Source organism: Pseudomonas sp. MM213 (genome assembly GCF_020423045.1).
Lineage (GTDB): Bacteria > Pseudomonadota > Gammaproteobacteria > Pseudomonadales > Pseudomonadaceae > Aquipseudomonas > Aquipseudomonas migulae.
This window is the reverse complement of sequence record NZ_CP081943.1, coordinates 5,499,566-5,730,251: the sequence shown is the minus strand read 5'-3', so window position 1 is coordinate 5,730,251 and position 230,686 is coordinate 5,499,566. Positions and strand designations below refer to the sequence as shown.

General features: G+C 59.4%; 201 protein-coding genes, 3 tRNA genes and 2 pseudogenes (2 of these 206 cut by a window edge). 90 read left to right on the top strand and 116 right to left on the bottom strand.

Annotation, left to right across the window (positions count from 1 at the left end; all coding sequences use genetic code 11):
• From K5R88_RS25975 to K5R88_RS25950, 6 genes are all read left to right on the top strand, one after another.
• Positions 1–1,139, top strand: partial view of an alginate O-acetyltransferase gene (locus K5R88_RS25975; protein WP_192227782.1) — the 3' portion only. It extends 310 nt beyond the left edge of the window; only the last 1,139 of its 1,449 coding nucleotides appear in the window; its start codon lies off the left edge, out of view; its stop codon occupies positions 1,137–1,139.
• Positions 1,140–1,146: 7 nt separating this feature from the next.
• Entirely contained in the window at positions 1,147–2,268 is a 1,122-nt protein-coding gene (locus tag K5R88_RS25970; RefSeq protein WP_226298627.1) for a mannuronate-specific alginate lyase, read from the top strand.
• A 204-nt stretch (positions 2,269–2,472) separates the two neighbouring features.
• Complete coding sequence (locus K5R88_RS25965; RefSeq protein ID WP_008025362.1) at positions 2,473–4,038, top strand: MBOAT family O-acyltransferase; 1,566 nt, start codon at positions 2,473–2,475, stop codon at positions 4,036–4,038.
• Positions 4,039–4,049: 11 nt separating this feature from the next.
• On the top strand, positions 4,050–5,225 hold the full coding sequence (locus K5R88_RS25960; RefSeq protein ID WP_008025360.1) for an alginate O-acetyltransferase: 1,176 nt from the start codon (positions 4,050–4,052) through the stop codon (positions 5,223–5,225).
• A gap of 14 nt (positions 5,226–5,239) precedes the next feature.
• Positions 5,240–5,896 (top strand): alginate O-acetyltransferase AlgF, encoded by a 657-nt coding sequence (locus K5R88_RS25955; RefSeq protein ID WP_008025358.1) that lies wholly within the window; start codon positions 5,240–5,242, stop codon positions 5,894–5,896.
• Positions 5,897–6,086: 190 nt separating this feature from the next.
• Positions 6,087–7,538 (top strand): mannose-1-phosphate guanylyltransferase/mannose-6-phosphate isomerase, encoded by a 1,452-nt coding sequence (locus K5R88_RS25950; RefSeq protein ID WP_207285728.1) that lies wholly within the window; start codon positions 6,087–6,089, stop codon positions 7,536–7,538.
• An 82-nt stretch (positions 7,539–7,620) separates the two neighbouring features.
• On the opposite strand, the gene K5R88_RS25945 is transcribed toward K5R88_RS25950, so the two are convergent.
• On the bottom strand, positions 7,621–10,020 hold the full coding sequence (locus tag K5R88_RS25945) for an RHS repeat domain-containing protein (protein WP_226298626.1): 2,400 nt from the start codon (positions 10,018–10,020) through the stop codon (positions 7,621–7,623).
• A gap of 387 nt (positions 10,021–10,407) precedes the next feature.
• Between K5R88_RS25945 and K5R88_RS31095 the strand changes: the two are divergent.
• Positions 10,408–10,515 (top strand): annotated as a pseudogene (locus K5R88_RS31095) (alginate biosynthesis protein AlgA); the annotation flags it as partial.
• A 99-nt stretch (positions 10,516–10,614) separates the two neighbouring features.
• On the opposite strand, the gene K5R88_RS25940 reads toward K5R88_RS31095, so the two are convergent.
• On the bottom strand, positions 10,615–13,332 hold the full coding sequence (locus K5R88_RS25940; RefSeq protein ID WP_226298625.1) for an RHS repeat domain-containing protein: 2,718 nt from the start codon (positions 13,330–13,332) through the stop codon (positions 10,615–10,617).
• A 160-nt stretch (positions 13,333–13,492) separates the two neighbouring features.
• On the opposite strand from K5R88_RS25940, the gene K5R88_RS25935 reads away from it, so the two are divergent.
• The 3 genes from K5R88_RS25935 to K5R88_RS25925 all read left to right on the top strand — a co-directional run bounded on the left by K5R88_RS25935 (position 13,493) and on the right by K5R88_RS25925 (position 15,335).
• Complete coding sequence (locus K5R88_RS25935; protein ID WP_008044486.1) at positions 13,493–13,957, top strand: hypothetical protein; 465 nt, start codon at positions 13,493–13,495, stop codon at positions 13,955–13,957.
• Positions 13,958–13,990: 33 nt separating this feature from the next.
• Positions 13,991–14,815: an SDR family oxidoreductase gene (locus tag K5R88_RS25930; RefSeq protein ID WP_008044485.1), complete on the top strand. Its 825-nt coding sequence runs from the start codon at positions 13,991–13,993 to the stop codon at positions 14,813–14,815.
• A 121-nt stretch (positions 14,816–14,936) separates the two neighbouring features.
• Positions 14,937–15,335, top strand: a complete 399-nt coding sequence (locus tag K5R88_RS25925) for a DUF4440 domain-containing protein (RefSeq protein WP_226298624.1) — start codon at positions 14,937–14,939, stop codon at positions 15,333–15,335.
• A gap of 128 nt (positions 15,336–15,463) precedes the next feature.
• Here the strand turns inward: K5R88_RS25925 and K5R88_RS25920 are convergent, their stop codons facing one another.
• The 4 genes from K5R88_RS25920 to K5R88_RS25905 form a co-directional block, all read right to left on the bottom strand.
• Complete coding sequence (locus K5R88_RS25920; protein ID WP_192420814.1) at positions 15,464–16,315, bottom strand: efflux RND transporter periplasmic adaptor subunit; 852 nt, start codon at positions 16,313–16,315, stop codon at positions 15,464–15,466.
• Positions 16,316–16,340: 25 nt separating this feature from the next.
• Entirely contained in the window at positions 16,341–16,541 is a 201-nt protein-coding gene (locus tag K5R88_RS25915; protein ID WP_008025348.1) for a DUF1656 domain-containing protein, read from the bottom strand.
• On the bottom strand, positions 16,531–18,723 hold the full coding sequence (locus K5R88_RS25910) for an FUSC family protein (protein WP_226298623.1): 2,193 nt from the start codon (positions 18,721–18,723) through the stop codon (positions 16,531–16,533). Before K5R88_RS25910 ends, K5R88_RS25915 begins: the two co-directional genes overlap by 11 nt.
• Before the next feature lie 133 nt (positions 18,724–18,856).
• Complete coding sequence (locus K5R88_RS25905) at positions 18,857–20,356, bottom strand: efflux transporter outer membrane subunit (RefSeq protein ID WP_226298622.1); 1,500 nt, start codon at positions 20,354–20,356, stop codon at positions 18,857–18,859.
• A 274-nt stretch (positions 20,357–20,630) separates the two neighbouring features.
• Between K5R88_RS25905 and K5R88_RS25900 the strand changes: the two genes are divergently transcribed.
• From K5R88_RS25900 to K5R88_RS25885, 4 genes are all read left to right on the top strand, one after another.
• Positions 20,631–21,599 (top strand): LysR family transcriptional regulator, encoded by a 969-nt coding sequence (locus K5R88_RS25900; RefSeq protein WP_008025343.1) that lies wholly within the window; start codon positions 20,631–20,633, stop codon positions 21,597–21,599.
• 419 nt (positions 21,600–22,018) lie between these two features.
• The gene (locus tag K5R88_RS25895) at positions 22,019–22,324 is read left to right on the top strand and encodes a DUF6124 family protein (protein WP_226298621.1); all 306 of its coding nucleotides are present in this window, start codon (positions 22,019–22,021) and stop codon (positions 22,322–22,324) included.
• A gap of 368 nt (positions 22,325–22,692) precedes the next feature.
• Positions 22,693–23,667, top strand: a complete 975-nt coding sequence (locus K5R88_RS25890; RefSeq protein WP_226298620.1) for a 2-hydroxyacid dehydrogenase — start codon at positions 22,693–22,695, stop codon at positions 23,665–23,667.
• Positions 23,668–23,839: 172 nt separating this feature from the next.
• A complete protein-coding gene (locus K5R88_RS25885; RefSeq protein ID WP_207285245.1) occupies positions 23,840–24,349 on the top strand; it encodes a DUF2165 family protein in 510 nt (169 codons plus the stop codon).
• Positions 24,350–24,377: 28 nt separating this feature from the next.
• On the opposite strand, the gene K5R88_RS25880 is transcribed toward K5R88_RS25885, so the two are convergent.
• Positions 24,378–25,280, bottom strand: a complete 903-nt coding sequence (locus K5R88_RS25880; RefSeq protein ID WP_223434757.1) for a DMT family transporter — start codon at positions 25,278–25,280, stop codon at positions 24,378–24,380.
• Positions 25,281–25,533: 253 nt separating this feature from the next.
• On the opposite strand from K5R88_RS25880, the gene K5R88_RS25875 reads away from it, so the two are divergent.
• On the top strand, positions 25,534–26,451 hold the full coding sequence (locus K5R88_RS25875) for a helix-turn-helix domain-containing protein (protein WP_226298619.1): 918 nt from the start codon (positions 25,534–25,536) through the stop codon (positions 26,449–26,451).
• Between the two features lie 126 nt (positions 26,452–26,577).
• On the opposite strand, the gene K5R88_RS25870 is transcribed toward K5R88_RS25875, so the two are convergent.
• From K5R88_RS25870 to K5R88_RS25845, 6 genes are all read right to left on the bottom strand, one after another.
• A complete protein-coding gene (locus K5R88_RS25870) occupies positions 26,578–29,007 on the bottom strand; it encodes a TonB-dependent siderophore receptor (protein WP_226298618.1) in 2,430 nt (809 codons plus the stop codon).
• Positions 29,008–29,220: 213 nt separating this feature from the next.
• On the bottom strand, positions 29,221–30,207 hold the full coding sequence (locus K5R88_RS25865) for a FecR family protein (protein WP_226298617.1): 987 nt from the start codon (positions 30,205–30,207) through the stop codon (positions 29,221–29,223).
• Complete coding sequence (locus K5R88_RS25860; protein WP_008041802.1) at positions 30,204–30,767, bottom strand: RNA polymerase sigma factor; 564 nt, start codon at positions 30,765–30,767, stop codon at positions 30,204–30,206. The genes K5R88_RS25865 and K5R88_RS25860 overlap by 4 nt, the downstream gene beginning before the upstream one ends.
• Positions 30,768–30,771: 4 nt before the next feature.
• A complete protein-coding gene (locus tag K5R88_RS25855) occupies positions 30,772–31,095 on the bottom strand; it encodes a DUF3325 domain-containing protein (RefSeq protein ID WP_226298616.1) in 324 nt (107 codons plus the stop codon).
• Positions 31,096–32,682, bottom strand: a complete 1,587-nt coding sequence (locus K5R88_RS25850; protein WP_226298615.1) for a PepSY-associated TM helix domain-containing protein — start codon at positions 32,680–32,682, stop codon at positions 31,096–31,098.
• The gene (locus tag K5R88_RS25845; RefSeq protein WP_008041811.1) at positions 32,679–32,972 is read right to left on the bottom strand and encodes a DUF3649 domain-containing protein; all 294 of its coding nucleotides are present in this window, start codon (positions 32,970–32,972) and stop codon (positions 32,679–32,681) included. The genes K5R88_RS25850 and K5R88_RS25845 overlap by 4 nt, the downstream gene beginning before the upstream one ends.
• A gap of 182 nt (positions 32,973–33,154) precedes the next feature.
• Between K5R88_RS25845 and K5R88_RS25840 the strand changes: the two genes are divergently transcribed.
• The 3 genes from K5R88_RS25840 (at position 33,155) to fecA (ending at position 37,157) form a co-directional block, all read left to right on the top strand.
• Positions 33,155–33,643, top strand: a complete 489-nt coding sequence (locus K5R88_RS25840) for a sigma-70 family RNA polymerase sigma factor (protein WP_192227764.1) — start codon at positions 33,155–33,157, stop codon at positions 33,641–33,643.
• On the top strand, positions 33,640–34,578 hold the full coding sequence (locus K5R88_RS25835; RefSeq protein WP_226298614.1) for a FecR domain-containing protein: 939 nt from the start codon (positions 33,640–33,642) through the stop codon (positions 34,576–34,578). Before K5R88_RS25840 ends, K5R88_RS25835 begins: the two co-directional genes overlap by 4 nt.
• Positions 34,579–34,823: 245 nt before the next feature.
• On the top strand, positions 34,824–37,157 hold the full coding sequence (gene fecA, locus K5R88_RS25830; RefSeq protein ID WP_226298613.1) for a TonB-dependent Fe(3+) dicitrate receptor FecA: 2,334 nt from the start codon (positions 34,824–34,826) through the stop codon (positions 37,155–37,157).
• A gap of 211 nt (positions 37,158–37,368) precedes the next feature.
• On the opposite strand, the gene K5R88_RS25825 is transcribed toward fecA, so the two are convergent.
• Together K5R88_RS25825 and K5R88_RS25820 are read right to left on the bottom strand one after the other, a co-directional pair.
• Positions 37,369–37,776 carry an HPF/RaiA family ribosome-associated protein gene (locus K5R88_RS25825; protein WP_008025327.1) on the bottom strand — a complete coding sequence of 136 codons (408 nt, stop codon included), beginning with the start codon at positions 37,774–37,776 and terminating at the stop codon, positions 37,369–37,371.
• Between the two features lie 213 nt (positions 37,777–37,989).
• On the bottom strand, positions 37,990–38,937 hold the full coding sequence (locus K5R88_RS25820; RefSeq protein WP_008025326.1) for a LysR substrate-binding domain-containing protein: 948 nt from the start codon (positions 38,935–38,937) through the stop codon (positions 37,990–37,992).
• 135 nt (positions 38,938–39,072) lie between these two features.
• Between K5R88_RS25820 and K5R88_RS25815 the strand changes: the two genes are divergently transcribed.
• From K5R88_RS25815 to K5R88_RS25805, 3 genes are all read left to right on the top strand, one after another.
• On the top strand, positions 39,073–40,449 hold the full coding sequence (locus K5R88_RS25815) for an L-serine ammonia-lyase (RefSeq protein ID WP_226298612.1): 1,377 nt from the start codon (positions 39,073–39,075) through the stop codon (positions 40,447–40,449).
• Positions 40,450–40,512: 63 nt separating this feature from the next.
• On the top strand, positions 40,513–41,814 hold the full coding sequence (locus tag K5R88_RS25810; RefSeq protein ID WP_226298611.1) for an HAAAP family serine/threonine permease: 1,302 nt from the start codon (positions 40,513–40,515) through the stop codon (positions 41,812–41,814).
• A gap of 275 nt (positions 41,815–42,089) precedes the next feature.
• Positions 42,090–42,407, top strand: a complete 318-nt coding sequence (locus K5R88_RS25805; protein WP_008025323.1) for a DUF3509 domain-containing protein — start codon at positions 42,090–42,092, stop codon at positions 42,405–42,407.
• Here the strand turns inward: K5R88_RS25805 and K5R88_RS25800 are convergent.
• Positions 42,404–42,904 carry a phosphate-starvation-inducible protein PsiE gene (locus K5R88_RS25800; RefSeq protein ID WP_192417342.1) on the bottom strand — a complete coding sequence of 167 codons (501 nt, stop codon included), beginning with the start codon at positions 42,902–42,904 and terminating at the stop codon, positions 42,404–42,406. The two genes, K5R88_RS25805 and K5R88_RS25800, sit on opposite strands and share 4 nt — an antisense overlap.
• A gap of 248 nt (positions 42,905–43,152) precedes the next feature.
• Here K5R88_RS25800 and K5R88_RS25795 point away from each other — a divergent pair, with 248 nt between their 5' ends.
• Positions 43,153–46,002 carry an RHS repeat domain-containing protein gene (locus tag K5R88_RS25795; RefSeq protein ID WP_226298610.1) on the top strand — a complete coding sequence of 950 codons (2,850 nt, stop codon included), beginning with the start codon at positions 43,153–43,155 and terminating at the stop codon, positions 46,000–46,002.
• Positions 46,003–46,202: 200 nt separating this feature from the next.
• Positions 46,203–46,442: pseudogene (locus K5R88_RS25790) on the top strand (YebG family protein); the annotation flags it as partial.
• Positions 46,443–46,606: 164 nt separating this feature from the next.
• Here K5R88_RS25790 and K5R88_RS25785 read toward each other — a convergent pair.
• From K5R88_RS25785 to K5R88_RS25775, 3 genes are all read right to left on the bottom strand, one after another.
• On the bottom strand, positions 46,607–47,038 hold the full coding sequence (locus K5R88_RS25785) for a hypothetical protein (RefSeq protein ID WP_008041821.1): 432 nt from the start codon (positions 47,036–47,038) through the stop codon (positions 46,607–46,609).
• Positions 47,035–47,850 carry a hypothetical protein gene (locus K5R88_RS25780; protein ID WP_226298609.1) on the bottom strand — a complete coding sequence of 272 codons (816 nt, stop codon included), beginning with the start codon at positions 47,848–47,850 and terminating at the stop codon, positions 47,035–47,037. Before K5R88_RS25780 ends, K5R88_RS25785 begins: the two co-directional genes overlap by 4 nt.
• A 117-nt stretch (positions 47,851–47,967) precedes the next feature.
• Positions 47,968–48,987 carry a Glu/Leu/Phe/Val dehydrogenase family protein gene (locus tag K5R88_RS25775; protein ID WP_008025318.1) on the bottom strand — a complete coding sequence of 340 codons (1,020 nt, stop codon included), beginning with the start codon at positions 48,985–48,987 and terminating at the stop codon, positions 47,968–47,970.
• A 172-nt stretch (positions 48,988–49,159) separates the two neighbouring features.
• On the opposite strand from K5R88_RS25775, the gene K5R88_RS25770 reads away from it, so the two are divergent.
• Positions 49,160–49,963: a SirB1 family protein gene (locus tag K5R88_RS25770; RefSeq protein ID WP_008025317.1), complete on the top strand. Its 804-nt coding sequence runs from the start codon at positions 49,160–49,162 to the stop codon at positions 49,961–49,963.
• 558 nt (positions 49,964–50,521) lie between these two features.
• Here K5R88_RS25770 and maiA read toward each other — a convergent pair.
• The 3 genes from maiA to hmgA are packed head-to-tail and all read right to left on the bottom strand — an operon-like array spanning position 50,522 to position 53,782.
• Positions 50,522–51,157: a maleylacetoacetate isomerase gene (gene maiA / locus K5R88_RS25765; RefSeq protein ID WP_226298608.1), complete on the bottom strand. Its 636-nt coding sequence runs from the start codon at positions 51,155–51,157 to the stop codon at positions 50,522–50,524.
• A 12-nt stretch (positions 51,158–51,169) separates the two neighbouring features.
• The gene (fahA, locus tag K5R88_RS25760) at positions 51,170–52,474 is read right to left on the bottom strand and encodes a fumarylacetoacetase (RefSeq protein ID WP_008027000.1); all 1,305 of its coding nucleotides are present in this window, start codon (positions 52,472–52,474) and stop codon (positions 51,170–51,172) included.
• Between the two features lie 3 nt (positions 52,475–52,477).
• Positions 52,478–53,782 (bottom strand): homogentisate 1,2-dioxygenase, encoded by a 1,305-nt coding sequence (gene hmgA, locus K5R88_RS25755; protein ID WP_223415055.1) that lies wholly within the window; start codon positions 53,780–53,782, stop codon positions 52,478–52,480.
• 165 nt (positions 53,783–53,947) lie between these two features.
• Here hmgA and K5R88_RS25750 point away from each other — a divergent pair, with 165 nt between their 5' ends.
• Positions 53,948–54,742 (top strand): IclR family transcriptional regulator, encoded by a 795-nt coding sequence (locus K5R88_RS25750; protein WP_008026998.1) that lies wholly within the window; start codon positions 53,948–53,950, stop codon positions 54,740–54,742.
• Positions 54,743–54,767: 25 nt separating this feature from the next.
• Here the strand turns inward: K5R88_RS25750 and K5R88_RS25745 are convergent, their stop codons facing one another.
• From K5R88_RS25745 to K5R88_RS25710, 8 genes are all read right to left on the bottom strand, one after another.
• Complete coding sequence (locus K5R88_RS25745) at positions 54,768–55,103, bottom strand: hypothetical protein (protein ID WP_226298607.1); 336 nt, start codon at positions 55,101–55,103, stop codon at positions 54,768–54,770.
• A gap of 140 nt (positions 55,104–55,243) precedes the next feature.
• Positions 55,244–57,799 (bottom strand): LuxR C-terminal-related transcriptional regulator, encoded by a 2,556-nt coding sequence (locus tag K5R88_RS25740; protein ID WP_226298606.1) that lies wholly within the window; start codon positions 57,797–57,799, stop codon positions 55,244–55,246.
• 140 nt (positions 57,800–57,939) lie between these two features.
• Positions 57,940–59,307 carry a DUF1329 domain-containing protein gene (locus K5R88_RS25735; RefSeq protein ID WP_223450720.1) on the bottom strand — a complete coding sequence of 456 codons (1,368 nt, stop codon included), beginning with the start codon at positions 59,305–59,307 and terminating at the stop codon, positions 57,940–57,942.
• Positions 59,308–59,330: 23 nt separating this feature from the next.
• A complete protein-coding gene (locus K5R88_RS25730; protein ID WP_226298605.1) occupies positions 59,331–61,124 on the bottom strand; it encodes a DUF1302 domain-containing protein in 1,794 nt (597 codons plus the stop codon).
• A gap of 495 nt (positions 61,125–61,619) precedes the next feature.
• Positions 61,620–62,531, bottom strand: a complete 912-nt coding sequence (locus K5R88_RS25725) for an SDR family oxidoreductase (protein WP_008026988.1) — start codon at positions 62,529–62,531, stop codon at positions 61,620–61,622.
• 399 nt (positions 62,532–62,930) lie between these two features.
• Complete coding sequence (locus K5R88_RS25720) at positions 62,931–63,833, bottom strand: alpha/beta fold hydrolase (RefSeq protein WP_008037329.1); 903 nt, start codon at positions 63,831–63,833, stop codon at positions 62,931–62,933.
• Positions 63,833–64,615, bottom strand: coding sequence for a class II aldolase/adducin family protein (locus tag K5R88_RS25715; RefSeq protein WP_207285263.1), 783 nt, complete (start codon positions 64,613–64,615; stop codon positions 63,833–63,835). The genes K5R88_RS25720 and K5R88_RS25715 overlap by 1 nt, the downstream gene beginning before the upstream one ends.
• Before the next feature lie 223 nt (positions 64,616–64,838).
• Positions 64,839–65,294 carry a flavodoxin gene (locus K5R88_RS25710; protein WP_008026983.1) on the bottom strand — a complete coding sequence of 152 codons (456 nt, stop codon included), beginning with the start codon at positions 65,292–65,294 and terminating at the stop codon, positions 64,839–64,841.
• A gap of 143 nt (positions 65,295–65,437) precedes the next feature.
• Between K5R88_RS25710 and K5R88_RS25705 the strand changes: the two genes are divergently transcribed.
• Both K5R88_RS25705 and K5R88_RS25700 read left to right on the top strand, forming a co-directional pair.
• Positions 65,438–65,914 carry a PAS domain-containing protein gene (locus K5R88_RS25705; protein WP_008037334.1) on the top strand — a complete coding sequence of 159 codons (477 nt, stop codon included), beginning with the start codon at positions 65,438–65,440 and terminating at the stop codon, positions 65,912–65,914.
• A gap of 54 nt (positions 65,915–65,968) precedes the next feature.
• Positions 65,969–66,574, top strand: a complete 606-nt coding sequence (locus K5R88_RS25700; protein ID WP_192227748.1) for a hypothetical protein — start codon at positions 65,969–65,971, stop codon at positions 66,572–66,574.
• Between the two features lies 1 nt (position 66,575).
• On the opposite strand, the gene K5R88_RS25695 is transcribed toward K5R88_RS25700, so the two are convergent.
• Positions 66,576–67,571 (bottom strand): MerR family transcriptional regulator, encoded by a 996-nt coding sequence (locus K5R88_RS25695; protein ID WP_207285264.1) that lies wholly within the window; start codon positions 67,569–67,571, stop codon positions 66,576–66,578.
• Between the two features lie 175 nt (positions 67,572–67,746).
• Between K5R88_RS25695 and K5R88_RS25690 the strand changes: the two genes are divergently transcribed.
• The 7 genes from K5R88_RS25690 (at position 67,747) to K5R88_RS25660 (ending at position 72,373) form a co-directional block, all read left to right on the top strand.
• On the top strand, positions 67,747–68,316 hold the full coding sequence (locus K5R88_RS25690) for an antibiotic biosynthesis monooxygenase (RefSeq protein WP_226298604.1): 570 nt from the start codon (positions 67,747–67,749) through the stop codon (positions 68,314–68,316).
• A gap of 173 nt (positions 68,317–68,489) precedes the next feature.
• Positions 68,490–69,200, top strand: coding sequence for a dihydromonapterin reductase (folM, locus tag K5R88_RS25685; protein ID WP_226298603.1), 711 nt, complete (start codon positions 68,490–68,492; stop codon positions 69,198–69,200).
• Between the two features lie 21 nt (positions 69,201–69,221).
• Entirely contained in the window at positions 69,222–69,797 is a 576-nt protein-coding gene (gene folE / locus K5R88_RS25680; RefSeq protein WP_008026971.1) for a GTP cyclohydrolase I FolE, read from the top strand.
• Between the two features lie 2 nt (positions 69,798–69,799).
• On the top strand, positions 69,800–70,171 hold the full coding sequence (gene folX, locus K5R88_RS25675; protein ID WP_008026970.1) for a dihydroneopterin triphosphate 2'-epimerase: 372 nt from the start codon (positions 69,800–69,802) through the stop codon (positions 70,169–70,171).
• A gap of 68 nt (positions 70,172–70,239) precedes the next feature.
• A complete protein-coding gene (locus tag K5R88_RS25670; RefSeq protein ID WP_008026968.1) occupies positions 70,240–70,536 on the top strand; it encodes a DUF1244 domain-containing protein in 297 nt (98 codons plus the stop codon).
• Complete coding sequence (locus K5R88_RS25665) at positions 70,529–70,867, top strand: HopJ type III effector protein (RefSeq protein WP_008037347.1); 339 nt, start codon at positions 70,529–70,531, stop codon at positions 70,865–70,867. Before K5R88_RS25670 ends, K5R88_RS25665 begins: the two co-directional genes overlap by 8 nt.
• 255 nt (positions 70,868–71,122) lie before the next feature.
• Positions 71,123–72,373, top strand: coding sequence for a 2-aminoadipate transaminase (locus tag K5R88_RS25660; RefSeq protein ID WP_226298602.1), 1,251 nt, complete (start codon positions 71,123–71,125; stop codon positions 72,371–72,373).
• A 153-nt stretch (positions 72,374–72,526) separates the two neighbouring features.
• Here K5R88_RS25660 and trxB read toward each other — a convergent pair whose 3' ends face one another.
• On the bottom strand, positions 72,527–73,489 hold the full coding sequence (trxB, locus tag K5R88_RS25655) for a thioredoxin-disulfide reductase (RefSeq protein WP_008026963.1): 963 nt from the start codon (positions 73,487–73,489) through the stop codon (positions 72,527–72,529).
• A gap of 315 nt (positions 73,490–73,804) precedes the next feature.
• Here trxB and cysZ point away from each other — a divergent pair, with 315 nt between their 5' ends.
• Both cysZ and K5R88_RS25645 read left to right on the top strand, forming a co-directional pair.
• Positions 73,805–74,557, top strand: coding sequence for a sulfate transporter CysZ (gene cysZ, locus K5R88_RS25650; protein ID WP_226298601.1), 753 nt, complete (start codon positions 73,805–73,807; stop codon positions 74,555–74,557).
• 40 nt (positions 74,558–74,597) lie between these two features.
• Positions 74,598–75,797, top strand: a complete 1,200-nt coding sequence (locus K5R88_RS25645) for a glycosyltransferase family 4 protein (protein WP_223450708.1) — start codon at positions 74,598–74,600, stop codon at positions 75,795–75,797.
• 129 nt (positions 75,798–75,926) lie between these two features.
• On the opposite strand, the gene K5R88_RS25640 is transcribed toward K5R88_RS25645, so the two are convergent.
• The 3 genes from K5R88_RS25640 to K5R88_RS25630 all read right to left on the bottom strand — a co-directional run bounded on the left by K5R88_RS25640 (position 75,927) and on the right by K5R88_RS25630 (position 78,345).
• Positions 75,927–77,030: an NADH:flavin oxidoreductase gene (locus tag K5R88_RS25640; RefSeq protein ID WP_207285270.1), complete on the bottom strand. Its 1,104-nt coding sequence runs from the start codon at positions 77,028–77,030 to the stop codon at positions 75,927–75,929.
• Between the two features lie 224 nt (positions 77,031–77,254).
• A complete protein-coding gene (locus K5R88_RS25635) occupies positions 77,255–77,737 on the bottom strand; it encodes a glutathione peroxidase (protein ID WP_008037360.1) in 483 nt (160 codons plus the stop codon).
• 122 nt (positions 77,738–77,859) lie between these two features.
• A complete protein-coding gene (locus K5R88_RS25630) occupies positions 77,860–78,345 on the bottom strand; it encodes an FKBP-type peptidyl-prolyl cis-trans isomerase (protein WP_008026954.1) in 486 nt (161 codons plus the stop codon).
• Between K5R88_RS25630 and K5R88_RS25625 the strand changes: the two genes are divergently transcribed.
• Genes K5R88_RS25625 through K5R88_RS25615 form a run of 3 tightly spaced genes read left to right on the top strand, consistent with a single transcriptional unit; the run spans position 78,314 to position 81,718 of the window.
• Positions 78,314–78,652, top strand: a complete 339-nt coding sequence (locus K5R88_RS25625; RefSeq protein ID WP_081500182.1) for a DUF3565 domain-containing protein — start codon at positions 78,314–78,316, stop codon at positions 78,650–78,652. The genes K5R88_RS25630 and K5R88_RS25625 overlap by 32 nt on opposite strands.
• A 60-nt stretch (positions 78,653–78,712) precedes the next feature.
• Positions 78,713–80,812 carry a phosphate acetyltransferase gene (pta, locus tag K5R88_RS25620; protein ID WP_008026952.1) on the top strand — a complete coding sequence of 700 codons (2,100 nt, stop codon included), beginning with the start codon at positions 78,713–78,715 and terminating at the stop codon, positions 80,810–80,812.
• Positions 80,813–81,718: an acyltransferase gene (locus K5R88_RS25615; RefSeq protein ID WP_207285271.1), complete on the top strand. Its 906-nt coding sequence runs from the start codon at positions 80,813–80,815 to the stop codon at positions 81,716–81,718.
• Positions 81,719–81,886: 168 nt separating this feature from the next.
• Here the strand turns inward: K5R88_RS25615 and cysN are convergent, their stop codons facing one another.
• The 3 genes from cysN to K5R88_RS25600 all read right to left on the bottom strand — a co-directional run bounded on the left by cysN (position 81,887) and on the right by K5R88_RS25600 (position 85,720).
• Complete coding sequence (gene cysN, locus K5R88_RS25610; RefSeq protein WP_223415026.1) at positions 81,887–83,785, bottom strand: sulfate adenylyltransferase subunit CysN; 1,899 nt, start codon at positions 83,783–83,785, stop codon at positions 81,887–81,889.
• A 9-nt stretch (positions 83,786–83,794) separates the two neighbouring features.
• Positions 83,795–84,712, bottom strand: coding sequence for a sulfate adenylyltransferase subunit CysD (gene cysD / locus K5R88_RS25605; protein WP_008026947.1), 918 nt, complete (start codon positions 84,710–84,712; stop codon positions 83,795–83,797).
• Between the two features lie 249 nt (positions 84,713–84,961).
• Entirely contained in the window at positions 84,962–85,720 is a 759-nt protein-coding gene (locus K5R88_RS25600) for a Nif3-like dinuclear metal center hexameric protein (protein WP_226298600.1), read from the bottom strand.
• Between the two features lie 102 nt (positions 85,721–85,822).
• On the opposite strand from K5R88_RS25600, the gene algW reads away from it, so the two are divergent.
• Positions 85,823–86,983 carry a Do family serine endopeptidase AlgW gene (algW, locus tag K5R88_RS25595; protein WP_008026944.1) on the top strand — a complete coding sequence of 387 codons (1,161 nt, stop codon included), beginning with the start codon at positions 85,823–85,825 and terminating at the stop codon, positions 86,981–86,983.
• Positions 86,984–87,111: 128 nt separating this feature from the next.
• On the opposite strand, the gene hisC is transcribed toward algW, so the two are convergent.
• The 10 genes from hisC to K5R88_RS25545 form a co-directional block, all read right to left on the bottom strand.
• Positions 87,112–88,164: a histidinol-phosphate transaminase gene (gene hisC, locus K5R88_RS25590; protein WP_207285272.1), complete on the bottom strand. Its 1,053-nt coding sequence runs from the start codon at positions 88,162–88,164 to the stop codon at positions 87,112–87,114.
• Between the two features lies 1 nt (position 88,165).
• Entirely contained in the window at positions 88,166–89,491 is a 1,326-nt protein-coding gene (gene hisD, locus K5R88_RS25585; RefSeq protein WP_008026941.1) for a histidinol dehydrogenase, read from the bottom strand.
• Between the two features lie 125 nt (positions 89,492–89,616).
• A complete protein-coding gene (hisG, locus tag K5R88_RS25580; protein WP_008026940.1) occupies positions 89,617–90,252 on the bottom strand; it encodes an ATP phosphoribosyltransferase in 636 nt (211 codons plus the stop codon).
• Positions 90,253–90,379: 127 nt separating this feature from the next.
• Entirely contained in the window at positions 90,380–91,645 is a 1,266-nt protein-coding gene (murA, locus tag K5R88_RS25575) for a UDP-N-acetylglucosamine 1-carboxyvinyltransferase (RefSeq protein ID WP_223450704.1), read from the bottom strand.
• A gap of 22 nt (positions 91,646–91,667) precedes the next feature.
• Positions 91,668–91,907 carry a BolA family protein gene (locus tag K5R88_RS25570; RefSeq protein ID WP_150710210.1) on the bottom strand — a complete coding sequence of 80 codons (240 nt, stop codon included), beginning with the start codon at positions 91,905–91,907 and terminating at the stop codon, positions 91,668–91,670.
• Positions 91,908–92,020: 113 nt separating this feature from the next.
• Positions 92,021–92,326 carry an STAS domain-containing protein gene (locus K5R88_RS25565; RefSeq protein ID WP_192227733.1) on the bottom strand — a complete coding sequence of 102 codons (306 nt, stop codon included), beginning with the start codon at positions 92,324–92,326 and terminating at the stop codon, positions 92,021–92,023.
• Positions 92,323–92,979: an MlaC/ttg2D family ABC transporter substrate-binding protein gene (locus tag K5R88_RS25560; RefSeq protein WP_192417373.1), complete on the bottom strand. Its 657-nt coding sequence runs from the start codon at positions 92,977–92,979 to the stop codon at positions 92,323–92,325. The genes K5R88_RS25565 and K5R88_RS25560 overlap by 4 nt, the downstream gene beginning before the upstream one ends.
• Before the next feature lie 11 nt (positions 92,980–92,990).
• Positions 92,991–93,458 carry an outer membrane lipid asymmetry maintenance protein MlaD gene (mlaD, locus tag K5R88_RS25555; protein ID WP_008026930.1) on the bottom strand — a complete coding sequence of 156 codons (468 nt, stop codon included), beginning with the start codon at positions 93,456–93,458 and terminating at the stop codon, positions 92,991–92,993.
• Positions 93,458–94,255, bottom strand: a complete 798-nt coding sequence (mlaE, locus tag K5R88_RS25550) for a lipid asymmetry maintenance ABC transporter permease subunit MlaE (protein WP_008026928.1) — start codon at positions 94,253–94,255, stop codon at positions 93,458–93,460. The genes mlaD and mlaE overlap by 1 nt, the downstream gene beginning before the upstream one ends.
• A complete protein-coding gene (locus K5R88_RS25545; RefSeq protein ID WP_008026926.1) occupies positions 94,255–95,064 on the bottom strand; it encodes an ATP-binding cassette domain-containing protein in 810 nt (269 codons plus the stop codon). Before K5R88_RS25545 ends, mlaE begins: the two co-directional genes overlap by 1 nt.
• 276 nt (positions 95,065–95,340) lie before the next feature.
• Here K5R88_RS25545 and K5R88_RS25540 point away from each other — a divergent pair, with 276 nt between their 5' ends.
• From K5R88_RS25540 to K5R88_RS25495, 10 genes are all read left to right on the top strand, one after another.
• Positions 95,341–96,315: a KpsF/GutQ family sugar-phosphate isomerase gene (locus K5R88_RS25540; protein WP_008026924.1), complete on the top strand. Its 975-nt coding sequence runs from the start codon at positions 95,341–95,343 to the stop codon at positions 96,313–96,315.
• Positions 96,315–96,839, top strand: a complete 525-nt coding sequence (locus K5R88_RS25535) for a KdsC family phosphatase (protein ID WP_008037377.1) — start codon at positions 96,315–96,317, stop codon at positions 96,837–96,839. The genes K5R88_RS25540 and K5R88_RS25535 overlap by 1 nt, the downstream gene beginning before the upstream one ends.
• Before the next feature lie 7 nt (positions 96,840–96,846).
• Positions 96,847–97,419, top strand: a complete 573-nt coding sequence (gene lptC / locus K5R88_RS25530; protein ID WP_226298599.1) for an LPS export ABC transporter periplasmic protein LptC — start codon at positions 96,847–96,849, stop codon at positions 97,417–97,419.
• On the top strand, positions 97,406–97,954 hold the full coding sequence (lptA, locus tag K5R88_RS25525) for a lipopolysaccharide transport periplasmic protein LptA (RefSeq protein ID WP_008026920.1): 549 nt from the start codon (positions 97,406–97,408) through the stop codon (positions 97,952–97,954). The genes lptC and lptA overlap by 14 nt, the downstream gene beginning before the upstream one ends.
• Positions 97,954–98,679: an LPS export ABC transporter ATP-binding protein gene (lptB, locus tag K5R88_RS25520; protein WP_008026918.1), complete on the top strand. Its 726-nt coding sequence runs from the start codon at positions 97,954–97,956 to the stop codon at positions 98,677–98,679. The genes lptA and lptB overlap by 1 nt, the downstream gene beginning before the upstream one ends.
• A 184-nt stretch (positions 98,680–98,863) precedes the next feature.
• Complete coding sequence (locus tag K5R88_RS25515) at positions 98,864–100,357, top strand: RNA polymerase factor sigma-54 (protein ID WP_032828652.1); 1,494 nt, start codon at positions 98,864–98,866, stop codon at positions 100,355–100,357.
• A gap of 74 nt (positions 100,358–100,431) precedes the next feature.
• Positions 100,432–100,740, top strand: a complete 309-nt coding sequence (hpf, locus tag K5R88_RS25510) for a ribosome hibernation-promoting factor, HPF/YfiA family (protein WP_007941242.1) — start codon at positions 100,432–100,434, stop codon at positions 100,738–100,740.
• Between the two features lie 12 nt (positions 100,741–100,752).
• The gene (gene ptsN / locus K5R88_RS25505; protein WP_008026914.1) at positions 100,753–101,217 is read left to right on the top strand and encodes a PTS IIA-like nitrogen regulatory protein PtsN; all 465 of its coding nucleotides are present in this window, start codon (positions 100,753–100,755) and stop codon (positions 101,215–101,217) included.
• A gap of 2 nt (positions 101,218–101,219) precedes the next feature.
• Complete coding sequence (rapZ, locus tag K5R88_RS25500) at positions 101,220–102,077, top strand: RNase adapter RapZ (protein WP_008026911.1); 858 nt, start codon at positions 101,220–101,222, stop codon at positions 102,075–102,077.
• Positions 102,078–102,092: 15 nt separating this feature from the next.
• Positions 102,093–102,368, top strand: a complete 276-nt coding sequence (locus K5R88_RS25495; protein WP_008037392.1) for an HPr family phosphocarrier protein — start codon at positions 102,093–102,095, stop codon at positions 102,366–102,368.
• Between the two features lie 7 nt (positions 102,369–102,375).
• Here the strand turns inward: K5R88_RS25495 and K5R88_RS25490 are convergent, their stop codons facing one another.
• The 6 genes from K5R88_RS25490 to pmbA all read right to left on the bottom strand — a co-directional run bounded on the left by K5R88_RS25490 (position 102,376) and on the right by pmbA (position 107,721).
• Entirely contained in the window at positions 102,376–103,269 is an 894-nt protein-coding gene (locus tag K5R88_RS25490; protein WP_207285273.1) for a ZIP family metal transporter, read from the bottom strand.
• Positions 103,270–103,299: 30 nt separating this feature from the next.
• Positions 103,300–103,911 carry a superoxide dismutase gene (locus tag K5R88_RS25485; RefSeq protein WP_008026904.1) on the bottom strand — a complete coding sequence of 204 codons (612 nt, stop codon included), beginning with the start codon at positions 103,909–103,911 and terminating at the stop codon, positions 103,300–103,302.
• A gap of 1 nt (position 103,912) precedes the next feature.
• The gene (locus K5R88_RS25480; protein WP_008026901.1) at positions 103,913–104,344 is read right to left on the bottom strand and encodes a hypothetical protein; all 432 of its coding nucleotides are present in this window, start codon (positions 104,342–104,344) and stop codon (positions 103,913–103,915) included.
• Between the two features lie 27 nt (positions 104,345–104,371).
• A complete protein-coding gene (locus K5R88_RS25475; RefSeq protein ID WP_226298598.1) occupies positions 104,372–105,748 on the bottom strand; it encodes a class II fumarate hydratase in 1,377 nt (458 codons plus the stop codon).
• Complete coding sequence (locus K5R88_RS25470; protein ID WP_008026896.1) at positions 105,729–106,136, bottom strand: hypothetical protein; 408 nt, start codon at positions 106,134–106,136, stop codon at positions 105,729–105,731. Before K5R88_RS25470 ends, K5R88_RS25475 begins: the two co-directional genes overlap by 20 nt.
• A 238-nt stretch (positions 106,137–106,374) precedes the next feature.
• A complete protein-coding gene (gene pmbA, locus K5R88_RS25465; RefSeq protein WP_207285276.1) occupies positions 106,375–107,721 on the bottom strand; it encodes a metalloprotease PmbA in 1,347 nt (448 codons plus the stop codon).
• 108 nt (positions 107,722–107,829) lie between these two features.
• Between pmbA and yjgA the strand changes: the two genes are divergently transcribed.
• Positions 107,830–108,354: a ribosome biogenesis factor YjgA gene (gene yjgA / locus K5R88_RS25460; protein WP_008026892.1), complete on the top strand. Its 525-nt coding sequence runs from the start codon at positions 107,830–107,832 to the stop codon at positions 108,352–108,354.
• Positions 108,355–108,402: 48 nt separating this feature from the next.
• Here the strand turns inward: yjgA and tldD are convergent, their stop codons facing one another.
• The 8 genes from tldD to mreB form a co-directional block, all read right to left on the bottom strand.
• Positions 108,403–109,845 (bottom strand): metalloprotease TldD, encoded by a 1,443-nt coding sequence (gene tldD, locus K5R88_RS25455; protein ID WP_008037402.1) that lies wholly within the window; start codon positions 109,843–109,845, stop codon positions 108,403–108,405.
• An 18-nt stretch (positions 109,846–109,863) separates the two neighbouring features.
• Positions 109,864–110,712 (bottom strand): carbon-nitrogen hydrolase family protein, encoded by an 849-nt coding sequence (locus K5R88_RS25450; protein ID WP_226298597.1) that lies wholly within the window; start codon positions 110,710–110,712, stop codon positions 109,864–109,866.
• 195 nt (positions 110,713–110,907) lie between these two features.
• Positions 110,908–114,711: a YhdP family protein gene (locus K5R88_RS25445; RefSeq protein ID WP_226298596.1), complete on the bottom strand. Its 3,804-nt coding sequence runs from the start codon at positions 114,709–114,711 to the stop codon at positions 110,908–110,910.
• 75 nt (positions 114,712–114,786) lie between these two features.
• Positions 114,787–116,244, bottom strand: coding sequence for a ribonuclease G (gene rng, locus K5R88_RS25440; RefSeq protein WP_008026884.1), 1,458 nt, complete (start codon positions 116,242–116,244; stop codon positions 114,787–114,789).
• 57 nt (positions 116,245–116,301) lie between these two features.
• The gene (locus K5R88_RS25435; protein ID WP_008037408.1) at positions 116,302–116,898 is read right to left on the bottom strand and encodes a Maf family protein; all 597 of its coding nucleotides are present in this window, start codon (positions 116,896–116,898) and stop codon (positions 116,302–116,304) included.
• Positions 116,899–116,942: 44 nt separating this feature from the next.
• Positions 116,943–117,434 (bottom strand): rod shape-determining protein MreD, encoded by a 492-nt coding sequence (gene mreD / locus K5R88_RS25430; RefSeq protein WP_008037410.1) that lies wholly within the window; start codon positions 117,432–117,434, stop codon positions 116,943–116,945.
• On the bottom strand, positions 117,434–118,534 hold the full coding sequence (gene mreC / locus K5R88_RS25425) for a rod shape-determining protein MreC (RefSeq protein WP_442963918.1): 1,101 nt from the start codon (positions 118,532–118,534) through the stop codon (positions 117,434–117,436). Before mreC ends, mreD begins: the two co-directional genes overlap by 1 nt.
• 186 nt (positions 118,535–118,720) lie before the next feature.
• Entirely contained in the window at positions 118,721–119,758 is a 1,038-nt protein-coding gene (gene mreB, locus K5R88_RS25420) for a rod shape-determining protein MreB (RefSeq protein ID WP_002555108.1), read from the bottom strand.
• A 214-nt stretch (positions 119,759–119,972) separates the two neighbouring features.
• Here mreB and gatC point away from each other — a divergent pair, with 214 nt between their 5' ends.
• The 6 genes from gatC (at position 119,973) to K5R88_RS25390 (ending at position 125,202) form a co-directional block, all read left to right on the top strand.
• Positions 119,973–120,260, top strand: a complete 288-nt coding sequence (gatC, locus tag K5R88_RS25415) for an Asp-tRNA(Asn)/Glu-tRNA(Gln) amidotransferase subunit GatC (RefSeq protein WP_008026876.1) — start codon at positions 119,973–119,975, stop codon at positions 120,258–120,260.
• A 16-nt stretch (positions 120,261–120,276) separates the two neighbouring features.
• Positions 120,277–121,728 (top strand): Asp-tRNA(Asn)/Glu-tRNA(Gln) amidotransferase subunit GatA, encoded by a 1,452-nt coding sequence (gene gatA / locus K5R88_RS25410; RefSeq protein ID WP_008026874.1) that lies wholly within the window; start codon positions 120,277–120,279, stop codon positions 121,726–121,728.
• 10 nt (positions 121,729–121,738) lie between these two features.
• Complete coding sequence (gatB, locus tag K5R88_RS25405) at positions 121,739–123,184, top strand: Asp-tRNA(Asn)/Glu-tRNA(Gln) amidotransferase subunit GatB (protein ID WP_008026871.1); 1,446 nt, start codon at positions 121,739–121,741, stop codon at positions 123,182–123,184.
• Between the two features lie 157 nt (positions 123,185–123,341).
• Positions 123,342–123,713, top strand: a complete 372-nt coding sequence (locus tag K5R88_RS25400) for a septal ring lytic transglycosylase RlpA family protein (RefSeq protein WP_223555771.1) — start codon at positions 123,342–123,344, stop codon at positions 123,711–123,713.
• Positions 123,714–123,763: 50 nt separating this feature from the next.
• Positions 123,764–124,825, top strand: coding sequence for a calcium/sodium antiporter (locus K5R88_RS25395; RefSeq protein WP_008037426.1), 1,062 nt, complete (start codon positions 123,764–123,766; stop codon positions 124,823–124,825).
• Complete coding sequence (locus tag K5R88_RS25390) at positions 124,822–125,202, top strand: carboxymuconolactone decarboxylase family protein (protein ID WP_226298595.1); 381 nt, start codon at positions 124,822–124,824, stop codon at positions 125,200–125,202. The genes K5R88_RS25395 and K5R88_RS25390 overlap by 4 nt, the downstream gene beginning before the upstream one ends.
• A 108-nt stretch (positions 125,203–125,310) precedes the next feature.
• Here the strand turns inward: K5R88_RS25390 and K5R88_RS25385 are convergent, their stop codons facing one another.
• The 5 genes from K5R88_RS25385 to kdgD all read right to left on the bottom strand — a co-directional run bounded on the left by K5R88_RS25385 (position 125,311) and on the right by kdgD (position 131,937).
• The gene (locus K5R88_RS25385; RefSeq protein WP_192227725.1) at positions 125,311–126,252 is read right to left on the bottom strand and encodes an AEC family transporter; all 942 of its coding nucleotides are present in this window, start codon (positions 126,250–126,252) and stop codon (positions 125,311–125,313) included.
• Between the two features lie 174 nt (positions 126,253–126,426).
• The gene (gene garD, locus K5R88_RS25380; RefSeq protein WP_008037432.1) at positions 126,427–127,980 is read right to left on the bottom strand and encodes a galactarate dehydratase; all 1,554 of its coding nucleotides are present in this window, start codon (positions 127,978–127,980) and stop codon (positions 126,427–126,429) included.
• Positions 127,981–127,991: 11 nt separating this feature from the next.
• A complete protein-coding gene (locus tag K5R88_RS25375; RefSeq protein ID WP_008026859.1) occupies positions 127,992–129,359 on the bottom strand; it encodes an MFS transporter in 1,368 nt (455 codons plus the stop codon).
• Between the two features lie 161 nt (positions 129,360–129,520).
• Positions 129,521–130,966, bottom strand: coding sequence for an aldehyde dehydrogenase family protein (locus tag K5R88_RS25370; protein ID WP_226298594.1), 1,446 nt, complete (start codon positions 130,964–130,966; stop codon positions 129,521–129,523).
• A gap of 59 nt (positions 130,967–131,025) precedes the next feature.
• Positions 131,026–131,937 (bottom strand): 5-dehydro-4-deoxyglucarate dehydratase, encoded by a 912-nt coding sequence (gene kdgD, locus K5R88_RS25365; RefSeq protein WP_008026855.1) that lies wholly within the window; start codon positions 131,935–131,937, stop codon positions 131,026–131,028.
• Between the two features lie 249 nt (positions 131,938–132,186).
• On the opposite strand from kdgD, the gene K5R88_RS25360 reads away from it, so the two are divergent.
• Both K5R88_RS25360 and K5R88_RS25355 read left to right on the top strand, forming a co-directional pair.
• Complete coding sequence (locus tag K5R88_RS25360) at positions 132,187–133,491, top strand: phospholipase (protein WP_226298593.1); 1,305 nt, start codon at positions 132,187–132,189, stop codon at positions 133,489–133,491.
• A gap of 14 nt (positions 133,492–133,505) precedes the next feature.
• Positions 133,506–133,697: a hypothetical protein gene (locus K5R88_RS25355; RefSeq protein ID WP_192227722.1), complete on the top strand. Its 192-nt coding sequence runs from the start codon at positions 133,506–133,508 to the stop codon at positions 133,695–133,697.
• A 154-nt stretch (positions 133,698–133,851) separates the two neighbouring features.
• Here the strand turns inward: K5R88_RS25355 and K5R88_RS25350 are convergent, their stop codons facing one another.
• The 4 genes from K5R88_RS25350 to K5R88_RS25335 all read right to left on the bottom strand — a co-directional run bounded on the left by K5R88_RS25350 (position 133,852) and on the right by K5R88_RS25335 (position 138,437).
• A complete protein-coding gene (locus K5R88_RS25350; RefSeq protein WP_031318393.1) occupies positions 133,852–134,601 on the bottom strand; it encodes a FadR/GntR family transcriptional regulator in 750 nt (249 codons plus the stop codon).
• A gap of 195 nt (positions 134,602–134,796) precedes the next feature.
• Positions 134,797–136,524, bottom strand: coding sequence for an ABC transporter ATP-binding protein/permease (locus tag K5R88_RS25345; RefSeq protein WP_008037437.1), 1,728 nt, complete (start codon positions 136,522–136,524; stop codon positions 134,797–134,799).
• 97 nt (positions 136,525–136,621) lie between these two features.
• The gene (locus K5R88_RS25340) at positions 136,622–137,182 is read right to left on the bottom strand and encodes a response regulator transcription factor (protein ID WP_008026845.1); all 561 of its coding nucleotides are present in this window, start codon (positions 137,180–137,182) and stop codon (positions 136,622–136,624) included.
• Positions 137,175–138,437, bottom strand: coding sequence for an ATP-binding protein (locus K5R88_RS25335; RefSeq protein ID WP_008026843.1), 1,263 nt, complete (start codon positions 138,435–138,437; stop codon positions 137,175–137,177). The genes K5R88_RS25340 and K5R88_RS25335 overlap by 8 nt, the downstream gene beginning before the upstream one ends.
• 312 nt (positions 138,438–138,749) lie before the next feature.
• On the opposite strand from K5R88_RS25335, the gene K5R88_RS25330 reads away from it, so the two are divergent.
• The 10 genes from K5R88_RS25330 to K5R88_RS25285 all read left to right on the top strand — a co-directional run bounded on the left by K5R88_RS25330 (position 138,750) and on the right by K5R88_RS25285 (position 152,951).
• A complete protein-coding gene (locus K5R88_RS25330; protein WP_008037440.1) occupies positions 138,750–139,466 on the top strand; it encodes an SIMPL domain-containing protein in 717 nt (238 codons plus the stop codon).
• A gap of 847 nt (positions 139,467–140,313) precedes the next feature.
• Positions 140,314–141,915: an ABC transporter substrate-binding protein gene (locus K5R88_RS25325; protein ID WP_226298592.1), complete on the top strand. Its 1,602-nt coding sequence runs from the start codon at positions 140,314–140,316 to the stop codon at positions 141,913–141,915.
• 258 nt (positions 141,916–142,173) lie between these two features.
• Positions 142,174–143,799, top strand: a complete 1,626-nt coding sequence (locus K5R88_RS25320; protein ID WP_226298591.1) for an ABC transporter substrate-binding protein — start codon at positions 142,174–142,176, stop codon at positions 143,797–143,799.
• 308 nt (positions 143,800–144,107) lie between these two features.
• Entirely contained in the window at positions 144,108–145,709 is a 1,602-nt protein-coding gene (locus K5R88_RS25315; RefSeq protein WP_008024394.1) for an ABC transporter substrate-binding protein, read from the top strand.
• 172 nt (positions 145,710–145,881) lie between these two features.
• Positions 145,882–147,300, top strand: a complete 1,419-nt coding sequence (locus K5R88_RS25310; RefSeq protein ID WP_008036267.1) for an OprD family porin — start codon at positions 145,882–145,884, stop codon at positions 147,298–147,300.
• A 77-nt stretch (positions 147,301–147,377) separates the two neighbouring features.
• Positions 147,378–148,973, top strand: coding sequence for an ABC transporter substrate-binding protein (locus K5R88_RS25305; protein WP_008036266.1), 1,596 nt, complete (start codon positions 147,378–147,380; stop codon positions 148,971–148,973).
• A gap of 74 nt (positions 148,974–149,047) precedes the next feature.
• A complete protein-coding gene (locus K5R88_RS25300) occupies positions 149,048–150,058 on the top strand; it encodes an ABC transporter permease subunit (protein WP_008024401.1) in 1,011 nt (336 codons plus the stop codon).
• Between the two features lie 10 nt (positions 150,059–150,068).
• Positions 150,069–150,992 carry an ABC transporter permease subunit gene (locus tag K5R88_RS25295; RefSeq protein WP_008024403.1) on the top strand — a complete coding sequence of 308 codons (924 nt, stop codon included), beginning with the start codon at positions 150,069–150,071 and terminating at the stop codon, positions 150,990–150,992.
• A gap of 10 nt (positions 150,993–151,002) precedes the next feature.
• Positions 151,003–151,971, top strand: a complete 969-nt coding sequence (locus K5R88_RS25290) for an ABC transporter ATP-binding protein (protein WP_008036265.1) — start codon at positions 151,003–151,005, stop codon at positions 151,969–151,971.
• Positions 151,971–152,951: a peptide ABC transporter ATP-binding protein gene (locus K5R88_RS25285; protein ID WP_008024408.1), complete on the top strand. Its 981-nt coding sequence runs from the start codon at positions 151,971–151,973 to the stop codon at positions 152,949–152,951. Before K5R88_RS25290 ends, K5R88_RS25285 begins: the two co-directional genes overlap by 1 nt.
• A gap of 182 nt (positions 152,952–153,133) precedes the next feature.
• On the opposite strand, the gene K5R88_RS25280 is transcribed toward K5R88_RS25285, so the two are convergent.
• Both K5R88_RS25280 and K5R88_RS25275 read right to left on the bottom strand, forming a co-directional pair.
• A complete protein-coding gene (locus tag K5R88_RS25280; protein ID WP_223450655.1) occupies positions 153,134–153,379 on the bottom strand; it encodes a hypothetical protein in 246 nt (81 codons plus the stop codon).
• 350 nt (positions 153,380–153,729) lie between these two features.
• On the bottom strand, positions 153,730–155,313 hold the full coding sequence (locus K5R88_RS25275; RefSeq protein WP_008024413.1) for a peptide chain release factor 3: 1,584 nt from the start codon (positions 155,311–155,313) through the stop codon (positions 153,730–153,732).
• Between the two features lie 476 nt (positions 155,314–155,789).
• Here K5R88_RS25275 and K5R88_RS25270 point away from each other — a divergent pair, with 476 nt between their 5' ends.
• The 5 genes from K5R88_RS25270 to K5R88_RS25250 all read left to right on the top strand — a co-directional run bounded on the left by K5R88_RS25270 (position 155,790) and on the right by K5R88_RS25250 (position 161,048).
• Positions 155,790–156,506, top strand: a complete 717-nt coding sequence (locus K5R88_RS25270; RefSeq protein WP_226298590.1) for an ABC transporter permease — start codon at positions 155,790–155,792, stop codon at positions 156,504–156,506.
• A 20-nt stretch (positions 156,507–156,526) separates the two neighbouring features.
• Positions 156,527–157,420 (top strand): glycine betaine ABC transporter substrate-binding protein, encoded by an 894-nt coding sequence (locus K5R88_RS25265; protein WP_223450653.1) that lies wholly within the window; start codon positions 156,527–156,529, stop codon positions 157,418–157,420.
• 12 nt (positions 157,421–157,432) lie between these two features.
• Complete coding sequence (locus tag K5R88_RS25260; protein WP_007942812.1) at positions 157,433–158,086, top strand: ABC transporter permease; 654 nt, start codon at positions 157,433–157,435, stop codon at positions 158,084–158,086.
• On the top strand, positions 158,083–159,237 hold the full coding sequence (locus tag K5R88_RS25255; protein WP_226298589.1) for an osmoprotectant ABC transporter ATP-binding protein OsmV: 1,155 nt from the start codon (positions 158,083–158,085) through the stop codon (positions 159,235–159,237). Before K5R88_RS25260 ends, K5R88_RS25255 begins: the two co-directional genes overlap by 4 nt.
• A gap of 647 nt (positions 159,238–159,884) precedes the next feature.
• The gene (locus tag K5R88_RS25250) at positions 159,885–161,048 is read left to right on the top strand and encodes a type III PLP-dependent enzyme (RefSeq protein ID WP_008024420.1); all 1,164 of its coding nucleotides are present in this window, start codon (positions 159,885–159,887) and stop codon (positions 161,046–161,048) included.
• Positions 161,049–161,098: 50 nt separating this feature from the next.
• Here K5R88_RS25250 and K5R88_RS25245 read toward each other — a convergent pair whose 3' ends face one another.
• The 4 genes from K5R88_RS25245 to K5R88_RS25230 form a co-directional block, all read right to left on the bottom strand.
• A complete protein-coding gene (locus K5R88_RS25245; protein ID WP_226298588.1) occupies positions 161,099–161,998 on the bottom strand; it encodes a hypothetical protein in 900 nt (299 codons plus the stop codon).
• Between the two features lie 116 nt (positions 161,999–162,114).
• The gene (locus K5R88_RS25240; RefSeq protein WP_226298587.1) at positions 162,115–164,373 is read right to left on the bottom strand and encodes an alpha-xenorhabdolysin family binary toxin subunit A; all 2,259 of its coding nucleotides are present in this window, start codon (positions 164,371–164,373) and stop codon (positions 162,115–162,117) included.
• Positions 164,374–164,577: 204 nt separating this feature from the next.
• Positions 164,578–165,336 (bottom strand): tetratricopeptide repeat protein, encoded by a 759-nt coding sequence (locus K5R88_RS25235; RefSeq protein WP_226298586.1) that lies wholly within the window; start codon positions 165,334–165,336, stop codon positions 164,578–164,580.
• The gene (locus tag K5R88_RS25230; protein ID WP_226298585.1) at positions 165,333–166,013 is read right to left on the bottom strand and encodes a Fe2+-dependent dioxygenase; all 681 of its coding nucleotides are present in this window, start codon (positions 166,011–166,013) and stop codon (positions 165,333–165,335) included. Before K5R88_RS25230 ends, K5R88_RS25235 begins: the two co-directional genes overlap by 4 nt.
• Positions 166,014–166,218: 205 nt before the next feature.
• Here K5R88_RS25230 and K5R88_RS25225 point away from each other — a divergent pair, with 205 nt between their 5' ends.
• Entirely contained in the window at positions 166,219–168,477 is a 2,259-nt protein-coding gene (locus K5R88_RS25225) for a TonB-dependent receptor (protein WP_226298584.1), read from the top strand.
• Between the two features lie 250 nt (positions 168,478–168,727).
• Positions 168,728–171,253 (top strand): PepSY domain-containing protein, encoded by a 2,526-nt coding sequence (locus K5R88_RS25220; RefSeq protein WP_226298583.1) that lies wholly within the window; start codon positions 168,728–168,730, stop codon positions 171,251–171,253.
• Positions 171,254–171,375: 122 nt separating this feature from the next.
• Here the strand turns inward: K5R88_RS25220 and K5R88_RS25215 are convergent, their stop codons facing one another.
• Positions 171,376–172,923 carry an alkaline phosphatase D family protein gene (locus K5R88_RS25215; protein ID WP_226298582.1) on the bottom strand — a complete coding sequence of 516 codons (1,548 nt, stop codon included), beginning with the start codon at positions 172,921–172,923 and terminating at the stop codon, positions 171,376–171,378.
• A gap of 517 nt (positions 172,924–173,440) precedes the next feature.
• On the opposite strand from K5R88_RS25215, the gene K5R88_RS25210 reads away from it, so the two are divergent.
• The gene (locus K5R88_RS25210; RefSeq protein ID WP_192417411.1) at positions 173,441–173,740 is read left to right on the top strand and encodes a hypothetical protein; all 300 of its coding nucleotides are present in this window, start codon (positions 173,441–173,443) and stop codon (positions 173,738–173,740) included.
• A gap of 184 nt (positions 173,741–173,924) precedes the next feature.
• Here the strand turns inward: K5R88_RS25210 and K5R88_RS25205 are convergent, their stop codons facing one another.
• From K5R88_RS25205 to ptsP, 3 genes are read right to left on the bottom strand one after another with little or no spacing between them, the layout of a single operon-like run.
• Positions 173,925–175,664 carry a PTS fructose-like transporter subunit IIB gene (locus K5R88_RS25205; RefSeq protein WP_226298581.1) on the bottom strand — a complete coding sequence of 580 codons (1,740 nt, stop codon included), beginning with the start codon at positions 175,662–175,664 and terminating at the stop codon, positions 173,925–173,927.
• An 11-nt stretch (positions 175,665–175,675) separates the two neighbouring features.
• Positions 175,676–176,617, bottom strand: coding sequence for a 1-phosphofructokinase (gene pfkB, locus K5R88_RS25200; protein WP_008036241.1), 942 nt, complete (start codon positions 176,615–176,617; stop codon positions 175,676–175,678).
• Entirely contained in the window at positions 176,617–179,478 is a 2,862-nt protein-coding gene (gene ptsP, locus K5R88_RS25195) for a phosphoenolpyruvate--protein phosphotransferase (RefSeq protein WP_226298580.1), read from the bottom strand. Before ptsP ends, pfkB begins: the two co-directional genes overlap by 1 nt.
• 282 nt (positions 179,479–179,760) lie before the next feature.
• Between ptsP and cra the strand changes: the two genes are divergently transcribed.
• Positions 179,761–180,756 carry a catabolite repressor/activator gene (gene cra / locus K5R88_RS25190; RefSeq protein ID WP_008036238.1) on the top strand — a complete coding sequence of 332 codons (996 nt, stop codon included), beginning with the start codon at positions 179,761–179,763 and terminating at the stop codon, positions 180,754–180,756.
• Between the two features lie 3 nt (positions 180,757–180,759).
• A complete protein-coding gene (locus K5R88_RS25185) occupies positions 180,760–181,536 on the top strand; it encodes a TatD family hydrolase (RefSeq protein ID WP_008036230.1) in 777 nt (258 codons plus the stop codon).
• Here K5R88_RS25185 and K5R88_RS25180 read toward each other — a convergent pair whose 3' ends face one another.
• From K5R88_RS25180 to K5R88_RS25160, 5 genes are all read right to left on the bottom strand, one after another.
• Positions 181,537–181,926: a hypothetical protein gene (locus K5R88_RS25180; RefSeq protein WP_192227700.1), complete on the bottom strand. Its 390-nt coding sequence runs from the start codon at positions 181,924–181,926 to the stop codon at positions 181,537–181,539.
• Positions 181,927–182,162: 236 nt separating this feature from the next.
• Positions 182,163–184,193, bottom strand: coding sequence for a methyl-accepting chemotaxis protein (locus tag K5R88_RS25175; protein WP_192227699.1), 2,031 nt, complete (start codon positions 184,191–184,193; stop codon positions 182,163–182,165).
• Between the two features lie 241 nt (positions 184,194–184,434).
• Positions 184,435–185,271: a regulatory signaling modulator protein AmpE gene (ampE, locus tag K5R88_RS25170; RefSeq protein WP_226298579.1), complete on the bottom strand. Its 837-nt coding sequence runs from the start codon at positions 185,269–185,271 to the stop codon at positions 184,435–184,437.
• The gene (ampD, locus tag K5R88_RS25165) at positions 185,268–185,828 is read right to left on the bottom strand and encodes a 1,6-anhydro-N-acetylmuramyl-L-alanine amidase AmpD (RefSeq protein ID WP_008024447.1); all 561 of its coding nucleotides are present in this window, start codon (positions 185,826–185,828) and stop codon (positions 185,268–185,270) included. The genes ampE and ampD overlap by 4 nt, the downstream gene beginning before the upstream one ends.
• A gap of 64 nt (positions 185,829–185,892) precedes the next feature.
• Complete coding sequence (locus K5R88_RS25160) at positions 185,893–188,103, bottom strand: DUF1631 domain-containing protein (protein WP_226298578.1); 2,211 nt, start codon at positions 188,101–188,103, stop codon at positions 185,893–185,895.
• Between the two features lie 360 nt (positions 188,104–188,463).
• Between K5R88_RS25160 and nadC the strand changes: the two genes are divergently transcribed.
• Positions 188,464–189,312 carry a carboxylating nicotinate-nucleotide diphosphorylase gene (gene nadC, locus K5R88_RS25155; protein ID WP_008024450.1) on the top strand — a complete coding sequence of 283 codons (849 nt, stop codon included), beginning with the start codon at positions 188,464–188,466 and terminating at the stop codon, positions 189,310–189,312.
• Between the two features lie 105 nt (positions 189,313–189,417).
• Here nadC and K5R88_RS25150 read toward each other — a convergent pair whose 3' ends face one another.
• Complete coding sequence (locus K5R88_RS25150; protein ID WP_223450618.1) at positions 189,418–189,723, bottom strand: DUF6388 family protein; 306 nt, start codon at positions 189,721–189,723, stop codon at positions 189,418–189,420.
• Between the two features lie 316 nt (positions 189,724–190,039).
• Between K5R88_RS25150 and K5R88_RS25145 the strand changes: the two genes are divergently transcribed.
• The gene (locus K5R88_RS25145) at positions 190,040–191,074 is read left to right on the top strand and encodes a hypothetical protein (RefSeq protein WP_226298577.1); all 1,035 of its coding nucleotides are present in this window, start codon (positions 190,040–190,042) and stop codon (positions 191,072–191,074) included.
• A gap of 7 nt (positions 191,075–191,081) precedes the next feature.
• Here K5R88_RS25145 and K5R88_RS25140 read toward each other — a convergent pair.
• The 16 genes from K5R88_RS25140 to rlmE all read right to left on the bottom strand — a co-directional run bounded on the left by K5R88_RS25140 (position 191,082) and on the right by rlmE (position 206,591).
• Positions 191,082–191,157: transfer RNA gene (locus tag K5R88_RS25140), tRNA-Thr, on the bottom strand.
• 139 nt (positions 191,158–191,296) lie between these two features.
• Positions 191,297–193,402: a polyribonucleotide nucleotidyltransferase gene (gene pnp, locus K5R88_RS25135; RefSeq protein WP_008024453.1), complete on the bottom strand. Its 2,106-nt coding sequence runs from the start codon at positions 193,400–193,402 to the stop codon at positions 191,297–191,299.
• A 196-nt stretch (positions 193,403–193,598) separates the two neighbouring features.
• On the bottom strand, positions 193,599–193,868 hold the full coding sequence (rpsO, locus tag K5R88_RS25130) for a 30S ribosomal protein S15 (protein WP_003177875.1): 270 nt from the start codon (positions 193,866–193,868) through the stop codon (positions 193,599–193,601).
• A gap of 117 nt (positions 193,869–193,985) precedes the next feature.
• The gene (gene truB, locus K5R88_RS25125; RefSeq protein ID WP_226298576.1) at positions 193,986–194,903 is read right to left on the bottom strand and encodes a tRNA pseudouridine(55) synthase TruB; all 918 of its coding nucleotides are present in this window, start codon (positions 194,901–194,903) and stop codon (positions 193,986–193,988) included.
• A gap of 3 nt (positions 194,904–194,906) precedes the next feature.
• Positions 194,907–195,308, bottom strand: coding sequence for a 30S ribosome-binding factor RbfA (rbfA, locus tag K5R88_RS25120; protein ID WP_008024456.1), 402 nt, complete (start codon positions 195,306–195,308; stop codon positions 194,907–194,909).
• 159 nt (positions 195,309–195,467) lie between these two features.
• Positions 195,468–197,993 carry a translation initiation factor IF-2 gene (infB, locus tag K5R88_RS25115; RefSeq protein WP_226298575.1) on the bottom strand — a complete coding sequence of 842 codons (2,526 nt, stop codon included), beginning with the start codon at positions 197,991–197,993 and terminating at the stop codon, positions 195,468–195,470.
• 27 nt (positions 197,994–198,020) lie between these two features.
• On the bottom strand, positions 198,021–199,502 hold the full coding sequence (gene nusA, locus K5R88_RS25110) for a transcription termination factor NusA (protein ID WP_008024459.1): 1,482 nt from the start codon (positions 199,500–199,502) through the stop codon (positions 198,021–198,023).
• Positions 199,503–199,549: 47 nt separating this feature from the next.
• On the bottom strand, positions 199,550–200,008 hold the full coding sequence (rimP, locus tag K5R88_RS25105) for a ribosome maturation factor RimP (RefSeq protein WP_032828556.1): 459 nt from the start codon (positions 200,006–200,008) through the stop codon (positions 199,550–199,552).
• Between the two features lie 138 nt (positions 200,009–200,146).
• A tRNA-Met gene (locus tag K5R88_RS25100) sits at positions 200,147–200,223 on the bottom strand.
• 96 nt (positions 200,224–200,319) lie between these two features.
• A tRNA-Leu gene (locus tag K5R88_RS25095) sits at positions 200,320–200,405 on the bottom strand.
• Between the two features lie 22 nt (positions 200,406–200,427).
• Positions 200,428–200,811: a preprotein translocase subunit SecG gene (gene secG, locus K5R88_RS25090; RefSeq protein ID WP_017336473.1), complete on the bottom strand. Its 384-nt coding sequence runs from the start codon at positions 200,809–200,811 to the stop codon at positions 200,428–200,430.
• 4 nt (positions 200,812–200,815) lie between these two features.
• On the bottom strand, positions 200,816–201,568 hold the full coding sequence (tpiA, locus tag K5R88_RS25085; RefSeq protein WP_008024463.1) for a triose-phosphate isomerase: 753 nt from the start codon (positions 201,566–201,568) through the stop codon (positions 200,816–200,818).
• Between the two features lie 66 nt (positions 201,569–201,634).
• Entirely contained in the window at positions 201,635–202,972 is a 1,338-nt protein-coding gene (gene glmM, locus K5R88_RS25080; protein WP_192227693.1) for a phosphoglucosamine mutase, read from the bottom strand.
• Positions 202,973–202,988: 16 nt separating this feature from the next.
• Positions 202,989–203,840 (bottom strand): dihydropteroate synthase, encoded by an 852-nt coding sequence (folP, locus tag K5R88_RS25075; RefSeq protein ID WP_192227692.1) that lies wholly within the window; start codon positions 203,838–203,840, stop codon positions 202,989–202,991.
• A gap of 8 nt (positions 203,841–203,848) precedes the next feature.
• The gene (ftsH, locus tag K5R88_RS25070) at positions 203,849–205,759 is read right to left on the bottom strand and encodes an ATP-dependent zinc metalloprotease FtsH (protein WP_032828773.1); all 1,911 of its coding nucleotides are present in this window, start codon (positions 205,757–205,759) and stop codon (positions 203,849–203,851) included.
• Positions 205,760–205,961: 202 nt separating this feature from the next.
• A complete protein-coding gene (gene rlmE, locus K5R88_RS25065) occupies positions 205,962–206,591 on the bottom strand; it encodes a 23S rRNA (uridine(2552)-2'-O)-methyltransferase RlmE (protein WP_008029769.1) in 630 nt (209 codons plus the stop codon).
• Between the two features lie 101 nt (positions 206,592–206,692).
• Here rlmE and K5R88_RS25060 point away from each other — a divergent pair, with 101 nt between their 5' ends.
• The gene (locus K5R88_RS25060) at positions 206,693–207,001 is read left to right on the top strand and encodes a YhbY family RNA-binding protein (RefSeq protein ID WP_007942889.1); all 309 of its coding nucleotides are present in this window, start codon (positions 206,693–206,695) and stop codon (positions 206,999–207,001) included.
• A 9-nt stretch (positions 207,002–207,010) separates the two neighbouring features.
• On the opposite strand, the gene K5R88_RS25055 is transcribed toward K5R88_RS25060, so the two are convergent.
• The 8 genes from K5R88_RS25055 to grpE all read right to left on the bottom strand — a co-directional run bounded on the left by K5R88_RS25055 (position 207,011) and on the right by grpE (position 217,475).
• A complete protein-coding gene (locus tag K5R88_RS25055; protein ID WP_226298574.1) occupies positions 207,011–207,415 on the bottom strand; it encodes an MFS transporter in 405 nt (134 codons plus the stop codon).
• 28 nt (positions 207,416–207,443) lie between these two features.
• Positions 207,444–207,920 carry a transcription elongation factor GreA gene (greA, locus tag K5R88_RS25050; RefSeq protein ID WP_226298573.1) on the bottom strand — a complete coding sequence of 159 codons (477 nt, stop codon included), beginning with the start codon at positions 207,918–207,920 and terminating at the stop codon, positions 207,444–207,446.
• The gene (gene carB, locus K5R88_RS25045) at positions 207,917–211,138 is read right to left on the bottom strand and encodes a carbamoyl-phosphate synthase large subunit (RefSeq protein WP_008029777.1); all 3,222 of its coding nucleotides are present in this window, start codon (positions 211,136–211,138) and stop codon (positions 207,917–207,919) included. The genes greA and carB overlap by 4 nt, the downstream gene beginning before the upstream one ends.
• Positions 211,139–211,256: 118 nt before the next feature.
• A complete protein-coding gene (carA, locus tag K5R88_RS25040; protein ID WP_008029779.1) occupies positions 211,257–212,393 on the bottom strand; it encodes a glutamine-hydrolyzing carbamoyl-phosphate synthase small subunit in 1,137 nt (378 codons plus the stop codon).
• A gap of 259 nt (positions 212,394–212,652) precedes the next feature.
• On the bottom strand, positions 212,653–213,459 hold the full coding sequence (gene dapB / locus K5R88_RS25035) for a 4-hydroxy-tetrahydrodipicolinate reductase (RefSeq protein WP_226298572.1): 807 nt from the start codon (positions 213,457–213,459) through the stop codon (positions 212,653–212,655).
• A gap of 9 nt (positions 213,460–213,468) precedes the next feature.
• Entirely contained in the window at positions 213,469–214,593 is a 1,125-nt protein-coding gene (dnaJ, locus tag K5R88_RS25030; protein ID WP_008029785.1) for a molecular chaperone DnaJ, read from the bottom strand.
• A gap of 296 nt (positions 214,594–214,889) precedes the next feature.
• Complete coding sequence (dnaK, locus tag K5R88_RS25025) at positions 214,890–216,806, bottom strand: molecular chaperone DnaK (protein WP_008029786.1); 1,917 nt, start codon at positions 216,804–216,806, stop codon at positions 214,890–214,892.
• A gap of 102 nt (positions 216,807–216,908) precedes the next feature.
• Complete coding sequence (gene grpE, locus K5R88_RS25020) at positions 216,909–217,475, bottom strand: nucleotide exchange factor GrpE (RefSeq protein WP_008029789.1); 567 nt, start codon at positions 217,473–217,475, stop codon at positions 216,909–216,911.
• A gap of 241 nt (positions 217,476–217,716) precedes the next feature.
• Between grpE and recN the strand changes: the two genes are divergently transcribed.
• The gene (recN, locus tag K5R88_RS25015) at positions 217,717–219,390 is read left to right on the top strand and encodes a DNA repair protein RecN (RefSeq protein WP_223450609.1); all 1,674 of its coding nucleotides are present in this window, start codon (positions 217,717–217,719) and stop codon (positions 219,388–219,390) included.
• 75 nt (positions 219,391–219,465) lie between these two features.
• Here the strand turns inward: recN and fur are convergent, their stop codons facing one another.
• On the bottom strand, positions 219,466–219,870 hold the full coding sequence (gene fur, locus K5R88_RS25010) for a ferric iron uptake transcriptional regulator (protein ID WP_064679800.1): 405 nt from the start codon (positions 219,868–219,870) through the stop codon (positions 219,466–219,468).
• A 97-nt stretch (positions 219,871–219,967) separates the two neighbouring features.
• On the opposite strand from fur, the gene K5R88_RS25005 reads away from it, so the two are divergent.
• Complete coding sequence (locus tag K5R88_RS25005) at positions 219,968–220,495, top strand: outer membrane protein assembly factor BamE (RefSeq protein ID WP_008029791.1); 528 nt, start codon at positions 219,968–219,970, stop codon at positions 220,493–220,495.
• Between the two features lie 61 nt (positions 220,496–220,556).
• Here K5R88_RS25005 and K5R88_RS25000 read toward each other — a convergent pair whose 3' ends face one another.
• From K5R88_RS25000 to K5R88_RS24990, 3 genes are read right to left on the bottom strand one after another with little or no spacing between them, the layout of a single operon-like run.
• Positions 220,557–220,871: an RnfH family protein gene (locus K5R88_RS25000; RefSeq protein WP_008029793.1), complete on the bottom strand. Its 315-nt coding sequence runs from the start codon at positions 220,869–220,871 to the stop codon at positions 220,557–220,559.
• Entirely contained in the window at positions 220,864–221,298 is a 435-nt protein-coding gene (locus K5R88_RS24995; protein WP_008029796.1) for a type II toxin-antitoxin system RatA family toxin, read from the bottom strand. Before K5R88_RS24995 ends, K5R88_RS25000 begins: the two co-directional genes overlap by 8 nt.
• A gap of 7 nt (positions 221,299–221,305) precedes the next feature.
• Positions 221,306–222,709: a sodium-dependent transporter gene (locus K5R88_RS24990; RefSeq protein ID WP_226298571.1), complete on the bottom strand. Its 1,404-nt coding sequence runs from the start codon at positions 222,707–222,709 to the stop codon at positions 221,306–221,308.
• Between the two features lie 118 nt (positions 222,710–222,827).
• On the opposite strand from K5R88_RS24990, the gene smpB reads away from it, so the two are divergent.
• The gene (gene smpB, locus K5R88_RS24985) at positions 222,828–223,310 is read left to right on the top strand and encodes an SsrA-binding protein SmpB (protein WP_008029800.1); all 483 of its coding nucleotides are present in this window, start codon (positions 222,828–222,830) and stop codon (positions 223,308–223,310) included.
• 113 nt (positions 223,311–223,423) lie between these two features.
• On the opposite strand, the gene K5R88_RS24980 is transcribed toward smpB, so the two are convergent.
• Entirely contained in the window at positions 223,424–224,191 is a 768-nt protein-coding gene (locus K5R88_RS24980; RefSeq protein ID WP_008029801.1) for a GntR family transcriptional regulator, read from the bottom strand.
• A 262-nt stretch (positions 224,192–224,453) separates the two neighbouring features.
• On the opposite strand from K5R88_RS24980, the gene K5R88_RS24975 reads away from it, so the two are divergent.
• The 5 genes from K5R88_RS24975 to K5R88_RS24955 form a co-directional block, all read left to right on the top strand.
• Positions 224,454–226,148: a lactate permease LctP family transporter gene (locus K5R88_RS24975; RefSeq protein ID WP_223435482.1), complete on the top strand. Its 1,695-nt coding sequence runs from the start codon at positions 224,454–224,456 to the stop codon at positions 226,146–226,148.
• Positions 226,149–226,299: 151 nt separating this feature from the next.
• On the top strand, positions 226,300–227,124 hold the full coding sequence (locus tag K5R88_RS24970) for a (Fe-S)-binding protein (RefSeq protein ID WP_226298570.1): 825 nt from the start codon (positions 226,300–226,302) through the stop codon (positions 227,122–227,124).
• Positions 227,121–228,575, top strand: coding sequence for a LutB/LldF family L-lactate oxidation iron-sulfur protein (locus K5R88_RS24965; RefSeq protein ID WP_226298569.1), 1,455 nt, complete (start codon positions 227,121–227,123; stop codon positions 228,573–228,575). Before K5R88_RS24970 ends, K5R88_RS24965 begins: the two co-directional genes overlap by 4 nt.
• Positions 228,575–229,246 carry a LutC/YkgG family protein gene (locus K5R88_RS24960; protein WP_226298568.1) on the top strand — a complete coding sequence of 224 codons (672 nt, stop codon included), beginning with the start codon at positions 228,575–228,577 and terminating at the stop codon, positions 229,244–229,246. Before K5R88_RS24965 ends, K5R88_RS24960 begins: the two co-directional genes overlap by 1 nt.
• On the top strand, positions 229,243–230,686 hold the 5' portion of the coding sequence (locus tag K5R88_RS24955) for an FAD-binding and (Fe-S)-binding domain-containing protein (protein ID WP_226298567.1). Its footprint extends 1,367 nt past the window's final position; only the first 1,444 of its 2,811 coding nucleotides appear in the window; the start codon lies at positions 229,243–229,245; the stop codon falls past the right edge of the window. The genes K5R88_RS24960 and K5R88_RS24955 overlap by 4 nt, the downstream gene beginning before the upstream one ends.

Sequence of the window (230,686 nt, the reverse complement as noted above, 5' to 3'; positions counted from 1 at the left end):
GCGTGGAGCTGGTGATTGTTTACCAACCCACTCGTGGCCTGGTGAACCGCAACAAGCTCAACCCGGAAGACAAGGCCAGGTTCGATTTCGACAAGGCGCTGAGGAACTACAAGACCATGCTCGGCCGTTTCGCCGCCATGGGTTACGTGGTGCCGGACCTGTCGCCGCTGACCAACGAGTCGCTGCCCGACACCCTGCCCGCCCACGACTTCTACTTCCGTGGCGACCAGCACTGGACGCCATATGGCGCCCAGCGCACGGCAAAAATCGTCGGCGAGAAAATCAAGCAACTGCCTGAGTTTGCTGGCATTCCCAAGCGTGAATTCGAGAGCCACAAGTCGGGTCGCATGGGCAAGACCGGAACGTTACACAACATGGCCGGTCAACTCTGTGGCACCAGCTACGCGATCCAGTACATGGATCAATTCACCACCGAGCCAAAAGGCGAAGCAGCGGATGGCGATCTGTTCAGTGACTCCGGCAACCCGGAGATCACCCTGGTCGGCACCAGCCACAGTGGCAAGAACTACAACTTCGCCGGTTTCCTCGAAGAGGCCATCGGCGCCGACATCCTCAACGTGGCGTTCCCCGGCGGTGGCCTGGAAGGTTCGATGCTGCAGTACCTGGGCAGCGAAGAGTTCCAGACCAAGCCACCGAAGATTCTGATCTGGGAATTCTCGCCGCTCTATCGCCTCGACCAGGAAACCATCTACCGCCAGATGATGGCGCTGCTGGACAACGGTTGCGAAGGCAAGGATGCACAGATGTCCGGCAGCACCACGTTGAAACCGGGCAAGAACGAATTGATGGTCAACAGCAAGAACCTGAACCTGCAAAACAGCAGTCACCAGGTCGACATCCGTTTCGCCGATCCGTCGGTGAAAACCCTGCAAGCCACCCTCTGGTACATGAACGGTCGCCACGAGGACATCAAGATCGAAAAACCGGAAACCTCCGACACCGACGGGCGTTTCGCCTTTGAGTTGCGCACGGACGAAGACTGGGCCTCGCAGAATCTGCTGGCCGTCGAAATCCAGGGCCCTGAAGCAGGTGCCGCGCAGCAGAAAGTCGAAGCGAAAATCTGCAAACGCAACGTGTTCCCGAGTGCCGAGCAGCGTACTGCTTCGGTCGGGCAATGAGGCAATCATGCAAACCCGAACTTTGAAAAAGCTACTCGCGCCCTCCCTGCTGACGCTGGCGATGTTCGCCGGCGCCACCCAGGCCGCCGCGCCGCTGCGTCCGCCACAGGGTTACTTCGCGCCGATTGAAAAAGTCAAAACCGGCGACAGCAAAGAAGGCTGTGACGCGATGCCGACGCCGTATACCGGCGCGCTGCAATTTCGCAGCAAATACGAAGGTTCCGACAAGGCCCGTTCGACCCTGAACGAGGTCTCGGAAAAAGCCTTCCGCGACACCACGGCCGACATCACCAAGATCGAGCGCGGCACCAGCAAGCGCGTGATGCAGTTCATGCGTGACGGTCGCCCGGAAAAGCTCGAATGCACGCTGAACTGGTTGACTGCCTGGGCCAAGGCCGATGCGTTGATGTCCAAAGACTTCAACCACACCGGCAAATCGATGCGCAAATGGGCGTTGGGCAGCATGGCGTCTTCGTACATCCGCCTGAAATTCTCCGATTCGCATCCGTTGGCGAACCACCAGCAAGAGTCGCAGTTGATTGAAGCCTGGTTCAGCAAAATGGCCGATCAGGTGATCAGCGATTGGGACAACCTGCCGCTGGAACAAACCAACAACCACTCGTACTGGGCAGCGTGGTCGGTGATGGCAACGTCCGTCGCCACCAACCGCCGCGACCTGTTCGACTGGGCCGTGAAGGAATACAAGGTCGGCGCCAATCAAGTCGACGCCCAAGGCTTCTTGCCCAACGAACTCAAGCGCCAGCAACGCGCCCTCGCCTATCACAACTACGCCCTGCCGCCGCTGGCGATGATCGCCAGTTTCGCCCAGGTCAACGGTGTGGATCTGCGTCAGGAAAACAACGGCGCGCTGAAACGCTTGGGTGATCGAGTGCTCGCCGGGGTTAAAGACCCGGACGAATTCGAGAACAAGAACGGCAAGGAACAGGACATGACCGACCTCAAGGTCGACTCGAAATTCGCCTGGCTCGAACCGTTCTGCACGCTCTACACCTGCTCGCCGGATGTGCTCGAGAAAAAGCACGAGATGCAGCCGTTCAAGACCTTCCGCCTCGGGGGTGACCTGACCAAGGTCTACGACCCGGCGAACGAAAAAGGCAAAGGTTCTTAACGCATAACCCTTGTAGGAGCGAGGCTTGCCCGCGAAGAACGATGACACGGTTCATCAGTTCCACCGCGTAACGGCCTTCGCGGGCAAGCCTCGCTCCTACAAGGATCGCGGTGGATTGAGTGCAATGCATCTCCCCAGGTTTTTAGTGGGGGGGTTTGGGGGGGCTGCGGCCCTTGACTGTTGGTTAAACATGGAGAGACCGGGATGGTATTTTCATCCAACGTGTTCCTGTTTTTGTTCCTGCCGATCTTTCTCGGCATGTACTACTTGAGCGGAATACGCTATCGCAACCTGCTGCTGCTGATCGCCAGCTATGTGTTCTATGCCTGGTGGCGCGTGGACTTCCTGGCGTTGTTCGCCGCCGTCACGCTGTGGAACTACTGGATCGGCCTCAAAGTCGGCGCCGCAGGTGTTCGGACCAAACCGGCCCAGCGCTGGCTGCTGCTCGGCGTAGCCGTCGACCTGTGCATTCTCGGCTACTTCAAGTACGCCAACTTCGGTGTCGACAGCATCAACGCGATGATGACGTCGGTGGGTCTGTCGCCGTTCATCCTGACCCACGTGCTGTTGCCGATCGGGATCTCGTTCTACATCTTCGAGTCCATCAGCTACATCATCGACGTCTACCGTGGTGACACCCCGGCAACGCGCAACCTGATCGACTTTGCGGCGTTCGTGGCGATCTTCCCGCACCTGATTGCCGGCCCGGTATTGCGTTTTCGCGACCTCGCCGACCAGTTCAACAACCGCACCCACACCCTCGACAAGTTCTCCGAGGGCTGCACGCGGTTCATGCAGGGTTTCATCAAGAAGGTCTTCATCGCCGACACCCTCGCGGTGGTGGCCGACCATTGCTTCGCCTTGCAAAACCCGACCACGGGCGATGCCTGGCTCGGCGCGCTGGCGTACACCGCGCAGCTGTATTTCGACTTCTCCGGTTACAGCGACATGGCCATCGGCCTGGGCTTGATGATGGGTTTCCGCTTCATGGAAAACTTCAAGCAGCCGTACATCAGCCAGTCGATCACCGAGTTCTGGCGTCGCTGGCACATCAGCCTGTCCACCTGGCTGCGTGACTACCTGTACATCACGCTGGGCGGCAACCGCAAAGGCACGCTGATGACCTATCGCAACCTGTTCCTGACCATGCTGCTGGGTGGTCTGTGGCACGGCGCGAACATCACCTACATCGTGTGGGGTGCGTGGCACGGCATGTGGCTGGCAATTGAAAAAGCCCTGGGCCTGAACACTTCGCCGCGCAGCATCAACCCGATCCGCTGGGCGCTGACCTTCCTGCTGGTAGTGATGGGCTGGGTGATCTTCCGCGCCGAAAACCTGCACGTCGCCGGCCGCATGTATGGCGCGATGTTCAGCTTCGGCGAGTGGTCGCTGTCGGAACTCAACGAGGCCAACCTCACCGGTCTGCAAGTGGCGACTCTGGTGGTGGCGTACGCAACCCTGGCGTTCTTCGGCATCCGTGACTTCTACAGCAACCAGCCACCGGTCAAGACCAAACCTGCGGTCAACGTCGAGGCGGATGGCCCTGCCGGTGCGACACCAGGAATGATCAAAGCCGTACCGGGCGACAACCCGGCCAGCATCCACCAACCGGGTTACACCGTTGGCGTCGAAGCCACCGTGCAGCCGGCTTACTGGACGGCGGACTGGTCGCGTTACGTGATGCGCACGCTGGTACTGGTGCTGTTCATTGCCTCGATTTTCAAACTCTCGGCGCAAAGCTTCTCGCCGTTCCTTTACTTCCAGTTCTGAGGGATCTGACCATGACCCGCTCATTACGCATCTTCTACATCGCCCTGTTCCTGGTGACCCTGCTGGTCCTGGGCCTGTGGTCGACGCGCAGCTTCTTCGGCTTCAGCACCAACGCCGATGCGACGGTGCTCAATGGCCGCTGGGCCAAGGCTGTCGAAACGCATTACGACGACGAGTTCCCGATCAAGCGCCTGGGCACCAACCTCTGGGCTGCGCTGGATTTCAAACTGTTCAACGAAGGTCGTCCGGGCGTCGTGCTCGGTCGCGATCAGTGGTTGTACAGCGATGAAGAATTCAACCCGATCGTCAATGAAGAGTTGAACCTGCAAGGCAACTACGCGCTGGTCGAAGGCGTGCGCCAGGAACTGAAAGAGAAAGGCGTGAAACTGGTGATGGCGATCGTGCCGGCCAAGACTCGCCTGTATCCGGAACACCTGGGCGAAGTTAAGCCTTCGAGCATTCACGCCAATCTTTATGAGGACTTCCACGCTCGTCTGGCGGCCAACAAGATCCTCGCACCCGACCTGTACGGCCCCCTGCTGAAGGCCAAGCTCGACGGTCAGCAAGTGTTCCTGCGCACCGACACCCACTGGACCCCGGAAGGCGCGCAAATCGCCGCCCAGACTCTGGCCAAAACCATTGCCGAGAAAACCCCGCTCAGCGGCGAGCCTCAACGCTTCGTCACCGAGCCGGCAGAGAAAGTGACCCACAAGGGCGACCTGCGTTTGTTCCTGCCGCTCGACCCACTGTTCGAAAACCTGATGCCGGCGACCGAGCCGCTGCAGAAGCGCAACACCGTGGTGGCCGACGATCAGGCTGGCGGTGATGACGCGCTGTTCGCCAACACCGAAGTGCCGGTGGCCCTGATCGGCACCAGCTACAGCGCCAACCCGAACTGGAACTTCGTCGGCGCGCTGAAAGAAGCGCTGAACAGCGACGTGGTCAATTACGCCGAAGACGGCCACGGCCCGATTCTGCCGATGCTCAGCTACCTGAAAAGCGATGCCTTCAAGAACAGCCCGCCACAGGTGCTGATCTGGGAGTTTCCTGAACGTTATCTGCCTGTAAACAACGAAATCGGCGACGCCGACCCGCAGTGGGTCGCAGCGCTCAAAGAAGCCGGCGCCCGCCAACAAAACGTAGCCGTAAACACTAAATCCGAGACGCCCGACCGGGCGCAAAACTGAAAGAGAGGTACACCATGACTTTCACTACTACTCCTCGCCGTCTCGCCAAGACCTTTGCTCTGGCCGCAACCTTCAGCGTGCTGTCCATGAACGCCTTCGCCGCCGGTGACTCGGCCCTCTACGGTCCGACCGCGCCTAAAGGCTCGAGCTTCGTACGGGTCTATAACGCCGGTAACGCTGAAGTCAGCGCCACCGTCGGCAGCACCAGCCTGAGCGACGTCGCGCCGCTGTCCAGCACTGACTTCAGCTTCATGCCGGGCGGCGACTACAGCGCCAAGGTCGGCAGCCAGACCCTGCCGGTGAAACTGGCCGGCGATCACTATTACACCCTGGTCAACAACGCCAGCGGCGCGCCGCAACTGATCGAAGAGCCGCCGTTCAAGAACAAGCAGAAATCCCTGGTTCGCGTACAGAACCTGAGTGACAAGGCCCTGACCCTGAAAACCGCCGATGGCAAGACCGAAGTCGTCCCGTCCGTGGCCGCCAAAGGCCGTGGCGAGCGTGAAATCAACCCGGTCAAAGTCAGCCTGGCGCTATACGATGGCGCCACGAAAGTAGGCGACGTGAAACCGGTTGCCCTGGAACGCGGTGAAGCGGCGGTGCTGTACGTCACCGGCAACGGCAGCAGCCTGTCGCCAGTCTGGGTAAAACGCCCGGTTTCGACGCGCTAACAAATTTACCCGGTTGACCCGTGCCCTGTAGGAGCACGGCTTGCCGGCGAAGAGGCCCTCGAGACCGCCTTCGCTGGCAAGCCATGCTCCTACAAGGGACCGAGATGTCAGTCGGGACACGAAACAAAAACAAGAGTGAAACGACAGAACGCAGTAGCTCTGACCCATACGATTTTCAAGGAGTAACAACATGATTCCGGTGATCTTGTCAGGTGGTAGTGGCTCACGTCTTTGGCCGCTTTCCCGTAAGCAGTTTCCTAAACAATTCCTCGCCCTGACCGGCGAACACACGCTGTTCCAGCAAACCCTGGAGCGCCTGGTGTTCGAAGGCATGGACACCCCGATCGTGGTCTGCAACAAAGACCACCGCTTCATCGTCAACGAGCAACTGAGCAACCGTAAGCTGGAAACCCAGCGCATCCTGATGGAACCGTTCGGCCGCAACACCGCGCCGGCCGTGGCCCTGACCGCGATGATGCTGGTCAACGAAGGTCGTGACGAACTGATGCTGGTGCTGCCAGCCGACCACGTACTGGAAGACCAGAAAGCCCTGCAACGCGCCCTGGCCCTGGCCACCGTCGCCGCCGAAAACGGCGAAATGGTGCTGTTCGGCGTCCCGGCCACCAAACCGGAAACCGGCTACGGCTACATCAAGTCGACCAACGACTCGCTGCTGCCGGAAGGCGTCAGCCGCGTCTCGCACTTCGTTGAAAAACCGGACGTGAAACGCGCCACCGAGTTCGTCCAGTCCGGCGGTTACTTCTGGAACAGCGGCATGTTCCTGTTCCGCGCCAGCCGCTTCCTCGAAGAGCTGAAAAAGCACGATCCGGACATCTACGACACCTGCCTGCTGACCCTGGAACGCAGCCAACAGGATGCCGACACCGTCACCATCGACGAAGCCACCTTCGCCTGCTGCCCGGACAATTCCATCGATTACTCGGTCATGGAAAAAACCCAGCGCGCCTGCGTTGTACCGCTGACCGCCGGCTGGAGCGATGTCGGTTGCTGGGCGTCGCTGTGGGAAGTAAATGACAAGGACGTCAACGGTAACGTCACCAAAGGCGATGTGGTCATTCAGGACAGCAAGAACTGCATGATCCACGGCAACGGCAAACTGGTGTCGGTGATCGGCCTGGAAAACATCGTGGTCGTCGAAACCAAGGACGCCATGATGATCGCCCACAAGGACAAGGTCCAAGGCGTGAAACAGATGGTCAACACACTCAACGAACAGGGCCGCACCGAAACCCAGAACCACTGCGAAGTCTATCGTCCGTGGGGCTCCTACGACTCGGTCGACATGGGCGGGCGCTTCCAGGTCAAGCACATCTCGGTCAAACCGGGCGCGTGCCTGTCACTGCAAATGCACCACCACCGCGCCGAACACTGGATCGTGGTCAGCGGCACCGCTGAAGTGACCTGCGACGAGAACGTGTTCCTGCTGTGCGAGAACCAGTCGACCTACATTCCGATCGCTTCGGTTCACCGTTTGCGCAACCCGGGCAAGATTCCACTTGAGATTATTGAAGTGCAATCGGGCAGCTATCTGGGTGAGGACGATATCGAGCGGTTTGAAGATATCTATGGTCGGTCTACGCCGATTGAGCGTGGGGTTTCGGTGAAAACCATCGCGCAGTAAGTCATCGGTAAAAAGAAGCCCCCATCCAGGTCACTGCGTTCCCTATCCGCAGTGGGTTGGGTGGGGGCTTTTTTTATGAAAATCATCGACGTTGCGGGTTCAACCTCGAAAGTGGCAGGTGGGTAGGCTCGGACTTCAATTTTGCCTTGAGTCTTTTCGCCACGTCCAAGTCTCTAGTATTCGATGAGCCAAACAGCACATATTTCATGTTCGTGCTTTTGCCCACCTCGTTCAAACTCCGAACCGTGACGAAGGTTCGCACCCGCCTCAGTACAGGTATCGACTCTCTTCCAGGCAGATCGCTAAAACCGCCCCTCACCTCGGGTCGAATGAGTGGGTTCTGAATAACGCCACTGACAAACGCCCTGTCTTCACCAGCAGTGCGCTGACTCATCGATATTTTCTGAATGGCCAGGATTTCTCGCTTTCCGTTTTCCGGCTTTGCTTTCATCAATGCAAAAAAGCGAGGCTTGTTCGCTGCTGCCGAAGCAGTTGATCCATCAATGCCCTTAGCGACATCACGCATCCGCCCTGCTTGATTTGAAAGCTCTATCATCGACAGTCCCAACTCCGACTTTCCAGCAGTGGATGCACGATTCGCCAGGTCCAGGTACGTCTTGCGGTAGCCCTCCAATGCCTCAACGATTTCCTGCCCAGTCAAGGCGTACTCCGGATCACCCACTTCGAAAATGCGATAGTCATGGGTTTCTTCGTAGCCTCCCTTCGTCTTGTCATGGCGCTGCAACAGGAGATTCAACAGTTGAGTTTCAAGCAAGTGCTGTTTCCAGCCTTGGGTTGAAAGGTCAAGCTCATGGAAAGATGCGTTGAATAATTCGTCACCTGCCAAACCGTTGTAGTCTCGCAACACCATTGGATTGTTTCGAACCATGGCATAGAAATTCAATCCATCAACCGCGCCCGCCGGATCTGGATTCAACCAACACTGCAACCACGGTACGTAATACCTGAAGCCATAGTAATAAAGCCCCGTCGCGTCCCGTTCCTTGCCCGAATACCGCACCGTTTTGTAGCTGACCTGCACCGCCTCACCGTTACTCCACGCCGTGCCGCCAAACGGGTAATACCTTTCCTGGGTGATGAGGCGGGCGTGCTGATCCAGCTCCAGCGTGCTCGACCCCAGATGGTCCGTCAGGCTGTAGCGCTGCTGGTCGTTGTTGATCTCGCTCGGCCTTCCCGCCTCCCAGTGCAACACCCGCACACTGCCGCGCCCGGTCGCCACGTCGATGACGTGCAGCACTTCGCCGGTGCCGCTGTGGGTGCGGATTTCCAGGCCGGGCAAGTACAGAGTTTCGATGATGTTCGTTTGGGCATTGGTTTGCAGCGAGCGGACTTTGCGCACGCGCAGGCCGTCGGCTCCGTAAATGTAATGCTCGCTGTCGTTTTCGGTATAACGCGCCACCGGGCAGACTTCACACAATTGATTGCGCGCGTCCCAACGCAGCGTTTGCCCCGGTTGCAGCTTCAGCAGGTTGCCATTGGCGTCGAAACTGTCGAGGAAGTCTTGCTCAGTCGGCTCGATACCCTCGCGCACCGGCAAGCAGCGGTTGCTGTGAGCGTCGGCGACCAGACGATGGCCGTGGTTTTGCGGGCCGACGTGGGTCAGTTCAAGCAGGTTGTGGCCGGCGTCATAACGGTAGGTCTGGCGGTAGTTGCCGGGCATGGCGGGGTCGGCGCTCGCCGCTGATGAGGGGCCGTGCTTGACGATGCCGGCTTCCCAGCCTGTGGCCGCGATCAATCGGTAGAGTGTGTCGTACCAATAATCGCTGACCGGTTCGATACGCTGATTGGCGAAGTAGCGGATCGGCAGCGCGGCGTCTTTGATGCTTCGCACATTGCCGACCGGGTCGTAGCTGTAACGCAGATCCTGCAACGGCGCGTTCTGGCCGAGCCGGGACAGCAGCTGTTGTAGACGCCCGTCCTCGGCGGCGTATTCAAGGGTGGTAATCACGCCATTGCCGGCAATTTCCCTTTCGACCTGGCCGTGGGCGTTGTAGTTGATGAAGCTGACGATCGGCAGGCGCTGGGTCGTGTGGCTCAGACGCAAGTCCACGGCGCGCAACTGACCGTCCACGGTCTGGCTGAAGCGTTGTTCGTTACCTTGGGCATCGGTTCGGGACAGCAGGTCACCCGCTGGGTTGAAGCGTGAGTGCGTTGAAAACGACTGCGCGATGTCGGCTAGACGTCGCTCTTGCTCGAGTAACGTGCCGGTCAATCCGTAGTCGTTGAGCTGCAGAACACCGGCAAGGTCTGTGTGGCTGATCAGTTGGCTGCACTGGTTGTGAGCAGCGGAAACGGGATCGTTGGCCGCATAAGTCAGATGCTCTGCGCAAATCGCTTCACCCTCCACCGTTTGCTCGAACAGCGCCGTCAATCGCAGTTGATTGTCGTAGTGCATCCAACGTTGCGAACCCCGGCCATCCCAGGATTGAACCGGTTGGCCCACCTCGCCGAACAGGCTCACGCGCAAGCCTGCATCGACACTGAGGGTGCACAAGGCTGTGCCGGAAAGCCCATGAATCGTAACCAGATTGGCCGGTGCCGAAGCCATCTGGAACAACCGCGAATCCCACTGCGCAATCGCCCGCCCAGCGGAGTCATGAACCGTGCGATTGACCTGAGCTTCGGCGACCGCCTCCTCCGCGGCACGGTAATAATCCACCGAACGTAAGACCAGACCACGCGGATCGATGGCAATCAGCTTTGGGGTATGGCGGTGCATGGCCGTTACTTGAGCATCCATGACAATTCATCTCGAAGAATGACGATCAGCAAATGCCTAAAACCCTTGTCTGGCTACTGTCAAAAGTTACAGTCTCGATGAGTGGTACGAATACCGGCCACCCCATTCCAATCGGGTAGCTATCTGGGTGAGGACGATATCGAGCGGTTTGAAGATATCTATGGTCGGTCTACGCCGATTGAGCGTGGGGTTTCGGTGAAGACCATCGCGCAGTAAGTCATCGGCAAAAAGAAGCCCCCGTCCAGGTCACTGCGTTCCCTATCCGCAGTGGGTTGGGTGGGGGCTTTTTTATTAACTAATGCCCATTTCCTGAGTTCAAGAGACTGCTCTTCCTAATGTTCGCTGTAAAAAACTGCGCTTCTGCCCAAAACTTACCGCACCTCGATCAATTTCTCGCTGCACTGCAACCTTAGTATCTGTAATCCGCCCCACAAATGCTTTTACCTCTCCCTTCGATAAAGTCGAATACTTCTCGGAAATAATTGACTTCCACTCAGCATTACCAATCGACTTAAATTTATCCCAGCGCTCCGCATTGAACGCTTTCGACAAATCAACAGCAGACAAGTTATAAATCGAATTTTTGTTTTCAGAAAAAGCCGACTCATGATCTATCAGGTATACGTTACCTAGAGCATCCCACAACTGATTACCAGAGTTATCATCGAATTCATTAATAAGAAAATAAAAAAGCTTGGCCGCCTCAGGTAAAATCCTCCTTTCTTTAGTGTCAGCTCCGGCAACAATTACTTCCTGCTGAACCATTGATTTCGCCTTGGCTTTTGTAGGAGGGACAAGATGAAAATTGAGCATTTCACTAACGGTATAGGCAAGTTCTTCACGCTGAGGACCTTCCGGGCTCTGCATTTTTTTCACAAAAAATCCCACACCCTCGACCGCAGAGCTAGCTCGATAAATTGTATTATCGTGTCTATTCTGAAATACGGTCATCGACTGCATATCAACGTCAGGAATAAAAGATGACACCAACTTATTAACAACGAGGACATCAGAAACAGATTTAGCACGAGCCAAAGATTGCGCACCAATATACTTCCCACCATCAACCAAACTTTGAACATCTTTTGAAAAAATTGCCCCTACAGGTACTTTCACCCCTCCTTGTAAATCCACAAAGCTCAAAGGACAGTTTGCAACAAAGCAAAACAAATTCGACCCATCAACATCCCCCAAAGGGTCCGGATTAATCCATCGCTGCAACCAAGGTATGTAATACCTCAACCCATAGTAATAAAGCCCCGTCGCGTCCTGCTCTTTCCCCGAGTACCGCACCGTTTTGTAGCTGACCTGCACCGTCGCGCCGTTCCACCATGACGTGCCGCCAAACGGGTAATACCTTTCCTGGGTGATGACGTTGGCGTGCTGATCCAGCTCCAGCGTGCTCGACCCCAGATGATCCGTCAGGCTGTAGCGCTGCTGGTCGTTGCTGATCTCGTTCGGTCTTCCCGCCTCCCAGTGCAACACCCGCACGCTGCCGCGCCCGGTTGCCACGTCGATGACATGCAGCACTTCACCGGTGCCGCTATGGGTGCGGATTTCCAGACCTGGCAAATACAGAGTTTCGATGATGTTCGTTTGGGCATTGGTTTGCAGCGAGCGGACTTTGCGCACGCGCAGGCCGTCGGCGCCATAAACATATCGCTCGCTGTCGTTTTCGGCATTACGCGCCACCGGGCGGACTTCACACAATTGATTGCGCGCGTCCCAGCGCAACGTTTGCCCCGGTTGCAGCTTCAGCAGGTTGCCGTTGGCATCGAAACTGTCACGGAAGTCTTGTTCAGTCGGCTCAATACCCTCGCGCACCGGCAAGCAGCGGTTGCTGTGAGCATCGGCGACCAGCCGATGGCCGGGGTTTTGCGGGCCGACGTGGGTCAGTTCGAGCAGGTTGTGGCCGGCGTCATAACGGTAGGTCTGGCGGTAGTTGCCGGGCATGGCGGGGTCCGCCGTCATTGCCGACGACGGACCCTGCCTGACCGAGCCGGCCTCCCAGCCTGTGGCCGCGATCAATCGGTAAAGCGTGTCGTACCAATAATCGCTGACCGGCTCGATACGCTGATTGGCGAAGTAGCGGATCGGCAGCGCGGCGTCTTTGATGCTTCGCACATTGCCGACCGGGTCGTAGCTGTAACGCAGATCCTGCAATGGCTCGTTCTGGCCGAGCCGGGATAACAGCCGTTGTAGACGCCCGTCCTCGGCGGCGTATTCGAGGGTGGTGATCACGCCGTTGCCGGCGACTTCCCTTTCAACCTGGCCGTGGGCGTTGTAGTTGATGACGCTGACGATCGGCAGGCGCTGGGTCGTGAGGCTCAGACGCAAGTCCACGGCGCGCAACTGACCGTCCACGGTCTGGCTGAAGCGTTGTTCGTTACCTTGGGCATCGGTTCGGGAGAGCAGGTCACCCGGTGGGTTGAAGCGTGAATGCGTTGAAAACGACTGCGCGATGTCATCGAGGCGCCGCTCTTGTTCGAGTACCGTGCCGGTCAATCCGTAGTCGTTGAGCTGCAGAACACCGGCAAGGTCTGCATGGCTGATCAGTTGGCCGCACTGGTTGTGATCGGCGAACGTAGGAGCGTTGGCCGCATAAGTCAGACGCTCTGCGCAAATCGCTTCACCCTCCACCGTTTGCTCGAACAGCGCCGTCAATCGCAGTTGATTGTCGTAGTGCATCCAACGTTGCGAACCCCGGCCATCCCAGAACTGAACCGGTTGATCCGCCTCGCCGAAAAGATTCACGCTCAAGCCGGCATCGACACTGACGGTACTCAACGCAGTGTCGGACAGTGACAGGATGCTGCTGAGGTTGGCCGCTGCCGAAGCCTCCAGGAACAACCTCGGATCCCACTGCGCAATCGCCCGCCCCGCCGGGTCATGAACCGTGCGATTGACCCGAGCTTCGGCGACTTCTCCCTGCGCGGCGCGGTAATAATCCACCGAACGCACGGCCAGCCCCCGCGGTTCAACGACCGTCATGCTTGGGGTGTCGCGGTGCAGGAAAGCCAGCTGAGGCTGCATCAGGCGTCTTCATGTCGATTTGCACCAGCTAATGCTGAAAACCCATGCATGGCTACTGTCACAAATTACAGGCTCGACAAACGGTCGCCCTCACCACGCCCATCGCCAAGCACACCCGCCCTTAGGTAGGATGAGCCTCTCTCCTGCGAGGTTGTGCGACATGTTCATCGGCGTCCTGTTGGTCATCACCTGGCTGATCCTGTTGCTGCGCTACCCGTCCAAGGCCCTGCCCGTTTCGGTGGCGGCCGCCATCGGACTGGGGCTGGTGGCCACCTGGGTGGTCTGGCTGGACAATCGCGAGGTCAAGCAATTGGCGCGCCTTGAGTTACGCATCACTTACGCGCCGGAACACTGCCCGGCGGATCGCCCTTTGCTATTGAAGATGAACAACGGCAACGACGTGCCGCTGACCGAACTGCGCTGGCGCGTCGCTGCCTACGCGCCGGGCGATACGGTCAACCTCGCCGACAATCAATACGCCGCACCGCGTTATCGCGGCCCAGGCGAACTGCAAGCCGGGGCGAACTGGGAAGATTGCCTGCCCATGCCGCCGCTGCGTCCCGGTTATCGCCCGCAAACCCTGGAGTTTCGCGCCGAGCGTTTGCAGGGTAGTTTCTCCGACTGATCCCCACTCTTCCCTTTGCACAAGGACCGCGCCATGCCCGTTGCGTTGATTACCGGTTGTTCCAGCGGCATTGGCCGCGCTCTGGCGGATGCCTTTAAAGGTGCCGGTTATAAAGTCTGGGCCAGCGCCCGCAAGGCTGAAGACGTTGCCGCGTTGACGGCGGCCGGGTTCACCGCCGTGCAACTGGACGTCAACGATGGCGTGGCACTTGAAGCGTTGGCCGGGCAGATCAACCAGCAACATGGCGGCCTCGATGTGCTGATCAACAACGCCGGTTATGGCGCCATGGGGCCGCTGCTGGACGGCGGTGTGCCGGCCATGCAGCGGCAGTTCGAAACCAATGTGTTTGCGATTGTCGGTGTAACGCGCGCGCTCTTCCCGGTGCTGCGCCGGGCCAAAGGGATAGTGGTGAACATCGGCAGCGTTTCCGGGGTCCTGGTCACGCCGTTTGCCGGTGCCTACTGCGCCTCGAAAGCGGCAGTGCATGCCTTGAGCGATGCGCTGCGCATGGAACTGGCGCCGTTCGGTGTGCGGGTAATGGAGGTGCAACCGGGCGCCATCGCGTCCAGTTTTGCCAAGAATGCCGGGGCCGAGGCGGAGCAGTTGATCAGCGAACAATCACCGTGGTTTCCGCTGCGCGAAGGCATTCGTGCGCGGGCCAAGGCGTCCCAGGACAACCCGACGCCGGCCAGTGAGTTTGCCGCCGGTTTGCTCAAGGCTGTGCAGCAGGACAAACCGCCGCGCCTGATTCGTTTGGGCAATGGCAGCCGGGCGTTGCCGTTGTTGGCCGGGTTGCTGCCCAAAGGGTTGCTGGAGTCGGGGTTGATGAAGCGGTTCGGGTTGAGTGGGCAGCTTTGAGACCGCGTTATCGTTCTTCGCGGGCGAGCCTCGCTCCTACAGGTTTTGCGCGAGCCTTGTAGGAGCGAGGCTTGCCCGCGAAAGCGTCAGATCAGACTCTGCAAAATTTTCAGGAAGTAACATGACCGACTACACCGAATACTTTGACGAAGTGATCCAGGCCCATGTCGCCATCGAGCAATGGCTGGCCGAAGAACGAAACGTCACCGAACTTGAACAATTGCTCGCCCGTTTTTCACCGCAGTTTTCCATGGTCTCGCCGTTGGGCCGCGTGCTGGATTTCGACGCGCTTGGCGAGTTGTTCCGGATGGCGGGCGGGAAGAAGCTCGGGTTCAGGATTGAGCTCAGCGAGTTGCGTGGCATTGCGCTGTCCGACAACGGCGCGACCGTGAGTTATCGCGAGCAGCAGACCGATGCGACCGACCAGCAGACGGACCGGCGTTCGACGGTGGTGTTTGAGAAGCAGGCCGGTGGAAAGGTGGTTTGGCGGCATTTGCATGAGACGTTTTGCAAGGAGTGACCTGTAAGACCGAGGCGCCTGAATCGCCAGCAAGCCGGCTCCTACAGGTTTGCGCCGAACACAAAAATGTGTGTACGACACCTATTTGTAGGAGCCGGCTTGCTGGCGATGCAGGCAACTCGGTCTAACTATTGGTTAACCACCACCGTGCACGTAATCCCCGCCGCCAACAACACCCCTTCCGGCACTTCATCAATGTGAATCCGCACCGGCACCCGCTGTGCCAGGCGCACCCAGTTGAACGTCGGGTTCACGTCCGCAATCAGCTCGCGGCTTTCCGGGTTATCGCGGTCGTAGATCCCGCGAGAAATACTCTCCACATGCCCCTTGAGCACTTCGCCGCTCATCAGTTGCATGTCGGCCTTATCGCCCACCCGCACGTGCGGCAGTTTGGTTTCCTCGAAGAAGCCGTAGACCCAGAACGAGTTCATATCGACCACGGCCATTTTCGCTTCGCCGATGCGTGCGTAGTCGCCGGGATGCACGTTGAGGTTGGTCACGTAACCGTCCACCGCCGCGCGCACTTCAGTGCGTTTGAGGTTCAGTTCGGCGGCTTCCAGTTGCGCTTGTGCGTGCTGGTAATCGGCGAGGGCCGAGTCTGCGATATTGCTGGCGTCGTCGCGATTTTCTTTGGAAATCACCAGGGCATCCATGTCGGCGCGGCGATGGGCGTTGACCTTGCGCATCTCCCACGTCGACTTGCGTGAAGCCACCAGTGCCTGCGCCTGTTTGACCGCGATGCGGTAGTGCTCGGGGTCGATGCGCATCAGCAGATCGCCCTTCTTCACCTGTTGGTTGTCGCGCACCGGCACTTCCACCACTTCACCGGTGACGTCGGCGGCGACGTTGATGATGTCGGCGCGCACCCGGCCGTCGCGGGTCCACGGCGTGTTCATGTAATGCACCCACAGGGTTCGGCCAATCCATAGCGCGAGGGCCAGCACCAGCAGAGTGGCGAGCAGGCTGAAAAGCTTTTTCATCAGAGCCTTCTTCAGAGATAGAGAGTCAGTGGTAGACAGTCAGCGCCAAAGCACCAAACAGACAGGTAAACAAACTCAGGCGCAGCAGCGCCGGGTGCCAGAAAAAACGGTACAGATCGAACCCGGACAGGAACCGGTCCAGCGCCCAGGCCAGCACCGCGGCGATGAAAAACATCAGCGTCATGGTCGGCATGTACACGCCGTGGAAGGCGATTTCACGAGGCATGTTCAAGTCCTTGGGGCGTGGTCATTGCGTAGGCGGCAAGCGGTGATTGCGGGTCGAGTAATGAAGTGCGGATGAAATGCAGGTAGCTCTTCACCCGGCGCAACGCCGAGGTGTCGAAGTGCGGCGCGAAGGGCTCGTCGGTGGCTTGCACGCGGCTGATCGCATGGTCGACCGCGATCAGGCAGCGCTGCAGATTGCTCTGGCCCGGTTGCAGAAACAGCCGCACCAGCGAACGGCCCATCACGCGGATGGCCTGGCGCCACGGCTGCGATTCGGCGTACGCCGGGTGCACCGGCAGAATCGCCTGTTCCTTGCGCAACTCGATAATCGCGTGACCGACTTCCAGCACCACGAACATCCAGCGCAGCAAGTCCCGTTGCACCTGCGGCTGGCCGGCGGCGAGGCCATAAGCCTGATGCAGCAAGTCCCGCGTGCGGCTTTCGAAACTCGACGCCAGGCCCTTCAGTTTGCCGCTGATCGCATACACCACTTGCTCGCGCAGATCCTGCTCCAACCGGCGCCATAACCAGCGGCTGTTCGGCGGCAGGATGATCGCCCCCGCAGCGGCGCACACCAGCATGCCGAGCACCATGGCGATGTAGTCGTTGATGAAGGTGTAAGGGTTGTAGATGGTGAGGTTGTCCGGCACCGAACCGGTGCTGAAAAAGATCAGCAAACCGAGGCCGACACCGGCGTATTGCGGGCGCGAGGTCAGGAACGAACCGAGCACGATCACCGGCGCGAGCATCACGCACAGCAACGGAAAACCATCGATCCACGGGAAGATGAAAAACATCTCGACGAAGCCGATCAGCGCCCCCAGGAATGTGCCGCAGGCCATCTGGAACGCCATGCGTTTCGGGTTCGGCGTGGCCGCCGAAAGGCCCACGGTGGCGGCGGCAATCAGGGTCATCATCGCCCCGCTCGGCCACGCGGTGGCGACCCAATAACTGCCCAACACCACGAGAATGAACGCCGCGCGAATCCCCGAAGCGGCGGACGCCATCCAGTTGGTTTGCGGGGTGAACGGCTCGTCCCATTGCTCCCGTTCATGGCTGTGATCAGCCAGGGACGCGTGGGTCTGCGCGTAGCCGTGCAGGTCGTCGACGAAGCGATAAAGCAACTCATACGCGGTATGAAAATCGAGCTGCTCGGCGTCGCTTGGCTCGCTCTCCTGAAACGTCGCGCGCAGGCTGCGGACACGCGCCGGCAGCGCTTCCTTGTAGGCGCTCAGCGCAATCACCAAGCGTGCGGCGTCAGGGCTGGTCAACGCGCGACCACTGAAACCGTCGAGCACTTCCGCGAGGTCCTGCAAGCCCGGTTTGATTGCCGCGACCACATGATCGGCGTCACTGCTGCGCAAGCGTTCGAGCAGTTGGTGCAGGGCATTGAACCGGGTGGTGACGCCCATGAACTCGCTGTTCAAGCGACTGAGCCGACCGTTGCGCCGACGCATGTGCGGGTCTTCGAACACGGTGACGCTGCGCAGCCCTTCCAGGCCGACCGCCTCGGCGATGAAGCGCACGTTGCTCGCTTCAAAAGCGTCCCGTTTGCTGCGACCGCGCAAGCCATCGGTGACGAACAAAGCGAACACACCGAAGCGCTGATACAAAGCGTTGCGCATCGCCGCGCTGGCGGTTTGCGGCAGGATCGCAGCGCTGACCAGCGTGGCGCAGAGAATCCCCAACGAGATTTCCAGCACGCGCCAGACCGCCGCCATGAACGCGCCTTCCGGGTGCGCCAGGGCCGGCAAGCCGACCATCGCGGCGGTGTACCCGGCCAGCACAAATCCGTAGGCGCGGAAGTTGCGAGAACGCGCCGCACCGGCCGAGCAGATGCCGACCCAGATCGCCAGCGAACCGAGGAACAACTCGGTGTTCTGTGCGAACAAGGCAATCAGCGCGACCATCACCGCCGACCCGGTCAGCGTGCCGAGAAAGCGGTAGAAACTCTTGGCGAACACCTGGCCGCTTTGCGGCTGCATGACAATGAACACGGTGATCATTGCCGTGCGCGGTTGCGGCAACTCCAGACGCATGGCCAGCCACAGGGTCAGGAACGCGGCGAACAACACCTTGAAAATGTAGACCCAGGTCACGCCGTCGCTGCGTGCCCAGTCAAAGAAACCCCGGCGCCATTCAAGGGAATACAGCCAGCGCAGCGGTGCGGGCAAGGGAGTCATGAAATCCTGCTTAATTCAGTCTGACCGGAGACCTGTAGGAGCGAGCCTGCTCGCGATAGCGGTCTGACATTCAACATCGATGTCGACTGACACTCCCTCATCGCGAGCAGGCTCACTCCCACAGGTTTTGTGTTCAACGCAAAAGAACCGGGGTTTTCGGGGGCTGGGTTTTCTCAGCATTCGGCACGTCATTACCCGCACCGAGACCACCACCGAGCGCCGTCACCAACTCGGCGTGCGCACTGAGCCGCGCAGCCTGAACCTGTTGCTGAACCTGCTGCTGTTTGAACAACAAGGTCTGGGCATTGAGCACGTTGAGGTAATCGGTGAGCCCGCGTTGATAAGCGATCATCGCGATGTCGTAAGTCTTCTGCGCGGTGGCCACGGATTCGGCGGCGAAGGTTTGCTGCTTGTCCATGGATTCGCGGCGGATCAACTGGTCGGAGATGTTTTTCAGCGCATTGACCAGCGTCTGGTTGTACTTGGCCACGGCGATGTCATAACCGGCCGAGGCTTCCCCCAACTCGGCGCGCAACCGGCCACCGTCGAAAATCGGCAACGAGATCGCCGGGCCGACGCTGTAGTTGAGTTTCTTGCCGGTCAAAAACTCCAGCGCACCACCGCCGGTGGCCATGTAGCCGAGGCTGCCGACCAGATCGACGTTGGGGTAGAAACCCGCGTGAGCCACATCGATGCCCCGCGCCTGAGCCGCCACTTGCCAGCGGCTGGCGACCACGTCGGGACGCTGGCCGAGCAATTGCGCCGGCAGCGACGATGGCAGCTTCAGCGCAGTGCCCAATGCCAACGTCGGTCGCTGCAACTGCGCGCCGTCGCCCGGGCCTTTGCCTGCGAGTGCGGCAAGCTGGTTGCGGCTGAGGGCGATTTCTTCGTCCAGCGCATCGAGCTGGCGGTGGGTTTCCGGCAGCGGCGTTTCAGCCTGACTGACTTCGAAGTGGGTGCCGATGCCGCCGCTCAGGCGTTTCTGCGCGAGGTCGAGAATTTGCTGCTGCTGTTGCAGGGTCGCGGCGACGATGTCCCGTTGCGCGTAATGCAGCGACAGTTCGATGTAGGCGCGAACGATGTTGTTCTGCAGTTCGAGCTGGGCCAGACGCGCTTCGGCGGCGCTCATGTGCGCCATGTCGACGGCGCGCTCGGTGGCGTTGCTTTCACGGCCCCAGAGGTCGAGGGCGTAGCTGAAGCCCAGCGCGGCGTTATTGTCCCACGTCGTCGCGTTGGCCAGCTCGCCCGGCCCGTAGAACTGATCGGTGGGCCAGTTGTGGCGCTTGAGGGTGGACCCGCCATTGATCTGCAGCGACTCGGCAGACTCTGCGATGCCCGCCATGGATTTGGCCTGACGCACCCGCGCCGCCGCCATGGCCATGGTAGGGCTGCCTTGCAGGGCGAGGTCGATCCAGCGGTTCAGTTGCGGGTCGCCGTACGCCTGCCACCATTGCGCGGTGGGCCAGTGAGCGTCCTGCGCGGCGCTCTGGATGGCGTCGTCGGTGGCCAGTGAATTGGCCTCCAGTGCCTTGCCCTGCGGGGCAATACCTGCGGTTCCGATGCAGCCGCTGATTGCCAGGGTTAAAGCCAAAACACTGAGCGTCTGAAGCGCTCTGCTGATGCGACGCGGCACTGCGGCGATTTCCTGAGAAAGTGGACTGGATCCCGTAGGAGCGAAGCTTGCTCGCGAAGAACGATAACGCGGTCCATCTGTTAAACCGCGTTATCGTTCTTCGCGAGCAAGCTTCGCTCCTACAAGGAACGGCGCAATTCTAGGGGGCGGGTTTGATGGCGATAAGCTGGGATTCCTGTGAATCTTTGTTACCGTTAACGCGATAATCCCTTGGTCGGGGTCTCAGACTCTGAAACTTCGTGTCACAATTTTCCATCGCACCCGAGAGCACCCCATGGACACTTTGCAAAACATGCGCGCCTTCAGCTACGTGGCCGAGGCCGGCAGCTTCACCGCGGCCGCCGTGCAACTCGACACCACCACGGCCAACGTCTCGCGCGCGGTCTCCAACCTGGAAGCCCACCTGCAAACCCGCCTGCTCAACCGCACCACTCGTCGCATCGCCCTGACCGAGGCCGGCAAGCGTTATCTGTTGCGCTGCGAGCAAATCCTGGCTTACGTCGAAGAGGCCGAAGCCGAGGCCAGCGATGCCCACGCGCGCCCGGCCGGGCAACTCAAGGTGCACACCATGACCGGCATCGGTCAGCACTTCGTGATCGACGCCATCGCCCGCTACCGCAAGACCCATCCCGACGTGACCTTCGACCTGACCATGGCCAACCGCGTGCCGGACTTGCTCGACGAGGGCTACGACGTGTCCATCGTCCTTGCCAGCGAACTGCCGGACTCGGGCTTCGTCTCCCAGCGTCTGGGCATCACCTACAGCATCGTTTGCGCCTCCCCGGCCTACGTGAAAGCCAACGGCTGCGCACACAAGCCCAGCGATTTGCTGAACCACGCGTGCCTGCGCCTGGTGAGCCCTGTGATTCCGCTGGAGAAATGGAATTTCGACGGCCCGGAAGGCCAGGAAATGGTCACCATCAACAGCTCGCCGTTTCTGGTGAACTCCGCCGATGCGATGAAAACCGCGATCATCAGCGGCATGGGCGTCGGCGTGTTGCCGGTGTATGCAGCGATCGAAGGGCTGCGCAACGGCACGCTGGTGCGGGTGATGCCTAACTACCGCTCGCAGGAACTGAATCTGTATGCGATCTATCCGTCGCGGCAGTATCTGGATGCGAAGATCAAAACCTGGGTCGAGTATTTGCGCGGGTCGTTGCCGGAGATATTGGCGGCGCATCAGGCGGAACTGGCGGCGTATGAGTTGAGCGGGAGCCTGGGTGGCGCGCGATTGGCAAACTGACGACAGAACACTGTGGGAGCGAGCCCGCTCGCGATGGTCGTGAACGATAACGTTGTAAACCTGATACCCCGCGGTGTTCTCACGTTTTTCGCGAGCAGGCTCGCTCCTACAAAAAGCGTGGTGTCCTAGGATGTTTCCGACGCGTTCTGTCGGTTGTCGGGTGGGAAGCGAGATGGGTAGGCTTTGGGTGTCGCTAGCATTTCAGCGACCGGGTCTGGAAAACCCGAAGAACAGGATCACCGCACATGACATAATGCGGCGCTTTTTCAGCGCTGTACGTTGAGTTATGGCGGCTGTACGTGGGAGACCTTCGGGTCTGCCGGGTTTGATCCTTCTCGGTTTTTCCAGCTTGCGTACAGCTGCCACCCTTTGTCTGGAAAACGAAAAGTGGCAGCTCCTAGCCTCTAAGGATCTTTGCCATGAAAAAGCCCTCACCCAATCCGCCAGAGGCGGATATCACCTCCCCCCAAAACTCATTCACCCTGAAAGCCTTGATCCCGCCCCACACCCCCAGCCATCTATTCACCGTCGTCCCCGACATCAACACCGAAACCCTCTTGGTCCACGCCAGCGAATCCCTCGCCTCGGCCAGCGTCATGGCCAGCGACCTCGCCGGATTTCTCGACGGCCCCCACCGCAACACCCTGCTGGGCATTCAACAAGTCATCATGCTCGGTGAACTGGCCGTCAACCGCGCGCTGGATAACATCGACCCGCAGGATTAGGCACCCCCAATCTGTAGGAGCCGGCTTGCTGGCGATCCATACGACGCGGTGCATCAGACGAACCGAGGTGCCTGGATCGCCAGCAAGCCGGCTCCTACAAATTTGCGTACGAAGCACCCTTTGCGCATCACCCATCACCTGTAGGAGCCGGCTTGCTGGCGATTCATGCGACGCGGTGCATCAGGCGGACCGAGGTGCCTGGATCGCCAGCGAGCCGGCTCCTACAAATTTGCGTACGAAGTACCTTTTGCGCATCACCCATCCAACAGGGGGGAATGCGTGCATCCGAACCATCCGGGCACTCGCACAAAAGCGCGGAAGAATGTTAGCGTGCTTGGCATTCTCCACGCCCGACGAGCCCGCCTCCCATGAAAAAGACCGTCCTCGCTTTCAGCCGCGTCACTCCCGCCATGATCGAACGCCTCCAGCAGGATTTCGACGTCATCGTGCCTGACCCGAAAAAAGGCGACATCAACGCCCAATTCAACGAGGCCCTGCCCCATGCCCACGGTTTGATTGGCGTGGGTCGCAAGCTCGGTCGCGCACAACTGGAGAACGCGAGCAGCCTGGAGGTGGTGTCCAGCGTCTCGGTGGGTTACGACAACTACGACGTCGCGTACTTCAACGAGCGCGGGATCATGCTGACCAACACGCCGGATGTGCTGACCGAAAGCACCGCCGACCTGGCCTTCTCCCTGATCATGAGCAGCGCCCGCCGCGTCGCCGAACTCGATGCCTGGACCAAGGCCGGTCAATGGCAAGCCACCGTCGGCGCCCCGCTGTTCGGCACCGATGTCTATGGCAAGACCCTGGGCATCGTCGGCATGGGTAACATCGGCGCCGCCATCGCCCGGCGCGGTCGGCTCGGTTTCAACATGCCGATTATCTACAGTGGCAACAGCCGCAAAACTACACTTGAGCAAGAGCTCGGTGCGCAGTTCCGCAGCCTCGATGAGTTGCTGGCCGAAGCCGATTTCGTCTGCCTGGTGGTGCCGCTCAGCGAAAAGACCAAACACCTGATCAGCCGCCGTGAACTGGCGCTGATGAAGTCGGACGCGATTCTGATCAACATCGCACGCGGCCCGGTGGTGGACGAGCCCGCGCTGATCGAAGCGCTGCAAAACAACCAGATCCGTGGCGCCGGGCTGGATGTCTACGAGAAAGAACCGCTGGCCGAATCGCCGCTGTTCCAACTGAAAAACGCAGTGACGTTGCCGCACATCGGTTCCGCCACCCATGAAACCCGTGAAGCGATGGCCAATCGCGCCTTGGCCAACCTGCGCAGCGCCTTGTTGGGTGAACGACCGCAGGACCTGGTGAACCCGCAAGTCTGGAAAGGCTGAAAAAAAACGGGCAGGCGATTAAAGCGCCTGCCCGTCTACAACTAAACCTCACACGTTACAAAACAACAAATACACAACTTGTAATTTAGTCCACCCCTCAACAAATACACTTCGCTATAGACTCTCCTTACTTACCCGCTCTGACGGGAACCCGTTCTGGAGAACTATTACTTTGAACCACTTGACGACCGAGCAAACAATTAGAATCAGCAAAGCCACATTGATGCTGTTTATAAGCTTCTTTGGTTTTTTAATGTTGTTTAGCAACTTCACCGACTACCCTTCCAACTACGAATACATCGCCCACATCCTCAGCATGGACACCACGCGCGAGGGCGAGAAATACGGTTATCGCGCCATTACCTCACCCATGGCCCATCACAGGATTTACTGGCTGATCATTACACTCGAAGTCCTCTTCACCGCCTTTTGCATGATGGGCACTTACCAACTATTCAAGAATATAAACACCAGTGCCAAAAAGTTTCACGAGGCAAAGAAATATGCACTGATTGGCTTACTGATTGCCGTATTTATCTACTACGTGTGTTTTCAGGTTGTGGGTGTCGAATGGTTCAACATGGATGAATCACAACAATGGAACTATAAAGACTGGGCCCGACATATCGTTGATTTCATCATGCCGTTAATGATCTATGTGGCCATCCGGATCGAGCGCTGAGTGCACACGCACCCGATCCGAAACATCTTCAAGCCAGCTTGCCGCTCCCCTGCACCATCGGTGCCTTGGGTTTGCGAAACACCAGCACGTTGCCCAGCATCACCAACACCAGGCCCATCAGCGCCGGCGCGGTCCATTGGTAGCCTTCGGCAAACGCCGACACATTGAGCGCCACCACCGGGAACAGCACCGTGCAATAGGCTGCGCGCTCCGGGCCCATGCGCCCGACCAGCGTCAGGTAGGCGGTGAAGCCGATCACCGAACCCGGAATGACCAGGTACAGCAGCGAGCCGATGTAACGCGCATTCCATTCCATCTCGAACGGAATGCCTTTGACCAGGCACCACACCGACAGCATCGCCGCGCCATAGGCCATGCCCCAGGCATTGGTTGTCAGCGGCTTGAGCCCGGCCTTCTGTTGCAGGCTGGACAGCATGTTGCCCGCCGAGAAGCACAGCGTGCCCAACAAGGCCAGGCCCAGGCCCAGCAAGGTTTCCGGGCTGGCGGTGTGGCCGGCCAGCTCTGGCCAGAACAGCAAACCCAGCCCGAACAAACCGAGCGCGCCACCCAACAGGACGTTGCGGGCGATTCTCTGGCCGAAGAACACCCGCGCATTCAGGGCATTCCACAGCGTGGCAGTGGAAAACACCACGGCTACCAAGCCACTGGGGATCCATTGGCTGGCCGTCAGGAAGCACATGAAGTTGATGCAAAACAGGCACAGGCCCTGCGCCAGGCAGATCAGGTGCCCGCGACGGTTCATCACTTGCAGCTTTCGGCTGAGCAACAGCATCACGAACAGCACCAGCGCGGCGAGGCCGAAGCGATAGACGATCGACACCGGAATGGCCACCACGCCCAGTTGCCATTTCAAGGCAATCCAGGTGGTGCCCCAGATCAGCACGGTCAGCAAATACAGCGAAAGGTTCATGGCGAAGGCTCCTCAATAGGTGCCCAGTGTCCTGCGCCAAGCTTTTTCGCACTTGCATAAACTTGCGCTTTTGTCGGTGCAGAGGCTGGCAGGCCAACGTCTACGGAGTAGGATGCGAAGCGTTGGAGAAACGATCATGCCCGCACGAGTGTCCTGTCTCGCGAATACGTTCCTTTGTGACGAGGGGCTGTTGCTGTCAGGCAAGGCGCCGCGACGAGTCATAGCTCGCTATGGCGAGGAGCGGCAACGCAGCATGACGGCAACAGACACCGTCACAAAGGAACAGTATTTGCGAGACAGGACACTTGATTCACTGCAAGTCTTTCAAGCCCTCAACCGCTCGCCCAATGCTCGCCTCGAGCACAGCGCCGAGCTCGGTGACGGCATGGCTGCAGCCTTGTGGAGCAACCATCACGACGCCCAGGATTACGAAGCGCCGAGCCATCACACCTTGTCCTGTTACATCGCGGGCGGCACCGGCACTTTTCGCCGCGACCAGCCCGGCACCAAGGGTGGTCCGGACAAACTGTGCATTCTGCCGGCCGACCATCAGTCAGGCTGGGTAATCAATGGCGACATTCGCCTGGCCCATCTGTATTTCAGCCCTGAACAATTCGCCCTCGGTTGCGTCACGCTGCTGGACCGCGAACCTCGCGAATTGCAGTTGCGCGAAGGGACTTTTCTCGACGACCCGCAGCAAGCCCGGCGCTTTCGCCAGATGCTCACGCTCAACTGGGATGAACCCGGCGAACGCCTGCTGACCAGCAGCCTGGCCCATGAAATGCTCAGCCACGTGTTGCTCGGCCAGGTCGGGATGCGCGACGGCTTGCGGCTCAAGGGCGGATTGGCGGCGCACCAGCGCCGGCAGCTGGTCGAGTTCATCGACAATCAGTTGGCCGAAGCCATCAGCCTCGGGCAGTTGGCGGGGTTGTGTGCGCTGTCGGAGTATCACTTTGCGCGGATGTTCCGGGAGAGCTTCGGCTTGCCGCCGCATCAGTATGTGTTGGCAAGGCGACTGAGTCGGGCGCGGGAGTTGTTGCGTTCGACATCGCAGCCGCTGGGGGAGATTGCATTGGCGTGCGGGTTTGCCAGTGCGAGTCATTTCACCAATCGGTTTCGGCAGGTTCTCGGTGGGACGCCTGGCGAGTATCGGCAGGCGTTTTTGCGCTGACCCGGAAGCCGCCTTCGCGGGCAAGCCTCGCTCCTACAGGGATGTGTGTTGATCGTGAAAATTGGACTCGACACGATTCCTGTAGGAGCGAGGCTTGCCCGCGAAGAACGATAACGCGGTCTGTGATCAGAACTCCAAGGTGCTGGACAACGACACCTGCCGCGAATCCCCCATCGACACAAAGAACCGGCTCGCCGCCGAGGTGTAGTAAGTGCGGTCAAACAGGTTCTTCACGTTGAGCTGGAACTTGACCTTCTGCCCCTCGACCTTGGTGTCGTAGGTGGCGAATGCATCGGCCACGGTGTAGCTCGGCAGGTCGAAATCGTTCACCGCGTTACCCGCCCGCTCACCGACATATCGCGCGCCCGCGCCGACCCGCAACTGATCGCCACCAACGATGGTGCCGAAGTCATAGACCGCCGACAGCGAGCCGGTGTTCTTCGCCACGTTTTGCAGTTTTTTGCCTTTGTAGTCCGGGTCTTCGGTGACTTCGGCATCGGTGTAGGCATAGCTGCCGATCATGCTCCAGCGGTCGCTGAGCTGACCGCTCAGGTCCACTTCCAGCCCCCGGGAACGCACTTCGCCGGCGGCGCTGTAAAGGGTCACCGGACCTTCAGAATTGGCCACCAGCACGTTGCGTTTCTTGATGTCGAACAGGGCGACGTTACCCGTCACACGCCCCGGAATATCCAGCTTGGCGCCGACTTCCCAGGACTTGGCTTCTTCCGGCGCGATGCTGCCGTCGAGCACGGTGCTGCTGCCGCTCAACGGGGCGATGGTCGAGTTCGGTTTGAACGATTCGGTGTAGCTGCCGTAGAACGACAACGCGTCGGTGTACTTGTAGACAAGGCCGGCACGCGGCACCCATTTTTGCCCGTTGCTGTCGGTGTTGGCCTTGAACGGCACGCCTTTGCCGGCGTACTGGTCGTACTCCTGGAAACGGCCGCCGGCCACCAGAATCCACTGGTCGGTGAGGTGGATCGAGTCCTGCAGAAACAGCGAATCGCTGCGCAGCAGATCGGTCTGTGCGCTGTCCGCCGGGCTGACGGTGGTGCCGGCGACTTCACGGCCATAGACCGGGTTGAGGTAACTGAAGGTGGTCAGGCTTTTCTGGCGGATCAGGTCTTCGCGGTAGATCTTGCGGTACTCGTCATCGACGCCGAACACCAGGTCATGTTGCATGCCCAGCGCATTCACTTTGCCTTCGAGGCTGGCCGTGGTGAAGCGGTCGGTGCTGATCGCGTTTTGCGTGCCGTCCATGCTGCGGGTCAGCGTGCCTTTCTTGGTGTCGATGGCGGTAACGCGTACTTGGCTGGCGTCGTAGGTTTCACGGTTCCAGCTGTAGCCAAAGTGCGCTTTCCAGTTGTCGTCGAGTTCGTGGTCGGCCTCGAAGTGATAGAGGTCCGAACGCCCTTCCATGTTGTTGAACGGCTCGTCCAGACGACGCTCGCGGGAGATGTCCAGCGGATGGTTGTCCCGTGGGTCGATCAGCGTGCCACGGTCGAACGGGGTGAGGAATTCACGGTGTTCGTAGGCGAACAACAGCTTGGTGCTTTCACCGAACCAGGCCAGGGACGGCGCCACCAGCGTCTCGCGGTGGGTGCCGAAGTTGCGCCAGTAATCTTCGTCTTCGTGGTCGAGCACCATGCGGTAGGCCAGCCCGGAATCACCGAGCGCGCCGGTGCTGTCGAAGCTGCCGCCGCTGCCGTTTTTGCCGTCGCCGTAAGTCGAGCCACGCACGGTCAACGCGTTGTACTGTTCCAGTTCAGGTTTCTTGCTGACCATGTTGACCACGCCGCCCGGGTCCTGGATGCCGTAGAGCAACGAGGCCGGGCCCTTGAGCACTTCGACCCGATCGACCGTGGCGTTGAGGCCACGGCCCTGCACCACCGGCATGCCGTCGCGCATGATCGAACCGTTGCGGTTGTCGCCGAAGCCGCGGGTCATCACCGAATCCTGGGTGCTGCCCAGCGTGTTGCCCTGGGTGATGCCGCTGACGTTGGCCAGCGCGTCGTCGAGGTTGCGCGGCGCCTGATCGCGAATGACCTGGGCCGGGATGACGTTGACGGTCTGGGGGATTTCCTGGAGCAAGGCCGAGGAGCGCATCACCGAACTGGTCGGCGGCGGCTGGTAGCTCATGGTTTGATCCATCACCGAGGTGATGGTGGTGGCGCCGAGGTTCAAGGCGCCTTCGGTGGGCTGCGGTTCCAGCGCCATGGTGTGCGCATCGGTGCGACGGAAGGTCAAACCCGAACCGCTGAGCAAACGCTGGATCGCCTGTTCGGCGCTCATCTGCCCGCTGACCGCTGGCGCGGTCATGCCGTACGGCGCTTCATCGGTGTAGACCACGCTGATGCCGGTGATCCGGCTGAAGTCGCTCAGGGCCTGGGGCAGCGGTTTGGCGGCCATCGCGAAGCTGAACTGCGTGCGCTGCTGCGTCGTGCCCGCTTCAGCGGCCAATGCCACGCTCAACGGCAGCAATGCCAATGCCGAAATGCTCAGCGCCGAAGCGCCCAACCACTGTTTGACCGAACCCGATTTTGCCCTGGACTTCATTGCTCATGACCTGTGTAGAACCGCTACGGATGCGAATGACTCGCAGTTTCAGTCACTACACGGATGGGGCTTGGGTTTACCTCACCATCATTTTGAAAATATTTTTATTTGAGTGATGGGGTGTTTGATTTGACGCCTTCGCGGGCAAGCCTCGCTCCTACGGATCACACTGTCCTGTAGGAGCGAGGCTTGCCCGCGAAGGGGCCGGACGCCTCAACGCAAAATAATCAGATGCCCCACAGCATGCTGCTCAAACCCCATCACCCCCTGCAACGAACTCAACACCGCCTGCGGATTCTTGCTCGGAAAACTGCCACTGACCCGCCGCGCCGCCAGCTCATCGTTGAGCAGCACAATCCGCCCCGGGTAGTAACGCCGCAAATCCTGCACCACGTCAGCCAGTGGCGCCTTGTAGTAATTGAGCCAGCCCTGACGCCACGCCAACTGTGCTTCGCTGTCCACGGCATGCAGTTTTTCCGCCGTCCCTTCGCCGTAAGCCACTTGCTGGCCGGCGGTCAGAATCTGCTGCTCGGCATGCTTGTCCGCCGTCACGCCGACCCGGCCGGACAACACCGTCACTTGCGCGCCGTGAGGTTGCAAACGCACTTCAAACTGCGTCCCCAGCACCCGCGCCTGGCCCTTTTCAGCCTCAACCACAAACGGTTCGCCGGTGTGCGTCACGCTGAAAAATCCGGCGCCGCGACGCAACTGAATGTGGCGCTCACCGCGACTGAAATCCACCGCGATGGCGCTGTCGGCATCCAGCGTGACCTGCGATTGATCCGCCAGCGTGACGGTGCGAACTTCCCCCGGTGCCGACACATAGTCAGCACCCAGATCATCCACCCAGCGCATCGGCTGCCAGCCTGAACCGAGGCTGACCATCAACAACAGGCACGCCGCCATTGCCAGCGCCCCGGACCAGCGCCGAACGCTGCTGCGCCGCGAGCGATTCATCGCGTTGAGGTAACCCTGCAAGGCAAACGCGTCTTCGTTGGCCAGCGTCCGCGCCGGGCCTTCGCTCAATTCCCACACCACTTGCGCCTGGGCATAGGCCTCGGCATGCGCGGGATCGGCCTGCAGCCAATGGCTGAAAGTAGCCTGATCACCGCTGCTCGGCTGGTCATGCAGCAGACTCAGCCAGGCGAAAGCGGCCTGTTCCTGAGCGGGCGTCGGGGTGACGCGTTCGATGTGATTCACGGTGCTTTCCCTGGCGTGCGCGGTTCGGGGTCCCGCAGGCTGGCCTTGCAGGCTTCGAGGGCGCGCATCATATGTTTTTCCACGGCGCTTTGGGACAAACCCATGGCCTTGGCGATCTCGGCGTATTTGCGGCCATGGATGCGATTGAGCAAAAAGATCTGCCGCGTGCGCTCGGGCAACGCCCGCAACGCCGCTTCGACATGACGTAAATCGTTGCCGGCCTCCAGCGCCGCTTGCGGCTCACTGCCGTGGCTGTCCGGTTGATCCGGTTGCCAGCCTTCAGTGACCCGCACCCGCGTGCCTTCGCTGCGCAAGTGGTCAATGGCAATGTTGCCAGCGCAACGCAACAGGTAGGTGCTGAGCTCTTCGACCTGCACCAGCGGCCGACGCCAGAAGCGCAAAAACAAATCCTGCACCAGATCCGCCGCCGTTGCCCGACAGCCGACGCGACGGTTCACCAGCGCTTCCATCTGCGAACGCTGGGACAGGAACACTTGCAGGAAATGCGCACGTGCTCCGCGAGGTTCGTCGTCATGGGAATCCGGAGGGCTAGTCATCATCGGGTCAGTACTGCGCAAACGCGGCAACGGGGCTGACGAGCAGGCTCAAAGCAGCCATCGACAGTGCCAGGCGCGGGCGATACGGCATCAACAGCACCAGCAGCAACGCGCTGAGCATCAACACCGCACACCATTCCACCAGGCCAAGTCCCCAGCCGGTCGAAGACACCGCCGCCCACAGAGACAAGACCAGCAACAGCCAGCCACCCAGTTTCAATAACCGACGACGGGCCGTCGGCTTGCCGCCCAACAGTTCGGCGTGATGCCGATCCATCGATAAACACAGTGCGGTGAAACCGCCGTAACAGAGCAACAGCGACAGCAACATTCAGTTCGCCTCTCGCTCAAGGGTGATCGGTCGCGCCCGCGCCCGCGCCCGGGTGACAATTTCGGCCTGCCCCGAACGCTGCATTTTCCACGCAGCCCAGGCGAAAAACACACCGCTGCCCAGGCACGTCAGATCGAAACCGGCCATCGCCCAATCGCCCTGCGCCAACGTCACGCCCAAGTGATACGGCGTGGTCATGGCGTTCAGCAGCGGCATCGCGCCAAACAGCAATGCCACCAGTGCCAATTGCTCGATCCACGCCGTGCGGCCCCGGCGGACCATGGCATGCAGCACACTCAAACCCCAGACGATGAAGAAGCTGTTCACCTCCCAATCCGCACGTCCGGCCATGTCGACCGGCAACACCCGATTGGCCCAAAAGAACGCCGCCACCGCAACCATCAACCCGGACATGCTGGCAATGTTCAGCACTTCCACCAGTCGCAACTCGAACGGCATCACCGCACTTTTCGCGTGTTTGAGCTGACGCTTGCCGAGCCAGATCACCAGCCCGGTGCCGATCATCGCCGTGCCGGCCAACCCGCAAATGAAGTACAACCAGCGCAGCACGGGGCCGGCGAAATGGCCCATGTGCAAACCATAGAAACTGCCGGCAATCGCCCTCGGCAGCGATTGCTCCGGGGTCGTGCCGAGCAATTGCCCGGTCACGCCGTTGAAGGTCACCGCGCTGCCGAAGTCGTGAACTACACGGTCCGCGCCATCACGCACGAGCACCACCGAGGCATTCGCGTCGCCCGGATTGTTCACCGTCAGCCGCCCGACGCGCCCGCCCGACCACTGCTCGCGCGCCTTTTCCAGCAGCGGTGCCAACGGCGCCAACTGCGCTGGTTTGTCCGCACGTTCCGGTGCCGTGGAGGCCGGGAACACCTCATCGTAAAACGCCCGAGCATCACCGTTGTACGCGGCAAGAATGCTCGCCGGCATCACCATCGACATGAAAATCACCAGGCTGCTGTAGGTGATCATCAGGTGAAACGGCAGCACCAGCACACCCACCGCATTGTGCCCGTCGAGCCAGGAACGCTGGCCCTTGCGCGGGCGGAAGGTGAAGAAGTCCTTGAAGATTTTCTTGTGGGTGATGATCCCGCTGATCAGCGCGACGAACATCACCATGGCGGCGATGGTCGACAACCAGCGGCCCCACGGATAAGGCATTTGCAGCTGAAAGTGGAAGCGGTAGAAAAACTCGCCGCCGGTGGTTGCCCGGCCCTGCACTTCGGCGCCGGTTTGCGGGTCGAGGAGTTTTTCCGTGAACTGGCCGCGTTCGCCACGTTTGGCCGGAGTTTGCTGCCAGCGTACCGACAGGCCGGGTTCGCGGGCATCGGGCAGGTCGATGAGCCAGCGCGAGGCGCCGCCGGCGTGTTGCTGAAGGTAGTTTTGCGCCACGGTCAGGCTGGCTTCGGAAGTCACCGAACGCGCAGGGATTTCCGGCTGCATCCAGTGGCTGATCTCGTCCTTGAAATACGCGAGTGTGCCGGTGAGAAAAATCGCAAACAGCAACCAGCCGAAGATCAACCCGGCCCAGGTGTGCAACCAGGCCATGGCCTGACGAAAACCCTCTTTCATGTGCGGCCCATCCAGTACGCGAGGCCCGAAATCGCCGCCAGCACCAGGCTTGGCACGATCAACCCGAGCCAGGCCCGCCATGCGCTGCGGCAGGCGAAGCACCAGATCACTGCGCCGAGGTAGGCCAGAAACGAAGTCATCATCCCGGTCACCACGGCGTCGGCGCGGGCCATGGGCACCCACAGCGTCAGGCTGACACTGGCCAGCGCCGCAACGATGTAGCCACCCAGCACGGCGGCCAGCACCCGGGAGGTGACGGCCAATCGATAGGACACGGGGATTACTTTCATGTTTCGACCTTGAAACCGGTGAGGCCTGGGGAAAATCACGAGGCCAGGGCGGCGATATTAATGATAAATATTCTCATACGCAAAAGAGATACGATCAGCGCCGATTGCCGGAGCGGGTTCGCGCCTCTACAATGCGAACAATTCTTGTTCTCTAACGCATTAAACCGCGCTCGGAGTTACCGTTGCAGCCAGCCCACACCGTCGAAGTCCTCTATCACGCCCATCACAACTGGCTCACCGGTTGGTTGCGGCGCAAGCTCGGCTGCCCGGACAGCGCGGCAGATCTGGCCCAGGACACGTTCATGCGGGTGCTGACCGCGCGAGACACGCCGCAGATCATCGAGCCACGAGCGTTCCTCACCACCCTCGCCAAACGCGTGCTGTTCAATCATTACCGCCGTCAGGATCTGGAGCGCGCCTACCTCGACGCCCTGGCGCAGATGCCGGAAAGGGTCGCGCCGTCGGAAGAGGAACGGGCGATCATCCTGCAAACCCTGATGGAACTGGACCAGTTGCTCGACGGTTTGCCGCGCCTGGTCAAGCGCGCATTTCTATTGGCCCAGGTCGATGGCCTGACGTATCCACAGATCGCCGCCGAGCTGGGGATTTCCATCGCCACGGTCAAGCGGCACTTGAATAAAGCGGCGATGCGCTGCTACTTCGCCCTATGAACGGCACCCCGGATTTTTCACCGCAAGTCGCCGAGCAGGCGGTGCAGTGGTTGATGAAAATGCAGCAAGGGCCGTTGAGCCCGCGCCAGCAAAACGCCTGGCAACAATGGCTCGATGCGCACAGCGAGCATCAACGGGCGTGGGAGCATATTCAGCGGGTCAACCAGCGCCTGCGCGGGTTGTCTTCGCCGCTGGCGCATGCGGCCCTGAACGCACCGACGTCCAGCAGCCGGCGTCAGGCGCTGAAGTTGTTGCTGATTCTTGGTGCCGGTTCGGCCGTCACCTGGGGCATGCGCGAGCACAACCTGCTACCACCGTTGCTGGCCGACTACCGCAGCCCCATTGGCCAGCGGCGCAAGATCGCGCTCGCAGACGGCAGCCAATTGCAACTCAACACCGCGAGTTCGGCGGATGTGCAGGTCGAGGGTCAGCAACGGCTGATCCGTTTGCTTGAAGGCGAGATGCTGCTGACGGCGTCCAAAGCGTTCCAAGTGCGCACGGCACAAGGCTTGTTGAAAACCGAAGGGGCGCGCCTGAACGTTCGGCAGTTTGCGGATCGCACCCAGGTCGCGGTGTTTGAAGGTCATGTTGAATTGACGCCTGATGGTGGTTCACCACGGATGCTGCAAAGCGCTCGGCAGTTGAGTTTTGATGCTCGCGGAATCGGCAACCCTGTGCCTCTGGACGCCAACAGCGGCGCCTGGGCCGACGGCATGCTGGTGGCTGCGCACATGCGCCTCGGGGATTTCCTTGAGGAACTTGGCCGCTATCGTCGCGGGCAGTTGAACTGCGATGCGAAAGTTGCGGACTTGTTGATATCCGGGACTTATCCACTGGACGACAGCGAGCGGATTCTCGATCTGCTGGAAATCAGTTTGCCGGTGAAGGTGAAGCGCTTTACGCGGTATTGGGTAACGGTCGAGTCGCGCGCCTGACTCTTGTAGGAGCCGGCTTGCTGCGGGCGGCGTTCCGACGATCGGCACGCCGCGGTCTGTCTGATACACCGCCTTCGCCGGCAAGCCAGGCTCCTACAGTTACGGTGTTTGTTCAAAAATCCTGTGGCAGCGGGGTTGCTTGCGAGAGCCCCCAAAAATATTCACACAACTGTGAGCCGTTTTTCAGATCTGGCGTGACAGAGAAGGAAAGCCACCTTGATTCCACCTTCTCAGGATCGTCCTCCATGCACCCCACCCGCCTCACCCCGCTGGCCCGCACCTTGCGCCAACTCTTGCTGGGCGCCAGCCTGAGCTTCGGCGCGTTGCCACTCGTCCACGCAGACGATGCCAAGCCGTACCACATCGCGCCATCGTCGTTGGAAAACGCCCTCAACCAGTTCGGCCGTGAAGCCGGCGTGTTGATTTCGTTTGGTTCGCAAGTCACCAGCGGTGTGCAGAGTCGTGGCCTGGAGGGCAACTACACCGCCGAACAGGGCTTGAACGCCTTGCTCGAAGGCACCGGCCTGCAAGCCCGCGCCGAAGGCAACAACGCGTTCAGCCTGCAACCGGTGGGCAATGCTGCGCTGGAGCTGGACACATCGAAAGTGGTCGGCGACTGGCTCGGCGATGCGCAGCAAATCAACGTCTTCGAGCATCCCGGCGCGCGTGACGTGATCCGTCGCGAGGAGTTCGAACGCCAGGGCGCAACCCAGGCCAGGGACGTGCTCAACCGCATCCCCGGGGTCAACGCGCCGGACAACAACGGCACTGGCAGCCACGACATGGCGCTGAACTTCGGCATTCGTGGTCTCAATCCGCGCCTGGCATCGCGCTCGACGGTGTTGATGGATGGCATCCCGGTGCCCTTCGCGCCTTACGGTCAGCCACAGTTGTCGTTCGCGCCGATCAGCATGGGCAACATGGACGCGGTCGACGTGGTGCGCGGCGGCGGCGCGGTGCGTTACGGCCCGCAAAACGTCGGCGGCGTGGTCAATTTCGTGACCCGCGCGATTCCCGACGAGCCTACGGTGAAAGGCGGTTTCCAGACCGAAACCAGCCCCTCCTCCAGCCACGACGGTTTCAAGACCACCGGCAACCTGCTGGCCGGCGGCACTGGCGACAATGGCCTGGGCGGCGCGTTGTTGTATTCCGGCACACGCGGTGGCGACTGGCGTGAACACAGCGACACCGAGATCGATGACCTGATTCTCAAAGGCAAATACCAGCTCGACGACGCCAACAGCTTCAACGCCATGGCCCAGTATTACGAAGGCAAGGCCGACATGCCCGGTGGCCTGAACGTCGCCGATTATGATGCCGATCCGTACCAGTCGACCCGCCCGAAAGATCAGTTCTGGGGCCGCCGGACGATGTTCAATTTCGGCTATCGCTATCAGGAAGATCGCCGCGAATTCACCGCTAACACCTTCTTCACCAAAACCCTGCGCAGCGGCTATCTGGATCAGGGCACGTTCCTGTCGCTGTCACCGCGCGAGTACTGGGTACGTGGTCTGGAAACCCGCTTCGCCCAAGGCTTTGATGTTGGCCCGACCAGCCATGAAGTCGGTGTCGGCTATCGCTACATCAACGAAGCTGGCCACGAACTGCGCTATCGCACGCCGATTGCCAGTAACGAGTATCCGACCACCAACAGCCGCAACGACCGCGATACCCGTGGCGGCACCGAGGCCAACGCGTTCTTCGTCGATGACCGGATCGACATCGGCAAATGGACAGTGACGCCGGGCATCCGCTACGAAATGATCGAATCGCAACAGACCAACAACCTGACGAACGAGAAGTACAAGGGCGACTACAACACCGCCCTGCCCGCGCTGAACGTGCTCTATCACCTGACCGACAGCTGGAACCTCTACGCCAACACCGAAGGCTCGTTCGGCAGCGTGCAATACAGCCAGATGCCAAACCGCGTGACCAGCGGCGAAGTCAAACCGGAAAAGGCGCGCACCTGGGAACTGGGCACCCGCTACGACAACGGTGCGTTACGCGCGGAAATCGGCGCGTTCCTGATCAACTTCGACAATCAGTACGAAAGTAATCAGACCAACGATTCGGTGATCGCCCGGGGCGAGACTCGCCATCAGGGCATCGAAACCAGCGTCCACTACGCACTCGATGATGTGAGCCCGGCACTGGCCGGTTTCGATGTCTACGCCACGTACGCCTATGTGGACGCGACCATCCGCGAAGACGGGCCGAACAAGGGCAATCGTGTGCCGTTCTCCTCGAAGCACAAGGGCACCGTGGGCGTCGGTTACACCGAAGGTGCGTGGAAGTTGAACCTGGACAGCAGCTATCAGAGCGACCAGTTTGCCGACAACGCCAATACGTCGAAAGAAAGTGCCGACGGCAGCACGGGCACGATTCCTGGCTACATGCTGTTCAGCAGCCGCGCGGCGTATGACTTCGGGCCGAAGTTGTCGGATTTGAATGTGGCGGTGGGGGTGAAAAACATCTTCAACCACCAGTACTTCACACGCTCGTTCGATGACAACAACAAGGGCAAGTACGTCGGGGAACCGCGGACGGTGTATGTGCAGACGTCGGTGGCGTTCTGATCTGAAACTGAACAGCCTCGCTGCAATTCACCCCTGTAGGAGCGAGGCTTGCCCGCGAAAGCACTATTTCGGCAGAAATCTATGTAACTGACACACCGCCTTCGCGGGCAAGCCACGCTCCTACAAGGAATCGCGGCGCTGCGATAATCGGCACAAACAACAACGGGCCTGCAATGCAGGCCCGTTTTTCGTTGGGACGTTAAATCAGGCGTCAGCCGTTTTGTGCAGCCTGTTCGTTCTCGAGAAACTCGTCTTCCAGCAGCGCATCGGCTGCACGCCTCTCGAACGGCACCACAGCGGCACGTGGTTTGCCCCGCAGTTTGCCAAACAGATGTTCCAGTGCATGTTCGAGTTTTTCAGCCGCACCGTCGATCGCCAGTTCCAGGTTTTCGGCTTTATGGGTGACAGAAATCGGTTGGTGGCCTTTTGGCCGCGCTTCCAGCTGGCAGCGCAAATCATGGGGACCGGGCTTGTCGCCGTTCTCGTCCCGCAGATGGACCTCGACGCGTGTCAGGTCCTCTTCATAACGTTCGAGCGTGCTCTCAATGGTAGTACGTACCCACTCCTCCAGTCGGATGCTGCTTTGAATATGGTTATCGCTGTTGACTTGGATTTGCATAGTTCATCCCTTATTTCAGCTAGCTCGCGAGAGGCCCCTCGGCTGGCCCTTGGGCGTCATCACCGTGACCTCTTGGTTACACAATCGGTCTGTACGCCGAACAATTCAACCCCTGAAAAAAGATAAATTTTCATACGCAAAAAAAGCCGGACAAGGAGCAAAAGCGCTGTTAAGGTCGGGAGTTGGGTCGCTTCACTTCTTTGTCATAATTACTCACATCTGCCGCTCCGCCAGTGGGTGCAGGCTGCGAAAAACTCCTGCCTCCTCTACCAGCCAGTCATGCACAGCGCGCACGCCCGGATGGCTCAGCGCCCCCGGCGCATACAGCAGCACGTAACGTTTGTGATTGGGCACCGCCAACCCGAACGGCACAATCAACGTCCCGCGCTCCAGCTCATCGTTCAACAACGTTCGCCGCGCAATCGCCACGCCCATGCCGGCAATCGCCGCTTCGATGGTCAGGTGATTGCGATTGAACGTGTGCCCGCGCCGCACGTCCGCGCCTTCGAAGCCGATGGCGTTGAGATAGAACTCCCACTCCGCGTACTCGTAACTGCCGCGCCAGGCCGTAATGTCGTGCAACAGCGGAAAGTGCGACAGGTCTGCCGGGCCATGCAACGGCGGCCGTCCGCGCAACAGGCTCGGCGCGCACACCGGGAAGATCTGTTCGTCGAGCAAGGTTGTGGATAACAAGCCAGGGTAGCTGCCATCGTTCAGGTCGATGGCCAGGTCAAAGTCGCCCTCGTGCAACGGCACGCTGCTGTCCTCGGCCACCAGGCGTAACTGAATGTCCGGAAAACGCTGCTGCAAGCGCGGCAGACGCGGGGTCAGCCATTTGCTCAGGAACGATGGAATCGACCGTACCCGCAAAATCCCGCTGATCATTCCCGCGTCCAGTCGTCGCAATTCCGCGTCGATGCTGCCGTAAGCCTCGTTGACCGTAATGGCCAGTCGCTGGCCTTGCGCGCTCAACTCCACGCCCCGGGCACGCCGGTGGAACAGTCGAAACCCCAGCCGTTCTTCCAGTTGTCGGATTTGCTGACTGACCGCCCCCGGCGTGATGTGCAGTTCTTCGGCGCAACGGGTGAAGGACAAGTGCCGTGCGGCACAGGAAAACACGTGCAGCCAGACGTAAGTCTGGGCGTGCAATTGGCGACTCATTGTTTAGTCCTGCTAAAGGCTGTCTTAGGAAGTTTCGTTGGTCACGTAGGACCGAGGTAGGCAGTATCGCCGACATTGCGCTTGTCCTACAAAAATGGCAGCGATTTCTCTTCCATTGCTTGTATAGGCTTTAGCATGGCTATCAGTGTTTTTGATCTTTTCAAAGTCGGCATCGGTCCGTCCAGTTCTCACACCGTCGGCCCGATGCGCGCCGCCGCGACCTTTGCCCAGGCACTGATTGACCAGCATTTGCTGGACGCCGTACGCCGAGTGGAAATCCGCCTGTACGGCTCCCTTTCCGCCACCGGCGTCGGCCACGCCACCGACCGTGCCTGCGTCATGGGCCTGATGGGCGAATGGCCAGACAGCATCGACCCGACCAGCATCGACAGCCGCATCAAAACACTGCTCGATACCGGCGAACTGAGTCTGGCCGGTAAAACCACCATCGCCTTCAACTGGCAACGCGATCTCCTGCTGCTCGACGAGAGCCTGCCCTACCACCCCAACGCCATGTCGCTGACAGCTTTCGGCGACACCGGTGAGCTGTCGGAGCAAACGTACTACTCGATCGGCGGCGGTTTCATCATCGAAGCCGCCGAAGCCGAGTCCGGCATCGCGCCGACCAGCGACGTGGTGCTGCCGTATGATTTTTCCAGCGCCGCCGAATTGCTCAAGCTCTGCAATCAGCATGGCCTGCGGGTTTCCGAGTTGATGATGGCCAACGAACGGGCCTGGCGCAGCGAAGCCGAAATCCGTCAGGGCTTGCTGCACATCTGGTCGGTGATGCGCGAGTGCGTCGAGCAGGGTTTACGCCACGAAGGCATCCTGCCCGGCGGTCTGAATGTTCCGCGCCGCGCAGCGAAATTGCACCGCAGCCTGTTGGAAATCGGCAAGCCGAATGTCATCACTTCGACACTGTCTGCGATGGAATGGGTGAACCTGTTTGCCCTCGCCGTGAACGAAGAAAACGCCGCCGGCGGACGGATGGTCACCGCGCCTACCAACGGCGCGGCCGGGATCATTCCCGCCGTCCTGCACTACTACATGAAATTCAACCCGGACGCGTCGGACGATGACGTCGTTGCGTTCTTTTTGGGCGCCGCGGCCGTAGGCATTCTCTGTAAGAAAAACGCCTCGATCTCCGGCGCCGAAGTCGGCTGCCAGGGCGAAGTCGGTTCGGCGTGCGCCATGGCTGCCGCCGGTCTGGCCGACGTACTGGGCGCCACGCCCGAGCAACTGGAAAACGCCGCCGAAATCGGCCTGGAACACAACCTGGGCCTGACCTGCGACCCGGTCGGCGGCCTGGTGCAAGTGCCGTGTATCGAGCGCAACGCCATCGCGGCCGTGAAGGCGATCAACGCCACGCAAATGGCCCTGCGCGGCGACGGCAAACACTTCATTTCCCTGGACCGGGTGATCCGCACCATGCGCGATACCGGCGCCGACATGCACGACAAATACAAAGAGACTTCACGGGGCGGCCTGGCTGTCAGCTGGGTGGAGTGCTGAGGAGCATTCCCGACCGTCCGCAACACGTGAGCCCGAGCAAGAATAATAACGAGGCCAATAACGATGACCGATGTACGTACACCTGCTGCCGATAATCCTGCTGTAGACCTGACACGCAATACAGAAACAGCCCACAAGGGCTGGAGCAAACACGACACCACCTGGATGCTGGGCCTCTACGGCACGGCGATTGGCGCCGGCACGCTGTTCCTGCCGATCAACGCTGGCGTGGGTGGCTTCTGGCCGCTGCTGATCCTGGCGGTGCTGGCGTTTCCAATGACCTTCTTCGCCCACCGGGGCCTGACTCGCTTCGTGCTGTCGGGACGCTCCGGGGACATCACCGAAGTGGTGGAAGAACACTTCGGCATCGGTGCCGGCAAGCTGATCACGCTGCTGTATTTTTTCGCGATTTTCCCGATTCTGCTGGTGTACAGCGTGGCGCTGACCAACACCCTCAGCAGTTTCATGGAGCACCAGTTGCACATCGCCCCGCCACCTCGGGCGGTGCTGTCGCTGGGGCTGATCCTTGGCTTGATGGCGATTGTCCGCTGCGGCCAGGGCGTCATCGTCAAATGCATGAGCGTGCTGGTTTACCCGTTCGTCGCGGCGTTGCTGCTGCTCGGTATCAGTCTGATTCCGAACTGGAACGGTGCGTTCTTCGCCACCGCCGGTGAAGGCATGCCGATGCCACTGTTCTTCAAAACGCTGTGGCTGGCGATCCCGGTGATGGTGTTTTCGTTCAACCATTCGCCGATCATCTCCGCCTTCGCAGTCGATCAGAAGCAGCGGTACGGCGAGCAAGCCGAGCGCAAGAGCAGCGGCATCCTCGCCATTGCCCACGGGATGATGGTGGTGACCGTGATGTTCTTCTGTTTCAGCTGCGTGCTGGCCCTGTCCCCGGCTGATCTGGCCGCGGCGAAGGCACAGAACATCTCGATCCTGTCGTACCTGGCCAACCACTTCCAGACCCCGGTCATTGCCTACGCCGCGCCGCTGATTGCGCTGGTGGCGATCACCAAATCCTTCCTCGGCCATTACATCGGCGCCAGCGAAGGCTTTCAGGGCCTGATCGTGAAAAGCCTGCGTGGCCGTGGCCGGGTGATGTCGGCGAGCTGGCTGAACCGCATCACTGCGCTGTTCATGATCCTCAGCTGCTGGGCCGTGGCCACTTTCAACCCGAGCATCCTCGGCATGATCGAAACCCTCGGCGGGCCGATCATTGCGTGCCTGTTGTTCCTGATGCCGATGTACGCCATCCGTCGCGTGCCGGCTTTGCGCCAGTATTCGGGCCAGGCGTCGAACGTGTTCGTGGTGTTGATCGGTCTGATTGCACTGTCTGCGATCATCTACTCATTCATGCCCTGAAACGGGCAAAGTTCTTGTAGGAGCGAGCCTGCTCGCGATGGTCTCGAGAGCGCCACGTTTACCCGGTAAACACGCGTTATCGTTGACGAACATCGCGAGCAAGCTCGCTCCTACATTGTTCGACAATCTTTCCGGCATGCCCCTTGCTACATCCCTGACGAGGCAAAAAGGATGTTTGAAAACCTCAGCGAGCGACAGGCCGATGGTCCGGTGTTGCGAACCAACCCGATTATGGCCGGTCAACAACTGCACGTTCAATCAGGCGGTGACGCATCATGGACAACCCTTTTCAGCTCATTACCGATGCCTTTGCACCGGATTACCAGATCAACCTGAGCATTCAGGGGCTGGACGGCAGCATCATGCTGACCCTCTCCAACAGCGGCCGCGTCGTGGCCAAGCGAATGATCAGCGCCGAACAACGCAATGACCCCAAGCGCCTCAAACGCCTGGTGCAAAGTATTCAATTCGGCATCGCCATCGAGCAGGGTCACAGCGCAATGACCATCCTCGAAGCCATGACCGACAGCGACAATCGCACCCCGCCGCCGCCATCGACCAAAGCCCACCCGCGCCCCGCCATGCGGTTTTAAATCTCGCCCTTCTCCACTTCGGGATGCTCACCGGAACCCGCACCGGTCTTGCGTTGCGGGTGTTCGATCTTCACCGAAGGGAATTGCGACGAGGCGTAACGCACCACCAGAATCGCAAACGCCAGCAGCAGAATCCCGCCGCACAGGTAAATGATGCCCAGGTCCGGCGGATTGTGGTGCGAGACGTTGGAGATCAACAAACGCGTCAGCGCGGTGATCGCCACGTAGATCAGGAAACGCACCGGCATGTGATTGGTCTTGAAGTAAATCCCGACCATCGCGCCCAGTTCGAGGTAGATGAACAGCAGCAAGATGTCGTCGATCTTGATGTGCCCCGCTTCGATCATCCCCAGAAACTCCATCACCGCCGCCCAAGCGGTCACCGCACCGATGGCGAACAACGCCAGGTAGTGGAAGGTCTCGACGAACAGATTGCCCAGGGATTCGGCCAGTTGGTGCACGTTCTGCCGCAGGTTCTCGGCCCAGTTGATTTTCACGATGATTCTTCCTTAGCTCGGTTCGAGCGGATGATGCCGGTTGGACGTGACGGTTGTTCTGCATGCAGAAAAAAGGCCAGAGGCGCCCGACTGAGAAGGAAGCCGTCTGACATTAGGCACTTCTGAACCTCATTTCTTCCTACTGCAACCGCACCTTTCCCATCCAAGCCTGTTATTTCTAACAGTATCGCTGGAAAGAAAATTGAGGCAGATTCACTTGAATTCAGCTCAGGACATCGGGAAATTTCATGTCTAACACTGCTTTCAGCCTGGATACTTCAACACCAAGCATCATGGCCGTTGACCCGAGAGGCCTCGCCGTTCGTAAAGTGGCCTATTGCAGAAAAGTAGCAGGGGGCAAAGCTGAGTCACGTGTTACCCATCAGCGTTACAACAACATCGCTCAACTAGTCGCCAGCTGGGACCCTCGAATATCTAAGCAAGCGGAAACCGAACCTGACTTGAAAGCCAATATCACTACCATCTACAGCTTGAACAGCATAGTGGTGATGACCGATAGTGCTGATGCTGGCTGGCTTTTGGCACTTGCAAATGAGGCGGACACGGTTTATTCAACTTGGGACACACGAAAAAGCTATCGGTACACGCAGTACGACATCCTAATGCGCCCAACTTCAGTGAGCGAACAAGGAGCGGAGACTGCGCCAAAAACAGTGGAGCGCTTCGTTTATGGTGAAGGAACCGCTCAATCGGCCGAAAATAACTATTGCGGCCGTATCGTACGCCATGATGATACTGCCGGCAGCAAGCGAATTATCGGATACACACTGAATGGTAAGCCGCTCGGAGAGTCTCGACGTTTTCTCAAGGATCTACGAATTCCTTCCTGGCCAGTTGAGTTACCCCTTCGTGACGAGCAATTGCAGGAGGAGGAATACACCTCTAACTTTCTGTACGCGCCGACCAGCGATCTACTAGTTCAAGTCGATGCCCTAGGCAACCGCCAACGCCATCAATACAATGTGGCCGGACAGTTAACTCAAACATATCTGAAACTATTTGAACTTCACGAAAAAGCGGTACTGAGCAATGTGTGCTACAACGCATCCGGTCAAGTGAAGTGCGAAACTGCAGGCAATGGTGTGATCAGTAGCGCCCACTATCGCCCTGAAGACGGACGACTCATATCTCTCTTATCGAAACACCCCGCAAACGAAGTTATACAAAACTTAACCTACGACCATGATCCTGTGGGCAATATCATCCGCATTGCAGATGCAGCCCTAACAACACGCCACTTTAAAAACCAGTGCATTACACCTATCTCGACTTATTGCTATGACACCTTGTACCAATTGATTGAAGCTAGGGGTCGCGAGAGTTGTACGCCTACTAATGGCCCAGAACTCCCTATCTATCAATCCCTGCCGCTTGATCCAAGTCAAATGGCCAATTATGTACAAACCTATGACTACGATGATGGCGGCAACTTGATGAAACTGGTGCACGTCGGGGCGCAGCAATACTGCCGACAGATGACTACGGCGACAAATAGTAATCGCAGTCTACCCTTGAGTGATGATGGATACATTGCTGACTTCGCCAACAGCTTTGACCCTAACGGCAACCTCAAACGGCTGCAACCAGGTCCCGAAATGATATGGAACCTGCGTAATCAACTGCATGAGTTCACCTTGGTCCATCGACCGAACGGTGCCAATGACAGTGAGTGGTATAGCTATGATGGCGGTGGGCAGCGCGTGCGCAAAGTCCGAACCACTCAAGCCAAAAACGTTACCCATATTGCTGAAGTGTTGTATTTGCCTGGAGTGGAAGTACGCAACAATACAGATGGAAATGAAGCCCTACACGTGATCAGTGTACATGCAGGGCGAAGCACTTTGCGGGTTTTACATTGGATCAGCGCTCCCCCGAAGGACGTCGAGAATGATCAAATACGTTACGGACTTTACGATCAGGTGGGTTCCAACACCCTGGAACTGGATGAACGTGCGCGCCCATTGAATCGCGAAGGCTATTACCCATTTGGCGGTACAGCGTGGTGTGCGACTCGCAGTGAAACCGAGGGCAAATATAAGACCATTCGTTATTCGGGCAAGGAGCGGGACTCCAGCGGACTTTATTATTATGGCGCGCGATACTATGTATCGTGGTGGTTACGGTGGCTTAATCCAGATCCGGCTGGAAGTATTGATGGACTAAACTTCTATTGCATGGTCAGAAACAACCCCATCACCCTACGAGATGCTCATGGAAATTTCTCTGTTCTTGATGTATTTACAGCCGTCGCTGTTGCCACCGCCGTCCTTTTAATTTTTGGCAAGCAGATGGAGCGATTCATAGTAAATTCTCGGGTACGAGACGTTGGGATTTCTGCTATTCGAGAAAAAGACCCTGAATTCAGCGATCAAATAGAAAATGGCCTAAAGCGAGCAATCGAGCTTTCAGAAAATACCATAGCAATACTGACCCATGGATTAAGCAATGAATTTAGTGACATACAAAAAGAAATACTGATAGCAAATTATGGCTCTATCGACCACGCACCAAAATTGCTATCGGACACTACACTGGTACACGCTGACCTTTTAGATCGCGCATCCAACCTAGATACAATGATAGCAACAGCATCAGGATCTCCTGGCGTCTTAGCTTATGTATCCCCAGAAGACCCATCAAAGAAAATAAATTTTACAAACTCTGCGAAATTAATCAGCACACCCGACTCATTCGCCCAGCTTATCTTACATGAGCAATCCCACGTTTCAGCTAGCACAGAAGACAACTTCTATTTGAACGTCAATCCAATGTCCTCAATCAGCAACCCAACAATTACCGCACTCCACCACACTGTGTTAGCCGATACTATTATTTCGGGGAAAGCAACAGCACAAAACTTTGAAGAACCCGCAGCTAAAAAAGCTTTATTAATAGCAACCAAAAAAAATAATCTATCCGAGGCAATTACTGTATTTAATCAGAACAAAGAAATACGTGTAAATCTAGTACGCCCCAATGCAGACACATTCGCCCACACTGTTTCATCGCTTGGAAAAATGAAGAACTCCACATCCAACTTCTTCTTGTCTGAACTGAGGAAACACCGAAATCAATGATGTTTTATACAGTAGTACTACCTCAACTTACGAGGTTCCGTGACATCAATTTTCCCCGCGAGGGATTCTTGAACCGTGGGGCTTCCAACGATCCTAGGAAAATCCTCTACCAAAAGCATGAGTATTCGTTTATTCTGCAGACTGTATAAATGAACAGTATCAAAAAGTAAAAATTCACGCAAAGGCATGTGAGGTGGTGAATGGCCGTCGAAGTGGTATACCGCAGCAGCCGAGATCTGGAGCGCTTGTTCATGGATAAAGCCGAAGCTGACCGTCATGACAAAATGCTCGAACTGGCCGAATTGCTGGCTGAAGTGTTGCAAAAAGCCGTTCCGTCCCTGACCGAGCAGCAAGTGGAAGAAGCCGGGATCTACATGGCGAAGAATCGCGATGTGTTCGCCAAGGCGTTCAAGAGCCAGCCGGATGCGTTGTCCGAGCTGCTGAGCGCGCCTGTTGAAGTCGCAGAACAGGTTGAAGTGGCAGAAACAGCTGAGCCGACCAAGCCAGCCAAAGCCGCTAAAACGCCGAAGTAAGCAACAGCCGAATTGAACAGGCCCTGAGTCGAATGACTCAGGGCCTTTTTCATGCCTGCGAAAAACGCGGCTCAAACCGTTCGCGGCGTTCGCTCGTCTGCAGCTGTCGAGCTTCCACGTACTGACGCACCCCATGGCGACTGCGGAGAAAGTCCCTGGATGACGTAGAGATACGTTTCTTGCGCAGCGTAGTCGAGCACGCTGATCAAACCGCCGACATAGCTACCGTTGTAAAGGAAACCATCAAAGTTATAGGTCACCGTGAAGGTGATCTGTGCCTCGGCACTTTTGCCCGAGGCCTCGATGATCGTGCCCGCCAACGTTGCTGGCGATACGGTGCTTCCCTCGTACGGGATCGGATCCTGGTAGAAATCCGGTAGCGCCAATGCGCCCGTCACCGAATCGGTGTCGAACGTCAACGTGCCGCTCTGCCAAACCTGCAACCCGTTCGGGTTGGCGCTCGCGTCGAACAGGCTGACGGAGAAGGTGTAAGAAGTGCTCATGATTTCACCCATGGCCGTTCAACGACGTTCAACAGGTAGACCTCTTCACTGTCAGGCGTCAGTGAAAACAGGTAGCCATTGTTGAGGAAGTCCTCGTGATCGCTGACATCGATGGGCCAACCGGGGTACTGATTACCGTCGGCGTCCAGCACCCACATGAACTTGACGTTGTAGTCTGTCGGGGTGGCCGATTTGTAGACACCGCCGGCGACCTGCGTCCCGTCGTCAAACCGCGCCCATGCCATGACGACCGGCGAGCCAACACTGATTTCGTCGGGCACCGGGGTATTGCCCTGCATGATCAGCGTCCACGCCTCTTTACCGCCTGCAGGCAGCATCATTCGCGCAACGTATTGCGGCGTCGGCGATCCTGCTGCCTGTCCCGTAACGGCGCCCTGACCAACGCCCGTGCCCTGCGCGACATTGAGGGTATAACCAAACGTGTTTTCACCGGGTTGCTGCACCGGGCCGGTGATGGTGCAGATCAGGCCATTTTGCTGGGCGACCTCCACGTAGGGGTCCCAGGAACCGGGCGTCGATCCCGAATTGATAACGCAGTTGATGGCCGGGTTTTCAGACTGGTAGAGGGTGAAGAAGACGTTGCCGTCGTTGTCCCATAAACCGGTGCTCACCGGACCTGCGGTGCCGGGGGTGAAAATAGTGATCTGCCCGCCGTAATTGGCGCCGTTATCGTCGCTGACAAACGACACGCCAATATCAAGGCTGGAGTTGATCGTGAAATTGCAGGTGAGAGAAGTACTGGAAGACATGATTCGCTCCTTGAAATCACGAAAAAGCAGTGCGCCAGTCATGATTGCCCCAGACGCTGGCAGGCCCTCATCAACCGGGCGGGTGGCGTTGCGCCATCCCGCTTGCAGCGTAGTCAGGTCTTTAGAATTTGCCAGCGAGGTGAAGGACGCGGCGAGCCTTCACCGGTACAAGACTTTCTCCGCCAACTCGTCTGCCACCCGGGCGGGGGAACGTTTCTCAGCCTGGGCATGGGCGAACACTTCGGTCAGCCGTGAGCTGATTTTCGACAAGTGTGCGGTGATGGTCGTCAGCTCTTCGCCACGGTGTTTGAGCGACACGTAGATCAGCCCGCCGGCATTGATCACATAATCCGGCGCATAAAGAATGCCTCGCCGTTCCAGTTGATCCGCGACATCCAGATGAGTCAGTTGGTTATTCGCCGAACCGGCCACCGCCGAGCATCGCAGTTGCGTGACGGTGTTGCTGTTGAGCACGCCGCCGAGGCCGCACGGCGCGAGAATGTCGCAAGGCGTGCTGAGCAACGCCTCGTTGGCAATCGGGTGAGCCCCGAGTTGCTCCATCGCCAGTTGCACCTTGCCGTGATCGATGTCGCTGACCAGCAGTTCGGCACCGGCGGCGTGTAACTGCTCGGCCAAGGCATAACCGACATTGCCCAGGCCTTGAATGGCCACGCGCAGGCCTTCGAGGTTGTCGCTGCCCAGGCGAGCCATGGCGGTGGCACGAATGCCGGTGAATACGCCCATCGCCGCGTGAGGCGCCGGGTCGCCCGCCGAAGTGGTGCTGGTGACGTGCTGGGTCTGTTGGGCGATGCAATCCATGTCCGCCACTGAGGTACCGCTGTCGATGGCCGTGATGTAGCGCCCGTCGAGCTGATTGATGCAGCGCCCGAACGCTTCGAACAGCGCGGCGCGGTTTTCCACATGGACCGGTCGAACAATCACCGCCACGCCGCCACCCTGAGCCAGGCCGGCCAGTGCCGCCTTGTAACTCATGCCTTGAGCCAGACGAATGGCATCCTCGACCGCGGACTCGTCGCTTGGATAGGCAAGGTAACGACACCCGCCCAGGGCAGGCCCCAGACGGCTGTTATGAATAGCAATGACCGCCTTCAACCCGGTGACCGAGTCGACGCTCAGATGCAGCGATTCAAGGCGAGTGCTTTGCATGAGAGCGAACATCGTAAGGGCTCCCGAATCACTTCTTGTAGTCGCCAGTATAGGCTTGCGCCCAAAATTTGCAGAAGCGCACCGGAATAAGCGGCGCCGCCATTCAGGCTTTCGGACATAACCTGCGCGGCACTGGACGAATGCCGCAGGGGAGGCTAAAACGAGGCATGTCCCGGAGATTTTGATGACGCCCCGCCAACGTTTTTTCGACTGCCTGCAACGATCACCGCCCGCGCTGTTCGAAGCGGCGCTGTGGATTGCCGTCGAGCACGATAAAGAGGTGGATCCGCAGGCGGTACTGGCAAATTTCAAGGACCTGCAACAACGCGTCAGTTACGGCTTGCCGATGTTGCCGGTCAGCGAGCTGGCCCAGCCGCTGTTGCGACGCCTGAATGATCTGGGGTACGCCCAGGACGATTTCACGCCATTGCGACCGCAAGTGGCCTTGCTCGACAAAGTGCTGGAGCGCCGGCGTGGCCAGCCATTGGCCCTGGGCCTGATTGCACTGGAACTGGCCAGAGGCCTGGAAATTCCCTTGGTCGGGGTCAACTTCCCAGGGCATTTCCTGCTGCGGGTTCCGGGGGCCGATCACCTGCTGGACCCTTGCGGCGGTCGACGGTTGTACCCCAACGATTGCCGGGAACTGCTGCAACGCCAGTACGGCCCGAACATGAAACTCAGCGCCGAACATTTGCTGACCGCCGAGCCGGTGCAAATGCTCCAGCGGTTATCACGTAACCTGCGCCAGTTGCACCTTTCCCACGATGACTACATTGGCGCGTTGATCGACGCCGAACGCGTGCTGGAACTGGGCAACGCCAGCGCCTCCGACTACCTGGCCCGGGCCAGCCTTTACCAGCGGCTGGACTGCCCGAACGCCGAGCGTTTCGATCTGGAGCATGCGCTGCTGCTCAGCGACGACCCGATCCAGCGGATCCGCCTGACCGAACGACTCGGCCACCTGCCCCCCAACTCCATCGTCCACTGAACCTGCAGGCGCCAGCTTGCTGGCGATTCAAACACCGCGGTCCCACAGGAACACCGCGTTATCGTTCTTCGCGAGCAAGCTTCGCTCCTACAGGGAATTGTGCGGCAATTGAACCTGTAGGAGCCGGCTTGCTGGCGATTCAAACGCCGCGGTCAGTCAGGAACACCGCGTTATCGTTCTTCGCGAGCAAGCTTCGCTCCTACAGGGAATTGTGCGGTATTTGAACCTGTAGGAGCCGGCTTGCTGGCGATTCAAACGCCGCGGTCAGTCAGGAACACCGCGTTATCGTTCTTCGCGAGCAAGCTTCGCTCCTACAGGGAATTGTGCGGTATTTGAACCTGTAGGAGCCGGCTTGCTGGCGATTCAAACGCCGCGGTCAGTCAGGAACACCGCGTTATCGTTCTTCGCGAGCAAGCTTCGCTCCTACAGGGAATTGTGCGGTATTTGAACCTGTAGGAGCCGGCTTGCTGGCGATTGAGACGCCGCGGTCAGTCAGGAACACCGCGTCATCGTTCATCGCGAGCAAGCTTCGCTCCTACAGGGGGCGGTGTGATGTTTTCAAGGAGTGTCTGGCTGATTGGCCGGGTGCGCTTTCATGAACGCTGGATGCGTCGCGGCCAGCGTCGCCACTCGACGAATCCGTGGATACGCCTCCAGCGAAATGTTGAAACGTTCAGCCGCGTACAACTGCGGAATCAGGTACACATCCGCCAGCCCCGGTTCAGCGCCGAAGCAATAACCTTCATCACCAATCAACTGTTCCACCGTCACCAGCCCTTGGCTGATCCAGTGCCCGATCCACTCGACCACCTGCGGTTCATCGTGGCCCAACTGCCGCAGCCTGTTGAGCACGCTGACGTTGTGCAGCGGATGCACGTCGCAGCCAATCACCGCCGCCACACCGCGCTCATGCGCGCGAGCGGCGAGGTCTTTGGACAGCAGTGGCACCTGTGGATAACGTTCCTCCAGGTACTCGATGATCGCCGGAGACTGGATCAGCAACTCGCCTTCGTCGGTGCGCAAGGCCGGCACCCGGCCTTGCGGATTGATCGCCAGATACGGTGGCTGGCGATGCTCACCACCCGGCGGCGCGATCAGGTTGATCGGCAGCGCCCGGTAATCCAGGCCCTTCAACGCCAATGCGATACGCACCCGGTAAGACGAGGTCGAACGGTAGTAGGTATAGAGTTCCATGACCCGTTCCTCTTAACGCGCCGGCAGCACTTTGCCGCGGCATTCGCCGAAACCGATGGAGGCAAAACCGTCGCGGCTGCAACGGGCGCGCAGGATAATTTCGTCGCCGTCCTCAAGGAATTTACGCACTTCGCCGGAGGCCAGTTCGATCGGCTTTTTACCGCCCTCGGTGATTTCCAGCAGGCTGCCGAATTGACCGTTTTCCGGCCCCGACAAAGTGCCCGAGCCGAACAGATCGCCGGCCTGCAACTGGCAGCCGTTGACGCTGTGGTGCGCGACCATTTGCGCCACGGTCCAGTACATGTGTCGGGTGTTGCTCAGGGTCAGGCGATGGGCCGGCAGGTTCTGCTCGCGCATGCCTTCGGTCAGCAGCAGCACTTCCAGTTCGATGTCGAAGGCACCCGCGGCCTGGTCACGTTTGTCGAACAGGTAAGGCAGCGGCTGCGGATCACCTTCCGGACGCGCCGGTTGCGCACGACGGAACGGCTCCAGCGCTTCGGCCGTCACCACCCATGGCGAGATGCTGGTAATGAAACTCTTCGACAGGAACGGCCCCAGAGGCTGGTATTCCCACGCCTGGATATCCCGCGCGGACCAGTCGTTGAGCAGGCAGAAACCGGCGATGTGATCGGCGGCGTCGCCGATGGCAATCGAGTCGCCCATGTCGTTGCCCTGGCCGATCCAGATGCCCAGTTCCAGTTCGTAGTCCAGCCGTGCACACGGGCCGAAGGTCGGTTCGGTCTGACCGGCCGGCAGGGTCTGGCCTTTCGGACGGCGAACGTCGGTGCCGGACGGGCGAATGGTCGATGCGCGGCCGTGGTAACCGATCGGCACGTACTTGTAGTTCGGCAGCAGCGGGTTGTCGGGACGGAACAGTTTGCCGACGTTTTGCGCGTGCTCGATGCCGACGTAGAAGTCGGTGTAATCGTTGATTTTCGCCGGCAGGTGCATCTCGCAGTTCGCCGCCAGCGGCAGCAGTTTTGCACCTTGGGCTTCGATCTTGCCGTGCAGGGTGCTGCCTTCCTTGAACAGTTCGATCAAGCGCTCACGCAGGGCAACACGAGCCTCGCGGCCGAGTTCGAAAAACGCATTGAGCTGACCGCCACGGGTGGCTTCGACCGCCGCTTTTGCAGCGCCGTCGAACAGGCCGGCGTCCAGAGCTGCTTGCAGATCAAAGATGTGTTCGCCAATCGCCACGCCACTGCGCGGCGCAGAACCCTTCACGCTGAACACGCCCAGCGGCAGGTTTTGCAGGGGGAAGTCGACATGGCCGTTGGCGGAGGCAACCCAGCTACGAGTGATGGAAGTCTGAGTCATGGGTTATCTCCGGGTCGGGTCGAAAGTAGCGGGCAGCGTGGCCCAGCAGGCGTCGTAATGGGGTTGCAGCTGTGGGCAGTCGAGGGCGAAGCGGCTCGGGCGCAGCACCTGGCTGGTCTCGAACATGAAGGCCATGGTGTTGTCGATTTTCGCGGGTGCGAGCTGCGCGTTGATTGCCTTGGTGCAGGTTTCGCCGTCGGGGCCGTGGGCACTCATGCAGCTGTGCAGCGACGCACCGCCGGGCACGAAGCCTTCGGCCTTGGCGTCGTACTCGCCCTTGATCAGGCCCATGAATTCGTTCATCAGGTTGCGGTGGAACCACGGTGGACGGAAGGTTTTTTCGGCGACCATCCAGCGTGGCGGGAAGATCACGAAGTCGAGATTGGCCAGGCCATGGACGCTGGTCGGCGAAGTCAGGACGGTGAAAATCGAAGGATCCGGATGATCGAAGCTGACCGTGCCAATGGTGTTGAAACGGCGCAGGTCATATTTGTACGGCACGTTATTACCGTGCCAGGCGACCACGTTCAGCGGCGAATGATCGAGCTCGCAACCCCACAACTGGCCGAGGAATTTCTGCACCAGGGTGGTCGGCTGCTTGAGGTTTTCGTAATGGGCGACTGGGGTCAGGAAGTCCCGTGGATTGGCCAGACCGTTGCTGCCAATCGGTCCGAGGTCCGGCAGGCGCAATGGCGCGCCGTGGTTTTCCGCAATGTAGCCGCGCGCCTGCGGGTCGAGCAGTTCGACGCGAAATTTCAGACCGCGCGGCAGCACGGCAATTTCCAGCGGTTCGAGTTCCAGCACACCCAGTTCGGTGGCAATGCGCAGGCGGCCCAGCTCCGGCACCAGCAGCAGTTCGCCATCCGCGTTGAAGAACACGCGCTCCATGGAGCGGTTGGCACGGTAATGGTAAATGCTGATTCCGGCCGGTTTTTCCGCCGCCGAATTGGCAACCATGCTCACCAGCCCGTCAATGAAATCGGTGGGCTCGGTCGGGATGTCCAACGGGTTCCAGCGCAAGCGATTGGGGGTCACTTCACCCAACGGTCCGCCGGCCAGTTGCCGATCCAGTTTGACGAACGCCGGGTGATTGGCCGACGGCTGAATGCGGTACATCCAGGTCCGCCGCGCTTCGGCGCGAACCATGGTGAACGCGGTGCCGGAGAACAGTTCGGTGTAGAGGCCGTATGGGGCTTTTTGCGGGGAGTTCTGGCCGACGGGCAGTGCGCCGGGCAACGCTTCACTGCTGAACTCATTGCCGAAACCGGACTGATAAGCCAGCGCGGGCGCCGTTGAATCGAGGTTCATGGAGCCTCCTGAACAGGGAGTAGGCAATGGCCTGTCACTCTGTTGCAGAGGTCTCGGCACGCCTGGGTTATTTTTATCGTAATTCAATTACGCATAACGTAATTTGATTGGTATTGACCGTCAAGCTATAAAGACGCCCATTCGTCCCGGGATCAGACTGCCTCCATGGAAACGCCGCGCAACAACGACAAACAGAAAGTCCGCTCGGCCGAGGTCGGCACCGACATCCTCAAGGCACTGGCCGAGTTGTCGCCATCGACTTCACTGTCGCGCCTGGCCGAGCATGTGCAGATGCCGGCAAGCAAGGTTCACCGCTATCTACAGGCGTTGATCGCCAGCGGTTTTGCCGAACAGAACACCGCCACCAACCATTACGGTCTGGGTCGCGAAGCGCTGCGCGTGGGGTTGGCCGCACTTAACAGTATGGACGTGCTGAAAGTCGCCGCCCTGCCCCTGGCCGAACTGCGCGATGAATTGAATGAAACGTGTTTTTTGGCGGTGTGGGGCAATCAGGGCGCAACCGTGGTGCATATCGAACCGGCGGTGCGCGCGGTGACCGTGGTGACGCAATTGGGCTCTGTGTTGCCGTTGCTCAGTTCATCCACGGGATTGGTGTTTGGCGCTTATCTGCCCAAGCGTGAAACGGTGGATTTGCGCGAGCAGGAAGTGCTGGCAAGCAATTCCCATACGTTGGCGGACGATCAGGCTTATGTGACCTTGTGTGAACAGATCCGCGAGCGCGGCCTGCACCATGTGCATGGTTTGTTGATGCCCGGCGTCGATGCGTTGTCGGCCCCGGTATTCAACGCGGTGGGAAATGTGGTGGCCGTCATGACCATCGTTGGCCCGGCGTCACTGTTTCACGCCGACGAAAACGGCCCGGCGGCGCAGCGATTGCTGGCGGCGACGCGGGCCGTGAGTTGGCGAATGGGCTATGAGCCATCCGCTTTCACTGGCTAACTAAGTTGTCAGCCTACTGCAGTGATTACTTGCTTCGGTAGGACTCGACCACAACCCGACCTGCATTATTAAGATCGATAATATCCAAACCGACAACTCGATCAGCTTTATCAAAAGTCCACCGTTCGGAAAAGATACCTGCGTAAACTTCATTGAAAGCCGGCAACTCATCCGCCTGCACTTTTTCCATGATAGCCCAGCTCAAACTCTCGGAGTAATCAACTACCTGTTTGCCCTCATCATTGACCACTACCGAATTCAGGTAGGTCTCATCGACATGAATAGAATACCCCATATGACCGAACACCTCAGCCAGTTTCTTACCTACTTCTTCCAGCAACTTATTACTCACAAATAGCATCCTTACTAATAATGGAAGTCGGCCAAAACACATTCAAAAAATATAAACACTGATTGACGGGCCGACGCCCACTTTATAAACAACTCAATTAACTTAGTACACCCCGCAACTTGTATGCAGACGTAAACATACCGAACACTTCAAATAACAATCCCCAGAACTTTGGCTTTGGCCACAGCCTGAGTCCTTCGCTCTACACCCAACTTCCCATTGATCCGCCGCGCATGGGTTTTAACGGTATGTAACGATATGAACAACTGATCAGCTATCTGTTGATTGGAGTTACCCAGGGCGACTAACTCAAGCACTTCTATTTCACGCTGACTCAAGCGGTTCTGGACCGAAGCCAACGGTTCAGCAGGGTTACCCGACTCGGTACGCCCGATCGCCTCCGGCAAGCGTGGTTGACGCAATTGCAGATCGCGCAGGGCCTGTTGAAGATTGCAGCGCTCGACCAGCGCCAAACCTTCCTGCATCGCCTCGCGAGCGGCAGGCGTGTCGCCCGTCAGCCAGGCCACTTCTGCCAGCGCCAGGTGCAATTGCGCTTGCAGCCCCGCCATTCCCCGTTGGCGCGCCCAGTGCAACTGAGCCTCGAGCTGCACCAGAGGGTTTGGCGCCTGCCCTCGATACACTTCGGTCAGCACCAGCAGGTATTCAAGGCCGGGAATCAGCTCCAGCGTCGCCGGTGGCGCCTGACGAGCATGGACGCCGTGATAGTGGCGCAGCACCCGGGTCAGGGCTTCATGGGCCAAATCCGGACGGCCCTGCTGTAGCCAGAAATGGCAGCTGTATTGCAGCAGAACACTGCGGTAGACCGTGTCTGGAATCCGCCGCTGTTGCATCAATCGTTCGGCGTCACGCAGCAGGACAAAAGCCTGGGCGTAGTCCTGGCGATTGGCGGCCAATTGCGCGAGGCCGAGGAAACCGTAAAGCACGCGTTTGTCCTGGCTGCGCAGGCAGATTTGCAAGCCGCTCTCGAAGTACGCGGCCGCCTGCGTCTCTCGTCCCTGACACAGGCTCAAGCGTCCGCGCTGCAAGGCAATCCGCCCCAGCAGCGGTTGGGCCAGCGGTTGCTGCTGAACGAGCAAGCCATGCATGTTGGCCAGCAGGGTTTCAGCCCGGCCGGACGCTCCACGCTGCTCGAGCAATTGCGCATGATCGAGTTCCAGCAGCCCCTCGAACACCAGCGAACCTTGCGCACGCGCCAGGCACAACGCCTCACGGTTGGTCGCCTGCGCCACGTCGAGCTCGCCCCTGAGCAAGGCTTGCTGGGTCAGCGCTGACAGGCACATCAGCCGAGCCGTCCAGAGCGAGGGGTCGAGTTCGTCGAGTGCCTCAAGCAAATGCGCGCGCGAAGGCTCCATGCGCCCCTGCAAATGCAACAGCCAACCCTGCATCGCCTGCCAACGCGCCATCAGCTGCCGTTGATGCAACGCCGACGGCTGAGGGGCGAAACGAGACAAATGCCCGATGCACTCACCCGCCTGCTCGAACCGCCCGGCAAACAGCAACGCCGCGGTGATCAACCCCACCAGTTGCGGCGAGCCAAGCATCAGCTCGTCGCCTTTGTGTTCATGCAGACGCAACAACAGCACCACGGTCTGCTCTTCGAACAGGTGCTCGAAACTGAAATGCTGCAACAGGCTGACCGCGACCTCGAACTCTTCGGCCAGCAAGGCTTGTTCAAACGCAGCTTTCCAGTCCAGTTCGGCGGCGAACCACTGACAAGCGCGGCGATGCCAGGAACGTCCCGCCGGCCATTGCTCTTCGCGCATCAATTGCGTGAGGGGGGTGAAAATCTGCAGCCAGTCGGTCGAGTCCTGCCAGGGCTCGATGAAGCAGCCCAACGCCTGCAACGTGCTCAGGCATTGGGCGCCCTCGCCTGCACCGAACAGGTGGTCGCACAACCGCGCATTAAATCGCTGCAAATGGGCCAGCACCCGCCAGGCTTCCGCCAGCTCCGGGGTCAGCATGCCGAACAATTCGTGTTCGAGGTAATCGTGCAGGGTGTCCGGCCGACCGTGCAGCGACTCGTTGCGCGACCAGTCGCATTTTTGCAGCAGCGCTATCCGCACCCCCGCGCACCAGCCACCGCTGAGTTCGATGATCCTGCTGGCACGTTTCGCTGCCTGCTCCGGCTCCAGATGATGCAGCAGTCGGGCAATTTCCGTTTGAGTGAAGGCCAGCGTGGCGCGCTCGCAGTCGTACAGCTCATCGGCGAGCAACAAGCGTGGCCAATTGCATTGCGGGCGGCGGCGACCACTGAGCCACCAGGTAATCATCGGGCTGCTGATGGCCAGCAACCGGTCGAGCAGCAGGTCCAGCTCCGGGTTGGGCGTGCGGCAATAGTCATCGAGGCACAGCCAGGTCGGCGTCTGCCATTGAGCCAGCGATGACAGCAATGCGGATTCGTCCGCCGCGGCCAATCCCAACGCGTGGGCCAGCCGCTGCCGAAAATCGGCAGCCTCCATCGGCGCCCCCGCCAACGGCAACCAACAGACCCGGCACTGCTCGGGCGCCTGCAACAGGCATTCGATCAGCAGCGCACTCTTGCCACTGCCCGCCGGCGCACAGAGCAATTTCACGCGTGCGGTCGAGGCCATCAACGGCTCGATCAGCCGCTCGCGAGACTGGTGATGGGACGACAAACGGGGCAGAAGTCCAGGACGGTCCAGACACGGGGTCATGGCGGTCATAGTGGTGCGCCTTTTTATAATTGTGGCGCCACCCTAGCCCTCTCTACACAGCTTGTTGAAGAAGTATTCAACACACTTATCGACACCTATAAAAAAGGTGACCGCAAAGTCACCTTTTTCTGTAGAGCCTGTAGGAATGATTACCTCACCCCTGTACTCCGCAGCGCTGCTGGCGTGTAGTCACCTGCTTTGGCATCGATGCCGAATTCGAAGCTGTGCTTCTCCTCGTTCTTCATCCCCAGTGCGATGTAGCGACCGGCGATCAAGTCGTACAGCGCTTCAACGGTGTAGGCCGGCACCTGGTGATCGTAGTAGAACTGGGCATGACCTTCGGCCACACGCCACAGCTGACCGCGACCGTCATAGTGATCGGCCAGTGCCACCTGCCAGCTGTCTTCGTCGATGTACATGTGACGCTTGGCGTACACGTGCCGTTCGTTGGGCTTGACCGTGGCGACCACCTCCCAGACCCGGTGCAGCTCGTAGCGTGTGAGGTCCTGATTGATATGCCCGGCCTTGATCACATCGGTGTACTTGAGGTTGGGCGAGTCGAGCTTGTAGCTGTTGTAAGGGATGTACATTTCCTTCTTGCCGATCAGCTTCCAGTCATAGCGATCCGGTGCGCCGGAAAACATGTCGAAGTTGTCGGTGGTGCGCAACCCGTCGGACGAGGTGCCGACGCCGTCATAGGCCACCTGCGGCGCACGCCGCACGCGACGCTGGCCGGCGTTGTAGATCCAGGCCTTGCGCGGTTCCTTGACCTGGTCGAGTGTCTCGTGAACCAGCAACACGTTGCCGGCCAACCGCGCTGGCGCCGTGACTTCCTGCTTGAAGTAGCTGAGCACGTTGTCGTCGCTGCCGGGTTTCAAGTCCCCCAGCAGCGAAGGCACGGCGACTTCATCCTTGAAGCGGATCACCGTGAAATCGCCATTGGACTGCGGCGTGGCCTGGGTGATGGTGCGACGCAAATTACCGCCGTGATAACGGGTAACGTGGTTCCAGATCACCTCAACGCCGTTCTTCGGAATCGGAAACGCGTAGTAGCGATTGCCGGTGAAATTGGCCAGGCCATTGCCGTCGTTGATCGGCGTTACATTCAGCGCGCTGCGCTTGGCCGACTCGTAGATGTCCGCTGGCAAGGCCACTGTACGGTGGGTCGGATAGACCGGGATCTTGTAGGTCTCCGGGTAGCGTTTGAACATCGCGATCTGGCCGTCGGAGAGCTTGTCCTTGTACTTGTCGACGGTTGCCGCCGTGATGGTAAACAGCGGTTTTTCATTGGCGAACGGGTCGGCAAGGAACCCTTTGCTGTCCACCGCGCCCGCGTTTTTCGGGATGCCGCCGGTCCAGGCCGGAATCGAGCCATCGGCATTACCCGCCTTCTCGGCGCCCAACGGCGTCAGGCTGGTACCGAGTTTGTTGGCTTCGTCCGGCGACACCGCAGCCATTACATCGACGGCCAACAGGCTCAGGGCCAGAACGCTGCATTGCAGAATCATTTTGCGCATTGAAATCATCCTTCTCAGCCAGATCAGAAGTTCACGCCAAAGCTCAGCGCCAGGAAGTCGCGATCTTCCAGGGTGTTGTAGTCACCGCCGAAGAAATCGGTGTAACTCAAGCTCGCGGTATAGGTGTTGCGATAGTCCGCATCGACGCCGACGCTGATGGCCTTGGCGCCTTCGTTGAACAGCCCGTTGGGGCCGTAACCGGCGACGTCATGGGACCACGACAGGTTGGGTTTGAAATTGATCCCGGCGATGACGTTGTTGTAATCAAGGATCGCGCGGGCGCGGTAGCCCCAGGATGTCGAGGTGACAAAACCGTCGGTATCACCGCGGAAACCGTACTGTCCGTAGACCGAGTCGCGGCCGTAACGCAGCTTGCTTTTGTCTTCCAGCCCGCCGACGTGAACAACGGCCGCCTCACCCACCAGGGTCAGACGGTCCGCACCTGCGACCTGATCGATGAAGTGCGTCAGGGTGCTCTGGATCTGCGTCACTTCCTTGCGGCGATAACCTTTGTTGTCCGCGCCTGGCCGGGTGGCGATTGGCGAAGCAGCGCCGCCGGCAATCGGGTTGAGCAAGGCCAGTGTCAGGTCGGTGCTGTTGACCTGCACCGGTGCGTTGGGGCGATAGCTGATCTCGCCGGTCCATGCGGTGCCGGTCGGTAAGGTGGTGGAGAAACTCGCGCCGTAGAGGCGGATGTCTTCCGGGTATTCGAGATAGTACTGACCGCGACCGAGCATCACGCTCTGGGCCAAGGCCGAACCAGAGCCGGGTGCGATGGCGTTGGCGGTACCGACGATGGCCGGAATGCGTGCCAGCGTCCCCGCCCCGGCAGTGGTGGTGCCGACATTCGGCGTGCGGCTGTGGTAGTTCATGAAGTACAGGCCGTACTCGGTGTCATCACCCAGCCAGCGCAACGCCGTGCCCCATTGCCCGGAGTCGCGGGCGTCGCGGTCGCCGCCACGGGGCACGATCACCCCTTCCTTGCCGACCTGGAAGCCTTGGCCAAAAGCGGCAGCGATCGGTTGCAACGGTGCAATCGCCGGGCTGGCGACCGTGTACCCCGTGTTGCAGCCGTCTGCCGCCACGTCCCCGCCGAAGAAGGTGCCGCAGTTGTCGAGAACGGTCTGGTCCCACTCCAGTTGATAGAAACCTTCCACCGTCAATCTGTCGGTCAGGCCCTGGGAGGCGAACAGCATGTTCACCGGAATCAGGCCTTCCTTGATTTCTGCGCCAGGACGGCGGAACGCTGAAACGTCGACCGGGTTGATGCTGTTGATCGAGTTGCCGATGAAGGTACTTTCGCCCCAACTGACCACCTGTTTACCCGCGCGCAGGGTGCCCGGCAGATCGGCGATGGAATAGTTGTGATAGACGAACGCATCGAGGATCTGCGCGCCGGCAGACTTGGAACCCTCCTTGCGATTGTGATCGCTGATCGGCTTGAATTCGCGGTCTTCGTCCTTCAGTTCGAAGTCGTACCAATACTTGCCACGGACGAACATGCCGGTGTCGCCGTACTTCAGTTCGAGGTCGTGAATACCCTTGAAGATCTTGGAGTAGGTTTCGCCCTTCTTGAAGTTCAGACGCCCGTCGTCACCGGTCGACGCCTGGCCGGTCCCGCCGTTGACGATGCCCACCAGCGATTTATCGGCATCGCGCATGCCCCAACTCGCGCCGACGGACAGCGAGGAGTCGAATGTCCCCTCGATTTCGCCAATGTTGAATGAAACGGCCTGCGCCTGGGCACAGCAACCCAAGGCAACCGCAGCGGCCAGCGCCTGCGGCGTGAAGATGGCGCGCATTGTTGTTTTTGTCATGCGTCTTCCCCGGTGAGTGACAGAAGGCCACACCCTACTGCCGCAGGTCGGGAGCGATAAGCGCACCAAGGAGGTATTCGTTGTGTCGCTCTAAAGGATGAATGGCCTTGCGGCGCGGGGAGTTGCGCGAGGTATGGATGAAGTGGATGGAGGTTCATCAGCCGGATGCATGAGCGCGAGACTGTTGCCCAGGCTGCAATACTGCATGTCTGGAATCGCTATTTTTCCTTTGGACTCAAGCGCTTATTCTTGTCGGGCTTTCACGGCAAACAGCCTGACAGCACACAGCGATGGCGTGTGATCAGTCCGCGCCATTGGCGACAGATTTCAGATGTGTCGAAGGTTTCGACTCATCGCCCCGTGTTCACTGACGTTGATTTGTAGCTCCTTGATCCAACGTCTCACTTTGGCCGCTGCGTTTGCAGCGGCCTTTTTTATGGGCGATGGTTTTGCGCGGAGGCAGAACTCAGGCGAGCCCTGCGCGAGGCGAAGGAATCAGAGGGAATACTTCTGCAAATTGCCCATCATTTCCTTCAGTGCCTCGATGTTGTCCTTTGGATGCGCTGCGCCTTCGAAGTCGCAGATCTGCTGCCAGTGCGCCGCCACATCTTCCGGTGAAAACCCGACCCGTGGATCGAACCCGGCGCCGAGGCTGCGCTCCCAACGCACCTTGCCCATCCAGCCGCCACCGACCTCAAACAGCCCCGAGGTTTCCTGGCAGTTTTCGCTGGCGAGGTACACCACCAGCGGGCTGACCAGTTCCGGCTTGAGTTGTTCGAACACTTGCGGCGGGATCAGGCCTTCGGTCATGCGGGTGCCGCCGGTAGGCGCGATGGCGTTGACCAGGATGTTGTTTTTGCGGCCTTCGATGGCCAGGGTGCGGGTCAGGCCGTAGAGGCCGAGCTTGGCCATGCCGTAGTTGGACTGGCCGAAGTTGCCGTAAATCCCCGAGGTCGATGCCGTGAAGATCACGCGACCGTAATTTTGCTCGCGCATGTGCGGCCAGGCGGCGCGGGTAACTTTGTAGGCGCCTTCGACGTGGACGCGATAGACCAGGTCCCAATCGGCATCGTCCATTTTGTGGAAAGTCTTGTCCCGCAGGATCCCGGCGTTGTTAACCACTACGTCGACCCGACCGAAAACGTCGAGGGCGTTCTGGACGATTTTGTCGCCGTCGGTGACGGAGTCATGGTTCGCTTCGGCAGTGCCGCCAGCCTCACGAATTTCCGCGACTACGCGGTCTGCTGCCGAAGCGTTTGCACCTTCACCTTGCGCCGAGCCACCGAGATCGTTGACCAGCACCCTGGCGCCCTGTTTCGCGAACAACAGCGCATGAGCGCGGCCCAGGCCACCACCGGCTCCGGTGATGATCACGACTTTATCTTCGAAGCGCACAGGCTCATTCATTAGGGGGGACTCCAGCAGGCCGAGGGACAATAAGTCCGAGTCTCAGGCAAGGCGCCGCGGGTCACAATGAACACGGGGTAGGCTGAATGGTGCTCGATAAGGCGGGGGGATGATGAGCGCGTGGACCGAGTCACGGCCCATCGCCAGCAAGCCGGCTCCTACAGGACCGGGGTGCCCCAAACTCATCAAACACCACAAAAACACTGTAGGAGCTGGCTTGCCAGCGATGGCAATCCGACAGACACCACAACCCTCAAGAACGCATTCGCCGGCAAGAATTGGGATGAACACCACCTCACCAAACACACAAAACCTGTAGGAGCCGGCTTGCTGGCGATGGCAATCCAACAGGCACCACAACCCTCAAGGACGCCATCGCCGGCAAGGTTGCGGTGATGTCTACGAACAGGCCACTTTCAGCGGCGTTGAAATCAGCCGGTCGCGAAACGCCAGATAATGCTTGAGCACCTGAGCCGGTGCTTCGGTTTGCGGGTAATGACCGATGCCGGGCAGCAGGACCGTGTCCGGGTTCGGGATCAGCTCCCGATAGCGTTCGACCATATGCCCGCCGGAGATCGGATCGACCTCGCCATCGATCACCCGCAACGGCACTTCGCCGCGCTGCATGGCACTCACCCAACGCTCGCGCTGAACCCTGCGCTCGGGGATGTAGGCAATCAGCTTGTGCATGATCCGTGGCCCGTGATTGCTGTCGATCAGGCTCCAGAAATCATCCATCTCACTCTCGGTCGGACGGCTCTGCGGTCCGAAAATCTGGCGGAAACTCTTCACCAGCGCATCACGGGAAAACGCGCGGCCGATCATCCAGCCCACCGGGCTGAGCAACAGTTTTTGCATCAGTACCGGGCGATGGGTTTCAGGAAACAGCCCCCCATTGAGGAACACGCAACTGGCGAGATGAATGCGCGCCTCGTAATGCCGGGCCAACAGTTCCTGAGCCACGCTGTCACCATAATCGTGGGCGAGCACGTGCACCGGTTGCTCGACGTTCAAATGCTCCAGCAATGCCTGTTGCAGATCGGCCTGCTCCAGCAGGCTGTATTCATGATCCACCGGTTTGGCTGAATCGCCGAAACCGAGCATGTCGCAGGCAATCACCCGATAACGCTGGGCCAGCGGCTGCCACAGGTAGTGCCAGTCCCAACTGGCGGTCGGGAAGCCGTGAATGAGCAACAGCGGCTCACCCTGCCCTGCCGTCCAGTAACGCACCGTCTGATCACGAAAGTCGAACGTCTGGCTGCGCTTGCGCCAGACACACAGGGGGATCTCGGCGAGAGGCATCAGAGTTTATATCCCGCGTCTTGTTTATCGAGTTTGCGCAGCAGCGCCGGCCAGGCCAGTGCGCCGCCCATCCCTTGTGCACTTTTGGTGACGCCGGCGATCATCGCCTTGGCGCCCGCCAGAATCTGCGGTTCGATGGCGATGAGTTCCGCGCCACCGTTCTGTGCCAGCACCTGGATATCGCAGGCGCGCTGGAAGGTGAACATCATCAGGAACGTGTCGGCGATGGTGCCGCCGCAGGTCAGCAACCCATGGTTGTGCAGCATCAGGAAATTGTTTTCACCGAGGTCGGCCTGCAGCCGCGCCTTCTCTTCGTGGTTCAGCGCAACGCCTTCATAGGCGTGATACGCCAGACTCGACAGAACAAACAGCGACTGTTGGCTGATCGGCAAAACGCCTTGCTTCTGCGCCGACACCGCAACGCCGGCCGCCGTGTGCGTGTGCAATACACAGACGACATCGTGCCGCACTTCGTGCACGGCGCTGTGGATGGTGTAGCCCGCCGGGTTGATCTCGTAAGGGCTGTCCATCAGCTTGTTGCCGGCCTGATCGACCTTGACCAGGCTCGACGCGGTAATCTCGTGGAACATCAACCCAAACGGGTTGATCAGGAAATCTTCAGTGCCTGGCACCTTGGCGGAAATGTGCGTGAAGATCAGATCATCCCAGCCATGCAGGGCGACCAGACGATAACAGGCGGCCAGATCGACGCGGGTCTGCCACTCGGCGGCACTGACCTGGTCTTTGACACTGTGGGGCGATTGGACGGGGGCTACGCTCACGACAAGGAACTCCTGTTCTTATTGTTTTGCTCACGTTTAGCAGTCTAGTCAGCCCCCGGGGTTCATGTAGTTGCATTGGCAGCCAGCTTGATGACCTAGCGAGTCACTGCGCCAGACAGCTTGGATCCATGTCAAAGTACCGCCGCCAACAAGGGGGCATCGAACCGGTTCCGCAGCCCCGAATCGGCACAATCCTGGCTTGCCTTGCTTCGCGAATGGCCAGTCAGCCGCGCAGAGCGGTGACGAGTTCCGCCAGCCAGGGTTCGGCATCGGTTTCCGGGGTGACGCTTTCGCTGGCATCCAGGCGCAGCATCGGCAGCACTTCGCGGATGCCCAGTTCGCCGAACAGCTCGCGCATCAGCTCACCGCCGCCGCAGAACGTATCGCCGTAGCTCGCATCGCCCAGGCCGATCACCGCGCCCGGCAAACCACGCCAGGCGGCCGGCAATTGATCGCGAATGGCGAAATACAACGGTTGCAGGTTGTCCGGCAGTTCGCCCATGCCCGTGGTCGAAGTCACTGCCAGGAAGGCTTGCGGGCCAAACGCCTGTACATCGGCAAGGCTGGCGCGCGGGTTGTGAAAGGTTTCGAAGCCCGCGGTTTTCAAAATATTCGCAGCGTGGCGAGCGACTTCTTCAGCCGTGCCGTACACCGAGCCCGAAAAAATGGCGACTTTCATCAATCTGATCCTGAAGCTGAGTAAAAAGATGAGGGATATTAACAGCCACAGCAAAAAAGCTGCGATTAGCTCTCATTAAGCATTGAAGGCCGCTAGAGTTCTTTTAGAATGCTGCGCTCAATCAATCTGGAAAGGATTCTCCGATGATCAACGCACAACTGCTGCAAATGGTGATTGACGCGTCCAACGACGGCATCGTGATTGCCGAAAAAGAAGGTGAACACGACAACATCCTGATTTACGTCAACCCGGCGTTCGAACGGTTGACCGGTTACACCAGCGAAGAAATCCTCTACCAGGATTGCCGCTTTCTGCAATCAGGTGACCGCGACCAGGAAGCGCTGCCCTTGATTCGCAATGCGTTGAGCAGTGGCGGCTCCTGCCGGGAAATCCTGCGCAACTACCGCAAGGACGGCACGCCCTTCTGGAATGAGCTGTCGCTTTCTACGGTGAAAAACCCGAGTGACGGTCAGACGTATTTTGTCGGCGTGCAAAAGGACGTCACCGTGCAGGTCAAGGCGCAGCAGCGGGTAGCGCAGCTTGAAGCGCAAGTGGCAGAGCTTCAGGCCGAGCTCGCCGCGCTCAAACCGACGAACGGCGCAAACAAAACCGAGAATTGATTGTCATTAACTACAATCACCGATGACTTTGTTACTTTTCCTTTCGAGCCCATCATGCAGCGCGACGCACTCCTGACCCAGGATGAGCTGGATTTTATCCAGACCATGCAACACAACCCGCAACTCAATGTGCGGGATGCGACGTCGAGTCTGCTTGTAAATGGTGGTTCGCAAATCCGTGACCTGCTCACGCGCCTTGCTGCTCATGAGCAAGTCACGATCCAGGCCAACTTCGAAAATCAGCAAATGACCTTCCCGCTGCATCTGGTGGAAGACGAATTTCACGCGCTGCATTTACGCCTCGGCGTCCCCAGCATTTATGAAGACGGACCGTTGGTCCGGCCATGGCGCCTGCTCCTCGAAGAACCGGTCGCCCTGGAAAATGCCGCCGGCCATCCCGGCACGATGTGGGTGCATGAAGTGTCGTTCAAAGGGGTTTTGCTGGAAGTTCGCAACAAGACCAAACCGCCCAAGCATTTCGCGTTGTGGTTCAGCCCGTCAGGCTACGAACGTATCGCGTTGCGCGGCACCTTCGAGAGAGAAACCGAGAACGGCTTCTTTGCCTATCAGTTGAGTCAGAGCGACAAGGATGAAACCGAGCGCCTTCGCCAGTACATCCTTCAGCAGCATCGACTGACCCACCCGACCCTGCATCTGTGATTCAGGTATCCAGGTTGCCTGCCAGGAACTGTTTCAGGCGCTGACGCATCACCACTCCTTCGTTACCCAGGCAGCCGATGGACGATCCGTCCAGGCTCTCCTGCGACAGTTCCGACGCGTCACCGGCCAGCATCAACTGGCAATCCAGGCTCATCGCCAGACGATTCAAACGTCGCGGCAAATCGCTAGTGGGCGCGTGATTGGAAAACAGCACCAACGCCTGGGGCTTGACCCTTTCGCAGACCAGCGCCAGTTCATCAAAGGGCTGACCAACCGCCAGCAATTGAATGGCCGAATCGACACTGCTCAAAAACAACGCCGTGACCAACAGTTCGAGTTCACGACATTGATCGTTCAGGGGACAGACAATCACGCGCCGTGGCTGCATGACGCGCACCAGCAGCAGCCGCTGTAATACCCGTGAACGCAAAAAACCGTCCAGGAATAGCCACTCGCTGGCCTGGCCGAACACTTCCTGACGTTGCAGAAATTGCTTCCAGAGTGGCATCAGAATGTCCTGAAACGCCACGGTCAGGGGGTAACTGGAAAAGATCTGCCCATAGACCTGCTCCAGTTGCACCTCATCGAACACGCTCACCGCCGCTTTGACTTGTTCCTGCCACTGCGCGTAGTCAGCCTGCACCAGTTCGTTGGGGATGATGTGCGACAACGCTTGAAGCGGGGCAGTCTTGGCCAGTATCTTGCCGACCTTGCTGACGGCGACGCCACGTTCGATCCAGCCCAGGATGCTGCGGACCCGCTCGATATCGGTCATTGCGTACAAGCGATGCCCGCTTTCGGTGCGCATTGGCTGAATCAGACCATAACGTCGCTCCCACGCCCGCAAGGTGACCGGATTGACGCCCGTCAGCCGTGACACTTCACGGATCGGAAACAGTTCTTCCTTTTCTATGGAAAGAGCACGCGGCAAACCAGCGACATCTTCAGTCAAGACAGGCATAGGGCAGTCAACGTCCGCGTATAAATTGGATCCCATTCTACCTCTCTTGCCCCATCACCATTCAATACATTGATGAACGACGATTGTCGCTGCCATAACCTGTAGAATCCGGACCAATCCTTGCTTGTTCCGAGACGCAGCCCACCACCCCGGCGCTGCGCCTGGCGAAACTCCTATCCGGAGTAACGCGATTGTCATACGGAGATACATAATGTCTACCTCCCCCGTCACGCTGATGGTTGCGCGCCGCGTCACCGATGGGCGTTATCAGGACCTGATGACCTGGTTGCGCGAAGGCGAACAACTGGCCACCGACTTCCAGGGTTATCTCGGCTCAGGCGTGCTCGCCCCGCCGCCCGACGATGACGAATTCCAGATCATTTTCCGCTTCGCCAACGCGCAGACCATGCACGCCTGGGAGCATTCGGCCTCGCGTACCGCCTGGCTCGCGCGCGGCAGCGACTTGTTTGCGCATAAGACGGAACATCGCGTGAGCGGCATCGAAGGCTGGTTCGGTGCTGTCGGCCAACGTCCACCGCGCTGGAAACAGGCCGTGGCAATCTGGTTGGCGTTCTTCCCGGTGTCGTTGTTGTTCAACTTCGTACTGGGGCCGTTGCTCGGCGAAATGAGCCTGCTGCCTCGGGAATTCATCAGCACGCTGTGTCTGACGCCGTTGATGGTCTACTTCTTTATTCCGCTGTCGACCCGTTTGTTGGCGGGTTGGCTGCAAAGTACACCGCAACGACGGTTGCCCGCCGAGCCGTCCTCCCAAAATCACTGAGCCCTTGTAGGAGCGAGGCTTGCCCGCGAAAGCGATGTACCGTTCAACATATTTTGTCGACTGTTACACCGCTTTCGCGAGCAAGTCGGATCGCCGCGCCGCACGCTCCTACAAAAGCCACCTCACGGCTCGTCGCTGGTATAGTTTTGCTCTTACCGCGACGCGAGCCGTTCATGACCTCTTCATCCGCCCCGATCCTCATCACCGGTGCCGGCCAGCGTGTCGGCCTGCACTGTGCGCAGCGATTGCTCGAAGACGGCCATGCGCTGATCTTCAGCTATCGCACTGAACGCCCCGGCATACAGGCATTGCGTGATCTGGGGGCGACGGCAATCCTCGCCGACTTTTCCAGCGAGGGCGGGATTCTCGCCTTCATCAGCGAACTGAAAACCCACACCGACTGCCTGCGGGCGATCATTCACAACGCATCCGAATGGCTGGCCGAAACGCCGGACACCGACGCTGCAGCGTTTACCCGCATGTTCAGCGTGCACATGCTGGCGCCCTACCTGATCAACCTGCACTGTGCCGACTTGTTGCAACGCTCGACCCCGGCGGACATCGTGCACATCAGCGATGACGTCACGCGCAAGGGCAGCAGCAAGCACATCGGCTACTGCGCCAGTAAAGCCGGGCTCGACAGCCTGACCCTGTCCTTCGCGGCGAAGTACGCGCCTGACATCAAGGTCAACGGCATCGCCCCTGCCCTGCTACTGTTCAACCCTGACGACGACGCGGCGTACCGCGCCAAGGCTCTGGCCAAATCCGCATTGGGTATCGAACCCGGTAGCGACGTGATCTACCAAAGCCTGCGTTATTTGCTCGACAACCCTTATGTCACCGGCACGACCCTGACCGTCAACGGCGGGCGGCACCTCAAGTAAGGTGCCCCGCGAGGATATTTCATGACGTTATCCCGGCCCCAGAACGCCCTGTCCCAGAACTACCGCGAGATCCTCATCGGCCTCGGTGAAAATCCCGACCGCGAAGGCCTGCTCGATACGCCGGCGCGCGCAGCCAAAGCCATGCAGTACCTGTGTCATGGTTACGAGCAATGTGTCGAAGAAATCGTCAACGGCGCGTTGTTCGCTTCCGACAACGATGAAATGATCATTGTCGACAACATCGAGCTGTACTCACTCTGTGAACATCACCTGCTGCCCTTCATCGGCAAGGCGCATGTGGCTTATATTCCCACGGGTAAAGTGCTGGGCCTGTCGAAGATTGCGCGGTTGGTGGACATGTTTGCCCGTCGCCTGCAGATCCAGGAAAACCTCACCCGGCAAATCGCCGACGCGGTGCAACAAGTGACCGGTGCCGCCGGTGTCGCGGTGGTCATCGAGGCACAGCACATGTGCATGATGATGCGCGGCGTCGAGAAACAGAATTCGACCATGAACACCTCGGTGATGCTCGGCGCCTTCCGCGAGTCGAGCAACACCCGTCAGGAGTTCCTGCAATTGATTGGACGGAGCAAGTAGCAATGCCACAACTTCAACCAGGAATGGCACGCATCCGGGTCAAGGACCTGTGCCTGCGGACGTTCATCGGGATCAACGAGGATGAAATCCTCAACAAGCAGGACGTGCTGATCAACCTGACGATCCTGTATGCAGCCCAGGAAGCGGTGCGTGACAACGACATCGATCACGCGCTGAATTACCGGACCATCACCAAAGCGATCATCGCTCACGTGGAAGGCAATCGCTTTGCCCTGCTCGAACGCCTGACCCAGGAAATTCTCGATCTGGTCATGGCCAATGAGTCGGTGCTGTACGCCGAGGTCGAAGTCGACAAGCCCCACGCCCTGCGTTTCGCCGAGTCAGTGTCGATCACCCTGGCCGCGAGCCGCTGACCGCGTCTGGCGCATTGCTCGCCAGACTTTTATTATCTCGCGCACGACTGAACAGCACAGAGCCCATCATGACTGACCAACAACGCCTCGAACTTGAAGCCGCCGCCTTCCGCCGACTGGTCGCGCACCTGGACAGCCGCAAGGATGTGCAGAACATCGACCTGATGAACCTCTCGGGTTTCTGCCGCAACTGCCTGTCCAAATGGTACAAGGCCGCGGCTGACGAACGTCAGATCGAGGTCAGCCTCGACGACGCCCGTGAAGTCGTCTACGGCATGCCGTACGCCGAGTGGAAAGCCCAATATCAGCAAGAAGCCAGCGCCGAGCAACAAGCAGCGTTCGCCAAAGGAAAACCCAATGAGTGATTTGAACACCCTGCGCGCCAGCCTCAAGAGCGGCGAACACGTTTTTGCCGACACCCTGGCCTTCATCGCCGCCGGTTATGACTACCAGCCACAGGCGTTCAACAACGGTGGCGTGGAAAACGCCGCCGGGCAAAACGAAGGTTCGTGCAAGACCCTGGGCCTGGCGCTGCTGGAAGGGTTGAGCGATGAAGAAGCACTGTTGGCATTCGGCGAGCATTACCGCTCCGTCGTAGCCACCCCAGAAGGCAGCGATCACGGCAACATCCGCGCGTTGATTGCCCATGGATTGGCCGGTGTGAAGTTCACCCAGCAACCCCTGACCCGCCGCTGATTTCTGAGCAACACCTCCCACTGTAGGAGCCGGCTTGCTGGCGATGGCGTCCTCAATGTCGATGCAAGACTTAAGGGCCCCATCGCCAGCAAGCCGGCTCCTACAATGGTTTTGCGTTGTTTCGAAAAAATTTGCACAACGCTCAAACCACATCCCGACTTTTAAGATTGATCCGGCAACTTTATTTCGTTTGCCGGGCACCACTGCTCACGGCTTAGATAAAAAGAAGCATCCCTTCTTCAGAGTCGGTCATCCATGAGCAGCGAAACCATCAGCCGGTCGATCAACATCGTGCACCCTGTCACGCTCAGCCACGGCAAAAATGCCGAGGTCTGGGACACCGAGGGCAAACGCTACATCGACTTTGTCGGCGGCATCGGCGTGTTGAACCTCGGCCATTGCCACCCGCGCATCGTCGAGGCCATTCGCGAACAAGCCACCCGGTTGACGCATTACGCGTTCAACGCCGCCCCGCACGTGCCTTACCTCGAACTCATGGAGCGTCTGGCCGCGTTCATCCCGGTGGATTACCCGGTCAGCGGCATGCTCACCAACAGCGGCGCGGAAGCAGCGGAAAACGCCTTGAAGATCGTCCGGGGCGCGACCGGTCGCACGGCCGTCATCGCTTTCGACGGCGCCTTCCACGGGCGCACCCTCGCCACTCTCAACCTCAATGGCAAAGTCGCCCCCTACAAACAGAAGGTCGGCGTGTTGCCCGGTCCGGTGTTCCACTTGCCCTACCCGAGCAAGGACAACGACGTGACCTGCGCCGAAGCGTTGAAGGCGATGGATCGGCTGTTCAGCGTCGAGATCGATGTCGACGACGTGGCGTGTTTTATCGTCGAGCCTGTGCAGGGTGAGGCCGGTTTCCTGGCGATGGATGTCGAGTTCGCTCAGGCCTTGCGCAAGTTCTGTGATGAAAAGAACATCCTGCTGATCGCCGATGAAATTCAGTCCGGCTTCGGCCGCACAGGCCAGCGGTTTGCGTTCTCGCGACTGGGCATCGAGCCGGACCTGATCCTGCTGGCCAAAAGCATTGCCGGCGGCGTGCCGCTGGGGGCGGTGGTCGGGCGCAAGTCGCTGCTCGACACTTTGCCCAAGGGCGGACTGGGCGGCACTTACTCGGGCAATCCGATCGCCTGCGCCGCTGCGTTGGCGACGCTGGATGAAATGACCGATGCCAACCTGCACGCCTGGGGTTCGCAGCAGGAAGAAGCGATCGTCAGCCGCTACGAAGCCTGGCGAGCCAACGAGGTTTCCCCTTATCTCGGACGCCTGACCGGTGTCGGCGCCATGCGCGGCATCGAACTGGCCAACGCCGACGGCACACCCGCCCCGGCGCAGCTGACACAACTGCTGGCCCTGGCCCGTGAAGCGGGGTTGCTGCTGATGCCTAGCGGCAAGTCGCGGCACATCATCCGGCTGCTGGCGCCGTTGACCACGGAGGCGGCAGTGCTGGAAGAAGGCCTCGACATCCTGGAAGCGTGCCTGAAAAAGCTGACCTGATCCTTGTAGGAGCCGGCTTGCTGGCGATCCAGTCGACTCGGTATGACAGGAGCACCGCGCCGCCTGCATCGCCAGCAAGCCGGCTCCTACAGGACAAGCAAAATGAGCGGCACAAAAAAACCGGCCGAAGCCGGTTTTTTCAGTTCAACGGAATCAGAACGAAGCGTTCTGCAGACCGTCGAGGTAACGCTCGGTGTCCAGTGCCGCCATGCAACCAGCACCGGCCGAGGTGATCGCTTGACGGTAAACGTGGTCAGCCACGTCACCGGCAGCAAAGATGCCTTCAACGTTGGTCGCGGTCGCATTGCCTTCACGGCCGCCGTGCACCACCAGGTAGCCGTCTTTCAACGTCAGCTGGCCTTCGAACAGCGAGGTGTTCGGGGTGTGGCCGATGGCGATGAACACGCCGTCGACTTTCAGCTCGTCGAAGCTGCCGTCGTTGTTCTTCAGGCGAGCACCGGTCACGCCCATGTTGTCGCCCAGGACTTCGTCCAGGTTCGAGTTCAACTTCAGGATGATCTTGCCTTCGGCAACACGAGCATTGAGCTTGTCGATCAGGATCTTCTCGGCGCGGAAGGTTTCGCGACGGTGGATCAGGGTCACGGTGCTGGCGATGTTGGCCAGGTACAGGGCTTCTTCGACAGCGGTGTTACCGCCACCGACCACGGCCACTGGCTTGTTGCGGTAGAAGAAACCGTCGCAGGTCGCGCAGGCCGAAACGCCTTTGCCCATGAACGCTTCTTCCGATGGCAGGCCCAGGTAACGAGCGCTGGCGCCGGTGGCGATGATCAGGGCGTCGCAGGTGTAAGTCGCGCTGTCGCCGGTCAGGGTGTAAGGCTTGGCGGCGAAGTCCACGGCATTGATGTGATCGAAAACGATCTCGGTTTCAAAGCGCTCGGCGTGCTCACGCATCCGCTCCATCAACGCCGGGCCGGTCAGGCCGTGGACATCGCCCGGCCAGTTGTCGACTTCGGTGGTGGTGGTCAGTTGACCGCCGGCTTGCATGCCGGTGATCAGCAGTGGCTTGAGGTTGGCACGGGCGGCATACACCGCGGCGCTGTAACCGGCAGGGCCGGAACCGAGAATAATCACTCGCGAATGACGGACTTCAGACATGACCTGCTCCTGTTGACCGGCCCGGAATACCTGGCGCGGAACGCCGGATTGCCGGCGGGAATAAAAAAGGACCGTTGAAAGCACTTGGGGAAGGCTTGAACTCGACAGTCCTGTAAAAAGATTGGGTGCAGCGTATCGAGGGGGCGAAGATTAAGGAAATACGGTTTAACAATCCAGCTCATAGGCGGTCTCTATCCCGTCACGGCCAATATATAGACGCCTTTGTTACTGTTGATGTCGATGCTGCGACCGCGCTTTCGCCCGTAAGGCAAAGCCGGTAAGGTCGGCGCGTTTCCCTTCTGCTCGGAGCTCGATATGCCCGCCCCTGTTCTGTCCGGCCCGCAATACCTGCGCGAAGGCCTCAAGCTGGTCCTCAGCCCCAGCCTGCGTTTATTCGTGTTGCTGCCGCTGGCAATCAATCTGGTGCTGTTCGTCGGATTGATCTATCTGGCCGGCCATCAATTCAGTCTGTGGGTCGATACGCTGATGCCGTCCCTGCCCGACTGGCTGAGTTTTCTCAGCTACATCCTCTGGCCGATTTTCGTGGTGCTGGTGGTGTTGATGGTGTTCTTCACCTTCACCATGCTCGCCAACGTCATCGCTGCGCCGTTCAACGGTTTTCTCGCGGAGAAAGTCGAAGTGGTGGTGCGCGGCACCGACGACTTCCCGGCTTTCAGCTGGGGTGAACTGATCGCCATGATCCCGCGCACGCTCTCCCGGGAGATGCGCAAACTCGGCTACTTCCTGCCGCGGGCGATCGGGCTTTTCATCCTCTCGTTCATCCCGGTGGTGAACATCATCGCCGCACCGCTGTGGCTACTGTTCGGCGTATGGATGATGGCGATCCAGTACATCGACTACCCGGCGGACAACCACAAGTTGGGCTGGAACGAGATGCTCGCGTGGTTGCGTGAGAAGCGCTGGCAGAGCATGAGTTTCGGCGGGAGTGTTTACCTGGTGCTGCTGATTCCGGTGGTCAATATTCTGATGATGCCGGCGGCAGTAGCCGGGGCGACATTGTTCTGGGTGCGAGAGCGCGGTGCGGAGAATCTGGTGACGCAACGCTAAGCCGGTCACAAATCCATCATCAAAACGCCACAACGACGACATGGCCTCAGCCGACACTGAGGTCATGACGACAGCTCTGCATATCACCCTGATCACCGAAACCTTCCCTCCCGAAATCAACGGCGTGGCCAATACCCTTGGCCGCTTGTGCGACGGTTTGCGCGCGCGCGGGCATCAGGTGGAACTGGTGCGGCCACGCCAGGGTTGCGATCAGCAGCTGGGCAGCGACGATGAATTACTGCTGTGCCGGGGCTGGCCGCTGCCGGGGTATCCGGGCTTGCAATGGGGTCAGTCGTCGATGCACAAGCTGCTACGACGCTGGAAGCGCCAGCGCCCGGACGTGCTGTACATCGCCACGGAAGGACCGCTGGGCCTGTCCGCGTTGCGTGCAGCACGGCGCTTGGGGATTTCGGTGGTCAGCGGTTTTCACACCAACTTCCAGCAGTACTCCAATCAGTACGGGCTCGGATTGCTCACGCGCCTGCTGACCCACTACCTGCGCTGGTTTCACAATCGCTCGACCCTGACGCTGGTGCCGAGTGTCAGCCAGCGACTGGAGTTGGAGCGCCGGCATTTCGAGCGGCTGGCATTGCTGTCCCGTGGGGTCGACAGTCAGTTGTTCCACCCGACCAAACGGCTGCAATCGTTGCGTGAGCAATGGGGCCTTGGCGAGAAGGACATCGCAGTCATCCACGTAGGACGCCTGGCACCGGAGAAGAACCTTGGTTTGCTCAAGCGCTGTTTCGACACGCTGAAAGCGACTTATCCACAGCGAATCCTAAAGCTGATCATCGTCGGTGACGGTCCGCAACGAGTGGCTCTGGAACAGGAACTGCCCGAAGCGATTTTCTGTGGCACTCAGCGCGGCGAGACCCTGGCCAGCCACTATGCGTCAGGGGATGTGTTTTTGTTTCCGAGCATGACCGAAACCTTCGGCAATGTGGTGCTTGAGGCACTCGCGTCAGGGTTGGGCGTGGTGGCCTACGATCAGGCTGCGGCGGCGCAGCATATTCGCCATGGCTACAACGGCGTGCTGGCGATGCCGGGGGATGAGGAAGCGTTCAGCGATGCCGCGGTGTGGCTGCTGGAGAAGCGCGAAACCTTGCGATGCGTAAGGCTCAATGCGCGCCAGCATGCGAGTCGGCAGGGTTGGGCAGCGATTATCGAGCAGTTCGAGGGGCAGTTGCGGGGGGCTTGTTCGCAGGAACAGGTTTTGCCTGATGTGGCTTTGTTACCTTAAAAGCTTCGCGGGCAAGTCGGGTCGCCGCACCGCTCGCTCCTACAGGGACTTGCGTTCCGGCACATACCCTGTAGGAGCGAGCGGTGCGGCGACCCGACTTGCCCGCGAAGAGGCCTTTCCAGTCGCCGCTTAAACCAGCGTCATCAACGCCTCACGGCTGAACGGCAGGATGTCTCCCTCACGACCGTCACGCACTTTCTGCGCCCAGTCCGGGTCCACCAGCAGCGCACGCCCCACTGCCACCAGATCGAACTCGTCGTTGTTCAAACGCTCCAGCAGTTTTTCCAGACTGGCCGGCTGCGCGATCTTGTCGGTGTTGACCATGAATTGCAGGAACTCGCCATCCAGGCCGACGCTGCCCACGGTGATGGTCGGCTTGCCGGTCAGTTTGCGCGTCCAGCCTGCCAGGTTCAGCTCGGAACCGTCGAACTCCGGCTCCCAGAAACGGCGCGTCGAGCAGTGGAAAATGTCCACGCCAGCGTCGGACAACGGCTTGAGGAACTCGCCCAGCGCTTCCGGTGTTTGCACCAGACGCGCGGTGTAATCCTGCTGCTTCCACTGAGAGAAACGGAAGATGATCGGGAAGCCTTCACCGACTGCCGCACGCACCGCCTGAATCAGTTCGATGGCGAAACGCGAACGGTTCGCCAGGTCGCCACCGTATTCATCGGTGCGCTGATTGGTGCCTTCCCAGAAGAACTGGTCCACCAGGTAGCCATGGGCGCCGTGGATTTCCACGCCGTCCATGCCGATGCTTTGCGCGTCTTTGGCAGCTTGAGCGAACGCGGCGATCACGTCCTGGATATCCTGTTTAGTCATGCCGTGAACCACGACCTGACCATCCTTCAGTTTTTCCGACGGACCGTAACCCGGCACGCTGGCGTCAGGCTCGGTGCCGATGCGACGCACGCTGCCGACATGCCAAAGCTGCGGAACGATCTTGCCGCCTTCGGCATGCACCGCATCGACGACTTTCTTCCAGCCGGCCAGCGCGGCTTCGCCGTAGAAATGCGGCACGTTCGGGTAGCCGTTGGAGGCTTTGTGGCCGACGGTGGTGCCTTCGGTGATGATCAAGCCCACGCCTGCAGCGGCGCGACGACGGTAGTACTCGATCACTTTGGAATTGGGTACGCCACCCGGCGAAAACGAGCGGGTCATCGGCGCCATGACGACACGGGTCGGCAGTTCGAGGGTGCCGAGGTGGAACGGTTTGAACAGGGCTTTGACAGGCATGGGACGCTCCACGGAGAATGACTTTATGACGAGGATAATATGGAGTTGGGAACGCCTTGAATAGCACTATTGATTTTGGTGATTAAGGAGTAAAAGGTGGAAAGCATCGTAGGAGCGAGCGGGCGGCGCTCCGACTTGCCCGCGAAGGCGGTCGGTCAGTCGACATCATTACTGACTGACCTGACGCCTTCGCGGGCAAGCCTCGCTCCTACAGGGGGGGGATTTCAGCTCAGGGCCTTTTCGATTGCCTGAATGACAGTGGGATCATCCGGCGCCGTACGCGGTGAGAACCGTGCCAGTACACGACCGTCCTTGCCGAGCAGGAATTTTTCGAAATTCCAGGTGATATCACCCGGGAATTCAGCACCCTCGCCCGCCAGCAGGCGGTACAACTGATGACGCTCATGCCCGTTGACTTCCAGCTTGCTGGACAACGGAAAGGTCACGCCATAGTTGAGGCTGCAGAACTCCTGGATCTCTTTCTCGGTACCCGGTTCCTGTCCGGCAAACTGGTTGCACGGCAAGCCCAGCACGCTGAAGCCTTTACCTTTGTATTGCTGGTAAAGGTTTTCCAGCGCCGCGTATTGTGGGGTCAAGCCACATTTGGAGGCGACGTTGACCACCAGCACGACATGCCCCTTGAAGGGCGCCAGAGGTAGCTCCTGACCATCCAGGCCTGTCAAATTAAGGTCGTGAAAAGCACTCATGACGTACTCCAGATTCCCGTGTTCTTCTCGAAACAGCCTCTTGGTGAGGCCACCAAGGACAGCCGCGGACTAAAAAGGCGCCCTCGGGCGCCTCTCCAGTTCTCTGAGCTTAGCGCAGAAAATCAGTGGTGATGGCCACCTTCGCCATGGACGTGACCATGAGCGATTTCTTCCTGGCTGGCGTCACGGATGGCGATGATCTTGACCTGGAAGTTCAGGCGCTGACCGGCCAACGGGTGGTTGCCGTCGACGGTGACATCGTCGCCGTCCAGATCGCGAATGGTCACGATCTGCATTTGGCCGTCCGGTGCGGAAGCGTGGAACTGCATGCCCACTTCCAGCTCGTCGACGCCTTCGAACATGCTGCGGCTCAAGGTGCTGACCAGTTCGGCAGCGTATTCGCCGTAAGCGTCTTCAGGTTCAACGGCCACGGTCAGCTCGTCGCCGACTGCTTTGCCTTCCAGAGCCTTTTCCAGGCCCGGAATGATGTTACCTGCGCCTTGCAGGTAGACCAGCGGCGCGCCGCCGGCGGAGCTGTCGATGACCTCACCAGCGTCGTTGGTCAGGGTATAGTCGATGGAGACAGCCTTATTGGCGGCGATCAGCATGGGGCGAGACCTTTTGCATAAGAATTTAGAAAGGCCAAGTTTAGCGAAGCAATCGTCCGAAAGCGAACACAACCCGGACAGACGGAATGCGGCGCCAGGCTCGACGGTCACAGGTTTTCATCAGGACGAGGACGGGCATTGGGTGGCCGAGCTGTCCTGTGGCCACACGCAGCACCTGCGCCACCAGCCGCCGTGGCAATCGCGCGCCTGGGTCATGGACCCGGCGCAACGTATTGAAAAAATAGGCCAGCCCTTTGAATGCGGTTGGTGCGCACAAGGCTCGGTTAGCGATAACCTTGGCGACTGAATTTCGGTAGATCGTCAGCTATAGATGATCACCTTTGTCATGCTCCCTTAGAGAATCCGCATGCAAACTTTTTTTATCGCGCCCACCGATTTTGGTGTGGGTCTGACCTCCATCAGCCTCGGGCTGGTGCGCACCCTCGAGCGGGCCGGCCTCAAAGTCGGCTTTTTCAAACCGATTGCCCAGCCGCATCCGGGTGATACCGGGCCGGAGCGCTCCACCGAACTGGTGGCGCGAACCCACGGTTTGAAACCGCCGCAACCGCTGGGCCTGGCGCACGTCGAGCGCATGCTCGGCGACGGCCAGCTCGATGAGCTGCTCGAAGAAATCATCACGCTCTATCAACAAGCGGCCATCGGCAAGGACGTGCTGATCGTCGAAGGGATGGTCCCGACCCGCAGCGCCAGTTACGCCGCGCGGGTCAATCTGCATTTGGCCAAGAGTCTGGATGCCGACGTGATTCTGGTTTCGGCACCGGAAAACGAAGTGCTGACCGAGCTCTCCGGTCGCGTGGAGTTGCAGGCGCAATTGTTCGGCGGGCCAAAAGACCCGAAAGTCCTCGGCGTGATCCTCAACAAGGTCAAGACCGACGAGAGCATGGAGGCCTTCGCCTCGCGCCTCAAGGAGCATTCGCCGTTGCTGCGCAGCGGGGATTTCCGCTTGCTCGGTTGCATCCCGTACCAGCCGGAACTGAACGCGCCGCGCACCCGCGACGTGGCCGATCTGATGGGCGCGCAAATCCTCAATGCCGGCGACTACGAAACCCGGCGCATGACCAAAATCATCATTTGTGCGCGCACCATGCGCAACACCGTGGAGCTGCTCAAGCCCGGCGTGCTGGTGGTGACGCCCGGCGATCGCGACGACATCATCCTCGCCGTCAGCCTCGCCGCCATGAACGGCGTGCCGCTGGCCGGCCTGCTGCTGACCAGCGACACCCTGCCCGACCCGCGCATCATGGACCTGTGCCGTGGCGCCTTGCAGGCCGGTTTGCCGGTGTTGTCGGTGAGCACCGGCTCCTACGACACCGCGAACCAGCTGAACGGTTTGAACAAGGAAATCCCGATCGACGACCGCGAGCGTGCGGAGATCATCACCGACTTCGTCGCCAGCCACCTCGACGCCAACTGGCTGCACCAGCGTTGCGGCACGCCACGGGAAATGCGCCTGTCGCCTGCGGTGTTCCGTTATCAATTGATCCAGCGCGCCCAGGCCGCCAACAAACGCATCGTGCTGCCCGAAGGCAGTGAGCCGCTGACCGTGCAAGCCGCGGCAATCTGTCAGGCGCGCGGCATTGCCCGTTGCGTGTTGCTGGCAAAACCGGCGGACGTCGAAGCCGTAGCGCGTGCCCACGATATCGAGCTGCCGCCAGGCCTGGAGATTCTCGATCCGGACCTGATTCGCGAACGCTACGTCGAGCCGATGGTTGCGCTGCGCAAGACCAAAAGCCTCAACGCGCCGATGGCCGAGCAGCAACTGGAAGACACCGTGGTGATCGGCACCATGATGCTGGCGCTGGATGAAGTCGACGGCCTGGTGTCCGGTGTCATTCACTCCACCGCCAACACCATCCGCCCGGCCTTGCAGTTGATCAAGACCGCGCCGGGCTGCACCCTGGTGTCGTCGGTGTTCTTCATGCTGTTTCCCGAAGAGGTGCTGGTCTACGGCGACTGCGTGATGAACCCGCACCCGAGCGCCACGGAACTGGCCGAGATCGCCCTGCAAAGTGCGGACTCGGCAGCAGCGTTCGGCATTACGCCGCGCGTGGCGATGATCAGCTATTCCAGCGGTGAATCGGCCAGCGGCGAAGAGGTCGAGAAGGTCCGCGAGGCGACGTTGCTCGCCCACGAACAACAACATTCGCTGCTGATCGACGGTCCGTTGCAGTACGACGCCGCCGCCAACGAAACCGTTGCCCGGCAACTGGCGCCGAACAGTCAGGTCGCCGGTCGCGCCACAGTGTTTGTGTTCCCCGACCTGAATACCGGCAACACCACGCACAAAGCCGTGCAGCGCAGCGCCGACTGCGTCAGCCTCGGCCCGATGCTGCAAGGCCTGCGCAAACCGGTAAACGACCTGCCGCGTGGCGCGCAAGTCGACGACATTGTGTACACCATCGCGTTGACCGCGATTCAAGCTGCCAACCGACCTCTGGATGTTTAAATGCTGGATTTCCTGCCTGCCGCCGCACGCGGCGTGATTGCATCGTTGTTGCTGGCACTGAATACGATTCTGCTCTGCTCGTTTCTGTTCTGCGTAGCGATTTTCAAGGTATTGCCGTTCGCCCTCACCCAGCGTTTCACGCGCTGGCTGATGAACCATACCCATGAAGCCTGGATCAGCAACAACAAGGCCTGGATGAACCTGGTCCGCCGCACCCGCTGGCACCTCAGCGGCCTTGAAGGGCTGGACTATCAGCACTCGTACCTGATCACCAGCAACCACCAGAGCTGGGTCGACATCATGGTGTTGCAGTATGTGCTCAACCGTCGAATCCAGCCGCTGAAGTTCTTTCTCAAGCAAGAGCTGATCTGGGTGCCGGTAATTGGCCTGGCCTGGTGGACGCTGGGCTTTCCGTTCATGAAGCGCTATTCCAAGGCTTACCTGGAAAAGCACCCGGAGAAGAAAGGCAAAGACCTGGAAACCACGCGCAAGACCTGTGCGAAGTTTCGTGATAACCCGGTGGGGATTTTCAATTTCGTCGAAGGCACGCGCTTCACCGAAGGCAAGCATGCGCAGCAGAAATCCCCGTTCAAGTACCTGCTCAAACCCAAGGCCGGTGGCATTGCGTTTGTGCTGGACGCCATGGGTGAGCAGCTGGAGTCGATCGTCAACGTGACCATCCACTATCCGGGCGGGCGTCCGGGGTACTGGGATCTGTTATGCGGGAACGTTGCGGACGTGGTGGTGCACTTTCAGGAGTTGAAGATTCCGCCGCAGTTTATTGGCAAGAACTACGACCAGGATGGCGAGTATCGGTTGCAGTTTCAGGGGTGGATCAATCAGCTTTGGTTAGACAAGGATGCGCTGCTTGAGCAGATGCATCGCGAATACCCCGATAAACACTGACCTACTGTGGGAGCCAGCCTGCTGGCGATAGCGGGTTCACATTCAGCAGATTTATTGCCTGAATCACCGCAATCGCTAGCAGGCTAGCTCCCACAGTTGACCGAGTTGGGACACAAAAAAACCCGCCGATGATCACTCATCGGCGGGTTTTTCATGAGCAGCTAACGCTTAGATCGCGCCATGCTTGCGCAGCAGATCCAGCACTTGCTTGACGCTTTCTTCCAGCGACAGCGACTGGGTGTCGACCACGAGGTCGGCGTCCAGCGGCACGTCGTACGGGAAGGAATCGCCCGGAATGTTATCCCCGGCCGCTGCGTACAAGCCTTGCGGATCACGCTCGGCACAAACAGTCGGCGAGGCCTGGACGTAGACCGTCAGCAGACGCTCCTTGCCGATCAGGTCCTTGGCCTGCTCACGCCCTTCTGCACTCGGCGCAACAAACGCAGCGAGGGTCAGCAGACCAGCTTCGTTGAACTGACGCGCAACGTGCGCAGCACGACGCCAGTTCTCGGTACGCCCGGCGCGATCCTGTGGCAGACCTTTGTTCAGGTCGTGACGCAGGTTCTGGCCATCGAGCACAAACACCGCACGGCCCAGGTCGAACAACTTGCGTTCAACGGCGTAAGCCAGGGTGCTTTTGCCCGCGCCCGACAAACCGCTGAACAACACGGTGGCCGGCTGTTGGCCGAAACGCTGAGCGCGTTCTTCGGTAGCAACGTGCGCCAGTTTGCCGTGGTGCGTGCTGCTGCCATGCGCCAACGGCTGAGCGATGATCATGCCGGCGGCAACGGTGCCGTTGGTCAAACGGTCGATGACGATGAACGAACCGGTGGTGCGGTTGCTCGCGTAACCGTCCAGCGCGATGGCGGCGTCGAGGCTGATCTTGACGCGACCGATCTCGTTCAACTGCAACGCGCTGGCAGGACCTTCTTCCAGGGTGTTCACGTCAACGCGGTTGACGATGCTGGTGATCGAACCCGGCACGTACGTCGTGGCGCGCTTGATGTCGTATTTCTTGCCCGGCAGCATCGGTTCTTCGGCCATCCACACCAGCATGGCGTCGAAGGCGTCAGTCACTTGCGGCAGGTTGTCGGCGTGCACCAGCAAGTCGCCGCGAGAGATATCGATCTCGTCTTCCATGGTCAGCGTCACCGCTTGACCCGGACCGGCATGCTCCAGCTCACCTTCGAAGGTGACGATGGATTTCACGCGGCTGCTCTTGCCCGACGGCAGCACAACGACTTCATCGCCCTTGTGCACGATGCCGCTGGCCAGGGTGCCGGCGAAACCACGGAAGTTCAGGTTCGGACGGTTGACGTACTGCACCGGGAAACGCAGGTCGGTGTAGTTGCGGTCGCTGGCAATTTCGACGGTTTCGAGAATTTCCATCAGCGACTGGCCGGTGTACCACGGCGAGCGCTCGGACTTGTTCACCACGTTGTCGCCCTTCAGCGCCGACATCGGCACGAAGGCCATGGTGGTCGGCTTGAACGCGATGCCTTCGGCGAACTTCAGGTAATCGGCCTTGATTGACTCGAACACGCTTTCGTCGAAGCCATTGAGGTCCATCTTGTTGATGGCGACCACGATGTGCTTGATGCCCAGCAACGAGGCGATGAAGCTGTGGCGACGGGTCTGGGTCTGCACGCCGTAGCGGGCGTCGACCAGGATAATCGCCAGGTCACAGGTGGATGCACCGGTGGCCATGTTGCGGGTGTACTGCTCATGGCCAGGGGTGTCGGCGATGATGAATTTGCGCTTGGCGGTGGAGAAGTAGCGGTAAGCGACATCGATGGTGATGCCCTGCTCACGCTCGGCCTGCAGGCCGTCGACCAGCAACGCCAGGTCGATGTCTTCGCCGGTGGTGCCGACTTTTTTCGAGTCGCGGGTGATGGCTTCCAGGTGATCTTCGTAGATCATCTTGGAGTCGTGCAGCAGGCGCCCGATCAGGGTGCTCTTGCCGTCGTCGACGTTGCCACAGGTCAGAAAGCGCAGCATTTCCTTGCGTTCGTGCTGGCCCAGGTAGGCGAGGATGTCCTCGCTGATCAAATCAGATGCGTGCGACATGACAACCCCTTAGAAATAACCCTGACGTTTCTTTTCTTCCATCGAGCCTGCGCCATCGTGATCGATGACCCGGCCCTGGCGTTCGGAAGTTCGCGTCAGGAGCATTTCCTGAATGATGTCGGTCAGGCTGGTGGCCTCGGACTCGACCGCACCGGTCAGCGGGTAGTCACCCAGTGTACGGAAACGGACTTTCTTCTTGACGATGCGCGCCTTGTCTTCGTCGCTCAGGTGATTGAGCAGGCGTTCGTCGTCGATCATGATCCAGGTGCCATTCATCTCGATGACGTCGCGCTCGGCGGCGAAATACAGCGGCACAATCGGGATGCCTTCGAGGTAGATGTACTGCCAGATGTCCAGTTCGGTCCAGTTCGACAATGGGAAAACGCGGATCGATTCGCCCTTGTTGACGTTGCCGTTGTAGACGTTCCACAGCTCTGGACGCTGGTTTTTCGGGTCCCAGCGGTGCTTGGTGTCGCGAAAGGAATACACGCGTTCTTTGGCGCGGGACTTCTCTTCGTCGCGGCGAGCGCCACCGAAAGCGGCGTCGAAACCGTACTTGTCGAGCGCCTGTTTCAGGCCCTCGGTTTTCATGATGTCGGTATGCTTGGCGCTACCGTGGGTCAGCGGGTTGATGCCCTGGGCCACGCCATCGGGGTTCACGTGCACCAGCAGGTCCAGGCCGAGTTCTTCGACCATGCGGTCGCGGAATTCGTACATTTCCTTGAACTTCCACCGGGTGTCGACGTGCATCACCGGGAACGGCAATTTGCCCGGGAAGAATGCCTTGCGCGCAAGGTGCAGCATCACGGCGGAATCTTTACCGACGGAGTACAGCATCACCGGGTTATCGAACTCGGCGGCGACCTCGCGGATGATGTGGATGCTTTCGGCCTCCAGCTGTTTCAGATGCGTCAGTTTGTCGACCATGGCTACTCACGAAAACGATCTTATGGACGGCCAGCGGGCCGTGTTCGAGCGGGGAATCCTAGCACAGCGACCTCTTCTAATCAGGCCGCGAGCTAGATCGAAAGGGTATATGAATATACCCCCTCGTTTGGGCCTACCGCGCCCTGTAGGAGCGAGGCTTGCCCGCGAAGAACGATAACGCGGTAGACCTGACGCACCACGTCATCGTTCTTCGCGGGCAAGCCTCGCTCCTACGAAGACGTGTTGAAATCAAATCGGATTCGGGCAATCGATGAAGATGTGCTCCAGCGCAAACCGTCGCGCCAGATAATCCCCCAGCGCCTGCACACCATAACGCTCGGTGGCGTGGTGACCGGCGGCGATGAAGCTGATGTCGTTTTCCCGGGCGCTGTGGAAGGTTTGCTCGGACGCCTCGCCGCTGAGGTACAGATCGACGCCCGCCAAGACCGCCTGATCGATATACCCCTGACCGCCACCAGTGCACCAGCCGACCCGACGAATCATCTCGCTGCCTTCAATCAGCAGCGGCTCGCGGCCCATGACTTCCTGCACGCGGCGAGCGAAATCACGCGGCGTCACCGGTTCGTTCAACGAGCCGACCAGACCGACAAGCTTCAGGTTATCCGGGTCCAGCGGCCCTTCGACGGTGATGTCCAACTGACGGGCGAGCTGCACGTTGTTACCGACTTCCGGGTGCAGGTCCAGCGGCAAGTGATAGGACAGCAGGCTGATGTCGTGCTTGAGCAGGGTTTTCAGCCGACGCTGCTTCATGCCGGTGATGCACGGGTTCTCGCCCTTCCAGAAGTAACCGTGATGCACCAGCACCAGATCGGCCTGCGCTTCGACGGCGGCATCCAGCAACGCCTGACTGGCCGTGACGCCACTGACGATGCGCATCACCTGCGGCCGGCCTTCGACCTGTAACCCGTTGGGGCAATAATCGGCAATCTTTGCACTGTTCAGATAACGGTCGGCTTCTTCGACCAGGGTGCTCAGGGCGACGGCCATAAAAGACTCCTAAATATCCCGTTCAGAGGCGCGCGCGGCCTCGTATAATGCGCGACATTATGGGCGGTCTCTAACCGCCTGCAACCTCTCAGGACGTGCTTAATGCTCAAGGCGCTGCGTTTTTCCGGCTGGCCGCTGTTGGCCGGCGTGCTTATCGCTCTATTGATCATCCAGCGTTACCCGCAGTGGGTCGGGCTTCCAAGCCTCGACGTCAACCTGCAACAAGCCCCGCAAACCACCACCATGCAACAGGGGCCGGTGTCCTATGCCGACGCCGTCACCACCGCTGCGCCGTCGGTGGTGAACCTGTACACCACCAAAGTCATCAACAAGCCGAACCATCCGCTGTTCGAAGACCCGCAGTTCCGCCGCTTCTTCGGCGACAACGCGCCCAAGCAGAAACGCATGGAATCGAGCCTCGGCTCCGGCGTGATCATGAGCCCGGAAGGCTACCTGCTGACCAACAACCACGTGACCAGCGGCGCCGACCAGATTGTCGTCGCGCTGAAGGACGGGCGTGAAACCCTGGCCCGCGTCATCGGCAGCGACCCGGAAACCGACCTCGCGGTCCTGAAGATCGATCTGAAAAACCTGCCGTCGATCACCGTCGGCCGCTCCGACAACATCCGCATCGGCGACGTCGCACTGGCCATCGGCAACCCGTTCGGCGTCGGCCAGACCGTGACCATGGGCATCATCAGCGCCACCGGCCGCAACCAGCTGGGCCTGAACAACTACGAAGATTTCATCCAGACCGACGCCGCGATCAACCCCGGCAACTCCGGCGGTGCGCTGGTGGATGCCAATGGCAACCTGACCGGGATCAACACGGCGATCTTCTCCAAGTCCGGCGGTTCGCAAGGCATCGGTTTCGCGATTCCGGTCAAACTGGCGATGGAAGTGATGAAGTCGATCATCGAACACGGCCAGGTGATTCGCGGCTGGCTCGGTATCGAAGTGCAGCCGTTGAGCCAGGAACTGGCGGAGTCGTATGGTCTGTCGGGACGTCCGGGCATTGTGGTCGCGGGGATTTTCCGTGACGGTCCGGCGCAGAAGGCCGGCCTGCAATTGGGTGACGTGATTCTCACCATCGACGGCGAACCGGCCGGTGATGGTCGCCGTTCGATGAACCAGGTCGCACGGATCAAACCGACTGACAAAGTCACGGTTCAAGTGATGCGCAACGGCAAGGAACTGAAGCTCACCGCTGAAATCGGCTTGCGCCCGCCACCGGCGCCGGTCAAAGAGAAAGAAGAACAGTAAACCGCAACACAAAACCACTGTGGGAGCGAGCCTGCTCGCGATGAGGCCATAACTTTCAACATCATCGTTGACTGTTAAACCGCTATCGCCGGCAAGCCGGTCTCGCTCCCACAGGATTGGTGGATGTTTTAGAGGTCGCCGAGGCCGTCGATCAGTGCCTGATTCTGTTCAGGCGTGCCAATCGAAATCCGCAGGAACTGCGCAATGCGTTCCTGCTTGAAGTGCCGGACGATCACGCCTTGCTCGCGCAACTTCGCTGCCAGCCCCGCCGCATCGTGCTGCGGATGCCGGGCGAAGATGAAGTTCGCCGCTGACGGCAGCACTTCAAAGCCCTTGGCTTGCAGTTGCGCAACGACCTTCTCGCGATTCTCGATCACCAACCCGCAGGTCTTGTCGAAGTACTCGCGGTCTTCGAACGCGGCGGCTGCGCCGACGTTCGCCAGGCGATCCAGCGGATAAGAGTTGAAGCTGTTCTTGATCCGCTCCAGCGCCTCGATCAGGTCCGGATGCCCCACCGCCAGACCGACCCGCAGGCCGGCCAGGGAACGGGATTTGGACAAGGTCTGAGTCACCAGCAAATTCGGATAACGGTCCACCAGACTGATCGCCGTCTCGCCACCGAAGTCGATGTAAGCCTCATCCACCACGACCACCGAATCCGGGCTGGCCTTGAGGATTTGCTCAACCGCGTCCAGCGCCAACAGGCAACCGGTCGGGGCGTTCGGGTTCGGGAAGATGATCCCGCCGTTCGGTTTGGCGTAATCCGCCGGGTTGATCTGGAACTGTTCGTCCAACGGTACCGCGTCGAACGTGATGCCGTACAACCCGCAGTAGACCGGGTAGAAGCTGTAGCTGATGTCCGGGAACAGCACCGGCTGATCGTGTTGCAGCAAACCGTGAAAGATGTGCGCCAGGACTTCATCGGAACCGTTGCCGAGGAACACCTGATTGCTTTGCACGCCGTAGTAATGGGCGACAGCGTTCTTCAACAGGTCGCTGTTCGGGTCCGGGTACAAACGCAGGTTGTCATTGAGCTCGGTCTGCATCGCCGCCAGGGCTTTTGGCGATGGGCCGTACGGGTTTTCGTTGGTGTTGAGCTTCACCAGTTTCGCCAGTTTCGGCTGCTCGCCCGGCACGTAAGGCACCAGGTTCTTGACGAACGGGCTCCAGAATTTACTCATCTCAGTTCCCCTGCTTGTCGTCGATGATGCGGTATTCGGCGCTGCGGGCGTGGGCGGTCAGCGACTCGCCACGGGCCAGCACGGAAGCGGTCTTGCCCAGTTCCGACGCACCCTGCTCGGAGCAGAAGATGATCGACGAGCGTTTCTGGAAGTCGTACACGCCCAGCGGCGAGGAGAACCGTGCGGTGCCGGAAGTCGGCAGCACGTGGTTCGGGCCGGCGCAGTAGTCGCCCAAGGCTTCGGAGGTGTGACGGCCCATGAAGATTGCGCCGGCGTGACGGATCTGCGGCAACCACGCTTGTGGATCGGCGACCGACAACTCCAGGTGCTCCGGTGCGATGCGGTTAGCCACTTCGATGGCTTGTTCCATATCGCGAACCTGGATCAGCGCCCCACGGCCATTGATCGAGGTTTCGATGATCTCGGCGCGTTCCATGGTCGGCAGCAGTTTGGCGATGCTGGCGGCGACCTTGTCGAGGAACCCGGCGTCCGGGCTGACCAGAATCGCCTGGGCGTCTTCGTCGTGCTCGGCCTGGGAGAACAAGTCCATGGCGATCCAGTCCGGATCGGTCTGGCCGTCGCACACAACGAGGATTTCCGACGGGCCGGCGATCATGTCAATGCCGACCTGGCCGAACACGTGACGCTTGGCGGTGGCGACATAGATATTGCCCGGGCCGACCACCTTGTCGACCTTCGGCACGCTTTCGGTGCCATAAGCCAACGCGGCAACGGCTTGCGCGCCGCCAATGGTGAAGACACGGTCGACACCCGCGATGCACGCTGCGGCCAATACCAGCTCGTTGATTTCACCACGTGGGGTCGGCACCACCATGACCACTTCGGTCACGCCCGCCACTTTGGCCGGGATCGCATTCATCAGTACGGACGACGGGTACGACGCTTTGCCGCCCGGGACATAAAGACCGGCGCGATCCAGCGGCGTGACCTTCTGGCCCAGCACGGTGCCATCGGCCTCGGTGTAGCTCCAGGAATCCTGTTTCTGCTTTTCGTGGTAGCTGCGCACGCGGGCCGCGGCTTTTTCCAGCGCTTCACGCTGCGGCACGGTGATGCGGGTCAGCGCCAGTTCCAGGCGCTCGCGCGGCAGGATCAGGTCGGCCATCGAGGCGACTTCCAGGCCGTCGAACTTCTGGGTGAATTCCACCAGCGCCGCATCGCCACGCTCGCGCACGGCCTTGATGATGTCCAGCACCCGCTGATTGACCGAGTCGTCAGACACACTTTCCCAGCTCAGCAGATGATCCAGATGATGTGCGAAATCCGGGTCAGCAGCGTTGAGTCGGCGAATTGCAGTCGGTGCGGTCATAGCGAGAGCCTCATAGGAATGGCAAAAACTCAGGCGCCCTAACTTAGCAGTCGTTTCCGCTTGGGCACCTGAGATTCTGGCTATGAGGCGGATAGACGGGCGCGACTCAAGGTCGCGCAGGTGAATCAGCCGCGGTGTCGAGACTCCACTGCCTTGCGCAGGGTGTCGATCAACGCCTGGATACGGGCGTGCTGCATTTTCATCGAAGCTTTGTTGACGATCAGCCGGGAACTGATGTCGGCAATGAAATCCTGGGGTTCCAGGCCATTGGCGCGCAGGGTGTTGCCGGTGTCGACCACGTCGATGATCTTGTCCGCCAGACCGATCAGCGGCGCCAGCTCCATCGAGCCGTACAGCTTGATGATGTCGACCTGACGACCCTGTTCGGCGTAGTAACGCTTGGCAACGTTGACGAACTTGGTCGCCACCCGCAAACGGCCCTTGGGCTCGACGTCGCCGACACGGCCAGCGGTCATCAGCTTGCAGAGGGCAATGCGCAAGTCCAGTGGCTCGTAGAGGCCCTGGCCGCCGTATTCCATCAACACATCTTTACCGGCGACGCCCAGGTCAGCGGCACCATGCTCGACATAGGTCGGCACATCGGTGGCGCGCACGATCAGCAGGCGTACATCTTCCTGGGTCGTGGGGATGATCAGCTTGCGGCTCTTGTCCGGATTCTCGGTCGGCACGATGCCCGCTTCAGCCAGAAGCGGCAGGGTGTCGTCAAGGATGCGGCCCTTGGACAGTGCGATGGTCAACATGGGAAACGTCAGTCCTTATCAAGGTACGTGCCCGGTCACAAACGGCGCCGGACACACATCGTGGGTGAAGTACCCTCGACTTGAAACGAATTCAACGGGCACATCCTTATGCCCATGCAGCAAAAAACTAGCCCGGTACGCGGCGGATCTTGGCGCCGAGCATCTGCAGTTTCTCTTCGATGCACTCGTAACCACGGTCGATGTGGTAGATGCGGTCGATCAGGGTGTCGCCTTCAGCGATCAGCGCCGAGATCACCAGGCTGGCCGAAGCACGCAGGTCGGTGGCCATGACTGGCGCGCCTTTCAGCTTCTCGGTACCGGTGACAATGGCGGTGTTGCCTTCGACCTGGATCTTGGCGCCCATGCGGTGCAGTTCGTAAACGTGCATGAAGCGGTTTTCGAAGATCGTCTCGATCACGGCACCGGTGCCTTCGGCAATGGCGTTGAGCGAGATGAACTGCGCCTGCATGTCGGTCGGGAACGCCGGGTATGGAGCGGTGCGCACGTTGACGGCTTTTGGCCGCTTGCCGTGCATGTTCAGCTCGATCCAGTCTTCGCCGCAGGTGATTTCGGCACCCGACTCACGGAGTTTTTCCAGGACGGCTTCGAGGATGGTCGGATCGGTGTCCTTGACCTTCACACGACCACCGGTCACGGCGGCGGCAACCAGGTAGGTACCGGTTTCGATACGGTCCGGCATCACTTTGTAAGTGGTGGTGTGCAGACGCTCGACGCCATCGATGGTGATGGTGTCGGTGCCGGCGCCAGAGATCTTGGCGCCCATGGCGATCAGGAAGTTCGCCAGGTCGACCACTTCAGGCTCGCGCGCGGCGTTGGCCAGCACGCTGCGGCCCTTGGCCAGGGCAGCGGCCATCATGATGTTTTCGGTACCGGTCACACTGACGGTGTCGAAGAAGAAGTGCGCGCCACGCAGGCCGCCTTCAGGCGCCTTGGCCTTGATGTAGCCGCCTTCGACGTCGATGACCGCGCCCATGGCTTCAAGACCACGGATGTGCAGGTCCACCGGACGCGAACCGATGGCGCAACCGCCAGGCAGTGCGACTTCGGCTTCACCGAAACGGGCAACCATCGGGCCCAGTACCAGGATCGACGCACGCATGGTTTTAACCAGTTCGTACGGAGCGATCAGGGTCTTGATGGTGCGCGGGTCGATTTCGACGCTGAGTTTCTCGTCGATCACCGGCTCGATGCCCATGCGACCGAACAGCTCGATCATGGTGGTGATGTCGTGCAGGTGCGGCAGGTTGGCAACGGTAACCGGGCCATCGCACAGCAAAGTTGCAGCCAGGATCGGCAGGGCAGAGTTCTTTGCCCCGGAAATGCGGATCTCGCCATCAAGACGAGCGCCACCGGTAATAATCAATTTATCCATAAGAATCTCGACGCCCTTGGGCTCAGGTGCGCTCGGCCCAGGCCGCGCTGCTGAAAAATTTCATAGTGACCGCATGGATGCTGCCATCGGTGATCCATGGGTTCAAATGGGCATAGACCTGCTGCTGACGCTTCACCGGGCTCAACGCCGCCAGTTCATCGCTAATCACATTCAGCTGAAAGTTGCAGCCTTCGCCTTCAACTTCCACCTGCGTGTTTGGCAGCTTTCCTTCAAGGAAGCTCTTCACTTCTACGGCCTGCATGCTCAACCTCAATCGGCGCCCTGTGCGCGCGGGTCGGACATCATACAAAAAAGCCCCGCGCCTGCGAACCCCGCGAAGCAGGACTCTGACGGGGGGCTTCTCTGTCGATGCGGTTAGGGATGCGCCAACAGCTCGGTCATTTCGCTGACCTGAGCGATTTCGCGCATGTCTTCGGGCATCGCGCGGATGCTCAGCGTCTTGCCGGCCTCGTGCGCATCCCGCATGAAACACAGCAGCAACGACAAGCCGACGCTGCTGGATTTCAACACCGCCGAACAGTCCACCACCAGTGCGGGGGCCTTGCTGGCCTTGATCAGCGCCTGGCCCTGCTTGCGCAGGCCCGGGCCAGTGAGGTAGTCCAGCATGCCGCTGAGCATCAGCTCACCGGATTCGTTCATGCGAATGGCCGATACACTCATTGGGTCTGCTGCTCGGTGGATTGCTTCTGGCTGGCTTCCTTGGCCTTGGCGACTTCACCGGCCCAACCATTGATGGTCTTGTCCAGGTCGTTGCCATTGCGCTGCATCGCATCGGCGAATTGGTCGCGGAACAGCTTGCCGATATTGATGCCGTTGATGATCACGTTACGCAGCTTCCACTCGCCGTTGATCTTCTCGAGCGTGTAAGACACAGGATAGATCGCGCCGTTGCTGCCTTTGACCGTCATGCCAACGCTGGTGCGGTCTCCCGACTCATCCTTGGCAGGGTCGACGACGATGCCCTGGTTGTTGTACTCGAGCAAGGCGTTGCCATAGAACTGGAACAGGCCTTTCTTGAAGTTTTCTTCAAAGGTCTTCATTTGCGCCGGCGTGGCCTTGCGCGAATATTTGACCGTCATGATGCTCTTGGAGATGCCCTCGGCATCCACCACAGGCCCGACGATGGTGTTCAGCGCCGTGTAAAAGTCCTGCGGGTCCTGCTTGTACTTCTCTTTGTTGGCCGACAGATCCGCCAGCAACCGGGTCGTGGTGTCTTGTACCAGTTCGTGCGCGGAAGGCGCCGCCACGGCGTTAGCCATCAACGGCAGGGCCGCGAGTAATACCAACAGGCCACGTCGCAAGGTAGAGATCATTCAAAAGCTCCTCATTTGGCGTCTTTGCTAACGGTATTGAGCAGGAATTTACCGATCAGGTCCTCGAGCACCAGCGACGACTGGGTGTCATGGATGGTTCCACCATCCTTGAGCAGGGCTTCTTCGCCGCCCACGCTGATACCGATGTACTTCTCGCCCAACAGGCCAGCAGTCAGGATAGATGCAGTGGAGTCATTCGGCAGGTTATCTACGCGCTTTTCCAGCTGCATCGTCACTCGACCGGTGAAACTGTCGCGGTCCAGATCGATCGCCGTGACCTTGCCGATGGTCACACCGGCCATGGTCACTTTAGCTCTGACCGTCAAACCGGCGATATTGTCGAAATACGCATAAAGTTTATATGTATCGTTGGTTGCGCTCGGGGACAGGCCACTCACCCGCAACGCCAGCAACAGCAAAGCCAGGATGCCAGCCAGCAAGAAAAGGCCGACACCGATTTCCAGGGTGCGGTTTTGCATCAGAAATCTCCAAACATCAAGGCGGTCAGAATAAAGTCCAGGCCGAGTACCGCCAACGAGGCGTACACAACGGTCTTGGTAGTGGCACGACTGATCCCCTCGGATGTGGGCTCGCAGTCATAGCCTTGGAATACGGCGATCCAGGTCACGACAAAAGCGAAGACAATGCTTTTGATGATGCCGTTCAGCACATCGTCGGCAAAGGTCACGCTGTTTTGCATGTTCGACCAGTAGGAACCTTCATAGACACCCAGCCAGTCGACGGCCACCCACGAACCGCCCCAGATACCCACCACGCTGAAAATCATCGCCAGCACCGGCAGGGAAATGAAGCCGGCCCACAGGCGCGGGGCAATGATGTACTTGAGCGGGTCGACACCAATCATTTCCAGACTGGACAACTGCTCGGTGGACTTCATGTTGCCGATTTCAGCCGTCAGGGCCGAACCGGCGCGCCCGGCGAACAACAACGCCGTGACCACGGGGCCCAGTTCACGCAGCAACGTCAGCGCAACCATCTGCCCGACCGCCTGCTCCGAACCATAGCTGGACAGGATGTTGAACCCCTGCAGCGCCAGCACCATGCCGATGAACACCCCGGAGACCACGATGATCACCAGGGACATCACGCCCACCGAATGCAATTGCTTGATCAGCAGCCCGAACCCGCCGCCGATACCGCCACGGCCGAGCAAGGCATGAAACAGGAAGATCGTCGAACGACCGAACACCGCCAGCACATCGATGCCGGAGTGGCCGAACCGGCGCACGCGCTCCAATAGTGAAATCTTGCGCATCAACGCTTCCCCAGAAGATCTGCGCGGTAATCCGTCGCTGGAAAGTGGTACGCCACCGGGCCGTCGGGTTCGCCGGTCATGAATTGGCGAATTCGCGGCTCCTGCGAGTTCATCAGCTCCTCGGGCGTGCCCTGCCCCAACACCTGGCCTTCGCCGACCACATAGATGTAGTCGGCGATGCTCGCTGTCTCGGCCAGATCGTGGGAGACCACGATGCTGGTGATGCCCAGCGCGTCGTTGAGCAGGCGGATCAGGCGCACCAGGACGCCCATGGCGATCGGGTCCTGACCGACGAAGGGTTCGTCATACATGAGAATCTGCGGATCGAGAGCAATTGCCCGGGCCAGCGCCACACGACGCTTCATGCCGCCGGACAGCTCCTCGGGCATCAGGTCGATGGCACCACGCAGGCCCACGGCCTGTAACTTGAGCAGGACGATGTCCCGGATCATTTCTTCCGGAAGCTCGGTATGAACGCGAAGCGGAAAGGCGACGTTCTCGAACACATCGAGATCGGTAAACAGTGCGCCGCTCTGGAACAGCACACCCATGTGCTTGCGCGCGTCGAACAAATCGCTGCGCGACAGCTTCGGCAGGTTTTGACCGTTGACCCAGACTTCGCCCTTGGTGGGACGCAGCTGTGCGCCCATCAAACGCAGCAATGTGGTCTTGCCACACCCGGAAGGCCCCATGATGCCGGTGACCTTGCCGCGTGGAATACGGATATCGACGTTATTGAAAATGCTGCGCGAACCGCGCTTGAAGGTCAGTCCCTTCAGCTCGACCGCGTAGGCGTTATCGGCACTCATCTAAACTCCTTGCGATGCAGCCTCTCACTCGGACGCCTGACTTTCTGACGAAAGCACATACCTCCCGGGCAGGCCGAACTGGCGGCGAACTATATCACTGCAAAGGCCAAGCGCCCAAGCGCCAAGCCGGGCCATGTTCAGCAACATGACAGGCAAAAAGCTTTCACTCGGAGGGTTTCGGTAACAGGGAATGACAAAGCGCGACGAACTTGCGTGAGGGTTTCGATCATTACCGCTATAATCGCCGCCTTTTCATCAGGCTATACGATTTCTGACATGAGCCAATCCAGCGACCTGATTCAATCAGCACAACGCACCATCCGCCTCGAACTGGAAGCCGTAGAAGGCTTGCTGCCCCACATCGACGCAGATTTCGTACGCGCTTGCGAGATGATTCTGGCCAGCAAAGGCCGCGTAGTCGTGGTCGGCATGGGCAAATCAGGGCACATCGGCAACAAGATCGCGGCCACCCTGGCCAGCACCGGCACCACGGCGTTTTTCGTGCACCCGGCCGAAGCCAGTCACGGCGACATGGGCATGATCACCCGCGACGACATCATCCTGGCCCTGTCGAACTCCGGCTCCACCAACGAAATCGTGACCCTGCTGCCGCTGATCAAGCGCCTGGGCATCAAACTGATCAGCGTGACCGGCAACCCCGACTCACCGCTGGCCAAGGCCGCCGAGGTCAACCTCAACGTACACGTCGAGCACGAAGCCTGCCCGCTGAACCTGGCGCCGACATCGTCGACCACCGCAGCGCTGGTCATGGGCGACGCCCTGGCCGTTGCGCTGCTGGAAGCCCGCGGCTTTACTGCTGAAGACTTCGCCTTTTCCCACCCGGGTGGCGCGCTGGGCCGACGCCTGCTGTTGAAAGTGGAAAACGTCATGCACGCCGGGCAGGAGCTGCCGCAAGTCCAGCGCGGCACCTTGCTCAAGGACGCGCTGATGGAAATGACCCGCAAGGGTCTGGGCATGACCGTGATCCTGGAAGCCGACGGCAAACTCGCCGGGATCTTCACCGACGGCGATTTGCGCCGCACCCTGGATCGCAGCATCGACATCCACAGCGCGACGATCGACCAGGTCATGACCGCTCACGGCAAGACCGCCCGCGCCGAGATGCTCGCGGCCGAGGCCCTGAAAATCATGGAAGACCATAAAATCAACGCGCTGGTCGTGGTCGATAGCGAAGACCGCCCGGTCGGCGCCTTGAACATGCACGATTTGCTGCGCGCGGGAGTAATGTAATGAGCACGGACCTGCTGCAACGCGGCAAACAGATCAAACTGGCGGTATTCGACGTTGACGGCGTCCTGACTGACGGACGCCTGTACTTCCTTGAAGACGGCAGCGAATTCAAGACATTCAATACGCTCGACGGCCAGGGCATCAAGATGTTGATGGCAGCGGGCGTGCAGACGGCTATCATCAGCGGCCGCAAGACCCCGGTGGTCGAGCGACGGGCGAAGAACCTCGGTATTCCCCACCTTTATCAGGGCCGTGAAGATAAACTGGTGGTGCTTGACGAGCTTCTCGCACAGCTCAATCTAAGCTATGAACAAGTCGCCTACCTCGGCGACGACCTGCCAGACCTGCCGGTGATCCGCCGCGTCGGCCTGGGCATGGCGGTGGCCAATGCCGCCAGCTTCGTGCGTGAACACGCCCACGGCATCACCCAGGCCCGTGGTGGCGAGGGTGCCGCTCGCGAATTCTGCGAATTGATCCTGCGCGCCCAGGGCCGCCTCGATGCGGCCAACGCCGCGTACCTGTGAGCCAACTATGCTGAGCAAGAAATTTCGCAACATCCTGATGTTCGGTTGCATCGCAGCGATATTTGCTGCGGTCGGCTACTGGAACATCAGCCCGGAGCGCTTCCTCGACAAGCCTGTGGCAACGGTCGACGAAAGCGAAATCGACTACTACGCGATCAACGCGCACAGCGTCCAGTTCCTGCCGGATGGCAAACTGCAATACGAAATGACGTCCGACAAGGTTGAACACCTGAAGGCGACCGAAGTGACGCTGCTGACCAACCCGGACCTGAACCTGTTCCGCGGCACCCAGTTCCCTTGGCACGTCCAGAGCGAACACGGCGAGGTCAACCCGGACGGCACCCAGGTCGAACTGATCGACTCGGTGCGCATCACGCGTTTCGACGAGAAAAACCGCAAGACCCTGATTACCACCACCCGTATGACCGTGTTCCCGCAACAGCAATATGCGCAGACCGAGCAACCCGTTAGAATCGACGGCGCTGGCGGTGTATCGACTGGCAAGGGAATGAAAGCGTATTTGAAAGAAAGCAGGATACACCTGCTATCGAACGTAAGAGGACAGTATGAGGCTCGTTAAAACTCTCCCTATTTTGCTCGGCCTGAGCGCAGCACTGGGAAGCGTGAGCGCCTGGGCTCTGCCGAACGATCAACAGCAGCCGATCCGCATCCAGGCCGACGACGCCCAACTGGACGACAAGAACGGTATTGCCACCTATAAAGGTGACGTGATCATCACCCAAGGTTCGATGATCGTTAAAGGCAATACTGTGACCATGACCCGCACCCCTGCGGGCGACATCGACGTGGTGACTTCGGTGGGCAACCTTGCCTATTTCGAACAACTGCAAACGGCGGGCGACACCAAGCCGGTTCAGGGCTGGGGCGTCACCATCCAGTACCACGCCTCGCAAGATCGCGTCGTGCTGATCGATCGCGCCAAAGTTGTCGATAAGGACGGTAACGTCACCCAAGGCGAGAAAATCGTCTACGACACCAACAAAAAGCTTGCCAGCGCAGGCCGTGCCACGGGCACCAACGTGACCGAGTCGCGTCCGCGTATCGACATGGTTATCCAGCCGAAAAAGAAAACCGACGAGCAAAAGGCCCCGTAATGGCAACTCTGAAAGCTCAGCATTTGGCCAAGAGCTACAAGAGCCGTCAGGTCGTGCGCGACGTCAGCCTGTCTATCGACAGCGGTCAGATCGTCGGCCTGCTTGGCCCTAACGGCGCCGGTAAAACCACCTGTTTCTACATGATTGTCGGCCTGGTTCAGGCGGATCAGGGTCGCGTACTGATCGATGATCTGGACGTCAGCCACCAGCCGATGCACGGTCGTGCAAAGGCCGGTATCGGCTATCTTCCGCAAGAAGCGTCGATCTTCCGCAAACTCTCGGTCGCCGACAACATCATGGCGATCCTCGAGACCCGCAAGGAACTCGACAAGGCCGATCGCCGCAAGGAACTGGAAAGCCTGCTGCAGGAATTCCACATCAGCCACATCCGCGACAGCCTCGGCATGAGCCTGTCCGGTGGCGAGCGCCGCCGCGTGGAAATCGCCCGGGCACTGGCCACCAACCCGAAATTCATCCTCCTCGACGAACCGTTCGCCGGCGTGGACCCGATTTCGGTGGGCGACATCAAACAGATCATCTACCACCTCAAGGCCAAGGGCATTGGCGTGCTGATCACCGACCACAACGTCCGTGAGACGCTGGATATCTGCGAAACCGCCTACATCGTCAACGATGGCCAACTGATCGCCGAAGGTGATTCGGCCACCATCCTGGCCAACGACCTCGTGAAAGAAGTCTATCTGGGCCATGAGTTCCGCCTGTAAGCACTAAGGTGTCTGGCTGGCTGCCCGAGCGCTTGTCTCGATAAAAAATCAATACTTTTTTATTGTTACAGCGCTCTAGGCAAACGCTACGGTTTCGGGCATATAATTTGCTTATGTTTGGCGCTTCGGCGCCCTGTAGTGGATGGCGCATGTGCGCCGGCGAATAAGGTGTTTAGCCCCTGCCATGAAACCATCGCTAGTCTTGAGAATGGGCCAGCAGCTGACGATGACACCGCAGCTGCAACAGGCCATCCGCCTGCTCCAATTGTCGACCCTGGACCTGCAACAGGAAATCCAGGAGGCCCTGGAGTCCAATCCGATGCTCGAACGCCAGGAAGAAGGCGACGACTTCGATAACGCCGACCCCTTGGCCGACAAAGCCGAACAGCAACCCAACGCCGACGTTTCAGAACCCTCCTATCAGGAAACCGCCCCGACGGTGGATAACCTCGAGGAAGGTGACTGGAACGAGCGCATTCCCAACGAACTGCCCGTCGACACCGCCTGGGAAGACGTCTACCAGACCAGCGCCAGCAGCCTGCCGAGCAACGATGACGACGAGTGGGATTTCACGACCCGTACATCCGCCGGTGAGAGCCTGCAAAGCCACCTGTTGTGGCAACTGAACCTGGCGCCGATGTCCGACACCGATCGCCTGATCGCCGTGACCCTGATCGATTGCATCAACAATCAGGGCTACCTGGACGAAACCCTTGAGGAAATCCTCGAAGCCTTCGATCCGGAACTCGACATCGAACTGGACGAGATCGAAGCCGTCCTGCATCGCATCCAGCAATTCGAACCCGCCGGCATCGGCGCCCGCAACCTGGGTGAATGCCTGCTGCTGCAATTGCGCCAACTCCCTGCCAAGACACCTTGGCTGGCCGAGGCCAAGCGCCTGGTCACCGATTACATCGACCTGCTCGGCAGCCGCGACTACAGCCAGCTGATGCGCCGCATGAAGCTCAAGGAAGATGAACTGCGCCAGGTGATCGAACTGGTTCAGAGCCTCAATCCGCGCCCTGGCTCGCAGATCGAATCCAGCGAAGCCGAGTACGTCGTCCCCGACGTGATCGTGCGCAAGGACAACGAGCGCTGGCTGGTCGAGCTGAACCAGGAATCGGTGCCACGGCTGCGGGTCAACGCCCAATACGCCGGTTTTGTGCGCCGCGCCGACACCAGTGCCGACAACACCTTCATGCGCAATCAGTTGCAAGAGGCCCGCTGGTTCATCAAGAGCCTGCAAAGCCGCAACGAAACCCTGATGAAAGTTGCCACCCAGATCGTCGAGCATCAGCGCGGTTTTCTGGAATACGGCGACGAAGCGATGAAACCGCTGGTGCTGCATGACATCGCCGAAGCGGTGGGCATGCACGAGTCGACGATTTCCCGCGTAACCACACAAAAATTCATGCATACCCCCCGGGGCATATATGAGCTGAAATACTTTTTCTCCAGTCACGTCAGCACCTCCGAAGGCGGTGAATGCTCGTCCACGGCGATCCGCGCGATCATCAAAAAACTGGTTGCCGCGGAAAATCAGAAAAAGCCGTTGAGTGACAGCAAGATCGCTGGTTTACTGGAGGCACAAGGCATTCAGGTGGCTCGCCGCACCGTCGCCAAGTACCGCGAATCCCTCGGGATCGCGCCTTCGAGCGAACGCAAGCGGTTGATGTAGAGCCACGCCACAGCGTTCCAGTGGTAGATCATCTGGTCTACCGCTTTATGCACTGGCAACGAAGGAGAAGCTGTATGCAAGTCAACATCAGTGGACACCAACTGGAAGTGACCGAACCTCTTCGCACCTACATCGGCGAAAAACTCGAACGGTTAGAGAGGCATTTCGACAAGATCACCAACGTGCAGGTCACGATGACGGTCGAAAAGCTGAAGCAGAAAATCGAAGCCACGCTGCATATTCCCGGCAATGAAGTGGTCGCCAACGCGGAACATACCGATATGTACGCGGCGATCGACGCATTGACCGACAAGCTGGATAAACAACTCAAAAAGCATAAGGAAAAGACCCAGAGCCTCCTCCAGGGCGCGACCGGTCGTTAACACTCCCAACCCATGATCCGACTTGAAAGCATCCTGACCCCCGGCCGTTCCCTCGTGAACGTGCCGGGCGGCAGCAAAAAGAAAGCCCTCGAGCAAATTGCCAACCTGATCGCCCGGGAAGTGCCGGATCTGGAGATGCAAGATGTCTTCGAGGCGTTGATTGCCCGTGAAAAACTCGGCTCGACCGGTTTTGGCAACGGCATCGCTATCCCTCACTGCCGGCTGAAAGGTTGCACCTCGCCCATCAGTGCCTTGATGCACCTGGACGCCCCCATCGATTTCGACGCCATCGACGGTGCTCCGGTTGACCTGCTGTTCGTCCTGCTGGTCCCCGAAGCCGCTACCGATGCGCACCTTGAATTGCTCCGCCAGATCGCCAGCATGCTCGATCGCAAGGAAGTCCGCGATCGCCTGCGTAGCGCCCCGAGCAATGAAGCCTTGTATCAGGTTGTCCTGGACGAGCAAAACGGGCACTAATCATGCGCTTGATCATCGTCAGTGGCCGTTCCGGCTCAGGTAAAAGCACCGCGCTCGATGTTCTCGAGGACAACGGCTATTACTGCATCGACAACCTGCCCGCCGGATTGTTGCCGGAACTGGCTGAACGCGCGCTGATCCACACCGAACTGGCGCAACCGCTGGTTGCCGTCTCTATTGATGCGCGCAACCTGCCGAGCCACCTGAGCCGGTTTCCGGAACTGCTCGAAGAAGTTCGCAGCCGGCATATCCAGTGCGACGTCCTGTACCTGGACGCCGACGAAGAAACCTTGCTGAAACGTTTTTCGGAAACTCGCCGTCGTCACCCGCTGAGCAGCGCCAATCGCTCGCTGGCCGAGGCGATCAACGACGAAACCAGCCTGCTCGGGCCGATTGCCGACCTCGCCGATCTCAAGGTCATCACCACCAACCTGAACCTGTATCAGCTGCGCGATACCATCAAGTTGCGCCTGCTGAACCAGCCGGAACCCGGTACTGCGTTTTTGGTGGAGTCGTTCGGATTCAAGCGCGGCATGCCGGTGGACGCCGACCTGGTGTTCGACGTGCGCTGCCTGCCGAACCCCTATTGGAAGCCCGAGCTACGCGATCAGTCCGGGCTTGATGAACCGGTTGCCACGTATCTGGCCGCCCAGCCGGACGTCGAAGAGATGTTCCAGGACATCTCCACGTACCTGCTCAAATGGCTGCCGCGCTTTGCCGCCAGCAACCGCGCTTATGTCACCATTGCCATCGGCTGCACCGGCGGGCATCACCGCTCCGTCTATCTGACCGAACGTCTGGGTCAGGCCCTGCAAAAAACCCTGAAGAACGTCCAGGTCCGCCACCGCGACCTCAGCTAAAGGATTCACATCGCGATGCCTGCTCTGGAAATCGAAATCATCAACAAGCTGGGTCTGCATGCCCGTGCTTCCGCCAAATTCGTTGGTGTCGCCGGCGAGTTCAAAGACTGCACGATCAGAGTCGGACGAACGCCGGAATCAACGGTCGACGGCAAAAGCATCATGGCAATGATGATGCTCGCTGCAGGCAAAGGCACCAAAATCTATATCAGCACCGAAGGCGAAGACGAGCAAAGAGCGCTGGATGCGCTGACAGACTTGATCAACCGTTACTTCGACGAAGGCGAATAACGCTCGCCTAGGCGAGCGCTGTATCCATCACCATCATCAAACAAAACCCGATCAGCAGCCCAAGGCTGGCCAGCTTGTCGTGACCATGGCGGCGCGACTCGGGGATGACTTCGTGCGTGACCACCAGCAACATGGCCCCGGCCGCGAGCGCCAGGCCCAATGGCAACAGCAGTTCGGCCAGGCTCACCAGCCAGGCGCACAACAGTGCGAAGACCGGCTCGACCAAGCCTGATGCTGCCCCGATCAGGAACGCCTTGACCCGCGACATCCCTGCCCCGGCCAACACCAACGCAATGACCAATCCTTCCGGCACATCCTGCAAGGCGATGCCCATGGCCAGGCTGTCGGCGTCGGGCATGCCGCCACCCGCCGAGACACCGACCGCCATGCCTTCGGGAATGTTATGGGCAATGATGGCAAACACGAACAACCAGATCCGTGGCGCAATGACCGGCCGCTCCAGCGTGCCGACGAGCATTTCCGGTGAGGCGCCGGAAACCTTTCGATCCACCAGATACAGCCCGAACGCGCCAAGCATGATGCCGAAACTGATCAGACCGCTGGCCGCCCAGGGTGTCAGCCCCAGGCTTTCAGCGGCGGCAATGCCCGGCACGATCAGCGAAAACGCCGTCGCCGCGAGCATCACCCCGGCACCGAAGCCGAGCAGCGTATCGCTGACCGCCTGGGGCATGCGTCGAATCACCAGCACCGGCACCGCGCCCAAGGCCGTGCCCAAGGCGCAAATGGCCCCGCCCTGCAACGCACGCAGCAGTTTCGGCTCAAGGTCCAGCCACGCGAGCCCATGCGCAACCAACAGGCTCATGCCCGCCAGTAGTAACAGCGACCCAAACGCGTAACGAAACATTCGTCCACTTCCGATCGCCAGTGTTTCAGTGCCCATAGCCCGCCCAGGATTGTTTTTATAGAAGACTTAAACCAGTGCAGCCTGATAGCGCGCAGCGACTTCGGGCCAATTGATCACGTTGTAAAAAGCGTTGATGTATTCCGGCCGGCGGTTTTGATACTGCAGGTAATAGGCATGCTCCCAGACATCCAGCCCCAGAATCGGCGTATTGCCGTTCATCAAGGGACTGTCCTGGTTGCCGCTGCTTTCAACGACCAGAGTCTTTTGCGGCGTCACACTCAGCCAGGCCCAGCCACTGCCGAAACGGGTCAGCGCGGCTTTGGTGAAGGCCTCCTTGAAACGGTCGAGGCCGCCCAACTGGTCTTCGATGGCCTTGGCCAACTCACCGTCCGGCTGACCGCCGCCGTTGGGCACCATCACTTCCCAGAACAGCGAGTGGTTGGCGTGACCGCCGCCCTGATTGATCACCGCCGCGCGGAGCTTTTCCGGCAGTTGCTGGACTGCTGCCACCAGCTTTTCCACCGGCCACTCGGCGAACTCGGTGCCTTCGACAGCCGCGTTGAGGTTGTTGATATAAGTCTGGTGATGCTTGGTGTAGTGGATTTCCATGGTCTGCGCATCGATGTGCGGTTCCAGGGCATCGTAGGCGTACGGCAAGGCAGGCAAGCTAAAAGCCATTTCAGTGGACTCCATGATGTAGAGGCGCAGGGGGCGACGCGGCATCGACGTGCAGCAAACGATGAGTGCGCGGGTATTCGCCATGCTCGCTGATGAAATTCAGCAGTTCGACGTAGGTTTTGCTGCTCTGACGCAGTGCGGCTTCACGCAATGCCGGCGCCAGTCGCGGGTCCTGCATGGTCTTCAACAAGCGCTGGTGGATGGCGCACAGGTATTCGGCGCTCTCCTCCGGCTGGTTCAGACGCAAATGCAGGTCCGCGAGGTTGTGATGGGAAATGACGCAGGCCGCCACCGCTTCGTCGGCATCCGCCCAGCGCTCGAACAACACCTGGGCCAGGGCCAATGCCTGCAAGTACGCCTCGCGGGCATCGACGTATTCGCCCAGCATGAAACAACGGTTTGCCCTTTCGATCGTGCGTTTCCAGTGCTCCATGGTGAGCCTCCTAAGCGGTTGCGGTGATTACACGCCGCCTGCGGTGAGCTTTTCCGGATTGAGCAACTCTTCCAGTTGGCTGCGCGACAGTTCGGTGTGCTCCAGAGCGACATCGATCACCGGCCGGCCCTGCTGATAAGCCTTCTTGGCGATCTCCGCAGCTTTTTGGTAACCAATGATCGGGTTGAGTGCCGTGACCAGTATCGGGTTGCGCGACAGCGCTTCCTTGAGCCTGGCTTCGTTGACCTTGAAACTGGCGATAGCCTTTTCACCCAAGAGGTAGCTGGAGTTGGCCAGCAATTCGATGCTGCTCAGCAGGTTCTGGGCGATGATCGGCAGCATCACGTTCAGCTCGAAATTGCCCGACTGACCGGCGATGGTGATCACCGTGTCATTGCCGATCACCTGGGCGGCGACCATCGCGGTGGCTTCCGGGATCACCGGGTTGACCTTGCCGGGCATGATCGACGAGCCCGGCTGCAAGGCTTCGAGTTCGATTTCACCGAGGCCGGCCAGCGGGCCGGAGTTCATCCAGCGCAGGTCGTTGGCGATTTTCATCAGCGAGACAGCGGTGGTTTTCAGCTGCCCGGAAACCGCAACGGCGGTGTCCTGAGAGCCGATCAGTGCAAACAGATCTGTGCCCGGCGTGAATTGCACCTGAGTCAACTTGCTCAACTGCTGGCTGAAAAGCCCGGCAAATTCAGGGTGCGCATTGATACCGGTGCCCACCGCCGTGCCACCCTGAGCCAGAGATTGCAGGCTCGGCAGCAGATCCTGCAGATGGCCGATGTTGGCTTTGAGCTGTTGCGCCCAACCGTTGAGCACCTGGCTCATGCGCACCGGCATCGCATCCATCAAGTGAGTGCGACCGGTTTTGACGTGGTGGTGAACCTCTTCAGCCTTTTGCTCGATCACCTGCACCAAGCGCACCAATGCCGGCAGCAATTGCTCATGCAATGCCAGCGCAGCGCTGACGTGGATGGTGGTCGGGATGATGTCGTTGCTGCTCTGCCCGCAGTTGACGTGATCGTTGGGGTTCACCGGCTCGCCAAGCAGTCGGCTCGCCAGCGTGGCAATCACTTCGTTGGCGTTCATGTTGGAACTGGTGCCGGAACCGGTCTGGAAGATATCCACCGGGAAGTGCTGCATGAAGTCGTCCTTGAGCAAACCCAACGCCGCTTCGACGATGGCATTGCCCTGGGATTCGCTGATCTGCTTGAGTTCGACGTTGGCGCGGGCGGCGGCGGCCTTGGCCAGGATCAGCGCACGGATGAACTGCACGGGCATCGGCTTGCCGCTGATCGGGAAGTTATTCACCGCACGCTGGGTCTGTGCGCCGTAGAGGGCGTCCACCGGGACCTGAAGCTCGCCCATGCTGTCGCGCTCAATACGTGTCTTGGTCATCAGAAAATCCTTGCACCAGTTCTATGAGAGGAATCGAAGGCTGCAACTCGCAGGTCGCCAGTTGCCAGGTGTAGCTTTGCCAGCGCTTGAGGCGGCACTTGCACAGAGAGAGGCGTTCGAGTTCGCGCAGCGGGCGCCACGCCTGGTCCAGGCAATAGGTTCGCCAGTGCCAGGGCAGCGCGACGTCTGCGGCGGTGTCGAGCAATAAACGGAAAGAGGTTTCAGCGATGGTCCAGGGTGAAGTCGCCGTGCAACACGCCAGATACCGGCCTTCGGCCAGGTAGTGGTCGATCAGGCGCGGCTCGTCAGGGTCCATCCCGCAACGGATCTGGCGACTCATCCAGCGCCAGCTTTCGAGGTAAGGCTGCTCGTGCAAGGCAGAACTCATGATCCGGGGCTCATTCAGTAATGAGATTTATTATTAGATGATAATGAGAACCAACACAAGCCCGAGCATGGTCCCTTGTAGGAGCCGGCTTGCTGGCGATTGCTATCTGGCATTCAACATCGATGTCGACTGATTGACCGCAATCGCCAGCAAGCCGGCTCCTACAGGTGTGTTATGCGGGCACAAAAAAAGGCGCGCCACCCATTGGGTGACGCGCCTTTTGTGTAGCGGTCGCGGGTTAGCTGCCTGCGACTGTCATCCGCTCGATCAGCACCGAACCCGTGCGAATGTTGCTGCGCAATTCCAGGTCGTTACCCACCGCAATGATCTGCTTGAACATGTCGCGCATGTTGCCGGCGATGGTCACTTCCTGGACGGCGAACTGGATTTCGCCATTCTCGACCCAGTAACCCGCCGCGCCACGGGAGTAATCGCCCGTGACCATGTTCAGGCCCTGGCCCATCAGCTCGGTGACCAGCAAGCCACGGCCCATGCGGCGCAGCAACGCCGCCTGATCTTCATCGCCATGGGTGACGAACAGGTTGTGCACGCCACCGGCGTTGGCCGTGCTCGGCATGCCGAGTTTGCGACCGGAATAGGTGCCGAGGATGTAGGACACCAACTCGCCTTTTTCGACGAACGGTTTGGCGTAGGTCGCCAGGCCATCGCCGTCAAACGCCGAACTGCCCATCGCGCGCATCAAATGCGGACGCTCATCGATGGTCAGCCATTCCGGGAACAGCTTCTGACCCAAGGTGCCTTCAAGGAACGACGATTTGCGATACAGACTGCCGCCGGAAATCGCCGAAAGGAAACTGCCGAACAAGCCACCGGCCAGCTCAGCGGAAAACAATACCGGCACTTCACAGGTCGGCACCGGACGTGCACCCAGTCGGCTCGCCGCCCGCTGCGCGGCACGCTGGCCGATGCTCGCCGGGTCGGCCAGCAAGTTGCCCTGGCGATTGACGTCGTACCAGTAATCACGCTGCATCTGGCCGTCGGCTTCGGCGATCATGACGCAGCTCAAGCTATGACGAGTCGATGCATAGCCGCCGATAAAACCGTGGCTGTTGCCGTAAACGCGGCAGCCCTGATGCGTGCTGAGGGTGGTGCCGTCGGCGTTCTTGATCCGGCTGTCGGTGGCAAATGCCGCAGCTTCACAGCTCAGGGCCATCTCGATGGCTTGTTCCGGTGTGATGTCCCACTGATGGAACAGGTCGAAATCCTGCAGATCCTTGGCCATCAGCGCGGCATCCGCCAGGCCGGCAGCTTCGTCTTCGGAGGTGTGCTTGGCGATGGCCAGCGCCGCAGCGACGGTTTCACGAATCGCTTCAGGACCGCTGGCCGACGTGCTGGCCGAGCCCTTGCGCTGCCCGACGTACAAGGTGATGCCAAAGCCCTGATCGCGGTTGAATTCGACGGTTTCGACCTCGCGCTGACGCACCGACGTGGACAGGCCCTGCTCCAGGGACACCGCCACTTCACAGGCACTGGCGCCCTGACGCTTGGCTTCAGCGATGATCTGCTCGACTTGTTCTTGCAGTGCCGGCAACGCTTGTGGGCCGACGCTTTCAACTGCACTCATGCTGTTCTCCACTCAAATTCTGCTTTCGGTAAAGGCCTTCGAGCGACCGGGCCGGACAAGCGGCCCCCGACTGGTTATCATGGCGGCGTTTCTTTGCGGACGGCCACCATGGTTGATTCTTACGACGACTCCCTCGATACGGGAGAAAAAAGCAAATCCCAGGTTAAACGCGAGCTGCATGCTCTGGTTGACCTCGGCGAACGCCTTACAACGCTCAAGCCTGACTTGCTGGCAAAACTCCCGTTGACCGACGCTCTGCGCCGGGCTCTGGGCGATGCGCCCAAGCACACCGCGAATATCGCGCGTAAACGGCACCTTATGTTCATCGGCAAACTGATGCGCGATCAGGACACTGACGCCATTCTGACTTTGCTCGATCAACTCGATGCCTCCACCCGGCAGTACAACGAACGTTTCCATGGCCTGGAACGCTGGCGCGATCGCTTGATCGCGGGCGACGATGCAGTCCTGGAGAAGTTCGTGCTCGACTACCCGGAGGCTGATCGTCAGCAGTTGCGCTCCCTGATCCGTCAGGCCCAGCACGAACTGGCGACCAACAAGCCACCGGCATCGAGCCGTAAAATCTTCAAGTACATCCGTGAGCTGGACGAGACTCAACGCGGTCTGCGTTGAATCTCTTCTCGGGTGAGCCGCCACGCGGCTCACCCGAAGCTCCATCCCTTACGATCCTGTACCACCCACAGTGATCGCATCGATTTTCAGCGTTGGCTGGCCGACACCCACCGGCACCGACTGCCCATCCTTGCCGCACGTGCCCACGCCGCTGTCCAGCGCCAGGTCATTACCGACCATCGACACCTTGCTCATCGCTTCAGGCCCGTTGCCGATCAACGTCGCGCCTTTGACCGGCGCCGTAATCTTGCCGTCTTCGATCAGGTACGCCTCGCTGGTGGAGAACACGAACTTGCCGCTGGTGATGTCCACCTGACCGCCGCCAAGGTTGGCGCAGTAGATGCCGCGCTTCACCGAGGCGATGATTTCCGCCGGATCGCTTTCGCCCGCCAGCATGTAGGTATTGGTCATGCGCGGCATTGGCAGGTGCGCGTAGGACTCACGGCGACCGTTGCCGGTGCGGGCGACGCCCATCAGGCGCGCGTTGAGCTTGTCCTGCATGTAGCCTTTGAGTACGCCGTTTTCGATCAGCGTGGTGCACTCGGTCGGGGTGCCTTCGTCGTCGACGCTCAACGAACCGCGACGACCGGCCAGCGTGCCGTCATCGACGATGGTGCAGAGCTTGGACGCAACCATCTCGCCCATACGGCCACTGTAAGCGGAGCTGCCCTTGCGGTTGAAATCGCCTTCCAGACCGTGACCGACCGCTTCGTGCAACAGCACACCGGACCAGCCCGAACCCAACACCACCGGCAACGTACCGGCCGGTGCCGGAATGGCTTCGAGGTTGACCAGCGCCTGACGCAACGCTTCACGGGCGTAGCCCATGGCGCGGTCGTCGCTGAGGAAATAACGGTAATCGGTACGTCCGCCGCCGCCATGGCCGCCGCGCTCGCGGCGACCGTTCTGCTCGACGATGACGCTGACGTTGAAGCGCACCAGCGGCCGCACATCCGCCGCCAGGCTGCCGTCGGTGGAGGCCACCAGAATGCGCTCCCAGACGCCGGCCATGCTCACGGTCACTTGCTGGATACGCGGGTCGAGAGCGCGGGTGGCGACGTCGATGCGTTTGAGCAGTTCGACTTTCTCGGCGCGGGTCATCACTTCCAGCGGGTTGTCCGGCCCGTACAACTGGGCGACGTCCTGGGTGGTGAAGGCCTGCACCGTGCCGTTCTGCCCGGCGCGGGAGATCGAGCGCGCAGCACGGGCCGCAGCGCCAAGGGCTTCGAGGGTAATGGCATTGCTGTAGGCAAAACCGGTTTTCTCACCCGATTGCGCGCGCACGCCAACGCCCTGGTCAAGGTTGAAACTACCTTCCTTGACGATGCCGTCTTCCAAGGCCCAGGACTCGGAAATCTGCCCCTGGAAATACAGGTCGGCGGCATCGATGCCCGGGCCGGCCAGATCGCCGAGCACACCTTGCAGGCTTTCGATGGTAACGCCGCCGGGCGCCAGGAGGTGTTCACTGACTGAGGACAACAACTCGCTCATATGCTTTACGCCTTAAATTCATCGTTCTGAGGCAGGTCGCCGGGCGCCCTGCGAGAAAAAGCGCCGGTGACTGGACACCGGCATCCGCGCCCGGATGGACGCCTGTTCGCTGCTATCGCGTTCGGCCAGCAGCACGGCCTCGCCTTGATCCTGTTGCGCCAGCACTCGACCCCACGGGTCGACAATTGCGGCATGCCCCCAGGTTTCTCGCGGCCCCGGATGCGTTCCACCCTGGGCAGCCGCGAGCACATAACACTGGGTCTCAATGGCCCGCGCGCGAATCAGTACATCCCAATGCGCCGCACCGGTCACCGCAGTAAAGGCCGACGGCGCGGTAATCAACTCCGCCCCGGCAGCGCGTAATTCGCTGTACAGCTCCGGGAAGCGCAGGTCGTAACAGACCGTCAGGCCGACTCGACCGACGGGCGTGTCCGCGACCACCACGCCACTGCCATAAGCATAGTCATCGGACTCACGATACCGCCCACGGTTGTCCGCCACGTCCACGTCGAACAAGTGCAGCTTGTCGTAGCGTGCCACCGTTTCGCCCTGATCATTGACCAGCAGCGAGCAGGCATGCACTTTCGCCGCTGGCTGATCCGCCGGCGGCAACGGCAATGTGCCGGCCACTATCCATAACTTGAGGTCGCGGGCGGTCTGTTTCAACCAGGGCAGGATCGGACCTTCGCCCAACGCCTCGGCGCGGCCGATGTCAGCGATGTCGCGTCGGCCCATGGCGGCGAAGTTTTCCGGCAGCACGGCAAGCTTTGCGCCCCCGACGGCCGCTTGTTCAAGCAGCCGAAGGGCCTGGGCCAGATTGGCCAGCACGTCGCTCTGGCTGACCATTTGAATCACCGCTACAGACATGGCCTTCCCTTTACCTAGTAATCAATAGATACCCCGTAGGAGCGAGGCTTGCCCGCGAAAGCGTCGTTCCTGACACACCTCGGTGGGTCGGTTCGCGGGCAAGTCGGGTCGCCGCATCGCTCGCTCCTACAGAGATTAGCGTCGGAGCATTAGAGCCTAGGGCCATGCTACTCCATAGGCTTGGGGAGTGGCTTTTCAAAAAGGTTTGTCGAAGGTGATTTTCGGCTCTTTCCACGGGCCTTTGACGGTGTATTTCACGCTGGCGAAACGTGCCACGCGGTCACCGATCAGCTTGTCGATCAGGAACAGCGCCCCACCGATGGCCGGTGCACCGACAATCAGCGCGGCAATCGGCAAGTTGTTGGTAACCGGCAAGGTCACCAGCAGTTTCGCATCGATCTGATCACCCACCAGGTCCAGCGTGCCATTGAGCTCGACATTGCTCGACGGACCGGTCAGCAGAATCGGCTCACGGGTCACGTAAACGCCGTTGGTCCCGACCAGCAAGCCTTTGACCCGGTCGTAACTCAAGCCTTTGCCAAACAGATCGGAGAAGTCCAGCCGCAAGCGCCGGCCGATGGAGTTGAAGTTGAGCAGGCCAAATACCCGCAACGCCTGAGCGCCACCCTCGACTTCAACGAACTGGCCTTTGTTCAGCGACGCATCAAGCGTCCCGGAGAAACGCTTGGTGGCCAGCCAGGCCGGTGAACCGGGCCAGCGACCGTCGACATCCATTTGAAACTCTTCGCTGGTGACACTGGGCGCAAAGCCCCAGCCTTTCAGCACATCCGCCAGATTCTTGCCGCTGACCCGACCCTTGTACCAACTGGTGGAAGCACCTGGCGCGCCTTCCCAGCCGCCGCTGCCCTGCAACAGAAGGCCCTTGAGGCCAAGATCCAGCGTATTGAGCGCGATGCCTTTGGCGGTCGGACGCACTTTCAGCGACCAGCCCCCTACCAGATCCTGCCCCTGGAACAGTTGATTGATGGTGATATCCAGCGCCGGGATCTTCGTCGGATCCACGGAGGCCAATGGATCCGGCGAATTTTCATCGGCCAAAACCGTTGGGTCCGGTGCCGGTAAACGCACGTATTGCAGATTGATCGCAATCGGTGCGGCTTTCGCATCGGGGATACCGGCGGTGCCCTTGACCTGTTGGCTGTCGAGTTGCAGGGCCCACGCACTCGGCTTGCGGTTCAACTGCACCGAGGCCTGATCAAGCGTGGTACCGACGCCGCTGAGCTTGCCGACCTTGAAATCCGCGCCGCTGAGCAACTGCTTGGCGCTGCCGCCCGGATCCTGGCCGGCATACTTGTCCACCAGATCCTTCCACGGGCCGACATCCAGCTCCGACAGCACGCCGCGCACCCGCAGGCCTTTGCCGCCTGGCAATACGGCATCGCCACCACCGAGGAACAGTTCACCGCGACCGTCGGCAAAACTGCCGGCCGGCGCTGCAAACGTGAAGCTGGCCAATTCGCCGTACTTGACCCAGTAACGCCGTTCCGGCCCTTGCAGGGTCATGCGGAATGTCGTGTCGCGCCCCACATCGGCCGCCATGCCGAACGGCGCCGGCAAATCGACGGCCACACCTTTGAGGCTGGAATTGACCATCAACTGGCTGTCTGCGCCATCCAGGTTCAGTTGCAACTGATACGGGATCAAACCAGAGACCGGCAACGGCTGCGTGACACTCAGCCAGTCAGTCAGCTTTTTGACCTCGACCTGGCCGGAAGCGGTGACGCGCGTCTTGATGTCGCCTGGACTGCCATCAGCGAAAATCTGTGCGGTGACGGGTTTGTCAAAGGCACGAGCGGTGATGTTCTGCCCACTCAAGCCTTTGGTGCTGTCGAAGCGGAAATCGCCCTTCAACTGAGTCAGTTCAAGGACTGGCTCGGCCAGTTTCAAGCGCGCCTTGGCGGTCTTGAAGTCGACGAGGATATTCGGCTGTTCGCCTTTGGCCAGCGGAATATCCAGTTTCAGCTTGCCCTTCAGCTCGCCCTCGCCTTCCCATCCGGCGAAGGTGGCGGCGGTGCCGATCGGCGCTTCCTGGAGAATTTTCAGGCCATCGCCCAACCCGCCAGCGAAAGCACCATCGAGCAACAGGTGAGGGTTTTGCCCGGCGGGCGCGTGGGGAATATTGACGTAAATATCGCTGACTTGTGTGTCGAGCAACTGACCTTTGCTGGCCAGAATCCGCACGCCACTGTCTTCGATGAACACGTCGCCAGTGACCTTGCTGACATGCGGCCAGCCCGGCTGGAACGCCAGCTCGGCATCGTGCACTTTGAAGAACAGGCTGATGCTGCGCGCGGTGTCGGCGGCGCCATGGTTCAGCGAGCCCTGATACTGGAAGAAGCCCTGGTCTACCGCGCCCTTGAGAATCGCCGTACGCAACCATTCGTCCAGCGCCGGGCTGAGCACTTCGGGCAGGTACTTGGCGGTGTACTTGCCATCGCCCTCCACCAGGCCGACCCGCAGGTCCATGTAGTCTTCCTGGGTGTGATCGAAATGCAGGCGGATCAGGAAGTCGCCGGCAATCTTGCCCTCTTCGCCCAGCACCTTCAGGTACGGCGCGATCAGGGTGAAACCTTCTTTGTCGAGCTTCCAGGTCAAACGGGCGTTGGCCTGAATGTATTGCCATGGCTTGGCGAAAATCGGGTCCAGGTGCAGGGAAAAATCCTTGCTGTCCATGCGCAGTTCGCCGTGCCCCAGATCACCGCTGATGCTACCGCTGACATTCCGCGCTGCCGGGGCGCCGTGATAGGCATCAAAGCCGACCCGGTCGAGGTTGGCGGCAAAACTGACCTTGCTGTCGTCGGTGGCGTTGGGCCGGATGTCGACCAGCACGTTACGCAAACCACCCGTCACCTTGAGCCGCTCGACGGCGGTGGCGAGGCCTTCGGGCAATGGCCCCAAGGCATTCAGCAGCGGAGTCAGCGGGGTGAGGTCGAGGCGGTCGGCTTGCAGATGCCAGAGCTCTTCGGTCGTGTCGGTGGCCAGGCTCTGTTTGAGTTGCAGGTGCGATTCCCAGCGGGTCTCACCGAAGTTCATGGACAGCGAGTCCACCGTCACCAGAAAGCCTTCGGCACTGCGCTGGAAATAACTGTTGAGCGCCAGGTTGTTGATCTGGATCGGCTTGCGCTCGGCGTAGGCGCCCTTGAGTTGCGGCGCGTTCAAGCGGATCGCGGCGCTTTGCAGAGCGCCTTTGCTCCAGTTGATCCAAAGCTCGCCACCGGCCTTGATCTCGGAAAAATTCCATTGCTGGGTCACACGCTCGGGCAGCCATTTCGACCAGTCGCTTTGCGGCAGGCTCAGGTACGCATCCGCTGCACCGTCCTGCCACTGACTGGCGCTAATGCGGGTGCGCACGCTCATGGCGACCGGCTGGCCGTCGGGCAGGGTCAGCCGTGCGTCGAGTCGCTGCCGGGAGACGCCGGTTTTCAGATTCAGGCCAACGTAGGTCAAGGTCAGCGGCGGGTGATCCAGTGGCTGCAAGGTCACTTGGCTGTCGAGCACCGACAACTGCTGGACCATCTGCATGCGATTGAGCAGTTGTTCCGGATCCAGCGGCTGATCCTGCTGCACCGGCAAGCCTTCCAGCGCCCAATGACCGTCCTCGCCTTCCTTGAGGCTGATCTTCAGACCGTTGAGTTCCAGATGAGCGATGCGCAGTTCACGGGCCGTCAGGCTGGCCCAGAGGTCCGGCACCGCGCGCACCTGATCCAGACGCAGGGCATTGGTGCCCTCGCCGACCATCACGTCGTGAGCCAGCAGAATCGGCGCGAAGCCACTCCAGTTGCCTTCCAGCTCACCGATATGCAGCGGCATGCCCAGGGCAGCACCGGCTTTGGTTTCGACTTCGGCCCGGTACTCGGCCACCAGCGGCGCCAGCTCGCGACCGAGACTGACGTAAAGCGCCATCATCACCAAAGCCAACGCGCACAGGCCCAGACCCCAGCGGGTCAGTGCGGCCAAAATGCGTGTCAGACGGTCCATGTCAGTTGGCTCCCATGGCAAAATTACTGCAAAAAGCTGAGGCCAGCTGTTCTAGTCGGGTTGAAACACAGCGATTCAGAGCAGCACCACGTCGTATTGTTCCTGGGAATACATGGTTTCCACCTGGAACCGAATGGTGCGTCCGATAAATCCTTCCAGCTCGGCGACGTTGCCCGACTCTTCATCGAGCAAGCGGTCGACGACTTTCTGGTTCGCCAATACACGATAGCCTTCCGCTTGATAGGCGCGAGCCTCACGGAGGATTTCGCGGAAAATTTCGTAGCAGACCGTTTCCGGTGTCTTGAGCTTGCCGCGCCCCTGGCAACTGTTGCACGGCTCGCACAGTACTTGTTCGAGACTTTCGCGGGTGCGCTTGCGGGTCATCTGCACCAGGCCCAACTCGGTGATGCCGATAATGTTGGTCTTGGCGTGGTCGCGCTCCAGTTGTTTCTCCAGCGTACGCAGCACCTGACGCTGATGCTCTTCGTCTTCCATGTCGATGAAGTCGATGATGATGATCCCGCCCAGGTTGCGCAGGCGCAGCTGGCGAGCGATGGCGGTCGCGGCTTCGAGGTTGGTCTTGAAGATGGTTTCTTCAAGGTTGCGATGACCGACGAACGCCCCGGTGTTGACGTCGATGGTACTCATGGCTTCCGCCGGGTCCACCACCAGGTAACCGCCGGACTTCAGCGGGACTTTGCGTTCGAGGGCTTTCTGGATTTCGTCTTCGACGCCGTACAGGTCGAAGATCGGCCGCTCGCCCGGATAATGCTCCAGGCGATCAGCGATTTCCGGCATCAGTTCGGCCACGAACTGTGTGGTTTTCTGGAAGGTTTCCCGGGAATCGATGCGGATCTTCTCGATCTTCGGGCTGACCAGGTCGCGCAAGGTGCGCAATGCCAGGCCAAGGTCTTCGTAGATCACGCTCGGCGCGCTGATGGTTTTGATCTGCTCGTTGATCTGATCCCAGAGCCGGCGCAGGTAGCGGATGTCCATGAGGATCTCATCGGCCCCGGCGCCTTCGGCGGCGGTACGCAGGATGAAACCACCGGCTTCCTTGATGCCTTCCGTGGCCACGCAATCGGTGACCACTTGCTTGAGGCGCTCGCGCTCGGCTTCGTCTTCGATCTTCAGGGAAATGCCGACATGCGCGGTACGCGGCATGTACACCAGATAACGCGAAGGTATTGATAGTTGTGTGGTCAGGCGTGCGCCTTTGGAACCGATCGGGTCCTTGGTGACTTGCACGACCAGGCTTTGGCCTTCATGGACCAGGGAGCTGATGCTTTCGACCGCAGGGCCTTCGCGCAGGGAAATTTCCGAGGCATGAATGAACGCAGCGCGGTCCAGACCGATGTCGACGAACGCCGCCTGCATGCCCGGCAACACCCGCACAACTTTGCCTTTATAGATGTTGCCGACGATACCGCGTTTTTGCGTGCGTTCGACGTGGACCTCTTGCAGGACACCGTTTTCAACCACCGCCACGCGCGATTCCATCGGCGTGATGTTGATCAGGATCTCTTCACTCATGGCAGGGTCTCGTTCAGGCATGTTCACGATAATGGCCGCATCTTGTCAGTACGACGCTCAGCGCGCGTTAAGGGTTTGCCAACAGGGTATGCCGAAATGGCCAAGCAGCTCAGCGGTTTCGCACAGCGGCAGCCCGACCACCGCCGAGTAGCTGCCATTGAGCCCGGCGACAAACACCGCGCCCAGTCCTTGAATGCCATAGCCACCCGCCTTGTCCCGAGGTTCGCCGCTGGCCCAGTAGGCCGCCGCTTCATTGAGATCAATGGGGCGAAAACGCACCAGGCTGCGCACAACACGAGACTCGCAACGCTCACCGTCAAGCACGGCAATGGCGGTCAGCACTTCATGTTCTTGTCCTGCCAACATCATAAGCATGGCGCACGCGTCGGCTTCGTCCACCGGTTTGCCGAGAATTTTGCCGTTGAGCACTACGGCGGTATCAGCGCCCAGCACGCAAAAATCGGCGTCGGACACGACCGCGCCACGCCCGGCTTCAGCCTTGCCGCGCGCAAGGCGCTCGACATAGGCCGACGGCGATTCATGGTTCAAAGGGGTTTCATCGATGTCCGCGCTGATGGCGGAGAACGGCACGCCGATCTGCGTGAGCAGTTCACGCCGACGCGGCGAGCCTGAGGCGAGGAATAGCTGTTTCATCAAGACATCTCCCTTGTCATGGTGTGGGCAAATGCCTGACCGAATCAGTTAATTTTGTAACGTCGACGCAGACCGCGCAAACCGAAGCTGATCCACGGCCAGAGCAACGCGCTGACCAGTGCCGGCAAGACCAGCGCCAGCGTTGGCTGACGATTGCCGGTCAGGGCGCTGAGCCACAGCTGAACAAGCTGCGCGAGGCCGAAGATCACCAGGATCACCAGGCTCTGTTGCCACATCGGGAACATCCGCAGCCGCTGTTGCAGCGACAGCACCAGGAACGTGATGAGCGTCAGGATCAACGCGTTCTGGCCCAGCAGCGTGCCGTAAAGCACATCTTCGGCCAAGCCCAGGCACCACGCGGTGACCATGCCGACTTTCTGCGGCAGGGCCAACGCCCAGAACGCCAGCAGCAAGGCGAGCCATAGCGGGCGAAGGATTTCCATGAATTGCGGCAGCGGCGAAACGCTGAGCAACATGCCGATGGCGAACGTCAGCCAGATCATCCAGCCGTTTCGGGAGGCGGTAGCACCGACCATTATTCTCTTCCCCCAGTGGTAGCCGGTGCAGAGACAGGCGGTTTGGCAGCGGGCTTCACGACAGCGGGTTGTGTCGCCGGTGGTTTGGCGGCGGGTGCAGTCGCGGGCGGCTTGGCGGCGGCAGGGTGTGCGGCAGCGGGTTTGACCGGGGTTGTGGCAGCAGGCTTGGCCGGGGTCACAGCAGGTGAAGTCGCTGGAACGGCGGCAGCAGCAGGTGCAATCACCGCAGCAGGTTTCGGCACGGTGGCGGGAATGATTGGCCCGCCGCCTTGCGCATCGAGGTTTTCCTGGGCCTGAGCGGCGTCGTTTGCACGCTCTTCCGGTGTACGCGTATCGCTGAACACCAGCAACAGGTAACGGCTACGGTTCAAGGCAGCGGTCGGCACGGCGCGGACAATGGCAAATGGCTGGCCGGAATCGTGAATCACTTCCTTGACCGTCGCCACCGGGTAACCCGCCGGGAATCGCTGGCCGAGACCGGAGCTGACCAGCAAGTCGCCTTCCTTGATATCCGCCGTGTCGGCCACGTGACGCAGTTCCAGACGTTCCGGGTTGCCGGTGCCGCTGGCAATCGCTCGCAGTCCGTTACGGTTCACTTGCACCGGGATGCTGTGGGTGGTGTCGGTGAGCAACAGCACACGGGAGGTGTACGGCATCAACTCGACCACCTGGCCCATCAGGCCACGGGCATCGAGCACCGGCTGACCGAGGACCACACCGTCGCGCTCACCTTTATTGATGATGATGCGATGGGTGAAGGGGTTGGGGTCCATGCCGATCAACTCGGCCACTTCGACCTTCTCGTTGACCAGCGCGGAGGAATTGAGCAACTCGCGCAGCCGAACGTTCTGCTCGGTGAGGGCGGCAAGCTTTTGCATGCGACCCTGCAGCAGCAGGTTTTCGGTCTTGAGTTTTTCGTTTTCGGCGACCAGCTCGGTACGGCTGCCAAACTGGCTGGCCACACCTTGCCATAGCCGCTGCGGCAGGTCGGTGATCCAGTAAGACTGCATCAGCACCAGCGACATCTGGCTACGCACTGGCTTGAGCAGTGTGAAGCGGGCATCGACCACCATCAGCGCGACCGATAGCACGACCAGCACCAACAAGCGCACGCCCAGTGAAGGCCCTTTGGTGAAAAGCGGTTTAATAAGCCGCTCCTCCCAGGCAAATGTTTTCTTTATTCATACGGCAGACCGGCCTGGATACAGACTGACAGAAGGTAAACGCAAACAGGCAGCACTGCAAAGTGCCGCCTGCGCGCTCAACAGCATAGTTGCATCGGGCGATCACTCGCTCGACAGCAGATCCATGGTGTGTTTATCCATCATTTCCAATGCGCGGCCACCGCCGCGAGCAACGCAGGTCAGCGGGTCTTCGGCAACGATCACCGGCAGACCGGTTTCCTGGGCCAGCAACTTGTCGAGATCACGCAGCAAGGCGCCACCACCGGTCAGTACCAGGCCACGCTCGGCGATATCGGAAGCCAGCTCCGGAGGCGATTGCTCCAGTGCGCTTTTAACAGCCTGAACGATAGTGGCCAGGGACTCTTGCAGAGCTTCCAGCACTTCATTGGAGTTCAGGGTGAATGCGCGTGGAACGCCTTCGGCCAGGTTACGGCCGCGAACGTCGACTTCGCGAACTTCGCCGCCCGGGTAGGCAGTACCGATTTCCTGCTTGATGCGCTCGGCGGTGGATTCGCCGATCAGGCTGCCGTAGTTGCGACGCACGTAGGTGATGATCGCTTCGTCGAAGCGGTCGCCGCCAACCCGTACGGATTCGGCGTAAACCACACCGTTCAGGGAGATCAGTGCGATTTCAGTGGTACCACCACCGATATCGACCACCATCGAACCGCGTGCTTCTTCAACCGGCAGGCCGGCACCGATCGCAGCCGCCATCGGCTCTTCGATCAGGAACACTTCACGTGCGCCGGCACCAAGGGCCGACTCACGGATGGCACGACGCTCAACCTGAGTGGATTTGCACGGAACGCAGATCAGCACACGAGGGCTAGGCTGCAGGAAGCTGTTTTCGTGAACCTTGTTGATAAAGTATTGCAGCATCTTTTCGCAGACGCTGAAGTCGGCAATGACGCCATCCTTCATCGGACGAATGGCGGCAATGTTGCCCGGCGTACGGCCGAGCATGCGCTTGGCCTCGGTGCCGACAGCAACGACACTTTTCTGGTTACCGTGTGTCCGAATAGCCACAACCGATGGCTCATTCAGGACGATTCCGCGCTCGCGCACGTAAATAAGGGTGTTGGCAGTGCCCAGGTCAATGGAAAGATCGCTGGAAAACATGCCACGCAGTTTCTTGAACATGGGAAAGGGACCCTAGGCAACGCGTGGGTAAAAAAGTGCGGCAAACTCTAACAACGACAGGGATTTTGGGCAAGGCGCCAATATGTTAAATTGGCCGCTTTTCTGTGCACCAACCCCCACAATCGCGGCCTTATGACCGTAGAAATGCGGTAGTGTTCCGACAATCTAACACACGGATAGCATCCGTTCTGTTTTCCTTCCACTGGAGAATCCCATGACGCTTGAACGCTCCGACGTGGAAAAAATCGCTCATCTGGCCTGTCTGGGCCTCAATGATGCCGATCTTCCACACATCACTTCGGCCCTGAACAGCATTCTGGGACTGGTCGACGAAATGCAGGCGGTCAATACCGACGGTATCGAGCCGCTCGCCCACCCACTGGAAGCCAGCCAGCGCCTGCGTGCAGACGTCGTGACCGAGACCAATCATCGCGAGGCCTATCAGTCCATCGCACCAGCGGTCGAAAACGGCCTGTACCTGGTTCCGAAAGTCATCGACTAAAGGGAAAGAGCCTGCAATGCATCAATTGACTCTGGCCGAGATCGCCCGCGGACTCGCCGATAAAAAGTTTTCTTCCGAAGAGCTGACCAAAGTCCTGCTGGCGCGCATCGCCCAGCTCGATCCACAGCTCAACAGTTTCATCAGCCTCACCGAAGACCTGGCGCTCCAGCAGGCGAAAGCCGCTGACGCACGCCGTGCCAATGGTGAGAGCGGCGCCCTGCTCGGCGCGCCGATCGCCCATAAAGACCTGTTCTGCACCCAGGGCGTGCGCACCAGCTGCGGCTCGAAGATGCTCGACAACTTCAAGGCACCGTATGACGCCACCGTCGTCGCCAAACTGGCAGCCGCCGGCGCGGTGACCCTGGGCAAGACCAACATGGACGAATTCGCCATGGGTTCGGCCAACGAGTCGAGCTACTACGGCGCGGTGAAAAACCCGTGGAACCTGGAACACGTGCCGGGCGGTTCGTCGGGTGGTTCGGCGGCGGCCGTTGCCGCTCGTCTGTTGCCAGCCGCGACCGCCACCGACACCGGCGGCTCGATCCGCCAGCCGGCCGCGTTCACCAACCTCACCGGCCTGAAACCGACCTACGGTCGCGTTTCGCGCTGGGGCATGATCGCTTACGCGTCCAGCCTCGATCAGGGCGGCCCGTTGGCGCGCACTGCCGAAGACTGCGCGATCCTGCTGCAAGGCATGGCCGGTTTCGACAGCAATGACTCCACCAGCATCGACGAGCCCGTGCCGGATTACAGCGCCAGCCTCAACGACTCGTTGAAAGGCCTGCGCATCGGTGTGCCGAAGGAATACTTCAGCGCCGGTCTCGACCCGCGTATCGCCGAGTTGATCCAGAACAGCATCAAGGAGCTGGAAAAGCTCGGTGCCGTGATCAAGGAAATCAGCCTGCCGAACATGCAGCACGCGATTCCTGCGTACTACGTGATCGCCCCGGCAGAAGCGTCTTCCAACCTGTCGCGTTTCGACGGCGTGCGTTTCGGCTATCGCTGCGAAGACCCGAAAAACCTGGAAGACCTGTACAAGCGTTCCCGTGGCGAAGGTTTCGGTGCAGAAGTGCAGCGCCGGATCATGGTCGGCGCCTACGCGCTGTCGGCCGGCTACTACGACGCCTACTACCTGAAGGCGCAGAAGATTCGTCGTTTGGTGAAGAACGACTTCATGGCGGCTTTCAATGAAGTCGACATCATCCTCGGCCCAACCACGCCGAACCCGGCCTGGAAGCTTGGCGCCAAGAGCAGCGACCCGGTCGCCGCCTACCTGGAAGACGTCTACACCATCACCGCCAACCTCGCCGGCCTGCCGGGCTTGTCCATGCCCGCCGGTTTCGTCGATGGCCTGCCGGTCGGCGTGCAACTGCTCGCCCCGTATTTCCAGGAAGGTCGCCTGTTGAACGTTGCCCATCAGTATCAGTTGAACACTGACTGGCACACCCGCACCCCAACCGGCTTCTGAGGAGAAACACATGCAATGGGAAGTCGTGATCGGGCTGGAGATTCATACCCAGCTCACCACCCGGTCGAAAATCTTTTCCGGTAGCTCCACCACTTTCGGTTCCGAGCCGAACACCCAGGCCAGCCTGGTTGACCTCGGCATGCCTGGCGTCTTGCCAGTGCTGAACCAGGAAGCGGTGCGCATGGCCGTGATGTTCGGCCTCGCTATCGATGCCGAGATCGGCCAGCACAACGTGTTCGCCCGTAAAAACTATTTCTACCCGGACCTGCCCAAGGGCTACCAGATCAGCCAGATGGAATTGCCGATTGTCGGCAAGGGCCACCTGGACATCGCCCTTGAAGACGGTACGGTCAAACGCGTTGGCATCACCCGCGCGCACCTGGAAGAAGACGCCGGTAAAAGCCTGCACGAAGAGTTCAACGGTGCCACCGGCATCGACCTGAACCGCGCCGGCACGCCGCTGCTGGAAATCGTTTCCGAGCCGGACATGCGCAGCGCCAAGGAAGCCGTGGCTTACGTCAAGGCTGTCCACGCGCTGGTGCGCTACCTGGGCATCTGCGACGGCAACATGGCCGAAGGTTCGCTGCGTTGCGACTGCAACGTGTCGATCCGTCCGAAAGGCCAGGCTGAGTTCGGCACGCGTTGCGAGATCAAGAACGTCAACTCGTTCCGCTTCATCGAGAAGGCGATCAACACCGAAGTGCAGCGTCAGATCGAACTGATCGAAGACGGCGGCAAGGTGATCCAGCAGACTCGCCTGTACGACCCGAACAAGGACGAAACCCGTCCGATGCGCAGCAAAGAGGAAGCCAACGACTACCGTTACTTCCCCGATCCGGACCTGCTGCCGGTGGTCATCGAGAACTCGTTCCTCGACGACGTGCGCGCCACCCTGCCGGAATTGCCACCGCAGAAACGCGAGCGTTTCCAGGAGCAGTTCGGTCTGTCGGTCTACGACGCCAGCGTCCTGGCCACCAGCCGCGAGCAAGCCGATTACTTCGAGAAAGTCGCGAGCATTGGCGGCGACGCCAAACTGGCGGCCAACTGGGTCATGGTTGAACTGGGCAGCCTGTTGAACAAACAAGGCCTGGACATTGATCAGTCGCCGGTTTCGGCCGAGCAACTGGGCGGCATGCTGCTGCGCATCAAGGACAACACCATCTCCGGCAAGATCGCCAAAGTGGTGTTTGAAGCGATGGCCAATGGCGAAGGCAGCGCGGACGAGATCATCGACAAGCGCGGCTTGAAGCAAGTGACCGACACCGGCGCGATCTCGGCGGTGCTGGACGAAATGCTCGCGGCCAACGCCGAGCAGGTCGAACAATACCGCGCGGCAGACGAAGCCAAACGCGGCAAGATGTTCGGCTTCTTCGTCGGCCAGGCCATGAAAGCCTCCAAAGGCAAGGCCAACCCGCAACAGGTCAACGAACTGCTGAAAAGCAAGCTCGAAGGCTGATGAGCATGGAGCCAGTATTCAAGCCTGGCTCTACCCCCTGTGGGAGCGAGCCTGCTCGCGATGGTGTGTCAGTCGGCATCAATGTAGCTGACACACCATCGCGAGCAGGTCGAATCGTCGCACCGTCGCCCCCACATTTGCTTGTGGAAACCATTGAATGAAGCGTCTACTTGCCGCCTGCGCCCTGCTCTCGCTGCTGGCCGGTTGCGCCAGCACCGATGCCGTCGATCCTCACGGTTACGACCAGACAGGCGTGGCGTCCTACTACGGCGCCAAACACCAGGGCAAACGCACCGCCAGCGGTGAACGTTTCGACAAAAATTCCATGACCGCTGCCCACCGCCAACTACCCTTTGGTACGCGGGTGAAGGTCACCAATCTGAAAAACGACAAATCCTGTGTAGTCCGCATCAATGATCGCGGGCCGCACACTCGCGGGCGCCTGATCGACTTGTCTCACGAAGCCGCCGAGCAACTGGGCATGATCAAAAGCGGCACCGCACGGGTTCGCGTGCAAGCCCTCGACTGACTCACGGAGCCCCGACCATTTTCGGACTTGCCGACTTACCCCTGCTCAGCGTGATTGAACTGCTCAGCGGCCTGGTTCTACTGATCGCCGGTGCCGAACTGATGGTGCGCGCCGCTGTGCGCGTGGCCGCGCGACTGCACGTTCGACCGCTGATCATCGGCCTGACCATCGTCGCCCTCGGCAGCAGCGCACCGCAGATGGCCGTCAGCCTGCAAGCCACGCTGGCGCAGAACGCCGACATCGCCGTCGGCAGCGTGATCGGCAGCAGCATCTTCAACATCCTCGTCACCCTCGGGCTTTCGGCGCTGATCATCCCGCTGCGGGTCTCGCGGCAACTGGTGCGCCTGGATATTCCACTGATGATCGGCGCCAGCCTGCTGGTGTTCGTTCTGGCATGGAATGAAGAACTGACCCGGGTCGACGGCGTCCTGCTATTGGCGGCGCTGATGGTGTATCTGGGCCTGCTGCTGCGCCAGTCGCGGCATTCGGCGCGCCCACAAACGAGCCCGCATGAAGGCCCTGAAGTTCCGTGGTTCAGCAGCCTGCTGATGATCGTCGCGGGCCTGGCGATGCTGATCTACGCCGGGCATTTGCTGCTGGGCGCCGCGGTGTCGGTCGCCACGGACCTGGGGCTGTCGGAACGGATCATCGGCCTGACCATCGTCGCCGTCAGCACTTCGTTGCCGGAACTGGCGACCTCGTTGATCGCGGCATTGCGTGGCCAGCGCGACATCGCCGTAGGCAACGTGATCGGCAGCAACCTGTTCAACCTGTTGGGCGTGCTGGGCGTTACCGCACTGATCGCGCCGTCGCCATTGTCGGTCTCGCCCAACGCGCTGGATTTCGACTTGCCGGTGATGCTCGGCGTCGCGGCGCTGTGCCTGCCGGTGTTCTATTCCGGCTACCGGGTGACCCGCGCCGAAGGTCTGCTGTTTTTGGGTTTGTACCTGGCTTACGGCCTGCACGTGGTGTCGTTCACCACCGGCATGCCGCTGGCCGGCAAGCTTGAACACCTGATGCTGTTTTTCGTCCTGCCGGCGCTGTTGGCGTTTTTGCTGTTCACGTCGCTGCGCGCCTGGCGTCGCCAACACCACAAGAAGGAATTGCCATGACCGACAATAAAAAATCCGGCGTTGAAGTCCGCCGCCAAGTGATGGGCGACGCGTTCGTCGATCGCGCATTGGGCAATGCCACCGAGTTCACCCAGCCGTTGCAGGATTTCGTCAATGAACACGCCTGGGGCAGTGTGTGGAGCCGCGAAGGTTTGCCGCTGAAAACCCGCAGCCTGATCACCCTCGCCGCGCTGACCGCGCTGAAGTGCCCGCAGGAATTGAAAGGCCACGTGCGCGGCGCGCTGAACAATGGCTGCACCGTGGAAGAGATTCGCGAGGCACTGCTGCATTGCGCGGTGTATGCCGGTGTGCCGGCGGCGATCGATGCGTTTCGGGCGGCGCAGGAAGTGATCGATAGCTATCAGAAGCCGGAGTAAGCAGGTCCGCCGCTTTCGCGGGCAAGCCTCGCTCCTACACGTTCGATGACCTTCTGTAGGAGCGAGGCTCGCCCGCGAATGGATCTAAAGCGCACAGAGAATCTGAAGCTAGATCCACCCACCCCACTGCAACAAAAAGATCCCGATATTGGTGGTCACCGCCGCCATCAGCGTGGTGATCACAATGATCGCCGCTGCCAGTTCATGATTGCCATCGGCCTGACGCGCCATGACAAAACTGGCCGCCGCGGTCGGGCTGCCGAAGTACAGGAACAGAATCCCCAACTCCGCCCCGCGAAAACCCCAGAGCCATGCACCCAGCGTCGCCAGCACCGGCAGGCCGATCATCTTCACCAGGCTGGAGCTGAGTGCCATGTGGCCGCTTTTGCGCATCGCCGCCAGCGACAGCGTGCCGCCGATGCAGATCAACGCCAAGGGCAACGTGGTTTGCGCCAGGTACTGCCCGGACTTCTCCAGCCAGCCCGGCAAGGCAATATTGAAATACGCGAACGGCGCCGCCGCAAACACGCTGATGATCAGCGGGTTGTTCATCACGCTTTTGCAGATACTCCACGGGTCGGACTTGATCACCGGGCTGTACACCGCCAGCACAATGGTCGACAGCGTGTTGTAAAACAGGATCACCAGTGCCGCGAGAATCGCGCCGAGGGAAATTCCGTAATCGCCGTACATGCTCGCTGCCAGCGCGAGGCCGATAACGCCGTTGTTGCCGCGAAACGCACCCTGGGTGTAAATCCCGCGGTCTTCACGTGGGCACTTCCAGATCGCCCAGCCCCAGGCGATGGCGAAGCTGACCAGCGTGGCAATCGAAAAATAGATCAGCAGCGACGGTTGCAGCGCGGCGTGCAAGTCGGCATGCAGGATGCCCAGAAACAGCAACGCCGGCATGGTGACGTTGAACACCAGAGCCGACGCAGTGTGGATGAAATTGTCGTTGATCCAGTTGATACGCTTTAGCAGCACGCCCAGAAACAGCATGGCAAACACCGGCGCGGTGATGTTCAGGGTTTCGAGGAAGATAGCCAGCATGCCGGGGGTCACCTTGGGTGGGCGTCGTTAGGGGGCTAATGATAAGCCACCCAAGACGTTGGCGTCTGGTAGAAAGCCTTCGCGGGCAAGCCTCGCTCCTACAGAAGATCACCGGACCTGTAGGAGCGAGCGGTGCGGCGACCCGACTTGCCCGCGAAGAACGATGACGCGGTCTTACGTGATCGGCGCAGGGTTGAACAGGGTAATGTCGTTATGCAGCTTGTGCCGCTCCGACCACGTCTGTTTCTTCCCGCTGGCCACGTCCAGGTAGTAGTGAAACAACTCCCACCCGAGATCCTCGATCGACGCCCGTCCAGTCGCAATCCGCCCGGCATCGATGTCGATCAGGTCCGGCCAGCGCTGCGCCAGTTCGGTCCGGGTCGATACCTTCACCACCGGCGCCATCGCCAGGCCATACGGCGTGCCACGCCCGGTGGTGAACACGTGCAGGTTCATCCCGGCCGCCAGTTGCAACGTCCCGCAGACAAAATCGCTGGCCGGGGTCGCACAGAAAATCAGGCCTTTGCGCTTGAAGCGCTCGCCAGGGCCCAGCACGCCGTTGATCGCGCTGCTGCCGGATTTGACGATCGACCCAAGGGATTTCTCGACAATGTTCGACAACCCGCCCTTCTTGTTGCCCGGCGTGGTGTTGGCGCTGCGATCCGCTTCGCCCTTGGCCAGGTAACGGTCGTACCAGTCCATTTCCCGCACCAGTTCCTGAGCGACTTCCTCGGTTTCGGCGCGGGACGTCAGCAGGTAAATCGCGTCGCGCACTTCGGTGACTTCGGAAAACATCACCGTCGCACCGGCGCGCAGCAACAGGTCAGAGGCGTAACCCAGCGCCGGGTTGGCGGTGATGCCGGAGAACGCATCGCTGCCACCACACTGCATGCCGAGAATCAGTTCGGACGCCGGCACGGTTTCCCGGCGACGTTGATCGAGCTTCTTCAATCGAGTCTCGGCCAGGGCCATGATCTGCTCGATCATTTCGGTGAAACCGTGACTCGAATCCTGCAAGCGATACAGCCACGGATCGCTCAAATCCACCGAGCTGTCGTTCTCGTGCATCACCTGCCCGGCCTGCAATTTCTCGCAGCCCAGGCTGATCACCAGCGCTTCGCCGCCCAGGTTCGGATTGCGCGCCAGGTTACGCACGGTGCGGATCGGGATGTACGCATCCGTCGCGGTGATTGCCACGCCGCAGCCGTAGCTGTGAGTCAACGCAACCACGTCATCGACGTTCGGGTACTTGGGCAGCAACTCGTCCTTGATGCGCTTGACCGCATGATCCAGAACGCCGGTGACGCACTGCACCGTGGTGGTAATCCCGAGAATGTTGCGCGTGCCGACGGTCCCGTCGGCGTTGCGATAACCCTCGAACGTAAAGCCTTCCAGCGGTGCCTGCGCCGCCGGCACCTCGGTGGACAGCGGCAAGCTGTCCAGCGGTGGCGCGGTGGGCATGCGCAGTTGATCTTCCTTGACCCAACTGCCGCGCGGAATCGGCTGCAACGCGTAGCCAATGGTCTGGCCGTAACGAATCACCTGGCCGCCCTCGGGAATGTCCTCGAGGGTGACCTTGTGGCTCTGCGGCACGAAGTCCACGGTGACCAGGCCATCGGGAAACTCGGTGCCCGCCGGCACGCCCTGATCGTTGACCACGATCACGACGTTGTCTCGCTCGTGCAGGCGGATGTAGCGCGGCGAGTCGGAATGTTCAATCAACTGCATGACGCCGCTCCTCAGGAATGCGCTTGTGACAATTTGTTGTTTGTTTCAGGGCCGCTGACCGGTGGCTCTTTGAGCACCACACGTTTGATCGGGCCAACGATCACCAGGTAGCTGAACACTGCAACCAGTGCGTTGCAACCGACAAACACCAGTGCCCACTTGAACGAACCGGTGGAGCTGATGATGTAGCCGATGACGATCGGCGTGGTAATCGACGCGATGTTGCCGAAGGTGTTGAACAGGCCCCCGCTGAGACCGGCAATCTGTTTCGGCGAGGTATCGGACACGACTGCCCAACCCAGCGCACCCACGCCTTTGCCGAAGAAAGCCAAGGCCATGAAGCCCACGACCATCCATTCAACATCGACATAGTTGCAAGCCACGATGCTGCTGGAAACCAGCAAGCCCGCGATGATCGGCGCCTTGCGAGCAAAGGTCAGGGAATGGCCCTTGCGCAGCAGGTAGTCGGAAATCACCCCGCCGAGCACACCACCGATGAAACCGCAGATCGCCGGCAACGAGGCGATGAAACCAGCCTTGAGGATGGTCATGCCGCGTTCTTGCACCAGGTACACCGGGAACCAGGTCAGGAAGAAGTAGGTGATGCCGTTGATGCAGTATTGGCCCAGGTACACGCCGAGCATCATGCGGTTGGTCAGCAACTGGCGGATGTAGTCCCACTTCGGACCGTCGCTTTTTTTGCCTTTGCCTTTGTCCTGGTCCATATCGACCATGCCGCCGTTGTCGGCGATGTGTTTGAACTCAGCGTCGTTGATCATCGGGTGCTGGCGTGGGCTGTAGATCACCTTCAGCCAGATGCCCGAGAAGATGATGCCGATCACGCCCATCACGATGAACACGTGCTGCCAGCCGAAGCTGTAGACGATCCAGCCCATCAGCGGCGCGAACAACACGGTGGCAAAGTATTGCGCCGAGTTGAAGATCGCCGAGGCGGTGCCGCGTTCAGCGGTCGGGAACCAGGCGGCCACGATGCGTGCGTTACCAGGGAAGGATGGCGCTTCGGCCAGGCCCACCAGGAAGCGCAGCATGAACAGCGCAACCACTGCCGTGGACATGCCGAACTCGCCGACATAGCCCTGCAGCACGGTGAACAATGACCAGGTGAAAATGCTCAGCGCGTAGATTTTTTTCGAGCCGAAACGGTCCAGCAGCCAGCCACCGGGAATTTGCCCGGCCACGTAGGCCCAACCGAATGCGGAGAAGATGTAACCGAGGGTGACCGCGTCGATGCCGAGGTCTTTTTGCAGGCTGGAGCCGGCGATTGCGATGGTAGCCCGGTCGGCGTAGTTGATCGTGGTCACCAGAAAAAGCATGAGCAAAATCAAATAGCGGACGTGGGTCGGCTTGGTCGCTTGCATGTAGATGTACTCCCACTGATTATTTTTATGCGGGTAATAACGATGTTCTGTAGGAACGGCCGGTCGACGCTCGATTGCTGGCGATGCAGGCACCTCGGTGTGTCATTTACACCGTGGTGATGCGATCGCCAGCAAGCCGGCTCCTACAGGTATTGCGTGAATCAGGAACCGATGTAGGAGGTCTTCACAACCGTGTAGAACTCTTGCGCGTAGCGACCTTGCTCGCGGGAACCATAGGATGAACCTTTACGCCCACCGAATGGAACGTGGTAATCCACGCCCGCCGTCGGCAGGTTGACCATCACCATCCCGGCCTGGGAGTGGCGTTTGAAGTGGTTGGCGTACTTCAGCGACGTGGTGGCGATGCCCGCCGACAGACCGAATTCGGTGTCGTTGGCCATGGCCAGTGCAGCGTCGTAATCCGCCACGCGAACGATGTTGGCCACCGGGCCGAAGATCTCTTCGCGACTGATGCGCATCGCCGCTTCGCTGTCGGCAAACAGCGTAGGCGCGAGGTAGTAGCCTTCGGTGTCGCAGGTCACCAGACCGCCGCCGCTGACCAGACGTGCACCTTCGGACTGACCGATGTCGATGTACTTCATGTCCTGTTCAAGCTGAGCTTGCGAGACCACCGGTCCAATGTCGGTGCCGGTTTTCAGCGCGTGGCCGACCTTGATCGACTTCATGCGCTCGGCCATCGCTTCGACGAACTTGTCGTGGATGCCGGCAGTGACGATGAAGCGGCTGGAAGCGGTGCAACGCTGGCCGGTGGAGTAGAACGCGCTCTGTACCGACAGTTCGACCGCTTGCTTGAGGTCGGCGTCGTCGAGGATGATCTGCGGGTTCTTGCCACCCATTTCCAGCTGAACCTTGGCCTGGCGCGACACGCAGCTGACGGCGATCTGACGACCGACACCGACGGAACCGGTGAAGCTGATGCCATCGACTTTCCGGCTCTGAACCATTGCATCGCCAACCACGCGACCGCTGCCCATCACCAGGTTGAACACGCCGGCCGGGAAGCCTGCGCGGGAGATGATTTCAGCCAGCGCCCAGGCGCAACCCGGCACCAGATCCGCCGGTTTCAGCACGACGCAGTTGCCGTAGGCCAGGGCCGGGGCGATTTTCCACGCAGGGATGGCGATCGGGAAGTTCCACGGGGTGATCAGGCCAACCACGCCCAAGGCTTCGCGAGTGACTTCGACGTTGACGCCCGGACGTACCGACGGCAAGTAGTCGCCGGACAGACGCAGGGTTTCACCGGCGAAGAACTTGAAGATGTTACCGGCGCGGGTCACTTCGCCGATGGCTTCAGGCAGGGTCTTGCCCTCTTCCCGAGCCAGCAAGGTGCCGAGTTCTTCGCGGCGAGCGAGGATTTCAGTACCGACTTTATCCAGCGAGTCGTGGCGGGCTTGAATGCCCGAGGTCGACCAGGCCGGGAACGCAGCACGAGCGGCGTCGATGGCGGCGTGGACCTGGGCCAGATCAGCCTTGGCGTATTCACCGATGGTGTCGGTCAGTTCGGACGGGTTGATGTTGGCGCAGTATTCACTGCCGGCAACCCATTCACCGTTGATGTAGTTATCGAAACGCTTTGTATCAGCCACAACAATCTCCTCACGCAAAAGGCCGCTGATTGCTCAGCGGCCTTGTTTAATCGGGTGTGTTACTGCGCACCTTGCTTGTCGATCAGCGCGGCGAGCATTTCGTACTCTTCGCCGGTCAGATCGGTCAGCGGCGCACGCACAGGACCTGCGTCATAGCCGGCAATTTTTGCACCCGCCTTGACGATGCTCACCGCGTAACCGGATTTGCGGTTACGGATGTCCAGGTACGGCAGGAAGAAGTCGTCGATGATCTTGCCGACGGTGGCGTGATCTTCGCGAGCGATGGCGTGGTAGAAATCCATCGCGGTTTTCGGGATGAAGTTGAACACCGCCGAGGAGTAAACCGGTACGCCCAAGGCCTTGTAGGCAGCGGCGTAGACTTCGGCGGTCGGCAAACCACCCAGGTAGCTGAAGCGATCGCCGAGGCGACGACGGATCGACACCATCAACTCGATATCGCCCAGGCCATCCTTGTAACCGATCAGGTTCGGGCAGCGCTCGGCCAGGCGTTCCAGCAGCGGCGCGGTCAGGCGGCAGACGTTGCGGTTGTAAACCACCACGCCGATCTTCACCGATTTGCACACGGCTTCAACGTGGGCGGCAACGCCGTCCTGGCTGGCTTCGGTCAGGTAGTGCGGCAGCAGCAACAGGCCTTTGGCGCCCAGACGCTCGGCTTCCTGTGCGTATTCGATGGCTTGACGGGTCGAACCGCCAACGCCGGCCAGAATCGGCACGCTGGTTTCGCAGGTGTCGACGGCAGTCTTGATGATTTCCGAATATTCGCTGGCCGCCAGGGAGAAGAACTCACCGGTGCCGCCTGCGGCGAACAGAGCCGAGGCGCCGTATGGGGCCAGCCATTCGAGACGCTTGATGTAGCCCGCGCGATTGAAGTCGCCCTGAGCATTGAAATCGGTAACCGGGAAAGACAACAGACCGGAAGAGAGGATGGACTTCAGTTCTTGTGGATTCATTATTCGAACACCCTGGGTAGCAACGTTTGTTTGTGTGTGTGTGTGAGAAAACCGTTCAGCCTGCGCCGAAGTTGTAGGTCATCGTACAACTTAAAAAACAACCGTCAACTGCATTTCATCGCCGCACCCAAAATTTATGCGTCGGAAAAGTATTTTCTTGACGTAGGAAAGATCTTCTCTATGCTCTGAACAACTGTATATGCATACAGTTATCTTGAAGCATACCGACGACATATCAAGGAGATAGAAATGTCAGGTCTACACACAAAACCTCAGGAAAAACCAAAACAGGTCATTGCCGGGCTGGATGATCTGTTCACCGAGAACGGCATCGCCATTACGGGTAATGACCATCTGGTCCTGCGCCTCGACGAGCACCGGACCGACACCCACCAGCCATCCGCCCCTGCATCCGGCAACGCCTTGAAAGGCAAGCCACAGCTGAGGTTCGAAGGTGGTGAACACACCGCCATCGGCGATAACACGCTGCTGCGTTTCGTCAAGGATGCACCGGCGATAACAGCCTCGCAGGTCGAGTTGCATTTGCCTAACGGCCTGGCCCTGACGTATGGGCAGGTTGTTGCACTGGGCGGTGATTTCTATGGAATCCCGGACAAACCGGTCAGCGAAGGCGCAACCGCCGCCGACCGGATCCAGCGCTTTAACGAGGCCTTCAATTCCCTGGCGGTGCTGCCGGCATCAAATGCCGAAGCGAAGCTGATCCTCGGCGTCATGCAGAAGGAAATCGCCGCGGTTAAACAGGCGATAAAGGACGGCAAACAGCCCCACGAGGCGTATGACGCACTGGGTGATACGTTGTCGGAAGAGTGGAACAAGATCACCGGCGGCGGCAGTTTCGTCTCGGCCCTGTATCCATTGGGCCGCTACCTGAAACTGGCCGCCAACAACGCTGACCACTTCGCCGAGTGGGCACTGCTGGCCTACATCGCCGGGCATACGGCGGCATTGCAACAAGCGGTGGTCGCCCACAACAGTGGCGATGACGCGTCGCTGGAACTGGCTTACGCGATGAACGCTTTCGCCGATCACTACCTGACTGACCTGTTTTCCGCCGGCCACCTGCGGGTGCCGCGCAAACAGTTGGCAGCGGTGGTCACGCCGAGTGATCTGGGCTCGTTGATTACCCGCTTCATGCACGACGAAGACAGCAAGTTCGGCCTCAATGTGCGCAATGGCGACGGCGCTCAATGGCACGCTTATGGCGACAAGCGCTACTTCGATGCAATCGACAGCGCCAATCGCGCCCAGGTCAATCTAGCGGTCCAGGTGTCGGCGGATGAAATTTTCGCGACGTACCTCAGCGGCATCGCCCCGTCGCCCGGCAGTTTCGCGGCATTGAAAAAACTGCCTGATCTGCAAGCGGTACTGAACCCGACGGGCAATTTCTCGCCGCTGTTCAAGGTCGAGGGCAACAAGGTGTTGCGGCGCAAGGACGTCAATAACCTGAATGACACCGCCACCGTCGATGACTGGTGGGGCTGGAGCACTTACCTGCTGCTCAAGGACTACAACCCGACTGGCAACGTGGCCTGATAAGGAGATCGATGATGACTATCAAACTGAAACTGGAATTGGCTTCGGGCGATTCGCTGAAGGGTGCGCCGCTGGAATTGCTGGCTGATGGCAAGGCCATTGCCAAAGCGGTGGTGGGTAAGCATGGGGATGTGGTGTTCGATGCCAAGCCCGGTGCAGGTCGGTTGGCGGTGAGGGTGGATCGTTCGATTCTTCGTGCTGGCTGACGCTGTGATGTGATGGCCGCAGGCCTCATCGCCAGCAAGCCGGCTCCTACAGGATTGTCGTCGTACACAAAATTTGCGTACGACACAGTTCCTGTAGGAGCCGGCTTGCCGGCGATAGCGGTCTCTCGAGCAACCCGTAACCCGGGTTGAAATATTAACCCCGCTGCGCCTCAGCCTCTTCATGCGCATGACGCAACCGCTCGCGGCTGTTCGTCAGATGCAAGCGCATCGCCGCCCGCGCCGCATCGGAATCCTGGCGTGCAATCGCATCGTAAATCTCTTCGTGCTCACGGCTCAGGCGACTCATGTAGTGCTGTTGGTCGTCATGGGCCAGGCGTGCCGAGTTCAGGCGCGTGCGCGGAATGATGCTGGTGCCCAGGTGGGTCATGATGTCGGTGAAGTAGCGGTTGCCGGTCGACAGCGCGATTTGCAGGTGGAACTGGAAGTCCGAGGCCACGGCATCGCTGGCGTGGGCCGCGCTTTCGTTCAAGGCGTCCAGGGCGGCGCGCATCAACGCCAACTGCTCAGGGCTGCGACGTTGCGCAGCAAGCCCCGCGGACTCCACTTCGAGGCTGATACGCAGCTCCAGAATCGCCAGCACATCACGCAGCGTCACCACCGTCGCCGGGTCGATACGGAAACCGCTCGGGCTCGGTGTATCGAGCACGAAGGTGCCGATGCCGTGGCGGGTTTCCACCTGCCCGGCCGCCTGCAAACGGGAAATCGCCTCGCGCACCACGGTGCGGCTGACGCCATGGGCATCCATGATCGCCGACTCGGTGGGCAATTTGTCGCCGCGCTTGAGGTGACCATCGCGGATCTGCTCGGACAGCACCGTCACCAATTCCTGTGCGAGGCTGCGGCGCTTGCGAGGGAGGCGTGGTGCGTCGATCGGGTTTTCCATGGTGAACGTCTGTCTCGAAAAATTCGGCTGAAACCGCATCATAGCTCAACGCGGTTGTACGATCACCATCACCCCTTTGTAGGAGCGAGCGGTGCGGCGATCCGACTTGCCCGCCAAGGCCGTTACGCGGATTGTAATTAAGACCGCGTCATCGTTCTTCGCGGGCAAGCCTCGCTCCTACAGGGATTGTGGTGATTATGCGGTTACGGTCTGATCCACCAGATGGCCGTTGTCGATGCGCACATGCCGTGGATGGAAGCGTTTCAGGCTGCTGCGATGCCCGACGCTGACGATGCTGAGCCCCGGAATCTCATCGATCAACGCCTGATACAGCGAAGCTTCATCCTCTTCATCCATCGCCGAAGTCGCTTCGTCCATGTACAGCCATTGCGGTGCATAAAGCAGCGCACGGGCAAAGGCCAGACGTTGCTGTTCACCCGGCGAAAGCATGCGTTGCCAGTGATTCGCTTCATCCAGGCGCGAAACCAGGTGTGGCAAACGACAGGTTTCCAGCACATGAACGTAGCGTTCCTGCGGATAGGTCTCGCCAGGCTGTGGATAACTCAACACCTCGCGCAGCGTGCCAATCGGCAGATAAGGCTTTTGCGGCAGGAACAAATAGCGCGCCGCCGGCAGACGAATGCTGCCATGGCCTGTTGGCCACAAATGCCCCATCGCTCGCAGCAACGTGGACTTGCCGCTGCCGGAACGGCCGCTGAGCATCACGCGCTCGCCCTCCTCCACGGTCATGTCGGCATTGGTCAGCAAATGCCGACCATCCGCCAGATCGAGGCCCAGGTTGTGAATCTTCAACCCATTACCCTGATTCTGTACGTCGATGGCCGGCGCGCGCTCTTCGTTGTCGGTCATGGCCTGACGGAAACTCAGCAGACGATCACAAGTGGCACGCCATGAGGCGAGGTTCTGGTACGCACTGATAAACCAGCTGAAGCTCTCCTGCACATTGCCGAACGCCGAACTGATTTGCATCAGATCACCGAGTTCGATCTTGCCAGCGAAATAACGTGGGGCGGCGACCATGAACGGAAAGATGATGGCGGCCTGTTGGTAACCCGCAGTAAAGAACGTCAGACGCTTGGACACCTTCATGATGTCCCAGAAGTTGTGCCAGACCAGCCCGAAGCGGTGGCTCAAGCGACGATTTTCATTGGGTTCGCCGTTGTACAGCGCAATGGTCTCGGCATTTTCGCGAACCCGTACCATGGAGAAACGCAGGTCGGCTTCAAAGCGTTGTTGTTGGTTGTTCAGGCCGATCAGGCGACGACCGATCAGATGCGTCAGCCAGCTACCGATCACGGCATACACCAGCACACACCAGAACATGTAGCCGGGAATGGTAAAACCGAACACTTCGATACTGCCCGACACGCCCCACAGAATGATCGAGAACGACACCAGGCTGACAATGTTGCGCAGCAAACCGATGCCCAGCTCCAGGGTATTGGAGGTGAAGTTGTTGAGGTCTTCGGAAATCCGCTGGTCCGGGTTATCGGTGTAACCGCCCTGCTCCAGCTGGTAGTAATTCTTGTTGCCGAGCCAGCGGGCGAAATGCTTTTCCGTGAGCCAGGCACGCCAGCGAATGGTCAGCATCTGCGTCAGATAGAGCCGGTAAACGGCACCGATGATCGCCACCGCCGCAATCCCGCAGAAATACAGAATCAGCTGCCAGAACGCGGCTTCGTCCTTCTTCTGCAGAGCGTTGTAGAAGTCCTTGTACCAGGTGTTGAACCACACCGAGAGCCCCACGCTGATCAACGACAACGCGATCACCGCGATCAGTAGTGTCCAGGCCTTGACCTTCTCTTCGCTTTGCCAATAAGGCGTGATCATCGCCCAGACTTTGCGAAAAAACTGCCCGCGCACGGCATCGTTGACCGCGGAATATTCAGCGTTCTGATTCATGGAAAAGGCTCGATAAAGAAAAGAACACGCACGAACCGATCATAGATGATCGGCTCGGTTTGTCGCGAGGCGCGGCCGGCATTTGTTCAGCGCAGGTTCAGCGACGAACGGGACGCTTTTGCAGTTTGCGCTGCAGCGTACGGCGGTGCATGCCCAGGGCGCGGGCAGTGGCGGAGATGTTGCCTTCGTGTTCGGTCAACACGCGCTGGATGTGTTCCCACTGCAAACGGTCCACTGACATCGGGTTTTCCGGCACCAGGGAGTCGAGGTCGGCGTGCTCGGAGAGCAGCGCAGCAAGGACATCATCGGCATCCGCCGGTTTGCACAGGTAGTTGCAGGCACCGCGCTTGATCGCTTCGACAGCGGTGGCAATGCTCGAGTAACCGGTGAGGATCACCACGCGCATTTCCGGGTCGAGTTCGAGCAGTTTTGGCAGCAACACCAGGCCGGAATCGCCGTCCATTTTCAGGTCCAGCGCGGCGTAATCCGGGATATCGGCCTGGGCGATGGTCAGGCCTTCTTCGGCGGAGCCGGCGGTGCTGACGCGAAAACCACGGCGAGCCATGGCGCGCGCCATCACGCGGGTGAACGTGGCGTCGTCATCTACCAGCAGCAAATGCGGCAGTTCTTCGCCTTCGACTTGGATCTCTTCACTCATGTTCGTCTCCTCGGGCGACACGGGGCAGGCGCAGCTCGGTGAGCGTACCGCCTTCCTCATGACTGTAGAGTTTCACTGAGCCGCCGGCGCGTGTCACGCTGGCCTTGCTCAAAAACAGGCCCAGGCCGAAACCTTTGCCCTTGGTGGTAAAAAACGGTTTGCCGATCTGTTCGGCAATGGCCAGCGGCACACCGGCGCCGTGGTCGCGAATGCTGATGGTCAAATTCTCGGCATTCCAGTCCAGCGTCACTTGCAGCCCTTCGGGGCATGCGTCAGCGGCGTTGTTCAACAAATTCAGCAGCGCCTGGGTCAGGTCCGGCGGCGGCGCCATGCGTGGCACGGTGCCTTGGCCCAGGCGCTGGAAGCGGTAACTGGCTTCCGGGCGCATCAAGTGCCAGCGGTTCAGCGCTTCGTCGAGCCAATCGGTGACGTCCTGCATCTCCACCGCCAAGCGGCGATTGGCCTCGGCGGCGCGCACCAGTTGCTGCAAGGTTTCTTTGCAGAGTTTGACCTGATCCTGCAGCACGCTGAGGTCGTCCTGCAACATCGGATCGTGATGGTCCCGGCGCATTTCCTTGAGCAGCACGCTCATGGTCGCCAGCGGCGTGCCCAGTTCATGGGCGGCACCGGCGGCTTCGGTCGCGACGGCCAGCAATTGCTGATCACGCAGGCCTTCTTCGCGACGGATGGCCCGTAGCTCCTCCTGCCGGCGCAGCTCTTCGGCCATGCGCGCGGCGAAGAAGGTGATGACCGCCGCGGCAAGGGCGAAGCTCAGCCACATCCCGTAGACCTGCAGGTTTTCCCGGGCAATCGGGAAAGTTTGCAGCGGATAGAAACCCGCCAGCAACAAGGTGTACATCGCCAGGGCGATGCCCGACAGAATCACCGAATAACGCCATGGCAGCGTCACGGCGGCGATGGTCAGCGGCACCAGGTAATAAGAGACGAAGGGGTTGGTCGAGCCGCCGGAGAAATACAGCAAGGCGCTGTGGATAAACAGGTCGCAGGCCAGTTGCACGGCGTATTCAAGCTCGGTAACCGGCCAGGAGGTACGCAGCCGAATCGCCGTGAACGCGCACAGCAACATAGAGCAACCGAGGGTCGCGGCCAGTTGGAACCAAGGCAGCGGCAGCAAGTCGAGCCAGTAGGCCAGGCCCACGGAACCGGCCTGAGCGGCCAACACCAATGTGCGGATGAACGTCAGCCGCCAGAGATTCTGACGAGTTGCGGAAGTGATTTGAACGGGGGCGAGCATGAGCTCTCCTGATGAGCGCTCCAGGCAGATCGCACGGAGTATAACCAAGCACGGGGGCTGACAGGCAAAAGTGCGGCAAACGGCCACATGGCAGGAATGTCAGCCGCGTCTATAAGGCCGCCTTCGCGGGCAAGCCTCGCTCCTACAGGAAAATGCATTCTGGCGTAGGAGCGAGGCTTGCCCGCGAAGGCCGCGACGCGGTCAACCATCTGTATAGAAGTTGTAACTGTGCGAACCGGATCATTAAAGCTAGAGTCTGATGGTTTCACGCAGGCTCGGACCTAACCCCTGCGCATCGTCCAAGGAGTTTTCATGCACACTTTCCGCCGCAGCGCCGCCCTTCTCGCCCTCAGCGTTGGCACCGTCGCCAGCCTCCCGGCCATGGCCGCCGACGAGCTGCATTACAACCAGATTTCCCTGCGCGCCGAAGTCAGTCAGGAAGTTGCCCGCGACCTGATGATCGTGACCCTCTACACCGAAGAACAAAACACCGACCCGGCCAAACTCGCGGCCGACGTCAGCACCACCATGAACAAAGCGCTGGCCCAGGCCAAGCAAGTCAAAGACATCACCCTGCGCCAGGGCAGCCGCAACAGCTACCCGATCTACGACACCAAGGGCCAGAAAATCACTGGCTGGCGCGAACGCGCCGAACTGCGCCTGGAAAGCTCCGACTTCGCCGCCCTGTCGAAACTGACCGGCGAACTGCTCACCGACCTGAAAATGGGCGGCATGGACTTCGCCATCGCCACGCCAACCCGCAAGGCCAGCGAAGACGCCCTGCTCAAAGACGCCGTGACCGCCTTCAAAGCCCGAGCACAACTGGCCACCGACGCGCTGGGCGGCAAGGGTTACAAAATCGTCAACCTGAACCTGAACAGCAACGGTTATCCACAACCGTACATGCGTGGGCCGATGATGATGAAAGCGGCCAGCATGGATGCCGCGCCGGTTACGCCGGAAGTTGAAGCCGGCACCAGCCAGGTCAGCATGACGGCGGATGGGTCGATTGAAGTATTGATGCCTTGATTCGATAGCCCTTACAAAAAACGGCGATCACCAAAGTGATCGCCGTTTTTTATGCCCCCGGAAAATCGACGCCACCCGATCCTGTAGGAGCCGGCTTGCTGGCGAAAAATTCCGGATTTTGCGACGCTGTTTCGGACGCCATCGTCGGAACGCCGCCCGCAGCAAGCCGGCTCCTACAAAGGTTCAGGTACATCCGCGAAATCAGGTCGGCTGACAGGCCGCCATCGCCAGCAAGCCGGCTCCTACAAAGGCGTGGTACATCCGCGAAATCGGGTTGGCTGACAAGCCGCCATCGCCGGCAAGCCGGCTCCTACAAAAGCAGGTCGACGCCCACCCGCTTCTCACCACTCATCAGGCCGAGCGTTAGCTCGCCTGCAGCTTTTGATTTTGATCTGCCCGCCCCTTCGGGAGGCCGAGCGGAGGTTCTGCACAGTGGGCAGCCCGGCATGGATGCCGGGCTAGCCGCCCCCGGCCATGGATGGCCGATGGCGGCGGGCCCACGGAGCCGGACCGGAGCGAGGGAACGCCGAGCCTAAGCGAGGGGCCGGACGCCGGGGCGAGACCTTTTGGTTCCTTTTGGGGCGTTTGCCAAAAGGGACTCGCCGTAAGGGCGAAACCGTAAGTGGCCGTTACCGCAGGAATGGATATGTACACCTGGAAGAAAATGGTCGGCTACCAGGCCGCCATCGCCAGCAAGCCGGCTCCTACATGTCGATGTGTGCAGATCCGGAAAACAGCCTGAATATACCGAGATAGAGGGGTCCCCCTCACAAACGGATATTTCCGCCCACCCCGTCTACGACGCTACCCTGAGGAAAACACAGCGACCCAAACCCCCGGGGACTCCATGGAAAGAACCACCGTCAAACCACTCCTGCTCGCCCTAGCCCTCGCAACAACCGCCCCATTCGCACAAGCCGCCACCACCCTGGTCTACTGCTCCGAAGCCAGCCCTGCCGGCTTCGACCCCAGCCAATACACCAGCGGCACCGACTTCGACGCCTCGGCCGAAACCGTCTTCAACCGCCTCACCCAATTCAAACGCGGCGGCACCGAAGTCGAACCCGGGCTGGCGACAAACTGGGACGTGTCAAAAGACGGCCTCACCTACACCTTCCACCTGCGCGACGGCGTGAAACTCCACACCACCGACTACTTCACCCCGACCCGCGACTTCAACGCCGACGACGTGCTGTTCACCTTCCAGCGCCTGCTCGACCCGGAGAATGCGTTCCGCAAAGCCTATCCCGCCGAGTCCCCGTACTTCACCGACATGGACCTGAACAAAACGATCAAGAGCGTCGACAAAATCGACGAACACACCGTGCGCTTCAGCCTGAACAACATCGACGCCGCCTTCATCCAGAACCTGGCGATGAGTTTCGCTTCGGTGCAATCCGCCGAGTACGGCGCGCAACTGCTAAAAGAAGGCAAAGCCGCCGACATCAACCAGAAACCCGTCGGCACCGGCCCGTTCGTGTTCAAGCGTTATCAAAAGGACTCGCAGATCCGCTACGTCGCCAACAAGGCGTACTGGAAACCCGAGGATGTGAAAATTGACAACCTGGTGTTCTCGATCACCCCGGACGCCGCCGTGCGCTTGCAGAAACTCAAGGCCGGCGAGTGCCAAGTCAGCGGTTACCCGCGCCCGGCCGACATCGAGGTGATGGAGAAAGACCCGAACCTGCGCGTGCTCAAGCAGGCCGGGTTCAACCTCGGTTTCCTGGCCTACAACGTGACACACCCGCCGCTGGACCAGCTCAAGGTGCGTCAGGCCCTGGACATGGCGATCGACAAACCGGCGATCATCAAGGCTGTCTACCAGAGTGCCGGGCAACTGGCGCAAAACGCCTTGCCACCGGCGCAATGGTCGTATGACCCAAGCATCAAGGATGCCCCCCACGACCCGACAAAAGCCCGGGCGCTACTGAAAGAAGCAGGGGTTGCACCCGGTACCACCATCAATTTGTGGGCCATGACCGTGCAACGTGCCTCCAACCCCAATGCGCGGATGTCGGCACAGATGATCCAGCAGGATTGGGAGAAGGTCGGCATCAAGGCCAACATCGTCAGCTATGAATGGGGCGAGTACATCAAGCGCGCCAAGAACGGCGAACACGACGCGATGATCTACGGCTGGACCGGCGACAACGGCGACCCCGACAACTGGCTCGGCGTGCTCTACAGCTGCGCGGCCGTGAAGGGCAGCAACTACACCAAGTGGTGCGACCCGGCCTACGACAAACTCGTCCAGCAAGCCAAGGTGTCCACGGACAAACAGCAGCGGGTGAAACTGTATCAACAGGCCCAACAAATCCTTAAGCAACAGGTGCCTATCACGCCGATCGCCAACTCGACGGTGTTCCAGCCGCTGCGCAAGGAAGTCACCGACTTCAAGATCAGCCCGTTCGGCCTCACACCCTTCTATGGTGTGGGTATAAATAAGTAACACCGCGCGCCAACCGGGTGCGCCCAGCGCCCCGGTTGCCCTTCGTCAGTGCGTGGTTTGCACCGAAAAAAATACACGCAAACGGTCAAATGCGCGTCAATTTATACATATGCGACATTAAGGTACGTTCGTGCCACTGTTTAAGGCTTGTGGCCATTCAACATCTTGCATTGGGTATGGCCCCTGCATAAGTATCCGCAGGCACGACTCACGAGGTCGTCCTCAAATTCAAAAATGACAACAAATCATGAGGCCACCATGCTTAAATACGCGGTCATTCCGTTTTTAGTCGGCGCCAGCTTGTTAGCTGCCGCACCTTTCGCCCAAGCGGCGACTAACCTGGTGTTCTGCTCCGAAGGGAGCCCGGCCGGTTTTGATCCTGGTCAGTACACCACCGGAACCGACTTCGACGCCTCTGCCGAAACCATGTTCAACCGTCTGACTCAGTTCGAGCGCGGCGGCACCGCCGTTATTCCTGGTCTGGCGACCAAGTGGGACATCTCCGATGATGGCCTGACTTACACCTTCCACCTGCGTGAAGGCGTCAAGTTCCACACTACCCCGTACTTCAAGCCGACTCGCGAGTTCAACGCCGACGACGTGCTGTTCACCTTTAATCGCATGATTAACAAGGATGATCCGTTCCGTAAGGCGTACCCGACCGAATTCCCGTACTTCACCGACATGGGGATGGACACCAACATCACCAAGATCGATAAAGTCGACGACCACACCGTCAAGTTCACCCTCAAAGAAGTAGATGCCGCGTTCATCCAGAACATGGCCATGAGCTTCGCCTCGGTGCAGTCCGCCGAGTACGCAGCCCAGCTGCTCAAGGAAGGCAAAGCCGCCGACATCAACCAGAAGCCGGTCGGCACTGGTCCGTTCGTGTTCAAGAGCTACCAGAAAGACTCCAACATCCGCTACACCGGGAACAAGGACTACTGGAAGCCTGACGACGTCAAGATCGACAACCTGATCTTCGCCATCACCACCGACCCGTCGGTGCGTATCCAGAAGCTGAAGAAGAACGAGTGCCAGATCACTCTGTTCCCGCGTCCGGCCGACCTGAAGGCGCTGAAAGAAGACAAAACCCTGAAGGTGCCTGACCAGGCTGGTTTCAACCTGGGTTACATCGCCTACAACGTGATGGACAAGATCAAGGGTGACGACAAGCCGAACCCGATGGCCCAACTGAAAGTGCGTCAGGCACTGGACATGGCCGTCAACAAACAACAGATCATCGACTCGGTTTACCAGGGTGCAGGTCAAAAGGCCGTCAACGCCATGCCGCCGACCCAGTGGTCTTACGACACCACCATCGTGGATGCTCCGTACAACCCTGAGAAAGCCAAGGAGCTGCTCAAGGAAGCCGGTGTGAAGGAAGGCACCGAAATCGTTCTATGGGCAATGCCGGTGCAGCGTCCGTACAACCCGAACGCCAAGCTGATGGCAGAAATGCTGCAGTCCGACTGGGCGAAGATCGGTATCAAGGCCAAAATCCAGAGCTACGAATGGGGCGAGTACATCAAGCGCTCCAAAGGCGGCGAAAACGGCGCGATGCTGATTGGCTGGAGCGGCGACAACGGTGACCCGGACAACTGGCTGAACGTGCTGTTCGGCTGCGACTCGCTGCAAGGCAACAACTTCTCCAAGTGGTGCGACAAGAAGTTCGACGGCATCGTCAAAGAAGCCAAGCGCACGACCGACCAGGGCAAGCGCACCGAACTGTACAAGCAGGCGCAACACGTCCTCAAAGACGCTGTTCCAATGACACCTATCGCTCACTCGACGGTGTTCCAACCCATGCGCAACGAAGTGCAGGATTTCAAGATCAGCCCATTCGGCTTGAACTCCTTCTACGGCGTTAGCGTCAGCAAATAAGATTTGGCAACGGCGACGTTTTTGACGTCGCCGTTGCTTTTTCTACCGAGAAAGCAGGAAACAACCTACATCCTATTCCGCTGAGCATTACAGCTGCGGCGTCGGACGCGTTGCCCTTTCCTACGAGTCTTTAGGACTCTACGCATTTACTGCCAGACTCGCGGCTCTTACCGTCGGGTTCTGACCAGTGCACGCGTGGGCTCTCGGTTTTTGCTGTACCTCATGGCTTGAGATCAGTGACGCCTCCACGTCCCCGGACGGGACAGCGGCGCATTGAAAACACTTAGCGAAAGAGAAAAGGGAGCGTCATGCGCCATACCTTGGTTTTATCCGCATTGCTGGGCACCGGCCTGCTGGCCGCCACTTCCATCAGCCAGGCCGCCAACAACAGCCTGGTGTTCTGCTCCGAAGGCAGCCCGGCTGGCTTCGACACCGCGCAGTACACGACCGCGACCGATAACGACGCCGCCGAGCCGTTGTACAACCGATTGGCAGAATTCGAAAAAGGCGCCACCAACGTCGTACCAGGCCTGGCAAAGAGCTGGGATATTTCCGAAGACGGCCTCAAGTACACCTTTCACCTGCGCGAAGGGGTGAAATTTCATACGACCAAGTACTTCACGCCGAGCCGTGATTTCAACGCCGATGACGTGCTGTTCACGTTTAATCGCATGCTCGATCCGCAGCAACCTTTCCGTAAGGCTTATCCAACCGAGTTCCCGTATTTCAACGGGATGAGCCTGAACAAGAACATCGCCAAGGTCGAAAAGACCGGGCCGCTGACCGTGGTCATGACGCTCAACAGCGTGGACGCCGCGTTCATCCAGAACATCGCCATGAGCTTTGCTGCCATCCTGTCCGCCGAATACGCCGACAAGCTGCTGGCCGAAGGCAAGCCGAGCGACATCAACCAGAAGCCGATCGGCACCGGGCCGTTCGTGTTCAAGAGCTACCAGAAAGACTCCAACATCCGTTACAGCGGCAACAAGCAGTACTGGGACCCGAGCCGGGTCAAGCTCGACAACCTGATTTTCGCCATCAACACCGACGCCTCGGTGCGGGTGCAGAAACTCAAGGCCAACGAGTGCCAGATCACCCTGCACCCTCGTCCTGCCGATGTCGAAGCGCTGAAGAACGACGCGAATCTCAAGCTCATCGAAAAGCCTGGCTTCAACCTCGGTTACATCGCCTACAACGTGCGCCACAAGCCATTCGACCAGCTCGAAGTGCGCCAGGCGCTGGACATGGCGGTGAACAAACAAAGCATTCTCAACGCCGTTTACCAAGGCGCCGGTCAACTGGCGCAAAACGCCATGCCGCCGACCCAATGGTCCTACGACGAGACCATTAAAGACGCCGCCTACAACCCGGAAAAAGCCAAGGAACTGCTCAAGGCTGCCGGCGTGAAAGAAGGCACCGAAATTACCCTGTGGGCGATGCCGGTTCAGCGTCCCTACAACCCCAACGCCAAGTTGATGGCCGAGATGCTCCAGGCTGACTGGGCGAAGATCGGTCTCAAAGTGAAGATCGTCAGCTACGAATGGGGCGAGTACATCAAGCGCACCAAGAATGGCGAGCACGACGTCAGCCTGATTGGCTGGACCGGTGACAATGGGGACCCGGACAACTGGCTCGGCACGCTTTACAGCTGCGACGCCATTGGCGGCAACAACTACTCCCAATGGTGTGATCCGGCTTACGACAAGCTGATCAAGCAGGCCAAGGTCGTCACCGACCGTGACCAGCGCACCGTGCTTTACAAACAGGCTCAGCAGTTGCTCAAGCAGCAAGTGCCGATCACACCTGTCGCTCACTCGACGGTCAACCAGCCGTTAAGCGCCAAAGTCGAAGGATTCAAGGTGAGTCCTTTCGGCCGCAACGTGTTCTCGGGCGTCAGTATCGACAAATAACCGATTAGCCAAAAAACGCTGGGGGCGGATTCCGCCCTCACGCAAGCGTATTGCCGTTATTTGCCGATCAGGCCGACAGCAAACGTTTGCGAAGCCTTGTATGAGTTCCAAAACCAATAGCCGGATCACAAAAAAAGACCGGTATAAAAAAAGAAAGAAAGGAGCTTCACCCATGAAACTGAGCAGCACCGCGTTATTGGCCCTGGCCATCAGCAGCGTTACCGCCACGGCCTACGCTGAGTCCCAGAGCCAGGCTTTCACACCGGTCACCGTCAAGGAAAAGAGCGCCCAAAGCGAAGCCACCGGCTTTGTCGAAGGGCAATCGGTCACCGGCTCCACGCGTAACTGGTATGCGAATGAGTCGTTCAAGCGGGGCGCGACGCTCAACTATCGTAAAAATGGTGAGACTCACACGACTGACCGCCGCATCAACTGGGTGCAAGGCACGATCATCAAGTACAACTCGGGCTTCACCGAAGGCACTGTAGGCTTCAGCACCGAAATCGCCGCCTACAACGCCATTGCCCTGGACCGTGACCGTAAAGACCTCGCCTCCGGCAACGGCGGTGCGCCTGAGCCAGGTCGCTCCGGCCGTGGTAACAACCGTACGCTGACTGAAAATGGCGGTGACGCTGTTGATCAGTGGAGCAAACTGGGCCTGGCCAACGTCAAGGCACGCGTCTCCAACACCACACTGACGGCTGGTCGCCAGAATTTCAGCAGCCCGCAAGTGGATGTCATCGGTAACCGTCCCCTGCCTTCGAGCTTCGAAGGTGTGACCCTGCACAGCGAAGAGCTGGAAAACCTCTCCTTCGACCTCGGCACCTTCGACCGTAACTCGCCGCGTACCGAACAGAGCCAGCGCAAGTTCCGTTCCGAATACGGCGACGGCACAGCCGAAGCGGATCACGTCAACACCGCCGGTATCACCTACCAGCCGTTCGCCAGCCTGACCACCAGCCTGTGGGGCACCCAGGCGGAAGACTTGTGGAACCAGTACTACTTCGGCGCCAGCCATGTGTTGGGCGACAGCTCGATCCTGAGCCTGACCACCGGCCTGAACTACTACAAAACCGTCGACGAAGGTAAAGCCAAGCTCGGCCAGATCGACAACGACACCTACTCCCTGTCGTTCGGCCTGACCCACCAGGCTCACAGCCTGACCTTCTCGTACCAGGAAGTGAACGGTAACGAGTACTTCGACTACCTGCACGAAACCAACGGCATCTACCTGGCCAACTCCCTGTTGTCGGACTTCAACGGCCCGAACGAGAAATCCTTCCAGGTCGCCTACGGCCTGAACATGGCTGAATACGGCGTTCCAGGCCTGAAGTTCAACATCTACCAGGCGCGCGGCTGGGGCATCGACGGTACTCACTACAACAGCACCGGCTACGGCGACGTGAAAGGAATGGACGGCGAGCACCATTACGAATACGGCATCGGTGCTTCGTACGCCGTGCAGAGTGGCCCGCTCAAGGCGACCGCGATCCGCGCGACCTACACCGCTCACCGCGCCAGCGAAAACCAGGCGGATGGCAGCCTCAACGAGTTCCGTCTCGTGACCACCATCCCGTTCAACGTTCTGTAATGCACCCGCCGAACGGCTGATTCAGTGACGAATCTACCGTTCGGCTTTTGTCCTTAACTGATTGCAGAGGGCTCTTGATGAAAATGCTTCCCCTACGTGCGGCCATCGCTGCCGCGTTGCTGAGTGTTGCCGTTGGCGTCTCGGCCAAACCCTTGGTGGTTTGCACCGAAGCCAGTCCGGAAGGCTTCGACATGGTTCAATACACGACTGCAGTCACAGCCGATGCGGTGGCCGAAACCATCTTCAACCGCCTGGCGGACTTCAAGCCCGGTACCACCGAAGTGATTCCGGCACTGGCCGAGTCCTGGGACATCAGCGAAGACGGCCTGACCTACACGTTCCACCTGCGCAAAGGCGTCAAGTTTCACACCACCGAATACTTCAAGCCGACCCGCGACATGAACGCCGACGACGTGGTCTGGAGCTTCCAGCGGCAGCTGGACCCGAATCACCCGTGGCACAAACTGTCGAGCGTGGGCTTCCCGTACTTTGAAAGCATGGGCTTCAAGGAACTGCTGAAAAGCGTCGAGAAAGTTGACGACAACACGGTCAAATTCACCCTGACCCGCCGCGAAGCGCCGTTCCTGGCCGACATCGCCATGGCGTTCTCCTCGATTTACCCTGCCGAGTACGCCGACCAGTTGCTCAAGACGAACAAGACCGGCGACCTCAACAACAAACCGGTCGGCACCGGTCCGTTCGTTTTCCAGCGTTACGCCAAGGACGCTCAGGTTCGCTTCAAGGCCAACCCGGACTACTTCCGTGGCAAGCCGCCGGCTGACTCGTTGATCCTGGCCATCGCCACCGACAACAACGTGCGCCTGCAAAAGCTCAAGGCCAACGAGTGCCAGGTCGCGCTGTATCCGAAGCCGGATGACATCCCGAGCATCAAGAAAGACGCCAAACTGAGCGTCGATGAACTGAACGCGATGACCGTTTCGTACATCGCCATGAACACCACGCACAAGTACATGAGCGACGTGCGGGTGCGCAAAGCCATCGACATCGCCTTCGATAAAGAGGCTTATGTCAACGCGCTGTTTGGTAAAGGCAATGCGACAGTGGCGGTCAACCCGTTCCCGGACACGCTGCTGGGCTACAACCACAGCCTGAAAAACCCGGCCCGCGATCTGGACAGGGCCCGCGCCCTGCTCAAGGAAGCCGGCGTACCGGAAGGCACCACCTTCACCCTGTTCACCCGCAACGGTGGCGGCCCGACCAACCCGAACCCGATGCTTGGCGCGCAGATGATGCAGGCTGACCTGGCCAAGGTCGGGATCAAGATCGACATCCGCGTGATGGAATGGGGCGAAATGCTCAAACGCGCGAAAAACGGCGAGCACGACATGGTTTCCGCCGGATGGGCGGGTGATAACGGCGACCCGGATAACTTCCTGACGCCTATGCTCAGTTGCGAAGCCGCGAAGAACGGCGAAAACTACGCACGTTGGTGCAATGACAAGTTCCAGGCGCTGATCGACCAGGCTCGCGAAAAAACCGATCCGGCCGAGCGGGCAGCGCTGTACGAACAGGCCCAGGTTATTTTTAACCAGGACCAGCCATGGATCAGCATGGCGCACACTAGAATGTTCACCGCTATGCGCAACAACGTAGAGGGCTATCACATTAGCCCCCTCACCACTAATAACTTCGCCACCACCCAGGTGAAGTAGATAAGAAAACTCCCGGTGTCCCTGACTCCAGGGACACCAGGCACGCCTAACCGGCTGATGAGGTACACCAGAAGATGTTTAGTTTTATTGCCCGCCGATTGGGGTTATTGATCCCCACGTTCTTCGGCATCACCTTGCTGACTTTCGCGTTGATTCGCATGATTCCAGGCGACCCCGTGGAAGTAATGATGGGCGAACGACGAGTCGACCCCGAAATGCATGCTCAGGCAATGGAACGCCTAGGTCTGAACAAACCGCTGTATGCCCAATACCTGGATTACATCGGCAAACTGGCTCACGGCGATCTCGGCGAATCCCTGCGTACCCGTGAAAGCGTGTGGAGCGAGTTCAGCTCTCTATTCCCCGCGACCCTGGAACTGTCTATGGCCGCCCTGTTGTTCGCCGGCATCCTGGGCCTTCTGGCCGGGGTGATCGCGGCACTCAAGCGAGGATCCCTGTTCGACCATGGGGTGATGGGCATCTCCCTGGCGGGATATTCGATGCCGATCTTCTGGTGGGGCCTGATCCTGATCATGTTCTTCTCGGTGTCCCTGGGCTGGACCCCGGTGTCCGGGCGGATCGACTTGCTCTATGACATCGAGCCGCGCACCGGCTTCATGCTCATCGACACGCTGCTGGCCGATGACGTCGGTGCGTTCCTCGATGCCCTGCATCACCTGATCCTGCCGGCCATCGTGCTCGGCACCATCCCGCTGGCGGTGATTGCGCGGATGACCCGTTCTTCGATGCTCGAAGTGCTGCGCGAAGACTACATCCGGACCGCCAAGGCCAAAGGCCTGTCGCCGTCGCGCGTAGTGTTCGTACACGGCCTGCGCAACGCACTGATTCCGGTACTGACCGTGGTCGGCCTGCAAGTCGGCACATTGCTGGCCGGTGCGGTCCTGACCGAAACCATCTTCTCGTGGCCCGGCATCGGCAAATGGCTGATCGAAGCCATTGGCGCACGGGATTATCCCGTGGTGCAAAACGGCATCCTGTTAATCGCCTGCCTGGTGATTCTGGTGAACTTCATCGTGGACATCCTCTACGGCTTCGCCAACCCACGCATCCGTCACCAGCGCTGAGATCATGACCATGACCACTCCAGCTTCAACTACAAATCAAGCGGTAACAGTCGATCAAAGCCTGCTGTACCCGTCCCCGTACAAAGAATTCTGGCAAGCGTTCTCCAAGAACAAAGGCGCCGTCGCCGGCCTGATGTTCATGTTGCTGGTGATCTTCTGCGCGATCTTCGCGCCGTGGGTCTCGCCACATAACCCAAGCGAGCAATACCGTGACTTCCTGCTGACCCCGCCGTCCTGGCTGGAAGGCGGGCAAATCCAGTTCCTGCTCGGCACCGATGAACTGGGCCGCGACCTGCTGTCGCGCCTGATCAACGGTTCGCGCCTGTCCCTGCTGATCGGTTTGTCGTCGGTGGTGATGTCGCTGATCCCGGGCATCCTGCTCGGTCTGTTCGCCGGCTTCTTCCCGCGCATCCTGGGCCCGACCATCATGCGTCTGATGGACATCATGCTGGCCCTGCCCTCGCTGCTGCTGGCCGTGGCGATTGTCGCCATCCTCGGCCCTGGCCTGATCAACACCATCATTGCCATCGCCGTGGTTTCGTTGCCGTCCTATGTTCGTCTGACCCGCGCTGCGGTGATGGGCGAGCTGAACCGCGACTACGTGACCGCCGCGCGCCTGGCCGGTGCCGGTCTGCCACGCCTGATGTTCGTCACCGTGCTGCCCAATTGCATGGCGCCGCTGATCGTTCAGGCCACTCTGAGTTTCTCCTCGGCGATTCTCGATGCCGCAGCCCTTGGCTTCCTGGGCCTTGGCGTACAACCGCCAACCCCTGAGTGGGGCACCATGCTGGCTTCGGCTCGCGACTACATCGAACGCGCCTGGTGGGTAGTAAGCCTGCCTGGTTTGACCATTTTGCTCAGCGTGCTGGCAATCAACTTGATGGGCGACGGCCTGCGCGATGCGCTGGACCCGAAACTCAAGAACGCCGCCTGAGGAGATTCAAATGTCACTGTTAGAAATCAAGAATCTCAACGTTCGCTTCGGCGACAAGAACGCCGTTCCGGTGGTCGACGGGCTCGACATTTCCGTGGACAAAGGCGAAGTGCTGGCCATCGTTGGCGAGTCGGGTTCGGGTAAATCCGTGACCATGATGGCGCTGATGGGCCTGATCGAGCATCCGGGGATCGTCACCGCCGACGCCCTGAATTTCGACGGCAAGAACATGCTCAAGCTCAGCAACCGTCAGCGTCGGCAAATCGTCGGCAAAGACCTGGCCATGGTCTTCCAGGACCCGATGACCGCGCTGAACCCGAGCTACACCGTGGGTTTCCAGATCGAAGAAGTCCTGCGCCTGCACCTGAAAATGTCCGGCAAGCAAGCGCGCAAACGCGCCATCGAACTGTTGGAAAAAGTGGAAATCCCGGGCGCCGCCAGCCGTATGGACGCCTACCCGCATCAACTGTCGGGCGGTATGAGCCAGCGTGTTGCGATCGCCATGGCGATTGCCGGCGAGCCCAAACTGCTGATCGCCGACGAACCGACCACCGCTTTGGACGTGACGATTCAGGCGCAGATCATGGACCTGCTGCTGGCGTTGCAGAAAGAGCAGAACATGGGCCTGGTGCTGATCACTCACGACCTCGCGGTCGTGGCCGAAACCGCCCAGCGTGTGTGCGTGATGTACGCCGGCCAGGCCGTAGAAGTCGGTCATGTGCCACAACTGTTCGACATTCCGGCGCACCCGTACAGCGAAGCGCTGCTCAAGGCGATTCCGGAACACAGCCTCGGCGCCTCACGCCTGTCGACATTGCCGGGCATCGTTCCCGGTCGTTACGACCGTCCGCAAGGTTGCCTGCTGTCGCCGCGCTGCCCGTATGTCCAGGACAGCTGCCGTGCGCAGCGTCCGACCCTTGACCCGAAAAGCAACAGCCTCGCCCGCTGCTTCTACCCGCTGAACCAGGAGGTGGCGTAATGGCCGTCGTACTTACCGCCCGCGACCTCACCCGTCACTACGAAGTGTCCCGCGGCCTGTTCAAGGGCCATGCGACCGTACGCGCCCTGAATGGTGTGTCGTTCGAACTGGAAGCCGGCAAGACCCTCGCTGTCGTGGGCGAATCCGGTTGCGGCAAATCCACCCTGGCCCGCGCCCTGACGCTGATCGAAGAGCCGTCTTCCGGCTCCTTGAAAATCGCCGGGCAGGAAGTCGCCGGGGCTGACAAGGCTCAACGCAAACAACTGCGCAAAGACGTGCAGATGGTGTTCCAGAGCCCGTACGCCTCGTTGAACCCTCGGCAGAAAGTCGGTGATCAACTCGCCGAGCCGCTGCTGATCAACACCAGCCTCAGCGCAGCCGAGCGTCGCGAGAAAGTGCAGGCGATGATGAAGCAGGTGGGTTTGCGCCCTGAGCATTACCAGCGCTATCCGCACATGTTCTCCGGCGGTCAGCGCCAGCGGATCGCACTCGCCCGCGCCATGATGCTGCAGCCTAAAGTGCTGGTCGCGGACGAACCGACCTCGGCGCTGGACGTGTCGATCCAGGCGCAGGTGCTGAACCTGTTCATGGACCTGCAGCAAGAGTTCAACACCGCCTACGTGTTCATCTCGCACAACCTGGCCGTGGTGCAACACGTTGCCGATGACGTGATGGTGATGTACCTCGGTCGCCCGGTGGAAATGGGCCCGAAGAACGACATCTACGAGCGTCCGCTGCACCCGTACACCCAGGCGTTGCTGTCGGCCACACCGACCATTCACCCGGACCCGAACAAGCCGAAGATCAAGATCGTCGGCGAGTTGCCCAACCCGTTGAACCCGCCGTCGGGCTGCGCTTTCCACAAGCGTTGCCCGTACGCGACCGACCGTTGCAAAACCGAAGAGCCAGCCCTGCGCCCTCTGGATAATCGGCAGGTAGCTTGCCACTACGCCGAGCAATTCCTCGACGGCGCGGCGTAACAGCGGGCTGAAAAACCTGTAGGAGCGAGCCTGCTCTCGATGGAGTGTCAGCCAACACGGCTGTTACTGATACTCCATCGCGAGCAGGCTCGCTCCTACAAGGGATAGGTGTTCTGTTCAAAAACCTCTTCTGCTTCGATTGCGCGTCAATCGGGTCGAAGGGGTTTTATTTTGCCTGCTACTCAGGCCCCTTCTTCCTCATCACTGTCCGGCTCGTCGGTGGTCGTATCATCATCGTCCGCACTGCCGCCCTGCCCCTGATCACCGGGCTCTGATTCGGACTTGGCGATCATCATGCCGGTGTGCGTCACCTGCCCACTCGACGCCTGGCTTTCGTGATCCTCACACTCGGCCCAGACCGCCGAACTGCCGAGGGCCAGCATCAGCAAAACCTTCAACAGCAGCACAACGCGTAGCAACCTGTTCATAGTCGATTCCATCCTTTTGCAGGTGAAACATCTGTACCTGTCTGGCGCTCTTTGAAATCTAGTTCCGATCAGCCGGGTTCTCCAGATAGGACGCTAACGAAGAGACGGAATGCGATGGCTTTAGAGATTGGTTGTGAATATGGCCTATAACCAAACCCGCTAACACGATGCTTTTCTGTAGGAGCCAGCTTGCTGGCGATGGTCGTTAACGATAACGCGTGCTGTCAGGATTAACGCGGCGTTCTCTGGTCCATCGCCAGCAAGCTGGCTCCTACAGGGGGGATTTGTGTCGGGCATTAAAAAACCCCGGTGCTTTCGCTACCGGGGCTTTTGGTTTTGCAGCTCAGCGCTTAGTGGTGCTCACGCGTCGCACGGAATTTCACGTCCGGCCAGCGCTCTTCCATCAGCGCCAGGTTGACGCGGGTCGGCGCCAGGTAGGTCAGGTGACCACCGCCATCGACCGCGAGGTTTTCCACGGCCTTGACCCGGAACTCCTCGAACTTCTTCTTATCGTCGCAATCGATCCAGCGCGCGGAGTACACGGTGATCGGCTCGTAGGAGCACTCAACCTTGTATTCCTCTTTCAAGCGGCTGGCGACCACGTCGAACTGCAGCACACCGACGGCGCCGAGGATGATGTCGTTGCTGCGCTCGGGGAAGAACACCTGGGTCGCGCCCTCTTCCGCCAATTGCTGCAAGCCTTGGCGCAGTTGCTTGGATTTCAACGGATCACGCAGACGCACGCGACGGAACAGTTCCGGGGCGAAGTGCGGGATACCGGTGAAGCCCAGGACTTCGCCTTCGGTGAAGGTGTCGCCGATCTGGATGGTGCCGTGGTTGTGCAGGCCGATGATGTCGCCGGCAAACGCTTCTTCCAGTTGCTCACGCTCGGAGGAGAAGAACGTCAGGGCATCGCCGATCCGCACGTCCTTGCCGGTGCGCACGTGGCGCATCTTCATGCCTTTTTCGTACTTGCCGGAGCAAATGCGCATGAAGGCGATACGGTCGCGGTGTTTCGGGTCCATGTTCGCCTGGATCTTGAACACGAAGCCGCTGAACTTCTCTTCGACCGGCTCCACGGTGCGCTCGTTGGCGACACGGGCCAGCGGTTTCGGTGCCCAGTTGACCACGGCGTCGAGCACGTGATCGACACCGAAGTTGCCCAGTGCGGTACCGAAGAACACCGGGGTCAGTTGGCCGTCGAGGAATTCCTGCTGGTTGAATTCGTGGCAGGCGCCCTGCACCAGTTCCAGTTGATCAACGAAGCGATCGTACTCGTCGCCCAAGTGCGCGCGGGCTTCATCGGAGTCGAGCTTTTCGATGATTTTCACATCGGTGCGCTCGTGGCCGTGGCCGGCGGTGTACACGATGATGTAGTCGTCGGCGAGGTGATAAACGCCTTTGAAATCGCGGTAGCAACCGATCGGCCAGGTGATCGGCGCAGCCTTGATCTTCAGGACCGCTTCGATTTCGTCGAGCAGTTCGATCGGGTCGCGGATGTCGCGGTCGAGTTTGTTGATGAAGCTGACGATCGGCGTGTCACGCAGACGGCAGACGTCCATCAGCGCGATGGTCCGTGGCTCTACACCCTTACCGCCGTCGAGGACCATCAATGCCGAGTCCACTGCCGTCAGGGTGCGGTAGGTATCTTCGGAGAAGTCTTCGTGGCCCGGGGTGTCGAGCAGGTTGATCATGTGATCGCGATACGGGAACTGCATGACCGACGTGGTAATCGAGATACCCCGCTGCTTTTCCATTTCCATCCAGTCGGAGGTGGCATGGCGGTCGGACTTGCGAGACTTCACCGTGCCGGCAACCGCAATCGCCTTGCCCATCAGCAAGAGCTTCTCGGTGATGGTGGTTTTACCGGCATCGGGGTGGGAAATAATGGCGAAAGTGCGGCGTTTCGCGACTTCGGCGGCCTGTTTGGTCATGGGAAATCGCCTGGCGGTGATTCAAAAAAGGGCGGCGAGTATAGCGCAAACCGACCGCCACGGACCACCGCCCGCCCGGTGAGGAGCAGCAAAAATGCAACCTGTAGGAGCCGGCTTGCTGGCGATGGCCGCACCTCGGCCTGTCAGATACACCGAGGTGATTCCATCGCCAGCAAGCCGGCTCCTACAGGTGGGTGTTATGGCATCGGGCAGGTACCCGTCGGCATCAAGGGTGGCTATCTGCTGCTAATTATGGAACCTTTTAAAAGGTGGAGGCGTCCACTCCCCTGTTACGGCACTCGTCCCAGGGGCTGAAAAATCAGCAAGTTAGCCTGACGAGGCTGCGCTTATGGCTCGATTCATGTCCCTTCGCGGGCATAGAACGCGCTGCTTCTCGCGAACGCTTACTTCGGCAGCCAGGACTGGCATTGCCACACGAAGCTGCGTTCGCCGACAAAGAAAAAAGGAGTCCGCCTGTGGCTATTCGCTATGGCAAAGGGCTGACAGGAGGTGCGGTTGTCGTCGCCCTTCTGGCCCTGCTGGTCCACTGGATTGGCATCAACACGATCGAACAGTACCGCGACGATTTGTTGTTTTACCTGCAAGCTCATCTGATTCTCGTCCTCGCCTCCATGCTGGCCGCCCTTGTTGTGGGCATACCCGCCGGTATCTTCCTCAGCCGTCCGACCATGGTGGGACGCGCCGAACGCTTCATGCAGCTCTTCAACATCGGCAACACCGTGCCGCCTCTCGCCGTACTGGCCATTGCCCTGGGGATTCTGGGCATCGGCAGCGGCCCCGCGATCTTCGCCCTGTTCCTCGCCTCGCTGTTGCCGATCGTGCGCAACACCTATGAAGGCCTGAAAAATGTTCAGGGTTCCCTCAAGGAAGCGGCCGTCGGTATCGGCATGACGCCGACTCAAGTGCTGTGGCGGGTCGAACTGCCGAACGCCGTGCCGATCATCATCGGCGGCGTGCGTGTGGCGCTGGCGATCAACGTCGGTACTGCACCGCTGGCGTTCCTGATTGGCGCCAATAGTCTGGGCAGCCTGATTTTCCCCGGCATCGCCCTGAACAATCAGCCGCAACTGCTGCTCGGCGCGGCCTGCACCGCCCTGCTGGCCTTGCTGCTCGACGGCCTGGTGACACTCGCCAGCCGCCTCTGGCTCGAACGCGGTCTGCGCCCGTCTTAAGCCTCGGCAAAGGAAATCTCATGAAAAGAACATGCTTATTCTTAGGCTGCGTCCTGCTGCTCGCAGGATTTGCCCAAGCCGCTGAAAAACCGGTGATCCGCATCGGCGCCCGGGTGTTCACCGAACAAACCCTGCTCGCGGAAATCACCTCCCAGTACCTGCGCACCAAGGGTTACGACACCCAGGTGACTGGCGGTCTGGGCAGCAACCTCGCTCGCAGCGCCCACGAAAGTGGCCAACTGGACCTGATGTGGGAATACACCGGCGTGTCGCTGGTGGCCTACAACCACGTCACCGAAAAACTCGACAGCGCTCAGTCCTACGCCAAGGTGAAAGAACTCGACGCGAAAAAAGGCCTCGTCTGGCTGACCCCGTCGAAGTTCAGCAACACCTACGCCCTGGCCCTGCCGGAAAAAACCGCGAAGGCCTACCCGCAGATCAACACCATCAGCGAGCTGAACACGGTGATGCAGGCTGAGGCGAAGACTAATCACCTGGTCGCGCTGGACACCGAGTTCGCCAACCGCTCCGACGGTCTGGACGGCATGGTCGACCTCTACAGCATGAACCTGACGCGTAAAAACATTCGCCAGATGGATGCAGGCCTGGTCTACACCGCCCTGCGCAATGGCCAGGTGTTTGCCGGTCTGGTCTACACCACCGACGGTCGCTTGAACGCCTTCAAGTTGAAACTGCTTGAAGACGACAAGCACTACTTCCCGGACTACACCGCCGCGCCGGTGGTGCGTCAGGTTTACCTCGATGCCCACCCGCAACTGGCGCAAGAGATCAAACCGCTGGCCGAGCTGTTCGATGACGAAACCATGCGCCAGCTCAACGCGCGGGTCGATGTCGATCACGAAAGCCCTTCATCCGTTGCTGCCGATTTCCTGCGCCAGCACCCCATCAACTAAGGAGGAAAAGTCATGGAATTTCTCAACGCCTTTTCCCATCTCGACTGGCCGCTGGTGCTGCACCTGACCTGGCAACACATCACCTTGGTCGGCATCGCCGTGACCCTGGCGATTCTGGTCGGCGTGCCGCTGGGCATTCTGATGACACGTTTCCCGACGCTCGCCGGCCCCTTGCAAGCCAGCGCCACGGTGCTGCTGACCGTGCCCTCGATTGCACTGTTCGGCCTGCTGCTGCCGTTCTACTCCAAATTCGGCCAGGGCCTGGGCCCGATGCCTGCGATCACGGCAGTGTTTCTGTACTCGTTGCTGCCGATCATGCGTAACACCTACCTCGCCCTGACTGGCGTCGAACCGGGCATTCGCGAAGCCGCACGCGGCATCGGCATGACCTTCGGCCAGCGCCTGCGCATGGTCGAACTGCCGATTGCCGTGCCGGTGATCCTCGCCGGCGTGCGCACCGCCGTGGTCATGAACATCGGTGTCATGACCATCGCCGCGACCATCGGCGCCGGTGGCCTCGGTGTCCTCATTCTCGCTTCCATCAGCCGCAGCGACATGTCGATGCTGATCGTCGGCGCCGTGCTGGTCAGCCTGCTGGCCATCTTCGCCGACCTGCTTCTGCAATGGCTGCAACGCACGCTGACTCCAAAAGGACTGCTCAAATGATCGAACTTCAAAACCTCAGCAAGACTTTCCAAAGCAACGGCAAAGATGTGAAAGCCGTGGACTCGGTCAGCCTGACCGTCAATGAAGGCGAAATCTGTGTGTTCCTCGGGCCATCGGGCTGCGGCAAAAGCACCACGCTGAAGATGATCAACCGCCTGATCAAGCCGACCTCGGGCAAGATCCTGATCAACGGCGAAGACACCACCGACCTCGACGAAGTGACCCTGCGTCGCAACATCGGTTACGTGATCCAGCAGATCGGCCTGTTCCCGAACATGACCATCGAAGAAAACATCACCATCGTTCCGCGCCTGCTGGGCTGGGACAAACAGAAGTGCCACGACCGCGCCCGCGAGTTGATGAGCATGATCAAGCTTGAACCCAAGCAATATTTGAATCGTTATCCGCGAGAGTTGTCCGGTGGTCAGCAGCAACGGATCGGCGTGATTCGCGCACTGGCGGCGGATGCACCGTTGCTGTTGATGGATGAACCGTTCGGCGCGGTCGACCCGATCAACCGCGAGATGATCCAGAACGAGTTCTTCGAGATGCAACGGGCGCTGAACAAGACCGTGATCATGGTCAGCCACGACATCGACGAAGCGATCAAGCTCGGCGACAAGATTGCAATCTTCCGCGCCGGCAAGCTGTTGCAGATCGATCACCCGGACACGCTGCTGGCGCACCCGGCGGACGACTTTGTCAGCAACTTCGTCGGCCAGGACAGCACGCTCAAGCGTCTGCTGCTGGTGAAGGCCGAAGACGCGGCGGACAACGCACCGTCCGTCAGCCCGGAGACGCCGGTGACTGAAGCCCTGGAGTTGATGGATGAACATGACCGTCGTTATGTCGTGGTCACGGACGGTGAGAACAAGGCGCTCGGTTATGTACGACGTCGCGACCTGCACCGTCAGACCGGGGCTTGCACGCAGTACCTGCGTGAGTTCAATGCCACGGCGGCGTACGACGAGCATTTGCGCATCCTGCTGTCGCGGATGTACGAGTTCAACCGTTCGTGGTTGCCGGTGATGGATGCGGAGCGGGTGTTTTTGGGTGAGGTGACGCAGGAATCGATTGCGGCCTATCTGAGCTCAGGACGCTCACGGGGCATGAAAACCAATATCGTGTCGCCGGCCGAGGCAGTCGCCTGACAGCCGGAATCGCTGGGTAAAAATGCAAAAACTGTGGGAGCGAGCCTGCTCGCGATAGCGCATGGTCAGCCAACGACGATGTTGAATTTGAAATTGCCATCGCGAGCAGGCTCACTCCCACAAAAAACGCACAGCCTGTGACCGGAAAAAAATATCAACACCTGCCTCGGCAAGCGGCCTCCAAAAAGGTCCGCCGAAACAGTCAAAAAATCGCTCAGCCGACCTTTTCGCAGCTATCGTCGCCGATGTTGACGCCATCGCAGTTATCTTTGAGTTGGCAGACATAAGCGTCGAACGTGCAGGTATTTTTAACACTTCAGATTTCCTCGGGAACATCGGCCTGTCATCTGTGTCGAGTACAAGGAGAGCTGGCGGCAACGTGCGTCAGACAAGTGCAAAAACGCGACATTTTTTGTTGATCTCAAGCCCCTCACGCCCTAAAGTTCGCGCCGAACGTCCATGCTGGAAACGATCCATCCGGCTCAAGTACTGACGACGAGACAGCAAGGCCAAGGGAAAGCACCGCTTCCCATGGCCTTTTTGCTTTCGGCGACATGCCTTGGGAAGTAGGCGAACCAAAGTGGGGATACGGAGGACGTTCATTTGCACCCATTGATAATTTCAGTTTGCCAATAGGAGTTCCCAGCATGTCGATCAACGTCGAAGACTATTTCGCGCGCGATACCTTTCAGAAAATGAAGGCATTCGCCGACAAACAAGAAACCCCGTTCGTGGTTATCGACACCGCGATGATCAGCCAGGCCTATGACGACCTGCGCGCCGGTTTCGAATTCGCCAAGGTCTACTACGCCGTCAAGGCCAACCCGGCCGTCGAAATCATCGACCTGCTCAAAGAGAAAGGCTCGAACTTCGACATCGCCTCGATCTACGAGCTCGATAAAGTGATGAACCAGGGCGTCGGCCCGGATCGCATCAGCTACGGCAACACCATCAAGAAATCCAAGGACATCCGCTACTTCTACGAGAAGGGCGTGCGTCTGTATGCCACCGACTCCGAAGCCGACCTGCGCAACATCGCCAAGGCTGCACCGGGTTCGAAAGTCTACGTGCGCATCCTTACCGAAGGCTCGACCACCGCAGACTGGCCTTTGTCGCGCAAATTCGGCTGCCAGACCGACATGGCCATGGACCTGCTGATCCTTGCCCGTGACCTGGGCCTGGTGCCTTACGGCATCTCGTTCCACGTCGGTTCGCAACAGCGCGACATCAGCGTCTGGGACGCAGCGATCGCCAAGGTCAAAGTGATCTTCGAGCGTCTGAAAGAAGAAGACGGCATCCACCTGAAGCTGATCAACATGGGCGGCGGCTTCCCGGCCAACTACATTACCCGCACCAACAGCCTGGAAACCTACGCTGAAGAAATCATCCGCTTCCTCAAGGAAGACTTCGGCGACGATCTGCCGGAAATCATCCTGGAACCGGGCCGTTCGTTGATCGCCAACGCCGGCATCCTGGTCAGTGAAGTGGTATTGGTTGCACGCAAATCCCGCACCGCCGTCGAGCGCTGGGTGTACACGGATGTGGGCAAGTTCTCCGGCCTGATCGAAACCATGGACGAAGCCATCAAGTTCCCGATCTGGACCGAAAAGAAAGGTGAAGTGGAAGAAGTGGTTATCGCCGGCCCGACCTGCGACAGCGCCGACATCATGTACGAGAACTACAAGTACGGTTTGCCGCTGAACCTGGCGATCGGTGATCGTTTGTACTGGCTGTCGACCGGTGCGTACACTACCAGCTACAGCGCCGTCGAGTTCAATGGCTTCCCGCCGCTGAAGTCGTTCTACGTGTAATACCGCTTGCTGTAACAACAGAAGGTCCATGACATGTCATGGACCTTTTTTTATGCCCGGGACCAGTACCGCATTTGTTCAGCCATCGACTTGACCTCTTCCAGCACATGCTCGACCTGCGCCAGAATGCAGTTCAATTGCGAGAGTTTAATAGTCGGCCTGACGTTACGTAATTCAAGCTCAGCTACCGTCAGAAAGTGCTGCATTGCATAGAGGAAGTCGCTCAGATTGTGAATCGCCGAGCAGGCCTCTGTCTTGATCGCGAACAGTTCACGCAGATGCTCGTTCGCCCGCGCCTGACGCGCCTGTGCAGAATCGCCTGGACTGGCAGCGCCACTCAGCCCGGGCAGGCCTGATCCGCCATCCACGTACCAGGCTTCAAGTCGGGAATAGCGCGAGTGGCACTCACAGGATTTCAACGTCAACGACCGGAAAAACCGCTCGAACACGTTCTGGATATCATTGTGCAATTCCTGCGGCACAGCCTTGAAGTCCAACAGTGCAGACTTGGTACGACCCAGGCGCAGAGAAAGCTCGAAAGCCAGGCCGTCGACATCACTGGGAGGAAACCAGATCCACCACTGCGATCGGGACAGGCTGAATAATTTGTAGTTCACGGAGCTGATACTGAAAGAGCGGCCTTGCTTGTGCGACAGTTTGGCCAGTATTTGGCACTCCACGGTAAACACCTCGATGGAGTGCAAGTTCTCATCACACACCTTACCCAGCGCCGAAATATCAGCCTCAAGCCGTTCCAGATAACCGGTACTGAATGAAGCCAGCACTTTAAGACGCTCGGCGTCAGGTCCTGTCGTCGGCACATGTCCCTGACGCTGCAAGTTGTCCGAATGGCTTTTCAGTTGATCCAGCGTGGCGGGAAGTGCGCGGAGGAAATCGAAGTATTTTTTCAACGCAACAAAATGCGTCTTCGCAAGCAAAAACTCATACATGGCAAATAACCTGATGACACTGACGAAGGCCAGCGTGGAGAGCTGTCACTGATCACTATCAGGCAAGGGTCGCCATGCTCGATGAAAGCCACCCCTGCCATCAGTGAATGCTGGCGTTACGGCCGTGAAATTGGCGTCAGGAAGCCAATGAACTGGCTCGCTTCTTTAATGGCCCTGGCACTGCGCGTCGCGACATCACCCGCCGTGTCGCCCTCCATGACCGTCAGGAATTGCTTGAATGCAGCAACAGCCAGCTTGTACTCGCCCACATAACGCTGGCGTTGGTCGTCCAGCGCATGAATCAAGTGGATAAACTCGATCTTGCCCACCGACTGATCGATATCCCGGTCTTTGAGCGCAATCTTTCGACCAAGCTCATTGACCTTGTCCTGAAGCTTGTTGCTTTCATGGATCATGTTGATGAAGGTGATGCCTGCGTTGATATCGGCCATGGCTTTCTTCAGTTCATCGATCGCAAACATCACGATCTGAGCTTGCGGCGGCGCCATGCCCAGCTCTTTGAGCTTGTCGATGGTCAAGGCAATGTCTTTGCCAATTTTCTCGATACCGGCTTTTTCGATTGCGCTGATTGCCTCGGACAAAACCTTGAGCTCACGTTGAAGCTTGAGCTGAGTCTCGCTCAACGCTTGTTTGGACTCTTTGGCATCGAGTTGGTCTTTTTCCAGGCCAGCGATGTAACCCAATGTGGTACGTCGGTCATACCCGTCGCTGATGTTGGCCAGGCGAATACTCACTTTGCTCGCCTCGCTGCGCGTGATGGCGAGCATTTTTTTCAATGCCGCAATGAGATCCTCTTCAATCTCGTCGAACTCCTCGGAACCCTCAACGGCACCGGTCAATTCCTTTTCAAGCGCCACTAACTTACGAACCTTGGACTCCAGGTCCATCTTGCTGTTGAGGCTCGATTCACGCAGATCCCGGGCTGCGGCACCGACATCGCCGAGCAATCTTTGAAAGCGATCGAATACTCCCGGCAAGTAATTGAGCCGGATAAAAAGGGCTTCGGCCGCGACAGCATCGTCACGCATCGCGTGATGGCTGTCCTTCAGAACCTGAAGATTCGGCTCCGGGTAGTTCTGCTTGATGGAAAAAGTTGTCATTCTGGGTACCGCCCTTCCTTGGTCCTGGTTGTATTCCCGATCCGCTTCCTTGAACACTTCGATCAAGAGGTCCGCATCATTGTGGATTTGCACCCAAGGGCCGACGACCTCTCGGAATGACGACATGAAGCGCCTCAAACTCAGCGCATCGGTGATGCCCAACATGGCGTTCGACGATTCATCGACGTACCGATGCATCACATTCCAGACGTGTATGAGATTCTGCGTGGCCAGATCAGCATCAATGGCGATGACGGTCAGGTTTTGCAGATCCTGCTCGACACGTTTCAACGAACCGAGGGTCTGGTTCATGTTTCTCAGGACTTCAATGTCTTTGTCCTGCGCCGCGTTCAGCTCCTTGCGTACGGCTCGTACCGCCTCCGCTTCGACACCGTAGTAAATAGCCATACCCAAGCCGAAAAGATTCAACCCGGCTGCAGAGCCCAGCGCCTTGTCGACCAACGCCTGGTATTGGGTATTCTTTTCCAGAATCTCTTCGGCACGACGGGCGATAACTTCATCGAGTTTCTTGACTTCCGCTGGATAGGAATTGGTTTGAATCAATGCCACTCGCAACTTGATACCTGGAAGCACTTTTTCACGCAGGTCATAACCAAATTTGTCCAGATCGGTTTTTATACCCCGGACACTCACCAGATTGGATGCAACTCTGTCGAATATTTTACCCAGGTAAAACTTCATGTCCGGAATCGTATCCGCATCAAGTTCTATACCGGGAAATTTATCGCCCAGCTCAAGTTGCAACTTTTTCAGTTGCTCCACTGTTTTGACATTATATTGTTCAAGCAATGGACCGGACTTCAGATCGAGGTAGACCTCTTCCATGTCTTCACCGTAGCGCTGCATGCTTGCGCCAAACAGCTTCAGTTCGGTCCCGGTGATCATGATGCGTTCGCGCAGCGGTGACCAGCGCCTGGCGTGATCACGAGTCTCGGCAAACGTCTTCAGGAAGTCGGCGGCCCTGAGTCCGTCACCGCCATCCTGGCCCGCACCGAAGCGCAGATAGTCGGTGACATCCTTCAATGTATAAGGAAGGGCCAAGCCTGCAGCTTCGTACCTGCGCAGATCAATGATCTGTTTTTTGGTCAGTAACAAACCGGCTTCACGCGTCACATTGTCCGCATCCGCGTTGGACGCATCGGACAGGATCTTTGGAACTTCGGTTGCAAACTCGGTAATCTTCTCGTAGTTCGCCCCCCGTAAAGAGTTCTCCCACAATGTGTCATTGCTCATAACTACTCCATTAACTATAGGCATGAATATATTTAAATAATTTAAAGCAGATCGTAACAGCGCACTGTCAAATCCAATTTAACTGCGCCGAGCAAAAGACTAATCCACTTATAAAAGTGCTGTCAAAGAAACCCTGAGGAGCATATATAAGAAAAGAATACAAACCTGCAAAACAACCCACTTCATGTTTATATGAAGCGTCTTTCAGGTTCGACCGAACAGTGTTTGTTCGTGATGGGCATACTCATCAGCCAAACACTTGAGCGCAGGGTCGGACGCTTCGCGCAAGCGTTGGACACTGACCCGCAGGAACCGCTGATTGCCGTTGACCATCGCCTGGCGCAACCAGGCCATTCCTTCGTCAAGCCTGCCCTGCTCCACCAAAACCGCGCCATGACTGAACTGCCCACGAAAATCCCCGGCATCGGCCGAACGTCGATACCACTCGCGTGCGCCTTGCAGATCCGCGGGGCAAATCCGTCCTTCCTCCAGGTAACGCCCAAGCAGGTTCATCGACTTCGCATGGCCCAGCTCCGCAGCGCGGCGATAAAAACTCAGCGCTTGCGGCTGATCTTCGGTCACCCCGCGCCCGGTCGCCAGCAGGTTGGCGTAGTTGTACATCGCCCAATCCAGTCCGGCTTCAGCGCCGATGCGATAATGCTGCGCTGCAACTGAAGCATCTGCCGCACAACCCCAGCCATGTTCGTGACAGCGACCGAGCATGTTGCGCGCCATCAGGTGCCCGCGCTGAGCGGCTATCTCGAACCAGCGCAGCGCCAGCGGTTGATCCAGCGCGATGCCCTGTCCGTCCAGCAGAATCTGGCCGAGCAAGGCTTGCGCATCGAGCACGCCTTCGCGGGCAGCGATCAGGATTGCCTGAGCAGCACGCGCAGGACTTTCCTCAAGCATGGCTTTGAGGTGATCGCCGTCGAGCACTTCCTCGCGGCGCAGTTGAAAACTCATACCTCGACCCAGCGACGCAACAGGTTGTGATACGTGCCGGTCAGGCGGATCAGTGAAGGGTGGTCGGGCATGTCCTGCGTCAGTTGCTGGATCGCACCGTCCATCTCGAACAGCAAGGCGCGCTGGCTGTCTTCGCGGACCAGGCTTTGGGTCCAGAAGAATGAGGCGAACCGTGTACCACGGGTGACGGCATTGACCTTGTGCAGGCTGGTGCCGGGGTACAAGACCATGTCGCCGGCCGGCAACTTCACGCGCTGGGTGCCGTAGGTGTCCTGGATTTCCAGTTCGCCGCCGTCGTAGTCCTCCGGCTCACTGAAGAACAGGGTCGCCGACAAATCCGTGCGCACACGCTCGATGCTGCCTTTGGGCTGGCGCACGGCGTTGTCGATATGAAAGTCGAAACTGCCGCCCGCTGTGTAACAGTTCAGCAACGGAGGAAAGACCTTGTGCGGTAACGCCGCTGACATGAACTGCGGATTTTTCCACAACCGTTCCAGCATCGCCGCGCCGACTTCCTTGGCCAGTGGATGACCTTCCGGCAGTTGCAGGTTGTGTTTGGCCTTGGCCGACTGGTAGCCGGCGGTGATCTTGCCGTCGGCCCAATCTGCCTGTTCCAGAGCCTCGCGGATGCGCTGCACTTCTTCTTTAGTGAACAAGCCGGGAATGTGCAGCAGCATGAGGACCACCTGAAGACAAAGGGGCGTCAATGGTATTGATTCTTATTGACGCTGTAAAACCCCCATGACGAATGAAACAGCAAAAACCGTAAGGGTAAATTGTAAAGAATGTAAATTCAGTGCGAATAGAAACGTTTCGCAATTGATACATAGACGCGTCTACCCTATATTCCGCGGCCTCAAATCCTTGGGGAGGGGAATTCACATGTCACGCCAACAACCACAATTACCTGTCAATTCACCGCGTTTGCTCGCTTCTGCGATTGGCGTGGCAATCACCGCCGGCTCTGCGGGGCATATGGTTTTCGCGGCTGAAAAGACCGAAAAAGCGCCGAACAATGCGATTTCCCTGGACGCCACTGCCATCACCGGCGAAACACAGGACGATACCTCCTACAAGACCGATACCTCGGCCAACAAGAAATACACCGCACCGCTGCGTGAAACACCGAAAAGTGTCACCGTGATTCCGCAGCAGGTGATCCGCGACACAGGCGCTACCAGCCTGGTCGACGCCTTGCGTACGACACCCGGCATCACCTTCGGTGCTGGCGAAGGCGGTAACCCGGCGGGCGACCGTCCGATCATTCGTGGCTTCAGCGCTGAAAGCGACACGTTCGTCGACGGCATGCGCGACCCGGCGTCCCAGAGCCGCGAAATCTTCAACGTTGAATCGATCGAAGTCAGCAAAGGGCCGGGGTCGGCCTACACCGGCGCCGGCTCCACCGGTGGCAGCCTGAACCTGGTGAGCAAGACCGCCAAACTGGGCAGTTTCTACAATGGCGGCTTCACCTGGGGCTCGGATCAGACCAAGCGCACCACACTTGACCTGAACCAGCAGATGACCGACACCTCGGCCTTCCGCCTGAACCTGATGAAACACGAAGCCAATGTCGCCGGCCGTGACACCGTGGACGTCAGCCGCTGGGGTGTCGCGCCGACGTTCGCCTTCGGCCTGGGCACCGATACCCGCATGACCCTCGGTTACTACCACGTTGAAACCGACGACATGCCGGACTACGGCATTCCGCTGACCCTGAACCCGGCCCGCAGCAAGTACAACGTCGACAAACCGGTGCATGTCGACCGCGACAATTTCTACGGCATCACCAGCCGCGACTTTCGCGAAACCACCAATGACAGCGGCACCTTCAAGATCGAACACGATCTGAATGAAGACCTGACCGTGTCCAACAGCTTCCGCATGTCCCGTTCGACGCTGGACTACATCGTCACCAACCCGGACGACAGCAAGGGCAACGTCGCCAAGGGCAATGTGTACCGTGGCGCCAAGAGCCGTAATTCGACGTCCAGCGGCTGGATCAACCAGACCGACCTGAGCGCCAAGTTCGACACTGGCACCATCGCACACAGCCTGGTCACCGGTATTGAGTTCTCTTATCAAGACACCCACAACCGCCCTTACATCCTGACTTCGGCCGCCAGCGGCACGACGTGCAACACTGCACTCTTCCGCTCCGGCGACTGCACCAGCCTGTACAACCCGACGCCTGGGGATACCTGGAACGGCAAGATCACCGACAGCGCCGCGTTCACCGACACCGACACCAAAACCGCTGCGGCCTACGTGTTCGACACGCTGAAGTTCAACGATCAATGGTCCCTGAACCTGGGCCTGCGTTATGACAACTACCAGGTCGAATCCAGCGGCCACGCCAACGCTAGCAGCACAGCGCCGGCGAACGACTTCTCCCGCGAGAACACCAGCGACCTGCTCAACTACCAGATCGGCGTGGTCTACAACCCGTTGCCTAACGGCAGCATCTACGCGGCCTACTCCACCTCCAGCAACCCGTCCGGTGAAACCAGCGGCAACGGTGGCCTGGATCTGGCGGCGAACAACACCGATCTGGACCCGGAAAAGAACCGCAACTACGAGATCGGCACCAAGTGGGACTTCTTCGGTGACGACCTGTCGCTGACCGCTGCACTGTTCCGCACCGAGAAAACCAACGCACGTATGAACGATCCGGATGGTGCCACCTCGCAAGTGCTGGATGGCGAGCAAACCGTCAACGGCCTCGAGCTGACGTACACCGGTAAGCTGACCCGCAACTGGAGAGTCTTCGGCGGCTACACCTACATGGAAAGCGAAGTGGTCAAAACCACCCTCGCCGCCGATGAAGGCAATCACATGCCGAGCACCCCGCGGAACAACTTCACCCTGTGGTCGACTTACGACGTGGTGCCGGACAAGCTTACCGTGGGTGCCGGTGCAACTTTTGTTGACTCGCAGTTCGGCAACATCGCCAACTCGGTGGAGATCCCGTCCTACTGGCGTTACGACGCGATGGCCAGCTACCGCCTGACCAAAAACGTCGACCTGCAACTCAACGTGCAGAACCTGACCGACAAGCGTTACTTCGACCAGATACTGCAGACCCACTACGCCCACGTAGCGGCCGGCCGTACCGCCCTGCTGAGCGCCAACTTCCACTTTTGACCACACCACAACCCTATAGGAGCAAAGCTTGCTCGCGAAGACGTCGGCATAGACAGCATTTATGTTGCCTGACACACCGTCATCGCCAGCAAGCTGTGCTCCTACAGGTGTGCAGATGAAGACTGGAATCAGGGACAGGCCCCGTTCACGCAATTGAACGGGGCTTTTGTGTGTAAAAAAGAATGCTTCTCGACAGCCCACGGCATAATGCGCGCCGTGATGACAATTTCGAACGAACAAGGCGAGTGACGTGTTGAAGAAAACCCTGTTCCAGTTGCACTGGTTTTTCGGTATCAGTGCCGGGCTGGTCCTGGCCCTCATGGGCATCACCGGGGCGATAGTGTCGTTTGAGGATGAAATCCTGCGCGCACTCAACCCGTCGGTGTTGCAGGTCGAGAAACAGGTCGCCGGTGTGCTGCCGCCCGCTGAACTGGTGGAAAAAATCGAGGGTGCATCGGGCAAGAAAGTCGCGATGCTCTGGGTCGACACCGACAGCGGTAACGCCGCACGGGTGAACTTCACCCCGCCACCGGGTGAGCGTCGCGGGGAGATGCGCTACTTCGACCCGTACACCGCCGAGTTCATGGGCGACGCCACCGGCCAGGGTTTCTTCGACCTGATGCTGAAACTGCACCGCTTCCTCGCCATGGGCGATACCGGTCGGCAGATCACCGGCGCGTGCACGCTGATTCTGCTGTTCTTCTGCCTGTCCGGTCTGTACCTGCGCTGGCCGCGTCAATGGAAAAGCTGGCGCGCCTGGCTGACCCTCGACTGGAAGAAAACAGGCCGCAGCTTCAACTGGGATTTGCACTCGGTGGCCGGCACCTGGTGCCTGGTTTTTTATCTGTTGGCAGCGCTGACCGGGTTGTCCTGGTCCTATGAGTGGTACAACAAGGGCCTGACCCGATTGCTGTCCGATGCGCCGCAGAATGAACGTGTTCGCAATCGTGGCCCGGCACCGGAAGGCCCGGCACCGACGGCCGATTACGCATCGATGTGGAGCAGCATTTACAGCGCTGCCGGCCCGGCATTGAGTGCCTACAACATTCGTATGCCGCCCGTGGCCGGGCAACCCGCGACGGTGTTCTACCTGTTGACCACCTCGCCCCACGACCGCGCGCTGAACCAGATCTCCCTCGATCCGGCCACCGGCGTCGTCAAACGCCACGACCGCTACAGCGACAAAAGCTTCAAGGCGCAACTGCTGACGAGCATCTACGCGCTGCACGTCGGCAGTTACTTCGGGATTGTCGGGCGGATCGTCCTGACGCTCAGCGCGCTGACCATGCCGCTGTTTTTCGTCACGGGCTGGTTGCTGTACCTCGATCGCCGACGCAAGAAAAAGCAGATCAAGGACGCCCGCAAAGGCCTCGAACAACCGGACAGCGATGCGCCGGCGTGGCTGATCGGCTTCGCCAGCCAAAGCGGGTTCGCCGAACAACTGGCGTGGCAGACCGCCGGCCAACTGCAGGCAGCAGGCCTGCCGGTAAAGGTTCAGCCACTGGCCAGCGTCAGCGAGCAAGACCTGCGGAACTCCGGCAACGCGCTGTTCGTCGTCAGCACCTTCGGCGACGGCGAAGCGCCGGACAGCGCCCGTGGTTTCGAACGCAAAGTGCTGGGCCGGGCATTGAGCCTGGAGAGCCTGAATTATGCGGTGCTTGGATTGGGTGACCGGCAGTATCAACACTTCTGCGGTTTCGCCCGACGCTTGCATGCCTGGCTCGGCGAGCACGGCGGCAAGCATTTGTTCGCACCGGTGGAAGTCGACTGCGGCGACCCTTACGCCTTGCGTCACTGGCAGCAGCAACTTGGTCTGCTGACCGGACAAGCCCCCGTGGACACCTGGCAAGCGCCGAGCTACGACAACTGGACGCTGAGCCGCCGCGACGTGATGAACCCGGACAGCAGCGGCTCGCCGGTGTACCTGCTGGGTCTCAGCGCACCGACCACCAGCAGTTGGCTGGCCGGTGACCTGGTGGAAGTGTTGCCGCGTAACTGCCCATGGTCAATCGAGCATTTCCTCGATGGCCTCGGGATCGACGGTCGCGCCTCGGTGATACTCGATGGCCTGTCGCAAGCGCTGGAACAAGCACTTGCGACTCGACAATTGCCCGAGAACCGCACGCACCTTGTCGGCTTGCACGCGCAAGCACTGGTGGATGCTTTGGTGCCGCTGGCCATGCGCGAATACTCCATCGCCTCGATTGCCGCCGACGGTGTGCTGGAACTGATCGTACGCCAGGAACTGCACCCCGACGGCAGCCTGGGTATCGGCTCCGGATGGCTGACCGAACACGCCCCGGTGGGCAGCACCATCAGCCTGCGGGTGCGCCGCAACAGCGGTTTCCATCTGCCGGTCGAACCGCTGCCGATGATCCTGCTGGGCAACGGCACCGGCCTGGCCGGGCTGCGCAGCTTGCTCAAGGCGCGGATCGCCGATGGGCAGCAACGTCACTGGCTGTTGTTTGGCGAACGAAATCGCGAGCACGACTACCTGTGCCGCGACGAACTTGAAGACTGGTTGATTTCAGGGGATATCGAGCGTCTGGACCTGGCGTTTTCGCGGGATCAGGCCGAGAAAATCTACGTGCAGGATCGCCTGCGTGAATCCGCCGGTTTGCTCAAGCAATGGCTGGATGACGGTGCCGTCATTTACATCTGCGGCAGCTTGCAGGGGATGGCTTCGGGGGTGGATCAAGTGCTCAACGAAGTGCTCGGGGCTGAAGCAGTCGAGCGCTTGATCGAGCAAGGCCGCTACCGCCGCGACGTCTACTGACCTCCCACAATCCCTGTGGGAGTGAGCCTGCTCGCGATGTCGATTTTACATTCAACAGATCTGTTGGATGTTGCACCGCAATCGCGAGCAGGCTCGCTCCCACAGGGGCCAAGTGTCGTCCGTTAACCTTCTACCGGCTGCAACTTCTGCTCAAACACACTGACCCCATCCAGATCCCGCAACACCACACTCATCTCCCCCGTCGCCCCCTCAATATTCACCTCGCCAAAAAACTGAAACCCGGCAAACGGCGACATGTTCTGCGCCGACGGTGCTTTCTCGAACACCACTTCAGGCCCGAAGGTTTTATCCAGCGGATTAGGCCCGAAGCTCCCCGCGTTCAACGGTCCGGCAACAAACTCCCAGAACGGTTCGAAATCCTGGAACGCGGCACGATCCGGATGGTAGTAATGTGCCGCGCAGTAATGCACATCCGCCGTCAGGAACACGAAATTGCGCACCTGTTGCGCCCGCAGAAAACCAAGCAGTTCGGCGATTTCCAGCTCACGCCCCTGGGCCGCGCCCGGTTCACCGTTGGCCACCGCTTCCCAGCGCGCCACGCCGGGGCTGACTTCACCGTCGGGTACGCCGAGGCCGATCGGCATGTCGGCGGCAATGACTTTCCACTGGGCGCTGGAGGCTTTCAATTCACGCTTGAGCCAGTCCAGTTGCTCACGCCCGAGAAAGGGTTTGGCTGCACCGAGGTTGTCATCATTGGCCTCGCGATAACTGCGCATGTCGAGCACAAACACATCCAGCATCGGCCCATAACCGAGCTTGCGATAGATCCGCCCGCCGTTATCCGCGCTCTGCAACCGCATAGGCGCATATTCCAGCCACGCCTGACGTGCGCGGCCTACCAGGCTGTGGATATCCTTGCTCTGGTAACGCTCGTCCAGTTGCTTGCCCGGTGACCAGTTGTTAACCACTTCGTGGTCGTCCCACTGCCAGATCTGCGGCACTTCGGCGTTGAAGCGACGGACGTTTTCGTCCATCAGGTTGTAGCGGTAATTGCCGCGATACTCGTCGAGGGTTTCGGCGACTTTGCTCTTGGCGTCGCTGGTGATGTTGCGCCACACGCGACCACTTTCAGTCACAAGTTGTGCCGGCACCGGGCCGTCGGCGTAGATGGTGTCGCCGCTGTGGATAAAGAAGTCCGGCAGGCGCAAACGCATGGCTTCGTAGATGCGCATGCCACCGATGTCCGGGTTGATGCCGAAGCCCTGGCCAACGGTATCGCCGCTCCAGACGAAACGGATGTCGCGCCGGGTTTGCGGCACGCTGCGCAGGTGGCCAAACCAGGGTTCGCTGGTGACGCCGCTCTGGGCGTCTTCGAAATGCACGCGATAGAAAATCGCCTGGTCGGCGGGCAGACCGGTGAGCTCGACCCGCGCGGTGAAATCGCTGCGGGCATCAGCCAGCGGCGAAACAAAACGCCGAGGGTTGGTGAACAGGCTATGGGTGTCCCATTCCACCACCATCCGCGCCGCACGATCGCTGCGGCTCCAGACCATCGCCCGGTCGCCCAGTACGTCGCCGGACTGCACGCCATCGGTGAGTTGCGGCCGATCCTTGACCGAGGCAATCACCGCCGGCGCAAGACCGGGAAGCAGAATCCCGGCGCCGACTGCTTGCATGACACGACGGCGACCGAGGTTGAATTCGCTCATGGTGTTCTCCCTGAAAAAGGAAAACTAAAACACGCACGCATGACTCAGGCATGACACAAAACCCACCAACACCACAAATCCCTGTAGGAGCAGAGCTTGCTCGCGAAGGCGGTTTAACATTCACCAACGATGCTGACCGTTACACCGCCTTCGCGAGCAAGCTCTGCTCCTACAGGATCTGCGTCGTTCTCCCACACAGGTGGAAATGATCACCGTGGGGCACACAACTTTTCAAGACGTTTCCTACAACGTATCTTGTTGCCGCGTTTCGGTATCGACTCCATAGTTCGGGCTCGCGGAGAACACCGCGAACGACCTTGGCCGGTCGGTGCAGGAACGCTACAGCGCAGCAACACCTCCTCAGGCACTTTGTGCCTGAGGTGTTGTTTTATGGCAGCTGTGCGTGGGACACCTTCGGGTGTGCCGGTTCCTGTGCCCGGTCGGCCAACCCGCGTATGGCTGCCACCCTCTTCGTTTGGCTGCGAATGGTGGTAGCTCCAATTACAGGAGTTACATCATGTTCCAAGTCATGCCGCGTTACCTCCCCATCGATACCTACGACGCCGAAACACCGGTGCTCTTCGTCAACACCCACAAAGAACTCAGTGAACTCACCGCCTGCGCCATGCATCGCTTCACCGTGGTTCGCGATTTGGCAGATACGCTGACCAGCCTGAATCTGAAAAACATTTCCGACTGTGACCTGACACGGGTCACCCGCGCCGTGCATCTGCTGATGCGTGAAGGCTGTGCCGTGCTGGATGTGGTTCAAGCGCGGGCATCGCAGCGGGAGAATGAGTACAAAACCACGATTTAGCGGTGTTGCCGCCGGCCCCATCGCGAGCAGGCTCGCTCCCACAGGTTACGGCGCTGGACACAAATCTTGTGTACGACAGAGATCACTGTGGGAGCGAGCCTGCTCGCGATGGCGGTGCACCATTCAACGAAAACGGTGACTGTTACACCGCCATCGCCAGCAAGCCGGCTCCTACAAAGGTGGATTATGCGTTGACGGGTTCTATTGCCAACTCGACAACCTCAGGTCGCTTGACCACCGCATAAACCACCGCCGTCAGCAAACTCCCCGCGACAATCGCCAGCAGATACAACAACGCATGGTTGATCGCATTCGGAATCGCCAACACGAACAATCCACCGTGCGGCGCCATCAGTTTGCAGCCGAAATACATCGACAGCGCACCGGTCAGCGCGCCACCGGCAATGCTTGCCGGAATCACCCGCAGCGGGTCCTTGGCGGCAAACGGAATCGCGCCTTCGGAGATGAAACACAGCCCCAGCACCAACGCCGCTTTACCCGCCTCGCGTTCAGTCTGGGCAAACTTGCGCCGGGCAATGAACGTGGCAATGCCCAGGCCAATCGGCGGCACCATTCCCGCCGCCATGGTCGCGGCCATCGGCGCATAGCTCTGGGACGCCAATAGCCCCACAGAGAAGGCATAAGCTGCCTTGTTGATCGGCCCGCCCAAGTCGACGCACATCATCCCGCCCAACAACACGCCGAGCAGAATCGCGTTGGTGGTGCCCATGCTGTCGAGGAAATGCGTGAGCCCGGTGAGCATCCCGGCCACCGGTTTGCCGACTACATAGATCATCACCAACCCGGTGAACAGACTCGCCAGCAACGGGATGATCAGGATCGGTTTCAGCGCTTCAAGGCTTTGCGGTAATCGCGCGTAACGGTTGATCGCCTGCGCCGCGTAACCGGCGATGAAACCGGCAATGATCCCGCCGATGAAACCGGCACCCAACGTGCTCGCCAGCAAGCCGCCAATCATCCCCGGCGCCAGGCCCGGACGGTCGGCAATCGAGTAGGCGATGTAGCCCGCCAGCAGCGGCACCATCAGCTTGAACGCGGTCTCGCCGCCGATCTGCATCAGCGCGGCGGCGAGTGTGCCTTCTTCCTTGAACGCGGTGATGCCGAAGACGAACGACAAGGCAATCATCAGGCCGCCCGCCACCACCATCGGCAGCATGAACGACACGCCGGTCAACAGGTGTTTGTAGATGCCGGTCTTCTCTTGTTTGGCCGGGCCTTTGGCACCGGTCGCGGCACTTTCCTGCTTGCCTTCGGCCAGCGCTTTGTTCAGCGTCGCTTCGGCTTGCTTCAAGGCGATGCCCGTGCCGCAACGGTAGATTTTCTTGCCGGCAAAACGCTCGGTCGCGACTTCGATATCGCAGGCCAGCAGCACCACGTCCGCGTCGGCAATCGCTGCCGCGCTCAACGGATTGCGCGCACCGACCGAGCCCTGGGTTTCGATTTGCAGGTCATAGCCCAATCGCTTGGCCGCCTGCTGCAAGGCTTCAGCGGCCATGAAAGTATGAGCAACGCCGGTCGGGCACGCGGTGATCGCGACCAGGCGCGGGGCGCTTTTGGTAACGGCTGTAGGTTCGACGATGGTTTCGGCTGCGGCGTAAACTTCAGCTTCTTCGGCACCGCGTCGCAGCACTGCTTCGACATCTTGCAGGGCGTGTGCCGGGGTGCTTTGGAACACACGCTTGCCGACGAATCGCGACATATCCACCGGCGCGCTGGTGACCAGCAACACCCACTCGGCGGCCTCGATCGTGGCCGCCGACAACTGGCGTTCCGGGTGCGCCACATCCACCACTTCGACACTGGTGCTCCAGCCCTGACGCTGCGCCGCGGCATCGAGCAATCGGGCGCACAGCACGCTGGTGACCATGCCGTTGGGGCAAGCCGTAACGATGGCTAACTTCATGACAAACCCTCTTATTGTTCTGTCAGGGGGCGCACGCGCACGCCCTGTTCGAGCCGCGCCAACTGCGCCGCATCGCCGATACCGAAACCGATCTGCGTGACCGCCATCGCCGCAATCGCCGTGGCGGTGCGCAGGGTCTGTTCCGGCGTATCGGGCTTAAGCAAACCGTGAAGCATGCCGGCCAGCAACGAATCCCCTGCGCCCACGGTGCTGGCGACGCTGACCTTGGGCGGCGTGGCGTGCAGCGCCGAACCGACACTGAACCAGTTCACACCGTCGGCGCCGTGGGAAATCACCACGTGCTCGATGCCTTGGGCATGCAAACGGCTCGCTGCTTCGGCTTGAGCCGCAACCGAAACAACCTCGCAGCCGAGCACTTCGGCCAGCTCTTCGGTGTTCGGTTTGATCAGCCACGGACCGGCCTTGAGCGCCGCCCGCAATGCTTCGCCACTGGTATCGAGCGCGACGTTCAAGCCGAGGTTTTTCAAGCGCTGTACCAACGCCTGCAACCATTCAGGACTGACGCCTTGCGGCAGACTGCCGGCCACGACCACCGCGTCATGCCCCGGGGCAATCTGATCCAGTCGATCGAGCAACGCCTGCTGCGCCGCTTCACTGACCTTGGGTCCGGGACCGTTGATGTCGGTGATGCGCCCGTCGCTTTCCGCCAGTTTGAGGTTGCTGCGGGTCTCACCGGGAACGCGGATAAACGCGTCGACAAAACCGCGCTTGGCGAACAGGGTTTCGAACGCCTGAAGGTTGTCCTCGCCAAGAAAACCGCTGACGGTGAGCGAATGCCCGAGGTCTGCCAGCACCTGCGCCACGTTCACGCCTTTACCGGCGGCGTGGGTGTGCATCTCGTCGCTGCGATTGACCTGGCCGGGCTCAAGGCGCGGCAACTGCACCGTCAGGTCCAGCGCCGGGTTGAGTGTCAGGGTCAGGATCTTGGCCATTACAGGGCCTCCACTAATGCGCGCACTTCATTGGCGCTGCCCACGGCCAGCGCCTGTCGGGCAAGGGTTTGAGTCTGGGTCAGGCTGAGTTCGCGGATGCGCGCCTTGACCTCGGCAATGCTGCGGCCCGACACGCTCAACTCGTCTACACCGAGGCCGACCAGCACCGGCACCGCCAGTGGATCGGCAGCCAGTTCGCCGCACACACCGACCCATTTGCCATGGGCATGGGCCGCGCGCACGGTGATGTCGATCAGTTGCAGCACCGCCGGGTGCAAGCCGTCAGCCTGGGCCGACAAGGTCGGATGACCACGGTCGATGGCCAAGGTGTATTGCGTGAGATCGTTGGTGCCGACGCTGAAGAAATCGACCTCTTTGGCCAACACCGGCGCCAACAGTGCGGCCGATGGCACTTCGATCATGATCCCCAGTTGCAGGTCCGCCACAGGGATTTCCAGGCGCAGGCGCTCGGTCATGTCCCGCGCCTGACGCCACTCGTCAACGCTGCCGACCATCGGGAACATGATGCGCAGCGGGCGGTTGTCAGCGGCCCGCAGCAAGGCGCGCAATTGCGCTTCCATGATGTGCGGACGCTGCAAGGTCAGGCGAATGCCACGTACGCCGAGGAACGGGTTTTCTTCTTTCGCAATCGGCCAATACGGCAGCGGCTTGTCGCCGCCAACGTCGAGGGTGCGCACCACCAGTGGCCGACCGGCGAGGCCATCGAGCACGCGCCGGTATTCGACTTCCTGAGTCGCTTCGTCCGGCGCCTGCGAGTGGGCCATGAAAATCAGTTCGGTGCGCAGCAGGCCAATGCCTTCGGCGCCCTGCTCCACTGCGCTGGTGACGCCCGCGCTTTCGCCGATGTTGGCGAACACTTCGACCGCATGGCCGTCGGTGGTCAGCGCCGGTTGATGACGTTGTTCGGCCGCCGCTTTCAAGCGTTGCTCGCGGGTGTCGCGCTCTTCGGTGGCGCGCTGCAAGGTCGCCGCGTCGGCGTCCACGTGCAGGCGACCGCGCTGGCCATCGAGCAGCAACGGCGTGCCCGGCGCCAGCAGCAACACCGCCGCACCTGCGCCGACCAATGCCGGAATGCCCAGCGCACGGGCGACGATGGCGCTGTGCGCGGTGGCGCCGCCACGGGCGGTGAGAATGCCGGCGACACGGGTCGGATCGAGACGCGCGACGTCGGAAGGACCGACTTCGTCCATCACCAGAATGTACGGTTGATCAGGTTCGCTCGGGGTTTCGACGCCGCTCAGTTGCGCCAACACGCGACGGCCGATATCGCGCAAGTCCGCCGCACGCTCGGCAAGCAATGCGTCCTGCAGCGATTCCTGTTGTTTCGCCGCCGCTTCGATCACCGCCATCCACGCCGCTTCGGCGCTTTCGCCCTGCTTGAGGCGAGTCTCGACTTCATCGGTCAGTTCCGGGTCGTCGAGCATTTCCTGATGGGTGATGAAGATTTCGCGGATGGCTTTGGATTTGCTGCGCTCGATCAAGCCTTCGATGTCGCGACGCACGTGCGCCAGCGCTTGTTTGAGACGCTCGCGCTCAATGGCGGCGGACTCACCGCGCAGCGGGTATTCGATGGTTTGCAGCACTTGAATATGCGCCGGGCCGATGGCGATGCCCGGTGCGGCGGGGATAGCCTGAACCAGGCTGCCGGACGCCGGGGCGAGCAGCACTTCGGCCACCTCGGTGATCACTTCGCGCTGCTGGCTCACGGCAGGCAAAGGCTCGACTTCTTCCCCCAGCCCCTCTTCGATTGCCGCCAACAACGCAGGCAAGGCATCGGCGGCGATGCTCGGCTCGGCGATGAATTCCAGCACCTGACCGCGACGGGCGCCGAGGCTGAGCAGTTTGCTCAAGCTTTTCACCGACACCGCGCTGTCCTGACCATCGACGATGCGCACACGAATTTCGCCTTCAAAACTCTTCGCCAGTTGCGCGAGGATCTTCGCCGGGCGCGCATGCAAACCGTGGGCATTGGCCAGCGCAATGCGTGCGCTCGGCCAGTCCGCCGGCAGTTCACCGCCGAGCACTTCGAGGACTTTGCGGCTGCTGGTGGCGCGTCCCAGTTCATGGCCACGGCCTTCGATCAGCAACGCACAAAGGCGTTCGAGCAACGCCTGGTGCGCCTCGCCCAAGCTGGCCAGACAGAACAGACCGCTGAGCGGCTGGCCGAGGTAGCGCATCGGTTTGTCCGGCGTGACAAACGCCAGGCCCGGACGCTTCACCGTTTGCTCGCTGTGCAACCACCACAAACCGTCGCCCAGCGGCAACGCGTCGACTTGCTGCAAAACCGCAGAAAAACCATTGCTCACACAATCCGCCTGACGCAGCAAACGGGCACCGCGCCAGACCAGTTCTTCGAAGTCATCGGCCGATACCCCGAGGCCGATCATCTGCGCATCCAGCGCCAGTTCCTGCGGCGCGCCTTGCAGCAGTTTCAGCAACGCTTCGGCAGAACTGGCGCGACGCAGGGCCTGGCCCAGATCGGTTTCGCCGAGGGCGCGGGTCAGCAATTGCAACAGGCGCAAATGTTCATCGGATTTGGCCGCAATGCCGATCGCCAGGTAGACGATCTGACCGTCGCCCCAATCCACACCGTCGGGAAACTGCATCAGCCGCACGCCAGTGGAAAACACCTGGTCGCGGGTTTGCGGCGTACCGTGGGGGATGGCAATACCTTGACCGAGAAAGGTCGAGCCCTGGGCTTCGCGCGCCTGCAAACCGGCGAGATAACCTTCGGCGACCAGGCCGTCGTTGACCAGATGCTGCGCCAACAAATGCAGTGCTGCGGACTTGTCCACGGCCGACTGGCCCATGGAAATCTGCTCTAGAGTGAGCTCGAGCATGCTTTCTCCTTTTTGGCACCTTGAGGTGCCAGGTATTGTTTTGAATGAGTCAGCTTAGGCGCTTAATCATCACTTTTGGCGGTTTCGCGGCAGAACCGGCCAAATGCACCTGATGCGTAGAAAATACGCTTGCTGAAACGTTTAATCTAGAATGATTGGCACGTTACTCGATAATGTCCCATCCTTGAAGTCCAACTTGTCGGATATGTTGCGACAATAGTCCCCTGCCTGAATCGGGTAGGATTGGCGAAAGTATCGGCCGAAAAACAAGGAAATCCCGAGTTGAAACTCAGTGATATCGCCCAACTGGCCGGTGTGTCCGTGACCACCGCCAGTTATGTCATCAACGGCAAGGCGGAACAGCAACGCATCAGCAGTGCCACCGTCGAGCGCGTGCGCGCGGTTGTTGAAGAACATGGCTTTACGCCCAATCCGCAAGCGGCCGGGCTGCGCAGTCGGCACACCCGCACGCTGGGTTTCATTCTGCCGGACCTGGAAAACCCCAGTTACGCACGTATCGCCAAGCTGCTGGAGCAAGGTGCCCGGGCCCGCGGTTATCAGTTGCTGATCGCCAGTTCCGACGATGCGCCGGACAGCGAACGGCAACTGCTGCAATTGTTCCGCGCCCGGCGCTGCGACGCGTTGATCGTCGCCAGTTGCCTGCCGTCCGGCGACGACAGTTACCGCCAGTTGCAAGCCAAAGGCATCCCAATCATCGCCATCGACCGGGTCATGGAGCCCGAGCATTTCTGCTCGGTGATCAGTGATGATCGTGAAGCCAGCCTGCAACTGACGCGCAGCCTGCTCGATCCGTTGCCCAAGCAGATCGCCCTGATCGGCGCGCGCCCCGAACTGAGCATCAGTCAGGAACGGGCCGCCGGTTTCAAGGAAGCGCTGGCCGGGTTCAAAGGCGAGATCCTCATCGAACACGGCGAATCGTTCAGTCGTGAGTACGGCAAGCAACTGATGGAAGAAATGCTTCAGCGCCTGGGGCATTTGCCGGACGCGCTGGTGACCACTTCCTACGTGCTGCTCCAGGGTGTGTTCGACGCCTTGCACGACTTCCCGTTGAAAAACCGTCCGCTGCGCCTCGGCACATTCGGCGACACGCAGTTGCTGGACTTTCTGCCGCTGCCGGTCAACGCCATGGCCCAGCAACACCAGTTGATCGCCGACAAAGCGCTGGAGCTGGCCCTCGCTGCTATCGAGCAGTCCGATTACCAGCCCGGCGTGCAAGCCATTGCGCGGACCTTCAAGCAGCGTATTCGCCAGGACTGAACCGTGGAGCTGATCGACAGCCACACTCATCTGGATTTTCCGGACTTCGACGAGGATCGTCAGGCGCTGCTCGCCGAGAGCCGCGCCCTCGGCGTGCGGCGGATGGTGGTGCTGGGGGTTTATCAGGCCAATTGGCAGCGGGTCTGGGATCTGGTGCAAAGCGATCCCGATCTGTACGCGGCGTTCGGTTTGCACCCGGTGTATCTGGACGAGCATCGGCCTGAGGACCTACGCGAACTCGCCGAGTGGCTGACCCGCCTGGCCGGTCACCGACAGCTGTGCGCGGTGGGCGAGATTGGCCTGGATTACTTCATCGAAACCCTCGACCGCGAACGCCAGCAGACGTTGTTCGACGCGCAACTGCAACTGGCGGCGGACTTTAATCTGCCGGCGCTGATTCACGTGCGACGCAGCCATGCGGCGGTGATTGCCACGCTCAAGCGCTTCAAGCTGAAACGCGCGGGGATCATTCACGCCTTCGCCGGCAGCAAGGAAGAGGCCCGCGAATACATCAGGCTCGGCTTCAAACTGGGCCTGGGCGGCGCGGCGACCTGGCCGCAGGCGTTGCGCATGCACCGGGTGCTCGCCGAGTTGCCGTTGGAGTCTGTGGTGCTGGAAACCGACTCACCGGACATGGCACCCGCCATGTTTCCCGGTCAACGCAACAGCCCGGCGCATTTGCCGGCGATCTGCTCGGCGCTGGCCGCAATCATGGCGATCAGCCCTGAACGGCTGGCGGCTGTCAGCACGGCCAATGCGTGTGAGTTGTTCAACTGGTAATCAGTCGGCGTGAGCCTTGGCCGCTTCCAGAATCAGCGTCATGTGTTGTCGGTGACGGGCGAACCGGATAACCGCGAAGTAGACCAGAATCGCGATCAACGAAAAATTCAGCTGCTCGACCACGCTGAGCATCCCCACCCATTCCATCACCAACGCCACCAGCAACGCGGTGCAGACCATCACCAACGTACTCGCCCGTAGCATCGCAAGCGAGTCGAGGGATTTGATGCGCCTGATCTGTTTCGGGTCGCTCAGTTGCAAGGCTTTGTGACAGTGGGAACAGGCGAAGGCTTCATGGATGGCAATGGCGTTGAGTTGCCAGGGTTCGAGCAGGAGTGTGCATCCGCAATGGGCACAATGGCCCTGGATTCCAGTTGTAGCGAAGGACATAACCGAGCCTCCTCAGAGTAGGTCAGGGTTGTGGATCATCCCTCATTGAAGACCAAAAACCAGACTCTGGAGGGAAATCGGATACCGCCTACTTGTGGAAGAAACAAGTACTACAGACAACGCACAAAATTGTAGGAGCAAGCTTGCTCGCGATAGCGGTCTGGTAAACACCCTGTAGGGTGAATGTACCTACGCCATCGCGAGCAGGCTCACTCCTACAGGGGTTATGCGGTTCTTCAGACCCGGAACGCGCTGATCAACTGCTTGAGCTCCACCACCTGCGCCGACAACGCCCGGCTGGCGTCCTCGGTCTGGTGCGCACCTTCGGCGGTACGTTCGCCAGCCCGGTTGATCTCGACGATGTTCTGGTCAATGTCGTGGGCCACGGCGGTCTGCTGCTCTACGGCGGCGGCAATCTGCTGGTTCTGATCGACGATCATGCCGACAGCGCCAAGGATGTTTTCCAGCGCCTGCTGGACCTTTTCCGACTGCCCCACCGTGCCGTTGGCCATTTGATGACTGGTGCCCATGGCCTTCACCGCGGCGCCGACACCGCTGTGCAGTTTGGCGATCATCTGTTCGATTTCTTCGGTCGATTGCTGGGTGCGTTTGGCCAGGGTCCGGACCTCGTCCGCCACCACCGCAAAACCACGCCCCTGCTCGCCTGCCCTCGCTGCTTCGATAGCGGCGTTGAGCGCCAGCAGGTTGGTCTGTTCGGCGATGCTTTTGATCACTTCCAGCACGCGGCTGATGGACTGGCTGTCGCTGGCCAGTTGATTGATCACCAGCACCGACTGATCGATCTCGCTGGCCAGCGCAGCGATGCTGCCCTGCTGAGACTCCACCAACCCGCGACCGCTGATGGTTTCGTCGTTGACACTGTGGGCGCTGCTGACCGCCGCGGCGGCGCTGCGGGCCACCTCCAGTGAGGTGGCCGACATTTGGTTCATCGCCGTGGCGACTTGCTCGATCTGCGTGCGTTGCCCCGCGACAGCCTGGTTGCTCTGGGCGGACACGTTCTCGACCTGACCGGCCTGACGCTCGACTTCCCCGACCGTTTGACCGACACGCTCGATCAAGTCATGGATTTTCTTCACCGTGCCGTTGAACACCTCGCCCAACTCGCCCAGCTCATCACGGCTGTTGGCGTTGAAAGTCACGGTCATGTCGCCGGCCGCGACCTTGTCCATCATCGCGCCAAGGCGCTTGAGGGTGGTGCGGGTCGAGGCGTAGAAACCGCCATAGAGGTAAAAAATCAGCACAAACACCACCGACAGCGCCACGGCCTGCAAGACCATGTGCGTGCGGTTCTGGCTCAGTCGTTGTTGCAATTGGGTGTCGAGGAATTTCAGGGTGGCTTCGTTGAGTTGGTAAGTCTGATCCATCAGGCCGCTGACCTGATCGTAGAAGGCCAGCCACGGCGCATCGAGGGTGTCGGCCATCACCACCTGCTCTTCGAACAGTTCACTGGCCTTTTTCAGCGACGCCTTGCTGCTCTCGGCCTGCGCCGCCAGGGTTTCACGTGCCGCCTTGCTCGACCCCAGCGCATCCTGCAACTTCAGACCGTACTCGGCTTGCAGCTTTTCAATCTGCACCAGCAATTCATCGAAGCGGGTGCTCGAAGACGAATTGAGAAACCCTTGCCCCAGCGAGTAAGAACCCATGGCGCGGCCATCGCCCAACGTCTGGGTGACGGGCGGCGTAACGTTGGTGATGAGTTCGGTGAGCTGACGCATGTCGCTCTGATTGTCACGGCTCAAACCCGCCTGGCTGGCGATGATCTGGCTGAAAATCTGTGCATTGCCGAGTAACTTGCCGATCAGCGCACTTTTGCTTTGCAGGGAGTTTTCCGTTTGCTGGGCCTTGAACGCGGTGATCATTTCGTCGCGTTTGCCATCGAAAACGGTGATCAGTTCCGGATCGGTGGTCATCGCAGTCAGCCCTTGCAGGCGGGCCAGAACGTTTTGCTCCAGGGATGTGATCTGGGATTCGAGATTACCGGCCTTGCCGGACTGGCCAAGGATGACGTTGATCTGCACCAGGTTGTTCAGGGTTTCCAGGTCGCGTCGAAGCGACAGGCTGCTGCCCAGCAGGTCGAGGCTCTGCAGTTCCACCCGGGTGCCCTGGAATTCGCGATAGGAATCACGCACCAGATAAAAGTTGGTCACCAGCATGGGCACCAGGAACAGAACGCTGATCAGGCTGAACTTCATGCCGAAGCTCAGGCGATTCATTAGCGCGACGGCGGGATAGAGCAAGCTCTTCACTGGAAGTCTCCCTTGGGTTTCTTATTTTTATTGGCAGGCACAGACAAGCAGCAGATAGCCACTATTGAGTGCTATCTCTGTATAGCTTAAATCGACGGGAGGTTTTGTAACTTAAGGTTAACGGCAACCTCGGATCCTGTAGGAGCGAAGCTTGCTCGCGAAAGCGGTGGGTCAGGCGTATTCAATGTGAATGACACACCGCTTTCGCGAGCAAGCTTCGCTCCTACAGAGAGGATTGTGTTTAGGGGAAGACTGTCCACAGCGCGAAACCGGCGTACCAGAGCACTGCCGCACGCAGCAGCAACTCCCAGATCCGGTCGAGGCTGTTGATGCCATCGGGCCCGACCACCGGCGCAGGAATTTCACCGGCCACCAGCCCGACCTTCTCGATCAGTTGGGCGGCACTGATGTTCCAGTTCAGCAGTTCGCTCAGCATCACCCGACTGACGGCGACAAAGTTGCCGACCAGCGCAAAACTCGCCGCCAGCAGACGCACCGGCATCCAATCGAAGGCGTGACGCAGTTGTGCGGCGCGCTCGACGACGGCCGGGTTCTGCCCGTGTTCTTCGGCGAGGGCCAGCAGTCGGTAGCTCAGCGCCGCCACCGGGCCCAGCAGGAAGTACCAGAAAATCACCGCAAAAAAACTCTGGTACGCCTCCCAGAGCAGATGCCCCTCAACCCGTTCCAGCAGTTGCTCGCCGTTTTCGGCACAAATGTCCAGGTCACGTTTTGCCACATGAGCGGCAGCTTGCAGGTCTTCCCGGCGCCAGGCATCGCGAAACGGTCCGAGATCGGCCAGCAGATCACCGCGCCCCAGGCTATAAATCACCACCAGCAAATGCACCGGCAGCGCCAACAGACCGTAAGCGACCGGCTCCAGCACCACCAGCAGCAACCCCAGCAATGCCACCGGCAGCAGCACCAGAATCAGCAAAATCAACCACGGGCGATTGACCAGGCGCGGGTTGGCTTCAAGCTTGTGCAACTCGGCCACCCAACCGCCATCACGTTGAACCCGATGGCGCAGGGCAGAGAACTTCTCGATCCAGACCGCCAACAGCAACACCAGAAAACTCATTGTGGTTCCTCTTTAGCCAGGGCCGCGCGATAACGCGCCCAGTCGAACGCAGGTCCGGGATCCGTCTTGCGCCCCGGCGCGATGTCGCTATGCCCGCAGATGCGCTGCGCGGTGATGCCCGTAAAAGCGCTTTGCAGTTGCAAGGTCAGGGCCGTCAACGCGTCATATTGAGCATCGGTGAACGGCAGATCATCCGTGCCTTCAAGCTCGATGCCCACGGAAAAATCGTTACAGGTTTCCCGGCCGTCGAAACACGACACACCGGCATGCCAGGCGCGTTCAAGACAAGAGACAAACTGAGTGACGGTGCCGTCACGCTCAATCAGAAAATGCGCAGACACCCGTAGGTCAGCGATCCCTTCAAAGTAGGGATGCTCTGTGACATCCAGCCGGTTCTGGAAAAATTCCTGCACCTTGCCGGTGGCAAACTGCGCCGGCGGCAGACTGATGTTGTGGATCACCAGCAGGGAAATTTCGCCCGTGGGGCGCGCATTGAAGTTGGGTGAAGGGCAAACGTTCACGCCCTGACACCAACCGCTCGCGGGGTCCAACTGCATACAGGTTCCTTCAACGACGACTGTGTTGGTGCCCAGTATGCCGCGATAGACCCTCGGCGCGCGATCACTTGCCGCGATTGAGCCGCCGCAGGTTGCCGACCACCGACTCCAGGGCCCGATCGAACAGCAAGGTGTCGTCGAGGGTGCGCACCGCGCCACGACGAAAATCCAGTGCCAGCCCGGTACGGCTGCGCTCCAGCACTTTCATGCCGGTGCGGTTGACGAAAATGTACTTGCCCGTGGCTTCGATGATCGCGGCGAGCTTGCAGCGCAGGGTGTTTTCCTCATCTTCCTGAAATTCGACCCAGCAGCCCGCGTGCAACTGATCGACCTGAAGCAGGCCCGGATCATCCGCCGGCAAGCGCACCGAGACCGATTCCACCGGCCCTTCGTCGGCGGTGAGCAGCACGATTTCTTCGCGCACTTCAACCATCAGCGGCGCATCGGCAGGACGGGTGGCAGCCGGTGCCTGGTCCGCTCGTTCGAACAGTTGAACGTGCAAGCCTTCCAGCTCGCTGAAAAACTCTCCGGTGGCGAACGGATCGAACGCCGAACTGCTCAACCCGTCGCGCAAGGACTTGAGCAACCCCGGCACCAGCGCCAACAGGCGCAGGCTTGCGTCAGCGTCTTCATGGCGCTGCACACTCCAGATCAATTGCTCCATGGTTTGCACATCCGCATGCCACTCGGCGGACTGATCGCCGTGCTTGAGGCAGGTCAGCAGCAGCACCTGGCTCCAGGCGTCCTGAACAAACGCCACCACCCGTTGCGGCAGCACTTTGCCCAACAACGCCTGATTCAACGCCAGCTCGACGCGTTGCCGGGCCAGTTCGGTTTTGGCGCGGCCCTCTTCGGCGTCGCGGGTACGCTGCTCCAACAAATCGCTGCGACGACGCTCGTCGCTGGTGAACGCCAGAAAATCCGCCAGCAATTCGGAAAAGATCGCCGGATCGTCGACAAAGTCGTTCAACAAACGCTGCACCACTTGCTCGATGCGCAGGTACAGGCTGTCGCGCTCGTGGTCATCGCACTCGCCCCAGCCCAGGGCCGCGGCGGCGATTTCGTTGAGCAGACGACGGGCCGGGTGACTGCTGCGGCTGAAGAAACTCTTGTCGATCACCGCCACTTTCAGCATCGGGATCTGCAAGCGCCCGATCAGCGCCTTGAGAGAATCCGGCAGATTGCGGTCATCGAGGATGCATTCGAAGAGCATGGCGATCAGGTTGATCACATCTTCGTCAGCAACGCCGACTACACGCGACTTGCCACTTTTGACGCTGACCCGGGTCAGCAGTTGCTCAAGCTGGTTTCGCAGGTCGAATTCGTCCTGGACCGCCGGAGCCGGCACGTACTGCTGCAAGTGCGAGAGCAGCCGCAGCAGGTCGCGGGTGGATATCGGTTGCGTCTGAGCACTGGTTTCCAGCGTTGGCGCGACACTGCCACGCACGTGGAGCAGCAATTCCTGCAACGCCGCAAACACTTCCTGCACGCTGTCATCGATTGGCGTGCTGTCCCAACGGTTGCCAGCCTCGTCGGGCTCGGCACGAACACTGGCCTGCGCACGATCAATGACACGACGATTCGGGGCCGGCTTCAGGTCGGGCAATATGCCGGTGGCGATCAATATCTGATTGGCTTCGGTGTAGAGCTGATCGGCATCACTGAGCACATAACGCTCGAAAAGCTTGAGGATGATCAACTTGACCTTGATCTCGACCCCCAGGTTGCGCCCGGCCTGCATGAAATACTCACAGAGCATCGCCGGGCCCAGGGGATTGCGCGTAGTCACCAATTGCTTGCCCAGCAACGTGCTGAGCCGGGCGGTCAATTGATCAAGCGCAAAACCGTCGCGGTTCAGCACTTTATTGACCATGGCCTCCACCGCCACGCGACGTTCCAGCTCATCATCGGACTCTTGCGCCTGAATATCGAGGGTCAATGCCTGCGGCAAGGCCGTCTGAATACTGCCTGCGAGACCGACAAACGCTTCGAAGAACTGTTCGAGAAACGCCCGCTCGATATTTTTGCGCTTGAGGCGCAAATCGCGCATGGCTTCAAAAAAGATGTTCTGCTCGACGTCATTGCGGGCCCGGTCAGCCATTTCGAACAGCGTGTCGTCGGCGTTATCGAACAGCTCCTGCAGAGCATGCCGGAGCTGTTGAGCAGCCTTGTCGCGAACCTGAAGCAGAATCACAGGCAGGCGGGCGAGCGGCGAGTGACTCGCCTGATCGGTAGTTGCCTTGTGCAAAGGCACTACATTCCCGTCGTTGTGCATCCTGGCCTCCTGAAACGGTGATGCTTCGGTTCGGTTGGAAAGATCGAGTGCGCCAGCCTCACAGCCGCGCGCAACAGAAGACAATGCCCGCCCGCTGTCATTCAATAATCGGCGAACCAAAGACACGTCAAAGTCATGACGTCAAATGCAAGGCGCATTATCTTGCAAAAGATGTCCCGTATGCCAGCAGACTCTGTGTTTCTCTTTGAAATAGACGCCTGCAAAGGACCGCTGCCGAACCTCGCTGGCTCAAGAGAATCGACCAAATGCAGGTTTCAGAACGACTGGAAGGTCTCGCGCGCCTTGGGTTGCCCCGCGCCATGGCCCTATAATCGAGCCACTTTGTTTGTGGAGTCCGTTATGCCGAATCTACGTCTCGCCGATCTGACCGCCGAAATCGAAGCCAACGTACGCCGTGCGTTGCGCGAAGACATCGGCAGCGGCGACATCACCGCGCAGCTGATCCCGGCCGAACGCCTGGCCAAAGCCACCATCATCACGCGCGACGCCGCGGTCATCGCCGGCACCGCTTGGGTTGACGCGGTTTTCCGGCAACTGGACCCACGAGTTGCCGTGCATTGGCAGGTGGCCGATGGCGAACGGGTGAAGCCCAATCAAGTGCTGTTCCACCTCGAAGGCCCTGCCCGCTCCCTGCTCACAGGCGAGCGTAGTGCGCTGAACTTCCTGCAATTGCTTTCCGGTGTGGCCACTCGTGCGCAATACCTGGCGGATTTCGTCGCCGAGACGCAGGTGAAGCTGCTCGACACCCGCAAAACCCTGCCGGGGCTGCGCCTGGCGCAAAAGTACGCCGTGACCTGCGGCGGCTGCCACAACCACCGCATCGGCCTGTACGACGCCTTCCTGATCAAGGAAAACCACATTGCTGCCAGCGGCGGCATACCTGAAGCGATCAACGCCGCGCACAAGATCGCCCCGGGCAAACCGGTGGAGATCGAAGTGGAAAGCCTGGCGGAGCTGAAGGAAGCGCTTGCGGCGGGTGCCGACATCATCATGCTCGACGAGTTGAGCCTGGATGACATGCGCGAGGCCGTGCGCCTGAATGGCGGCAAGGCAAAACTGGAAGCCAGCGGCGGCATCAACGAAAGCACGCTGCTGCCGATCGCCGAAACCGGGGTGGATTACATTTCGATTGGTGCGATGACCAAGGACGTGAAGGCTGTCGATCTGTCGATGCGACTCAGCCTCTGAAATTTCCTGAACGACATGAAACTGTAGGAGCCGGCTTGCTGGCGATCCAGGCGACGCGGTTTACCCGTTACGCCGCCATCGCCAGCAAGCCGGCTCCTACAAGGGTCAGACCACCAGATTATTCATCTCGCAGTACTCTTCCCACTCGACGCCCAATACCTCGGCCGCCTCTTTGTGCAGCACCAGTCGCGCCGCTTCAAACTCTTCCGGGCTCGAGGTGTACTTGAGCGTCAGCTCCCACGGCTGCAAGCCCTGGGCTTCTGCTTCATCCTCGAACGCCCATTGAATCTGGTCTTTCTGATCGTCGGCGGACAAGTCCTTGATCTCTTCCAGCAGTTGGGGCGCGTCCAGCACGTACTTCTTCAGCGCTTCTTCGTGCCTGGCTTCCTGGGTCAATTCTTTAACGGTCATTTCGTTCTCGCTGATCGGGGGAATGGAAGATGGATCTGGATCATCAAGGATCTCTCTGACGCAAAAAACCGTGTGAAGCCCGGTTTGTCTGGCCTTCAGAACCATTCGTGGATCATTTGAAAACTGCAGGGTGATGCTCGTGCAATGTCCGAATATAGGACGTTTGGAAGACGATTTATATGGACTTTTACATCAAATCTACAAAAAAAATGCCGAGCGGTTTTTCTGAAAATATTCCCTCGCCACACAGGAACAACCTTCAAAAAGCAAAGTCATAGCGATGTGCCATCTAGGCACTTCACAAGGAACTCAGGTGATGCGCATTTTCAAGAAGCTTCCGTCTACCCTGTTGGCAACCGGCATGGCCGCCCTTTTTCTTGGCAACATGGCAATGGCCAATACGGCCCAAGCCGGTCTGGAGTTCGCCTCAGACAACCCTTCCTCCACCGACAGCTTCCTCGTCTTTCACAGACTGTATGGTAAAGACGTTATGGTCAGGAGCAATCTCAGTGTCGAGGGTATGGAAACACTGCAACGCACCACTAAAACCAACACGGATGACATCAAGGAACTCAAGAATCTCCTCGAAGCGCAGGCTCGTCTCATCGAGGAACTCAAGCGCAACAACGGAACAAGCTCCAGTTCGAGTGCCAGTGAGATAACCAACCTCAAACGCACTGCCACCGAACAGGACAAGGACCTGAAAGAATTCACCAAGCAATTGGAGGAGTTCAAACGCAACAGCGGTTCGAGTTCCAGCTCCAGTTCCAGCGAAGTGGCCAACCTCAAGCGCACGCTCAGTGAACAGGAAACCGGCCTGAGAAACCTCGCCAAAGCAGTGGACGAACTCAAGCGCAACAGCAGCTCGAACTCCGGTTCAAGCGCCAGTGCCAGCGAAGTGAGCGACCTCAAGCGTTCTGTCAGTGAACAGGACAACGGCCTGAAAAACCTCGCCAAAGCGGTGGACGATCTCAAGCGCAGCAGCTCGAATTCCGGTTCAAGCGCCAGTTCCAGCGAAGTTAGCGACCTCAAGCGCACCGTCAGTGAACAGGACAACGGCCTGAAAAAGCTCGCCAGCCAAATGGACGACCTCAAGCGCAGCAGCGGCTCGAACTCCAGTTCAAGCTCCAGCACCAGCGAAGTGAGCGACCTCAAGCGCACCGTCAGCGCACAGGACAACGACTTGAAAAGACTCGCCAGTCAGGTGGAAGACTTGAAGCGTAGCGCCGGGTCGAGCTCCAGCGCGAGTTCCAGCGACCTGTCCAGCCTCAAGCGGGACGTCAGCAATCAGGACAGCCAACTGGATCAGCTGAAACGCGCCGTGGATGATCTGAGAAGCAAGGTGAAATAACAGGGGATGGTGCCCGAGACAGGAATCGAACCTGCGACCTTCGCGTTACGAGTGCGCTGCTCTACCGGCTGAGCTACACGGGCGGTGAGCTAAACCTAGCATCGAGATTGGAAGCGGGCAAATCCACAAACCGTTTCCAGTTTTCGCAGACAAAAAAATGCCCCGCAGTTTTCACTGCGGGGCATTTTTTATAACGTTGAAGCGGTCAGGCGTGGGGAGTGATTAAACGCCCGAAGCCTTGGCTGCTGCTACGTCTTTGATGGAGAGCTTGATACGGCCGCGGTTGTCCACGTCCAGTACCAGCACTTCCACTTCCTGGCCTTCTTTCAGGATGTCGGTCACTTTCTCAACGCGAGCATCGCTCAGCATCGAGATGTGAACCAGACCGTCCTTGCCCGGCAGGATGTTGACGAATGCGCCGAAGTCGACGATGCGCTCAACTTTACCGACGTAGATCTTGCCGATTTCAGCTTCTGCGGTGATGCCCAGAACGCGCTGACGTGCTGCTTCAGCCGCTTCCTTGGTTTCGCCGAAGATCTTGATCGAGCCGTCGTCTTCGATATCGATCGAAGCTTTGGTCTCTTCACAGATCGCACGAATGGTCGCGCCGCCTTTACCGATGACATCACGGATTTTGTCGGTGTCGATTTTCATCGCGATCATGGTCGGAGCGTTTTCCGACAGCTCGGTACGCGACTGGCCAATGATCTGGTTCATCTGACCGAGGATGTTCAGGCGCGCTTCCAGGGCTTGGCCCAGAGCGATCTCCATGATTTCTTCGGTGATGCCTTTGATCTTGATGTCCATCTGCAGCGCGGTAACACCTTTGGCGGTACCAGCTACTTTGAAGTCCATGTCGCCGAGGTGGTCTTCGTCACCCAGGATGTCGGTCAGGACAGCGAATTTCTCGCCTTCTTTAACCAGACCCATCGCGATACCGGCAACCGGTGCCTTCATCGGAACGCCGGCGTCCATCAGGGCCAGGGAAGCGCCGCAGACCGAAGCCATGGAGCTCGAACCGTTGGATTCGGTGATTTCCGATACAACACGGATGGTGTACGGGAACACGTCGGCAGCAGGCAGCATGGCCTGAACCGAACGGCGGGCCAGACGGCCGTGACCGATTTCGCGACGACCAGCGCCACCCATGCGACCACACTCACCTACCGAGAACGGAGGGAAGTTGTAGTGCAGCATGAACGGGTCTTTTTTCTCGCCTTCCAGGGTGTCCAGCAGTTGTGCGTCACGGGCGGTGCCCAGTGTTGCAACGACCAGAGCCTGGGTTTCGCCACGGGTGAACAGAGCCGAACCGTGGGTCTTTGGCAGAACACCGACTTCGATGTTCAAAGGACGTACGGTCTTGGTGTCGCGACCGTCGATACGTGGCTTGCCGTTAACGATGTTTTCGCGAACGGTGCGGTATTCGATTTCGCCGAAAGCAGCTTTGACTTCGCTGGAAGAAGGCTGGCCTTCTTCACCGGACAGCTTGGCAACAACCTGATCCTTCAGCTCACCCAGGCGAGCGTAACGGTCGGCCTTGATGGTGATGGTGTAAGCCTGGGAGATCGCGTCGCCGAACTCGGCACGGATAGCGCCCAGCAGAGCAGTGGCTTCTGGTTGTGGAGCCCAGGTCCAGGTCGGCTTGGCAGCTTCGGCGGCCAGTTCCTTGACGGCGTTGATCACCACCTGGAACTCGTCGTGAGCAAACAGTACCGCGCCCAGCATCTGGTCTTCGGTCAGCTCTTTGGCTTCCGATTCAACCATCAGAACGGCTTCCGAAGTACCGGCAACGACCATGTCCAGGCTCGATGCTTTCAGTTGTTCGTAAGTCGGGTTCAGCAGGTAGCCGGTGCTTTCGTGGAACGCAACGCGGGCAGCGCCGATCGGGCCATCGAAAGGAATGCCGGAGATGGCCAGCGCAGCCGAGGTACCGATCATCGCAGCGATGTCCGGATCGGTCTTCTTGCTGGTGGAAACGACGGTGCAGACTACCTGCACTTCGTTCATGAAGCCTTCCGGGAACAGCGGACGGATCGGACGGTCGATCAGTCGGGAAGTCAGGGTTTCTTTCTCGGAAGGACGGCCTTCGCGCTTGAAGAAACCGCCAGGGATCTTACCGGCAGCGTAAGTCTTTTCCTGGTAGTGAACGGACAGAGGGAAGAAGCCCTTGCCTGGATCGGCTTGCTTGGCACCGACTACGGTCACCAATACGCTGACGTCGTCGTCAACGGTGACCAATACTGCGCCGGAGGCCTGACGGGCGATACGGCCAGTCTCGAGGGTAACGGTCGACTGACCGAACTGGAATTTTTTGATTACCGGGTTCACGGTGTCCTACCTTCTTTTGTGGCTCTTGGGGAACTTGTCTTCTTGCGAAATTCTTGGGCAATGTCGGGAATCGGCCCAACGCCTGTCCAGGGTAAAACGGTGTATCCAGATAAAACTTGAGGCTGGGAGCCTGCCATGCACCAGCGGGAAACCCGCTGATGCACGGCAGACAACCAACCTCTAGCGCAATCGCTTATTAGCGACGCAGACCCAGGCGACCGATCAGAGTCTGATAACGACCCAGATCCTTGCCTTTCAGGTAGTCCAGCAGCTTACGACGCTGGTTTACCATGCGGATCAGACCACGACGGGAGTGGTGATCTTTACCGTTGGCCTTGAAGTGACCTTGCAGCTTGTTGATGTTGTGGGTCAGCAGTGCAACTTGCACTTCTGGCGAACCAGTGTCACCAACAGCTTGCTGGTAGTCAGCTACGATTTGAGCTTTTTCTTGAACGTCGAGAGCCATGAGGCAATCCTTTTATCAGGAAACTGTTTCAAAGAAACAGTTTCAACAGGCCAGGGACAAATCCCTGTATCTAAAAATGAGTAGTGACCGTGCCTGTTAACAGCCACCCTCGTCCGGTCATTCTGACCGAATCAGTCGACGCGGCGCGATGCGCCCGTCTTCGCTCACTTCACCGATACCGATGAAGCGACCACTGTGATCCTGTACCCGTACCATGCCGAACTTCGGAGCATCCGGGGCGCGAACCGGCTGGCCGTTGAGCCAGTAGAACGCGCTCGCTTCCGAGAACTGCAGCAGTGGCCAATCCAGCAGGCCGCTGTCCGATGGCATCAGGAAGCGGTCGACCGCTTCGTTGCCGCCTTCGGCATGTACCGCTTCCAGCTCTTCAAGCGTGACAGTCTGCGCCAGCGTGAAAGGCCCGGCCTGGGTACGTCGCAATTCAGCAACGTAAGCGCCACAACCGAGTTGCTCACCGATATCCTCCACCAGGGTGCGGATATAGGTGCCTTTGCTGCAATCCACCGCAAGCCGCGCAGTATCACCTTCAAAGGCCAGCAATTCCAAGCGCGCAATAGTAACAGAACGCGGTTCGCGCTCCACTACTTCGCCTGCACGTGCCAGCTTGTACAGCGGCTGGCCATCACGCTTGAGCGCTGAGTACATCGGCGGTATCTGACTGATTTGCCCACGAAATTTCGGCAGCACCGCTTCGACATCGGATCGACCAACGGTCACCGGGCGCTCCTGCAAAACTTCACCTTCGGCATCCGCCGTGGTGGTGGTTTTGCCCAGCTGCGCCAGGGTTTCATAACCCTTGTCGGAATCGAGCAGGTATTGCGAGAACTTGGTCGCCTCACCGAAGCACAACGGCAACACGCCGGTGGCCAGCGGATCAAGACTGCCGGTGTGCCCGGCCTTCTCGGCGTTCAGCAACCAGCGAACCTTCTGCAACGCCGCGTTGGAAGTGAACCCCAGCGGTTTGTCGAGCAGAATAATGCCGCTGACGTTACGACGGATACGTTTGACCTGAGCCACCGATTACTCCTTGGTGTCTTCGACTTCTGCCGCAACCGGGTGCTGATTGTCTTCAGCCACCGCACGCTCGATCAGGGCCGACAGGTGCGCACCACGTACGACGCTTTCGTCGTAGTGGAAGTGCAACTGCGGAACGCTGCGCAACTTCATTTCGCGGGCCAACTGCATACGCAGGAAACCGGCGGCGGAGTTGAGCACCTTGATGCTTTGCGCGATATCTTCGGCGCTGTCCTGGCCCATCACGGTGATGAAAATCTTGGCGTGACCGACGTCACGACTGACTTCAACAGCGGTAATGGTGACCAGGCCTACGCGCGGATCTTTGACTTCACGACGGATCAGCTGTGCCAGCTCACGCTGCATCTGATCGCCGATACGCTGGGTACGGCTATATTCTTTTGCCATGTCTTGTTACCTGTTACTGCCTCACGGTGAAACCCGTGGGGTCTGAAAGCGGCAAACGCCCGGCCTGACAAAAGCCAGACCGGGCGTTGCGTTTAGAGTCCTGACGCTGTGCCGCGCATTTGCATGCAGCGGCCCATCGTGGCCCTTGAAGTGCGCGAGTTAGAGGCTGCGAGCAACCTGAACCTTCTCGAAGACTTCGATCTTGTCACCGACTTTGACGTCGTTGTAGCTCTTCACGCCAATACCGCATTCCATGCCGGCACGTACTTCGGAAGCGTCATCCTTGAAGCGGCGCAGGGATTCCAGCTCGCCTTCGAAGATAACGATGTCTTCACGCAGTACACGGATTGGACGGTTACGGTGAACAACACCTTCGATAACCATGCAACCGGCGATCGCGCCAAACTTCGGCGAACGGAACACGTCACGCACTTCGGCCACACCCAGGATGTTCTCGCGAACATCGCTGCCGAGCATGCCGGTCAGGGCTTTCTTGACGTCTTCGATGATGTCGTAGATCACGTTGTAGTAACGCATATCCAGACCTTCCTGCTCGACGATCTTGCGAGCGCCGGCATCGGCACGCACGTTGAAGCCGAACAGTACAGCGTTGGAGGCCAGTGCCAGGTTGGCGTCGGACTCGGTGATACCACCGACACCGCCACCAACAACACGCACTTGCACTTCGTCGTTACCCAGGCCATTCAAGGCACCGTTCAACGCTTCCAGCGAACCACGGACGTCGGATTTGAGGACGATGTTGAGCGTCTTCTTCTCTTCCTGACCCATGTTCTCGAAGATGTTTTCAAGCTTGCCGGCGTGAGCACGGGCCAGCTTGACTTCGCGGAACTTGCCTTGACGGAACAGAGCCACTTCACGGGCTTTCTTCTCGTCGGCAACCACGCTCATCTCGTCGCCAGCATCCGGCGTACCGTCCAGGCCGAGGATCTCGACAGGGATGGAAGGACCGGCTTCTTTGATTGGCTTGCCGTTCTCGTCGAGCATGGCACGTACACGGCCATAGTTCGAACCGACCAGGACCATGTCGCCTTGGCGCAGGGTACCGTCTTGAACCAGAACGGTTGCAACCGGGCCACGACCTTTGTCGAGACGCGATTCAACCACAACGCCACGACCCGGAGCCGACGGAGTTGCTTTCAGTTCGAGAACTTCAGCTTGCAGCAGAACAGCTTCGAGCAACTCGTCAACGCCAGTACCGACTTTCGCCGAAACCGATACGAACGGGGTGTCGCCGCCCCACTCTTCCGAAGTCACGCCGTGAACCGACAGTTCGCTACGGATGCGATCGAGATCGGCGCCCGGCTTGTCGATTTTGTTCACAGCTACAACCAGCGGAACACCGGCAGCCTTGGCGTGCTGAACGGCTTCAACGGTCTGCGGCATCACGCCGTCGTCCGCTGCAACCACCAGGATCACGATGTCGGTCGCCTTGGCACCACGAGCACGCATGGCGGTAAACGCGGCGTGACCAGGGGTGTCGAGGAAGGTGACCATGCCGCGTTCGGTTTCAACGTGGTACGCACCGATGTGCTGGGTGATACCGCCGGCTTCGCCAGCAGCAACCTTGGCACGACGGATGTAGTCGAGCAGCGAGGTCTTACCGTGGTCAACGTGGCCCATTACGGTCACGACCGGAGCACGGGAGAACGCTTCACCTTCAAACTTCAGGGACTCGGCCAGGGAATCTTCCAGGGCGGTGTCGCTGACCAGGGTCACTTTGTGGCCCAGCTCTTCGGCAACCAGTTGGGCAGTTTCCTGATCCAGTACCTGGTTGATGGTCGCTGGAGTACCCAGTTTGAACATGAACTTGATGATTTCAGCAGCCTTGACCGACATCTGCTGGGCGAGATCGCCAACAGTGATGGTCTCGCCGATCTTCACTTCGCGCACTACAGGGCCGGTTGGGCTCTGGAAACCGTGAGCGTTGCGTTTCTTCAGCTTGGCCTTGCCGCGACCACCACGACGGAAGCCATCGCTTTCTTCGTCGGTAGTACGTGGCGCAACACGTGGAGCAGGCGCTTTCTCTTTAACCGAAGCACGATGCGGAGCGTTTTTGCGCTCGCCATCGCCACTGCCACGACGATTGTTATCGTCGGCACGTGGTTTGTCCGGACGGCGCTGTTCGTTCTGCTTGTTGCGAACATCAGCAGACGGAGCTGGAGCAGCTGCAACCACCGGAGCGCTTTCACGCACTGGCTCGGCAACGGCAACCGGCGCTGCAACAGCGTCGTTGGTAGCGGTTTGCGCAGCAGCAGGCTGGCGACGCGCTTCTTCTTCGGCGCGACGCTTGGCTTCTTCAGCCTTCTGACGAGCAGCATTTTCTACTGCGCGACGTTCATCCAGTTCGCGTTTGCGCTCGGCTTCGATTTCTTCCGGGCTGCGCTGTACGAAAACTTTCTTTTTACGGACTTCAACACTGATGCTTTTGCTGCCAGCAACACGCAGGGTGCTGGTGGTTTTACGCTGCAGTGTGATCTTGCGTGGTTCTTCCACTTTCGCCTTGTGGCTGCTTTTCAAGTGAGTCAGCAAAGATTGCTTCTCACTGTCAGTCACATGTTCTTCGGCGGCGGTGTGCGGCAGACCTGCCTCACGCATCTGCTGCAACAGGCGCTCTACCGGTGTTTTGACCTCATCGGCCAGTTGTTTCACCGTGACTTGCGTCATGCACTTCTCTCCTCAGGCCGCGCCTAATTACTCGAACCAGTGGGCTCGGGCGGCCATGATCAACTTGCCGGCACGATCATCGTCAATGCCGTCGATGTCGAGCAGGTCGTCAATAGACTGCTCGGCCAGGTCTTCGCGGGTAATTACGCCGCGCACCGCCAGTTCCATCGCCAAATCCTTGTCCATACCCTCAAGCGAGAGCAGGTCTTCGGCCGGATGGGCGTCTGCCAGCTTTTCCTCAGTAGCGATGGCTTTGGTCAACAAACGATCCTTGGCACGAGCGCGAAGCTCGTTGACGGTTTCTTCGTCAAAGCCGTCGATGTTGAGCATTTCTTCCAACGGTACGTAGGCAATCTCTTCCAGGCTGGTGAAGCCTTCATCTACCAGCACCTGTGCCAGGTCTTCGTCGACTTCCAGCTCGTCGATGAAGTTGCGCAGGATGTCGCCGGTTTCTGCTTGCTGCTTAGCCTGGATGTCCGATTCGGTCATCACGTTCAGGGTCCAGCCAGTCAACTGGCTAGCCAGACGCACGTTCTGACCACCGCGACCGATGGCCTGAGCCAGATTGTCTGCGCCAACGGCGATGTCCATTGCATGGGCATCTTCGTCAACGATAATTGCCGCAACCTCAGCCGGGGACATGGCGTTGATTACGAACTGAGCCGGGTTGTCGTCCCACAGGACGATATCAACACGCTCACCGCCCAACTCACCCGACACTGCCTGGACGCGCGAACCGCGCATACCGATGCAAGCGCCCTGCGGGTCGATGCGTTTGTCCTTGGAGCGGACCGCGATCTTGGCGCGCGAACCCGGGTCACGGGAAGCAGCCATTACTTCGATCAGGCCTTCAGCGATTTCCGGCACTTCGATGCGGAACAACTCGATCAGCATTTCCGGCGCGGTACGCGACAGGATCAGCTGCGGGCCGCGGTTCTCGGTGCGGATTTCCTTGAGCAGCGCACGCAGACGCACGCCAACCCGGAAGGTTTCGCGAGAGATGATGTCTTCACGAGCCAGCAACGCTTCAGCGTTGTTGCCCAGGTCGACGATCACATTGTCGCGGGTCACTTTCTTCACGGTGCCGGAGATGATTTCCCCCAGGCGCTCGCGATAGGCGTCAACGACTTGAGCGCGCTCGGCTTCGCGAACTTTCTGCACGATGACTTGCTTGGCAGTCTGTGCAGCAATGCGGCCGAACTCGATGGATTCGATTTTTTCTTCGACTACATCACCAACCTGGGCACCAGGATGCGTTTCGGCAACCTTGCTCGGCCAGGTTTCGATGGCCGGATCGTCCAGGTCTGCTTCTTCGACAACCGTCCAGCGACGGAAGGTCTCGTAAGCACCGGTGTGGCGATTGATTTCCACACGCAGATCGACTTCGTCCTCGAAACGCTTTTTGGTAGCAGTGGCCAGAGCCAGCTCCAGCGCTTCAAAAATTACGTTTGCCGGTACGCCCTTTTCATTGGATACCGACTCAACAACCAGCAGTACTTCTTTGCTCATCGTACGCCTCGCCTTTCGCAAGCCATTGGATCCGCGGGATCCGCGTCTCAGTCAAAACTGGGAATAATGTTGGCCTTGTCGATCATATCGATCGGCAACAGGAACTCATGGTCTTCTACCTGCACCACGACATCCTGCTCTTCTACACCGCGCAGAAGGCCCTGAAAGTTGCGTCGCCCTTCAAAAGGCGAGCGCAGCCTGATCTTCACTTGTTCACCGGCAAATTTTGCAAACTGCTCAATAGTGAACAGCGGGCGTTCCATGCCAGGCGAGGAAACTTCAAGGGTGTACTCAACGGCGATTGGATCTTCAACATCCAGGACACCGCTGATCTGACGGCTGACGATGGCGCAATCGTCCACCAGCACGCCGCCTTCTTTATCAATATAAACGCGCAACATTGAGTGGCGACCTTGAGCCGAAAACTCAATACCCCAGCATTCATAGCCTAGGGCCACGACCACCGGGGCCAACAAGGCCTGCAACTCTTCTAGCTTGCTCGACACCTGAACCCCCTCGTGCATGTATGTGCATGCTATGCAAAATAAAAAAATGGGCGAAACGCCCATCCTTGAAACGCCGTCGAACAGCGGCGTAGAAAGTGTCCAGCTAACAAAAAGCCCCTTAAAAGGGGCTCCTTAAACTGGTTGCGGGGGCCGGATTTGAACCGACGACCTTCGGGTTATGAGCCCGACGAGCTACCAGACTGCTCCACCCCGCGACAAAGCTGGGGCGGAAGTATACGACCGATCCCTGACAGGGTCAATGTAACCTTCCACCTACAAGAAAGCCCGCAACAGCGGGCTCTCCTGATAATTGGTACCGAGAAGGGGACTCGAACCCCTACACCCTATGGGCACAACCACCTCAAGGTTGCGTGTCTACCAATTCCACCACCTCGGCAATACTACGTTTGAAACCCTTCTTACTTCTGCTCTTGAGCTGGAGGTACGTCAGTCGCTGGAGTAGCCGACTTTTGCTCTTGAAGCACCGGTACATCATCAGAAGCCGGTTGTTGCTTTGGAACTTCCAACACCGCTGGATTTGGCAAACCTACTTGAGTCAGCTGGTGAGCCTTCTCTTTAGCAAAGTAACCTAACCCTAAGCTGGTTATGAAGAAACCGGCGGCAAGTATAGCAGTAAACTTACTAAGAAAGGTAGAGGAACCTTGGCTTCCGAACACAGTATTTGAAGCACCTGCTCCGAAAGACGCGCCAGCATCCGCACCCTTACCCTGCTGCAGCAATACCAGAGCAACTACGCCCAATGCACCCAGCAGATGAAAAACGACTACGACTGTTTCCAGCATTTTTTCAGTTTCCCGCGGCGCGAATAATCGCACCGAACTCATCTGCATTCAGGGAAGCTCCACCAATGAGCCCCCCATCGATATCCGGCATGCCGAACAGTTCGACCGCATTGGCCGCCTTCACGCTGCCGCCGTATAGAAGCCGCACACCTTGTGCGACCTCAGAATTCTCTGCCGCCAACTGAGCGCGAATGGCTGCGTGCACATCCTGCGCCTGTTGCGGCGAAGCAGTCAGCCCGGTGCCAATGGCCCAGACCGGCTCGTAAGCAATGACTGCATTTGCAAAAGCACCAACACCCAGCTCCTCAATGATACTGCCAAGCTGACGCCCGACAACCTCAAGAGTTTTTCCAGCTTCGCGTTGCTCCAGGGTCTCCCCTATACACAACACTGGAATCAAGCCACATGCCTGTGCCGCTGCGAACTTGCGAATCAGCATTCCGTCCTGCTCGCCCATTTGGCGGCGCTCGGAATGCCCGACAAGTACAAAGGTACAACCTGCATCCACCAACTGACTCGGTGCAACTTCGCCGGTCAAAGCACCTTGCATGGATTCCACTGCAGAGTTCTGCGCGCCGACCGAAATCGACTTGCCTTTCAAACCTTCAATCACTTGATTGATATGCAGGAAAGGCGGGAATACCGCGACATCAACACCGCTCGGCAAGGCCAAATGACTCAGGCCGTTGATCAGCTCAGCGACGCTGGCGCGGGTACCGTGCATCTTCCAGTTACCAGCTACCATAGGGCGACGCATGCTGTACCTCGTCGGTCAAAGTGGGCGCAGATGTTACCCAACACAATCATGGCTGGCAAGCCGAATTCAGGCAGAAACTTCAGTAACCAGTTTTGCCAGCTCTTCGGCGTAGCCGCGAACCTGTGTTTCGTCCTCGCCTTCGACCATGACACGCACCAACGGCTCGGTGCCGGACTTGCGCAACAGCACGCGCCCACGCCCGGCCATGGCCTTGGTAACGCGCTCACTGGCCTCTTTGACCGACGGATGATCGAGCGGGCTCGCACCGCCACTGAAACGCACGTTGATCAGCACCTGAGGACACTTGCGCAGCGACTGACGGGCTTGAGCCAGCCCTTCGGAGCGAGTCTGCAATGCCATCAACACCTGCAACGCTGCAATGATCGCATCACCGGTGGTGGTGTGATTGAAGCAGACGATATGACCCGAGTTCTCACCACCGACCAGCCAGTTGCGCTCCAGCAGATCCGCGATCACATAACGGTCGCCGACGTTGGCACGCACAAACGGAATCGACAGATCTGCCAGGGCCAGCTCCAGCCCCAGGTTACTCATCAATGTTCCAACCACACCGCCTTTCAGCAGATCACGCTCATGCAAGTCGCGGGCGATGATGAACAGCAACTCGTCACCATCAACAACAGCCCCCGTGTGATCGACCATCAGGACCCGGTCGCCATCACCATCGAACGCAATACCGAGATCAGCATGTTCGGCAAGAACGGCAGCCTGCAACTGACCCATATGGGTCGAACCGCAGTTGTCATTGATGTTCAGGCCGTTTGGCTGCGCTGAAAGCACAACAACCTCGGCGCCCAACTCACGGAACACACTCGGCGCCACTTTGTAGGTCGCACCGTGAGCGCAATCGATCACGATCTTCAGGCCTGTAAAGCTGGTGCCGGTCGGTACGCTGCTCTTGCAGAATTCGATATAACGGCCCGAAGCATCGTTGATTCGCGACACTTTGCCGATCTTGCTCGACTCAACCACAGTCATCGGGGTGTCGAGCAACTCTTCGATCATATGCTCGACTTCATCCGGCAGCTTGGTGCCCTTGCCGGAGAAAAACTTGATGCCGTTGTCATCGTGAGGATTGTGCGAGGCACTGATCACGATGCCTGCTTCGGCATGAAACGTACGCGTCAGGTAGGCGATGGCCGGCGTCGGCATCGGGCCCAGGAGCATCACGTCGGCACCCGCCGAAGTCAGCCCGGCCTCGAGCGCCGATTCGAACATGTATCCGGAGATCCGGGTGTCCTTGCCTACCAACACTTTGCAGGCGCCCATTTTGCGGAACGCCATGCCCGCAGCCCAGCCGAGCTTGAGCATGAATTCAGGGGTAATCGGGTACACGCCGACCCGACCACGAATACCGTCGGTGCCAAAATATTTCTTAGTCATAAGTGCTCCATCATTCTTATTCGGCTGATTCCACTGCGGCGATCATCCGCACCACATCGACGGTTTCGGCCACATCATGGACGCGCAATATACGCGCCCCCTTGAATGAAGCCAGCGCCGCGAGTGCCAAACCGCCATGCAGTCGTTCACCGACCGGGCGATTCAAGGCCTGACCTATCATGCTCTTTCGCGAAACCCCGACCAACAGGGGCCGCCCCAAGGCATGCAGGACTTCCATATGTTTGAACAAGCTCAGGTTGTGCTGCAAGGTTTTGGCGAAGCCGAAACCCGGATCCAGGATGATCCGCTCAGCCGGAATTCCGACTGACGCACACTGCGCCATGCGCTCGACAAGAAACTCGCCAACCTCTCGGGTGACATCCTGATAATGCGGATTGTCCTGCATGTCGCCCGGCTCACCGAGCATATGCATCAGACAGACCGGCAGACCAGTGGCGGCCGCCGCATCCAGAGCACCCTCTCGACGCAACGAGCGGACGTCATTGATCAAACCCGCACCCAGCCGCGCCGCTTCACGCATGACCGCTGGCGTGGAGGTATCGACCGAGATAATCACATCCAGCTCGCGATTGATGCGCTCGACGATCGGCGCTACGCGCTCCAGCTCTTCGAGCGGCGAAACCGCCCTGGCACCAGGCCGGGTCGACTCACCACCGACATCAATCAGCGTCGCGCCGGCCAGCACCATGGCTTCGGCGTGGCGCAAGGCCGCATCGAGCTGGCTGTATTGGCCGCCATCGGAAAAGGAATCAGGGGTGACATTGAGAATGCCCATGACATGCGTCTGGGCCAAATCAAGAACCCGGTTGCCGCAAGGCAACCGGGTCGAGGACTGAACAGAAGTCATTTCAAACCTTAAACGTCAGCAGCCGGACCGCCGATCGGTGTTTCCGGACGCTCATCCTGTACCACCGGAGGCGTTCCGGAGGTACCGGTGCCGCCCGACCAGTCGCGAGGTTCGCGAGGCGTACGACCCGCCATGATGTCGTCGATCTGATCAGCATCGATCGTTTCGTACTTCATCAGGGCATCAGCCATGGCGTCGAGCTTGTCACGGTTATCCGTGAGGATCTGTTTGGCCGTGCCATAGCACTGGTCAATGATGCTGCGCACTTCGGAGTCGATCAGCTTGGCCGTCTCACCAGAGAAGCTTGCACTCTGACCACCGCCGCCGCGACCGAGGAACACTTCGCCCTCTTCTTCGGCATACATCAACGGACCGAGTTTCTCCGACAGTCCCCACTTGGTCACCATGTTCCGTGCAATCTGACTGGCACGCATGATGTCGTTGGATGCACCGGTAGTGACACCGTCAAAGCCCAAAGTCATCTCTTCAGCGATACGGCCGCCGTACAGCGAGCAGATCTGGCTGATCAACGCACGCTTGGACAGGCTGTAGCGATCTTCTTCCGGCAGGAACATGGTCACACCCAGCGCACGACCGCGCGGGATGATCGACACTTTGTAGACCGGGTCATGCTCAGGCACGACGCGACCAACAATGGCATGACCTGCTTCGTGATAAGCGGTGTTCTGCTTCTCTTTCTCGGACATGACCATGGATTTGCGCTCGGCGCCCATCATGATCTTGTCTTTCGCCAGCTCGAATTCTTTCATCTCGACGATGCGCTTGCCGGTGCGGGCAGCGAACAGCGACGCCTCGTTCACCAGGTTGGCAAGGTCGGCACCGGAGAAACCAGGCGTACCACGAGCGATCACGGCCGGAGCGACGTCGTCACCCATTGGCACTTTGCGCATGTGGACCTTGAGAATTTGCTCGCGACCGCGGATATCCGGCAGCCCGACCACAACCTGACGGTCGAAACGGCCCGGACGCAGCAACGCAGGGTCCAAGACGTCCGGACGGTTGGTTGCGGCGATGACGATGATGCCGTCATTCATTTCGAAGCCGTCCATCTCTACCAGCAACTGGTTGAGAGTCTGCTCACGCTCATCGTGACCACCGCCCATGCCGGCACCACGGTGGCGACCGACGGCGTCGATTTCATCGATGAAGATGATGCATGGCGCGTGTTTTTTGGCTTGCTCGAACATGTCGCGAACACGGCTGGCACCGACACCGACGAACATTTCGACAAAGTCGGAACCGGAAATGGTGAAGAACGGCACCTTGGCTTCACCGGCAATTGCCTTGGCCAGCAAGGTTTTACCAGTACCCGGAGGACCGACCATCAGCACGCCGCGAGGAATGCGGCCGCCCAGACGCTGGAACTTGCCCGGATCGCGGAGGAATTCGACCAGCTCGCCGACTTCTTCCTTGGCTTCGTCGCAACCGGCAACGTCAGCCAGGGTAGTTTTCACCTGGTCTTCGGAGAGCAGGCGCGCCTTGCTCTTGCCGAAGCTCATCGGCCCGCCCTTGCCTCCGGCACCGCCCTGCATCTGCCGCATGAAGAACATGAACACGGCGATGATCACCAGGATCGGGAAGCTCGCGACCAGCAGTTGAGTCCAGATGCTTTGCTGCTCAGGCTGCTTGCCTTCGACTACCACGTGGTTGTCCACGAGATCGCCGATCAGACCGTTATCCTGGATTGCAGGACGAATGGTCTTGAAGCTGTCGCCATCGTTGCGCTTACCGGTAATCACATAGCCATCAACGGCTACGCGCTCGACCTTGCCATCCTTGACCTGCTGGATGAAGTCGGAATAGTTGAGGGTCTGCGGCTCGTTAGGGCTGGAGAAGTTGTTCATCACTGTCACCAGGACAGCCGCGATGATCAACCACAGGATCAGATTCTTTGCCATATCGTTCAATTAACTACCCTCTGAAGCAAGCGCCGCTAATGGCGCGCGCTTCGCATGATATTCACCGGCCTAACTTACTACATTACCTACAACACTGGCAGGCGCCGTCTGTAACCCTTTGTGAAACACTTCCTACACAATATTCGCTAATTCCCACAAGGCGAAATACGAAAAACCTATCGCCCCGCAAAAAAACCTCGATTTACTCACTACGGCCACGGTAACCCCAAGCCAGCATGTATTGCTCGCGGGAACTGCCACGGGAAGAGTCCGGCTTGATCATCTGGACCTTGTCGAATTTCTGACGAGCGTCCTTCACGTAAGCATCAAACCCTTCACCCTGAAACACCTTGATCACGAAATTACCACCCGGCTTGAGTATCCGGGCAGCCAGATCAAGAGCCAGCTCACATAGAAACATGGCTTTTGGCATGTCCACTTCAGGCGTACCACTCATATTGGGGGCCATATCGGAAATCACAAGGTCCACCTGCGAATTACCGACGGCTTCAAGGATCTGAGCGAGCACTTTGTCCTCGGTGAAGTCACCCTGGATGAAAGTCACGTCCGGAATGCCGTCCATTTCCAGGATGTCCGAGGCGATCAGGCGCCCCTGACCACCGATCAGCCGACTGGTGACCTGCGACCAGCCGCCGGGCGCCGCCCCCAGGTCGACAACGCTCATACCCGGACGGATCAGCTTGTATTTCTCCTGGACCTCCAGAAGCTTGTAACTCGCACGCGAGCGGTAACCATCCTTCTGCGCCTGCTTCACATAGGGATCATTGACATGTCTTTTCAGCCAACCAAGGCTTGTCTTGGAACGCGCCATTGGGCACCTCGATGATAAGGGTCGTGATTAGTTGGGCGGATCCACGAACCCTCGGGTAAAATGGCCGCCATTTTACAGAATCCAGACGAAAGGGTCAGATTATGCCGCTCACTCAAGAGCAGAAGAAACAGTACAAATCCATTGGCCACCATCTGAAACCAGTTTTGATTGTGGCTGACAACGGTCTGACTGAAGGTGTGTTAGCCGAACTTGAACGCGCTTTGGCGGATCACGAGCTGATCAAAATCAAGCTCAACATCCTCGATCGCGAATCGCGCCTGGCGTCCATTGCAGAACTCTGCAAGGTCGGCAAAGCGGATCTGGTTCAAGTCATCGGCAAGATGGCACTGATTTACCGCAAGAACTTCAGCGTCAACAAGCAGCTGTCGAACGTCCATCGCTTCAAGTGATGGCAAGGGTCAAGGGTGTGCTTCGCGCACCCTGCCGCTCCATCCCGGTACCGGCTGCAAGACCAGCACCAGCCCGGAAAAGCCCAGAACAAGATAGCTGAACACTTGCCAACGCACTGCATCCGGCCAGCCGACACGCACCGCGAAAAACATCGCGCATGCATACAGCGCCATCATCAGCAGTTGCCCGCGAACATCGCGCCATAGACTGGCAAGGCCCTCGGCCTGAACCAGCACCAAAGCCTGAAAAATTACACACGCCGAGGCGAAACCCACCATCAGCGCATTCAGCATGCCTGCAATTTCTTCGATCAGCAGCGGCGCCAGGCCAATTTGGCCCAGCACCGGCAGCAGACCGATGTGTAACAGCCACAAGCCGCCGACCCACAACATCTGAGTCAGCTGCCAAAGCATGGCGCCCGCACGCAGCGGGCGCCTTCTTTCAGATGTGGCGGACTTCGACAATCTCGTACTCGATAACGCCACCCGGCGTTTTCACAGCAACCACATCACCCTCTTCCTTGGCAATCAAGGCACGGGCCAATGGCGAACCTACCGAAATCTTGCCGAGTTTGAAGTCAGCCTCGTCCTCACCCACGATGTGGTAAGTGACGCGCTCATCAGTCTCGACGCTGGCGATTTCAACGGTGGTGCCGAAAATCACTTTACCGGTGTGAGGAATGCTCGTGACGTCGATGATGACCTGATTCTGAATCCGGCCTTCGATGTCACGAATCCGCGCCTCGACCATACCTTGCTGCTCGCGAGCAGCGTGGTATTCGGCGTTTTCCTTCAAGTCACCCAATTCCCGGGCCGTACCGATGTCCTGGCTGAGCTTCGGACGGACGACCTTGGTCAGGTGAGCGTGTTCTTCTTCCAGGGCTTTCGCGCCCTGGACGGTCATTGGGTACTTGATCATGCCTTCAATCCTGCGTGTAGATCCTGCAAGCGGCGTACGGTCTTCTCGGGACCGAACTTCAGCGCTTCGCAGATGGCTTCGCCAGCAGCAATGGTGGTGGTGCAGTAGATTTTGTGCTGCAAGGCATTACGACGAATGGAGTACGAGTCAGCAATCGACTGGCGACCTTCGGTGGTGTTGATGATCAGGGTGACTTCGTCATTCTTGATCATGTCGACCACGTGCGGACGACCTTCAGTCACCTTGTTCACACGGCGCACTTTCAGGCCTGCGGCTTCGATCAGCTTGGCAGTACCGGCAGTGGCAACCACTTCGAAGCCCAAGTTGATCAGATCACGGGCCACGCCTGCAACCAGTGGCTTGTCGTCGTCACGCACGCTGATGAACGCGGTACCGCCGGTCGGCAGCACTTCGCTGGCGCCCATCTGAGCCTTGGCGAACGCTTCGCCGAAGGTATCGCCCACGCCCATCACTTCACCGGTGGACTTCATCTCTGGGCCCAGGATCGGGTCCACGCCAGGGAATTTGGCGAACGGGAAGACCGCCTCTTTCACACTGTAGAAGTTCGGGATGATTTCTTTGGTGAAGCCGATTTCTTTCAGGGTTTTACCGGCCATGACGCGTGCCGCGATCATTGCCAGGGAAACACCGATGCACTTCGACACGAACGGTACGGTACGGGAAGCGCGCGGGTTGACTTCGATGACGTAGATGTCTTCGCCTTGCAGCGCCAACTGCACGTTCATCAGACCGACAACGCCCAGCTCCAGGGCCATTTTCTTGACCTGTTCGCGCATCTCGTCCTGGATGTGCGCAGGCAGCGAGTACGGCGGCAGGGAGCATGCGGAGTCACCGGAGTGAACACCAGCCTGCTCGATGTGCTGCATGATCGCGCCGATCACCACGTCGGTGCCGTCGCAGACCGCATCCACGTCCATCTCGATGGCGCAGTTGAGGAAGTGGTCAAGCAGCACCGGGCTGTCGTTGGACACTTTCACTGCGTCACGCAGGTAGCGCTTGAGTTCTTCTTCTTCGTAGACGATTTCCATCGCACGGCCGCCCAGTACGTAGGACGGACGCACCACCAGCGGGTAACCGATCTTGGCCGCGGCACGAATCGCTTCGTCTTCGCTGCGCACGGTGGCGTTTGGCGGCTGACGCAGGTTCAGACGCTCAACCATTTGCTGGAAGCGCTCACGGTCTTCGGCACGGTCGATGGCGTCAGGGCTGGTACCGATGATCGGCACGCCGGCTTCTTCCAGGGCGCGAGCCAGTTTCAGTGGAGTCTGGCCGCCGTACTGGACGATCACGCCTTTCGGCTTCTCGACCCGGCAGATTTCCAGCACGTCTTCCAGGGTTACTGGTTCGAAGTACAGGCGATCGGAGGTGTCGTAGTCGGTGGAAACGGTTTCCGGGTTGCAGTTGACCATGATGGTCTCGTAACCGTCTTCGCGCAGGGCCAGTGCCGCGTGTACGCAGCAGTAGTCGAACTCGATGCCCTGGCCGATACGGTTTGGACCGCCGCCGAGGATCATGATCTTGTCGCGGCCCGACGGCGCGGCTTCGCACTCTTCCTCGTAAGTCGAGTACATGTAGGCGGTGTCGGTGGCGAACTCGGCAGCGCAGGTGTCAACGCGCTTGTAGACCGGGAAGATCTCCAGCTTGTGACGGTGGCGACGCAAAGCTTTTTCGGTCACACCCAGCAGCTTGGCCAGACGCATGTCCGAGAAGCCTTTGCGCTTGAGCTTGAACATCAGGTCGCGGTCGATGCTGGCCAGACCCAGGGTCTTGACCTTCTCTTCTTCCTTGATCAGATCTTCGATCTGTACCAGGAACCACGGGTCGATCATGTTCATACCGAAAATGTCTTCGACCGACAGGCCGGCGCGGAAGGCGTCAGCCACGTACCAGATGCGCTCGGCGCCCGGCACGGTCAGTTCGCGCTTGAGGATGCTCATGCTTTCCGGGTTGCCCAGGTCGAGCTTCTCGTCCAGGCCGCAAACGCCCACTTCCAGGCCGCGCAGGGCTTTCTGCAGGGATTCCTGGAAGGTCCGACCGATGGCCATGACTTCACCGACCGACTTCATTTGAGTGGTCAGGCGTGCGTCGGCTTTCGGGAATTTCTCGAAGGCGAAACGCGGCAGCTTGGTGACGACGTAGTCGATCGACGGCTCGAACGACGCCGGAGTAGCGCCCCCGGTGATTTCGTTCTGCAGCTCGTCCAGGGTATAGCCGATCGCCAACTTGGCAGCGATACGCGCAATCGGGAAACCGGTGGCTTTCGAGGCCAGGGCCGAGGAACGGGATACCCGTGGGTTCATCTCGATGACGACCATGCGGCCAGTGTCCGGGCAGATGCCGAACTGAACGTTGGAGCCGCCGGTTTCCACGCCGATCTCGCGCAGTACCGCCAGGGAGGCGTTACGCATGATCTGGTATTCCTTGTCCGTCAGGGTCTGTGCCGGCGCAACAGTGATCGAGTCACCGGTGTGCACGCCCATCGGGTCAAAGTTTTCAATGGAGCAGACGATGATGCAGTTGTCCTTCTTATCGCGGACAACCTCCATCTCGTATTCTTTCCAGCCGATCAGGGATTCGTCGATCAGCAGCTCTTTGGTCGGCGACAGGTCCAGGCCACGGGCGCAGATTTCTTCGAACTCTTCACGGTTGTAAGCGATACCGCCGCCGGTGCCGCCCATGGTGAAGGACGGACGGATGATGCACGGGAAGCCCAAGCGTTCAAGAACGGCGTTGGCCTCTTCCATGCTGTGGGCGATACCCGAGCGCGGGCAGTCCAGGCCGATGGATTTCATCGCCTTGTCGAAGCGCGAACGGTCTTCAGCCTTGTCGATGGTGTCAGCGTTGGCGCCGATCATCTCTACGCCGAACTTCTCCAGAACGCCTTCGCGCTCCAGGTCCAGTGCGCAGTTCAGAGCGGTCTGGCCGCCCATGGTTGGCAGCAGCGCGTCCGGACGCTCTTTCTCGATGATTTTGGCAACGGTCTGCCATTTGATCGGTTCGATGTAGGTGGCGTCGGCCATGTCCGGGTCGGTCATGATGGTCGCTGGGTTGGAGTTCACCAGGATGACGCGGTAACCCTCTTCGCGCAGGGCTTTGCAGGCCTGGGCGCCGGAGTAGTCGAATTCGCAGGCCTGACCGATAACGATCGGGCCAGCGCCGAGAATCAGGATGCTTTTAATGTCTGTACGTTTTGGCATGGGTTTGTCACTCAAATCCGCAGGTCAGTCGGCAAGCCGTCTTGTTCAATCTTTGAAGCCTTGAGGGGGCCGCCGATGTCGGGACCGCCCTCAAGCTTTGCTGCATCAAGGCGAGCGATCAGCGTCGCTTGGCCATTTCGTTGATGAAGCGATCGAACAATGGCGCTACGTCGTTCGGGCCAGGGCTGGCTTCCGGGTGACCCTGGAAGCTGAAGGCGCTCTTGTCGGTACGCTCGATGCCTTGCAGAGTGCCGTCGAACAGCGATTTGTGAATCGCACGAACGTTGGCTGGCAGGGTCGCTTCGTCTACGGCAAAACCGTGGTTCTGGCTGGTGATCATCACCACGCCGCTGTCCAGATCCTGGACCGGGTGGTTGGCACCGTGGTGGCCGTGGCCCATTTTCAGGGTCTTGGCGCCGGAGGCCAGGGCCAGCAGTTGGTGACCGAGGCAGATGCCGAATACCGGAATCTCGGTTTCCAGCACGTCCTTGATCGCCTGGATCGCGTAGTCGCAAGGCTCCGGGTCGCCAGGGCCGTTGGACAGAAACACGCCGTCCGGCTTCATCGCCAGCACGTCAGCAGCAGGCGTTTGCGCCGGCACCACGGTCACACGGCAACCGCGCTCGACCAGCATGCGCAGGATGTTGAGCTTGACGCCGTAGTCGTAGGCAACCACGTGGTACGGCAGCTCGGAAGCGTCGATGGTCGCGTGGCTGTCGGTTTTCAACTCCCAGACAGTCGAGCGCCACTCGTAGGTTTCCTTGGTGCTGACGACTTTCGCCAGGTCCATGCCTTTGAGGCCAGGGAAGCCTTGAGCCGCGGCGATGGCCGCTTCTTCGGAAATGTTGTCACCAGCCATGATGCAGCCGTTCTGCGCGCCTTTCTCACGCAGGATGCGCGTCAGGCGGCGGGTGTCGATACCGGCGATTGCCACAACGTTGTTGGCTTTCAGGTAGTCGGACAGGGACATCGTGTTACGCCAGTTGCTCGCAACCAGCGGCAGGTCACGGATGACCAGGCCAGCGGACCAGACGCGATCGGACTCGGCGTCTTCCGGCGTGGTGCCGGTGTTGCCGATGTGCGGGTAAGTCAGGGTAACGATCTGTTGGGCGTAGGAAGGATCGGTAAGGATTTCCTGATAGCCGGTCATTGCGGTGTTAAACACCACCTCACCAACGGTTTGACCGTCGGCTCCAATGGCTTCGCCGCGAAAAATGCTGCCATCAGCAAGGGCGAGTATGGCTGGCTTAGTCAAGAAGACCTCCCGTAAATAAAGCCTGAAAGGGCGATCGCAGGTTGTAAAAAAGCGGAGTGACGTATGGACACGTCACCCCGCTTCTTCACTGAATTATTCTGCGCGCTTTTAGTGGACACACTAAAGCTGTAGCTTACAGAAAAAGGCTTTTTTGGTCTACCGCCAATGAGCCCTAAAGGCCGGAGAATGCGACAGGACGTCGCTTGGCGTAATAAAACCGGGCCCAAACGCAATGCTGGAACCCGGTTTCGGCTGCATCTTAACGCAGGTCGAGCACGTCTTGCATGTCGTAGAGGCCAGGCTCACGACTGTCCAGCCACAACGCCGCACGCACAGCGCCTTTGGCGAAGGTCATGCGACTGGACGCCTTATGCGTGATTTCCAGGCGCTCGCCCTCACAGGCGAACAGCACGGTGTGATCACCGACCACATCACCGCCGCGCACAGTGGCAAAACCGATCGTTTCACGCTCGCGCACACCGGTGTGGCCTTCACGCCCATAGACCGCGACCTTCTGCAGGTCACGATCCAGCGCACTGGCAATCACCTCCCCCATACGCAGGGCGGTGCCGGAAGGCGCATCGATCTTGTGCCGATGATGCGCCTCGATGATCTCGATATCGGCGTCATCGCCCAGCACGCGGGCAGCCATGTCGAGCAGCTTCAGCGACAGGTTCACACCGACACTGAAATTCGCCGCGAACACGATTGGAATGTCCTTGCCCGCCTCGACCAGCAACTGCTTTTGCGCAGCATCCAGCCCGGTCGTACCGATAACCATGGCTTTGCCCGCCTTGCGGCAGAACGCCAGGTTTTTCAGCATGACTTCCGGCAGCGTGAAATCGATCAACACATCGAATTCATCCGCGACCGCATCCAGATTACCGGACAACGGCACACCGATACGCCCCAGCGAAGCCAGCTCGCCAGCATCCACGCCAATCAGCGTGCTGCCGGGGCGCACGATGGCGGCTGTCAGACCGGTCAGCGGTGCACGTTGCTGCACCGCTTCAACCAGGATCTTGCCCATGCGGCCAGCGGCGCCCATCACAGCTATACGTCGCATGCTCACTCCTTACAGATCGCCGAAGAAGCGCTTCACGCCTTCGAACCAACCGGTGGTTTTCGGCGAATGGCTATTGTCGTCCGCCAGGGAGCTACGGAACTCTTCCAGCAATTCGCGCTGACGACGACCCAGATTGACTGGGGTTTCCACCGCAACACGGCACATCAAGTCACCGGCACCGCCGCCACGCACAGGCGCAACGCCTTTGCCGCGAACACGGAACTGCTTGCCGGTCTGAGTCCCCTCAGGGATTTTCAGTTTGACCCGACCATCAAGGGTCGGAATCTCCAGCTCGCCACCCAGCGCCGCATCGACGAAACTGATCGGCACTTCGCAGAACAAGTGCTTGCCGTCACGCTGGAAGATCGCGTGCTCGCGCACGTTGATCACCACATACAGATCGCCCGTCGGACCACCCTGAGCGCCCGCCTCGCCTTCGCCGGACAGACGAATGCGGTCACCGGTATCGACACCGGCCGGCACTTTCACGGAAAGGGTTTTGTACTCTTCAACGCGACCGTCGCCGTTGCAGGAGTTGCACGGGTCGGAAATGATCTTGCCCTGGCCATGGCAACGCGGGCAGGTCTGCTGCACCGAGAAGAAACCTTGCTGCATGCGGACCTGACCGATACCGCCGCACGTCGGGCAAGTGACTGGCGAAGAGCCTTTCTTGGCACCCGAGCCATCGCACGGCTTGCAGTTGACCAGTGTCGGAACGCGGATATTCACGGTGGTACCGCGTACCGCTTCTTCCAGATTCAGTTCCAGGGTGTAACGCAGGTCGCTGCCGCGCTGAGCGCCGCCACGAGCACCGCCGCGACCGCCACCGAAGAAGTCACTGAAGACATCGCCAAAGATGTCGGAGAAGTTCTGACCGCCAAACCCGGCACCGCCGCCGCCCATGCTTGGGTCGACACCGGCATGACCGTATTGGTCGTACGCCGCGCGCTTGCTGGAATCGGACAGCACTTCGTAGGCCTCGTTGGCCTCCTTGAACATCTCTTCCGACGCTTTGTCATCGGGATTACGGTCCGGGTGGTGCTTCATCGCCAGGCGACGGTAGGCCTTTTTCAGGTCCGCTTCGCTTGTGCCACGCTCAACACCCAATACTTCGTAATAGTCACGCTTTGCCATAAGTCTTTGCACTCTTAAGGACGTTCGGCAAACCTCTCCTGAGCCCTGCCGAACTCGTTGAGCCCCAATACAGGCCCGGACCCAACTCACGTCAATTCAACGATCCTGGTCTTTGATTCACTGCGGTACTTTCGGCTCGAAAAGCAGGAGCATTCCCGGCCATACCACCAGCACACGAACTTGTCGCATGCTGTAAAAATTCGTGTACTCCAGACACGCCAACGCGGGAGCAGGCTCCCGCGCGGCGACATCCTACCAGTCACCGCCTAAAGGCAGTCAACCGGGCGACCAACAACTTACTTGTGGTCTTTGACTTCTTCGAACTCGGCATCGACAACGTCGTCGGCTTTTTCAGCTTTTTCGTCGTGCGGTGCTGCGCCTTCAGCAGGCTGAGCCTGTTCGGCGTACATCTTCTGCGCCACTGGAGCGGAGACTTTCGACAGCTCTTCAACCTTGGCTTCGATTGCAGCTTTGTCGTCGCCTTTAACAGCGGCTTCCAGAGCAACAACAGCAGCTTCGATTGCAGTCTTCTCTTCAGCAGTCACTTTATCGCCTGCCTCAGTGACCATTTTGCGAGTCGAGTGAACCAGTGCATCGCCCTGGTTGCGGGCAGTGGCCAGCTCTTCGAACTTGCGGTCTTCCTCAGAGTTCGCTTCAGCATCGCGAATCATTTTCTCGATCTCTTCATCGGACAAACCGGAGTTCGCCTTGATCACGATCGATTGAGCCTTGCCGGTGGCCTTGTCTTTGGCGCCTACGTGCAGAATGCCGTTGGCGTCGATGTCGAAGGTCACTTCGATTTGTGGCACGCCACGTGGTGCTGGTGGAATCTCGGCCAGGTCGAACTTGCCCAGGGATTTGTTCTGGGCGGCTTGCTTACGCTCGCCTTGCAGCACGTGGATGGTCACGGCGCCCTGGTTGTCGTCGGCAGTCGAGAACACTTGCGATTTCTTGGTAGGAATCGTGGTGTTTTTCTCGATCAGCGCGGTCATCACGCCACCCATGGTTTCGATACCCAGGGTCAGCGGGCTGACGTCCAGCAGCAGAACGTCTTTCACGTCACCGGCCAATACGGCGCCCTGGATAGCAGCACCCATGGCAACGGCTTCGTCCGGGTTCACGTCTTTACGTGCTTCTTTACCGAAGAACTCGGTCACCAGTTTCTGAACCAGTGGCATACGGGTCTGACCGCCTACCAGGATCACGTCGTTGATCGAGCCAACTTCGATGCCGGAGTCTTTCAGAGCGATGCGGCAAGGTTCGATGGTGCGTTGAACCAGGTCTTCAACCAGCGCTTCCAGCTTGGCGCGGGAAATTTTCACGTTCAAGTGCTTAGGACCGGTGGCGTCTGCAGTGATGTACGGCAGGTTCACGTCGGTCGACATGCTCGAAGACAGTTCGATCTTGGCTTTTTCAGCGGCTTCTTTCAGGCGCTGCATGGCCAGCGGGTCACCTTTGAGGTTCATGCCGCTTTCTTTCTTGAATTCGTCGACGAGGTAGTCGATCAGACGAATGTCAAAGTCTTCACCGCCCAGGAACGTGTCACCGTTGGTGGCCAATACTTCGAACTGGTGCTCGCCATCGACTTCAGCGATTTCGATCACGGAAACGTCGAAAGTACCGCCGCCCAGATCGTAAACGATCACGGTGTGATCGCCTTTCGCCTTGTCCATACCGTAAGCCAGAGCGGCTGCGGTTGGTTCGTTGATGATACGTTTAACGTCCAGGCCCGCGATGCGGCCGGCGTCTTTGGTCGCCTGGCGCTGGCTGTCGTTGAAGTAGGCCGGAACGGTGATCACCGCTTCGGTCACTGGCTCGCCGAGGTAGTCTTCGGCGGTCTTCTTCATTTTCTTCAGAATTTCAGCCGAGATCTGTGGCGGCGACATTTTCTGGCCGTTCACTTCAACCCAAGCGTCGCCGTTGTCAGCCTTGGCGATTTTGTAAGGGACCATCTTGATGTCTTTCTGTACGACTTCTTCGTCGAACTTACGACCGATCAGACGCTTCACCGCATACAGGGTGTTGTGCGGATTGGTCACAGCCTGACGCTTGGCCGACTGGCCAACGAGGATTTCGCCGTCGTTGGCGTAAGCGATGATCGACGGCGTGGTACGCGCACCTTCAGCGTTTTCAATAACTTTGGCTACGCCGTTTTCAAGCACGGAGACGCAGGAGTTGGTAGTCCCCAGGTCGATACCGATAATTTTGCCCATGTTCACTCTCCCGAAACTTTGGATTTGGTTGCCGCAGCAGTGGTGGCTAACTGCGGTAGCACTTAAACGCTTGACTTCTAAATGGGGGCCTTGCGGCTAATTTCAAGCCTGCTCGTCAATCGAAGGCGAAACCGGTGCCGGTGCCTTGCTGACCACGACCATGGCCGGGCGCAGCAGACGACCATTGAGCTGATAGCCCTTCTGGAACACCTTGAGCACGCTGTTCGGCTCGACGTCAGCGCTTTCCTGCATGGCCATTGCCTGATGAAGAACGGCGTTGAACGGTTCGCCATGCGGATCGATCGCTTCCAGCTGATAACGCTTCAGGGTGTCCTGGAACATTTTCAGGGTCAGCTCGATGCCTTCGCGCATTGGGCGGATGCTTTCATCGTCCGGGTTGGACAACTCCAGACCACGCTCAAGGCTGTCGATGATCGGCAGCAGATCACCGGCAAATTTTTCCAGAGCGAATTTGTGAGCCTTTTCAACATCCTGCTCGGCGCGACGGCGGACGTTCTGCAGATCGGCGGCAACACGCAAAGCCTGATCCTGCGCGCCTGCCAGTTGCTCTTCGAGCACTTGTACACGAGCCGCGAGGTCTTCACCCGAAGCCGCGGAGCCCTGGTTGGCTTCTTGATTTTGCGTATCCACTGTCTGTTCGTCAGCCATAGATTTCTCCTTTCAATATCGTCCGCGAGCTCAACTCGCGCTTCTGCCCAGCTATATGGGGCCGCAAAAATCAGCTTCAAGGGGTTTGTTGTGATTAACCCTACAAAAAACAGCTGCATTGTCATTTCCCGATGCGCTAACGATTTCGTCGGATCAATCAAATCGAGCTAAGCGAGGGCATTGTCAGCCGCAAATAAAACACTGTATAAATAACCAGACCTAAAGCCTGGGAGCGGCCTTTATGCTGGTGCACCTGTCCGTACACAATTACGCCATCGTTGAACATCTCGATCTCGAACTCGATCGCGGGATGAGTGTGATCACAGGGGAAACCGGCGCCGGCAAGTCGATCATGCTCGACGCCCTCGGCCTGACCCTGGGCGATCGCGCTGACAGTGGCGTGGTCCGCCCGGGCGCCGACAAGGCCGACATCCTGGCCACCTTCGACCTGGTCGATATTCCCGAAGCCAGTGCCTGGCTGGCCGAGCGCGACCTTGAAAGCGACGGCCCGTGCATCTTGCGCCGGGTGATCACCGCCGAAGGGCGCTCCCGCGGCTATATCAATGGCACGCCCTGCCCGCTTGGTGATCTCAAGGCCCTGGGCGAGCTGCTGATTGATATCCACAGCCAGCACGAGCACCAATCCCTGCTCAAGACCGACACCCACCGCCGCCTGCTCGACGAATACGCCGGCGCCACCGACCTTGCCCGCCAGGTGCAATTGGCCGCCCAACGCTGGCGCCAGACTCGCCAGGAGCTGGAGCGTCTCTCCAACTCCGGCGATGAACAACGCGCCCGCCATCAACTGCTCAGCTATCAACTCGAAGAACTGGAAAACCTCGGCCTCGGTGACAACGAGCTGGAGCAGTTGGAGCAGGAACACAAGAACCTGACCAACGCCGAAACCCTGCTGGGCATCTGCCGGCAAGTGGTCGAACAATGCAGCGAAAGTGATTCCGGCAATGTCCTGAACGCCTTGACCGCCAGCCTCAACCGCCTGTCGAGCGTGAACAACTCGATCGGCGCACTGGGTGAAGCCAGCAGTTTGCTGACCAGTGCACAGATCCAGGTTGAAGAGGCCGTCGGCGAACTGAATCGCTTCCTCGATAACTTCGATGCCGACCCGGCGCGCCTGCAGTACCTGGAAGAACGCCTCGATGCGATCTACACCATGGCGCGCAAGCACCGCATCCAGCCGACCGAGGTCGCCGAGATGCAGCAGCGCTTGCTGGATGAAATTGAAACCCTCAATGCCAATGATGAATCCATCGAGCGCCTGGGCGATGAACTGGCTTCTTATGCCCGCCACTATCAGGAGAAGGCTCGCGAACTGAGCGATCTGCGCCACCAGGCCTCCAGCAGCCTGGCCAGCGCCGTGGAGCAGGAAATCCAGCGACTGGGCATGCCCGGCGGCCGCTTCACCATCGAGTTGCGCCCCAACAGCAGCGATGAGCTGCTGCCTAACGGGCTCGAACAGGTAGAACTGCTGGTCAGCGCCAACCCCGGCCAGCCCTTGAAAGCTTTGGCCAAAGTAGCCTCGGGGGGTGAGCTGTCGCGGATCAGCCTGGCGATTCAGGTGATTACCGCACAGACTTCACGCGTACCCACCCTGGTATTCGACGAAGTGGACGTAGGCATCGGCGGCCCGACGGCCGAGATTGTCGGCCAGCTACTGCGTCGCCTCGGTGAGCGCGGACAGGTGCTGACAGTGACTCACTTGCCGCAAGTGGCGGCGCAAGGGCATCAGCATCTATTTGTGCACAAGGTGCGTGGCGAAGAGGCGACCCACACAGCCGTCTCCAAGCTGAGCAAGAATGATCGCGTTGAAGAAGTCGCGCGGATGCTGGGCGGCATCGACCTCACCAAGGAATCCCTGGCACACGCGAAAAAAATGGTCGTTACCGCAAAGATTTAAGAACGGCAGACAGCACGAAGGCGACCCTGGGGTCGCCTTCGTTCGTTTCGCGAATGTGAAATTCGCGCGACATGCTTACTTTTTCTTGCGCACGTACAGCACCAGATTGTGATCGACCATCTCGAAACCGTACTTGTCGACGATGGCTTTCTGCAGGCGCTCGATTTCTTCGTCGAAGAATTCGATCACTTCGCTGGTTTCGACGTTGACCATATGGTCGTGATGCTTGCCGTCATCCAGCTCGAAGACCGCATGGCCTCCGTCGAAGTTGTGCCGCACCACAAGGCCAGCTGCCTCGAACTGAGTCAGTACACGGTAAACCGTGGCCAGACCGACGTCCTCACCAGCCTCCATCAGCGCCTTGTAAACATCCTCGGCACTCATGTGGCGTTGCGCGGCGGAATCGAGCATTTGCAGAATTTTGACCCGTGGAAGGGTCACTTTGAGACCGGCTTTGCGTAGTTCGCTATTTTCAACCATGGTCAGCTTTCTCGCGATGCTGCTTCGCAGCTTCTCTTAATGCGGGTATGATCGGCGTTTACGTTGTCCCAGCCAAGATAGTGGAAGTCGCCCACCGATGCAAAACACCAAGCTCTTGCTAACCAGTTTCACCTTTGTGGGACTGCTCGCACTCGCCGGTTGTTCATTCCCCGGGGTTTACAAAATCGACATCCAGCAGGGCAATGTCGTCACGCAGGACATGATAAACCAGTTACGCCCGGGAATGACCCGTAAGCAAGTACGGTTTATCATGGGCAACCCTCTGTTGACCGACACGTTCCATGCCGATCGCTGGGATTATCTGTACAGCCTGCAACCCGGTGGCGGTGAACGCCAACAGGAACGCATTAGCGTTATCTTCAACCCAAATGACCAACTTGTCAGCCTCTCTGGTGATTTCATGCCAGGCGTGAGCCGGGACGAAGCCATTCTCGGCAAGGACAGTGGCACTAATGTGACCGCACCTGTTGAAAACGCCGAGAAGCCGAAACCGGAAAAACCGGTCAAGCCAGGTTCGTTGCTGGATCAGATCCAGAAGGACGTGGACGGCGTAGAAACCGTTCCAGTCCCGACGCCAGAACCGCTGGAAACCTCGCCGCAATAATTTGCGACGCAATAAAAAACCCGGAATGTCCGGGTTTTTTATTGTCTGGCATTTAATCAGGTCACTGATTTCGGGCTTTGGCCTCGGCAGCCTTGGCCGCGCGCAACCGGCGAACCTCTTTCGGATCGGCCAGCAAAGGCCGATAGATCTCAATACGATCCCCTGCCCGAACCTGGTGTGTGTCCGGATCGGCGATCACCTTGCCAAAAATCCCGACAGGGCATTCGCCCAGATCGAGCTCTGGAAACGCTTCGCCTATTCCCGAATCAAGCAGCGCTGCGCGCACTGTTGTGCCTGCGGGCACCGCCACACAGCGAAGCACCTGACGATCAACGGCGGCATACACCACCTCGATTTCGATCACGGGCTTAACCATGTATCTGTTTGGCGCGCTGGCAGAACGCATCGACCAGCGTATTGGCTGCCTGATTGAACAATGGCCCCAGGGTCGCGCGAACAATCGGCCCGGCGTAATCGAACGACAGGTCCAGGCTGATCTTGCAGGCCTTGTCGGTCAACGCCTTGAACACCCAAATGCCATGCAACTGGGTGAATGGGCCTTCCTCGAGATTCATCTCGATCGATTGCCCGGGGACCAGAGTGTTACGCGTCACGAAATGCTGACTGAGGCCACCCTTGGCCACGCCAACGCTCGCGCGCATGTACTCGGGAGAGTTTTCCAGGACTTCGGCCGACGAGCACCACGGCAAAAACTCCGGGTAACGTGCCACGTCATTGACCAGGTCATACAGCGCTTGTGCCGGGTACGGCAGCAGAGCCGAACGTTGAATGTGTGTCGTCATGTCAGCGTCACTTCCACAGCTGGGCGGCAAACACTACAAGAATGCCGATGGGCGCCACATAGCGCATCAAAAACAGGGACAGATTGAACAGCATGGGGTTGCGGATCGACAACTCGTCGCGCACCGCTTCACGCCCCATCACCCATCCTGCAAACACCACGAAACACAAACCACCGAGTGGCAACATGATCCGCGAGGTAAAGAAATCGATCACGCCAAAGAAATCCAGACCGCCGGCCGCCCCCCATTGATAGAGGTGGAACATCCCGCCTTCGCTCACGAAAAACTTGGCTTCCTTCCAGATATTGAAGGAAAACACCGTGCCCAGACCGACGAACCAGCAGGTGAACGCCAGCCAGAAAGTCACCCACGCGCGACTGACTTTAGTGCGTTCAACCAGGTAAGCCACCATCGGTTCAAGCAGTGAAATCGCCGAACTCCAGGCTGCAATCGCGACCAGGACGAAGAACACTACCCCCATCAACTGACCAAACGCTACGTTGCCAAAGGCAAATGGCAGGCTGACGAACATCAGGCCAGGGCCCTCGCTCGGGTTCAGGCCGGCGGCGAACACAATCGGAAACAATGCCAGGCCCGCGACCAGCGAAACAAAGGTATCGAGCAGCGCGACACCAACCACGGTGCCGGAGATCGACGAGTGTTTCGGCATATAGGCGCCATAGATCATGATCGAACCAACGCCGACGCTTAGGGAAAAGAACGCGTGCCCCATGGCCGGCAACAAGCCGTCGAGGACTTTTTCCGGGTGGAAGTCGAACATGAAATGCACGCCCTCCATGAAATGGCCGGTGGTCATGCTGTAACCCAGCAGCACCAGAACCATCACAAAGAGCAACGGCATCATGATGCGCAGGCTGCGCTCAAGGCCGGCAACTACGCCCCTGGCGATGACGACGGCGGACAACAGCATAAAAATCGTATGCCAAAGTGTCAGACGCCATGGATCGGCGATCACGTTGCCAAAGTACGCACCGACCTGATCCGGCGTTACCCCCTGAAAGTCGCCGCGCCCCATGTCGATGATGTAATCCAGCGACCAACCGCCGACGACACTATAGAAAGACAGGATCAGCAACGCCGTGATCATCCCGGCGAATGCGCCCCAAGACCACTTGCCCGAATGCCCGGCCTCCAGCGCCAGCACCTTCAAGGCATTGGCCGGACTTTGCCGGGCGCGCCGGCCGATCAGGGTTTCAGCCAGCATGACCGGTACGCCGATCAGTGCGATACAGGCCAGGAACATCAATACAAAGGCACCGCCGCCGTAGACCCCGACCATGTACGGGAACTTCCAGATGCTACCCAGGCCCACGGCCGAACCGGTCGCGGCGAGTATGAAGACCCAGCGGCTAGCCCAACTGCCGTGGACAGAAACCTTGTCTGTCGACATCGTTACCACGTCCAAGCATTGAAAAAAGAGGGCGCATTGTCCGGGATTCAATCAACCTGCTCAAGCACGCAGCATCACCGTAGCCGACTCGCGTGCAACTCCCTATAATGCCGCCCCTATGGCTAAACAGAAGAAACACCCAACAGGGACCATCGCGCAGAATAAAAAGGCGCGACACGATTACTTCATCGAACATCGGTTCGAGGCTGGTCTGGTCCTGGCCGGCTGGGAAGTAAAAAGTCTGCGGGCAAGCAAGCTGCAACTGGTCGACAGTTACGTGCTGCTCAAGGATGGCGAAGCATGGCTGCTCGGCAGCCACATTACGCCCCTGACGACCGCCAGCACGCACGTCATCGCCGATCCGACGCGCACCCGCAAATTGCTGCTCAACCGCCGCGAGCTGGAAAAGCTGGCCGCCGCCGTGCAGCAAAAGGGTTACGCCTGCGTGTGCCTGTCCTGGTACTGGAGCAAGCACATGGTCAAGTGCGAGATCGCTCTGGGCAAGGGCAAGAAGGAATACGACAAGCGTGATACCGAACGCGAACGCGACGCCGGTCGCGAGCTGCAGCGAGCGGTGCGCAACAAGGGCAAGGAAGAGTAGTTTTCGCCTGAGGCCCTCTTCGCGGGCAAGCCTCGCTCCTACAGGATCGCGTGATCTGTAGGAGCGAGGCTTGCCCGCGAATGCAATCGCACGAACGATACAAAACCAACTGACTACATCCCCTTGCGCCGTTCCGCCCGGGCCATGCGCTGCACTTCCTGACGCACCTCTTCCAGCACTTCCTGTACATACAGAATGTGTCGACTGGAAACTTCCCGCGCCTGCTCCGCCCTTCCCTCAATAATCGCCATGTACAACTCCCGATGCTGCGTGATCAGCATGTCGCGGGTTTCCGTGCGCTGTTTGTACATGCCGCCAATGTTGGTCACCACGTTGCGCTTGAGCAGATCGAACAGCCCGCGAATGGTGTGCAGCAACACCGCGTTGTGACTGGCTTCGGCGATTGCCAGGTGAAACTTCGCGTCCGCCGCCCCCTCTTCCGCCCGACTCACTTCATCGTGACGGGTGTAGCAGTCCTGCAATTCATTGAAGGCCGCGGTCAGCCGCTCGCGATCGACATCTGTCGCCCGCATCGCTGCGTAATAGGCGCAGGACGCTTCCAGGGTATGGCGAAACTCCAGCAGATCGCGCTGGGCCTCGGGGTTGCTTTCAAGCAGATGAAGCAGCGGATCACTGAAGGTCGTGCCCAGTGACTCCACCACATAGTTGCCGCCACCCTGGCGGCTGACCAGCAAGCCCTTGGCCGCCAGCTTCTGAATCGCTTCGCGCAACGAAGGGCGTGACACGCCGAACTGCTCGGCCAATGCGCGCTCGGCCGGCAAACGCTCACCTGCCTTCAGCGTGCCCTCGAGGATCATCCCCTCGAGCTGCTCGACAATATCGTCAGACAAACGGCGCTGACGAATTTGATCAAACCCCATAACTCAATTCTCCACGATCCCGACGGCTCGCCGGGCTCTCTATTCTGGCCTATCGGCGCTTTGCCAGCACCTACCAGACGGCATTTGTACGAGCGGATCAAGCAGACGCCACAGCACGTGTTCGACAAAAGTTTTAGGGCGGCAAATTGACACGCCGCCTACAAGGCTTTTACCCTAGCGAACAGCGATTGTAAATTGGTATTACCAATTATCCAAGAACGCTGATCAGTGCCTGACCAACAACAATTAGGGGCCACCCCATATGCAAACCTGGCAACAGCTCTATACCCCGCTCGGCAGCCTCGGCTTTTCCGCGCTCGCAGCCGTTATCCCCATCGTGTTTTTCTTTCTGGCGTTGGCCGTGTTCCGACTCAAAGGGCACGTGGCCGGCAGCATCACGCTGGCCTTGTCCATTGCGGTGGCCATCTTCGCGTTCCAGATGCCGGTCGATATGGCATTCGCCGCCGCCGGGTATGGCTTCGCCTACGGCCTGTGGCCGATTGCGTGGATCATCGTCGCCGCCGTGTTCCTCTACAAACTGACGGTCAAGAGTGGTCAGTTCGAAGTGATTCGCAGCTCCGTCCTGTCGATCACCGACGACCAGCGTTTGCAGGTGCTGCTGATCGGCTTCTGCTTCGGTGCATTCCTTGAAGGTGCAGCCGGTTTCGGCGCACCGGTAGCGATTACCGCCGCCCTCCTTGTTGGACTTGGCTTCAACCCGCTGTACGCCGCAGGCCTGTGCCTGATCGCCAACACCGCGCCAGTGGCCTTCGGCGCCTTGGGGATCCCGATCATCGTGGCCGGGCAAGTGACCGGTATCGACGCGTTCAAGATCGGCGCCATGACCGGCCGCCAACTGCCGCTGCTGTCGCTGTTCGTGCCGTTCTGGCTGGTGTTCATGATGGACGGCCTGCGCGGCGTGCGGGAAACCTGGCCAGCAGCACTGGTGGCCGGTTTGAGCTTCGCCATCACCCAATACTTCACGTCGAACTTCATCGGCCCGGAACTGCCGGACATCACCTCGGCCCTGGCCAGCCTGATTTCCCTGACGCTGTTCCTGAAAGTCTGGCAGCCGAAACGCGCCGCAGGCCAACACATCGTCGGTGCCGTTTCGGCCTCCGTTGTGACCGCCAGCGCCGGCGGCTTCGGTCAGCCGCGCACAACCGTGGCCTCGCCTTACAGCCTCGGTGAAATTTTCAAAGCCTGGTCGCCGTTCCTCATCCTCACCGTGCTGGTCACCATCTGGACCCTGAAGCCGTTCAAGGCGATGTTCGCCGCTGGCGGCTCGATGTACGGCTGGGTGTTCAACTTCGCCATTCCGCACCTGGACCAAATGGTGATCAAGGTCGCACCCATCGTGACCGCTCCGACCGCCATCCCGGCCGTGTTCAAACTCGATCCGATCTCCGCGACCGGTACGGCGATTTTCTTCTCCGCACTGATCTCGATGCTGGTGTTGAAGATCAACATTAAAACTGGTCTGACCACTTTTAGAGAGACATTCTACGAGCTGCGTTGGCCGATCCTGTCCATCGGCATGGTGCTGGCGTTCGCCTTTGTCACCAACTACTCGGGCATGTCGTCGACCATGGCGCTGGTATTGGCAGGCACCGGCGCGGCGTTCCCGTTCTTCTCGCCGTTCCTCGGCTGGCTGGGTGTGTTCCTGACCGGTTCCGACACCTCGTCCAACGCGCTGTTCAGCTCGTTGCAAGCCACCACCGCGCACCAGATCGGCGTCAACGACACCTTGTTGGTGGCGGCAAACACCAGCGGCGGCGTGACCGGCAAGATGATCTCGCCACAATCGATCGCCGTGGCCTGCGCCGCGACCGGTCTGGTCGGCAAGGAATCGGACCTGTTCCGTTTCACCCTCAAGCACAGCCTGTTCTTCGCAACCATCGTCGGCCTGATCACCTTGGCTCAGGCCTACTGGTTCACCGGCATGCTGGTGCACTAAGTACTACACGAAAAAACGCAAAAACCGACGCCGGACCACGACTCCGGCGTCAGCTATTCACAACCCGGTCTGTAAGGCTGCTGAAAGAATCTCTCTCTATATTCAGCAGCCTCAGCGGACGGATAACCGGGACCACCCGGAGACACGCCTGATGAGCGAGCTTTTTTACAACGCCGTGCCGAACGCGACCCGCGTCGCCCCGCCACTGCCCGAGCCTCGGCAATATCCCAGCGAAAAACCGGCACGGGTCTACCTGTTCGGGACCTGCGTGGTTGATCTGTTCTACCCGGAAGCCGGGATGGATGCGATTCACCTGCTGGAACGCGAAGGCATTCGTGTCGAGTACCCGCAAGGGCAAAGCTGCTGCGGGCAACCGGCCTACACCTCCGGTTACACCGACCAGGCCCGGACCGTGGCACGCGCGCAACTGGCGCTGTTCGCTGGAGATTATCCGGTGGTGGTGCCGTCGGGATCGTGCGCCGGCATGCTGCGCGAGCACTATGCCGACTTGTTCAAGGACGAGCCGCAAACGTTGAAACAGGTTCAGGCCCTGGCGGCCCGGACATATGAGCTGGCCGAGTTTCTGTTGTTTGTCTGCAAGGTGCAGCTCAAGGACAGCGGCGAACCGGTCAAAGTGGCGTTGCACACATCGTGTTCGGCACGTCGTGAGATGAACACCCACTTGCACGGCCGCGAGTTGTTGGCGCAGTTGGGGAATGTGGAGCGAGTCGAGCACAGCCATGAAAGTGAATGCTGTGGCTTCGGTGGGACTTTCAGCGTCCGTATGCCAGACATTTCCGGCGCGATGGTGGCTGACAAGACCCGGGCGTTGAAGGAATCCGGTGCGCACAAGGTACTCAGTGCCGACTGCGGTTGCCTGATGAACATAAACGGCTCGCTGGAGAAACAGAAGGAAGCATTGCGCGGCCAACACCTGGCCAGTTTCCTTTGGCAGCGCACCGGAGGTGTTCAATGAACGCTTCCGCGATTATTCCTACGGTTGCCGTAGAAGAAGATTTCCGCACCCGCGCGCACAAGGCGTTGGGTGACAAGCAACTGCGAAACAACTTTCGCACTGCGATGGATTCTCTGATGACAAAACGGGCAGCGTCCTTCAGCGATGCCCATGAAAGAGAACATTTGCGAGCGCTGGGCAACGCTGTCCGCGCCCGTGCGTTATCGAAGTTGCCCGACCTGCTCGAGCAACTTGAACAGAACCTGACCCGCAACGGTGTGACAGTGCACTGGGCGGAAACGGTGGACGAAGCCAATGGCATCGTCCTCTCGATCATCCGCGCTCACGAGGGGCGGCAAGTGATCAAGGGCAAATCGATGGTCAGCGAAGAAATGGAGATGAACCATTTCCTCGCTGAACGGGGCATTGAATGCCTGGAATCGGACATGGGCGAGTACATCGTCCAGCTCGACCACGAGAAGCCTTCACACATTATTATGCCGGCGATCCACAAGAATGCCGGTCAGGTCGCGTCCTTGTTCCATGACAAACTTGGCGTGGAATACACCAAGGACGTTGACCAACTCATTCAGATCGGTCGCAAAGTCTTGCGGCAGAAATTCTTCGAAGCGGACATCGGCGTCTCCGGCGTCAACTTCGCCGTGGCCGAAACCGGCACCTTGCTGCTGGTGGAAAACGAAGGCAACGGGCGCATGACCACCACGGTGCCGCCGGTACACATCGCCGTTACCGGCATCGAAAAAGTCGTGGAAAACCTGCGTGACGTGGTGCCGCTGGTGTCACTGCTGACCCGCTCGGCCCTCGGCCAGCCGATCACCACCTACGTCAATATGATCTCCGGCCCACGCAAGGCCGATGAACTCGATGGCCCGCAGGAAGTGCACCTTGTGCTGCTGGACAACGGTCGCAGCCAGGCCTTTGCCGACAGTGAATTGCGCCAGACCCTGAACTGCATTCGCTGCGGCGCCTGTATGAATCATTGCCCGGTCTACACTCGAATCGGCGGCCACGCCTATGGGGAGGTTTACCCTGGGCCTATCGGAAAAATCATCACGCCGCACATGGTCGGCCTGGCGAATGTCCCGGATCATCCGAGTGCCTCCTCGCTGTGTGGTGCTTGCGGCGAAGTCTGTCCGGTAAAAATCCCTATCCCTTCCCTACTGCGTCGCCTGCGGGAAGAGAACGTCAAAGCCCCGGACAGCCCGCATCAAGTGATGCGCGGCCAGGGCAGCAAGTATTCGCGCAAGGAGCGTTTTATCTGGAATGCCTGGGCGAAACTCAACAGCTCGCCGATGCTGTATCGACTGTTCGGCTTTGTCGCCACGCGCCTGCGTGCCCTCGCACCGAGCAACGTCGGCCCATGGACGCAAAACCACAGCGCCCCGAAACCGGCTGCCCGCTCACTGCACGACATGGCCCGCGAGCATCTGGCCAAACAGGGAGACCGCTGATGAGCGCCAAGCAAAACATCCTCGCCAAGTTACGGAAAAGTCTGACCGGCACCACGCCCGTGCCTGACGAGTTCGACGTCGAACTGGTGACAGCGCCGTACACCTACGCCCCCGAACAACGCATTCCGCAGCTGCGCAAACTGATGGAAGCGGTGCACACAGAAATCCATCTGACGTCCGGCGAAGCCTGGCCTTCGTTGCTTGCTCAGTTGCTGCAGGATCGTCAGCTGCCGAGCCTGTTGATTGCGCCGACGACGTCGCACGGTCAACGTGTCACTCAGCACTGGGCGAAAAATCCCGGCTTGCCGACGCTGCAGGCCTACGACCGTCCGGTGGAAGAATGGAAAGCCGAGCTGTTCAACGACACACCGGCCAGCCTCACCACCACCCTCGGCGCAATCGCCGCCACAGGTAGTCTGATTCTCTGGCCGACGCGGGAAGAACCACGCTTGATGAGCCTGGTGCCACCCGTACATTTCGCCCTGCTCAAGGCCAGTGAAATCCGTGACAACTTCTATCAGGTGCAGCAGGAGTTCAACTGGGCTCACGGCATGCCGACCAACGCGCTGTTAGTGTCCGGCCCGTCGAAAACGGCCGACATCGAACAAGTCCTGGCTTACGGTGCCCACGGCCCGAAAGACCTGGTGGTTTTGATCCTGGAGGACCAATGACTCTACCGGCGACTTTCCTGCGAGATGCGCAGCAACTGATACCTCAAGAACGACGGTTCGACGACCCCTTGTCGACATTGGCGTTCGGCACCGATGCCAGTTTCTACCGGTTGATTCCGCAACTGGTGATCCGCGTCGAGTCTGAAGATGAAGTGGTGGCGCTACTGAAACTGGCGCAACGGGATCAGGTTCCGGTGACCTTCCGCGCCGCCGGCACCAGCCTGTCCGGCCAGGCCATCAGCGATTCGGTGCTGATCGTGCTTGGGGATAACTGGAACGGGCGCGAGATCCGCGGACAAGGCACGCAAATCCGTCTGCAGCCGGGCGTCATCGGCGCACAGGCCAACGCGTGGCTGGCGCCGTTCGGACGCAAGATCGGTCCCGACCCAGCCTCGATCAACGCCTGCAAAATCGGCGGTATCGTCGCCAATAACGCCAGCGGCATGTGCTGCGGCACGGCGCAAAATACCTATCACACACTGGCCGGTATTCGCCTGGTGCTCGCCGACGGCAGCCGTCTCGACACCGAAGATGCGGCGAGCGTCGCGGCGTTTCGTGAGAGCCACGCAGCGTTGCTTGAACGTTTAGCGACACTGGGCCGCGAGACCCGCGCCAATTCCGAATTGGCTGCAAAAATCCGCCACAAATACCGTCTGAAAAATACCACTGGCCTGTCACTCAACGCCCTGGTGGATTACGACGAGCCTGTGGATATCTTGAGCCACTTGCTGGTGGGTTCCGAAGGCACGCTGGGGTTCATCAGTGCCGTGACCTACGACACGGTGATCGACCACCCGAACAAGGCGTCGGCACTGATCGTGTTCCCGGATGTGGAGACCTGCTGCAACGCCGTCACTGTACTGAAAAGCCAACCGGTGTCGGCCGTGGAACTGCTCGACCGTCGCAGTCTGCGTTCAGTACAGAACAAACCCGGCATGCCGGATTTCGTACAGCATCTGTCGAACAATGCCTGCGCACTGCTGATCGAATCCCGCGCGGCGTCGTCGACTTTGCTGCACGAGCAATTGGCGCAAATCATGGCGTCGCTGACTTCGTTCCCCGTGGAAAAACAGGTCGACTTCACCGAAGACCCAATCGAGAACGCCCGCCTCTGGGCCATTCGCAAGGACACCTTCCCCGCCGTTGGCGCGGTGCGCAAAACCGGCACCACGGTGATCATCGAAGACGTGACCTTCCCGGTAGAACAACTGGCCATCGGCGTGAATCGTCTGATCGAGTTGTTCGACAAGCATCACTACGACGAAGCGATCCTTTTCGGACACGCGCTGGAAGGTAATCTGCACTTCGTCTTCACCCAAGGCTTCAACAACCCGGAAGAAGTCGCACGCTATCAGGCGTTCATGGACGACGTGGCGCAGTTGGTCGCGGTGGAATTCGGCGGCTCGCTGAAAGCCGAGCACGGCACCGGTCGCAACATGG

What these genes read in the sequence shown, in the direction of transcription:
- K5R88_RS25970 (WP_226298627.1), top strand. Translation starts at nt 1,147, where the DNA reads ATGCAAACCCGAACTTTGAAAAAGCTACTCGCGCCCTCCCTGCTGACG.
- K5R88_RS25965 (WP_008025362.1), top strand. Translation starts at nt 2,473, where the DNA reads ATGGTATTTTCATCCAACGTGTTCCTGTTTTTGTTCCTGCCGATCTTT.
- K5R88_RS25960 (WP_008025360.1), top strand. Translation starts at nt 4,050, where the DNA reads ATGACCCGCTCATTACGCATCTTCTACATCGCCCTGTTCCTGGTGACC.
- K5R88_RS25955 (WP_008025358.1), top strand. Translation starts at nt 5,240, where the DNA reads ATGACTTTCACTACTACTCCTCGCCGTCTCGCCAAGACCTTTGCTCTG.
- K5R88_RS25950 (WP_207285728.1), top strand. Translation starts at nt 6,087, where the DNA reads ATGATTCCGGTGATCTTGTCAGGTGGTAGTGGCTCACGTCTTTGGCCG.
- K5R88_RS25940 (WP_226298625.1), bottom strand. Translation starts at nt 13,332, where the DNA reads ATGCAGCCTCAGCTGGCTTTCCTGCACCGCGACACCCCAAGCATGACG.
- K5R88_RS25935 (WP_008044486.1), top strand. Translation starts at nt 13,493, where the DNA reads ATGTTCATCGGCGTCCTGTTGGTCATCACCTGGCTGATCCTGTTGCTG.
- K5R88_RS25930 (WP_008044485.1), top strand. Translation starts at nt 13,991, where the DNA reads ATGCCCGTTGCGTTGATTACCGGTTGTTCCAGCGGCATTGGCCGCGCT.
- K5R88_RS25925 (WP_226298624.1), top strand. Translation starts at nt 14,937, where the DNA reads ATGACCGACTACACCGAATACTTTGACGAAGTGATCCAGGCCCATGTC.
- K5R88_RS25920 (WP_192420814.1), bottom strand. Translation starts at nt 16,315, where the DNA reads ATGAAAAAGCTTTTCAGCCTGCTCGCCACTCTGCTGGTGCTGGCCCTC.
- K5R88_RS25915 (WP_008025348.1), bottom strand. Translation starts at nt 16,541, where the DNA reads ATGCCTCGTGAAATCGCCTTCCACGGCGTGTACATGCCGACCATGACG.
- K5R88_RS25910 (WP_226298623.1), bottom strand. Translation starts at nt 18,723, where the DNA reads ATGACTCCCTTGCCCGCACCGCTGCGCTGGCTGTATTCCCTTGAATGG.
- K5R88_RS25900 (WP_008025343.1), top strand. Translation starts at nt 20,631, where the DNA reads ATGGACACTTTGCAAAACATGCGCGCCTTCAGCTACGTGGCCGAGGCC.
- K5R88_RS25895 (WP_226298621.1), top strand. Translation starts at nt 22,019, where the DNA reads ATGAAAAAGCCCTCACCCAATCCGCCAGAGGCGGATATCACCTCCCCC.
- K5R88_RS25890 (WP_226298620.1), top strand. Translation starts at nt 22,693, where the DNA reads ATGAAAAAGACCGTCCTCGCTTTCAGCCGCGTCACTCCCGCCATGATC.
- K5R88_RS25880 (WP_223434757.1), bottom strand. Translation starts at nt 25,280, where the DNA reads ATGAACCTTTCGCTGTATTTGCTGACCGTGCTGATCTGGGGCACCACC.
- K5R88_RS25875 (WP_226298619.1), top strand. Translation starts at nt 25,534, where the DNA reads ATGACGGCAACAGACACCGTCACAAAGGAACAGTATTTGCGAGACAGG.
- K5R88_RS25870 (WP_226298618.1), bottom strand. Translation starts at nt 29,007, where the DNA reads ATGAAGTCCAGGGCAAAATCGGGTTCGGTCAAACAGTGGTTGGGCGCT.
- K5R88_RS25860 (WP_008041802.1), bottom strand. Translation starts at nt 30,767, where the DNA reads ATGATGACTAGCCCTCCGGATTCCCATGACGACGAACCTCGCGGAGCA.
- K5R88_RS25855 (WP_226298616.1), bottom strand. Translation starts at nt 31,095, where the DNA reads ATGTTGCTGTCGCTGTTGCTCTGTTACGGCGGTTTCACCGCACTGTGT.
- K5R88_RS25850 (WP_226298615.1), bottom strand. Translation starts at nt 32,682, where the DNA reads ATGAAAGAGGGTTTTCGTCAGGCCATGGCCTGGTTGCACACCTGGGCC.
- K5R88_RS25845 (WP_008041811.1), bottom strand. Translation starts at nt 32,972, where the DNA reads ATGAAAGTAATCCCCGTGTCCTATCGATTGGCCGTCACCTCCCGGGTG.
- K5R88_RS25835 (WP_226298614.1), top strand. Translation starts at nt 33,640, where the DNA reads ATGAACGGCACCCCGGATTTTTCACCGCAAGTCGCCGAGCAGGCGGTG.
- fecA (WP_226298613.1), top strand. Translation starts at nt 34,824, where the DNA reads ATGCACCCCACCCGCCTCACCCCGCTGGCCCGCACCTTGCGCCAACTC.
- K5R88_RS25825 (WP_008025327.1), bottom strand. Translation starts at nt 37,776, where the DNA reads ATGCAAATCCAAGTCAACAGCGATAACCATATTCAAAGCAGCATCCGA.
- K5R88_RS25820 (WP_008025326.1), bottom strand. Translation starts at nt 38,937, where the DNA reads ATGAGTCGCCAATTGCACGCCCAGACTTACGTCTGGCTGCACGTGTTT.
- K5R88_RS25815 (WP_226298612.1), top strand. Translation starts at nt 39,073, where the DNA reads ATGGCTATCAGTGTTTTTGATCTTTTCAAAGTCGGCATCGGTCCGTCC.
- K5R88_RS25810 (WP_226298611.1), top strand. Translation starts at nt 40,513, where the DNA reads ATGACCGATGTACGTACACCTGCTGCCGATAATCCTGCTGTAGACCTG.
- K5R88_RS25805 (WP_008025323.1), top strand. Translation starts at nt 42,090, where the DNA reads ATGGACAACCCTTTTCAGCTCATTACCGATGCCTTTGCACCGGATTAC.
- K5R88_RS25795 (WP_226298610.1), top strand. Translation starts at nt 43,153, where the DNA reads ATGTCTAACACTGCTTTCAGCCTGGATACTTCAACACCAAGCATCATG.
- K5R88_RS25785 (WP_008041821.1), bottom strand. Translation starts at nt 47,038, where the DNA reads ATGAGCACTTCTTACACCTTCTCCGTCAGCCTGTTCGACGCGAGCGCC.
- K5R88_RS25780 (WP_226298609.1), bottom strand. Translation starts at nt 47,850, where the DNA reads ATGACTGGCGCACTGCTTTTTCGTGATTTCAAGGAGCGAATCATGTCT.
- K5R88_RS25775 (WP_008025318.1), bottom strand. Translation starts at nt 48,987, where the DNA reads ATGTTCGCTCTCATGCAAAGCACTCGCCTTGAATCGCTGCATCTGAGC.
- K5R88_RS25770 (WP_008025317.1), top strand. Translation starts at nt 49,160, where the DNA reads ATGACGCCCCGCCAACGTTTTTTCGACTGCCTGCAACGATCACCGCCC.
- maiA (WP_226298608.1), bottom strand. Translation starts at nt 51,157, where the DNA reads ATGGAACTCTATACCTACTACCGTTCGACCTCGTCTTACCGGGTGCGT.
- fahA (WP_008027000.1), bottom strand. Translation starts at nt 52,474, where the DNA reads ATGACTCAGACTTCCATCACTCGTAGCTGGGTTGCCTCCGCCAACGGC.
- hmgA (WP_223415055.1), bottom strand. Translation starts at nt 53,782, where the DNA reads ATGAACCTCGATTCAACGGCGCCCGCGCTGGCTTATCAGTCCGGTTTC.
- K5R88_RS25750 (WP_008026998.1), top strand. Translation starts at nt 53,948, where the DNA reads ATGGAAACGCCGCGCAACAACGACAAACAGAAAGTCCGCTCGGCCGAG.
- K5R88_RS25745 (WP_226298607.1), bottom strand. Translation starts at nt 55,103, where the DNA reads ATGCTATTTGTGAGTAATAAGTTGCTGGAAGAAGTAGGTAAGAAACTG.
- K5R88_RS25740 (WP_226298606.1), bottom strand. Translation starts at nt 57,799, where the DNA reads ATGACCGCCATGACCCCGTGTCTGGACCGTCCTGGACTTCTGCCCCGT.
- K5R88_RS25735 (WP_223450720.1), bottom strand. Translation starts at nt 59,307, where the DNA reads ATGCGCAAAATGATTCTGCAATGCAGCGTTCTGGCCCTGAGCCTGTTG.
- K5R88_RS25730 (WP_226298605.1), bottom strand. Translation starts at nt 61,124, where the DNA reads ATGACAAAAACAACAATGCGCGCCATCTTCACGCCGCAGGCGCTGGCC.
- K5R88_RS25725 (WP_008026988.1), bottom strand. Translation starts at nt 62,531, where the DNA reads ATGAATGAGCCTGTGCGCTTCGAAGATAAAGTCGTGATCATCACCGGA.
- K5R88_RS25720 (WP_008037329.1), bottom strand. Translation starts at nt 63,833, where the DNA reads ATGCCTCTCGCCGAGATCCCCCTGTGTGTCTGGCGCAAGCGCAGCCAG.
- K5R88_RS25710 (WP_008026983.1), bottom strand. Translation starts at nt 65,294, where the DNA reads ATGAAAGTCGCCATTTTTTCGGGCTCGGTGTACGGCACGGCTGAAGAA.
- K5R88_RS25705 (WP_008037334.1), top strand. Translation starts at nt 65,438, where the DNA reads ATGATCAACGCACAACTGCTGCAAATGGTGATTGACGCGTCCAACGAC.
- K5R88_RS25700 (WP_192227748.1), top strand. Translation starts at nt 65,969, where the DNA reads ATGCAGCGCGACGCACTCCTGACCCAGGATGAGCTGGATTTTATCCAG.
- K5R88_RS25695 (WP_207285264.1), bottom strand. Translation starts at nt 67,571, where the DNA reads ATGGGATCCAATTTATACGCGGACGTTGACTGCCCTATGCCTGTCTTG.
- K5R88_RS25690 (WP_226298604.1), top strand. Translation starts at nt 67,747, where the DNA reads ATGTCTACCTCCCCCGTCACGCTGATGGTTGCGCGCCGCGTCACCGAT.
- folM (WP_226298603.1), top strand. Translation starts at nt 68,490, where the DNA reads ATGACCTCTTCATCCGCCCCGATCCTCATCACCGGTGCCGGCCAGCGT.
- folE (WP_008026971.1), top strand. Translation starts at nt 69,222, where the DNA reads ATGACGTTATCCCGGCCCCAGAACGCCCTGTCCCAGAACTACCGCGAG.
- folX (WP_008026970.1), top strand. Translation starts at nt 69,800, where the DNA reads ATGCCACAACTTCAACCAGGAATGGCACGCATCCGGGTCAAGGACCTG.
- K5R88_RS25670 (WP_008026968.1), top strand. Translation starts at nt 70,240, where the DNA reads ATGACTGACCAACAACGCCTCGAACTTGAAGCCGCCGCCTTCCGCCGA.
- K5R88_RS25665 (WP_008037347.1), top strand. Translation starts at nt 70,529, where the DNA reads ATGAGTGATTTGAACACCCTGCGCGCCAGCCTCAAGAGCGGCGAACAC.
- K5R88_RS25660 (WP_226298602.1), top strand. Translation starts at nt 71,123, where the DNA reads ATGAGCAGCGAAACCATCAGCCGGTCGATCAACATCGTGCACCCTGTC.
- trxB (WP_008026963.1), bottom strand. Translation starts at nt 73,489, where the DNA reads ATGTCTGAAGTCCGTCATTCGCGAGTGATTATTCTCGGTTCCGGCCCT.
- cysZ (WP_226298601.1), top strand. Translation starts at nt 73,805, where the DNA reads ATGCCCGCCCCTGTTCTGTCCGGCCCGCAATACCTGCGCGAAGGCCTC.
- K5R88_RS25645 (WP_223450708.1), top strand. Translation starts at nt 74,598, where the DNA reads ATGGCCTCAGCCGACACTGAGGTCATGACGACAGCTCTGCATATCACC.
- K5R88_RS25640 (WP_207285270.1), bottom strand. Translation starts at nt 77,030, where the DNA reads ATGCCTGTCAAAGCCCTGTTCAAACCGTTCCACCTCGGCACCCTCGAA.
- K5R88_RS25635 (WP_008037360.1), bottom strand. Translation starts at nt 77,737, where the DNA reads ATGAGTGCTTTTCACGACCTTAATTTGACAGGCCTGGATGGTCAGGAG.
- K5R88_RS25625 (WP_081500182.1), top strand. Translation starts at nt 78,314, where the DNA reads ATGGAGACAGCCTTATTGGCGGCGATCAGCATGGGGCGAGACCTTTTG.
- K5R88_RS25630 (WP_008026954.1), bottom strand. Translation starts at nt 78,345, where the DNA reads ATGCTGATCGCCGCCAATAAGGCTGTCTCCATCGACTATACCCTGACC.
- pta (WP_008026952.1), top strand. Translation starts at nt 78,713, where the DNA reads ATGCAAACTTTTTTTATCGCGCCCACCGATTTTGGTGTGGGTCTGACC.
- K5R88_RS25615 (WP_207285271.1), top strand. Translation starts at nt 80,813, where the DNA reads ATGCTGGATTTCCTGCCTGCCGCCGCACGCGGCGTGATTGCATCGTTG.
- cysN (WP_223415026.1), bottom strand. Translation starts at nt 83,785, where the DNA reads ATGTCGCACGCATCTGATTTGATCAGCGAGGACATCCTCGCCTACCTG.
- cysD (WP_008026947.1), bottom strand. Translation starts at nt 84,712, where the DNA reads ATGGTCGACAAACTGACGCATCTGAAACAGCTGGAGGCCGAAAGCATC.
- K5R88_RS25600 (WP_226298600.1), bottom strand. Translation starts at nt 85,720, where the DNA reads ATGGCCGTCGCCCTGAGCACCCTGGTCGAAGAAGCCGACCGTTATCTG.
- algW (WP_008026944.1), top strand. Translation starts at nt 85,823, where the DNA reads ATGCTCAAGGCGCTGCGTTTTTCCGGCTGGCCGCTGTTGGCCGGCGTG.
- hisC (WP_207285272.1), bottom strand. Translation starts at nt 88,164, where the DNA reads ATGAGTAAATTCTGGAGCCCGTTCGTCAAGAACCTGGTGCCTTACGTG.
- hisD (WP_008026941.1), bottom strand. Translation starts at nt 89,491, where the DNA reads ATGACCGCACCGACTGCAATTCGCCGACTCAACGCTGCTGACCCGGAT.
- hisG (WP_008026940.1), bottom strand. Translation starts at nt 90,252, where the DNA reads ATGTTGACCATCGCACTGTCCAAGGGCCGCATCCTTGACGACACCCTG.
- murA (WP_223450704.1), bottom strand. Translation starts at nt 91,645, where the DNA reads ATGGATAAATTGATTATTACCGGTGGCGCTCGTCTTGATGGCGAGATC.
- K5R88_RS25570 (WP_150710210.1), bottom strand. Translation starts at nt 91,907, where the DNA reads ATGCAGGCCGTAGAAGTGAAGAGCTTCCTTGAAGGAAAGCTGCCAAAC.
- K5R88_RS25565 (WP_192227733.1), bottom strand. Translation starts at nt 92,326, where the DNA reads ATGAGTGTATCGGCCATTCGCATGAACGAATCCGGTGAGCTGATGCTC.
- K5R88_RS25560 (WP_192417373.1), bottom strand. Translation starts at nt 92,979, where the DNA reads ATGATCTCTACCTTGCGACGTGGCCTGTTGGTATTACTCGCGGCCCTG.
- mlaD (WP_008026930.1), bottom strand. Translation starts at nt 93,458, where the DNA reads ATGCAAAACCGCACCCTGGAAATCGGTGTCGGCCTTTTCTTGCTGGCT.
- mlaE (WP_008026928.1), bottom strand. Translation starts at nt 94,255, where the DNA reads ATGCGCAAGATTTCACTATTGGAGCGCGTGCGCCGGTTCGGCCACTCC.
- K5R88_RS25545 (WP_008026926.1), bottom strand. Translation starts at nt 95,064, where the DNA reads ATGAGTGCCGATAACGCCTACGCGGTCGAGCTGAAGGGACTGACCTTC.
- K5R88_RS25540 (WP_008026924.1), top strand. Translation starts at nt 95,341, where the DNA reads ATGAGCCAATCCAGCGACCTGATTCAATCAGCACAACGCACCATCCGC.
- K5R88_RS25535 (WP_008037377.1), top strand. Translation starts at nt 96,315, where the DNA reads ATGAGCACGGACCTGCTGCAACGCGGCAAACAGATCAAACTGGCGGTA.
- lptC (WP_226298599.1), top strand. Translation starts at nt 96,847, where the DNA reads ATGCTGAGCAAGAAATTTCGCAACATCCTGATGTTCGGTTGCATCGCA.
- lptA (WP_008026920.1), top strand. Translation starts at nt 97,406, where the DNA reads ATGAGGCTCGTTAAAACTCTCCCTATTTTGCTCGGCCTGAGCGCAGCA.
- lptB (WP_008026918.1), top strand. Translation starts at nt 97,954, where the DNA reads ATGGCAACTCTGAAAGCTCAGCATTTGGCCAAGAGCTACAAGAGCCGT.
- K5R88_RS25515 (WP_032828652.1), top strand. Translation starts at nt 98,864, where the DNA reads ATGAAACCATCGCTAGTCTTGAGAATGGGCCAGCAGCTGACGATGACA.
- hpf (WP_007941242.1), top strand. Translation starts at nt 100,432, where the DNA reads ATGCAAGTCAACATCAGTGGACACCAACTGGAAGTGACCGAACCTCTT.
- ptsN (WP_008026914.1), top strand. Translation starts at nt 100,753, where the DNA reads ATGATCCGACTTGAAAGCATCCTGACCCCCGGCCGTTCCCTCGTGAAC.
- rapZ (WP_008026911.1), top strand. Translation starts at nt 101,220, where the DNA reads ATGCGCTTGATCATCGTCAGTGGCCGTTCCGGCTCAGGTAAAAGCACC.
- K5R88_RS25495 (WP_008037392.1), top strand. Translation starts at nt 102,093, where the DNA reads ATGCCTGCTCTGGAAATCGAAATCATCAACAAGCTGGGTCTGCATGCC.
- K5R88_RS25490 (WP_207285273.1), bottom strand. Translation starts at nt 103,269, where the DNA reads ATGGGCACTGAAACACTGGCGATCGGAAGTGGACGAATGTTTCGTTAC.
- K5R88_RS25485 (WP_008026904.1), bottom strand. Translation starts at nt 103,911, where the DNA reads ATGGCTTTTAGCTTGCCTGCCTTGCCGTACGCCTACGATGCCCTGGAA.
- K5R88_RS25480 (WP_008026901.1), bottom strand. Translation starts at nt 104,344, where the DNA reads ATGGAGCACTGGAAACGCACGATCGAAAGGGCAAACCGTTGTTTCATG.
- K5R88_RS25475 (WP_226298598.1), bottom strand. Translation starts at nt 105,748, where the DNA reads ATGACCAAGACACGTATTGAGCGCGACAGCATGGGCGAGCTTCAGGTC.
- K5R88_RS25470 (WP_008026896.1), bottom strand. Translation starts at nt 106,136, where the DNA reads ATGAGTTCTGCCTTGCACGAGCAGCCTTACCTCGAAAGCTGGCGCTGG.
- pmbA (WP_207285276.1), bottom strand. Translation starts at nt 107,721, where the DNA reads ATGAGTGCAGTTGAAAGCGTCGGCCCACAAGCGTTGCCGGCACTGCAA.
- yjgA (WP_008026892.1), top strand. Translation starts at nt 107,830, where the DNA reads ATGGTTGATTCTTACGACGACTCCCTCGATACGGGAGAAAAAAGCAAA.
- tldD (WP_008037402.1), bottom strand. Translation starts at nt 109,845, where the DNA reads ATGAGCGAGTTGTTGTCCTCAGTCAGTGAACACCTCCTGGCGCCCGGC.
- K5R88_RS25450 (WP_226298597.1), bottom strand. Translation starts at nt 110,712, where the DNA reads ATGTCTGTAGCGGTGATTCAAATGGTCAGCCAGAGCGACGTGCTGGCC.
- K5R88_RS25445 (WP_226298596.1), bottom strand. Translation starts at nt 114,711, where the DNA reads ATGGACCGTCTGACACGCATTTTGGCCGCACTGACCCGCTGGGGTCTG.
- rng (WP_008026884.1), bottom strand. Translation starts at nt 116,244, where the DNA reads ATGAGTGAAGAGATCCTGATCAACATCACGCCGATGGAATCGCGCGTG.
- K5R88_RS25435 (WP_008037408.1), bottom strand. Translation starts at nt 116,898, where the DNA reads ATGAAACAGCTATTCCTCGCCTCAGGCTCGCCGCGTCGGCGTGAACTG.
- mreD (WP_008037410.1), bottom strand. Translation starts at nt 117,434, where the DNA reads ATGGTCGGTGCTACCGCCTCCCGAAACGGCTGGATGATCTGGCTGACG.
- mreB (WP_002555108.1), bottom strand. Translation starts at nt 119,758, where the DNA reads ATGTTCAAGAAACTGCGTGGCATGTTTTCCAGCGATCTTTCCATTGAC.
- gatC (WP_008026876.1), top strand. Translation starts at nt 119,973, where the DNA reads ATGACGCTTGAACGCTCCGACGTGGAAAAAATCGCTCATCTGGCCTGT.
- gatA (WP_008026874.1), top strand. Translation starts at nt 120,277, where the DNA reads ATGCATCAATTGACTCTGGCCGAGATCGCCCGCGGACTCGCCGATAAA.
- gatB (WP_008026871.1), top strand. Translation starts at nt 121,739, where the DNA reads ATGCAATGGGAAGTCGTGATCGGGCTGGAGATTCATACCCAGCTCACC.
- K5R88_RS25400 (WP_223555771.1), top strand. Translation starts at nt 123,342, where the DNA reads ATGAAGCGTCTACTTGCCGCCTGCGCCCTGCTCTCGCTGCTGGCCGGT.
- K5R88_RS25390 (WP_226298595.1), top strand. Translation starts at nt 124,822, where the DNA reads ATGACCGACAATAAAAAATCCGGCGTTGAAGTCCGCCGCCAAGTGATG.
- K5R88_RS25385 (WP_192227725.1), bottom strand. Translation starts at nt 126,252, where the DNA reads ATGCTGGCTATCTTCCTCGAAACCCTGAACATCACCGCGCCGGTGTTT.
- garD (WP_008037432.1), bottom strand. Translation starts at nt 127,980, where the DNA reads ATGCAGTTGATTGAACATTCCGACTCGCCGCGCTACATCCGCCTGCAC.
- K5R88_RS25375 (WP_008026859.1), bottom strand. Translation starts at nt 129,359, where the DNA reads ATGCAAGCGACCAAGCCGACCCACGTCCGCTATTTGATTTTGCTCATG.
- kdgD (WP_008026855.1), bottom strand. Translation starts at nt 131,937, where the DNA reads ATGAATCCACAAGAACTGAAGTCCATCCTCTCTTCCGGTCTGTTGTCT.
- K5R88_RS25360 (WP_226298593.1), top strand. Translation starts at nt 132,187, where the DNA reads ATGTCAGGTCTACACACAAAACCTCAGGAAAAACCAAAACAGGTCATT.
- K5R88_RS25355 (WP_192227722.1), top strand. Translation starts at nt 133,506, where the DNA reads ATGACTATCAAACTGAAACTGGAATTGGCTTCGGGCGATTCGCTGAAG.
- K5R88_RS25350 (WP_031318393.1), bottom strand. Translation starts at nt 134,601, where the DNA reads ATGGAAAACCCGATCGACGCACCACGCCTCCCTCGCAAGCGCCGCAGC.
- K5R88_RS25345 (WP_008037437.1), bottom strand. Translation starts at nt 136,524, where the DNA reads ATGAATCAGAACGCTGAATATTCCGCGGTCAACGATGCCGTGCGCGGG.
- K5R88_RS25340 (WP_008026845.1), bottom strand. Translation starts at nt 137,182, where the DNA reads ATGAGTGAAGAGATCCAAGTCGAAGGCGAAGAACTGCCGCATTTGCTG.
- K5R88_RS25335 (WP_008026843.1), bottom strand. Translation starts at nt 138,437, where the DNA reads ATGCTCGCCCCCGTTCAAATCACTTCCGCAACTCGTCAGAATCTCTGG.
- K5R88_RS25330 (WP_008037440.1), top strand. Translation starts at nt 138,750, where the DNA reads ATGCACACTTTCCGCCGCAGCGCCGCCCTTCTCGCCCTCAGCGTTGGC.
- K5R88_RS25325 (WP_226298592.1), top strand. Translation starts at nt 140,314, where the DNA reads ATGGAAAGAACCACCGTCAAACCACTCCTGCTCGCCCTAGCCCTCGCA.
- K5R88_RS25320 (WP_226298591.1), top strand. Translation starts at nt 142,174, where the DNA reads ATGCTTAAATACGCGGTCATTCCGTTTTTAGTCGGCGCCAGCTTGTTA.
- K5R88_RS25315 (WP_008024394.1), top strand. Translation starts at nt 144,108, where the DNA reads ATGCGCCATACCTTGGTTTTATCCGCATTGCTGGGCACCGGCCTGCTG.
- K5R88_RS25310 (WP_008036267.1), top strand. Translation starts at nt 145,882, where the DNA reads ATGAAACTGAGCAGCACCGCGTTATTGGCCCTGGCCATCAGCAGCGTT.
- K5R88_RS25305 (WP_008036266.1), top strand. Translation starts at nt 147,378, where the DNA reads ATGAAAATGCTTCCCCTACGTGCGGCCATCGCTGCCGCGTTGCTGAGT.
- K5R88_RS25300 (WP_008024401.1), top strand. Translation starts at nt 149,048, where the DNA reads ATGTTTAGTTTTATTGCCCGCCGATTGGGGTTATTGATCCCCACGTTC.
- K5R88_RS25295 (WP_008024403.1), top strand. Translation starts at nt 150,069, where the DNA reads ATGACCACTCCAGCTTCAACTACAAATCAAGCGGTAACAGTCGATCAA.
- K5R88_RS25290 (WP_008036265.1), top strand. Translation starts at nt 151,003, where the DNA reads ATGTCACTGTTAGAAATCAAGAATCTCAACGTTCGCTTCGGCGACAAG.
- K5R88_RS25285 (WP_008024408.1), top strand. Translation starts at nt 151,971, where the DNA reads ATGGCCGTCGTACTTACCGCCCGCGACCTCACCCGTCACTACGAAGTG.
- K5R88_RS25280 (WP_223450655.1), bottom strand. Translation starts at nt 153,379, where the DNA reads ATGAACAGGTTGCTACGCGTTGTGCTGCTGTTGAAGGTTTTGCTGATG.
- K5R88_RS25275 (WP_008024413.1), bottom strand. Translation starts at nt 155,313, where the DNA reads ATGACCAAACAGGCCGCCGAAGTCGCGAAACGCCGCACTTTCGCCATT.
- K5R88_RS25265 (WP_223450653.1), top strand. Translation starts at nt 156,527, where the DNA reads ATGAAAAGAACATGCTTATTCTTAGGCTGCGTCCTGCTGCTCGCAGGA.
- K5R88_RS25260 (WP_007942812.1), top strand. Translation starts at nt 157,433, where the DNA reads ATGGAATTTCTCAACGCCTTTTCCCATCTCGACTGGCCGCTGGTGCTG.
- K5R88_RS25255 (WP_226298589.1), top strand. Translation starts at nt 158,083, where the DNA reads ATGATCGAACTTCAAAACCTCAGCAAGACTTTCCAAAGCAACGGCAAA.
- K5R88_RS25250 (WP_008024420.1), top strand. Translation starts at nt 159,885, where the DNA reads ATGTCGATCAACGTCGAAGACTATTTCGCGCGCGATACCTTTCAGAAA.
- K5R88_RS25245 (WP_226298588.1), bottom strand. Translation starts at nt 161,998, where the DNA reads ATGTATGAGTTTTTGCTTGCGAAGACGCATTTTGTTGCGTTGAAAAAA.
- K5R88_RS25240 (WP_226298587.1), bottom strand. Translation starts at nt 164,373, where the DNA reads ATGAGCAATGACACATTGTGGGAGAACTCTTTACGGGGGGCGAACTAC.
- K5R88_RS25235 (WP_226298586.1), bottom strand. Translation starts at nt 165,336, where the DNA reads ATGAGTTTTCAACTGCGCCGCGAGGAAGTGCTCGACGGCGATCACCTC.
- K5R88_RS25230 (WP_226298585.1), bottom strand. Translation starts at nt 166,013, where the DNA reads ATGCTGCTGCACATTCCCGGCTTGTTCACTAAAGAAGAAGTGCAGCGC.
- K5R88_RS25225 (WP_226298584.1), top strand. Translation starts at nt 166,219, where the DNA reads ATGTCACGCCAACAACCACAATTACCTGTCAATTCACCGCGTTTGCTC.
- K5R88_RS25215 (WP_226298582.1), bottom strand. Translation starts at nt 172,923, where the DNA reads ATGAGCGAATTCAACCTCGGTCGCCGTCGTGTCATGCAAGCAGTCGGC.
- K5R88_RS25210 (WP_192417411.1), top strand. Translation starts at nt 173,441, where the DNA reads ATGTTCCAAGTCATGCCGCGTTACCTCCCCATCGATACCTACGACGCC.
- K5R88_RS25205 (WP_226298581.1), bottom strand. Translation starts at nt 175,664, where the DNA reads ATGAAGTTAGCCATCGTTACGGCTTGCCCCAACGGCATGGTCACCAGC.
- pfkB (WP_008036241.1), bottom strand. Translation starts at nt 176,617, where the DNA reads ATGGCCAAGATCCTGACCCTGACACTCAACCCGGCGCTGGACCTGACG.
- ptsP (WP_226298580.1), bottom strand. Translation starts at nt 179,478, where the DNA reads ATGCTCGAGCTCACTCTAGAGCAGATTTCCATGGGCCAGTCGGCCGTG.
- K5R88_RS25180 (WP_192227700.1), bottom strand. Translation starts at nt 181,926, where the DNA reads ATGTCCTTCGCTACAACTGGAATCCAGGGCCATTGTGCCCATTGCGGA.
- ampE (WP_226298579.1), bottom strand. Translation starts at nt 185,271, where the DNA reads ATGAGTTTTCTGGTGTTGCTGTTGGCGGTCTGGATCGAGAAGTTCTCT.
- ampD (WP_008024447.1), bottom strand. Translation starts at nt 185,828, where the DNA reads ATGCAGTTGGACCCCGCGAGCGGTTGGTGTCAGGGCGTGAACGTTTGC.
- K5R88_RS25160 (WP_226298578.1), bottom strand. Translation starts at nt 188,103, where the DNA reads ATGCACAACGACGGGAATGTAGTGCCTTTGCACAAGGCAACTACCGAT.
- nadC (WP_008024450.1), top strand. Translation starts at nt 188,464, where the DNA reads ATGCCGAATCTACGTCTCGCCGATCTGACCGCCGAAATCGAAGCCAAC.
- K5R88_RS25150 (WP_223450618.1), bottom strand. Translation starts at nt 189,723, where the DNA reads ATGACCGTTAAAGAATTGACCCAGGAAGCCAGGCACGAAGAAGCGCTG.
- K5R88_RS25145 (WP_226298577.1), top strand. Translation starts at nt 190,040, where the DNA reads ATGCGCATTTTCAAGAAGCTTCCGTCTACCCTGTTGGCAACCGGCATG.
- rpsO (WP_003177875.1), bottom strand. Translation starts at nt 193,868, where the DNA reads ATGGCTCTCGACGTTCAAGAAAAAGCTCAAATCGTAGCTGACTACCAG.
- rbfA (WP_008024456.1), bottom strand. Translation starts at nt 195,308, where the DNA reads ATGGCAAAAGAATATAGCCGTACCCAGCGTATCGGCGATCAGATGCAG.
- infB (WP_226298575.1), bottom strand. Translation starts at nt 197,993, where the DNA reads ATGACGCAAGTCACGGTGAAACAACTGGCCGATGAGGTCAAAACACCG.
- nusA (WP_008024459.1), bottom strand. Translation starts at nt 199,502, where the DNA reads ATGAGCAAAGAAGTACTGCTGGTTGTTGAGTCGGTATCCAATGAAAAG.
- secG (WP_017336473.1), bottom strand. Translation starts at nt 200,811, where the DNA reads ATGCTGGAAACAGTCGTAGTCGTTTTTCATCTGCTGGGTGCATTGGGC.
- tpiA (WP_008024463.1), bottom strand. Translation starts at nt 201,568, where the DNA reads ATGCGTCGCCCTATGGTAGCTGGTAACTGGAAGATGCACGGTACCCGC.
- glmM (WP_192227693.1), bottom strand. Translation starts at nt 202,972, where the DNA reads ATGACTAAGAAATATTTTGGCACCGACGGTATTCGTGGTCGGGTCGGC.
- folP (WP_192227692.1), bottom strand. Translation starts at nt 203,840, where the DNA reads ATGACTTCTGTTCAGTCCTCGACCCGGTTGCCTTGCGGCAACCGGGTT.
- ftsH (WP_032828773.1), bottom strand. Translation starts at nt 205,759, where the DNA reads ATGGCAAAGAATCTGATCCTGTGGTTGATCATCGCGGCTGTCCTGGTG.
- rlmE (WP_008029769.1), bottom strand. Translation starts at nt 206,591, where the DNA reads ATGGCGCGTTCCAAGACAAGCCTTGGTTGGCTGAAAAGACATGTCAAT.
- K5R88_RS25060 (WP_007942889.1), top strand. Translation starts at nt 206,693, where the DNA reads ATGCCGCTCACTCAAGAGCAGAAGAAACAGTACAAATCCATTGGCCAC.
- K5R88_RS25055 (WP_226298574.1), bottom strand. Translation starts at nt 207,415, where the DNA reads ATGCTTTGGCAGCTGACTCAGATGTTGTGGGTCGGCGGCTTGTGGCTG.
- greA (WP_226298573.1), bottom strand. Translation starts at nt 207,920, where the DNA reads ATGATCAAGTACCCAATGACCGTCCAGGGCGCGAAAGCCCTGGAAGAA.
- carB (WP_008029777.1), bottom strand. Translation starts at nt 211,138, where the DNA reads ATGCCAAAACGTACAGACATTAAAAGCATCCTGATTCTCGGCGCTGGC.
- dapB (WP_226298572.1), bottom strand. Translation starts at nt 213,459, where the DNA reads ATGCGACGTATAGCTGTGATGGGCGCCGCTGGCCGCATGGGCAAGATC.
- dnaJ (WP_008029785.1), bottom strand. Translation starts at nt 214,593, where the DNA reads ATGGCAAAGCGTGACTATTACGAAGTATTGGGTGTTGAGCGTGGCACA.
- dnaK (WP_008029786.1), bottom strand. Translation starts at nt 216,806, where the DNA reads ATGGGCAAAATTATCGGTATCGACCTGGGGACTACCAACTCCTGCGTC.
- grpE (WP_008029789.1), bottom strand. Translation starts at nt 217,475, where the DNA reads ATGGCTGACGAACAGACAGTGGATACGCAAAATCAAGAAGCCAACCAG.
- recN (WP_223450609.1), top strand. Translation starts at nt 217,717, where the DNA reads ATGCTGGTGCACCTGTCCGTACACAATTACGCCATCGTTGAACATCTC.
- fur (WP_064679800.1), bottom strand. Translation starts at nt 219,870, where the DNA reads ATGGTTGAAAATAGCGAACTACGCAAAGCCGGTCTCAAAGTGACCCTT.
- K5R88_RS25005 (WP_008029791.1), top strand. Translation starts at nt 219,968, where the DNA reads ATGCAAAACACCAAGCTCTTGCTAACCAGTTTCACCTTTGTGGGACTG.
- K5R88_RS25000 (WP_008029793.1), bottom strand. Translation starts at nt 220,871, where the DNA reads ATGGTTAAGCCCGTGATCGAAATCGAGGTGGTGTATGCCGCCGTTGAT.
- K5R88_RS24995 (WP_008029796.1), bottom strand. Translation starts at nt 221,298, where the DNA reads ATGACGACACACATTCAACGTTCGGCTCTGCTGCCGTACCCGGCACAA.
- K5R88_RS24990 (WP_226298571.1), bottom strand. Translation starts at nt 222,709, where the DNA reads ATGTCGACAGACAAGGTTTCTGTCCACGGCAGTTGGGCTAGCCGCTGG.
- smpB (WP_008029800.1), top strand. Translation starts at nt 222,828, where the DNA reads ATGGCTAAACAGAAGAAACACCCAACAGGGACCATCGCGCAGAATAAA.
- K5R88_RS24980 (WP_008029801.1), bottom strand. Translation starts at nt 224,191, where the DNA reads ATGGGGTTTGATCAAATTCGTCAGCGCCGTTTGTCTGACGATATTGTC.
- K5R88_RS24975 (WP_223435482.1), top strand. Translation starts at nt 224,454, where the DNA reads ATGCAAACCTGGCAACAGCTCTATACCCCGCTCGGCAGCCTCGGCTTT.
- K5R88_RS24970 (WP_226298570.1), top strand. Translation starts at nt 226,300, where the DNA reads ATGAGCGAGCTTTTTTACAACGCCGTGCCGAACGCGACCCGCGTCGCC.
- K5R88_RS24965 (WP_226298569.1), top strand. Translation starts at nt 227,121, where the DNA reads ATGAACGCTTCCGCGATTATTCCTACGGTTGCCGTAGAAGAAGATTTC.
- K5R88_RS24960 (WP_226298568.1), top strand. Translation starts at nt 228,575, where the DNA reads ATGAGCGCCAAGCAAAACATCCTCGCCAAGTTACGGAAAAGTCTGACC.